The sequence below is a fragment of the Paraburkholderia sp. RL17-383-BIF-A genome, assembly GCF_046028015.1.
Lineage (GTDB): Bacteria > Pseudomonadota > Gammaproteobacteria > Burkholderiales > Burkholderiaceae > Paraburkholderia.
This window is the reverse complement of the sequence record NZ_JARESR010000005.1, coordinates 1-227,712: the sequence shown is the minus strand read 5'-3', so window position 1 is coordinate 227,712 and position 227,712 is coordinate 1. Positions and strand designations below refer to the sequence as shown.

At 62.6% G+C, this 227,712-nt stretch carries 215 protein-coding genes, 3 tRNA genes, 1 other RNA gene, 2 pseudogenes and 1 other annotated feature (1 of these 222 only partly in view); of the genes and pseudogenes, 114 read left to right on the top strand and 107 right to left on the bottom strand.

What is annotated here, in order from left to right:
• Positions 1-265: the final stretch of an MBL fold metallo-hydrolase gene (locus P0D71_RS08455; protein WP_408263436.1), read on the top strand. 644 nt of this gene lie to the left of the window's left edge; only the last 265 of its 909 coding nucleotides appear in the window; its start codon lies off the left edge, out of view; it ends in the stop codon at positions 263-265.
• A 440-nt stretch (positions 266-705) separates the two neighbouring features.
• Entirely contained in the window at positions 706-1,593 is an 888-nt protein-coding gene (locus P0D71_RS08450; RefSeq protein WP_408263435.1) for an HTH-type transcriptional regulator ArgP, read from the top strand.
• 22 nt (positions 1,594-1,615) lie between these two features.
• On the opposite strand, the gene P0D71_RS08445 is transcribed toward P0D71_RS08450, so the two are convergent.
• Together P0D71_RS08445 and P0D71_RS08440 are read right to left on the bottom strand one after the other, a co-directional pair.
• Complete coding sequence (locus P0D71_RS08445; protein WP_408479703.1) at positions 1,616-2,872, bottom strand: SLC5/6 family protein; 1,257 nt, start codon at positions 2,870-2,872, stop codon at positions 1,616-1,618.
• Positions 2,873-3,829, bottom strand: coding sequence for a fatty acid desaturase family protein (locus tag P0D71_RS08440; protein WP_408479702.1), 957 nt, complete (start codon positions 3,827-3,829; stop codon positions 2,873-2,875).
• 212 nt (positions 3,830-4,041) lie between these two features.
• Between P0D71_RS08440 and P0D71_RS08435 the strand changes: the two genes are divergently transcribed.
• Positions 4,042-4,488 carry an ACT domain-containing protein gene (locus P0D71_RS08435; protein WP_408263432.1) on the top strand — a complete coding sequence of 149 codons (447 nt, stop codon included), beginning with the start codon at positions 4,042-4,044 and terminating at the stop codon, positions 4,486-4,488.
• A 360-nt stretch (positions 4,489-4,848) separates the two neighbouring features.
• Here the strand turns inward: P0D71_RS08435 and P0D71_RS08430 are convergent, their stop codons facing one another.
• Positions 4,849-5,301: a helix-turn-helix domain-containing protein gene (locus tag P0D71_RS08430; protein ID WP_408263431.1), complete on the bottom strand. Its 453-nt coding sequence runs from the start codon at positions 5,299-5,301 to the stop codon at positions 4,849-4,851.
• Positions 5,302-5,431: 130 nt separating this feature from the next.
• Here P0D71_RS08430 and P0D71_RS08425 point away from each other — a divergent pair, with 130 nt between their 5' ends.
• From P0D71_RS08425 to P0D71_RS08380, 10 genes are all read left to right on the top strand, one after another.
• Positions 5,432-5,656 carry a helix-turn-helix transcriptional regulator gene (locus P0D71_RS08425; protein WP_408263430.1) on the top strand — a complete coding sequence of 75 codons (225 nt, stop codon included), beginning with the start codon at positions 5,432-5,434 and terminating at the stop codon, positions 5,654-5,656.
• Between the two features lie 34 nt (positions 5,657-5,690).
• Positions 5,691-6,566 carry a ParA family protein gene (locus P0D71_RS08420; protein ID WP_408479701.1) on the top strand — a complete coding sequence of 292 codons (876 nt, stop codon included), beginning with the start codon at positions 5,691-5,693 and terminating at the stop codon, positions 6,564-6,566.
• A complete protein-coding gene (locus P0D71_RS08415; RefSeq protein WP_408479700.1) occupies positions 6,563-8,329 on the top strand; it encodes a chromosome partitioning protein ParB in 1,767 nt (588 codons plus the stop codon). Before P0D71_RS08420 ends, P0D71_RS08415 begins: the two co-directional genes overlap by 4 nt.
• A complete protein-coding gene (locus P0D71_RS08410) occupies positions 8,326-8,991 on the top strand; it encodes a hypothetical protein (RefSeq protein ID WP_408479699.1) in 666 nt (221 codons plus the stop codon). Before P0D71_RS08415 ends, P0D71_RS08410 begins: the two co-directional genes overlap by 4 nt.
• Complete coding sequence (locus P0D71_RS08405) at positions 8,984-9,478, top strand: hypothetical protein (RefSeq protein WP_408479698.1); 495 nt, start codon at positions 8,984-8,986, stop codon at positions 9,476-9,478. The genes P0D71_RS08410 and P0D71_RS08405 overlap by 8 nt, the downstream gene beginning before the upstream one ends.
• A complete protein-coding gene (locus tag P0D71_RS08400) occupies positions 9,475-11,001 on the top strand; it encodes a hypothetical protein (RefSeq protein ID WP_408479697.1) in 1,527 nt (508 codons plus the stop codon). Before P0D71_RS08405 ends, P0D71_RS08400 begins: the two co-directional genes overlap by 4 nt.
• Positions 11,002-11,469: 468 nt before the next feature.
• A complete protein-coding gene (locus P0D71_RS08395; RefSeq protein ID WP_408479696.1) occupies positions 11,470-12,531 on the top strand; it encodes a PFL_4669 family integrating conjugative element protein in 1,062 nt (353 codons plus the stop codon).
• A 94-nt stretch (positions 12,532-12,625) separates the two neighbouring features.
• A complete protein-coding gene (locus P0D71_RS08390; RefSeq protein WP_408479695.1) occupies positions 12,626-13,033 on the top strand; it encodes a hypothetical protein in 408 nt (135 codons plus the stop codon).
• A 126-nt stretch (positions 13,034-13,159) separates the two neighbouring features.
• Entirely contained in the window at positions 13,160-13,729 is a 570-nt protein-coding gene (locus P0D71_RS08385) for a single-stranded DNA-binding protein (protein WP_408479694.1), read from the top strand.
• 330 nt (positions 13,730-14,059) lie between these two features.
• Positions 14,060-14,542 carry a hypothetical protein gene (locus tag P0D71_RS08380; RefSeq protein WP_408479693.1) on the top strand — a complete coding sequence of 161 codons (483 nt, stop codon included), beginning with the start codon at positions 14,060-14,062 and terminating at the stop codon, positions 14,540-14,542.
• Here the strand turns inward: P0D71_RS08380 and P0D71_RS08375 are convergent.
• Positions 14,455-15,033, bottom strand: coding sequence for a hypothetical protein (locus P0D71_RS08375; RefSeq protein ID WP_408479692.1), 579 nt, complete (start codon positions 15,031-15,033; stop codon positions 14,455-14,457). The genes P0D71_RS08380 and P0D71_RS08375 overlap by 88 nt on opposite strands.
• 254 nt (positions 15,034-15,287) lie before the next feature.
• Here P0D71_RS08375 and P0D71_RS08370 point away from each other — a divergent pair, with 254 nt between their 5' ends.
• The gene (locus P0D71_RS08370) at positions 15,288-15,572 is read left to right on the top strand and encodes an HU family DNA-binding protein (RefSeq protein ID WP_408479691.1); all 285 of its coding nucleotides are present in this window, start codon (positions 15,288-15,290) and stop codon (positions 15,570-15,572) included.
• A gap of 8 nt (positions 15,573-15,580) precedes the next feature.
• On the opposite strand, the gene P0D71_RS08365 is transcribed toward P0D71_RS08370, so the two are convergent.
• From P0D71_RS08365 to P0D71_RS08305, 13 genes are all read right to left on the bottom strand, one after another.
• A complete protein-coding gene (locus tag P0D71_RS08365) occupies positions 15,581-16,834 on the bottom strand; it encodes a carbon-nitrogen hydrolase family protein (RefSeq protein ID WP_408479690.1) in 1,254 nt (417 codons plus the stop codon).
• Positions 16,835-17,111: 277 nt separating this feature from the next.
• Entirely contained in the window at positions 17,112-17,465 is a 354-nt protein-coding gene (locus tag P0D71_RS08360) for a DUF3085 domain-containing protein (RefSeq protein ID WP_408479689.1), read from the bottom strand.
• A gap of 134 nt (positions 17,466-17,599) precedes the next feature.
• Positions 17,600-19,885 carry an SNF2-related protein gene (locus P0D71_RS08355; RefSeq protein ID WP_408479688.1) on the bottom strand — a complete coding sequence of 762 codons (2,286 nt, stop codon included), beginning with the start codon at positions 19,883-19,885 and terminating at the stop codon, positions 17,600-17,602.
• Between the two features lie 125 nt (positions 19,886-20,010).
• Positions 20,011-20,622 carry a hypothetical protein gene (locus tag P0D71_RS08350; RefSeq protein ID WP_408479687.1) on the bottom strand — a complete coding sequence of 204 codons (612 nt, stop codon included), beginning with the start codon at positions 20,620-20,622 and terminating at the stop codon, positions 20,011-20,013.
• Positions 20,623-20,895: 273 nt separating this feature from the next.
• A complete protein-coding gene (locus tag P0D71_RS08345) occupies positions 20,896-21,351 on the bottom strand; it encodes a hypothetical protein (protein WP_408479686.1) in 456 nt (151 codons plus the stop codon).
• Positions 21,352-21,425: 74 nt separating this feature from the next.
• Positions 21,426-22,544 carry a DUF6094 domain-containing protein gene (locus tag P0D71_RS08340; RefSeq protein ID WP_408479755.1) on the bottom strand — a complete coding sequence of 373 codons (1,119 nt, stop codon included), beginning with the start codon at positions 22,542-22,544 and terminating at the stop codon, positions 21,426-21,428.
• 52 nt (positions 22,545-22,596) lie between these two features.
• Positions 22,597-23,157 carry a DUF3275 family protein gene (locus tag P0D71_RS08335; RefSeq protein ID WP_408479685.1) on the bottom strand — a complete coding sequence of 187 codons (561 nt, stop codon included), beginning with the start codon at positions 23,155-23,157 and terminating at the stop codon, positions 22,597-22,599.
• A 265-nt stretch (positions 23,158-23,422) separates the two neighbouring features.
• Complete coding sequence (locus P0D71_RS08330; protein ID WP_408479684.1) at positions 23,423-23,959, bottom strand: hypothetical protein; 537 nt, start codon at positions 23,957-23,959, stop codon at positions 23,423-23,425.
• A 126-nt stretch (positions 23,960-24,085) separates the two neighbouring features.
• Positions 24,086-24,658, bottom strand: coding sequence for a hypothetical protein (locus P0D71_RS08325; protein WP_408479683.1), 573 nt, complete (start codon positions 24,656-24,658; stop codon positions 24,086-24,088).
• A 75-nt stretch (positions 24,659-24,733) separates the two neighbouring features.
• Entirely contained in the window at positions 24,734-25,153 is a 420-nt protein-coding gene (locus P0D71_RS08320; RefSeq protein ID WP_408479682.1) for an antirestriction protein, read from the bottom strand.
• Between the two features lie 151 nt (positions 25,154-25,304).
• On the bottom strand, positions 25,305-25,538 hold the full coding sequence (locus P0D71_RS08315) for a hypothetical protein (protein WP_408479681.1): 234 nt from the start codon (positions 25,536-25,538) through the stop codon (positions 25,305-25,307).
• Between the two features lie 695 nt (positions 25,539-26,233).
• Positions 26,234-26,974 carry a DUF3577 domain-containing protein gene (locus P0D71_RS08310; RefSeq protein ID WP_408479680.1) on the bottom strand — a complete coding sequence of 247 codons (741 nt, stop codon included), beginning with the start codon at positions 26,972-26,974 and terminating at the stop codon, positions 26,234-26,236.
• 396 nt (positions 26,975-27,370) lie between these two features.
• Positions 27,371-27,763, bottom strand: a complete 393-nt coding sequence (locus tag P0D71_RS08305) for a helix-turn-helix domain-containing protein (RefSeq protein WP_408479679.1) — start codon at positions 27,761-27,763, stop codon at positions 27,371-27,373.
• Between the two features lie 352 nt (positions 27,764-28,115).
• Here P0D71_RS08305 and P0D71_RS08300 point away from each other — a divergent pair, with 352 nt between their 5' ends.
• Positions 28,116-28,535 (top strand): ACT domain-containing protein, encoded by a 420-nt coding sequence (locus tag P0D71_RS08300; protein WP_408479678.1) that lies wholly within the window; start codon positions 28,116-28,118, stop codon positions 28,533-28,535.
• Positions 28,536-28,568: 33 nt separating this feature from the next.
• Here the strand turns inward: P0D71_RS08300 and P0D71_RS08295 are convergent, their stop codons facing one another.
• Both P0D71_RS08295 and P0D71_RS08290 read right to left on the bottom strand, forming a co-directional pair.
• A complete protein-coding gene (locus P0D71_RS08295) occupies positions 28,569-29,405 on the bottom strand; it encodes a nucleotidyl transferase AbiEii/AbiGii toxin family protein (protein WP_408479677.1) in 837 nt (278 codons plus the stop codon).
• 31 nt (positions 29,406-29,436) lie between these two features.
• Complete coding sequence (locus tag P0D71_RS08290; RefSeq protein WP_408479754.1) at positions 29,437-30,459, bottom strand: type IV toxin-antitoxin system AbiEi family antitoxin; 1,023 nt, start codon at positions 30,457-30,459, stop codon at positions 29,437-29,439.
• A 454-nt stretch (positions 30,460-30,913) separates the two neighbouring features.
• On the opposite strand from P0D71_RS08290, the gene P0D71_RS08285 reads away from it, so the two are divergent.
• Both P0D71_RS08285 and ltrA read left to right on the top strand, forming a co-directional pair.
• Complete coding sequence (locus tag P0D71_RS08285) at positions 30,914-31,624, top strand: hypothetical protein (protein ID WP_408479676.1); 711 nt, start codon at positions 30,914-30,916, stop codon at positions 31,622-31,624.
• A gap of 277 nt (positions 31,625-31,901) precedes the next feature.
• On the top strand, positions 31,902-33,284 hold the full coding sequence (ltrA, locus tag P0D71_RS08280; RefSeq protein ID WP_408479675.1) for a group II intron reverse transcriptase/maturase: 1,383 nt from the start codon (positions 31,902-31,904) through the stop codon (positions 33,282-33,284).
• Here ltrA and P0D71_RS08275 read toward each other — a convergent pair.
• Positions 33,269-33,769 (bottom strand): GFA family protein, encoded by a 501-nt coding sequence (locus P0D71_RS08275; protein ID WP_408479674.1) that lies wholly within the window; start codon positions 33,767-33,769, stop codon positions 33,269-33,271. The two genes, ltrA and P0D71_RS08275, sit on opposite strands and share 16 nt — an antisense overlap.
• Positions 33,770-34,385: 616 nt before the next feature.
• Here P0D71_RS08275 and P0D71_RS08270 point away from each other — a divergent pair.
• The 8 genes from P0D71_RS08270 to P0D71_RS08235 all read left to right on the top strand — a co-directional run bounded on the left by P0D71_RS08270 (position 34,386) and on the right by P0D71_RS08235 (position 43,365).
• Positions 34,386-35,378: a helix-turn-helix transcriptional regulator gene (locus tag P0D71_RS08270; RefSeq protein WP_408479673.1), complete on the top strand. Its 993-nt coding sequence runs from the start codon at positions 34,386-34,388 to the stop codon at positions 35,376-35,378.
• A gap of 577 nt (positions 35,379-35,955) precedes the next feature.
• The gene (locus P0D71_RS08265) at positions 35,956-37,596 is read left to right on the top strand and encodes an ATP-binding domain-containing protein (protein WP_408479672.1); all 1,641 of its coding nucleotides are present in this window, start codon (positions 35,956-35,958) and stop codon (positions 37,594-37,596) included.
• Between the two features lie 23 nt (positions 37,597-37,619).
• A complete protein-coding gene (locus P0D71_RS08260; protein ID WP_408479671.1) occupies positions 37,620-38,060 on the top strand; it encodes a hypothetical protein in 441 nt (146 codons plus the stop codon).
• Complete coding sequence (locus tag P0D71_RS08255; protein ID WP_408479670.1) at positions 38,030-38,938, top strand: GTPase; 909 nt, start codon at positions 38,030-38,032, stop codon at positions 38,936-38,938. The genes P0D71_RS08260 and P0D71_RS08255 overlap by 31 nt, the downstream gene beginning before the upstream one ends.
• A gap of 2 nt (positions 38,939-38,940) precedes the next feature.
• Positions 38,941-39,441: a hypothetical protein gene (locus P0D71_RS08250; RefSeq protein ID WP_408479669.1), complete on the top strand. Its 501-nt coding sequence runs from the start codon at positions 38,941-38,943 to the stop codon at positions 39,439-39,441.
• Positions 39,442-39,478: 37 nt separating this feature from the next.
• Positions 39,479-41,251 (top strand): GTPase, encoded by a 1,773-nt coding sequence (locus tag P0D71_RS08245; protein WP_408479668.1) that lies wholly within the window; start codon positions 39,479-39,481, stop codon positions 41,249-41,251.
• The gene (locus tag P0D71_RS08240; protein WP_408479667.1) at positions 41,248-42,789 is read left to right on the top strand and encodes a GTPase; all 1,542 of its coding nucleotides are present in this window, start codon (positions 41,248-41,250) and stop codon (positions 42,787-42,789) included. The genes P0D71_RS08245 and P0D71_RS08240 overlap by 4 nt, the downstream gene beginning before the upstream one ends.
• A 141-nt stretch (positions 42,790-42,930) precedes the next feature.
• The gene (locus P0D71_RS08235) at positions 42,931-43,365 is read left to right on the top strand and encodes a hypothetical protein (RefSeq protein ID WP_408479666.1); all 435 of its coding nucleotides are present in this window, start codon (positions 42,931-42,933) and stop codon (positions 43,363-43,365) included.
• A gap of 2 nt (positions 43,366-43,367) precedes the next feature.
• Here P0D71_RS08235 and P0D71_RS08230 read toward each other — a convergent pair whose 3' ends face one another.
• Together P0D71_RS08230 and P0D71_RS08225 are read right to left on the bottom strand one after the other, a co-directional pair.
• A complete protein-coding gene (locus P0D71_RS08230) occupies positions 43,368-44,354 on the bottom strand; it encodes a diguanylate cyclase domain-containing protein (protein WP_408479753.1) in 987 nt (328 codons plus the stop codon).
• A 503-nt stretch (positions 44,355-44,857) separates the two neighbouring features.
• Positions 44,858-45,238, bottom strand: coding sequence for a response regulator (locus P0D71_RS08225; protein WP_408479665.1), 381 nt, complete (start codon positions 45,236-45,238; stop codon positions 44,858-44,860).
• 125 nt (positions 45,239-45,363) lie between these two features.
• On the opposite strand from P0D71_RS08225, the gene P0D71_RS08220 reads away from it, so the two are divergent.
• On the top strand, positions 45,364-46,485 hold the full coding sequence (locus tag P0D71_RS08220) for an ATP-binding protein (RefSeq protein WP_408479664.1): 1,122 nt from the start codon (positions 45,364-45,366) through the stop codon (positions 46,483-46,485).
• 252 nt (positions 46,486-46,737) lie between these two features.
• Here P0D71_RS08220 and P0D71_RS08215 read toward each other — a convergent pair whose 3' ends face one another.
• From P0D71_RS08215 to P0D71_RS08200, 4 genes are read right to left on the bottom strand one after another with little or no spacing between them, the layout of a single operon-like run.
• Complete coding sequence (locus P0D71_RS08215; RefSeq protein WP_408479663.1) at positions 46,738-47,211, bottom strand: TrbG/VirB9 family P-type conjugative transfer protein; 474 nt, start codon at positions 47,209-47,211, stop codon at positions 46,738-46,740.
• On the bottom strand, positions 47,208-48,542 hold the full coding sequence (locus tag P0D71_RS08210) for a TraB/TrbI/VirB10 family type IV secretion system protein (RefSeq protein WP_408479662.1): 1,335 nt from the start codon (positions 48,540-48,542) through the stop codon (positions 47,208-47,210). Before P0D71_RS08210 ends, P0D71_RS08215 begins: the two co-directional genes overlap by 4 nt.
• Positions 48,543-48,544: 2 nt before the next feature.
• Entirely contained in the window at positions 48,545-49,576 is a 1,032-nt protein-coding gene (locus P0D71_RS08205) for a TrbG/VirB9 family P-type conjugative transfer protein (RefSeq protein ID WP_408479661.1), read from the bottom strand.
• Positions 49,573-50,319: a VirB8/TrbF family protein gene (locus tag P0D71_RS08200; protein WP_408479660.1), complete on the bottom strand. Its 747-nt coding sequence runs from the start codon at positions 50,317-50,319 to the stop codon at positions 49,573-49,575. Before P0D71_RS08200 ends, P0D71_RS08205 begins: the two co-directional genes overlap by 4 nt.
• Positions 50,320-50,393: 74 nt before the next feature.
• Here P0D71_RS08200 and P0D71_RS08195 point away from each other — a divergent pair, with 74 nt between their 5' ends.
• Positions 50,394-50,663, top strand: a complete 270-nt coding sequence (locus tag P0D71_RS08195; RefSeq protein ID WP_408479659.1) for a hypothetical protein — start codon at positions 50,394-50,396, stop codon at positions 50,661-50,663.
• A gap of 2 nt (positions 50,664-50,665) precedes the next feature.
• Here P0D71_RS08195 and P0D71_RS08190 read toward each other — a convergent pair whose 3' ends face one another.
• Genes P0D71_RS08190 through P0D71_RS08155 form a run of 8 tightly spaced genes read right to left on the bottom strand, consistent with a single transcriptional unit; the run spans position 50,666 to position 58,278 of the window.
• Positions 50,666-51,694, bottom strand: coding sequence for a type IV secretion system protein (locus P0D71_RS08190; protein ID WP_408479658.1), 1,029 nt, complete (start codon positions 51,692-51,694; stop codon positions 50,666-50,668).
• Between the two features lie 58 nt (positions 51,695-51,752).
• Positions 51,753-52,037, bottom strand: coding sequence for a hypothetical protein (locus P0D71_RS08185; RefSeq protein ID WP_408479657.1), 285 nt, complete (start codon positions 52,035-52,037; stop codon positions 51,753-51,755).
• 11 nt (positions 52,038-52,048) lie between these two features.
• On the bottom strand, positions 52,049-52,852 hold the full coding sequence (locus P0D71_RS08180) for a conjugal transfer protein TrbJ (protein ID WP_408479656.1): 804 nt from the start codon (positions 52,850-52,852) through the stop codon (positions 52,049-52,051).
• Entirely contained in the window at positions 52,845-55,556 is a 2,712-nt protein-coding gene (locus P0D71_RS08175) for a VirB4 family type IV secretion system protein (RefSeq protein WP_408479655.1), read from the bottom strand. The genes P0D71_RS08180 and P0D71_RS08175 overlap by 8 nt, the downstream gene beginning before the upstream one ends.
• Entirely contained in the window at positions 55,550-55,933 is a 384-nt protein-coding gene (locus P0D71_RS08170; protein ID WP_408479654.1) for a VirB3 family type IV secretion system protein, read from the bottom strand. The genes P0D71_RS08175 and P0D71_RS08170 overlap by 7 nt, the downstream gene beginning before the upstream one ends.
• 11 nt (positions 55,934-55,944) lie before the next feature.
• A complete protein-coding gene (locus P0D71_RS08165) occupies positions 55,945-56,367 on the bottom strand; it encodes a hypothetical protein (RefSeq protein ID WP_408479653.1) in 423 nt (140 codons plus the stop codon).
• Positions 56,360-57,409 carry a TadA family conjugal transfer-associated ATPase gene (locus P0D71_RS08160; protein WP_408479652.1) on the bottom strand — a complete coding sequence of 350 codons (1,050 nt, stop codon included), beginning with the start codon at positions 57,407-57,409 and terminating at the stop codon, positions 56,360-56,362. The genes P0D71_RS08165 and P0D71_RS08160 overlap by 8 nt, the downstream gene beginning before the upstream one ends.
• Positions 57,406-58,278 (bottom strand): lytic transglycosylase domain-containing protein, encoded by an 873-nt coding sequence (locus P0D71_RS08155; RefSeq protein ID WP_408479651.1) that lies wholly within the window; start codon positions 58,276-58,278, stop codon positions 57,406-57,408. Before P0D71_RS08155 ends, P0D71_RS08160 begins: the two co-directional genes overlap by 4 nt.
• Positions 58,279-58,581: 303 nt before the next feature.
• Here P0D71_RS08155 and mobH point away from each other — a divergent pair, with 303 nt between their 5' ends.
• The 6 genes from mobH to P0D71_RS08125 all read left to right on the top strand — a co-directional run bounded on the left by mobH (position 58,582) and on the right by P0D71_RS08125 (position 67,068).
• A complete protein-coding gene (gene mobH / locus P0D71_RS08150) occupies positions 58,582-60,708 on the top strand; it encodes a MobH family relaxase (RefSeq protein WP_408479650.1) in 2,127 nt (708 codons plus the stop codon).
• Between the two features lie 24 nt (positions 60,709-60,732).
• Positions 60,733-62,874 carry a type IV conjugative transfer system coupling protein TraD gene (gene traD / locus P0D71_RS08145; protein ID WP_408479649.1) on the top strand — a complete coding sequence of 714 codons (2,142 nt, stop codon included), beginning with the start codon at positions 60,733-60,735 and terminating at the stop codon, positions 62,872-62,874.
• 15 nt (positions 62,875-62,889) lie between these two features.
• A complete protein-coding gene (locus P0D71_RS08140) occupies positions 62,890-63,588 on the top strand; it encodes an IncC plasmid conjugative DNA transfer DtrJ family protein (protein WP_408479648.1) in 699 nt (232 codons plus the stop codon).
• 235 nt (positions 63,589-63,823) lie between these two features.
• Positions 63,824-65,041 (top strand): zinc metallochaperone GTPase ZigA, encoded by a 1,218-nt coding sequence (gene zigA, locus P0D71_RS08135; RefSeq protein WP_408479647.1) that lies wholly within the window; start codon positions 63,824-63,826, stop codon positions 65,039-65,041.
• 137 nt (positions 65,042-65,178) lie between these two features.
• Positions 65,179-66,354 (top strand): CobW family GTP-binding protein, encoded by a 1,176-nt coding sequence (locus P0D71_RS08130; RefSeq protein WP_408479646.1) that lies wholly within the window; start codon positions 65,179-65,181, stop codon positions 66,352-66,354.
• A gap of 270 nt (positions 66,355-66,624) precedes the next feature.
• Complete coding sequence (locus tag P0D71_RS08125) at positions 66,625-67,068, top strand: SET domain-containing protein (protein WP_408479645.1); 444 nt, start codon at positions 66,625-66,627, stop codon at positions 67,066-67,068.
• A 17-nt stretch (positions 67,069-67,085) separates the two neighbouring features.
• On the opposite strand, the gene P0D71_RS08120 is transcribed toward P0D71_RS08125, so the two are convergent.
• From P0D71_RS08120 to P0D71_RS08090, 7 genes are all read right to left on the bottom strand, one after another.
• Positions 67,086-67,367 carry a helix-turn-helix transcriptional regulator gene (locus P0D71_RS08120; RefSeq protein WP_408479644.1) on the bottom strand — a complete coding sequence of 94 codons (282 nt, stop codon included), beginning with the start codon at positions 67,365-67,367 and terminating at the stop codon, positions 67,086-67,088.
• A gap of 78 nt (positions 67,368-67,445) precedes the next feature.
• Entirely contained in the window at positions 67,446-68,648 is a 1,203-nt protein-coding gene (gene dinB, locus P0D71_RS08115; protein WP_408479643.1) for a DNA polymerase IV, read from the bottom strand.
• Between the two features lie 53 nt (positions 68,649-68,701).
• Complete coding sequence (locus P0D71_RS08110; RefSeq protein WP_408479642.1) at positions 68,702-69,181, bottom strand: hypothetical protein; 480 nt, start codon at positions 69,179-69,181, stop codon at positions 68,702-68,704.
• A 152-nt stretch (positions 69,182-69,333) separates the two neighbouring features.
• A protein-coding gene (locus tag P0D71_RS08105; RefSeq protein WP_408479641.1) for an IS3 family transposase occupies positions 69,334-70,568 on the bottom strand; the annotation gives its coding sequence in 2 pieces (ribosomal slippage) (positions 69,334-70,277 and positions 70,277-70,568; 1,236 coding nt in all).
• Positions 70,171-70,287: a sequence feature (AL1L pseudoknot), on the bottom strand. Its footprint overlaps the gene before it by 117 nt.
• A 47-nt stretch (positions 70,569-70,615) precedes the next feature.
• Positions 70,616-71,413 (bottom strand): hypothetical protein, encoded by a 798-nt coding sequence (locus P0D71_RS08100; protein WP_408479640.1) that lies wholly within the window; start codon positions 71,411-71,413, stop codon positions 70,616-70,618.
• A gap of 73 nt (positions 71,414-71,486) precedes the next feature.
• Complete coding sequence (locus tag P0D71_RS08095) at positions 71,487-72,401, bottom strand: DUF72 domain-containing protein (RefSeq protein ID WP_408479639.1); 915 nt, start codon at positions 72,399-72,401, stop codon at positions 71,487-71,489.
• A 383-nt stretch (positions 72,402-72,784) separates the two neighbouring features.
• On the bottom strand, positions 72,785-73,036 hold the full coding sequence (locus P0D71_RS08090) for a hypothetical protein (RefSeq protein WP_408479638.1): 252 nt from the start codon (positions 73,034-73,036) through the stop codon (positions 72,785-72,787).
• A gap of 122 nt (positions 73,037-73,158) precedes the next feature.
• Here P0D71_RS08090 and imuA point away from each other — a divergent pair, with 122 nt between their 5' ends.
• The 9 genes from imuA (at position 73,159) to P0D71_RS08045 (ending at position 86,384) form a co-directional block, all read left to right on the top strand.
• Positions 73,159-73,866 (top strand): translesion DNA synthesis-associated protein ImuA, encoded by a 708-nt coding sequence (imuA, locus tag P0D71_RS08085; RefSeq protein ID WP_034194664.1) that lies wholly within the window; start codon positions 73,159-73,161, stop codon positions 73,864-73,866.
• On the top strand, positions 73,796-75,262 hold the full coding sequence (locus tag P0D71_RS08080) for a Y-family DNA polymerase (protein ID WP_408479637.1): 1,467 nt from the start codon (positions 73,796-73,798) through the stop codon (positions 75,260-75,262). The genes imuA and P0D71_RS08080 overlap by 71 nt, the downstream gene beginning before the upstream one ends.
• A 6-nt stretch (positions 75,263-75,268) precedes the next feature.
• Positions 75,269-78,418 (top strand): error-prone DNA polymerase, encoded by a 3,150-nt coding sequence (locus P0D71_RS08075; protein WP_408479636.1) that lies wholly within the window; start codon positions 75,269-75,271, stop codon positions 78,416-78,418.
• Positions 78,419-78,662: 244 nt separating this feature from the next.
• On the top strand, positions 78,663-79,163 hold the full coding sequence (locus tag P0D71_RS08070) for a DUF4365 domain-containing protein (protein ID WP_408479635.1): 501 nt from the start codon (positions 78,663-78,665) through the stop codon (positions 79,161-79,163).
• Positions 79,160-80,284, top strand: coding sequence for a hypothetical protein (locus P0D71_RS08065; RefSeq protein ID WP_408479634.1), 1,125 nt, complete (start codon positions 79,160-79,162; stop codon positions 80,282-80,284). The genes P0D71_RS08070 and P0D71_RS08065 overlap by 4 nt, the downstream gene beginning before the upstream one ends.
• Positions 80,285-80,473: 189 nt before the next feature.
• Positions 80,474-80,839, top strand: coding sequence for a hypothetical protein (locus tag P0D71_RS08060; RefSeq protein ID WP_408479633.1), 366 nt, complete (start codon positions 80,474-80,476; stop codon positions 80,837-80,839).
• On the top strand, positions 80,829-82,904 hold the full coding sequence (locus P0D71_RS08055) for an ATP-dependent nuclease (protein ID WP_408479632.1): 2,076 nt from the start codon (positions 80,829-80,831) through the stop codon (positions 82,902-82,904). Before P0D71_RS08060 ends, P0D71_RS08055 begins: the two co-directional genes overlap by 11 nt.
• On the top strand, positions 82,897-84,663 hold the full coding sequence (locus tag P0D71_RS08050) for a UvrD-helicase domain-containing protein (RefSeq protein WP_408479631.1): 1,767 nt from the start codon (positions 82,897-82,899) through the stop codon (positions 84,661-84,663). The genes P0D71_RS08055 and P0D71_RS08050 overlap by 8 nt, the downstream gene beginning before the upstream one ends.
• 299 nt (positions 84,664-84,962) lie before the next feature.
• On the top strand, positions 84,963-86,384 hold the full coding sequence (locus P0D71_RS08045; protein ID WP_408479630.1) for a hypothetical protein: 1,422 nt from the start codon (positions 84,963-84,965) through the stop codon (positions 86,382-86,384).
• Between the two features lie 195 nt (positions 86,385-86,579).
• Here P0D71_RS08045 and P0D71_RS08040 read toward each other — a convergent pair whose 3' ends face one another.
• From P0D71_RS08040 to P0D71_RS08030, 3 genes are all read right to left on the bottom strand, one after another.
• Entirely contained in the window at positions 86,580-87,710 is a 1,131-nt protein-coding gene (locus P0D71_RS08040) for a DUF3800 domain-containing protein (protein WP_408479629.1), read from the bottom strand.
• A gap of 258 nt (positions 87,711-87,968) precedes the next feature.
• On the bottom strand, positions 87,969-89,258 hold the full coding sequence (locus P0D71_RS08035) for a tyrosine-type recombinase/integrase (RefSeq protein ID WP_408479628.1): 1,290 nt from the start codon (positions 89,256-89,258) through the stop codon (positions 87,969-87,971).
• A 164-nt stretch (positions 89,259-89,422) separates the two neighbouring features.
• Positions 89,423-89,509 (bottom strand) — tRNA-Leu (locus P0D71_RS08030).
• A 338-nt stretch (positions 89,510-89,847) separates the two neighbouring features.
• Here P0D71_RS08030 and rnr point away from each other — a divergent pair.
• The 3 genes from rnr to rpiA all read left to right on the top strand — a co-directional run bounded on the left by rnr (position 89,848) and on the right by rpiA (position 94,668).
• The gene (gene rnr, locus P0D71_RS08025; RefSeq protein WP_091794760.1) at positions 89,848-92,349 is read left to right on the top strand and encodes a ribonuclease R; all 2,502 of its coding nucleotides are present in this window, start codon (positions 89,848-89,850) and stop codon (positions 92,347-92,349) included.
• Between the two features lie 210 nt (positions 92,350-92,559).
• Positions 92,560-93,303 (top strand): 23S rRNA (guanosine(2251)-2'-O)-methyltransferase RlmB, encoded by a 744-nt coding sequence (gene rlmB / locus P0D71_RS08020; protein WP_011488090.1) that lies wholly within the window; start codon positions 92,560-92,562, stop codon positions 93,301-93,303.
• 669 nt (positions 93,304-93,972) lie between these two features.
• A complete protein-coding gene (rpiA, locus tag P0D71_RS08015) occupies positions 93,973-94,668 on the top strand; it encodes a ribose-5-phosphate isomerase RpiA (protein ID WP_408479627.1) in 696 nt (231 codons plus the stop codon).
• Between the two features lie 93 nt (positions 94,669-94,761).
• Here rpiA and P0D71_RS08010 read toward each other — a convergent pair whose 3' ends face one another.
• Positions 94,762-96,090, bottom strand: a complete 1,329-nt coding sequence (locus P0D71_RS08010; protein WP_091794748.1) for a glycosyltransferase family 4 protein — start codon at positions 96,088-96,090, stop codon at positions 94,762-94,764.
• A 168-nt stretch (positions 96,091-96,258) separates the two neighbouring features.
• Here P0D71_RS08010 and P0D71_RS08005 point away from each other — a divergent pair, with 168 nt between their 5' ends.
• The 3 genes from P0D71_RS08005 (at position 96,259) to P0D71_RS07995 (ending at position 98,451) form a co-directional block, all read left to right on the top strand.
• A complete protein-coding gene (locus P0D71_RS08005) occupies positions 96,259-97,476 on the top strand; it encodes a glycosyltransferase family 4 protein (protein WP_091794745.1) in 1,218 nt (405 codons plus the stop codon).
• 256 nt (positions 97,477-97,732) lie between these two features.
• Positions 97,733-98,032, top strand: coding sequence for a type II toxin-antitoxin system HigB family toxin (locus tag P0D71_RS08000; protein ID WP_408293505.1), 300 nt, complete (start codon positions 97,733-97,735; stop codon positions 98,030-98,032).
• The gene (locus P0D71_RS07995) at positions 98,029-98,451 is read left to right on the top strand and encodes a helix-turn-helix domain-containing protein (RefSeq protein ID WP_408182975.1); all 423 of its coding nucleotides are present in this window, start codon (positions 98,029-98,031) and stop codon (positions 98,449-98,451) included. The genes P0D71_RS08000 and P0D71_RS07995 overlap by 4 nt, the downstream gene beginning before the upstream one ends.
• 352 nt (positions 98,452-98,803) lie before the next feature.
• On the opposite strand, the gene P0D71_RS07990 is transcribed toward P0D71_RS07995, so the two are convergent.
• The 9 genes from P0D71_RS07990 to P0D71_RS07950 form a co-directional block, all read right to left on the bottom strand.
• Positions 98,804-101,212, bottom strand: a complete 2,409-nt coding sequence (locus P0D71_RS07990; protein WP_408479626.1) for a polysaccharide biosynthesis tyrosine autokinase — start codon at positions 101,210-101,212, stop codon at positions 98,804-98,806.
• Between the two features lie 159 nt (positions 101,213-101,371).
• The gene (locus P0D71_RS07985) at positions 101,372-102,325 is read right to left on the bottom strand and encodes a glycosyltransferase family 2 protein (RefSeq protein WP_408182980.1); all 954 of its coding nucleotides are present in this window, start codon (positions 102,323-102,325) and stop codon (positions 101,372-101,374) included.
• A 2-nt stretch (positions 102,326-102,327) separates the two neighbouring features.
• Entirely contained in the window at positions 102,328-103,713 is a 1,386-nt protein-coding gene (locus P0D71_RS07980; protein WP_408479625.1) for an undecaprenyl-phosphate glucose phosphotransferase, read from the bottom strand.
• A gap of 35 nt (positions 103,714-103,748) precedes the next feature.
• Positions 103,749-104,483, bottom strand: coding sequence for a Crp/Fnr family transcriptional regulator (locus tag P0D71_RS07975; protein WP_006048767.1), 735 nt, complete (start codon positions 104,481-104,483; stop codon positions 103,749-103,751).
• 631 nt (positions 104,484-105,114) lie between these two features.
• Positions 105,115-107,751, bottom strand: a complete 2,637-nt coding sequence (locus P0D71_RS07970) for a glycosyl hydrolase 2 galactose-binding domain-containing protein (RefSeq protein ID WP_408479624.1) — start codon at positions 107,749-107,751, stop codon at positions 105,115-105,117.
• Between the two features lie 40 nt (positions 107,752-107,791).
• Positions 107,792-108,868, bottom strand: coding sequence for a DUF1839 family protein (locus P0D71_RS07965; RefSeq protein WP_408479623.1), 1,077 nt, complete (start codon positions 108,866-108,868; stop codon positions 107,792-107,794).
• Positions 108,865-109,929 (bottom strand): amino acid--[acyl-carrier-protein] ligase, encoded by a 1,065-nt coding sequence (locus tag P0D71_RS07960; protein ID WP_408182989.1) that lies wholly within the window; start codon positions 109,927-109,929, stop codon positions 108,865-108,867. Before P0D71_RS07960 ends, P0D71_RS07965 begins: the two co-directional genes overlap by 4 nt.
• Before the next feature lies 1 nt (position 109,930).
• Positions 109,931-111,214, bottom strand: coding sequence for an acyl-CoA dehydrogenase family protein (locus P0D71_RS07955; RefSeq protein ID WP_408479622.1), 1,284 nt, complete (start codon positions 111,212-111,214; stop codon positions 109,931-109,933).
• Positions 111,211-111,462, bottom strand: coding sequence for an acyl carrier protein (locus tag P0D71_RS07950; RefSeq protein ID WP_408182993.1), 252 nt, complete (start codon positions 111,460-111,462; stop codon positions 111,211-111,213). The genes P0D71_RS07955 and P0D71_RS07950 overlap by 4 nt, the downstream gene beginning before the upstream one ends.
• Before the next feature lie 349 nt (positions 111,463-111,811).
• On the opposite strand from P0D71_RS07950, the gene P0D71_RS07945 reads away from it, so the two are divergent.
• The 6 genes from P0D71_RS07945 to P0D71_RS07920 are packed head-to-tail and all read left to right on the top strand — an operon-like array spanning position 111,812 to position 119,818.
• A complete protein-coding gene (locus P0D71_RS07945; protein ID WP_408479621.1) occupies positions 111,812-112,345 on the top strand; it encodes a GNAT family N-acetyltransferase in 534 nt (177 codons plus the stop codon).
• On the top strand, positions 112,345-113,895 hold the full coding sequence (locus P0D71_RS07940; protein ID WP_408479620.1) for an O-antigen ligase family protein: 1,551 nt from the start codon (positions 112,345-112,347) through the stop codon (positions 113,893-113,895). The genes P0D71_RS07945 and P0D71_RS07940 overlap by 1 nt, the downstream gene beginning before the upstream one ends.
• Before the next feature lie 11 nt (positions 113,896-113,906).
• Entirely contained in the window at positions 113,907-115,085 is a 1,179-nt protein-coding gene (locus P0D71_RS07935; protein WP_408479752.1) for a glycosyltransferase family 4 protein, read from the top strand.
• The gene (locus P0D71_RS07930; RefSeq protein ID WP_408479619.1) at positions 115,082-116,239 is read left to right on the top strand and encodes a glycosyltransferase family 4 protein; all 1,158 of its coding nucleotides are present in this window, start codon (positions 115,082-115,084) and stop codon (positions 116,237-116,239) included. The genes P0D71_RS07935 and P0D71_RS07930 overlap by 4 nt, the downstream gene beginning before the upstream one ends.
• A gap of 13 nt (positions 116,240-116,252) precedes the next feature.
• Positions 116,253-118,667 carry an NHL repeat-containing protein gene (locus P0D71_RS07925; protein WP_408479618.1) on the top strand — a complete coding sequence of 805 codons (2,415 nt, stop codon included), beginning with the start codon at positions 116,253-116,255 and terminating at the stop codon, positions 118,665-118,667.
• Positions 118,664-119,818: a glycosyltransferase family 4 protein gene (locus P0D71_RS07920; RefSeq protein WP_408479617.1), complete on the top strand. Its 1,155-nt coding sequence runs from the start codon at positions 118,664-118,666 to the stop codon at positions 119,816-119,818. The genes P0D71_RS07925 and P0D71_RS07920 overlap by 4 nt, the downstream gene beginning before the upstream one ends.
• A 44-nt stretch (positions 119,819-119,862) precedes the next feature.
• Here the strand turns inward: P0D71_RS07920 and P0D71_RS07915 are convergent, their stop codons facing one another.
• Positions 119,863-121,323 carry an oligosaccharide flippase family protein gene (locus tag P0D71_RS07915; protein WP_091794695.1) on the bottom strand — a complete coding sequence of 487 codons (1,461 nt, stop codon included), beginning with the start codon at positions 121,321-121,323 and terminating at the stop codon, positions 119,863-119,865.
• A gap of 336 nt (positions 121,324-121,659) precedes the next feature.
• Here P0D71_RS07915 and P0D71_RS07910 point away from each other — a divergent pair, with 336 nt between their 5' ends.
• From P0D71_RS07910 to P0D71_RS07885, 6 genes and pseudogenes are all read left to right on the top strand, one after another.
• On the top strand, positions 121,660-122,652 hold the full coding sequence (locus P0D71_RS07910; protein WP_408479616.1) for a glycosyltransferase family 2 protein: 993 nt from the start codon (positions 121,660-121,662) through the stop codon (positions 122,650-122,652).
• A 160-nt stretch (positions 122,653-122,812) separates the two neighbouring features.
• On the top strand, positions 122,813-124,717 hold the full coding sequence (locus P0D71_RS07905) for an alpha/beta fold hydrolase (protein WP_408479615.1): 1,905 nt from the start codon (positions 122,813-122,815) through the stop codon (positions 124,715-124,717).
• 36 nt (positions 124,718-124,753) lie between these two features.
• Positions 124,754-124,912, top strand: a pseudogene (locus P0D71_RS07900) (hypothetical protein); the annotation flags it as partial.
• Positions 124,887-125,453, top strand: coding sequence for a flavin reductase family protein (locus tag P0D71_RS07895; protein ID WP_408479614.1), 567 nt, complete (start codon positions 124,887-124,889; stop codon positions 125,451-125,453). The pseudogene P0D71_RS07900 and the gene P0D71_RS07895, both read left to right, overlap by 26 nt.
• 334 nt (positions 125,454-125,787) lie before the next feature.
• Positions 125,788-126,507 (top strand): FadR/GntR family transcriptional regulator, encoded by a 720-nt coding sequence (locus P0D71_RS07890; RefSeq protein ID WP_408479613.1) that lies wholly within the window; start codon positions 125,788-125,790, stop codon positions 126,505-126,507.
• 146 nt (positions 126,508-126,653) lie between these two features.
• Positions 126,654-127,652: a Gfo/Idh/MocA family protein gene (locus P0D71_RS07885; RefSeq protein WP_408479612.1), complete on the top strand. Its 999-nt coding sequence runs from the start codon at positions 126,654-126,656 to the stop codon at positions 127,650-127,652.
• A 100-nt stretch (positions 127,653-127,752) separates the two neighbouring features.
• Here the strand turns inward: P0D71_RS07885 and P0D71_RS07880 are convergent, their stop codons facing one another.
• The 7 genes from P0D71_RS07880 to P0D71_RS07850 all read right to left on the bottom strand — a co-directional run bounded on the left by P0D71_RS07880 (position 127,753) and on the right by P0D71_RS07850 (position 133,300).
• On the bottom strand, positions 127,753-128,412 hold the full coding sequence (locus P0D71_RS07880; protein WP_091794684.1) for an amino acid ABC transporter permease: 660 nt from the start codon (positions 128,410-128,412) through the stop codon (positions 127,753-127,755).
• A 107-nt stretch (positions 128,413-128,519) separates the two neighbouring features.
• Complete coding sequence (locus P0D71_RS07875; RefSeq protein WP_408479611.1) at positions 128,520-129,314, bottom strand: cystine ABC transporter substrate-binding protein; 795 nt, start codon at positions 129,312-129,314, stop codon at positions 128,520-128,522.
• 127 nt (positions 129,315-129,441) lie between these two features.
• Entirely contained in the window at positions 129,442-130,503 is a 1,062-nt protein-coding gene (locus P0D71_RS07870) for a quinone-dependent dihydroorotate dehydrogenase (RefSeq protein ID WP_408479610.1), read from the bottom strand.
• A 79-nt stretch (positions 130,504-130,582) separates the two neighbouring features.
• Complete coding sequence (locus P0D71_RS07865) at positions 130,583-131,404, bottom strand: arginyltransferase (protein ID WP_091794680.1); 822 nt, start codon at positions 131,402-131,404, stop codon at positions 130,583-130,585.
• A gap of 114 nt (positions 131,405-131,518) precedes the next feature.
• Positions 131,519-132,256: a leucyl/phenylalanyl-tRNA--protein transferase gene (gene aat, locus P0D71_RS07860; protein WP_408183019.1), complete on the bottom strand. Its 738-nt coding sequence runs from the start codon at positions 132,254-132,256 to the stop codon at positions 131,519-131,521.
• 9 nt (positions 132,257-132,265) lie between these two features.
• Complete coding sequence (locus P0D71_RS07855) at positions 132,266-132,811, bottom strand: NUDIX hydrolase (RefSeq protein ID WP_408479609.1); 546 nt, start codon at positions 132,809-132,811, stop codon at positions 132,266-132,268.
• A gap of 412 nt (positions 132,812-133,223) precedes the next feature.
• Positions 133,224-133,300: transfer RNA gene (locus tag P0D71_RS07850), tRNA-Met, on the bottom strand.
• 238 nt (positions 133,301-133,538) lie between these two features.
• Here P0D71_RS07850 and P0D71_RS07845 point away from each other — a divergent pair.
• Both P0D71_RS07845 and P0D71_RS07840 read left to right on the top strand, forming a co-directional pair.
• Positions 133,539-134,036: a heme-degrading domain-containing protein gene (locus P0D71_RS07845; protein ID WP_408479608.1), complete on the top strand. Its 498-nt coding sequence runs from the start codon at positions 133,539-133,541 to the stop codon at positions 134,034-134,036.
• A gap of 10 nt (positions 134,037-134,046) precedes the next feature.
• Entirely contained in the window at positions 134,047-134,379 is a 333-nt protein-coding gene (locus tag P0D71_RS07840) for a DMT family transporter (RefSeq protein ID WP_408479751.1), read from the top strand.
• Between the two features lie 43 nt (positions 134,380-134,422).
• On the opposite strand, the gene P0D71_RS07835 is transcribed toward P0D71_RS07840, so the two are convergent.
• Complete coding sequence (locus tag P0D71_RS07835; RefSeq protein ID WP_408183024.1) at positions 134,423-134,812, bottom strand: hypothetical protein; 390 nt, start codon at positions 134,810-134,812, stop codon at positions 134,423-134,425.
• Between the two features lie 72 nt (positions 134,813-134,884).
• On the bottom strand, positions 134,885-135,076 hold the full coding sequence (locus P0D71_RS07830; protein WP_091794665.1) for a hypothetical protein: 192 nt from the start codon (positions 135,074-135,076) through the stop codon (positions 134,885-134,887).
• Between the two features lie 299 nt (positions 135,077-135,375).
• Here P0D71_RS07830 and P0D71_RS07825 point away from each other — a divergent pair, with 299 nt between their 5' ends.
• Together P0D71_RS07825 and P0D71_RS07820 are read left to right on the top strand one after the other, a co-directional pair.
• Positions 135,376-135,654, top strand: coding sequence for a hypothetical protein (locus P0D71_RS07825; protein ID WP_091794662.1), 279 nt, complete (start codon positions 135,376-135,378; stop codon positions 135,652-135,654).
• A gap of 176 nt (positions 135,655-135,830) precedes the next feature.
• Entirely contained in the window at positions 135,831-136,124 is a 294-nt protein-coding gene (locus tag P0D71_RS07820) for a DUF1488 family protein (RefSeq protein ID WP_408479607.1), read from the top strand.
• A gap of 207 nt (positions 136,125-136,331) precedes the next feature.
• On the opposite strand, the gene P0D71_RS07815 is transcribed toward P0D71_RS07820, so the two are convergent.
• Entirely contained in the window at positions 136,332-137,330 is a 999-nt protein-coding gene (locus P0D71_RS07815; protein ID WP_408479606.1) for an NAD-dependent epimerase/dehydratase family protein, read from the bottom strand.
• Positions 137,331-137,463: 133 nt separating this feature from the next.
• Between P0D71_RS07815 and P0D71_RS07810 the strand changes: the two genes are divergently transcribed.
• Both P0D71_RS07810 and P0D71_RS07805 read left to right on the top strand, forming a co-directional pair.
• On the top strand, positions 137,464-138,357 hold the full coding sequence (locus P0D71_RS07810; RefSeq protein ID WP_408479605.1) for a TetR/AcrR family transcriptional regulator: 894 nt from the start codon (positions 137,464-137,466) through the stop codon (positions 138,355-138,357).
• A gap of 46 nt (positions 138,358-138,403) precedes the next feature.
• Positions 138,404-139,537 carry an enoyl-CoA hydratase/isomerase family protein gene (locus P0D71_RS07805; RefSeq protein WP_408479604.1) on the top strand — a complete coding sequence of 378 codons (1,134 nt, stop codon included), beginning with the start codon at positions 138,404-138,406 and terminating at the stop codon, positions 139,535-139,537.
• A 130-nt stretch (positions 139,538-139,667) separates the two neighbouring features.
• On the opposite strand, the gene P0D71_RS07800 is transcribed toward P0D71_RS07805, so the two are convergent.
• Positions 139,668-140,093 carry a hypothetical protein gene (locus P0D71_RS07800; RefSeq protein WP_408479603.1) on the bottom strand — a complete coding sequence of 142 codons (426 nt, stop codon included), beginning with the start codon at positions 140,091-140,093 and terminating at the stop codon, positions 139,668-139,670.
• A gap of 624 nt (positions 140,094-140,717) precedes the next feature.
• Here P0D71_RS07800 and ssuD point away from each other — a divergent pair.
• Genes ssuD through P0D71_RS07780 form a run of 4 tightly spaced genes read left to right on the top strand, consistent with a single transcriptional unit; the run spans position 140,718 to position 144,038 of the window.
• Positions 140,718-141,878, top strand: coding sequence for an FMNH2-dependent alkanesulfonate monooxygenase (gene ssuD / locus P0D71_RS07795; RefSeq protein ID WP_408479602.1), 1,161 nt, complete (start codon positions 140,718-140,720; stop codon positions 141,876-141,878).
• Positions 141,879-141,934: 56 nt separating this feature from the next.
• On the top strand, positions 141,935-142,777 hold the full coding sequence (ssuC, locus tag P0D71_RS07790) for an aliphatic sulfonate ABC transporter permease SsuC (protein ID WP_091794653.1): 843 nt from the start codon (positions 141,935-141,937) through the stop codon (positions 142,775-142,777).
• The gene (locus P0D71_RS07785; protein ID WP_408479601.1) at positions 142,774-143,775 is read left to right on the top strand and encodes an ATP-binding cassette domain-containing protein; all 1,002 of its coding nucleotides are present in this window, start codon (positions 142,774-142,776) and stop codon (positions 143,773-143,775) included. The genes ssuC and P0D71_RS07785 overlap by 4 nt, the downstream gene beginning before the upstream one ends.
• 47 nt (positions 143,776-143,822) lie before the next feature.
• Complete coding sequence (locus P0D71_RS07780; RefSeq protein WP_011488137.1) at positions 143,823-144,038, top strand: TOBE domain-containing protein; 216 nt, start codon at positions 143,823-143,825, stop codon at positions 144,036-144,038.
• A gap of 8 nt (positions 144,039-144,046) precedes the next feature.
• Here the strand turns inward: P0D71_RS07780 and P0D71_RS07775 are convergent, their stop codons facing one another.
• Positions 144,047-144,373: a hypothetical protein gene (locus P0D71_RS07775; RefSeq protein ID WP_408479600.1), complete on the bottom strand. Its 327-nt coding sequence runs from the start codon at positions 144,371-144,373 to the stop codon at positions 144,047-144,049.
• Positions 144,374-144,545: 172 nt separating this feature from the next.
• Here P0D71_RS07775 and P0D71_RS07770 point away from each other — a divergent pair, with 172 nt between their 5' ends.
• Entirely contained in the window at positions 144,546-144,743 is a 198-nt protein-coding gene (locus P0D71_RS07770; RefSeq protein ID WP_091794647.1) for a hypothetical protein, read from the top strand.
• Between the two features lie 111 nt (positions 144,744-144,854).
• Complete coding sequence (locus tag P0D71_RS07765; RefSeq protein ID WP_408293421.1) at positions 144,855-145,097, top strand: DUF6566 family protein; 243 nt, start codon at positions 144,855-144,857, stop codon at positions 145,095-145,097.
• Between the two features lie 215 nt (positions 145,098-145,312).
• Here P0D71_RS07765 and P0D71_RS07760 read toward each other — a convergent pair whose 3' ends face one another.
• Positions 145,313-145,579: a hypothetical protein gene (locus P0D71_RS07760; protein ID WP_091794641.1), complete on the bottom strand. Its 267-nt coding sequence runs from the start codon at positions 145,577-145,579 to the stop codon at positions 145,313-145,315.
• Positions 145,580-145,890: 311 nt separating this feature from the next.
• On the opposite strand from P0D71_RS07760, the gene P0D71_RS07755 reads away from it, so the two are divergent.
• Entirely contained in the window at positions 145,891-146,115 is a 225-nt protein-coding gene (locus P0D71_RS07755; protein ID WP_408479599.1) for a hypothetical protein, read from the top strand.
• A 158-nt stretch (positions 146,116-146,273) separates the two neighbouring features.
• Positions 146,274-146,519 carry a hypothetical protein gene (locus P0D71_RS07750; RefSeq protein WP_408343327.1) on the top strand — a complete coding sequence of 82 codons (246 nt, stop codon included), beginning with the start codon at positions 146,274-146,276 and terminating at the stop codon, positions 146,517-146,519.
• Positions 146,520-146,620: 101 nt separating this feature from the next.
• On the opposite strand, the gene P0D71_RS07745 is transcribed toward P0D71_RS07750, so the two are convergent.
• From P0D71_RS07745 to P0D71_RS07735, 3 genes are all read right to left on the bottom strand, one after another.
• A tRNA-His gene (locus P0D71_RS07745) sits at positions 146,621-146,696 on the bottom strand.
• Positions 146,697-146,784: 88 nt separating this feature from the next.
• Positions 146,785-147,786: a tRNA dihydrouridine(20/20a) synthase DusA gene (dusA, locus tag P0D71_RS07740; protein ID WP_408479598.1), complete on the bottom strand. Its 1,002-nt coding sequence runs from the start codon at positions 147,784-147,786 to the stop codon at positions 146,785-146,787.
• 136 nt (positions 147,787-147,922) lie between these two features.
• The gene (locus tag P0D71_RS07735; RefSeq protein ID WP_408468286.1) at positions 147,923-148,288 is read right to left on the bottom strand and encodes a hypothetical protein; all 366 of its coding nucleotides are present in this window, start codon (positions 148,286-148,288) and stop codon (positions 147,923-147,925) included.
• 346 nt (positions 148,289-148,634) lie between these two features.
• Between P0D71_RS07735 and P0D71_RS07730 the strand changes: the two genes are divergently transcribed.
• Together P0D71_RS07730 and cysC are read left to right on the top strand one after the other, a co-directional pair.
• On the top strand, positions 148,635-150,227 hold the full coding sequence (locus tag P0D71_RS07730; protein ID WP_408479597.1) for a tetratricopeptide repeat-containing sulfotransferase family protein: 1,593 nt from the start codon (positions 148,635-148,637) through the stop codon (positions 150,225-150,227).
• On the top strand, positions 150,224-150,763 hold the full coding sequence (cysC, locus tag P0D71_RS07725; RefSeq protein ID WP_408479596.1) for an adenylyl-sulfate kinase: 540 nt from the start codon (positions 150,224-150,226) through the stop codon (positions 150,761-150,763). The genes P0D71_RS07730 and cysC overlap by 4 nt, the downstream gene beginning before the upstream one ends.
• Positions 150,764-150,790: 27 nt before the next feature.
• On the opposite strand, the gene P0D71_RS07720 is transcribed toward cysC, so the two are convergent.
• Both P0D71_RS07720 and P0D71_RS07715 read right to left on the bottom strand, forming a co-directional pair.
• Complete coding sequence (locus P0D71_RS07720) at positions 150,791-151,036, bottom strand: hypothetical protein (protein WP_408479595.1); 246 nt, start codon at positions 151,034-151,036, stop codon at positions 150,791-150,793.
• 243 nt (positions 151,037-151,279) lie between these two features.
• Positions 151,280-151,492, bottom strand: a complete 213-nt coding sequence (locus P0D71_RS07715; protein ID WP_408479594.1) for a DUF3820 family protein — start codon at positions 151,490-151,492, stop codon at positions 151,280-151,282.
• 147 nt (positions 151,493-151,639) lie between these two features.
• Here P0D71_RS07715 and P0D71_RS07710 point away from each other — a divergent pair, with 147 nt between their 5' ends.
• Positions 151,640-152,692, top strand: coding sequence for an NADP(H)-dependent aldo-keto reductase (locus tag P0D71_RS07710; protein WP_408293401.1), 1,053 nt, complete (start codon positions 151,640-151,642; stop codon positions 152,690-152,692).
• 149 nt (positions 152,693-152,841) lie between these two features.
• Here the strand turns inward: P0D71_RS07710 and P0D71_RS07705 are convergent, their stop codons facing one another.
• Positions 152,842-154,125, bottom strand: coding sequence for an MFS transporter (locus P0D71_RS07705; RefSeq protein ID WP_408293398.1), 1,284 nt, complete (start codon positions 154,123-154,125; stop codon positions 152,842-152,844).
• A 104-nt stretch (positions 154,126-154,229) separates the two neighbouring features.
• Entirely contained in the window at positions 154,230-155,633 is a 1,404-nt protein-coding gene (locus P0D71_RS07700) for a M20 family metallopeptidase (RefSeq protein ID WP_408479593.1), read from the bottom strand.
• Positions 155,634-155,893: 260 nt separating this feature from the next.
• On the opposite strand from P0D71_RS07700, the gene P0D71_RS07695 reads away from it, so the two are divergent.
• Together P0D71_RS07695 and P0D71_RS07690 are read left to right on the top strand one after the other, a co-directional pair.
• Positions 155,894-156,856, top strand: a complete 963-nt coding sequence (locus P0D71_RS07695; RefSeq protein ID WP_408479592.1) for a LysR family transcriptional regulator — start codon at positions 155,894-155,896, stop codon at positions 156,854-156,856.
• Positions 156,857-157,174: 318 nt separating this feature from the next.
• The gene (locus tag P0D71_RS07690) at positions 157,175-157,597 is read left to right on the top strand and encodes a hypothetical protein (protein ID WP_091794614.1); all 423 of its coding nucleotides are present in this window, start codon (positions 157,175-157,177) and stop codon (positions 157,595-157,597) included.
• A gap of 88 nt (positions 157,598-157,685) precedes the next feature.
• Here the strand turns inward: P0D71_RS07690 and P0D71_RS07685 are convergent, their stop codons facing one another.
• A complete protein-coding gene (locus P0D71_RS07685) occupies positions 157,686-158,513 on the bottom strand; it encodes an ABC transporter permease (protein ID WP_408479591.1) in 828 nt (275 codons plus the stop codon).
• A 99-nt stretch (positions 158,514-158,612) separates the two neighbouring features.
• Positions 158,613-159,527, bottom strand: a complete 915-nt coding sequence (gene nodI, locus P0D71_RS07680) for a nodulation factor ABC transporter ATP-binding protein NodI (protein ID WP_408479590.1) — start codon at positions 159,525-159,527, stop codon at positions 158,613-158,615.
• Positions 159,528-159,811: 284 nt separating this feature from the next.
• Here nodI and P0D71_RS07675 point away from each other — a divergent pair, with 284 nt between their 5' ends.
• Complete coding sequence (locus P0D71_RS07675; RefSeq protein WP_091794608.1) at positions 159,812-160,276, top strand: universal stress protein; 465 nt, start codon at positions 159,812-159,814, stop codon at positions 160,274-160,276.
• A gap of 97 nt (positions 160,277-160,373) precedes the next feature.
• Here the strand turns inward: P0D71_RS07675 and P0D71_RS07670 are convergent, their stop codons facing one another.
• The 3 genes from P0D71_RS07670 to lexA all read right to left on the bottom strand — a co-directional run bounded on the left by P0D71_RS07670 (position 160,374) and on the right by lexA (position 162,246).
• The gene (locus P0D71_RS07670) at positions 160,374-161,024 is read right to left on the bottom strand and encodes a DUF2939 domain-containing protein (protein ID WP_408479589.1); all 651 of its coding nucleotides are present in this window, start codon (positions 161,022-161,024) and stop codon (positions 160,374-160,376) included.
• Positions 161,025-161,120: 96 nt separating this feature from the next.
• Positions 161,121-161,465: a hypothetical protein gene (locus P0D71_RS07665; protein ID WP_408183119.1), complete on the bottom strand. Its 345-nt coding sequence runs from the start codon at positions 161,463-161,465 to the stop codon at positions 161,121-161,123.
• Between the two features lie 130 nt (positions 161,466-161,595).
• On the bottom strand, positions 161,596-162,246 hold the full coding sequence (gene lexA / locus P0D71_RS07660) for a transcriptional repressor LexA (protein WP_091794602.1): 651 nt from the start codon (positions 162,244-162,246) through the stop codon (positions 161,596-161,598).
• Between the two features lie 311 nt (positions 162,247-162,557).
• Here lexA and P0D71_RS07655 point away from each other — a divergent pair, with 311 nt between their 5' ends.
• From P0D71_RS07655 to P0D71_RS07630, 6 genes are all read left to right on the top strand, one after another.
• The gene (locus P0D71_RS07655; RefSeq protein WP_091794600.1) at positions 162,558-163,598 is read left to right on the top strand and encodes a sulfate ABC transporter substrate-binding protein; all 1,041 of its coding nucleotides are present in this window, start codon (positions 162,558-162,560) and stop codon (positions 163,596-163,598) included.
• A 144-nt stretch (positions 163,599-163,742) separates the two neighbouring features.
• Positions 163,743-164,645 (top strand): sulfate ABC transporter permease subunit CysT, encoded by a 903-nt coding sequence (gene cysT, locus P0D71_RS07650; RefSeq protein ID WP_091794598.1) that lies wholly within the window; start codon positions 163,743-163,745, stop codon positions 164,643-164,645.
• Positions 164,642-165,679 carry a sulfate ABC transporter permease subunit CysW gene (gene cysW, locus P0D71_RS07645; RefSeq protein ID WP_091794596.1) on the top strand — a complete coding sequence of 346 codons (1,038 nt, stop codon included), beginning with the start codon at positions 164,642-164,644 and terminating at the stop codon, positions 165,677-165,679. The genes cysT and cysW overlap by 4 nt, the downstream gene beginning before the upstream one ends.
• Complete coding sequence (locus P0D71_RS07640) at positions 165,679-166,737, top strand: sulfate/molybdate ABC transporter ATP-binding protein (RefSeq protein WP_091794594.1); 1,059 nt, start codon at positions 165,679-165,681, stop codon at positions 166,735-166,737. The genes cysW and P0D71_RS07640 overlap by 1 nt, the downstream gene beginning before the upstream one ends.
• 97 nt (positions 166,738-166,834) lie before the next feature.
• On the top strand, positions 166,835-167,761 hold the full coding sequence (locus P0D71_RS07635; protein WP_408183132.1) for a CysB family HTH-type transcriptional regulator: 927 nt from the start codon (positions 166,835-166,837) through the stop codon (positions 167,759-167,761).
• A 78-nt stretch (positions 167,762-167,839) separates the two neighbouring features.
• Complete coding sequence (locus tag P0D71_RS07630) at positions 167,840-168,883, top strand: asparaginase (protein WP_091800560.1); 1,044 nt, start codon at positions 167,840-167,842, stop codon at positions 168,881-168,883.
• A 158-nt stretch (positions 168,884-169,041) separates the two neighbouring features.
• On the opposite strand, the gene P0D71_RS07625 is transcribed toward P0D71_RS07630, so the two are convergent.
• The 4 genes from P0D71_RS07625 to gcl form a co-directional block, all read right to left on the bottom strand.
• Positions 169,042-169,443 carry a DUF3597 domain-containing protein gene (locus P0D71_RS07625; RefSeq protein WP_091794589.1) on the bottom strand — a complete coding sequence of 134 codons (402 nt, stop codon included), beginning with the start codon at positions 169,441-169,443 and terminating at the stop codon, positions 169,042-169,044.
• 565 nt (positions 169,444-170,008) lie between these two features.
• Positions 170,009-170,917, bottom strand: coding sequence for a 2-hydroxy-3-oxopropionate reductase (locus P0D71_RS07620; protein WP_408479588.1), 909 nt, complete (start codon positions 170,915-170,917; stop codon positions 170,009-170,011).
• Positions 170,918-171,024: 107 nt separating this feature from the next.
• Positions 171,025-171,834 (bottom strand): hydroxypyruvate isomerase, encoded by an 810-nt coding sequence (gene hyi / locus P0D71_RS07615; protein ID WP_091794583.1) that lies wholly within the window; start codon positions 171,832-171,834, stop codon positions 171,025-171,027.
• 114 nt (positions 171,835-171,948) lie between these two features.
• Entirely contained in the window at positions 171,949-173,724 is a 1,776-nt protein-coding gene (gcl, locus tag P0D71_RS07610; RefSeq protein WP_091794581.1) for a glyoxylate carboligase, read from the bottom strand.
• Positions 173,725-173,976: 252 nt separating this feature from the next.
• On the opposite strand from gcl, the gene P0D71_RS07605 reads away from it, so the two are divergent.
• The 10 genes from P0D71_RS07605 to P0D71_RS07560 all read left to right on the top strand — a co-directional run bounded on the left by P0D71_RS07605 (position 173,977) and on the right by P0D71_RS07560 (position 181,953).
• On the top strand, positions 173,977-174,891 hold the full coding sequence (locus tag P0D71_RS07605) for a LysR family transcriptional regulator (RefSeq protein ID WP_091794579.1): 915 nt from the start codon (positions 173,977-173,979) through the stop codon (positions 174,889-174,891).
• A gap of 287 nt (positions 174,892-175,178) precedes the next feature.
• Positions 175,179-175,919 carry an RNA polymerase sigma factor gene (locus P0D71_RS07600; RefSeq protein ID WP_408479587.1) on the top strand — a complete coding sequence of 247 codons (741 nt, stop codon included), beginning with the start codon at positions 175,179-175,181 and terminating at the stop codon, positions 175,917-175,919.
• A complete protein-coding gene (locus tag P0D71_RS07595) occupies positions 175,909-176,871 on the top strand; it encodes a zf-HC2 domain-containing protein (RefSeq protein ID WP_408479586.1) in 963 nt (320 codons plus the stop codon). Before P0D71_RS07600 ends, P0D71_RS07595 begins: the two co-directional genes overlap by 11 nt.
• A 305-nt stretch (positions 176,872-177,176) precedes the next feature.
• On the top strand, positions 177,177-177,551 hold the full coding sequence (gene rpsF / locus P0D71_RS07590) for a 30S ribosomal protein S6 (RefSeq protein WP_006048823.1): 375 nt from the start codon (positions 177,177-177,179) through the stop codon (positions 177,549-177,551).
• Between the two features lie 50 nt (positions 177,552-177,601).
• A complete protein-coding gene (priB, locus tag P0D71_RS07585; protein ID WP_007182110.1) occupies positions 177,602-177,901 on the top strand; it encodes a primosomal replication protein N in 300 nt (99 codons plus the stop codon).
• A gap of 2 nt (positions 177,902-177,903) precedes the next feature.
• Positions 177,904-178,179: a 30S ribosomal protein S18 gene (gene rpsR / locus P0D71_RS07580; protein ID WP_007182109.1), complete on the top strand. Its 276-nt coding sequence runs from the start codon at positions 177,904-177,906 to the stop codon at positions 178,177-178,179.
• Between the two features lie 27 nt (positions 178,180-178,206).
• Positions 178,207-178,659, top strand: a complete 453-nt coding sequence (rplI, locus tag P0D71_RS07575) for a 50S ribosomal protein L9 (RefSeq protein WP_091794572.1) — start codon at positions 178,207-178,209, stop codon at positions 178,657-178,659.
• Positions 178,660-178,803: 144 nt separating this feature from the next.
• Positions 178,804-180,189 (top strand): replicative DNA helicase, encoded by a 1,386-nt coding sequence (locus P0D71_RS07570; RefSeq protein WP_012432804.1) that lies wholly within the window; start codon positions 178,804-178,806, stop codon positions 180,187-180,189.
• Between the two features lie 127 nt (positions 180,190-180,316).
• Complete coding sequence (locus P0D71_RS07565; RefSeq protein WP_091794570.1) at positions 180,317-180,943, top strand: DUF47 domain-containing protein; 627 nt, start codon at positions 180,317-180,319, stop codon at positions 180,941-180,943.
• A complete protein-coding gene (locus P0D71_RS07560) occupies positions 180,943-181,953 on the top strand; it encodes an inorganic phosphate transporter (protein ID WP_091794568.1) in 1,011 nt (336 codons plus the stop codon). Before P0D71_RS07565 ends, P0D71_RS07560 begins: the two co-directional genes overlap by 1 nt.
• A gap of 71 nt (positions 181,954-182,024) precedes the next feature.
• Here P0D71_RS07560 and P0D71_RS07555 read toward each other — a convergent pair whose 3' ends face one another.
• From P0D71_RS07555 to P0D71_RS07500, 12 genes are all read right to left on the bottom strand, one after another.
• Positions 182,025-182,831 (bottom strand): SDR family NAD(P)-dependent oxidoreductase, encoded by an 807-nt coding sequence (locus P0D71_RS07555; protein ID WP_091800557.1) that lies wholly within the window; start codon positions 182,829-182,831, stop codon positions 182,025-182,027.
• Positions 182,832-183,066: 235 nt separating this feature from the next.
• On the bottom strand, positions 183,067-184,302 hold the full coding sequence (locus tag P0D71_RS07550; protein WP_408479585.1) for an NlpC/P60 family protein: 1,236 nt from the start codon (positions 184,300-184,302) through the stop codon (positions 183,067-183,069).
• A gap of 205 nt (positions 184,303-184,507) precedes the next feature.
• Positions 184,508-186,364, bottom strand: a complete 1,857-nt coding sequence (locus tag P0D71_RS07545; protein WP_408479584.1) for a PhoH family protein — start codon at positions 186,362-186,364, stop codon at positions 184,508-184,510.
• 356 nt (positions 186,365-186,720) lie between these two features.
• Positions 186,721-187,182 (bottom strand): peroxiredoxin, encoded by a 462-nt coding sequence (locus P0D71_RS07540; RefSeq protein WP_073426815.1) that lies wholly within the window; start codon positions 187,180-187,182, stop codon positions 186,721-186,723.
• Positions 187,183-187,322: 140 nt separating this feature from the next.
• Entirely contained in the window at positions 187,323-188,216 is an 894-nt protein-coding gene (locus tag P0D71_RS07535; protein ID WP_408479583.1) for a polysaccharide deacetylase family protein, read from the bottom strand.
• A 10-nt stretch (positions 188,217-188,226) separates the two neighbouring features.
• The gene (locus P0D71_RS07530) at positions 188,227-189,273 is read right to left on the bottom strand and encodes a bifunctional UDP-4-keto-pentose/UDP-xylose synthase (protein ID WP_408183176.1); all 1,047 of its coding nucleotides are present in this window, start codon (positions 189,271-189,273) and stop codon (positions 188,227-188,229) included.
• Positions 189,270-190,205: a formyltransferase gene (locus P0D71_RS07525; RefSeq protein ID WP_408183178.1), complete on the bottom strand. Its 936-nt coding sequence runs from the start codon at positions 190,203-190,205 to the stop codon at positions 189,270-189,272. Before P0D71_RS07525 ends, P0D71_RS07530 begins: the two co-directional genes overlap by 4 nt.
• On the bottom strand, positions 190,202-191,245 hold the full coding sequence (locus P0D71_RS07520; protein WP_408479582.1) for a glycosyltransferase: 1,044 nt from the start codon (positions 191,243-191,245) through the stop codon (positions 190,202-190,204). Before P0D71_RS07520 ends, P0D71_RS07525 begins: the two co-directional genes overlap by 4 nt.
• A gap of 6 nt (positions 191,246-191,251) precedes the next feature.
• A complete protein-coding gene (locus P0D71_RS07515) occupies positions 191,252-192,403 on the bottom strand; it encodes a DegT/DnrJ/EryC1/StrS family aminotransferase (protein ID WP_408479581.1) in 1,152 nt (383 codons plus the stop codon).
• A 245-nt stretch (positions 192,404-192,648) separates the two neighbouring features.
• Complete coding sequence (locus P0D71_RS07510) at positions 192,649-193,020, bottom strand: SMR family transporter (RefSeq protein WP_091794552.1); 372 nt, start codon at positions 193,018-193,020, stop codon at positions 192,649-192,651.
• A gap of 25 nt (positions 193,021-193,045) precedes the next feature.
• Positions 193,046-194,785, bottom strand: a complete 1,740-nt coding sequence (locus P0D71_RS07505) for a glycosyltransferase family 39 protein (RefSeq protein WP_408479580.1) — start codon at positions 194,783-194,785, stop codon at positions 193,046-193,048.
• 397 nt (positions 194,786-195,182) lie between these two features.
• A complete protein-coding gene (locus P0D71_RS07500) occupies positions 195,183-195,557 on the bottom strand; it encodes an Mth938-like domain-containing protein (RefSeq protein ID WP_091794548.1) in 375 nt (124 codons plus the stop codon).
• A 559-nt stretch (positions 195,558-196,116) separates the two neighbouring features.
• Here P0D71_RS07500 and P0D71_RS07495 point away from each other — a divergent pair.
• The 6 genes from P0D71_RS07495 (at position 196,117) to P0D71_RS07470 (ending at position 202,590) form a co-directional block, all read left to right on the top strand.
• A complete protein-coding gene (locus P0D71_RS07495; RefSeq protein WP_091794547.1) occupies positions 196,117-197,367 on the top strand; it encodes a pyridoxal phosphate-dependent aminotransferase in 1,251 nt (416 codons plus the stop codon).
• Positions 197,368-197,489: 122 nt separating this feature from the next.
• Positions 197,490-198,821 carry a homoserine dehydrogenase gene (locus P0D71_RS07490; protein WP_408479579.1) on the top strand — a complete coding sequence of 444 codons (1,332 nt, stop codon included), beginning with the start codon at positions 197,490-197,492 and terminating at the stop codon, positions 198,819-198,821.
• Positions 198,822-198,829: 8 nt separating this feature from the next.
• Positions 198,830-200,281 (top strand): threonine synthase, encoded by a 1,452-nt coding sequence (thrC, locus tag P0D71_RS07485; RefSeq protein ID WP_408479578.1) that lies wholly within the window; start codon positions 198,830-198,832, stop codon positions 200,279-200,281.
• A 270-nt stretch (positions 200,282-200,551) separates the two neighbouring features.
• A complete protein-coding gene (locus P0D71_RS07480; RefSeq protein ID WP_408479750.1) occupies positions 200,552-201,793 on the top strand; it encodes a molybdopterin molybdotransferase MoeA in 1,242 nt (413 codons plus the stop codon).
• A gap of 26 nt (positions 201,794-201,819) precedes the next feature.
• Complete coding sequence (moaD, locus tag P0D71_RS07475; protein WP_091794541.1) at positions 201,820-202,077, top strand: molybdopterin converting factor subunit 1; 258 nt, start codon at positions 201,820-201,822, stop codon at positions 202,075-202,077.
• Between the two features lie 36 nt (positions 202,078-202,113).
• Positions 202,114-202,590: a molybdenum cofactor biosynthesis protein MoaE gene (locus tag P0D71_RS07470; RefSeq protein WP_408343381.1), complete on the top strand. Its 477-nt coding sequence runs from the start codon at positions 202,114-202,116 to the stop codon at positions 202,588-202,590.
• Positions 202,591-202,760: 170 nt separating this feature from the next.
• Here P0D71_RS07470 and P0D71_RS07465 read toward each other — a convergent pair whose 3' ends face one another.
• Positions 202,761-203,306: a group III truncated hemoglobin gene (locus tag P0D71_RS07465; protein ID WP_408479577.1), complete on the bottom strand. Its 546-nt coding sequence runs from the start codon at positions 203,304-203,306 to the stop codon at positions 202,761-202,763.
• Positions 203,307-203,609: 303 nt separating this feature from the next.
• Here P0D71_RS07465 and P0D71_RS07460 point away from each other — a divergent pair, with 303 nt between their 5' ends.
• Together P0D71_RS07460 and clpB are read left to right on the top strand one after the other, a co-directional pair.
• Positions 203,610-204,110: an Rrf2 family transcriptional regulator gene (locus P0D71_RS07460; RefSeq protein ID WP_091794535.1), complete on the top strand. Its 501-nt coding sequence runs from the start codon at positions 203,610-203,612 to the stop codon at positions 204,108-204,110.
• A 120-nt stretch (positions 204,111-204,230) separates the two neighbouring features.
• Positions 204,231-206,828 (top strand): ATP-dependent chaperone ClpB, encoded by a 2,598-nt coding sequence (clpB, locus tag P0D71_RS07455; RefSeq protein WP_408343386.1) that lies wholly within the window; start codon positions 204,231-204,233, stop codon positions 206,826-206,828.
• 180 nt (positions 206,829-207,008) lie between these two features.
• Here clpB and P0D71_RS07450 read toward each other — a convergent pair.
• Positions 207,009-207,461: pseudogene (locus tag P0D71_RS07450) on the bottom strand (YidB family protein); the annotation flags it as partial.
• A gap of 194 nt (positions 207,462-207,655) precedes the next feature.
• Positions 207,656-208,231 carry a ComEA family DNA-binding protein gene (locus tag P0D71_RS07445; RefSeq protein ID WP_408479576.1) on the bottom strand — a complete coding sequence of 192 codons (576 nt, stop codon included), beginning with the start codon at positions 208,229-208,231 and terminating at the stop codon, positions 207,656-207,658.
• 331 nt (positions 208,232-208,562) lie between these two features.
• On the opposite strand from P0D71_RS07445, the gene P0D71_RS07440 reads away from it, so the two are divergent.
• Together P0D71_RS07440 and P0D71_RS07435 are read left to right on the top strand one after the other, a co-directional pair.
• The gene (locus P0D71_RS07440; RefSeq protein WP_408479575.1) at positions 208,563-209,057 is read left to right on the top strand and encodes a MerR family transcriptional regulator; all 495 of its coding nucleotides are present in this window, start codon (positions 208,563-208,565) and stop codon (positions 209,055-209,057) included.
• Complete coding sequence (locus P0D71_RS07435; protein ID WP_408479574.1) at positions 209,009-209,458, top strand: carboxymuconolactone decarboxylase family protein; 450 nt, start codon at positions 209,009-209,011, stop codon at positions 209,456-209,458. Before P0D71_RS07440 ends, P0D71_RS07435 begins: the two co-directional genes overlap by 49 nt.
• 189 nt (positions 209,459-209,647) lie before the next feature.
• Here the strand turns inward: P0D71_RS07435 and P0D71_RS07430 are convergent, their stop codons facing one another.
• The 8 genes from P0D71_RS07430 to trxA form a co-directional block, all read right to left on the bottom strand.
• Positions 209,648-211,027 (bottom strand): MATE family efflux transporter, encoded by a 1,380-nt coding sequence (locus tag P0D71_RS07430; RefSeq protein WP_091794523.1) that lies wholly within the window; start codon positions 211,025-211,027, stop codon positions 209,648-209,650.
• A gap of 2 nt (positions 211,028-211,029) precedes the next feature.
• Entirely contained in the window at positions 211,030-212,787 is a 1,758-nt protein-coding gene (locus P0D71_RS07425) for an ArnT family glycosyltransferase (RefSeq protein ID WP_091794520.1), read from the bottom strand.
• A 310-nt stretch (positions 212,788-213,097) separates the two neighbouring features.
• Positions 213,098-213,364 (bottom strand): type B 50S ribosomal protein L31, encoded by a 267-nt coding sequence (locus P0D71_RS07420; protein ID WP_007182076.1) that lies wholly within the window; start codon positions 213,362-213,364, stop codon positions 213,098-213,100.
• Between the two features lie 238 nt (positions 213,365-213,602).
• The gene (locus P0D71_RS07415; RefSeq protein ID WP_408479573.1) at positions 213,603-214,436 is read right to left on the bottom strand and encodes a M90 family metallopeptidase; all 834 of its coding nucleotides are present in this window, start codon (positions 214,434-214,436) and stop codon (positions 213,603-213,605) included.
• A 15-nt stretch (positions 214,437-214,451) separates the two neighbouring features.
• Complete coding sequence (locus P0D71_RS07410; RefSeq protein WP_408479572.1) at positions 214,452-216,008, bottom strand: MFS transporter; 1,557 nt, start codon at positions 216,006-216,008, stop codon at positions 214,452-214,454.
• Positions 216,005-216,586: a MerR family transcriptional regulator gene (locus tag P0D71_RS07405; RefSeq protein ID WP_408479571.1), complete on the bottom strand. Its 582-nt coding sequence runs from the start codon at positions 216,584-216,586 to the stop codon at positions 216,005-216,007. Before P0D71_RS07405 ends, P0D71_RS07410 begins: the two co-directional genes overlap by 4 nt.
• Positions 216,587-216,806: 220 nt before the next feature.
• A complete protein-coding gene (gene rho, locus P0D71_RS07400; RefSeq protein WP_006048863.1) occupies positions 216,807-218,075 on the bottom strand; it encodes a transcription termination factor Rho in 1,269 nt (422 codons plus the stop codon).
• Between the two features lie 237 nt (positions 218,076-218,312).
• Positions 218,313-218,639, bottom strand: a complete 327-nt coding sequence (trxA, locus tag P0D71_RS07395; protein WP_006048864.1) for a thioredoxin TrxA — start codon at positions 218,637-218,639, stop codon at positions 218,313-218,315.
• Between the two features lie 464 nt (positions 218,640-219,103).
• Between trxA and ffs the strand changes: the two genes are divergently transcribed.
• The 8 genes from ffs to P0D71_RS07355 all read left to right on the top strand — a co-directional run bounded on the left by ffs (position 219,104) and on the right by P0D71_RS07355 (position 227,708).
• Positions 219,104-219,202, top strand: an RNA gene (gene ffs / locus P0D71_RS07390) — signal recognition particle sRNA small type.
• 242 nt (positions 219,203-219,444) lie between these two features.
• Positions 219,445-222,195: a DNA polymerase III subunit gamma/tau gene (locus tag P0D71_RS07385; RefSeq protein WP_408479570.1), complete on the top strand. Its 2,751-nt coding sequence runs from the start codon at positions 219,445-219,447 to the stop codon at positions 222,193-222,195.
• A gap of 67 nt (positions 222,196-222,262) precedes the next feature.
• Entirely contained in the window at positions 222,263-222,589 is a 327-nt protein-coding gene (locus P0D71_RS07380) for a YbaB/EbfC family nucleoid-associated protein (protein WP_007182071.1), read from the top strand.
• Between the two features lie 275 nt (positions 222,590-222,864).
• Positions 222,865-223,461, top strand: coding sequence for a recombination mediator RecR (recR, locus tag P0D71_RS07375; RefSeq protein ID WP_408343407.1), 597 nt, complete (start codon positions 222,865-222,867; stop codon positions 223,459-223,461).
• Positions 223,462-223,520: 59 nt separating this feature from the next.
• Positions 223,521-224,762, top strand: coding sequence for a CaiB/BaiF CoA transferase family protein (locus P0D71_RS07370; RefSeq protein WP_091794505.1), 1,242 nt, complete (start codon positions 223,521-223,523; stop codon positions 224,760-224,762).
• Positions 224,763-224,828: 66 nt separating this feature from the next.
• A complete protein-coding gene (locus P0D71_RS07365) occupies positions 224,829-225,866 on the top strand; it encodes an ABC transporter substrate-binding protein (protein ID WP_091794503.1) in 1,038 nt (345 codons plus the stop codon).
• A gap of 118 nt (positions 225,867-225,984) precedes the next feature.
• Positions 225,985-226,797 (top strand): ABC transporter ATP-binding protein, encoded by an 813-nt coding sequence (locus tag P0D71_RS07360; protein ID WP_091794501.1) that lies wholly within the window; start codon positions 225,985-225,987, stop codon positions 226,795-226,797.
• An 86-nt stretch (positions 226,798-226,883) separates the two neighbouring features.
• Positions 226,884-227,708, top strand: coding sequence for an ABC transporter permease (locus P0D71_RS07355; protein ID WP_007182066.1), 825 nt, complete (start codon positions 226,884-226,886; stop codon positions 227,706-227,708).
• Positions 227,709-227,712: the final 4 nt, after the last annotated feature.

Sequence of the window (227,712 nt, the reverse complement as noted above, 5' to 3'; positions counted from 1 at the left end):
CTCCGGTGATGTGTTTCACCATCCTCTTGAGCTGGTCCGTCCTGAAACGCGATTCTTTGGTGACCACGATTCCCCATTGGCGGGCCGTACGCGAAGTGAACTCTTCGAGAAATACGCTGATAGTTCCACGGTCTTTTTTCCTGCTCATTTTTCTGGCGTTTCGGGCGGCCGGGTCTGTCGGCATAAGGGGGCGTATAGGTACGAATACCTGGATGTCCCACGGCCGTCGTGGCAGTCCACTGCAGTGGCGGCGCACCGCCGATGAGGACGCGCCTTCAACGACTCTTTCTAAACGAAACGCGTTGAATCCAGCCAAGTTTGCATAGGGCCAAATTCGAGTGTTGTTCGGCGGCTGCTCGAACTGGTGTCGCCAGCTCAGTTTCAAGCGGTAGTGTCGACCGGCCGAACGGTACGTGATTCGCCGGGCGCGTTTCGATAGCCACAGTGCGCCTTGCGCGGCGGCTCTTGGTTGCCGTGACTGCGACACGCAACGAGCCATTTAGGCTGGGCAGCTATTCCGTCATGCACGCGACTTGCGGCCTACAGTCGAGAAGCGCATTCGCGCCACGGAGGGTGATTGCTAGCGGATGCAGGTACGTGTCGGGGACATCGAAGGGACGTGCGGGACATGTGATCGTTTGATGGCCACCAGTTTCCCTACAGAACGCATGGTGCTTTTCATACGATATGCCCGGGAGACATGTTGTGGATCGTCAACAACTGGAAACGCTGGCTGCAGTTATCGAGCACGGGAGCTTCCGAGGAGCGGCATCCGTCCTGAACATTACCCCGGGCGCGGTTTCGCAGCGGATTAAGGCTCTTGAGGAGCACGTCGGATGCATGTTGCTGATGCGGGAAGGGGCAGTCACACCGACGCGTGCTGGTGAAGCGATGTTGCGACACATCGTGGCGCTGAGGTTACTTGAGGAAGATACCCTTCAGTCGATCCGACCGGATCAGTTTCCTCCCGTCTCGTTTCCGCTGGCGGTCAACGCAGACTCGCTTGCGACTTGGTTCGAGCCGGTCGCCTGGGAGCTCGCGAGGCATCATATCGCGCTAGAACTTATGGTGGACGATCAGGACCATACGCTGGGCGCGTTAGCCCGGGGCGATGTTATGGGCGCCATCGCAACTCAATCGGATCCTCTGGTCGGCTTTATTGCCAAGCCTGTCGGCTGCATGCGCTACCAGTGTGTCGCGACGCCGACCTTCAAGCACCGGTACTTTATGGACGGGTTCACGGTTCCGGCGGTGTTGAAGTCTACCGCCATCCTTTTCAACCGGAAGGATGCCTTGCACGACACGTTTCTGAACTCGTTCTTTGGCCTTCGGGTCGGCCGATATGTGAAACACTACTTCCCTTCACCTGTGGCGTTGCTTGGCGCGATCGTGGGGGGAATTGGTTATGGACTTGTGCCGTCACTTCAGGCTGCACCACTTATCGGGAACGGTGTGCTGGTGGACCTCACACCATCGCAGGCGCTGGACGTGGAGTTGTACTGGCATCACTGGAAGTCAGAGCTACAGCCGATGGCTGGGATCAGCGAAATCGTGATGAATGCGGCGCGCGCCGCACTCATACAAGCGACGTAGGATGATCGGCACTGCGGGCGCCTCATTTTAGCTGGATGGGGCGAAGGCGAATCAGCTCGCTGATCACACCAGTGACCACAGATGCTGACAGGCCTGCAACGAGCGGAGTGACCGATGGTAGCGTGACCAAGTCGAACCACCGGACCATCTGGAGTCCCATCGAGGTCGATAGTCCGGCGATGCCCATTGACCACGCGCTGCGAGGCGATATGGGAGCCTCCACCTCGTGCAGGATAAATAAAGCACCGACCGACGCGACGTACGCGATGTTCATCGACACAATTGTTTCAACCATTGGATGGTTAGCTGCGGCTACTGTTCCGCCTGTGCCAAGAATGACGATAGAACCGATGGGCCGACGCAGCAACGACGGGGACCCAGCAACTGCCGAGAGGGCGTCGACCATGGCGCGCGTGACCGCCGCGGCCGAGCCTAGCGCGGCAGCAAGGAGAATTGCCAGCATCGCGAACTCTGCGTTGTGCCCGCCCGGAGCGGCGGATTGCGACAACAAAAATGGAATGACCTGCGCGGTATCCGTGGTTCCAGCTCCGCGCAGGCTGGCCTGATTCGCGAGCACGGCGCTAGCCGGAAGAAATCCCGTCGCAAAGAGGATGACTGCTGCCAGGATTGTGCCGAGGTACGCGTCCCTGGGGCGACGCGCGGCGATGATGAACTGCTGATAGTCGGCGCCTGTGACAACGAGAAATGTCACCGCGACGACCGTCGTTACGACGTCGAACGGTTGCAGTTTTCGGGTATCTTGTGCGAGTTTGGGGATGGCGTTGGTGTAGATGCCAAGTCCGTTCGAGTGAATGACGACGTATAGCAGGACCAGGTTACTGGCGAGCAGGCAACCTGCAAAGATTGTTGCGGCAACGCCGAGCCTGAGCGATGTGGCCGTTAGCACAAGCGCGAGGATTACCGCCAATGCGACGCCGTGCGGCAAGCCACACAACGTCGCAATCGCGACGCCCCCTTTGATCTGTGCCGCCAGTACACCCGTCATCCAGATCAGAGAGAGCACGGCGATGCCGTTTCCGACCTTTGCGCCGTAGGCACGTCCGAAAGTGCCCCAGATTGGTTGCCCCCGGAGCCACAGCGGGCGCGCCAGGAACGCGAGCACCACCATGCCGCCCGCGGTGGCCAACGGGTAGAGGCTGCCAGCCATTCCTTCACGCAAGGCCATCTCGCCCGAGCCGAAGAGAAATCCGATGCCGCAGCTGGCCGATACCAGAAGCGTCGCGACCCCTAGCGGGCCAAGCTCTTGTTGGACGATCATTCAGGCCTCGTCGGTAGTGGTCCAGGCTCGCACGACCGCGCCATCTCCGCGAAAGTACGCGTCGGAAATTGAGGCGAGGCCTGCAAAGCCGGGAAGCGTCCGGAAAATCCCGTGTGCCGTCGCAAGTCGATGATAGGGGATAGACGGTATCAGATGGTGTGTCAGGTGATATCCATTACTGCGGGGGTGGATGACCAGGGACCATAGATCTGAGGCCGAGACATCACGAGTGAAGCTGAATATGCCACCAGGCTGAAGGCCGAAATGATCGGACATCTCCCGGAAGGTCGTGACGAGATGGAACGACGTTGCTCGGGCGATGATCCAGATCGCGATCAACGTGATCGCGCACCCGGGGGCGGCGGCGAGCGCGATCGTTGTCAGCAAGGCTGTCCACCAGAGCAGGATAGCAGCGCGCTGCAGACGCGTAGCAGCGGACGCGTAAAGATGTCCCAACAGCGAACCCAGCCATGCTTTCCTGGAGCATAGGACGCGAAGGTAGTGCTTCCACCATGGCCGGCTTTCGCCCTCGTGCTCAGTCGCAATGTAGTCTGGATCCCGTCTGGAGTCGCCAAGCCACGCATGGTGGCGAGCATGCAACTCTCGATAGACAGCAAGGCTGTTGCAGAGCGCCGGTGCCAGAAAGATACGCGCAATCAGATCGTTGACCCGGGACGAAAGCGCAAGGTTTCGATGGCCTGCATCGTGTAGCAGGTTTCCGAGTGCGCGTTGTCTGTTCCCAACCCACATGACCGCAATCGGACCCAGCCACCACCCTGTCCGGTGAACGGCGAACACCATGAAGACAATACTGGCCCAGTCGAAGCCTATATCGGCAAACACGCGTCCGACGTTTGGACGCTGGAGCGCACGCAAATCCAGGCCGGCCGCCCACAGCATATCGCGCAGCGCATTCTGGTCCGCAATCACGGAGGAATTTAGATTCGGCTTGTCCATGGGCTGACCTCACCGTGCATGGTCATGGCAGGCTTCCGCGTAACCACGTGACATTCCGACCGTTCGCGAGAGCAAGAATGTCACGGAGATCATCATAGGAAAGGACAGTACGCGGAGAAGTGAAAATAGGAAATTTAGACGGCGCTTAGTTTTGTTGAACGGTTGCTATCTTCGGGCCTGTTCGACGTAGGCTATGCGAAAGGGGGAGTCCCATGCGCGGAGAATGTGACGTCGCGACGCTTTGTGCGAGCCTGCAACCAAGGCGCGCTAGTTCGACGTGCGTCTACTGTTGTCTACCGGATTTTGTCGTTCCCGACGGAATCGGCAACCAGGAGGCGCTTCTTGTGTTCCGCGAACGGGAAGGTCTGACGTTAGTCATCGAAAAATCCGCGGCAAAGCGCCTGGAACTGGCATATGAATTCGAGGCAACCCTGATCACGCTGGATATCCATTCGAGCCTGGATGCGGTCGGATTCATCGCGACCATTGCTGCGGAGCTTGCACATGCTTGTATTCCGTGTAACGCCGTTGCTGCCTATTATCACGATCACCTTCTTGTTCCGGAGCAACGCGCATGCGAAGCAATGCGGGTGCTAACCCGTCTGCGCAGCAGGGCACGCCGCGAACTTCAGGCGGACAACAACAAAGCCGCGGGCTAATTGTTGTCTGGTCGGCTTCCCTGGCAGACGGTTACTTCGACGCGCCACGGTCCCAGCGCGGTATCGGGAGGGAATATCTGAACGCTGACGTGGCCCTGGGGAGGTGGTGAGGCGGTAATCCGCGGGCTTCCTCGCGTGGTCTCAATGTCCGACACGATTTCCCTTTCAAGCTGCTCAAGTTCGGCACGTACATCTTCGAGTCGGCCCATGGGTTCCTCTCCCCCCAGTGGTTATCAGAAAATAGATGGCAACATGATGAACGCCATGTCTGAAGATTAACGATGTGCGGCATTTTATAACCAGCGTTTAATTCTTCTTCTGCCCGATTAGCGAAATGTGCGGATGATGGCGGTGTCGGTTCTAGCGGCGCGGTCGCGACCGTAGCATCGTGGTGAGTAACGCATCGTCCAATGAAGCTTCGGCTACCTGAGCGAGTAGCTGGGACTGCTCATAAAGGAGTCCGATAAGTCGTGACTTTCGGTTTGCGTCGAGGGATTTTCCCAGTCTGTTCTCGATGCGATCGACTGCGGCGACGACGCGGTCGAGTACGCGCTGTTGAAGGCGGTAGCGTACGTCAGGATCAAGGATCATTGGTCCATTGCCGGTAAGTAACCACACGGGATCGACCGAGAACTGTTCATACAGCGCGCGCACCAGTTCGATGGGAATCGAGCGCTCGCCGCGCTCGTAGTTGGCGTACGCGCGAAGCGACGCGCCGAGACGCTCAGCCATTTTCTCCTGCGATAGTGCGAAGTACTCGCGCACCTGCGCGATACGTTCATGATAGTCGCCACGATCACTGATGCTTGACATGTTTGCCCCATATTCCTAGAGTGATTTTGTGCCTTGATTATAGGCACCATTGAGTATTGGACAAAGCTGGACGTACCTGGACGGAGGAAGATAACGCTGGACAGGTTGCGTATCGCGGAGGCTCTGGCAGATGCGGTTCTACACACTGGAGGAAATTGCGCGCGAGTTGCATATCGCACCTGCCACCGCGCGTAACCGGTTGACGCTCGGGCAGCCCATGCCCCCGTCGATCCGCATCGGCCGCCGACGCCTTTTCCCTGCGGACGAGTACGAGAAGTGGATCGCATCGCAGCTCGCGCGTTCCGATGATTTCGATGAGACGAGCCACCATCCAGCTCAGACAACCAGATCCTGACTTCACAGCATGACGTTGCAACGGAACATTCACCGTGCCGGTCGTTATCTCTTTTGTCTCCACCAAGGGCGGCGTCGGTAAGACGACCGTTGCCGCTAATCTGGGCGGCCTGCTCGCAGCCTTCGGCTTGAAGGTCCTCGCGATCGATGCAGACGTCCAGCCGAGTCTAAGCCGGTATTTTCCCGTCCATTACCGTTCACCGCGTGGTCTGACTGCCGTGGTGACCTCCGGCGGCAATCCGTCCGCGGACTGCATCAGCCGCACGATCTTCTCGAAACTGGACCTCATCTACTCGGACACTGCAGACGCGGGACTGCAGTCGTGGTTGAACCGCCGTGAGGACCGCCTGATGATCATGCGCAGGGCGATGCGCAGTCCAGTGCTTGAGTCGTACGATGTCGTGCTGATCGATACACAGGGTGCAGTGGGGGAATTGCAGAAATCCGCTGCGATGGCAGCAGACTACATGGTGTCCCCCGTCAAGCCCGACGCGCTGAGTGCGGGTGAGTTTGCGTCCGGCACGCTATCTATGCTCGATGAACTGAACCGTCTCGCGGATTTTGGCACGTCGTTCCGGTCCGGCGACCTTCACGTGCTGATCAACGCGCATGAACGGACCGTCAACGCGCGGGTGCTGACGCAGGCGGTGCGCGAGCGCTTTACCGGATATCCACGGGTCCGCGTACTCGACACTGTGATTCCGTCGGCCGCCGCTTATGCGGGGGCAGCGATGTCACGCGTGCCGGTGCACGAATATGACCGGCGCCGGGTGTTTTCACGCTCCGCATGGAACATCATGCATCAGCTCGCCTGGGAGCTCTTTCCGTCGCGCCATGGCCAGTACATCGATGGCAGCACCACAGGCCGTCCTGCAACGAGGGATGACGTGTCGCTGGAGCGCGTGGCATGAACGGGCTGTCACAGGTCGATATCCGGCGCACCGGGCAGGACGGTGACGTTGCTGAAGGCGCGGTTGCACTTGCCGTAGACCGGATTGGTGTCGAAGCGCCAGGGCCGCGTACCGGCGAAGCCGCGCTGGTATCGACCATCCGGCTGAAGGTGACAGAGGTCGCGACTTACGAGCAAAATCCCCGGCGGGCTTCGCCGGACCGTATCGTTGAACTGAGGGAGTCGATCCGCGTCAACGGCATCGAGCAGATCGTGACGGTCACGCGGCGACCGTCGGACGCGCATTACGTGGTCGCCAAAGGCGGTAACTCGCGGCTGACGGCGGCCCAGGCGCTCTACGCGGAGACGCAGGCTCCCGAGTTTCTGTATCGCGACTTCCTGTACATTCCCTATCCTGGCGAAGCAAAGCTGCTGGCGGCGCATCTACGCGAAAACGAGCAGCGGGCAGACCTGTGTTTCTGGGACAAGGCTGCCGGATATCTCGCGCTGAAGGCCGATCTTGAGCAGGAGAGGGGCGGCGCGCTGTCGTTGCGCGAATTCGCCCGCCTGCTCGCAGAAGACGGTGCGCCGGTCAGCCACGTGCTGCTGTCGCTGTTCCAGTTCGCAACGCAGCGTCTGGCCATGCTCGGTCCTGCAACGGTGCTGCTCAGCCGCCGCAACGTGGTCGACGTGATCCAGCCTGCGATGGGTGCAATGACCCGACTTGTCCGGCGCTTCGGACACGACGACGACTGGCTGCAGCATGAGGTGGTCAACGTTGGATTGGAACAGTTCAGTCTCGGGCTGAAGGCAGAACCTGCATGGGGTTCTGCCCAGGAACGTCCATTGGACGCTGAAGCGCTCGTGATGAGCCTGCAGCGACGTTGCGCAGAAGCACTGGGCGCGCCGGCGGCGGCCGTGAAACCGATGCTCGCGCTGCTGGCGCGTGAGCCTGAAATTTCACCGGACCGACTGCGCGAACTGGCAGGTCGGCCGGTGGGCGACGCCGGTGCGTTGCTGACGACGGCACGCGCGCTCGCCGCCAGTGCAATATCAGGTCAGGTCGATAACTCGCAGCAGGGACGGGATGGTGCGGGTGGTGATGAACCGCAGGCGGTACCCCGGTCGACTTTTTCCACTCGCGCAGACGCGCAAACTCCAACTGCCGTTGCCGGGGATGATTGCGCTGGTGCACGCAATGGGGAGATCGACGATGCCGATGTCCGGGTACCCGGCGTGGTCGTATCCTCCGTCGAGATTCATGCCGGGGACGATCTTGTTACCCTGCATCGGGACATCAAATCTTTCGCGGCCCTGTGCGGTCTCGAGAGCACGTTGCACGATGCACCGGAATTGCCGTACGGGTTTATGGTCGATCTGCCAGACCCGACGCAGACGGACCCGCCCCTTGACACGCAGGCCAGACAGCATGAGGAGGGGTTCCGGCGCTACGTGGGCTGGTGGTGGCTCGTCAACCTGTCGCGGCAGAACACGCCGTGTGGCCTCGCGCATCTTCCGGCCGGCACGCGGTTCGGCGAGATCACGGGCAGCGAGGAGCCCTGGTCGCATGCGTGTGATACCCACATCGGTGAGCCGCTGCTTGCCGACCGGTTTGACCTTTTCTTTGACACGGCCCTGAACCCGGCCAGCGAGATCGGCGGCCGCTATCTGGAGCTGGTCGGGATCGCCCGCAGGTTCCGCGCGCGCCATCCTGAGCGTTTCCAGCCGCCGCGATGGACCGAACTGGATGCCGACGAACTGTTGCGCAGGGGAGAGCGTCGATGAATGAGCATCTTCTGCCACTGCCATATTCCCCGCTGCAACACATGACGTTGTTGCTTCTCGTCGCAAGTGTCACCCGCAGTGAAACGCATTGGACTGTCCTGAACGATAAGGATAACAAAGTTTCATGTGAAACATTGAGGGGCGGAGATCGCGGGTCCTCACCCGCTGTTCCACCTGTTGTCGCCCGGGTACTGGGCGATCCACGTGTGACGCAACAGATCGATGACCTGATTGCCTCGGGCGCAATACGGCTTTTACTGGACGGGGATCTTCTGGTTCGTCGGTGCGAACTGATCGAGCGCCAGTGGCGTGACGAGTCGCTGCTCACTGGTTTTGTACGGGCGCGGGCAAGCCTGCCGATGATCCGCCGGTTTTTCCGCACCGCGACGCGCGCGAAGGTGACGCAGTTGCGGCAGCAACTTGTCGTTGCGGCACCCGTCAAGCCACGAGTACTGGTGGGCACGGACCTCGATGCGTTGATGGATGCGTGGCGGAGCCGCTCGAAGATACAGGACGTCCGCGAGCGTTATCTCACCATTCACGATTACTACGATGGCCGGTACACACTGGCCACGATTTTCTCCGCGCTCGACGCCGGGCCGGAGCAGCGCGCTTCTGACTGTCTGTCTTCAACGACGAGCAAGGAGCCGTGCGATGTTTGACATGCGTGTTGACCCCGAAGGAAATCTGCTACCTGGCAAGACGTGGGACGATTCACCGGGCCTGCCTCCCGCACAGACCCATATGCTGCTGTCGATGCTCGACGCGCCGATCACCATCGACCGGTGTTTCGTTGAGGCGTGCGAGGATTTCGTGGCCGGTGCATTGCTGACCGAACTCTCGGCGATCGAAAGCGAGACGACGGTCCCTGGTGCCTGGATCACCGTCTCACCGGAAGACATCGAGCGACGTATTTCACTTCCGGCCGCTCAGCAGGTTACAGCGCTTCGTCTGCTGCTCGATCAGCGACTCATCGAGCATTGCCCGCGCGACACGCAGGCGGATGGGTTCCGAATCTGCTGGCAGGAATTGCTCGCGCTGATCAAGCGCCGCGCGCAGGAACGTACCGCCGGCATTCCGTGGCCACCAAAGCGGCCTGATGAGCCGTCGGCGACCGAACCCGCCGTGGTACCGGGAGACCGGTCATGAGCGCAGCCGACTACCTGAACCACTTCGAGGACCTGTGGCTGCGCCTGAAGCCTTTTCGCCCGATTGCGTTCGGCACGCGTCTCGCACGCATCACCGGTCATCCCAAGGACGCCATGCTGCTCTCGCAGATGGTGTACTGGACGCGACGTGGACGGGACGTCGGCGACAACGGTGGCTGGATCCACAAGACGCGCGAGCACTGGCGTATCGAGACGGGCCTTTCGCGCGATGAGCAGGAGGGCGCCCGCGCGCGTCTGCGCAACCTGAACCTGGTGTCGGAGTGGCGAGGCGGGCGACCCGCCTGCCTGCATTACAGGATCAACGTCCCGCTTATGTCCGAACTGATCGATGGCTGCTGTACGTTCGTCCGCCGTCTGCCGATGAGCATCGAGGCGATGCGCGAGGACGAATCGGCAGCAAGGGAACTGCTCGGGCCAGTGGTGCCGTTCAGGCGCGCGCTGGTTGACCTCACCGGCAGCTTCGCTGCGGGCCTCGTGCTCTCGCGCATGATCCAGGTGCAGCGGCAAACGGCCGACCGCCAGGGCATCTGGTTTTCGCTGACGGCGTGGGAGTGGAACCGCACGACCGGCATCAACCGGCGTCAACTCGACAATGCGAAGCGGCGGCTTCGGCAGATGGGCGTGCTGCGCGAGGTGAGATACGCGGGACGGGGGACGCGCCTGTGGAGCCAGATCGATCCCGTGCGGTTGCACGCGCTGCTGGACGAACATGCCACGCGCACTGCGCGCCTCTCGCCAGCCCGTAAGCTCGCGCGCGCCGACGAAGCTCCCGCCGATGGCTTGCCGCGCCTGTTGGACATCGAGTCTCCTGTTACTCGGGGTAACGCGGCGGTGCGCGTTGCTTCTTCGCCCGTTGAAAGCGTGATACGCGGTCCTGCCGCCATCGGAATTTCGCCAACCAGAATTCGCCAACCGGGGGCCGCACGGTGTGCGCTGTTACCGTCGGCGGGTTTGATCCGTTACCGTTGGCGGCAAACGTACGATCCCAACGCGCGCGCGTATACGAGGATTACATATTCGACTACAACCACCACCGGTGCGATCACGTCAGGATGGCTGCGCATGCTCGGAGACGGCCGGCCGGATGTGGGGGTGGGTTTCCCGGATGGTGGCGATGAAGACGGGGCGCAGCCCGGCGCTGGTGTGCTGGTGTGGCCCCCGGTGGTCAGTCCAGCCGAGCGCGGACCGGTCAGCCAGTACCTGGCCAGGATTCCGGCGCATGACCGGCAACTGTTGCTCGACGAGATGGCTGCGGGCCATCGGCGTCAGACAGTCCGCTTTCCCGTCGCCTACATCGGCGAGCTCGTGCGCCGGTATCTGGCCGGTGAGTTTGTGCCCGCGCGGGGGCACCGTGTAGCCGAGGCTCGCCGGCGATCAGGACGCCACCGTCGCGATACGTGCCCAGGCGACGCGCGCGTCACGCCTCCCGAGATTGCCCGCGCCCATCTTGCCAGCCTGCGTGCACAGCTCGGCTGCGGTAGCACCGGAGTCTGCCATGCGTGATCCGACCGTTTCCGCACCCGCCCCATGGCGTGTTACTCCGGGTAACACGCCGGCTTCGGTAGCTCGACCGCCTGTTACCCTGGGTAACAGCATCGCCGGTGGGCCAGTCCGGCACTGTCCACGACTGCGCGTGGCCGTGTTACCCGGGGTAACACCGCAGGTTCAGCGATTGAGGCACGCGGCGTCAACCCGACGTGTTACCCCGGGTAGCGGTGGGACAACCGCGAGGCACTGCGTTGTCGGGCAGCGGGTAGCCTGGCCATACACCGTGTTACCCCGGGTAACACGGCGATTTCGTGGTGGGCATCGTCCGCGATCGCGGCACCGTGTTACCCGGGGTAACACGCCACAGGGCGTCGTGCGCGTACCGGCTATCCATCAGGCGCGGCTGTTACCCGGGGTAACACGTCGGGAAGCCAGCCGGACCGCTGTGCCAGACCGCTTGATTCCGGTGAGGAGGAACCTCCCATGAGCAACGAGACAACCCCGGCCGACGTGTCCCTTGACGCCTTTGCGCGCTCGACGACGTCCCCGTTTCCCGACGGCTACGACATCGAGGCGGAGCGCCGCATGCTGGCGCAGCTTGTCGAGGCCGATGACCCGGACCCGGCCGATCCGCTGTTCGGGCGCTACCAGCTTTTCCTCGAGCGCGAGGAAGCGCTGCGTGGTGCGCAGGCGCGAGACGCATTGCGACAGTCTGCCGACCCGCTCGTGTCGACCGCGCAGGCGCTGGAGATCACGCGCATCGGGCAGCTCACGAGCGAGGGCGGTGACCGCATGCACCTGCATACGCGCGATGCCATGCGGCTGTTTCTCGGGCGCACCGTGACGCCCGGTGAAACAGGGCACCCGATGGCAGGCGGCCGGCGCGTCGCCGCTGCGCTTCGTGCGCTGTGGTCCGTGTCCGGCAACGACAATCCGTACGCGGACTGGAAGCTTGTCGAGATCGCGGAGCGCATCGCCGGCATCCGGCGCGCGGGAGAACTCGAACTGCAACACGCGAACGGTTTGCTCGATGCGGCACGGCAGAAGGGCCTCGACTACACGATCCTGCAGTCGCGCGAACCGGCGAGCGTGTCGCTGGGTTTCACGTCGCCGTATGGCTACATGGTCGTCATGCTGCTCGTCGAACTCGATTACCTGGTGCGGGTGATTCGCTCGGCCATGCTGCGCGATCTGCTTGCATCAGGAGACGGACAGCGGCGGATCGGTTCCGCGCGCCATCGTTGCCTGTCGGTGTTTCATTTCGCGGTGAACTGCCAGCGCGTGCTCACCCGGCCCGAGCTGCTGCCGCTTGCGCGCCACGACTTCCTGCCGGGGGCGGACACTGCCGCAACGCGTCGTGTCGAGGCGGCGAGGGCGTTGCTTGGTGTGATCCCGCGCGACATCTTCACCGGCGAACGGCAGCCGCGGCACAGCCGGCGGCGCGTGAGCCGCCTGTCGGATGCGGAACTGCGCCTGCTCGACAGTGTGCCGTTGTCCGGCGACGACGCCGTGCCGGAAGCTGCGGCAGCGGCGCTGGTCCAGTGACATTGACTTCGACATGAGGACTGCGGCAATGACGAACCGGTTTCCGCCTCTGGATCGACGTTCAAAGGCCTTTAAGGGTAAGGGGGATAGCACCGTGTCGCTGCCCGTCGCCCAGGTGGCCGGACGCAGCGCCTTTCGCGTGCTGCTGCGTTCGTACGAGAGCTGGCTCGACGACACCGTCGCGCAGATGCAGGCGCTGGCGCACGAGAGCAGCGAAGCGGGCCTTGATGCGTCGCTGAGATGCGCGCGCATTGCGTTGGCAAGCGGCGCAACGCGACACCGGCTTGACTGGTTCCTGCGCGGGGAGCCGCATGCGGTGCCGTATGCACGGGTGCAGTCCGGTTTCGGCCGCATGCCGGCGCCGCTGCGCGCATACCTGCAGCAATGCGACGCGCGATCGCGTGATCTCAACGCCCTCGAATCGGTCTTCCGCTATGCGGCGAGCCAGATCGCCATGTACCTTGACCACGGCACCGTGAAGATCCGGCATCGCGAGGACTGATCGCCGCAACTGCTGATGACGTATCAGGCAACACCAGGCTGCCGCAGAGCGGCCATATACAGCAGCATGGAATGGACAGCGCGTTCGTAGTACAGGGGTTTTCCTTGTCCATGAACGGAGTCCGCAATGGGTATCTATGCAGAACTGGTCGGCAACGTGCTGGCGTCGCCGACGATGAAACAGGTCAACACGGCCGGTGGCACGCGGCGCATCGTCGAGTTACGAGTGATGTCCGCGAGCTACCGGCGCCTCGACGACGGGACGCTGGAGCAGCGTGACGGGCGCACGTTCCCCGTCGACGTGACGATCTGGAACGAGCGTCTCACTGAACGCGTCCTCCAGCACATCCGCACGGGCGCAAGCGTCGTCGTGCGGGGCGACTTCCATGTCAGCCCCTGGATCAACCGCGACAACGAGGCGGACGCCGGCGCGCATATCGACGCGGAATCCATTTCGCTGAATCTCGTGCGTATCGATCAGGTGGTCTATCGCCCGCGCCAGCCACGCGAAGGCGCCGATCCGGCATCGGAGGGAGCAGCGGACGATCCAGCGGCCGGTGTCGATGCTGGATCACGGGAGTCCACCGCACAGGCTGGAGACGAACCGCCCCAGGGCGGCGGGGGCGACGGTACCGGCGCACAGGGACAGGCTGCCGGCCGGCGTTCGCGCCGTGGCACCGGTACCGCCGCACGATAGTCCACGTTTTCATTCCACGCGCACGGTGGGTCGATATGTACTGTGCGCGGCTATCCTGGCGGAGGAAGACGTGGAACTCACGTACGTGGTGTGTCCGGCATGGCCGGACGCGGCGGAACTCAGGATGTTGCGGGCCCTGGTGGCCGAGGGCGCGACCGCGTCCCGGAGGCGCGCGTATTCCGCACGGTTTCACGGTTGGCATATCCACGTCTGGCGCGCTGGCGGCCCGCTGGGACGTCTGCTGCAGATCGAGATCCGGTGTCCTGACGGAGCGTTGTGCGCGCGGACCTGGCGGTGGGTGGCATGCGGCCTCACTGGCGAGGTGTTCCCATGACCGCGAAACGCTGGATCGACGCCTGCCACTTTGGGGACTGCCGGTTGCTGATGGCACGCATGGCAGCCGACGGGGTGCAGGCACACACCGTGGTGACCAGCCCGCCTTACTACGGGCTGCGCTCGTATCTGCCGGAGGACGCTCCCAACAGGCAGCACGAACTCGGGCTTGAGCGGACACCGCGTGAATACGTGGACCGGATGGTCGACGTGTTCCGGCATGTCTGCAATCTGCTGGTCGAGGACAGTACGGTCTGGTTACGGCAACTGGTGGTGCGCATCAAGGCGCAATGCGGCAAGAATGGCGGAGGGCAAGCGGTATCGATGACAGTAGCGGCCGTCACGTGTCCGGCGTGTGGCGCTCCGATGCGACGGATCAAGGGTTCGCGCGGTTATTTCTGGGGATGCTCGGCGTTTCGCGACGGGTGCCGCGCCACGTTACGGGACGTTGATGGAGTCGCGGTGCAGGCACATGGGTAGTGACCATACGGGGTCCGCGTCGCTCCACCGGCCTGGGCCGATGTTAGCGGCGGCAATGGTGACGGTGCAGTGCCGTTGATGAAGTCGCGCAAATCGCCTTCCGCTTGAACGATGGCGTAAGCCGGCGCCGTATCGAGCTGGCGATCATGGAGTTGCAGGATGTGTTCGAAGAACGGGTATCCGTCTTCATCCAGGCACCAGAGATTTTCCAATGCACCTCGTCTGTTGGCGATTTCCATATACTGTTCGGCAGCGTGAAATTCTTCGAGCGGAAGGTCTCCGTATCCGGCGCGTTGCAGAAACCAGGAGACGTACATGACGCTTGCCAGTTCGACCAGATGTTCGGTCGAGCCAAATCCCTTGCGGACGGTGGTCAGATAGGCGTGAAACTTGAGCGAGCGCGCACGGGTCGCCGCGAGAGGAAGGGGCAGAAGCAGCTCGCGCGAATAGCGGGGGCTGCGACGCTTGCGGCTGTGGGCAGATTGGGACATACGGTCGTGCGGTCGGCGAGCAGGGGCGGGTGAACGCCGCGATTTTACGACAGCTTTTAGCGATGTCGGGAAGATCACGATACCCATTCCCCGCGAGACCGGTGTGCTGGGCGGCCAGCTGTGGTCGGCAGGTCTTGTGCGGTGAACCGCGTATGCGGTACGGTACGCGGGTTGCCCTGCGGCCGCTGCCGCTCGGGTAGCCACATATTGGGAATGTAGCAGTCAATCTTATTTATCGACAGAGGATGCATTTCATGAACAAGCAGGAACTGATTGACGCCGTCGCATCTGCAACGGGTGCGAGCAAGGCGATTAGTGGAGAGGCTATCGACGCCGTGATTGGTGCCATCACCAAGGCTGTTGCCAAGGGCGATACGGTACAGCTGATCGGTTTTGGCTCGTTTAGCCAAGGCAAGCGGGCAGCCCGTACGGGCCGCAATCCGTCAACCGGCGAAGAGATCAGGATTGCTGCTGCGAATACGGTGAAGTTCACGGCTGGCAAGGCATTCAAGGATGCGGTGAACGGCACCGGGAAATAACGAGCCGGTTACCTGTTTGTGGCGCGCAGCAGCGGTGCACCCGCCAGGCGCGCCACGGCTTCGATGCTCTGCCGCTGGATGTTAGCGAGTGCGAGATCGGAATCGAACCATCCGTTCGACTGGCTGACGATCACGTCTGGTTTGTCCAGCAGCGTGCGCCAGTGCGGCCACCAGAGCAGGTCCTCAAAGCATAGTGACATCGCGGCGCGGTGGCCGGCGATCATCACATACGGCTGGTTGATATCTCCCCTGATGGCACTGATCCGTCCTCCGGGTCGCCACAGGGCGACCGGGACCGGCTGCCGGCTGTCGAGCCGGCCGCGTTCGGCGCCAGTGATCACCGTACTGTCGGTGTACCGGAGGGGGCTGGCTTTCACCGTCAGGTCCATCCCGAGCACGAGTGTCTGTCCGGCGGCACGCATGCGGTCAATGTCGGCGTGCCACCACAATTTCATCGCGGGACGCCACAGACCGGCGATCTCTTCCGGCAAGATGACCACGCTTGCTCCGTCTGCGAACGAGCGCCGGACGATCGATTGAAGCTGCAGGGTCTGCGCATAGATTGACTGGTAGCTGGATTGGTCGAAGCGTCCAAGCGTGGTATCAACGGAGAACCATCTGGTTGGAGGCGACCGATGGGGTTCCTGCCAGTGCGCGTAGAGGGAAAGTCCGGCGAGGACGGTGGCACATGTGACCCAGGTTGCGGACTCGCGAGACCGTACGGAAGCGGTACACAGTGCTGCGAGTCCAAGACTCATGCCAGTGATTCGCCAGCCAGGATACAGGGTGCCTGCCACGTGAATCGGCGACAGCCATCCAATGATGCCGAGCGGCGGAGCCGTCACGATCAGTGTAGCCAGCGACGCCCGACATGCGTAGCTGAAGCCGGATGCTGTACGTTCTGGTTTGAGTATCGTCCAGGGAAGCGCGAGGACCGCGGCCTGCAGTAACCAGAAAGCGGTGCCCTGAGTGACGGCCATGCCAGCGCTGAGTTCCTGATGGCCGACGAAGAACCGCTCACAGACCACTGGTATGTCGCGGGCTCCTACAAGATAGTAGGTTGTCCAGAGCGTGAATGCGGCGACCCTGTTCGGCAGCCTGGACCATAGGGCGGGAAGGGCGAGAAGAGTGATGGGGTAGCTTCCAGGGTACCAGGCCAGGAGCGCGATGATGATGCCCGCACCGAACGCCAGCAGGCGGTGTGAGCCGTTGTGAATCGCTCCAACGGTCCCGAGCAACAGTCGGGATTGAGATTTATGCATGATGGTCAGCAACGCAATAGTGGGCGGGTGTCGGTTACATGACGGACACCCCTGTAGGTGACGCGCGCTGCTGATTGCCCGATGGGACTTGATATGGGACTTGATCAAGTTGAGACAGGGTCTGAAGTGCGTTCACCTGCCTGTTGATATGTTAGTCGTTCCCGGTCGGCGGTAAGACATGCCTGATGCCCGATCTGCAAATGAAAAGCCCCTGCGCTTGCGAGACAGGGGCTGTGCGGATGGTGGATGATGCAACGGCTCGGGTGGCCGGATTACGTTACGCGTCGGGCTTGACTGCATCCACGTACAGATGACTGGCGTCTGCCGTGATTTCCAGATTGCAGCCGTCGGCTACGACGCGATCGAATATGGCGTCGTCGTGCCCGAAATACTCGGCAAAGTCGTCGCCGCCGAATTCGTCGCGTGCTCGGTCCCACCATTCGTCGAAAGGTGTCGTCTCGGGATTGCATCCGACGGCGTACGCGATGGTTCGCGGGCTGCCGCTTCCCGGGGCGTCGCTTTTCTCCGACATCATGTAGACACCCTGGTCCTTGACGAGAACGATGCGGCAGCCGTGCGCGCGGGCTTCGACAATGACCGGATGTAAATCCGAGGCGAGAAACTGAATCATGATTGATACCTCCAGGTAGTTTACGGAATGTGCGAAGCCGCGGTCCCGACACTGGAACAGGGCGTCAGCTTCGCGGTCAATGGCGTTGATTGCTGTGAGGATCAGCGGTGACCGGCGATGCGAGTCAGGCCGGGCTACTCCTGATTCACCAGTTGTCGCGCAAGCGCGACTTCGATGCTCTCTCCACCCTGGTTCAGGATGTCGAGACCGGATTCCGGCATGTCGCCGGAGGTAGATTGCGAAACGGCGATCTTCCGGGCCATGAGCTTCAGGCATCGCATCTGCGCTGTGCCTTCATACCCGAGGAACCGCACCGTGACGTCGAGGGTCTGGCCAATGCGCCAGCTTCGTCGTGCTGCCTGTTGAAGCGTGTATACGTTGTAGCCGGACTGAAGGAAGGCGATGGTCGGGAATTCGAGCAGGTCGAGTCCCGTCTTGACCAGTTCGGGATTGGTGATGATGACCTCGGCACCGCGCTCGAGCTGATCGGCGACCCAGTCCTCACGTTTCTCGGCGGCGACGCTTGCGCGAAGAACCGATGCCTTTACGCCGACTGCATCGAAGAGATTTTTAAGCCGGATCGACGTGTCGCGCGTGCCGGTATAGGTCGTGTAAACCAGCGTGCGCCGGCGGTTCAGCAGTTCACCGCGGACGAGACCCAGTAGTTCAGCTTCCTTGGGACCAGGCTGGTCGTCGCGCAGCAGGGCGGGCACGCTGGCGAGAATCCGCTTCGTACGAGGATGACGCACGATTTCCGGCCGGAAGCAGCATTCCGGCCATGCGAGCAGCGCGTTGAGCACTACACCGAGCAGGCTCTTGTCGCCACAACGCAGTGCGGCGCGTAACTCTGAGGTCAGCGTCGATTCGAGTGTCCGGTATGCCGCCGCCATGTCCTCGGTCAGCGCGACCGGCAGCAGGGATTCGTCGTAGGGAGGCAAAACGTTCTGGCCGATCTGCGAGAGCTTCAGGAACGCCGTATACGGCACGACGTAACGCATGATGCCCTTGGGGCCGAAGCCTGGGCCTTTCACCGTCGAGACGCTTTTCCGGTCGCCCTTTGCAGTGCGGTGAGAACCTTCATCGACCTGCTTGTGAATGTCGATGAGCACGCCATGCTCGCGCATGAATGCCATCGTGGCCGCAGCCATCGAACCGTTACTGTTGTAATTGAACCCGTCTTCGATCAGCATGTTCGGGTTCAGGCGGTAGAGCAGGTGATACAGGTCGTCCGCGTAGCCGCCCATGAGTGTGCCGGTGAGCAGCAGTGTTCTCGATGCCTTTCGGGCCAGGACGCCCATGGCCTGTCCCTGGGCTGAGTTTTCATTCTTGTATTCGTGACCTTCGTCCGCGATAAGCAGACCGAAGTAGCCCTGGGGGAGATAGCGTTTGATGAACTCGGATGCCTGATAGCCGCCCTGTCCGAAAGAGATCTCCGTATGCGCCAGCGCACGTTCCATGCGGCGCGCCTGCCGGTCGGAGAAGATCAGCTCACCCTGGTCGTCCATCAGGTTGATGAACTCGTAGAGGTTGTCCTGAAGCATGTCGGCGAGCATGGATTCGCCGAAGCGGGAAAGCAGCCGCTCCGCTGTCTTGTCGCCCACGGTCGGCATCTGAAGCAGCGCAGCCTTCACGAGTTCGCGCATCGACCGCGTGCCTTGTCCTTTCGGAGCCAGGGTCCACAGCCGCTCACCGCAACTGCATGCGCGGCGCTTTTCGTTGAGTGCAGATCGGGCGAGCATAGGTGTCAGCGGATTGCCATCCTCGTCGACAACGAATTCGCCACAGGACGGGCAGCAGGCAAAGACACGGGTGATCGCATCGGTCTCCATGTCGAGTGTGGCGATGCGGCGTGCGAAGGCAGGTTTCCAGTCGAACCCCATGCGCATGCGCACGCGGCCGAGAATGAAAAACTCCGGTACTTCCGGCCTCATCCGCATGACGCGGAGCTGGAGCAACTTGCGCAACGTGTCCGGGCCATTGAGGATCCAGACCCGAGCGCCGGGGACCGTTGCCTTGATTTCCCGACGCCACTTGTAGACCAGATGCGGTGGTGCAATGACCAGTGTGCGCGGATAGCCACAGTGATGAAGCAGGACGGCCACACCGATACCCATCAGTGTCTTGCCCGTACCCATTTCGCCGTTGATGACGCCGCCAGGCGCGTGCTGGGTGAGCAGCGTCGTGATGGCATGAATGACCTCGCGCTGGGCGGGAAACGGCTGTCGCGAGAGCTCATCGAGCAGCGCGTCCCAGCGCGCGTCACACCGTCCGTTGTAGATGGAGGGGTTTTGCTGACGTACGGCATCGAGCAGGCCTTTGCCGAAATTCGAGATGAATTCCGGCAGGGCGATCACGTCGCCACCGGATGGATCGTCCGGTATCGCGTCCTGATCGACAGGTGGGGGTTGCAGATTTTCCATGATGCGTCTCCAGGAGAGGCGGCGCACCTGTCCCCGTCGGGATCGGTGCCCCGCGGGTTGATGAAGTGATGAAGCGACACCGGCCGTCGCGTAAGCGACGATCGGCGTTCATGCAGCGAGCGGATTCAGTCCAGGCTGAGCGAGCCGCAACCGACGAAACGGGAGATGGCCTCACTGAACGAATCAGGCAGCGTGATCCGGGACGCGTGGATGCGTCCGATGCAGGCATGCGGAGTCTGGTCGAGATGGCTCACGAGCTGGTCACCGAGCATGCCGAGCACGAGCGAACGCCAGTGCGGCAACAGTGGGATAGGGCTGAGCTGTTCGATCAATGACCAGGACCGCTCCTCCAGCGATGCTTCGTCGTGGGCCTGGGTGTCCCGGTCAACCAGCATCCATGCCGAACCTGTCGCCTTCGACGGGGTGAGAAGTGCTTCGTCATAGATCCACGTGTGGACCAGGTTGCCGAACAGGTTTTCCTTCGGCAGACGACCGCTGTATTTATCCAGCCGTCTCGGATCGCCAATGGGAACAGCGGCAATCACCTGGCTGGTGTCGGGGTTGATGAGCGTGATCTGACGGATGCCGCCTTCCTGGATGCCTAGGTGCAGCGAGGCATACAGTTGCTGAACGGCGCCGTCGCGGCCGAAGACGGAAACGAAGGCGAGCTCGCCGTCGGGAGCACGTACGCAGGCATCGACGAAGATGTCCTGCAGTTCCTTGATGGGATACAGCATGTGGGGCTCCTGAATGAACACCCGCTGCACCCACCGGGCGCAGACCCGGGCGGGTTGAAGGAAATTCCGGGCTTTCTGGGGAAAGCCGCAGCCGCGCAGACGAAGGCGCCGGAAGGAGGCTGCTGGTTGACCGCTAAAGGTGCCGCGTGACGGACGGCGACGGGTCTGCTGCCGGCAGACCAGCGGGAAACGCTTTCCTGGCGCGTCCACTCGAACGTTCCGGGAAAGCGTCCCATGGAAGGGACGCGTAATGGGAAGCAACCGGCTACCGAATCAGCAACGGGCCAACTTCGTCAGCAAGGCGCGAAGCTCGCGTACCTGTCCGGCGGTGAGCGTTGTGGACACCAGCGCTTCGGCGTGCCACGCCTCGATCGGTGATGCAGCAGGCAGACGGTTGTCGACCAGCCGGGCAAATGCCAGCAGGCGGTCGGCCGCCGCATGCACCTGGGCCATGCGTGCCGACGCGTGTGCGACTGGCCACGCGACGACGGCCGTGGCATCGAAACGAAGCGTCTGTCCATCGAGTTCTTCGTAATCGTCGTAGAGCAGCGGCATGTCGGGCGTGTCATCCCACAATGTGCCGATATCGAACGCTGCGTGTGCGTGGCGGCAGGCCTCGTCGGCGCTGGCTGCCCGGACCCCCACCACGACGCGGTGCGAATAATCGAGGGTGTATCCAATCATATACAGGCCCGGGGCTGTTTCAGTATCGTCAGACAGGGGCATCATGCTGTTCTCCTGTTGAAGACGGGCCCCCGCTCCTGCGGGGCGGGGCCCCGCAAGGTTGAAGGTGAAAATCCGTGCTATCGGATCGTGACAATCCGGCCGAGATTGGGGCCGGGCGTGAAGTCGATGCCCGCAATGGTCGGAACGAACCGGTCACGCATGACGATCGTGGTCCGGATGTCGCCCTTGTCGGTTTCCTCGATCTGAACTTCCTGCTCTTTCTGCTTGATCGTGTCACCGCGGATCAGCAGACGTGTGCCGTCCAGCCCGGTCACCACGCCAGTGATCTGGCCGGCCGCGAGCGCGAGGGCAAGATGCCAGTCGGACAGATCACGCAGTGGGCGCCGGGGTGTGACCGCCTTTGCGGCAAACATCGTGGCGAACTGCGGCCAGAGCGTCGCGTCCTGCAGACGCTGCAGTTCGTGTTCGAGTTGCGGTGCATCGATCCGGGTGGACACGAAGGCGTGCTCACCTGACACCGAAGGAATGCGATACGGTTGTGCTGGCCAGTTTTCAGGCAGTTCCGGCGGCAGCTCGCCCCCGCTGATGCGGGCTAGCCGCGCAGCCAGTGAACTATCAACACCATCAGCCCGGCGCTTGACGCCGAACAGCACGAACTGTTTGAACGCCTGATCGGGCGCAAGATAAGCCTCGACGTGTGCAAAGTTGCGGGCGATCATGGTCGCGAATTCCCGATCCATCACGTAGTACGGCACGATCAGAACGAGCACGCCACCGAACGCGAGCCATGGAACCGTCTTCAGGTAGAAAACCTTCTCCAGACGGTTCGGCTGGCGTTCCCCGGTCTGTGCCTTGTCCGATACAACATCACCGTATGGTGGGTTCAGGAACAGCAGGCCCATGCTGCGGGCGGTGATGAACATGTCGTGGACGTCGGCGTGCGCCACGGTGTTGAGGACGCCCTTGGCATGCCACGCACGTTCGCGATCGTATTCGACGCCCCATGCGCGGACGGCGTCGGGTGATGTGGAAAGACTGGCCAGCGTTTCCTTCACGTCATGCAGCGCAGCGCCCTCGCCGCAGCACGGATCGAGCAGCCGCACCGGTCGATCGGGTTCGGCCAGTGCGAGAGCGGGGACGATACGTTCAAGCGTGACGGCATCGGTTGGGAAGTACCCGTTTTTTACAAAATTTCGGGCGAGGCGGGGAAAGATCAGGGCCATAGCAACCTCCAGGGGAAGGGGGCGTGCCTGGCCAGGTGGCCAGCCACGCCAGAGACGGAAGAAATCAGCTCTTCAGCCAGGTCTGGCTGGACGCCTGGAAGGCGTAGCCGAATGCGCGAAGCTGGTCGCGCTGTTGTCGGAATACGCCACGGTCGACTGTGGGATCGAGCTTGACTGGCGCACCGGCGACGATGGCGTCTGCCAGTTCGATTCCGAAGAGATCGGGGAGAGACAGCTCGTCTGAATCAGCACCCACCTGTGTGGGAGGCGCTGCTTCTCCGGCAAGGGCCGGTGGTGCATTGTCGGGTGAGCGTTCTTCATCGGCCGGATCCGGCTCGCTCGAAGACGGTGCCTGTCCGGTTTCGCTGAACGGCTCGTCGTTGTCGAGCTGCACATCGGCGAGCCTGGCGCGGATCTCGACCGTGACCTTGCCGAACCACACGTAGCTGTGCGGATAGATCTTGTCGATGAGAAACGTGCCGGTGTAGGCTCCGGGCTCGAACTGCTCGAGCACCTTGTCCTTGACCTTGAATTCGCCGACGGACGTCGTGAGTTCGCCGACCTGGAAGGGGCCGTTGCTGCCTTTGATGGTCCGCACATCGAGCGTGCCTGAAAGGGAAATCATGATGCCTCCACGAAGTGAGGCGGGGCCAACCCTTGCGGGTATGGCGGCCCGCTGGTTGGGGAAGATGGATTCCGTCTACCCGTGAGGGCAGGCAGCTGCGCAGACGGGGCGCCGGAAGAACGCTGCGGGTGTCGCATGACGTAGCGACGTACGGACCTGCATCTGGCAGATCACAGGAATGGGTCATTCCGGGAGAGCCGCGAAGACGGTCCTTCGGGAATGACGCCTGACGGGTTGGCAGGCGTAACGGGGCACTTCTGGCGGATCAACTGGCGGGTTGCGTAAGGACTTCATCCGCATGGCGTTGGTCAACGATGTGACGGTAGAGCCGTGGTGGAAACCTGAACAACCGGCCGCTGCTCTCCACGATCCACGTTCGATGAATCCGTCTGACGACCACGGCTTCGGTGATTGAGAGCCCGCTGAGCGACAGGATGTCGCCTGCTGCCAGCGTGCGAGAGCGCGCGGCATGCCAGGCGGGGACCAGTTCGCGCCATGCGGGCGCCGCCGGCGGAACCATGTCGAGGTAAGCGAGAGGGCAGGAGTAGAAGAGGGGGTGCATTTCCTCGCACAGATCCTTGTAGCCCCAGCCAGAGCAACCTTTGTCCCAGGCGAGCAGATCGCAGCCGATATAACGGAAGGGGGCAGTGCCTTCTCGCCCGATCTCCCAGACGGTCCAGAGTACGTTGCCACTGAGGCAGTGGCGCAGGCAGCGACGCGTGGAGCTTTCGTGTTCTTCATCGCGCGTGAGACGCGCGATCAGTTGTGCACGCGTCTGTCCATGACCAAATAACCATCCCATGATGCACCTCGCAGAATAGGGCGAGGCACCTTCCCCTTTTGCGGGCAAGGTGCCCCGCGGGGGAACGCACCGTCGTCACGGTGCGTATGAAAAGGAAATGTGAATGGGGAACGATCCTGGTCGCGATTACACGCGACGCTGTGAGCGAAGGTCGCGGCCAATGACCGTCCGTACCGAGCTGATGATGAAGACCGTCCAGTCCGCGAAGTACCGGCCATCGAAGACGATCGCGCCAGAAATGAGCCCGAGCTGGATCGGGAGCGCGAACCTGCCTGTGGGGACATGACCATCGCGTCCAGCGACGATTTCCATATCGGGGAAGAACCAGCGGCCTTCGAACGGATCGAGGAATTCGAGTCTGACTTCGCGAGCCTCGACGGTGTGGCAGTAACGCAGTCGTCCGATCAGCGGGCCGTCGAAGCGTGCGTCGATTGCAGACGTGAACGGATTGTCCCGACCGTTGAAGAGTCCGAGATACAGGCCATCGGGGAGATCGACACTGTGGACCGTGTAGCGCGGAAGCGACCGCCCGTCGCGGCACAGAAAATCCTGTTTCGACGGCATGCCATCGTCGTCGGGGAGAGGCGCGGCGTGTCCCAGTGACTCCGGCTTGCTCGGGTATTCCGTGCTTGCCGGCGGCCGGTAGTGCATGCCCGTATCAGCGGGCGGTTGGGGAAAGAGCGAAATGCAGGCCGACATGATTGTCTCCGGAAAGATCGCAGAGACGCACCCCAGCGGGATGCGTTCCGCGGGGGATGAAGGAAGGGAGATGTGTCAGTCGATTGCGGCGAAAATCTTGCTGGCCTCGGAGTGAGACGAGACGAAGGCGAGCAGCCTGTCATAGAGCCTGGTAAATTTCTCGTCTTCGGTTGCCCACGCCATCGCGTTCAGCGCAAAGAGCGTCGCGACGATGCCGGCCGCATCGCAGCTCATCTCGCCGTCGTACCCGTTTCCGTCGCAGGCGATGGGGAGCGGACCATCCAGGCGGGGCACCATGTAGAACGCCCCGTTGGACAATTCGACATAGTCCCAGAAGCCACCGGCGTAGGTCGTGCACAGTGACGTCATGGCGTTGTAGACAGCGATTTCTCCGCGAATCATGTGTTTGCCGAAATAGCGTGGCAAAATTTCCATGCGACGTTCCTCGGGCACGATGGTCGCGACGATGGAACGTGTTTCAGTAGCCTGGTTCATGACATCCTCCAGAAAAATGCGGAGGACGACTTTCCCGGCGGGGAAGTACATTCCCCGCGTGGGTTGAATAACAAGGGTGCCGACGATGCGGAGCTCAGCCCGCAGTCGTGAGGCATCAGAGATAGCAGTGACAGTTGCGCGCGGCTGGAGATCAGGGGTTTTCCAGATCGTCAGTCAGTTGAGACCATTCCTCAGCCAGTTTTGCGATGGATTCGGGCACGTCATCGACGGCTTCTTCCGTATCGAGACTGACCAGACAATGCCCCTCGCCAGGGATGGCGCCGGCGTCGTACTCCATGCGGTAACCCTGTGTGGCAAGTTGTTGCTGGATTTCATCGCGACGATCTTTGGGCAGATCGTCAGGCCCTACCTGACCATGTTCCATGGTTTGCTCCAATTGAGAATTGAGAGAGGTCGATGCGTGGTTGGTTGGTGCATCGGATCCTTCGAAGATGGCTAACGCAAGGGGCGTCGCGTCAGCGGACTAGCGTCATGCATCGCACCGGCAACCGGTTTCGCGCAGGTATCCATGGTCATGCTCCTGCGGAGAAGCAGAGGGCAACGAGGAATATCCGTGCCGGATGTGGAATTACAGGTTGCAGGATGGACATCGGATGCTCCTTGAAGAAAAAAGGGGCATCCGGGCCCGTCGGGCGCGCGAACGCCCCTACAGGAAAGAAAGTGATTCCGGACCGGGTGTTTTGATGGCACCAGGACAGCCGTGCAGACGAAGGCACCGGAAGTAGCTGTGCGCTATCGCCGTGACGTGGCGATGGTCGAGCCTGCAACTGGCAGGCTGGCAGTGAAAGCGTCATGCGTCATTGGCCATCAGGCGAATCACGCATAACGCCTGGCAGTCGGTGAACTGCCAGGCTCCTGTTTGCGCTCAGGACAATCGGCCCGTCGCAAACGGCACGGCGCAGCAGGGTCGCCGTGGACCCGTGAGACTACGGGAGGAATCGGCACCGGCTTTCCGCAGCGATCGGGTTATCGCTGTGGATAGCCGGCGCGATGGCCGGGTGTGGGAATGCAGTCCCCGCGCGAAGCGGGGAATAGAGTCGATGAGGAGGCGATGGCCGCTTACCGGTCGCTGGCTGCGGGCCGGCGGCTGTTTCCATCGCCATTACGGCGTAGCAGCGGATAGCGGTTCGTGCGTGGTGCGACATGCCCGGTTTCCGAAACGTCTTCACTGGACTGGACGGTCTCACGACGGTTGTCCAGCGCTTCGGTCCCGGATACGCCGTGCTCGTCGGGTTGTTCCGATGTTGGCGGTGCGCGGTTGACGGTTTCACGTGAGGCATCGGCGTCGGCTTCGGTGTCTTCGCCTTCGTCGCGATATACCTCCTCGCCATTGAGCTTGATCCAGAAGAGCTTGAGCAGACGTCCCTTGAGCACGGCGCCCGTTTCACCGGCGCGGTTGCCGGTGCGTTCGAACGTGCGGATATAGTGATCGCCGGACCGGAAGGCCACGAGCACCTTCACGTCCGGATCGTTGGCGTCGTCCATGACGGAGCGGACTGCCTCCTTTGCCTTTTCGCCGGGGACGATCAGGTCCAGGGGCAGGTAGACAATGCCATTTTCGATGTTCGGATCGCCATGAAACGCCGAGATCGAGCATGCGAGAAAAGGCTTGGCCTTGCTGCGGCCATTGCCACGCGTAGTGACATCGCGCACGCGGGACAGATATCCGAGGCCGCGCAGATGAAGATCGAAATACTTGCGGGATTCAGCAGGGTGGTTCATGACGATTCTCCAGAACGAAAAAAGGGGAATCGCCAGTACCCGCGTCGGGGAGTGACAATTCCCCAGACGGGTCAACAAGGAAGCTTCTGGTCGGAAGACCTGCGGTGGTCCAGACAGCGGGACGAAGCAAGACCGCAAAAGGGGTCGCACGGGCGACGATACTGCAAAGGATGCTGGACGAACTCCAGCGGGCAACTTCAGTTGTGAATCGTAGCCAGCAACACCAAAAAGTCAAGGCAACTTTGTTAAATATTATTCGCAGTACAAATTAATATATCGAAGTTTAATTCAACCTCACGATATACCACATTGCCTCATCGTCGGACCCATACCGGGGTTGCTCGCGGGACATCGATCCAGGAGGAGGTCCCGCTGAAGACTGGCACGCGGCCGGCGCAGGTCCTGGCCCATGCCCGGATCGCTCGGCGTAGCGACCGCATGCGTAGAGGGAGGCCCGCTGGGCGGTCGGTGCAGTTACAGGTTCTGTTTGCGCGTGCGACGTTTGCCAGCGGCCCGGACATTCGTGGTCAGGGCGATGGCCTCATCCATGAGATGCTCCAGTGCATCCTGCTGGAGTGGGCTGAGCGCCGAAAGCTTCTGATGGATGCGCATTGCCCGGTCGGCCGGACCGGTGGCAGTTTCCCCAAGGAAGTCCGACAGCCGGCATTCAAGGATGTCAGCGAGCTGAGCCAGGCGCTCAAGGCTGGGGGACGTCACGCCGCGTTCGATGTGAGAGAGCGATGCCTGAGCGAGGCCGGCAGCTTCGGACAGCTGTTCCTGGGTCAGGCCGAGCGCCTTGCGTCGGGCGGAAATCGCCTTGCCGATTGCCTTGACCAGTTGTTCATGCTCGCCTTGCTGCCTCGTCACTGCCGCTCCCACGCTGAAATGCGCCAAGTGTGCGTGGACAGACGAAAGCAAAGAAGGACTTGAAAACTTATATTATGTGTAATACGTTATAAATCGAGGCCCCGCCAGACCGATGTGTGGCCTGGCAAGTTTCCGGAATGAGTCAGAGGCCTGCTCGCGTTGATTCTTTTGGCTTGTACCCGCGCAGTGGTGGATGCTTTAGCGGGAAGCCGCGGGGTAATGTCACGCGAGCTCACTAGAATGCCGGGTATCTTTCTGATTCGTTCACAATATCGTGTTAATGAGTGTTGGATACCGACCGTGACAGCCGGTATTCCAGTCCGACGAAACCTCTTGCCCGACGGGGAGCGCGGTGAGCCAACCGGTTACGAATCTTGAGCAGCTGCTGGCGTCGATGCAGCCGGAGCTGAACGAAGGTGCCTACGTCTTTTCTTCGGTTCCGCCGGACAGGGACGTGTCGCGACTGGCACCGCTGGCAACGTTTCGCGAGCGCGAAGGGCTGACCATCATCGTCGACGAGCCGACTGCATTGCGTGAAGGCTTGCCGGTGCTTTTCCGCGCAGCCTGGATCACGCTGACGGTCCACTCCGACCTGCAGGCCGTTGGGCTGACCGCGGCGGTCGCTGAATCACTGACCCGGGCCAGCATCAGCTGCAACGTCGTGGCCGCCGCGTTTCACGATCATATTTTCGTGCCCATCGAGCGCGCGGCGGATGCGCTTGCCCAACTGACCGGACTCCAGGCAAGGGCTGGGCAGGCTGCGGCGGGATGAGCGCCGCAGATTGACGACGTGCGCGCTTTACCCTTAATGGTGGACCGCAGCGAGGAATTCCTGGCGGAGCGCGTCGAAGAGCTGGCCCATACGGTCGGTCGAGTCGCCACCTGAAACCCATGTGCGGCTCGCCATCATGTGTGTGAGTATCAGCGGTGAGGGATCGTCCGGTGCGAGCACCGCAAGTATCTGGTCGCGGACTTCCGGCGTCACGATCGCGGCCATGTCCCGGCCCAGGAGCGCGGCACCGGCCACGTCGGGGTCGTGATCGTGCCGTTCGATCAGGTCGAAACCCTCGTCGGCATACAGCCTCTCAAGGTTTCCTGCCTCGCCATACCACGCCAGCAGAAAAAGTAGATCAGTGGCGTCTTTACGATCGATCGCGTGGCGGTCCTGCCAGGCAATGATCTTGAGCATCGCCTGAGACGGAAGGGAGGCGACAGGCACGACGAGGTCCACGTCCATGCGCACTGGCACCGCCGCACGCAACGCTTCTTCAAAGCCGGCAACGTTCATGCGGATCACCTGATCGGGCGGCCACGCGATCTCGCCACGGTCATCTGCGATACCCCCGAATGGCACGACGTCGAGCCATGTCCTCGCACCGGTTGCCGGTACCCGGTAATCCAGGCGGTGGGTCACGTTGCCTCGCTGCTCGAAGTGACCGGACGCAAGCAGTTCCGCTCTGAGCGCTTCATGGCCATCCCAGCTTTCGATGGAAATACCGATGTCGACGTCTGCCGTGGCCCGTGTCGGCTCAATGTCGTGAATGTGCGTGAGCAGAATGTCGCGCGCACTTGCTCCGCCGACAAACCAGGGAATGCCCCTTGCAGCGGCCGCCGTTGCGACCTCGCGCAGCAGGGCAACCATCTCTGGTGTAAACGGGCGATGAGGACGAGGATCAAGTGGGGAGATAGCGTTCACGGAGTAACCGGGCCGTTTCGAGATTGCGTGAGTCGCCGCTTGCAACGAGATCCGCATAGACAAGCAGGGGCGGAACTACAGTTTGCGGGTAGTCGGCCGCGGCCGCGAACCGGATCGGGGACTTCAGGAATTCGACGTTACCATCGCGATCACGACGTAGGCGAGCCTTGGCGACCCACTCCTTCGGCACCTCATCCGTGCAGTATATGGTGAAGGCGGCCGGTTTCAGGTAGTCGGTGAGGATGGCAGCTGCGGGCTCGCCGCCGAACCGGCACCGGTCGGGCAGTTCGGGAACGCTTCGCCACCAGTCGGGGACGTCTGTGCGGTAGTGGCCTAGCGTCAGTGATCCACGCAGGAGCGCAGGGTACAACATCGCCCACTCGTCAATCAGCCTGCCGGCATCGGCGAACTGCATACCATGTCCATCGGGCCGCTCCATGAGATCCCGGCGATCCAGCATGCTGTGAATTGCGTTCTGGACAGTACCGTGGCTGACACCTGCTGCCTGTGCGATATCCCGATAGGGCTTTCGCAGCAGCGAAGGGTCTGTGAGCAGGGCGAGCGCCACGCGTAGCGTGGAGCGCGTCCAGGTTGACCGGCTCGACTGCGCGTTGTCGGGGCGAGGCCGGCCGGACACGAGAACGACGCTGTCGCCTAGCAGAAGACTGGCATTGCCTGCGAGATCCAGCGCGTCGACCTGCAACTCACGACAGGCGTTGATCATATTGGGGGACAAATACGACGTCACAAGCAGCAGCCTTTCGTCATGGCGTGGCGTGGCGTGCGCGTTCAGCGCAGCCAAGGTGCCGTAGCGATCGATGGTCTGCCTGACGAGAGCCGGGCGCTTGAGGCGGCGCGCACCAACATGAAATTCCAGTTCGGTGTCCGCCGGCGACCCGCGCGGCGCCTTGCGCGGATGGACAGGAATGCCGGTCGCATCACGAAATGCGACTGCGGCGGCTTCCACCAGGGTGGACAGATCTTGGTCGGCAGGGCGCATGGCAGATACGACGTTGTCCAATTTATTTCATTGTACACGTTACGTGGATAGATCGAAAAAATGAATTGTGCGCCGTCCACGGCTTTCGCGCGTTCACGTTCCGTGTACGGATGATTTTATTGGACAGAAAGGCCGGTCCATCTGTCGAACGTCATGGAAAGTGAGAAATTCCGGTGAGTGTCGCGCACGGCATGAACACCCAATCGGAGCATCGATTTTCCGTTGCGCTAAGGCCAGCCGGCGTCCAAATGCGGCCATGAAGCGACATTCGTGCATGTGGGTAAAATCGTCAACAATCGGCCCAAGCCCTTAGGGCCATTTTCGGTTTGCGAGACGACGTGATGCAGATAACGATTACGTACATCGAAGGTCCGGACATCAATAACTGACTACCACAAGGCAAGCAGGCTGGCTGGCAAGTCTGAGGTTTAAGGATAAGAACAAGGACGAAGGAATGGCGACGGTCATTGAACACGCATGGGAAAGCTTGTCGAATACCTTACGGCTGTTTGTCGAGGCTCATATGGACTTTGCTGCGCTCTACAACGTTGACCGCCCAGACGCAGTCACGAGACAAGATCGCACTATCGAGGGAAAGCTTGAGAAGTTTCATACGCTGTACGACGTCACTAAAGACCTGCAAGGCTTTGACTACTTCAAGCACGCGGACACGGCTCTGCTCATCTTGCTGCGTAACGCCATCCATCATCGTGACCACGACCTTTTCGTGAGCTGGGATGCGTTCGTTCTGGCGCACGAGGAGACCCAAAAGCTGCCATCAAGCAAGTATTTGTTCGCTAGCCTGACGCCTGAGACAGAGCGTTTCGTGCCGCGCTATTACCTGCCACTCGATGACTTCCGGAAGCGCTTGCCCGATGCAAAATTGAAGGCCGCAGACAGGGTCACCATCGGCGCGCTGTGGGAGCGAGACCTGCGCTTCGCCGACATAACGACCGTGGCAAAAAGGGAAGGCTTCGATGTCGCGAGTGTGTATGTCGATCTGATGCCGGTCTTCATCTCAGCGATGCACCGGGTGCGAGGATGGCTAGCCACAACGAGCTTTGTCCCGAGTGGCAGCGATGGCCGCATCTACTACCACTCGTTCGGAGCTGAGCCGCCGGCTCAACAACTAAGCTTCAGGGCACTGGCGGCACCGAACAACTAAAAGGAAAAGACGTGCGAGGCGTCAGCAGGAAAACCAGCACATTTGCGTGAGCAGAACGACAGTTTGGCACGACGGCAGCTTCGGAGAACTACTACCACAGTACCCGTGACAGTTGGCTTGGGGTTCGGCAAGGGAACTTCGCGTCGAGGCAAACGGCGGCGGCATCCTCCCGACGAACTCCCCGGGCCGGCCACGAGCGGCCCTTCGACTCCACCGCGCGAATCTTCGACAATGCCCGTGTCGAAACAAGCCGGGTCACGCGGACGGAGAGCAAAAGATGGACGAGGCACTCCAGCCAATATTTATCGATGTTGCATGGACACACGACTTCGAGGCGGAGCCAATTCGATTTGTCTCGCAGCTTGACATCCAGCATTACGAGGTTCGCAAACGGGAGTTTTTCCGCGACGGTCGCGTTGGATACGCTGATGGTCACAAGTTGGCAATGGGAACCCAGCTCGGAAAGCTATCTGTCCCGCTGTTGGCCGAAATAAATTCCGATGACCAGGTCAATGCTCGCCTGATTGAGTCAGCGCTGATCGATCGCCTGTGGTTTCAGCACTCACTCAGCACCGGCGGATGCCACGCGCAGCCAGTCCGTCGGCATTTCATTGCAAAGGCGGACGGCGGGCTTCGTGGGCTCGGCATTCCCTCCTTCGAAGACAAGGTGGCACAACGCGCCATCGTCATGCTTCTGGAGCCGATCTACGAACAGGACTTTCAAGACTGTTCGTTCGGTTTCCGACCTGGTCGTAGTGCTCACGAGGCATTGCGGGCAGTGTGGAGGGGGATTATGTACCGAGGTGGGCAGTGGGTGCTGGACGTTGATGTTCGGAAATACTTCGACAGCATCGACCAGGCCAAACTCAGAGCGCTTCTAGCCAGACGAGTCACCGATGGTGTAGTTAGAAGGTTGATCGACAAGTGGCTGAAAGCGGGCGTACTGGAGGATGGTCAGCTGTTTTATCCTGACTCCGGGACTCCCCAGGGCGGGGTGATTTCACCCTGCCTTGCCAACGTGTTTCTGCATTATGTTCTGGATGAATGGTTTGCTGCTGAGGTGCAACCGCGCCTTCGTGGTCCGAGCACTCTGGTTCGTTTCGCGGATGACTTTGTCGTGATATTCGCGCACAAAGACGATGCGGAGCGTGTCTGGCGGGTGCTGGAAAAGCGACTGGGCAAGTACAGCCTGGAATTGCATCCGGACAAAACCCGGATGATTGATTTCCGCTTCCAACCTCAATCCGGTCACGATGATTCGCCGAAGCCGTTGGCCACGACCTTCAACTTCCTCGGCTTCACCCACGTGTGGGTGACTTCGGAGAAGGGCCGGGCAATGGTGCGGCAATTGACCGCCAAAGATCGCGTCGCGCGTACGCTCAAAGCAATCAGCCAGGTTTGCCGTAGCATGCGGACCCGGCCGCTTCGCGATCAGCACCAGCGCTTGAGTCGGATGCTTAAGGGGCACCATGCCTATTTTGGCATCAGCGGGAACTACGAGCGTCTGGCGACCCTGCCTTATCAGGTCGCACGCATCTGGCGAAAATGGTTGTCGCGAAGGTCGAACGAGCGCTCCATGCCATGGGTTGCCTTCACGCGAATACTCCAGTTATTCCTGTTACCGCAGCCTCGAATTGTCCATCGTTACGCCAAACCGTGAGCGAGTCTGCATGATGAAGAACCGGATGCCTTAATTGGGCTCGTCCGGGTCTGTGAGGGGTGAGGGGGGGGACCTCCTCGCCTACTCGGAGAACGGCGAGGAATTGCCTGACTAAGGCAAACCCATGGTTGTGCACTAGATGTCCAGATATCCAGCATCGGCTGAAACTCAGACGGATTGTCCAGCGTAGGGAAACGGATGGACATAACTTCTGGAGCAGTCTCGCCACGCGTGAACAGAGGAGAGCCGCAATCGGAACAAAAGCTGCGAGTCGCAAGCCTGCCCCTGCCAGCACGAACCGAGTACGTCTTCGGCGTGCCGGTGATGGTTATGTCCGACACTCGCACGATGAAGCCGGAAGCAAAAGGAGCACCACTTGAGCGCTGGCAGTCTATGCAGTGGCAGTTTAACGTCGCAACTGGCGCGCGCGAGCATACATAGCGGATCGATCCGCATGCACACCCGCCGAAAAATGGAGCAGTCATGTCGCTGTTTCCTCCTGCCGCCTAACTCGTTTCACGGGCATCTGACAGATGCCCCCCTGGAAGCTTGCGACTTGGCACTCCCTCATCGCGCGCAGTGTAGCGTCGCGGACATCACAAGGCAAATGGCCCGTTTCACACTCGCGAACGTCCGGTTAAGGTAATCTTGACTGCCCGCTACGGGTAGTACCCACTGTCGGCTGGCTGCTCCCGGGGAGCGAAATTCCACTGGCTGCTTTCCGGCGATGAACTTGTGGAAACGGGATGACGCTACCCGACCGAGGCTGTGTGAAAACGCAAATCTAGCTGGTTTTTACCCTTCCCGAGTCGCCACCAAGCCAATACAGCGCGATCTGAAGGGTCGAGTTTTTCGACTGGCGCGATCGACGTGAGTTTTCACACAGCCTCGACCCGGAGTAGACGGCCGGCGCGGCTCCTTAATAGGGACGGTTTTTAAGCAGCTAGTAATCCAAGACGGCCTTCGAGCGTGAGGCCGTGCACAGCGTCACAAATTTGGTATAAGCGCTTAAGAAATCAAGAGGGCAGCCGTTAATTAAAGATATTCCATCTGAACGGCTTTCCTGATCCTAATTTCGAGATGCTGGACCGAGAAATAATATTGGTTCTGCCCGATGCGGGCAGAGATGAGCTACCGCTCTCGACTCGAGAAGTACATCGCAAGCTCAGTGTCAATGTGCTCGACCCACGGTCCTTGCGGACGGTGCATCGCGAACTGGACGAAATGCTCAAACGCGGACTGGTCGAAGTGGAATGGCGCGGGCGTTGCAAGTATTGGCGCAAGGTGGCGGGCGCGAGTGGTCTTGCCGCGAAGGCGGCCGGCATGATGACGCACGATGAGGCGCTGGCCCTGCAGACCCTGCGGCGCTTTTCGACGTGGCGGATTCCGACGCTGGTTGCAGAAACGCTCGCGCCGTTGTTCGATGCGGCGGGCAAGCGGTTGGCGGCGGCCAACAGCGAGCATGAGCGGCGTTATCGCAAGTGGATCGACAAGATTGAGGTCGAAACCGGCGCCTTCTCATTGCAACACCCCGAGGTCAACCTTGAGATATTCACTGCGGTTTCGCAGGCGCTCTTTAATGAGCAGCAACTCGAAATCGTCTATCAACCTCGTACGAAGACTGACAATGCCGATGCGAAGATCGTCCACCCGCTTGGGTTGGTAGAGGTGGGTGGGTTGGTGTATCTCGTGGCGGCGATGTCACGCCATCCAAAACCCGCGATGTACCGGTTAGATCGTCTTGCTCGCGCAAACATGTTGCCTGAGCCGTTTGCCTATCCGCGTGGGTTCCGGCTTACGGCATACGTGCGTGAGCAGCGCCAATTCGACTTCATGGTAGAGGGCGAAATCGACCTGAGACTACGTTTCAGGAGTGGGGCGGGGAACCATCTGCTCGAAGCGCCGATGTCTGTCGATCAGCAAACTGTCCAGAATGGCAACACGCTCGATGTTCGTGGCACGGTGCTGTCAACGCAGCGGCTGCGGTGGTGGCTGCGCGCATTCGGGCCGAACGTCGAGGTGTTGCACCCGCTAAGCCTGCGGGCGGAATTGGCGGCGGAGGCCAGGGCATTGACCGCACTCTACGAGGTATAGCGTAGCGCGCGATCATCTGTGTCGGTTGAGGTTTCGGACACGATTTGTCTTATGCGGTGGCTATCTTTATAGGGCAGCACGTCGATGCTGTTCTATTGAACCCCTAGCTAGGAGCGAACATGCTTACGAATTGCAATTCTTCCCCTCTGCAACATTTAGCGGCATTTGCGATTGTTTTTGTGGCTGCGGTGCTGGGTACTGCGGCAGTTGGCGCTTACGTCGATTCGGTGAAGGCCGATGCGCAGCGGGGATAAATCGATCTGCGGGAACGGTTGGCGGGTTCGACGTGACCCACCAGATATCACAAGGCGTCTGCCAGATACCCTATGCCAATACGTCCAACACCTTTTACGTTGAAATGCAGTCAATGCGGATGGAAGCACACGTTTGCTCCGCAAAGCGATGTTCTGCTGCCGGAAATAGATATTCGTTCGCATTGTCCGCGATGTGGCGCCGTTGCATTGGCACGGTCACGGGCGAATTTGATCGAGCAGGTGTCGAACCAGTTGAGACGAGTTTGGCGGCGCATATGACTGCACCGAGAATTGCTTTGAACTGTCTCCAGAATGGGTGATTGATGGCGCGTATTCTTCCTGACGGCTGGAAGGCACTGCGTGCGACCGGAGGGGCTGCGCGCGAGATCGAAACGCTGGAGCAGCTCGAAACCGGCTTGCCCAATGGCTACACCGTCTATCACTCCGTACACTGGACGCGGCTCGCGAAGGGTTTCTCGGTGTTCGGGGAATTGGACTTCGTGGCCGTCAGCCCATCCGGTCGGGTCATGGCGATCGAGCAAAAGGCGGGAAGCCTAGAGGAAACCGCCGACGGTCTCGTGAAAACCTATTCCGGCAAACCGAAGAGCGTGGCGCAACAGATATCCCGCTCGGTGTCGGCATTGCGCGGCCGTCTGTCCGACGCATTTGGACCGCGCAACTACGGTGTAGAGGAGCTGCTATATTGCCCGGACTACACGGTCATCAATCGTGACATCGCGGGTGTGCATCCTGCCCGTATCGTGGATGCGACTCGCAGCAAATGGCTGGCAGACATTGTCCAGCAGATATTGCCGGCAGACGAGCTGCCGCTTCCCTGCCGTGACGGGATTCATCCGTTTCTGGCGGGTGAGTTGTCATTGATGCCCGATGCAGGCGCGATGATCGGTACGGCATCGAGGCTCGTGACTCAGGTGTCGAGCGGATTGGCCACGTGGGCGCGCAACATCCACTTCGAACCATTCCGGCTGCGGGTGAACGGCACGGCCGGCTCGGGTAAGACGCAACTCGCAATCGGTGTGTTGCATGACGCGGCGACAGCGGGCAAGCGTTCGCTGTACGTGTGCTTCAACCGGCCATTGGCCGATTACGTCGGGTCTATCGCGCTGGATGCCGCGACGGTTACGTCGTTCCACAAGCTCTGCCGTGGACTTGCAGACGAGGTCGGCGTGACTGGTGAACTCGATCTGGACGACCAATGGGTTTGCTCGGCCTTGAGACAAAGGCTACTGGAGCAGGTCCAGCAGTCGCTCGCGCGCTACGACGTGATCGTGATCGACGAAGGGCAGGACTTCCTGCAGTTCTGGGTCGATCTGATGGAGGTATTGCTTGCGCCCGGTGGGAGTTGGTGGTGGCTCGAAGACCCGATGCAGAACCTGTATCAGCGGCCGGCGCCCATATTGCCGGGCAGTTGGGTCGAGGTGCGGGCGAAATCCAATTACCGGAGTCCACGCGATATCGTGCGATTCATCGCGCAATTGCAGGGACTGCCGCATGACGTCGAGGCGGAAAGCCCGATTGACGGGTGGGGCGTGGAAATCGAGGCTTACCCGGACGGCGCGGTCGTCGAGTATACGCGTCGTCAGTTGGATGGCGCGATAGCGCTCGGCTATCGCCCATCCGATATCGCAGTTCTTTCGTTCCAAGGGATAAAGAAGTCTCTATTGGCTGGCATGGACCGCTTGGGCGACTGGAGTCTGCGTCATCCGACCGGTGGGTACGACATGGCAGGCAATCAGCTGTATCGCGATGGGGACGTGCTGTCCGATTCGGTATTTCGCTTCAAGGGGCAAAGCGCGCCATGCGTGATTCTGACCGAGGTGGATTTTTCGCAGTTCGATGAGTTCGCGCAGCGCTTGCTTTTCGTTGGCGCGACTCGGGCGACCATGAAACTGATCGTGGTGATGTCGGAGCGTGCGGCAGGCGTATTGCTGCGTCGAGTTTGATTGTGCATTAAGCAACGTGGAGCATGAAAAACATGACTGTGCGAAAAAAGAACGAGTCCACAGGGAACGCCCCGGCTGTTTCCGTCAAGTCGCGTTTGCAGGAAGTGCAACGGGTGCTCGACCTGGTGCGGTCGCAGATCCGGAAATTTGACTTCACGCCGGAGCAGGTGTTCGGCTATCAGGCGAAGGCCGACGCTGCGAATCTCAAGGATGAGGTGTTGGGCCAGGCGCCAGTGCTTCCTGCTGCGAAGAAGACTGCGGCAAGGAAGACCGCTGCTGTGAAGCGCACGGCGTCTGGGGGCGCCACCGCCCGCAAGACGGGCGAGCGCGGTTCCACGGCGAGGCGCGTTGCAGGGGTGGCCAGCGTTGCAGAAGACACGCCGCCGGCAACACCGGCGACGGTGGTCAAGACGTCGCTCAATCCTGCGGCCGCATGGCCGTTTCCGACCGGCAGTCGCCCGTGATTTGCGTTCAACCCGGGCGGGGCGATGCGGCCCGCTCGCCTTTCGTCATTCATTGTGCTGAATCCATGGACTTGACAGTGATTTCAGAGCTGATTCCGGAACATGCGGCCGACGCCGCTCGCTTCAAACAGCTCGTAGATGCCGGGAAGTTGCCGGTCGTGACGGTTTTAGGGAAGTTCAACCACGGCAAGAGCACGCTGCTGAACGAGTTGATTGGCCAGAGAGTGTTCGCGGTGTCCGACGCGCGTCAGACCACGAACCTGGATGCTTGCGACGAGGACGGCGTGCGCTGGCTCGACGCACCGGGACTCGACGCCGACGTCGAGTCCGAGGACGACCGCCACGCGTTGCGCGGGAGTTGGGAGGAGGCGGACATCCGGCTCTTCGTCCACTCGGCGCGCGAAGGTGAACTCGATGGCAGCGAAAAGGCACTGCTCGCCGAGCTTGCCGCCGATGCCGGGCATTCCCGGCGCGCGGCGCTGGTGGTCGTTACCCAGATCGAAGAAGTGGGTGAAGAAACGCTTGCGGGCATCCTCCGCATCATCAAGGAACAGGCTGGTTCACTGGAGGTCATTCCCGTTTCGGCGATCCGCTACCGGCGTGGACGCGAAGGCGGCAAGCAATTGCTGATCGAGAAGAGCGGCATGTTGGTGCTGCGAGAGCGTATAGCCCATGCAGTCCGCCAGGTGTTCGCTGCGCGAGCCGAAGAGCGGCGGATGATGGGCATTGTTTTGCGCGCGCGACTGGCCTCTGCGAGCGCTGATCGTTATGGGCGTCTGAAGACGCTCACTGCCAGGCGTAACGGGCTGATGGCGCACTTCAAGCAAGAGTTTGAGAAGCTTCAAGCAGACATCCACGACAAAATCGGGGCGACCTAACCATGGGATTCTTCTCCAGTCTGGGCAGCATGTTGGAGTCGGTCGCCGAAACGGCACTCGAGTCCATTGCCGACGGAATTCAGAAAGTGGCGGATGCGATTCCTTCGACGACGTCGTCGTCCAGTAGCACCGCGTCGTCCGCCTACGCGCAGGATCTCGCGAAAAGGGCAGGACTGCGCCGCATTGCGGAGAGCGAATCGGCGGTCATGTTGAAAAGCTTCTTTCAGAAGCACCACCTCCCAGTCACGGATGCGGAAATCAGCGAGCTTGTCAAAGCGTGCTTATCCACGTCGACGCCCGCTGTATCGGTGAAGTTCGAGCGGCGGTATCGGGAAACGACTGAGATGCAGGCGTCTACAGCCGAGATGGACGTTCTGAAGGGCGAGCTCGAACGTCTTGAGCAGGCAGCGCAAGCAATTCGTTTGATGATGGCACAACAGGATGCAACCCCGAACGTAGGTGAAGAAACAGTAGTGACGCAGCCGCGAGCAACGACCGTATGACCGAAACACCTAATCGAATAATCCACGGGGCCAGGAATTGAACGGGACGACAAAAGCGCAGACATCAGAGGCTCGATTCATTGAGAAGTTGAAGCAGTTCGAGTTCGTTACACAGGACATGCAGACCCGAGTCGATGAACTGAATAGCTGGAAGGACAAACTGGAGGCGAAACTCGTTCTTGAGCCCAATGACGTCAAGGGGATCAAGGCAGACAGCGCACTCGCTCGCCAGATCCACGAGCTCCGGCGTCAGATCGGCGAATGCGTCGCCGGATGGGCGCGCGGGCTGGACAGCAGCGGGCCCATGCGACAACTTAGCGAACAGTTCGGAGACAAGGGTATCTTGCTTGTCTTCGGCAAGGTGAATGCTGGCAAGAGTTCCTTCTGTAATTTCCTTGCGGAGCGATTCAAACGACACGGCGAGCCAGTTCAGTATTTTTATTTCGAAAGCGGCAAATGCATTGAAACCCTGGAGCCGTTCGTCGAAGCGGCAACGGAGGCCACCGCGCGCATTCAAGGAATAAGGCTTGGCAACAAGCTCATTTTGCTTGACACCCCGGGCCTGCACTCGGTCACAGAAGAAAACGGCACGCTGACGAAGAGCTTCACCGACAGCGCTGACGGTGTTCTGTGGCTCACGAGCTCGACGTCGCCGGGCCAAGTGCAGGAACTCGACGAGTTGCGTGAGGAGCTCAAACGTGACAAGCCGCTGCTTCCCGTTATCACGAAGAGCGACTTGTCCGAGGAGGACGAGCTCGACGGTGCCATCGTCACGATTCTGAAGAACAAGACGGCGGCAAACCGCAAACTGCAGCAAGACGATGTACTCAAGCGAGCGCAAGCCAAGCTGCGCCAGGCTGAGATGGACGATGGCCTGGTGCGTCCCCCAGTGTCTGTTTCGGCGCTGGTGGTTCGCAAAAGTCTGGAGCCCGATGATGCTCTGGAGGAGGCGGGGTTTCAGCGCCTGTTCGTGGGGCTCAGCGAGATTGCCGAGGCGGCGACGGAAATCAAGAAGCGCAAGCCGGCCGTACTCATGCTCAATCACCTTCAAGAGGATGTGATAAAGCCACTGAACGAGACGATACGCCCGCAGCTCGGTGTCATGCGCGAGAACGCAGCGGGCGCGGCGAAATCGCTTGATGCAGCAGCGCCAAGAATCTCCAGCAGCGTACTGGACGAGGTGCTCGGCGACCTGGCCGAACTGCTCGAACGCCACAAAGCGACGCGTGACATGGCCGCAGTGCATCGCGAATTGAACGTGGTGGTTCACAGGATCGTGCAAGAGCACATCGCACGCGAGCTCGCAGAATACGCCCATGAGATGGACGCTGCATTGGTCGCGATGAACAACGACCGGTATGGCGGTTTCGATGATGTCGCCGAGGAGTGCGAAGTCGAGCGGGGCCGCTGGAAGAAGAGCGCGGTCGCCGGAACGGCGGGGGTAGCCGGTGCGATCCTCGGCGGACTCCTCGGCTCCCTTGTTCCCGGAGCGGGGACGATCGCGGGCGTGGGCGTGGGTGAGGCCGTCGGCGCTGTCTTGGGCGGCGCCTTAAGCTCGTGGCTGGGCGAAAAGGGCGGCGGCTCTCTCGTCGAGACAAAGCGTTTGCGCATTCCCGTGGGCGTGAGCTACACGCGCCTTTATGAGGCAATATCCCAAGGGTTGCGGGAGCGCCTTCCGGGTGCGGTCGCCAAGGTGGTCGAGCGGTGTCGCGACAGCGTCGAGCAGGTGATGGCAGAGGTCGAGCGGATCGAGTGCGTCCTCGACGAAAGCGGAAAGGATCTGGATAGATTGAAGGAGGAGTGCAGGTGAACCCGTTTGAACAATACCAGTCGTTGCTCGTACAGGCCGAGCCTTTGGCAGTGCGATACTATCCCGAGGCCGAGGGGATCATCGCCGAATGGAGGAGGCGCATCGAGGAACAGAAGATTCACGTCATGTTGTTCGGCGCTTACAACGCCGGCAAGAGCACACTAATTAACGCTCTTGTTGGGCGTGAAGTGGCGAAAGCCGGTGATGTGCCTACGACGGACGCAGTGGACTTCCACGAGTGGGATGGCCACATGTTGCTCGATACACCAGGGGTCAACGCACCGATCGAGCACGAAAAAATCAGCCACGAGCAGTTGCAGCGCGCCGATCTGATCGTGTTCGTTCTGCGCCAGGAAGACCAGGATGCGAGCGATATCATGAATCGCATCTTTGACCTTCTGGAACAGAAGCGGCCTCTCTTCATTGTCCTGAACTACGAAGATGGCGATCCGGCGCGTATCGAAGCGATTCAGGCACGCTTCACCCATACGCTTCTGACATACGCCGAGCGACGTGGATTCGACAAGGCGAGTCTCGCCACGGTGCCCACGATTCTCATGAACATCAAGTCCGCTTGTCGCGCACGACTCGAGAACAAGCCCGCGCTGCTCGAGCATTCCCGCTTCGATGTCTTCATACTTCGATTCCGCGAATGGCTTGTGCAATACAACAGTGAGAAGCAGCTTCTGCAGCAGATCTACACGGGTGTCGAACGCTCACTGCTAGAGCCGGTGACCGCTTCGATCGATCGGGAGGCCCAATCGCGCGGCGAAATGCAGGAGGTCGACGCGCAGATCGATCACATCACGCGCGAGTACCGGCTGCTCACGAACGCCGCGTCCAGCAAGATTCGCACGGAGCTGATGCAGCGGCGCCCGAACATTGGCGATGCCATTGCACAAGGCGGTTCGAGCGACATGGTGCTTGCCGAATTGACGAAGGTTGGTGAGGCGGTAAGCGAGAGTCTACGGATTTGGCTGGAGGCGGAACTCAAACAGAACGTCAAGGGGCGCATCGGTGCGGCACTCGCCGCCGAGGGGCTCGGCCTTCCCCCGGGCAGCGACGCGGGCGGCAGCGAGTTCGGCAACAAGATGCTCGACGCCGCGCTTGATGGGATGAAAGGCGTCAACAAGGAGCACGTGAAAACGCTGTTGGAGTACGGTCGCAAGCTGAAGATTCCAGGCCTTAAGGGCCGCTGGACAAAGACGCTTGGCAGTTGGGCCGAAAAGGCCGCCCCCGTCATCCAGGTGGCTGCGGTGCTGGCAGAAGTTGCGTTCGACTATTACGGCGAGGAGCGTGACGTGAAGGTGACCCGGGACCGTACGTTGCAGCGCGGCCAGTGGATCGAAGAGGCGTGCTCGCAGCTTTACTCGGGTCTGATGCAGAGCGTGACCGACTTGATTGAGCATGTTCAGTCGGAGCATCTACGGCCTGTGGAAGCGCGTCGCAGTGAATTGCGCGCGCAGTCAGGTGCGAGCGACGTGGACCGGAGCGACTGGGCGGCGCTGATGACAGCGTTTCAAAGCGTCGCATTTTAGGAAATAGGGATGGGTTCGTTTCTTGATCGCCAGTAGATCTATCGCTTCGAGGAAAGGCGAGTTCTTTCCATGAGGCGCGATCTGCCGTCGTAGGATCGGTACGATATCCCCAGGTAAATTGTGAACAAGACGAGGTCGAGTATGGCTACATGGGACAAAGCAAAGTCCGCCCTGAAATACGCCAATCCAACTGCCTGGCTTGTTGTAGAAGGCGTTGAGCTGGCAGCCAATGCCGTTGCCAAAGCCTCGGCGCAAGGCGTCGATGAGCTGCGCGCCGAAGTGGCGAAGCAGGATTTACAGATGAAATTCGCGCAGCACCAGGCACGCGTTGCGCAGGAACTGGCAATCGCAAGACGAATCGACAACGCAGACGAAGTCGAAATCGAAGAGTTCTACAATGCTTCGGGAAAGGGCAATATGGGGCTCTCAGTGGACGCTAACGAAGCAACCGGATCGTTGGGATTGAGTGGGGAAGGCAGTAAAGTGACAAAGCGTATTTACCGCTTCAAGGGACTCAACAAAGAGGCACAACAAACAGTCGCGCAGCATACCTGCGACGACACCTCCAATCCTTGACGTTAGTGGAACTCCGGCTGTTGGGCCATGGTATCAACGGTCCCCGCTGCCGGCATTTTCGCGGTTCGATACGCACCCTTACCTGCTTTTTTTGCCGTATATAGCGCGCGATCTGCCTGATCCAGAAGACATTCTGCACTGATCCGTTCGCGTGGCAAAAGGGCGATGCCGACGCTAGCACCGATTTGAATGACGTTGCCGTCGCCAAGCTCGAATGGCGTCCGGAGCTGCTCGATGATCTGTTCAGCGAAAACGGACGCGTCGTGTTCATTCGCGATCCGTTCCAGAACAATAACGAACTCGTCTCCACCGAGACGCGCCAACATATCGGAATGCCTGATTCGGGTGTTGATTCTCGTTACGACTGCTTGCAGCAGATTGTCGCCGGCGCGATGGCCCAGCGTATCGTTGACCTGCTTGAATCCATCGAGATCGACATACAACACGGCGCTTGGGGTGTCAATCGGAGGCCGGTCAAGCATGCGATCGAGACGCGACATCAGCGATCGCCGATTCGGCAAGCCTGTAAGCGGATCCTGATGAGCAAGGCGAATCAGCTCGCGCTGTTGCTCGGACAAAGGCGTTTCGTCGGTCAGCGTCCAGATCAGGGCGACGGTCTTCCGAAGCTCGTCCTGAATGGTATTGATGCGCAGTGAATGACGGCGCATGCAATCGGGCATGAACGGCGCGGGTACTTCGCCCTGCCAGTAGCCTGTAGAAGTGACGGACGTGCGAATTGCCCGGTAGAGCGTTCGGCCCTGATTCGCAATCCACGGGCAGAACAGACTTTTATTGAGGAGTTCATCGGGGCGATACCCGGCGATACGCGTGAACGCTGCGTTGGATTCAAGAACGAATCCTTTCGCATCGGTGATCGCGATCCCGTCCTGACAATGCTCGAACAGCATTGAGCGCAGACTGAGACGCTGTAAGGCAGTGATTGGCGAAAGAAGTCTCTTCCGTGTCAAGTGGCCTCCCGTTTCATCCATTCGTTCCACAGCTTGCAGGTTAGCTGGGGCGTGAGACAAAACATGTCTTATGAGATCACCGGGGGAGCGGTGATCTGTGCATGACGGGGTGATGGAGTGGGCCAACGCGCGCCACGACGGGAACTGCAGCGCGCATACCTCATAGTGGCGCTCGTCGCTGCCGAGCAATCAGGCATCCACCATATTGCAGGCGCTGCACCAACCCACCCGAATGTCGGCGGGCGTATGTCACACGGCCCAGCGCCCTTGCGGCATTGGAGATAGTTTTCTTCGGCATTCCCAGCCCCGTCGTCCGACCTCAACAAATTACTTTCACCGGTATAAGGTATCGTCGGTGGTCCAAATTTTTTGCACGGTTGCACGAAAGAACATTCTCACCTGCAGCCACCAGCACCCGGACCGACTATGTCGCTTGCGAACTGCTTGCGCCGGCCATGCGGTCAGTCAGACGTCCCACAGCAGCCGCCCAACGCCACTTTCGATTTCCCGTAAAACGTCCGGTCTCAAATGGTTGGGCGCGACGCTATTGCAGCAAGAATGGCCGGCAGTTGGGCCGGTTTTACAAAATGATGATCGAAACCGGCCTTGAACGATGCGACCCTTTCGGAGGATGCACGCAGTCCGGTTACCGCTAGCAGCAACGGGCGCGGAAGGATGCCCATGCGCCAATTTTCTTTCGCCACCGCCCGACCGTCCAAACGGGGCATCTGGATATCGAGCATCACCACGTCAGGGTGCCAGGCGTAGTACGCGGCGAGCGCGCTTGCACCGTCCATAGCCGTTTGGATGATGTAACCGTAAGCCTCGAAGAACAGCACGTAGGCATCGACCAAATCCGGGTCGTCGTCCGCGATGAGTAAGCGCTCCGCTTTCGCAGTGAACATTGGGTTCCTGTAGGTTGCCCCTGCCACGCAATTTAGGGACCCGATAGAATCAAAGTAGCTACTTGTGCGTAAAATAAGTTCAGCGGATGCCCCATACTGACTTTTCCGCTTCCTGGAGGGCAAACATGCGATTGGCTGACTTCATCCTGCGCGACATGGAAACGATTCTGGTGCAATGGGAGACGTTCGCCGCTACTCTGTTGCCGGCAGCCGTGAACATGAAATCGCTCGCTCTGCGAGACCATGCGCAACAGATTCTGCAAGCCGTGGCGAAGGACCTGTCCACGGCCCAGACCAGGGAAGCACAAGCCGAAAAGTCAATGGGACTAGCCCCCATACTGATCGGAGCGCCAGAGACAGCTGCGCAGACGCACGCTCTTCTGCGGGCGCGAGGCGGGTTCGACATTAACCAGTTGGCTGCTGAGTACCGCGCCCTGCGCGCCAGTATTCTGCGTCTGTGGATCGACGAATGTCAGCCCGAAGCTCCACATCCAGATGATGTCATCCGGTTCAACGAGGCCATCGACCAGGCACTTGCCGAATCGATCGGGTATTTCAGCGTGCAAGTCGATCAGGCTCGCAATCTTTTGCTTGGCATGCTCGGGCACGATATGCGCAGCCCGCTTCAGACCATCCTGATGACGGCCCAATATCTGACGGCACTAAACGCTGGGGAGCAGGTATCCGTAGCCGCATCCCGCTTGATCCGAAGCGGCGCCCGCATGCAGGCCCTTCTGAACGATATGCTTGATTTCAATCGAACGAGACTCGGTTTGGGGATCAATATCGCGCCGACTGAAATCGACCTGGAGAAACTGTTTGCTGACGAACTGGACCAGGTGCGGGCAGCGCACCCAGGCTGTCGCGTCGATCTGGAAGTCGAAGGGGACTGCCGGGGAGTCTGGGACGGCCGCCGTCTGCAGCAATTGCTCGGCAATCTGGTGTTGAATGCGATCAAATACGGGGCGCCGGACGCGTCCGTGCGAGTGGTCATGACCGGCGAAGAGCGGAGCGTTCGTTTCGAGGTCAGGAATCAGGGACCCGCCATCGATCAGTTGACTCTCTATCGGATCTTCGACCCGCTCCAGCGCGGCCTGGATCATAAAGACTCGCATAACGCAGACGGCAATCTGGGGCTCGGATTATATATCGCGCGCGAAATTGCCAAGGCCCATGGAGGCGAGATCGAGGCACAGTCAGATGAGACCGAAACCGTGTTTGCTGTGCGCCTGCCACGTCGCCAATAGCGTTCGTGATGTCCTTGAACATATGGTCATCCGAATGCCTCACTCGCGCGCTTAAGCAGCCGTTCGACTGACATTGAGTGAATGTCCCAAGCGGGTCGCACTGAGTCAGTCGCCCGCAACCGCTCACGGACCGGTCCATGAAAATCGCATGGGTCAGTAGCGTCAACCGTTGAATCCGAATACCCGTTTAATCCCGGCATAGATGCAGCTTCCTGTGAGCGTAGCCTGGCTGGCCGAGGCGTCTTGCCCACGTTATCTCTCGTCAGGCGGCGGATTGACGCTATGTGTCGGTGCACCGCTGACTTGCTGGGGTGCGGTGACCGGGGCTTCCCTTGATGGCCGGACTGCCCCGAATTGCGCCACCCGGGGTGGCCCGCCGGGCGCCGTCCGTACAGCACGGGCTTCCCGGCCTGCCGAGCGGAAGACCAGTGCAGGGTCCATCCGGTCGACGACAATATAAGGCGGATCGGGGCGCCAGCGCAGAAGCACGAGGCCGCCCGGTGTGTCGGCGAAGATGGCGGGCACGCGCTTTGGATCGTCAAACTGCAGAAAAACTCTCTGGCCATCGTCGAACACCTGGTAGGGTCGCACTTCGGCCGCACCGCCCAGACGCCAGTCGAAGTCGTAGACCGGCCCACCCACAGTTGGTGGTTCGGCACAGGCGGACTGAAGCAGGCAGCCAGCGACCAGGATGTTTGCAAAGAGCAGGGTGGTGGCGTGTTTCATCGATTGCAGCTCCCGTCAGTAACGTTGGGCGGCAGCATCATGTCCCGCTGCGTGATGAACGTGATGCGCTGCCCCGGTTCCAGCCGCAGCGTCGGCTGGATGTTCATGTTGCGTTGGAGAATCGTCTGCGTGGTCTGGGACAGCGATTGCGCTGCAGCTTCCGAAAGATCAGTGGAGACGCCGCCGTTGACATTGATCGTTGTGCCGTTCGACTGGCTCTGGTTGTGGCCGATCCAGGCCGCCACGCCGGCGATCAGGAACGTCGATCCGAAGATTTTGAAGAAGTGGTTGTTGACGTCGGCAGTCACGCCGGCTTCGCCGTTGGGATCGTTGCCGGTCAGCCCGTCGAGCCGCATCGTGGCGTGGCGAAAGATCATCCGGGTGGCAGCCATCAGCATCAGGTCCTGACCGATTGCCACATCGTTATTCGTGCGGCCCAGAATCCGGGTGCCTTTCGGGATCAGCCTGCAGCTTCCGTCGATGCTGTCGTAGATGTCGCGATCGACCATCGCCCGGAAGGTGCCCGGCATGTCGCTCTTCGCGCCCTGCAGGATCACGGTGGGAACCGGCGTGCCGCCCATCACCATGTAGGGTGAAGTGATCGGAAGCGGGACCAGCGGTGCGTCGTCGTTGTTCGCTCCCCCCTGCTGTCTGATCCAGTCGGCGTTGCGATGGTCAGTTGCACTCGATACGCTCAGGGAGGACGGCCCTGACAGGGCGGTTCTTGGGGCACTGCCTGCCGATGAATTTCCCGGCGCAGTCTGCCGCGTTGACAGTTGCGAAAGGCCATCGGCGATGCGGTCGAGCGGCAGATCCTTCGCGGCGGAAGCGCTGGCGGAGCCGCCGCCGGTATCTTCGTAAGCGACGAGTGACTGGCTCTGCATGGCCTCGATCTGCCGCTGCAGTGCCAGGCGATCGGCGTCGCCGGTCCCGGATGAATGGTCGGCACCCCGATAGTTTCGCGGGAGGGGACCGCTGTCGTCCCTAGGTACACCTTGGGGAATGCCGTCGAGCGGCGTGCCGCCCAGCGGGGCGCTGGCACCGGACGCCGCCTCACCCGCACGAGCCAGGGCCAGGTTGTGCTGGTCCGCGAGGCGCTTGCGGATCGCATCGGCAGACGCTTTCGGCTGCCGGGCATCCGCCTCGATCTGCTCGCGCTCGCGCCGTTCGGCCGCGGTCTCGTGCGGATGGGACAGCGCATGGACGAGGACGATCGCGAGCAGCGCCGAGCACAAGGCAACGAGCAGCGTCCTGGCGAGGTTGCGGCGGATGCGCGTGAGCTTCGCGGGTTCCTGTGTGAGCGGGGCGCCGCCGTTTTCTGGAGCGGCCATGGTCACGACTTCCCGTAGATGTTCTTCATGCGGGCCGAATCACAGCCGAACAGGCCGCATCCATGACCGCGGCCATTGAAGACCCGGACTTCCTCCTTGCCGCGCCTGAGCAGCAGGCCATATGTCGTGATCTGCTGCACCTCGAAGAAGTCGTTGCCCAGCGGAATGAAGCTCGCGATCTCAGCCTGTCCTTTTTCGTCCATCAGGAGGATGGCCGGCAGCTCGGTTTGATGGGGAAACTGCAGATAGGTAAAGCGTCCGTCATCGAATACGGTCACGGGCGCGAATGGCGTGCTGCCCTCGACCCGATAGTCGAAGTTCACGTGATCGAGCGTAATGCGGGGGCCAGCCGCGCGCACGTCGCCTGATGTGGACGATGCCGGCTGTCCGTCGACGTCTGATTGCGCGCTTGAAGTCGCGCCGGGAACGTTGCCCGGATACTCGATGCCGAAGGGCGAGACCTGTCCCGCTGCTATCTGCGCGTCGGTATCCAGGTAATGCCAGGAGACGCGTTGATAGGCAGCGTCACTATCCGATGAGCGGAGGTCCAGCTCGTAGCGCCGGCGCGTGGTGATAACCGTGGCCGCATTGTCGAGTGCAGGCAGGCGTGCCTCGATGAACACGTCGCGCTTCGTGAGCGCAGTATGTTCGAGCCAGCGCTTGCCGGTGTCCGACAGATAGACGCCGACCACCTCTTCGTCGGAACCGAAGACCAGGTGGGTTTCCTCATTCGTGCGCACGGGTACCGGATACCGGTAGTCGGGATCATAGTCATAGACGACGAGCGATGAATCGTCGGGTGCGGGGTAGGGACCATTCACGTGGGCGCGGGGTGTCGACGCACGGGTGGCGCGTGGACGCGCCGCCGGGGCGTGGTGTGTATCCGCTGTCGGCTGCGGCGCAATGGCTGTCAACGCGCTCGCGGGCAGCGGTGCAGCAGACGCGGCTTCCGACGCCGTGACCTGTGCCCAGGCTGTGCTCAGGCATACGGTGAACAGTGCCGCGCCGCACGCGGCAAAGACGACGAGCTTCATTGCGTTGCTCCCGGATTGACGCCCGCGTAGGGCGTGAGGCTGAAGTGGGTGACGCGCAGCCCGATCGGGTTGTCCTTCTCTTCGTCGGGTCTCAGCGTTTCCGGCGCGAGCAGGAAGCTGACGGTGAGCAGCATCTGTTTCGGTCGGGACGGCTTGCCGTTCACGCTCTCGATTAGCGTGAAGATCAGGTAGGCAACCTGACCGTCGGGCGAAAACGACGTTGAGTTTTCAACGAATTCGCGGGTGAGCCCGGGCGTCTGCACGACGCGCTGCGCGACCGGGTCGGTCGCGGTGATGTACGTTTCGAGTTCCTGCGTCGCGGCGCCGGACGTCCAGCCGAATGCTGCCGGTATCTGGCGCGTGAGCGTGTCCTGGCTGTCGGCCTCGATCGTGAACACACGCGAGGCCCACTTCACGAGGAAATAACGTTTGTTCGCTGCGGTGACCGAGTAGGTCTCTGCGTAGCGGTCGGAAACCCACACCGCTCCACTTTTCTCGTCATGCTCGACGAAATAGGGACGGGGACCGCTGTGCGCAGCCTGCACGATCAGCGCGGCGCATTCCCCTGCTGCGAGCAGCGCGAAGGCGGCGGCAACCTTGATCGCGAGGCGCTTTTCCCAGATGGGACGCTGGAACGCCGCAAACCACGCTGAGACCGCCTCTCCGGTATTCGGCGGAGGCGCGAGACCGGCACCCGATATTTCGGTACCGGAAGCGGCGGGCGGGAACAGGCGTTTGCGCATCGCTACTCTGACCGGCAGGCGCACGCCCGCAGTGCTACACTGGGATCCAGTTCACCTGCTGTGAGGGTGCAGCCATGGCAAAACTCAAGATCATCCTGCTGTATTTCGTGCTGCCGATTCTGCTGTTTTCGGTGTTCGTCCTGTACCAGGTCGGCGCACAGCATTTCGGCGTCGCGATGATGCTTGCGGGCGCAATCGCGTTCATTGCCTGGTCGTGGATCAGGACCACGCCGAAGGAAAGAGAAGAGTCTTTGCGTGCTGACATGGATCGGCAACGGCGCCTGGACGATGAGCGGACTACCTTCTACGTCATTCAAGAGAGTTCGAAGCATCAGCATCATTGAATTCACCTCAATGACTTGGGCGTGACGTTTCGGCCAATTAACCCTTTACCGAATCCAGCCGATCCGCCGCCCCCGCTGCCGGACACAAGAGCTCGTGCGATATCCGGTACCTGCCACATCATGAAAGCCCCAACACCGCAGACCAGCGCGAGCGCGAGCATCGCGAGGTAATTCGTCGCGTAATAGGCGTCGCTGTTCGTGCCGTTCTGCGCGGCGGCCTGCTGCACGAGGCTCTGGATGCCAGGCAGCACACCACCGTTGACGATGGCCATCATCAACCAGGCGACCACCTTGAATAGCCCTGCCGAAATCGTGAATCGCAGCCATCCGTTGAACAGGAATTCTCCGGCTGGCAGTACGTACCAAGGGATCAGCACCGGCCCAAGGCAGAACGCGATGTCGAGCAAGAACGAACCGAACTGCACGACCACTACGAAGATCATCGTCATCAGGGCGATCGCGATCACCGCAAGCGCCTTCGCGAGGAACGCGAGCAGGATGAGGGGCAGGTTCTTGACGAGCGTCCAGATCGAGTCCAGTCCTACGGAATTCGCGCCGGCGTCGCTTGTGGTGCCGCACACCTGATGGTTAGTGTTCGGGATCACTACGCCATCGGGCGTGATGTCCGGCACCTGTTCGCACACCTGGGCGGCTTCCGTGCGCACGCCCTGCATGATGGTCGACGCGGCATTGACGAGTGCACGCAGCAGATCGCCGGGATTCCCCTCACCACCGGACACGCGCGAGGCCATCGTCTGCATGTTGTCGACGAAGTAGGCGTGCACGGTGCCGGACCAGGCGGTGAGCATCACGAGAATCACGGCACAGCGGATCAGATGCCGGAACATGTTCGCGAAGAAGCCAGGGAAATCGCCTTCGAGCAACCACAGGAACGCGTGCCAGGTCGCCATGATCAGGCCAAGCGCGGCTAGCAGATCCAGGCCGTCGGACACGAAGAGCGTCTGCAGGCTCGTGCCCTTCGCCTGCATCGCAGTGAAGAGCGCGTTGAGCACGGAAATGACGTCGTTCATGGTGCTGCCCTGATCGTTTCCTGGTGGTGTTCTGGACGTGGAGTGGTTGAGCGGCCCGCTACCCCAGGGCGCCGCCGAGCCTTAGCAACGCGAGCAGCAAGGCGAGCGGCAGTGCGATCCAGGCCGCCGCAAAGACCTGCGGACTCTCGACATGCACAACCAGCAGTCCGACAAGCAGTGAAAGCCGCACGCTGCGGGTGATCCGCCGGTCGAACGTCCAGTGGGCGTCGCGTTCTTCGGGCAGCAGCCGGCTGCGCAGCCGGTATTGCTGCACGGCGTACAGCACCACGCGCAACTCGCCGGGCGTCGTGCAGAGGCGGCAGATCAGCCAGCGCAGCAGCATCGGTCGTTCTCCTACTGGTCCTGCAACAGATCGAAGTCGGGCGCGCCCTGCGTCGTCTGTTGTTCCTGCTGGTTGGCCTGACCGAGCGCTGCGGCGCGCGCGGCAGCAAGTTGTGCCGCGTTGCCCTGGGCCTGTGACTGCGCGATGCGATCCTGCATCTGCTGCGCGACCTGGCGCTGCATCAGTGCATGCAGGTCCACCATCTCGCCGGCCAGCACGTTTGACTGCTGGTTCAGCATCTGCAGCCCCTGTACGTTGCCGGTAACACCGGGAATCTGCGACTGGATCTGCTGCAGGTTCTGCGCGCGCTGCGCCAGCGTGTCCAGGTTCTGCATGTCCTGGGTGAGCTGCTGCTGGTAAAGACCGCCACGCGTCGAGGCGAGCGAGGTGTAGGCGGACAGCCACTGTCCGGGCGACATGCCCGTCGTGTTCATTTCCGAGAGGCTGCGACCAAAGAGCCCGTTCGTCGCACTGGCCGCCTGCTGCAATCGCGTGATGGCGGTCGACAGCGACTGGACGTTCGTGATCTGCGTGCGGTAGGGGGCGATGGTCTGGTCGATCAGCGAGGTGGGAACCTGTTTCAGGTTCTGGACCATCGTGACGTACTGCTGCAGGCGGGTGATCTGCGCCTGGACGTTCTGCTCGACCATCTGCGCCTGCTGGGCCACCGACGAAGCCAGCTCGGCATGGTTCAGCAACTGCGTGATTTCGGTGGCGCCACCGTCGAGGCCGCCGCCGGCGCGAGCCGCGCCAGCGTGCAGGACCAGGGGGAGGACAGCGACAAGCGCGGCGCCGCGAATCGTGGACCTATGCATGGTGGACCTCCTGCTCCAATGCTGCAGTCGCATCCGCACTCGAACGGGCCACCGCTTCCTCGATGTAGCGCTCTTTCCAGTCGGGCCGACCGGAGTGCAGATACCGGTCGAACATGAGCTGGGCGCTCATTTCGGATCGCAGGATGGCGATCGATACGGGGTCGAGCGGCACCGAGATACGACGCGAGGCGCCACCCTGTTCCGTGATGAAGTAGTCGCGTTTGGCGATGAGCTGCTGGATCGTGCGGATCTGTCCGTCAGACAGGCCGAAATCGCGCTGGTAAGCAGCTTTCGCGGACGGCGTGAAGTTCTCGACGGGCACGAATACCCGCACGAGCACGTTGTCGCGGATCTGTGGCCAGATTTTTGAGGTTGACACCTGCTCGGGCGACTGTGCATCCATCCATACGCAGCCGAGCTTCTTGCGCATCGTGACGATCCAGTTGCCGATCTGGGTCGAGAACGCGTCGTCGTCCAGCAGGTTCCAGATTTCCGGCAGCATCACGAGCGTAGGGCCGATGACGCCGGAGGCGCGGCGCAGATCGAGTGAGTCCTGGATGCGGTACGTCACGTACGACAGGAACGGTCGGGCGATGGCCGGGCTTGCGAGAATCCGGTCCGTTGCCATCGAGACCCACTGGCCGGCGTTCGAGCCATGCTCGAAACTGTCGCTCACGTTGTCGAAATAGTGGGCGTGGACGGCGGAGCCGACCCACAGAGCCAGTTCGTCGGCCAGCGGACCGGCGGGTAGGGACGCGTGGACCGTGCGCAGCCGCCACAGGCGCCGGTCGGTGCGGCTGCGCGTGGCGGCAAGCGCGGTTTCCAGCTCACGACGGTCTTCCGCGGCGACGCGGTAGGTGCCGCGCTGCTGTGCGAGCATCACGATCCATTCGACGAGGAACTCCCGGTGCCGGAGGTCCGCGAGCAGCACGAGCGGATTCATCTGCGCATGCTCGTCGGCGGAAGTCCCGGCCGCGCCATGATCGAACTGCAGATAGCGTCCACCCTGCAGGATCGTCGGGATGCGCATCGAGAGGTCCTTGTCGAACCCGTACAGCCACGCATCGGGATACTTGCGGAACAGCGTCGCGCACAGCAGCATGAAGATCGTCTTGCCAAAACCGGTGCGCCCGCAGACCAGCATGTGCCCGACGTCGGCGAGGAACGCGGTGAACCAGTAGGGCGTGCCGAATTCGGTCGGGAATGCGGCGAGCGCCGGACAGAGCGTGCCCGTTTCCTTCGTGAGGTGGGCGTTGATCCGGTGCCCGTCCGACACGCCGCGCAACGGTAGCAGCCGGGCCAGTGCAGCCGTGTCGATGAACGACCACCGCGCGCATTCGCGCCACATGCCGGGGATGCTGGTCGCGAAGGCCGAGAACGCGTGCAGGGTTTCGCGTACCGGCGTGAAATGTGCCGCGCGCAGTGCTTCCTCAACGGCCCGGTGTGTGGTGACCGTCTGCGTCCACGCCGTTTCGACCGTGGTGTCATCATTGAATGGCGTCGTCTTGAAAACCGGCGAGAAGGAAAGCACCGACAGGTTGTAGTACCCGTACATTTCTTCGGCCATCTCGACCTTGCCAATGCGCCGGTTCGCGTCGTCGGCGGCAGTGGAGCGGGACTGGTTCTGGCGCGCACCGGACGTGTCGCCGCCGCGCAGCGTGGCGGCCAGCAGCGAGCGTGCGTCGAGCCGCCGTCCTTCGTGATAGCGGCGTACGCTGTCGATGAAGCGCATCGCGGCGGTCGGGGTCGTGAGCCGGAAGCAGTGGCTGACCGTGAGCTCGCCCGGCACTTTCAGCAGCCCGTCGAGACTCGTGGGCAGCACGCTGTCCGGCCAGAAGTCGCGGCGGGCCGGAATACCGGCCGCGATCGCGAAACGCTGGCGGCCGTGAGAGTAGAAGTGCAGGTAGTCATGGCCGGGACGGACTTCGGTGTCGCACATGGCGAGGTCCAGGGCGGGAATGTCCGGAATCGGGACAGCGGCCAGATGATCGCTGGGCGGGGAACAGCAGGCGTGCATGAACGCGCCGAGCGCGTTCCCCCGAAGCCGGCGGCAGGCCAGACGCGGGTTGCCTGCGACGAAGCCGAACAGGAGGGTCTCAAAAATCTCCACGACAGCGGCCAGCTCCGAAGCCGTGTACGCAAACAGGTACTGGTCGGAGAAGGTGCCGCGCACGGCCTGGGCCAAGGCTTGGACGATCGACAGGCGATCGTGCGTCATTCCGTGCGTGACCTTGCCCGCGAAGCGGTCGATGCCGACGTCGGGCGCCAGTGCGAACGTGACGAAATGACGGTTCGTGTAGTTCGCGCCCCGCTCGAAGGTGTCGCGCCGGGCGTCATCGACGCGTTGCGAAATCGGGTCCGGCATCGGCACGCTCAGGTACTGCGCGCTACGGCGGCGGTGCACCGTCCACCACATCATGACAGGCCGGCGCGCGATGTCACGGAGCGACGTGATGAGGTTGCCCATCAGTTCGAGGACGTGGCCAGTCGAGAGCGCATCGGCATCCGGTCCCGAGAACTCATACGTCGCCATGACCGACGAGTCCTTGTTGACGATCAGCGAGTCGCTGAAGCGGAACAGCCACGGCACCATCTCGGCGGTAGAGCGACGATCGCCGTCGGTGCGCAGTGCGACACGCGCGAGCGGTTCGGCGTCGAACGGGGAGAGGGTCGATGGCGGGCGCGCGACAGATGGCTTCAGCATGGCATGCCTCGGGCGAAGCCTTTTGGACGGGCATTGATTTTCTGACGCGGCAACGCCCGGGGCTCGTAGTAGTCGCCCTGCCGGCTGTACTTCGTGTAGCAGCGGATCTGGTCCGGATCGCGCCGCACCGCGAGCCAGAGCACGGGATGCGTCACCAGTACCGCGAGCAGTACCCAGCCGTTGCGCAGGCCTGCAGCGAACGTAATGACGATGGCGAACTGGGCGATGCACCATTTGCGGTCGATGCCGAGCAGCAGGAACGGTTCGAGCATCGTCTTGCGGATGCGTGCCGGAAGTGGATTCAGCGGGTCCGACGGATCCTGCGGATTGAGCGGTACGCCGGAGCCGTCGCGGGTAGCAGAACGAAGTGTTTCCATGCCGGCCTCGGTCAGATGCTGCCCGTGCACGCGGCGCCGTGATTGAACACCTGTGCCCAGAGTAGCGGCATGTTCAGGATCGCCAGCGTCCCGAGCACGCCGCGCAGTACGTGCGTCTTGATGTTGCTGCGCCCGTCATCGAGCAGCCACAGTACGATCGAGCCAACGAGGGCAGAGAGCGATACGACTTCCAGCAGTTCGTTATCGAGCACGTCCTGATACACGGTACACAGTCCGCCGTTCCAGATGCCGGCGTGCGCGATGGCGGGAATCGTGCCGAACCAGATGGCTGCCAGGAGCAGACGGAGAGCGCGGTGATGGCGAATAACGATGATTCGCCATGCGTTGCGCAGATCGGTATGGTGATCACGGAATGCGGTGATGGCGCGACTGATCGCGCGTGGCAGTCGACCGCGTTGAAGTGGCTCATGCATGGACCAGCTCCTCGTGGGAGGCGAAGCGGGAGAAGAGGCACCGGGTCTGGTAGCGGCCACCTTCGGCGCCGAGCACTTCGCGGATTTCGACCGGGCCACGCACCGAACCCTGACGCTCGGCGTGCACGAAAAACCGGAATGTCGAAGCGATCTTCTGACGCAGGTCGTCGATCGACAGGAGCCGGCCTTCGTCGCTCATTCGGATGAGCGACTCCAGCCGGGCCGGAGCGGTGTCGGAGGAGTCGGCGTGGAATGAGACGATGGAGCCAGGATGTCCGGTGTTCAGCGCCTCCATCAGGTCGAAGGCTTCGGCGCCACGCACTTCGCCGACGATGATCCGGTCCGGGCGCACGCGCAGCGAGAAGCGCACCAGGTCCCGGACCGTGATGCCGAGATTGGTCTCGAACGCGACGTGATTGGGTGTGCGCACCTGCAGTTCAGCCGTGTCCTCGATCGTGACAACGCGATCTTCCTGCGGCACGGCGTCGATCATCGCGTTGAGCAGCGTGGTTTTGCCTGATGAAGTCCCGCCGGAGAACGCAAGGTTGATGCGCTCACGCATGACCCATTCGAAGAATTCGCGTAGCGCAGCGCCGCCCGAAGCCAGACGCTCCAGCAGCGCGGCATTGCGGCGGCGCGCGGTAAGCGATGACACACCCCGCAGTACATCGAACGCGCCGCTGCGCTCATAGTCGGCAAGTCCAATGCGGCGGCGCGAGTGTTTGCGGATCGACATCATGTCGCCATGGACGGCAACGGGATGCCGCGCGGCGGCGATGCGCAGGCCGGGCAGGCGGGCGTCGAGCAGCGGCGTCTGTTCCTTTGCGTTGACGTTGGCGAGGATCGTGATGGCCCGGTCGAGTGCATCCGGGTCAAGGTCGCAGCCGGCAACGTACGCCATGCGACCGTTGCGCTCGACAAAAATCGCGTCGGCGCGGTTGACCATGATTTCCTGCACGTCGGGATCCGCGAGCATCGGTTGCAGCGGACCGAGATAGTCGTTCAGTACTTCGATCGCGTATTCGTAGGTGAGGCGGCTCATCGGTCACCTCCGCGTGCGGTATTCCACGTGAATGGCTGGAACAGCTCCGCGAGCAGCCCGGGGGCCTTCACAGGCGGACCAGATGGACTGTTTGGTACGGGCAGCGGGAGCGAGGCCGTCGTATTGAGCGCGCGGTAGACGCGGCGCGCGTACGCGATGCGCTTCTGGTCTGTTCGGGCGTTGTAGGCGCCCACGGCATCCCAGCTCAGGCCCAGGCGCCGCAGATTCTGCGACAGGATCCACGCGCCGACGTAGGCGTTGGTGCAACGGTCCTGGAGTGCCGCGCGCGAGACGCCAAAACGCGAAAGCGTCGTGAGCCAGCGGCTGTTGATCTGCATCAGCCCGATATCGGTGCTGCCGTCGGCATTCAGATGGACGACGTTCGCATGCTGTCCCGATTCGACGGTGGCAATCGCGCGGACGAGCCTCACGTTCACGTGATGAAAGCGTGCGGCGTCATCCACGCAGTCGGCCCGGCAACTGGCAGCCGGCACGCCCGTCACAGCGACTGCCAGAACGATCCACACATGTTTCACCTTGGCCTCATCGGTTGGTTGGCATCCCCCGCGCCGCGCCGGTGATCTGAGAAATCCAGAAAAAGAGCCTGCCGGAGGCGGGGTGCGCACCGGCAGGCAAACAGCGCGCGTCAGTCCAGGGGAGAGGACCGACGTATCCACTGTAGGCAGCGACAGCGTGCGGGTGGGCCAGATACCTGCGCGCGCACGTGATTTTTGAAGCAGGTTTTTCGTGGGCAGCACGTCAGTTGCCCCGGCGCATGGCTGACCGTCCGGCGCGATACAAAGGCGGTTAAAAAAGGCGAAGAAGGCAAGGGGAGCAAAGGGCGATTCAAAGGGAAGGGCCTTATCCAAAGGCCGCGGGTGAAGCTCGGGATGAGACGCTTCACCCGCTCAAAGGCGCAAAGGATGAAGGGCAAAAAAGGGCATTGCCGCAAGGGCGAAAAACGCTGCGGCTCACGCCGCGCAAGGCTGACGAAGGATCGCCGGACTGACCGGCAGCGTCGGTGTCGTGCCAGGGGAGTTGCCTGCATGCGGTAGTTAGCATCCGTGCAGTCATTCAGGATTGGTCCACTGCATGGCTGCGTACTGTGGAGCATGGAAGTTACATAGCAGTCCTCCTGACATGAAATTTCACGGTATCTGCGGCAAACCCAGATGGCATTCAGTACTGCCCTGACCTGGCTGGGGCTATCTCACCGCGCTTCATCGAGACCATCTCAGGCGACTCCAGCTGAGCCGGTCGCGCTGCGGCGCGCGCCTTCTGCACAGCATCTGCCGGTGCTCGGATATCTGGATCTGCTGGACCGAACGGGCATGCAGGGCACAGCCCGCCGCATCGGCAGCAGCGTGGGTCTGTCAACGGAGAACGAGCAGCGTGACATCGAGCCGTTGATCCGACGGCTCACCGAGTTTGTCCAGCTTCTGCCCGCGTCGGAGTCACACCATCACGCACAGCCGGGTGGACTGCTGGTTCATCTGTTCGAGGTGGCACGGTATGCGCTGCATTTTCGCGAAGGGTACCGTCTGCCGCTCGGCGCGAGTCCCGAAGACCAGATGCGACACGGTGCACGTTGCAGCTACGCGGTGCTGGTCGGCGCATTACTGCACGACATCGGCAAGCCGCTGGCCGATTTGAAAGTGGAACTCGTCAGCGGTGCCGACGTGCGCCGGTGGGTCCCGCTGGCAGGCAGCATGAATGAACAGGATGGCCAGTGGTATCGGGTGGATTTCCCTGAACCCGCACAACGGGATTACGGTATGCACGCGCGCCTGGCGATCGTCTTGCTCCAGCGCCTGGTTCCTTCTGCGTCACTAGGCTGGCTTGCACAGTATCCGCCCGTACTCGACGAACTGGCCGCGTATCTGTCGGATGACGCCACGGCAAAGGTCGGGGCACTTGCGAAGATCGTCGGTGAGGCGGACCAGCGCTCGGTCGCACAAAATCTGCTCACGGGACCGCGCACGCGGTTCGTGACCGCCCGCAGCGTCCCGCTGATCGAGCGGCTGATGGAAGGGCTGCGCCGGCTGCTGGCGGAAGGTGAAATGCCGCTCAACCGTGCGGGCGCCACCGGCTACTGCGACGGCGAATCGCTGTGGTGCGTGGCGAAGACGCTTGCCGAAACGTTGCGGGCGTATCTCGGTAGTCACGAGCAGCAACAACCAGGCGCGGGCGGTATCCCGTCCGATAACAACCGGCTCTTCGACACCTGGCAGGAGTACGGCGCGCTCATGCCGACGCCGGAAGGCGGCGCGATCTGGACCATCGAGGTCGCCGTCGGTACGTGGAAGCAGACGTTCACGGTCCTGCGTTTTCCGCTCGACCGGTTGTACGCGGACCCGGGGCGGTATCCCCGTGCACTGCCGCCCGGCGCGGTCCGCGTGGTCGAGGGCACCAAGGTGGAGGAACCGGAATCGAAAGAGGGGGATTCGTCGGGTCCGGCTGGTACCGCGGACGTCCAGGCCGGTGCGCAGGACGAGGACGATCCGGAGCATCTCCGTGCAGTACACGTCCCGTCGTCATCGGAAGATGCACGAACGGTAGAACCCGTTGCTGGCGCACCGATACTGCTGATGATGCCCGATCTCGCTGGTGCGGCGGTCGACGGACCCGTGCCGATTCCGGTGGCGGATGTGCGCGCGCCAACCTCACGCGAGGATCCTGCAGATTTCCTGCCTGACGCAGAGAGCGCATCCGCATTGCAGGCCGAAGCATCTCATGAACGCGAGGTGCCGAAAGCAGACGGGCCGGTTCCGGACGAGGTCACGTCGCCCGTGCGCCCGAAACAGAAAGCGAAGGTGCCCGCGAAGTCGGTTGTTTCGCGTGAAGGCGGCCGGCAGCCTCGCCCGAACGCGGAGCGATTCCTGGCTTGGGTGCAGGAAGGCATTGCCACTGGCGCGCTGCCCTACAACGAATCGATGGCGCGCGTGCACTTCGTGCCCGAGGGCATGCTGCTCGTCACGCCCGCCGTCTTTCGGGATTTCGCGCAGGCACATCCCGAAGCGATCGAGCAGACACCCACGGATGACGGGAGAACGCCGGAAGCGTGGAAGCAGGTCCAGCGCGATTTCCAGAAGTCCGGCTACCCGGTGGCGGCCGATTCGGGCGGAGCCGGCCGGTCATATCTTATCCACTACAACATCAAGGGAGCGGGCGGCCGGCAACTGTCGGTGATGCTCGTGCCGGAGCCAGAGCGATTCTTCAATCCCGTCCCGCCGCCGAACGCGATGATCCAGTCGAAGCAGAAGCCGGCTCAGGATCGGGACGGCCCGGCGCAGTCATAAGCGTCGACCGGGAGCGAAATGGAGATGGCCTATCCCGTCGACAACCGCTTTCGCAGACCGGTCGAACTGCTGTCGTCCGTTGCCGCGCTCGCGGCGACGGGCGTGCTCTGGTCTGATCCCGCGCTATTCCTCGTCACGCCGGCAACAGGCGGGGTAACGACGCTTGCGCTGCTCGCAGTCGCCTTCGTGCGAGGGCGGCAGGCATGGCAACTGATCCGTTTCCAGCGCAACCTGCGGCGCCTGCCCCAGTACGTGATTCCGGCTGCGGCGATTCCCTGCTCGGACAGGGAGGTGTTTCTCGGCCGGGGTTTCCGGTGGAGCGGCATTCACACGCAGCGCCTGTATCAGGCCCGGCTCCCTGAAAGCCGGCGGTTGCTTGCCCGCAACGATCTGTATGACCACGCGCGGGACTACGAACGGTTACGTCCCGACGCGCGCCTTGCGCGCATCACGCGCCGGCCGGCATGGTGGAACCCGGTCGCGCCGCTGTCGCCCGTCGGCGGCGATCCCGCACTGCACGGTGTCGAGCCCGAGGAGCGCGACATCTGGTTCGACCTGGGTGAGCGGGTCGGACATATGGCCGTGCTCGGGACGACGCGCGTCGGCAAGACCCGGCTATGTGAGGTACTGGTTGCGCAGGATATTCGCCGCGATGACATCGTCATCGTGTTCGACCCGAAGGGCGACGTTGACCTGCTGCTGCGCATGTATGCGGAGGCGAAGCGTTGCGGCCGGGAGAGCGAGTTCACGTTCTTCCATCTCGGCTATCCCGATAAGTCCGCGCGCTACAGCCCGATCGGCACGTACTCGAGGATCACGGAGGTGGCGACGCGCATCGCCGGCAACCTGCCAAAGGAAGGGCAGTCGGCTGCATTCCGCGATTTCGTGTGGCGCTTCGTGAACGTGATGGCGCGGGCGATGAGCGCGCTCGGTATCCGTCCGACCTACGAGATGATTTACCAGAACGCCGTGAACATCGACGGACTGGCGTTGCAGTATTTCCGGTTCTGGCTCGATCGCGATCATCCAGGCTGGGAGGACGGGCTGGAGCCGCTGGAGAAGGAGGAAGCCAGACAGGCGATGCGGCTACAGCGCAACCAGGAGGTGCTGCAGGTTGCGAACCTGATCCGTCAGCAGGGGTGGACTGATCCGATCGCGAACGGGCTACTGTCGGTGATCAGCAATGAGCGCTCGTACTTCGACAAGCTGATCTCTTCGCTGTACCCGCTCCTGGAAAAGCTCACCACAGGGCGCACGTCGGAGTTGCTGTCTCCCGATTACGGCGATCCGGACGACCCGCGCCCGGTGTTTGACTGGAACCGCGTGATGGACCGGGGTGGGATCGTGTACGTCGGGCTCGATGCACTGTCTGACTTCGAAGTCGCGGGCGTGGTCGGCAACGCGATGTTTGCGGACCTGACCTCGACCGCGGGCCGCATTTACAAATACGGCCATGGCTACGGGCAGAGCACAGGTAGCGGCAGACGCCGCGTGTCGATCCATGCGGACGAATTCAACGAACTGGTCGGCGACGAGTTTGTGCCGATGGTGAACAAGGCGGGTGGGGCCGGCTACCAGGTGACGGCCTATACGCAAACGAGCGCCGATGTGGAGGCGAAGATCGGTTCGCGGGCGAAGGCCGAACAGATTTTCGGCAACTTCAACACACTCGTGATGCTGCGCGTGAAGTACGTGACAACGGCGAAGATCCTGACCGACCAGCTCCCGATGGTCGACGTGAAGACGCTGACGCTTGCGTCGTCGGCAACAGACGCCGTGCGCCGCGGCGAGGGGGTGCATTTCACCGCGCAGACTCACGATCAGATCTCTGTGCGGCCGGTTCCGATGCTACAGCCGTCGGACCTGACGCAGCTACCCAAGGGCCAGGCGTTTGCGCTGATTGAAGGAGGCCAGCTTGTGAAAGTGCGGTTACCGCTGCTGGACGCACACGATCCGGTCATGCTACCGGGGCTTGATGATGTGGCGGCGGACATGCGCTTGCGCTATGCGTCGTACGTCCAGGCCGTATCGGCTTTTGACGACGCGGGCGGCGTGGCGCCGGACGCCATCGGTGGAGCGGTCGGCAGCTTTATGCCGCTCGGTGCGAGTGGTCCGGCATCAACCGCAGGTCCGTGGGCCGTTGAAGGCAGGGGCGCGGGATTCTGACCTCGAAGGTGAGCAATGGTGGCGAAAGCGCGCGATAACAATGCTGATGGCGTGAAATCTTTCTTCTGGATCGTTGATCTCGCGATCCACGTCGCCCTCTGGCTGCTGCTGGCCAGCCTGCTTTCGGTGCTCGCAGATCTGGCCGCCGCGCATTTTCTGTGGCGTGACGATCCGGCAGGCGGGATCCGGTCGCTGGTGCGCTATTACATGGAGCAGACCAGCGATCCTGAACTGGCCGCGCGGGCAGCGGACTTCGCCTACTGGAGCTGGTTCGGCTGGACGGGCGTCGATGCGTCGGCACGCGCATGGGAGGCGGGGATCCTGCCGCATCAGGGGGTGGGTTCGCTTCTGCGCCCTGCCTTTACCGGCACGACCCGGGAGGCGCTGGTGGTGGCGATGGTCGGCATCAAGCTTTTCGGAATCCGTGCCGCGATGCTCGCGATGACGATTCCCCAGTTCGTGCTGGCGGTCGCCATGGCGCTCGTTGATGGACTCGTATCGCGGCATGTGAGGCGCGAGGAGGGCGGCCACGAATCGGCTACCCGCTATCACCACGCGAAGCACCTGTTGATGTTCGGCGTCATTCCGCTCACTGCGATGATCTGGCTGGTGGCGCCGCTGCCGCTGCCTGTGTATCTGCTTTTCTGGCCTGTGTCGTTGATGATCATGATCGCGATCTGGAACATGGCGAAGTACTTCAAGAAATATACATAGAACGCGTGCAGGGAATACCTCAAGGCGGCTATCGACGCGCTCCCCTGTGCGACGGAGTCTTGGGGGGCCATGCTGACGGTTCTTGTTCCAGGAGATTGCGCACCATACATGCAATGTTATAACATTGCATGTATGGTTGAACGACCCTCCCATGTGACGGCCTGCAACCCAGTCGTCCCGCAGGTATCGCGCACAGCGCCGCGATCGATGTCCCCTGATACGCAAGGAGCTTTCCATGGATTCACGGCTACCGGTGACTGTCCTTTCCGGCTTTCTTGGCGCAGGCAAGACCACGCTGCTGAACCATATCCTCAATAACAGGGAAGGTCGGCGTGTGGCGGTCATTGTCAACGACATGAGCGAGGTGAATATCGACGCCGCGCTCGTGCGCGATGGGGGTGCTCAGCTATCCCGGACTGACGAGAAGCTGGTCGAGATGAGCAACGGCTGCATCTGTTGCACGCTGCGCGAGGACTTGCTGGTGGAAGTCAACCGTCTTGCCAGAGACGGGTGGTTTGACCAACTGGTGATCGAATCGACAGGCATTTCGGAGCCACTACCGGTCGCCGAGACCTTTACCTTTGCCGACGACAGTGGCCGGAGCCTTTCGGATGTGGCGCGCCTCGATACGATGGTGACGGTGGTCGACGCGTTCAACTTCCTCAGGGACTACAGCTCGCAGGACAGCCTGCAGACGCGCGGCGAATCGCTGGGCGAAGAGGACAACCGTACGGTCGTCGATCTGCTCGTCGAACAGATCGAGTTCTGCGATGTCATCGTGCTCAACAAGCTGGATCTGGTTAACGACGCTGACCGCGAACGGCTGGTGGCGATCCTGCATGGCCTGAATCCGCGCGCGAGGATTGAGTTCGGGGAGTTCGGCAAGGTGCCGCTCGAAAGGGTGCTGGGTACGAAGCTCTTCGATTTCGAAGAGGCGTCAAAGGCGCCTGGGTGGCTCAGGGAGTTGCGCGGCGAGCATGTACCGGAAACCGAGGAGTACGGCATCCGCAGCTTTGTCTGGCGTGCACGGCGACCGATGCATCCGCAACGTTTCTGGGATCTCATCAACAGCGAATGGCCAGGCGTGGTGCGCTCGAAAGGGTTCTTCTGGCTCGCGAGCCGGCCGACCCATGCCGGCTCGTGGTCGCAGGCCGGCGCAGTGTGCCGGCACGGCGCGGCGGGCTTGTGGTGGGCGGCCGTGCCGAAGGCGTACTGGCCGAAGGATCCCGAGTCGCTGCATTTCATCGACCGGAGCTGGGATCCAGCTGTCGGTGATGCGCGCCAGGAACTTGTGCTGATCGGCATCGACATGCACGAGGACGCATTGCGCAGTCGGCTTGATGCCTGTCTGCTGACCGACGCGGAAATGGCGAGTCCGCAAGCGTGGCGTGACTATGCGGATCCTTTCCCGGTCTGGGGCGGCGAGGTGCCCGAATCGCAAGAGGCTACGTGAACGAAGCGTCTGCTGCTGCATCCGGGCGGCCCCGGCCGCGCGGACGTGACCGTCCGCATGGTGCGCGCGCGTCTCATGCAGCGCGAGCAGGCGTGCCGAAACCTGAAGAAGCGATTGCATGTGACAGGGAGTCTGCGATGGAGCTCATTCCGGTAACGTTGCTGACGGGGTTCCTCGGCAGCGGCAAGACGACTGTGCTGAACCGGCTTGTGCAGCAACTAGAGATGGCGGACGCGCTGGTGCTGATCAACGAATTCGGCGAGGTGGGCCTCGATCATCTGCTTGTCGCGCACAGCCGCGAGGATGTCGTGGTCGAGATGAGCAACGGTTGCCTGTGCTGCACGATACGGAAAGACCTTGCCCGCACGCTGAAGGACGTTCACCGACGTTTTGCCCGGGGAGGCCGGCGGCGCTTCAACCGAGTGGTCATCGAAACGACGGGGTTAGCCGATCCCGCACCGATCGTCCATACGCTTGCGACGCATCGCGATCTGCGCGACCGTTACCGGCTCGACGGCATGGTGACGACGATCGACGCACGAAACGGCGAAGCTACGCTCGACGCCCATGTGGAAGCGGTCAAGCAGGCCGCCATGGCGGACCGGCTGCTGATCACAAAAACCGACCTCGTAGAGTCGGATGCACTGGGGCGGCTCACCGGCCGGCTTCAGACGATCAATCCGGGCGCGGGGAGAATCCTGGTCAGCCACGGCGATGTATCGGCGAGCCGCATCCTTGATCTTGGGCTCTTTACGACGGACGGGAAGATCGGTGACGTGCGGCGGTGGCTTAACGAAGAGCGGTACCGCGACGATGATCACAGCCACCCTCACGCTCATCATGCGCACCAGCACGAAGAGGCGCACGATCACGAGGCAGGACATTCACACGGCGATGACCATGAGCATGAGACTCATGCGAATGAGCGGGCCGCGCATGAAGATGAGGACCATCACGAGCACGACGTGAATCTCCACGACGACGAAATCCGTGCCTTCTGCTTTACCATCGAAGATCCGGTACCCGACCGCGTGCTCACTGAATGGCTGGACATGCTGTTGTCGTTGATGGGACCGTCGATGCTGCGCATCAAGGGAATTCTGAACGTGAAGGGCGTCGACAGGCCAGTTGTGATCCACGGTGTGCAGCACGTGTTCCATCCGCCGGTCGAGCTCAATGCCTGGCCCGATGAGGACCGGCGTTCGAGGATCGTATTCATCACCCGCGCAGTGGGGCGGGAAACGATCGAGGCGACGTTCAGACTATTCAGCGAAGTCGCGGCGATCCGGGCGGAGAAGCTGGGCTCATCGTGACTGTACCCTCCGTCATGTTCGATAACAGCATCTAAGTGGACGCATGACGCTGAGACGCTCATGCTTATGGGCATGTCGGACTACGCATCTCCATTTGCGTGCGCGTCGTCGGTGTTTTGGCGACACCACCGCGCGTGCCTGTGTATCTCCTGTGTGATGGCGCTGCTCGCGGTGCGGAGCATGGCGAAGCAATCGGAGGAAATGCGCCGGGTCTTCAATCGACCGCCCTATACTTCGGTTCGGTGATGAAAGGAAGAGGGAAGGCAGGTCATGCAGCGACGTGTGGTGGTCCGGCGCTCGCCCGTGCACGGGCGAGGCGTATTCGCGCTTCAGGCGCTCGAACCCGGCGAACGGCTATTGGAGTACAAGGGTGAGGTCATTGCCTGGAGGGTCGCCATCAGGCAACACCGGAAGAGCGGCGCCTCCGGTCACACCTATTTCTTCGGTCTGTCGGACGGACGCGTCATCGATGGGGGCCGGCGGGGAAACAGCGCACGCTGGCTCAATCATTCATGCATTGCCAACTGCGAAGCAGTCGAGACCGGGGATCGGGTTTTCATTCACGCGTCGGTCGCGATCGCGCCGGGCGAGGAACTGTTTCTCGATTACCAGTTGACCGTCGAGGATCTCGCAGACGAAGAAGCACGCCTGAGCTATGTCTGCCGATGCGGTGCGCGGGGATGCCGCGGCACGATGCTGGCCGTCGAATCGTGAGATTGCTGGTGATCCAATCAGTGAGCGGAGGGCAATCTCGGCGCCGATTGTTCCCTGGCCGCTGAGCGATTCGCCAGCCAGGCCTCAAGCTCTGATTCACGCCAGCCAGTCGCACGTTCACCGATGCGGATGGGGCGCGGAAATTCCCCTCGTTTGATCATGGCGTAGACGGTCGCACGGCACAAACCAATCTTCTTCACCACGTCCTTCATGCGCATTACCTGATCCATTTTGTTCGACTCCGGGGTGCCCTGGTCATGTTTGATTATCCATGGAGCCTGCCTTGCTGCAATGGACATCCGCAATCGACATCGTGATGGAACAGGTGGAACAATGAGCTTGCTGATCGTATGGATCATGCCGTGTGACAGTTGGATTTACACTTTGTTACCCCTTTGTTGAGCACGGTACGCCACCGCGGCTATGGGCAAAGGTGTCTCGAACAGATCTGGTTGCCAGGGCTGAACGATACGAGGACCTGCGGAACCCTTCAGCGCACTGACGCGCACGCCGAGTAGCCGCAGCGGGCGCTTCAGAGCGATGCGTTTCAGACATTCAGTCGCTGCACGGCGGATGGTAGTTGCGTCGGCCGTTGCTACCGGGATACTCAGATCGCGGGTGACGGTTTCGAACGTGTCGAAGCGCAACTTGATCCCGACGGTACGTCCGGTATATCCCTTGCGCTGCAAGTCGTCGGCCACCCGGACGCAAAGCCGCGTGAACGTCTCCGAAAGCAATGGTCGGTCGCGGCGTGGGTGCAGGTCACGCTCGAACGTGGTCTCACGGCTCATCGACTTCGGTTCCGACGACACGACGACCGGCCGTTCGTCGATACCCTGTGCAACTTCTGTCAGCCACATGGCGTAGCGCAGCCCGAAGTGCGCTTGTAGAAATTCCGGCACCGCATCTGCGAGGTCACCGACGGTGTGGATGCCGAGCGACGCGAGCTTCTCGCTGGCCTTTGGTCCGATGCCATTCACCTTGCGCGCGGGCAGCGGCCAGATGCGTAGCGAAACGTCGGCTGGCGTCAGGATCGTCAGTCCGTCAGGTTTGTCGAGCTCCAAGCCGATCTTCGCGAGCAGCTTGTTTGGGGCGATACAGATCGAGCAGGTAAGCCCGGTCGCATCGCGCACCGCCTGTTTGATCGCCGCACAGACCGCCTGAGATTCGCCGGGCACGTCAGTGAGGTCGATGTAAATCTCGTCGATCCCGCAGTCTTGGATCTGCGTCGTGAACGTCGCGACCGCTGCCTTGAAGAGTCGCGAGTAGTGGCGATATGAGTCAAAGTCGGTTGGCAACAGGATTGCGTCGGGTGCCAGATGTGCCGCCTTCATCATCCCCATTGCGGAGAATACGCCGAGTGCGCGCGCCTCGTAAGTGGACGTAGTTACGACACCACGGCCCGCGTATTCGCGAAGCCGTCTGAAGCGTCGGGTACCGTCGGGCAGCATTTCGGGCGTCGCGTTGCGGCCGCCGCCGATTACGACTGGCTGGCCACGCAGTTCCGGGTAACGCAGCAGCTCGACGGATGCGTAGAACGCATCCATGTCGAGATGGGCAATACGACGTGATTCGATCATTGCGATTCGGGATAGTGAGGCAAGACTTGCGTTCTCATAGCTCTTCAGCCTGACTACTCGACTTTCGTTGCTTGTGGTGTGCCCAGCGGAAACTGCTTGTCGGGGTACTGCTCTTCGGCCCAGTCAGTGAATGGGCCGTTGTAACCGATCAGATGGTATGTGACTTGACATAGCAGCACCTGAACACTGTGAATTCGATCAAGCTGCGTTTGGTAACTAGAGGCATCAGGCTTCTGCAAGTCGGTAAGCTTTGGGTGGACGTGAGCGTTGCGGAGATCATTCCACCGTTGAATATATTTTTTCTCCGCCTTTCCCTCAGCCGCCAACCATTTGAGCTTGTCACGTGGACCGGGAGGCAGTTCGAGCATACCTAGTAGACCGTTCAGTCTATCCTTTATCTCTTTAAGTGAATTTTCGCTGGCGACGTATTGCTTCAGAAAATTGACTGCCTGTTCCGTCTTTGCCTTCTTCGCAGGGTCTTCGGGTAATACGATAAGACTTGATACGGCTTCCAGCGCGACCGAAACTCCCATTGCCCAAGAATCGATGGAATTGGCGCTTGCTTCACGTGCGTTATACAAGTGATAGGCGAGCGGATTCCATAGCGTTGTGGGACTAGTTGCGACTACGTACGCCAAATAAGCGCCGAACTGAACCGCCCCGGGAATCGTGGAGGCTGGTTGGTTTAAGTTAATGCGGGTTCAACGGCAGCTGTTTTAAGTTGCCGATAGTAGTTTGCCTCAGCTTCGGCGGGCGGGATATAGCCGATGGGTTCCATCAATCGATGATGATTGAACCAGGCCACCCACTCCAGCGTTGCCAGTTCAACGGATTCCCGCGTTTTCCAGGTGCGGCGATGAATCAGTTCGGCCTTGTACAAGCCGTTGATCGTCTCAGCCAAGGCGTTGTCGTAGCTGTCGCCCCGGCTGCCGACCGATGGTTCGATTCCCGCTTCGGCCAGCCGTTCGCTGTAGCGAATGCTGACGTATTGGGCCCCTCTGTCCGAATGGTGTACCAGGGTTCCGTCGTCGCCCGGGCGTCGCGCATAAAGCGCCTGTTCAAGTGCGTCCAGAACGAAGTCCGTGGTCATCGAGGTGCTGACGCGCCAGCCGACAATACGGCGAGCGAACACGTCGATCACGAAAGCCACATACAGCCAGCCCTGCCACGTCGAAACGTAGGTGAAATCCGAAACCCAGAGCTGGTTCGGCCGTTCCGCCTTGAACTGCCGATTGACCCGATCCAGCGGGCGCGGGGCTATGGCATCAGGAACAGTCGTGCGAACACGCTTGCCTCGCATTACGCCGCGCAAACCCAGTTGCTTCATCAACCGTTCAACCGTGCAGCGCGCCACCGCAATACGCTCCCGGTTCATCTGCCTCCAGACTTTATCCGCGCCGTAGACCTGCATGTTGGCCCGCCACACACGCTCGATCTCCGGCCGCAGACGTTCATCGCGGATGGCGCGAACAGAGCGCCGCGACGGATCACGAAGCTGCGCGGCGTGGCGTCGGTAACCCGACGGGGCAATCCGCAAGACCTTGCAGATCGGCTCGACCCCGAAGGTGTCGCGATGCTGATCGATGAAGGCCCTCAGGACTTGAAACGGCGGTCGAGCTCCGCCTGGGCGAAAAACGCGCTCGCGACCTTGAGAATCTCGTTGGCACGACGCAACTCCTTGACTTCGCGCTCCAGGGCCTTGAGGCGCTCGCGCTCGTCTGTGGTCACGCCATCGCGCTCACCGTGGTCGACCTGGTCGCGCTTGACCCACTCATGCAGTGTCTGCGGTGTGCAGCCGATCATCGGCGCTATCGATTCGACCGCCGCCCACATCGATGGATGTTCGCTACGCTGCTCGCGCACCAGACGCACTGCGCGCTCCCGGACTTCCGGAGAAAACTTGGTTACCTTCTTGTTCATGGCTCCATTCTCTCAAGAGTTGGAGCCTCCACAAAATCCGGGGCGGTTCAGAACAGTTCCCACCCATGGGTTCTGTACTCGATCGAGACATGTTTGAGCGGAGGGCAGAAGTGTGGTCGCAGGGATGCCTTCGTCGGCGAGATGAGTTCAAGCTTTTGACTCCCAGGTTCACACGTCACCAGCGCACGGTGGTTCGCGGTTCTACCTGTTATGAACTGAAGTGCCTCCTGAATCCTCCAGTGGAAGTTCAGAGGGAACGGTTGTTCCGAACTAGCCTCTACAACGCTTTGCCCGGAGCCGTCTCGAACGTTGACCATAAAGTGGGAGTCACAGGCGTCAAACTCCGCAGTATCCACGACGTGATGCTTGCCACCGATGCCTTCGACCGTACTCCACTTATTCAACGGCACCTCATACTTTTCAAAAAAGTGCAATTCGAGCACGTAATTCTTCTGCGGGAAGTCACGTCGGGCCGTGAGTGCTTGCAACTGGCCACGAACAAATTCCGGTTCGCCGCTATGCATGTCCCACGAGACAGCAGGAAAAAATCGGGATGCTCGCAGCGTCGTGCCATCCTTGGCTTCTGCTTCGAGGCTAAAGAATGTCTCGTCAGGGTGAATTTTCCCAAGGTGACTAAAGTAGTTGCTCAGCTGACTATGGGGTGTCGTGTTTTCGTGTTTGGTGACGTAAACGTTGTAGATGAGAACGCCGTCGGTATCCTGCTTGATATAGCCCTTTCCCTCGTATCGCTCCCCTGTTTCCTTATTCTGAGTAAGGACGATGCGCTTGCAGTCCAGCTCGAACTTGCCGAGACGAAAATTCTCGATCATTTCGTCAATTTTCATACGTCTCTCTTGTGTAGTTACGCGAAACTTTGTTTGTACAAGTAGCTCGGCAGTCAAGGGAGATGATTTTGCGCTAGGCGAACGGAGGGAGCGCGTCGGTGCCCAGAATATCCATCAAGGTCCGTGCGTTGCGCTGTCCCTGATCCTCGAAGCAATTGTTGAAAATCAAGTGCGTTCTGGCGACACGCGATGCGATGTTGCGGATAGGGCCGGCGAGTTCGGTGAGCTCGTCGTTGCCGTAGTCGTAGTCGAAGCGAACTGACGCCGATACCGCGCCTGTGGCGCTCCATGTCGTCGCGTTTCTGCCATGAAGTCGCACCAGCGCGAGAGCCGGATTCGTGACTTCCCAAACTGTCTGGGCGCGATTCTTCACGCCCGATGGCGCATCCATGATGACGTGGATCAGGTCGTGCGTCTTCAACATGTCGAACGTTGACGCACGGTGCCGCTCGTCCAGCCATGCGCTGTTGCGAAATTCAACTGCCATCAAATAGCCCGTCATGCGACTGGCGCACTCCTCGACATGGGCGAAGCCTTCCTGCGCACTCGTCAGCCAGGGTGCGAACTGGAACAGCACGACGCCCAACCGTCCGGTCTTTCGAAGCGGGTCAAGCGCATCACGATATCGCTTCCAGAGTTCATCGAGTACGTCTGCGGGCACGTCGCGGTAGTACAGATTTTTCTTGCCGCGATCAGGAATCGCCGCAGCGATATCGGTTGACAGCGCCTCGCGCGGTGTCTGATGCCCGGTCAACAACCTGAATGCCTTGAAATTGAACGTGAAGCCGTCGGGCGTGCGCTCGGACCATAGTTGCGAATTCGAGGCCGACGGCATCCCGTAGAAGCTTGAGTCGACCTCAACGAGCGGAAACTGCGACGCGTAGTAACGCAGCCGGGCTTCGGCGGTATTGCATCCACGCGGGTAGAAACGCTTGCAGGCGATGAGGGACTTGTCTGTCCAGCCCGCCGTCCCACACAGGATGTCCATTTTCACCTCCTCCGTATGTCGACCGGCTGCGTACCTACACGGTGAACGGCTGGCCGCCCGGACCGATCATCGGCGGAATGCGTGGCGCACGATCCGCTGGCTCCCGACCGGTAGCGGTTGCACTGGCCCCGGACGGCACGGACGCGGCCCTCGCCAGCCTCGGTCGCATGCCGGGCGCGTGTCGGGCTGTCCGCGCCCTAGGAGCCTGTTGTGCCACGCTGCCCACATGAACCGCCGCGTACCGAGCCTCCGGCGGATTCCAGCTCTCGACGTAGCGGCTCGAATCGGATTCAACCGTTTTGGCGAGAGCTGGAACAGCGACCAGCAGCAGGGCAGGCAAGGCAAGCCGGTACACGAAAACCTCCGTTCGGACGTCGAGCAGTTTACCGCGTGGGGCAACGCTGTCCGGTGCCGACGCATGAACCGTCGCATCCAGGACAGAAGTGGCGATCAAAGATCGTCTCGTCGACACACCAGGCATTCGAGGCGGGCGGCGCCGGTGTCCCCACGACGCGGCCGTTTTCGCGGGCAGAGAAGGTCGGTTCTCCGGCCTTGCCCTGCCGGATCGCGTCGTCGATCGCCTCATCCCCGAACGCCTCGCGCAGGTTCGCAATCCACGCGGCGACTTCAGGCATCGGACGCGTCCTGCGCACGGGCATGTCCACGGCGTGCTCCCGAAGAAATAAAAGGTGCCAGCTTGCACCGGCGAATGGCCATGTAAGATACTGTACATTCATACAGTGTTCTGCGCAAACCGATGTCTGCTGCCGCCATCCGTCCCGAAACCATCCATCCGTCGCTTTGGCGTGCTTCCCAGCTCGCGCATGCGCGGGGGCGGACGGTAGACACGGGCTATGCGGCGCTGTCGGCTGAACTGCCGGGCGACGGGTGGCCGCTCGGGGCATTGACCGATCTGCTCGTCCAGCAGGCCGGCATCGGCGAACTGCGGTTGCTCGCGCCGGCGCTCGCCGCGCCCGGCAGGCGCCCGGTTGTTCTGCTCGAGCCGCCGCTCACGCCGAACGCGTTCGGCCTCGTCCATATCGGGTTGCCGCCTGACCGGCTGATGCTGCTTCGGGCGCCGCGCACGGCCGATGCCCTGTGGTCGGCCGAGCAGATCCTGCGCGCCGGTACCTGCAGCGCGCTGGTGCTCTGGCAACAGCACGTGAAGGCGTCGTCGCTGCGACGTCTGCACCTGGCGGCGCAGAGCGCCGAGACGCTCTTTTTTGTAGTCCAGCCGATGACCGTTGCGCAGAACGCGTCGCCGGCAGTTTTGCGACTCGCCCTCAGGCCATCGTCCGATGGCGCTGAGGTGGAGATCATCAAACGACGAGGGCCCTTACGCGCTGAGCCCCTCTCCGTTGCACTTCACCCCACACCGATCCTGACCAGTTCCCATGCGCGTCTTTCTCGCCGTCCATCTGCCCCGGCTCCAGCTCGAAGCATTCCGACCGAGGTGGCTGCCTGAGCCGGCGCATAGCTGTGTCGTGCTGGAGCGGGACCGCGTGGTCCTCGCCGGCCGGGGTGCGCAGGCAGCCGGCGTGCGTCCGGGAATGCGGCGCGGTGGGGTGCTGACAATGTCGCCGGATATCGAGGTACACGAGCGGGACGTGGCACGCGAGGACGATATCCTCCGGGCAGTCGCGGTTGCGCTCATGCGTTTCTCGCCGGACGTCGTCGTGTGTGATGAAGGGACCGTGCTCGTGGACGTCACCGCGAGCCTGCGTCTGTTTGGCGGTGTGACGAAACTGTGCCACGAGCTCGTGCCGGTCATCGACGCGATCGGTGTGACGGCGCGGATCAGCGCCGCCCCGACCGGGCAGGGCGCATGGCTGCTGGCGCACTACCGCAGCCGGCGGTTCGTCAAGCTACTGTCGCTCGAACGTGCGCTGTCTTCGCTTCCGCTGACCGCCGTTTCGGAGCTACGTCCCTTCTCTGACTGGTTCACCGGCCTCGGCTGCTCGACCATTGCCGATGTGCGCCGGCTGCCCCGCGCCGGACTGCAACGCCGGTGCGGGCAGGACGTCCTCGATTCGCTGGACCGCGCATTCGGACTCGCACCGGAACTCTATGAGTGGATGGTATTGCCGGAGACATTCGCCGCGCGGGTCGAACTGCCCGACCGGATTGAGCACGCCGAAGCGGTGCTTTTCGCTGCGCGCCGCCTGGTGGCGCAGCTATGCGGCTGGCTGGCTGCCCGGCAACTGGCGGTGAGCGGGCTCACGCTGCAACTTGAGCATGAGCGCGGCCCGCAGTCGATCGCGCCGACGGAGATTCCGATTGCAGTGGCCGAACCCGTGTGGCACGACGAGTATCTGGTGCGGCTCATGAAGGAGCGGCTCGCGAGAACGGAGCTCGCGGCCCCCGTCATTGCGGTCGGGATCGAAACGACGAAGGTGTCGGACGTCGCACCGATGTCGGACACGCTCTTTCCCGAGCCGGGCGGATCGCCCGGCGATCACGCGCGGCTCATCGGATTGCTCACGGCGCGCCTGGGCGAAGCGAATGTACTGCGGCCGGCGCCGACGGCGGATCACCGTCCAGAGATTGCGAACCGCTGGGTGCCGCTTGGCGATGCGTGGAAGTCCGGTTCGCTACCAGTGAATCTTCCGCGGCCCACATGGCTGCTCGACGCGCCGGTGCAACTGGTCATGCGCAGGCACCGTCCGGTGTACGGTACCCCGTTGTACATGGTGTCACCCGGCGAACGGATCGAGGCGGGCTGGTATGACGGGCGCCTGGTCACGCGCGACTATTTCGTTGCGCGCGCAGAGGACCACGCGTGCTATTGGGTATACCGCGAGCGGGTTGGCAGCCGCGAGGGCGACGAGCCACGCTGGTATCTGCATGGCCTGTTCGGATGATGCGCCATGGACGGTCCCTCGCTCATGCTGCCGGCGTACGCCGAGTTGTTCTGCTTTTCCAACTTCACGTTCCTCACCGGCGCGTCGCACGCCGAGGAACTGGCGACGCGCGCCGCACAACTCGGCTACGCAGGACTCGCCATCACCGACGAATGCTCGCTTGCTGGTGTGGTGCGCGCCCACGTTGCCGCGAAGGAGGCCGGCCTGCCGCTGGTGATCGGTTCGTACTTCCGGCTCTCGAATGCAGATGGCTCGCTGGCGTTCGGGGTCGTCCTGCTCGCGCAGAATAGGGAAGGCTACGGGAATCTTTCGGAGCTGATCACACTGGCGCGCACGCGTGCACCGAAAGGCAGTTATCGTCTCACCCCAAAGGATCTGTCCCGTCCCGAACCTGACGTCGCGCATCTTCGCAGCGTGCCCGACTGCGTGGCGATCCTCGTGCCGGACTATCCGGCCGACGAGGCGAAGCTCGATGCGCAGCTTGAATGGCTTGACGCCACGTTTCCCGGAAGAGGCTGGGTGTCGCTGACGCTTCACCAGCGTGCGATGGACGATATCCACTGCGGTGTCATCGAGCACGTTGCGGACCGGCACGGCATACCCGTCGTCGCAACCGGGCAGGTCGCGATGCATGTGCGATCGCGCAAGCCCTTGCAGGACGTACTGACGGCGATCCGCGTCGGCAGGCCGGTCCATGAATGCGGGTGGGAGCTCGCGCCCAACGCGGAGCAGCATCTGCGGACGAGACTCCGGCTCGCCAATCTCTATCCATCGCACGCGCTCGCCGAAACGCTCACGATCCTCTCGCGCTGTGACTTCTCGCTCGATGAGCTGAAGTACGAATATCCGGATGAGATCGTGCCGTTGGGTTTGACGGCGAGCATGTATCTGCAGCAGGAAACGTGGATCGGTGCGCAGCGGCGGTTTCCCAACGGCGTGCCATTCGAGGTGCAGCATCAGATCGAACACGAGCTGAACCTGATTGCCGAGCTGAACTACGAGCCATACTTTTTGACGGTGTACGACATCGTCCGCTTTGCACGCAGTCAGCACATCCTGTGTCAGGGACGGGGCTCGGCCGCGAACTCGGCGGTCTGCTACTGCCTTGGCATCACAGAAGTCGATCCCGCACGCGGGAACATGCTGTTCGAGCGTTTCATCTCGAAAGAGCGCGGCGAGCCACCGGACATCGACGTGGACTTCGAGCACCAGCGGCGCGAGGAGGTCGTGCAGTACATCTATGAGAAGTACGGGCGGGACCGCGCAGCGATCGCGGCGGCGGTATCGACGTATCGGCCGCGCGGTGCGCTGCGCGAAACCGGGAAGGCGCTCGGCGTCGATCCGCAGATCGTCGATCGTGTCGCCAAGACCCATCACTGGTTCGACAGCAGCGCGGAACTGCTGGCGCGTTTTGCCGAGGCGGGGCTGGACCCGGACACGCCGCTGATTCAGGCTTGGGCGTCGCTGACGCTCCAGTTGCTCGGCTTTCCGCGGCATCTCTCGCAGCACTCGGGTGGGTTCGTTATCAGCCGCGGCAAGCTCACGCGGCTTGTTCCAGTGGAGAACGCGGCGATGGCCGGGCGTAGCGTGATCGAATGGGACAAGGACGATCTGGAGTCGCTGGGGCTGCTGAAGGTCGATGTGCTCGCACTCGGCATGCTGTCGGCGATCCGCCGTACTCTTGATCTCGTATCGGAGCGTCGTGGCGAGCGGTTTGAGATGCAGGACATTCCGCCGGAAGACGCCGAGACTTACGACATGATCTCGCGTGCGGACACGATGGGTGTTTTCCAGATCGAGTCTCGGGCGCAAATGTCGATGCTTCCGCGTCTGAAGCCGCGCGAATTCTATGACCTCGTGATCGAGGTGGCGATTGTGCGGCCGGGGCCGATTCAGGGCGGCGCGGTGCACCCCTACCTGAAACGGCGGCAGGGCTTCGAACCCGTGAGCTATCCGAGCAGGGATCTGGAGCGAGCGCTGTCGCGCACGCTGGGCATCCCGATCTTCCAGGAGCAGGTGATGCAGGTTGCGATGCTCGCGGCCGGCTTCTCGGCTGGCGAGGCAGACCAGCTTCGCCGCGCGATGGCATCGTGGAAGCGCAAGGGTGGCCTGCAGCACTATTACGACCGCATCGTCAACGGGATGACGGCGCGCGGGTACGACAAGGAGTTCGCCGAGGGCATCTTCGAACAGATCAAGGGCTTCGGAGAGTATGGTTTTCCGGAAAGCCATGCGGCGAGTTTCGCACTGCTGGTCTACGCGAGCAGCTGGCTGAAGTGTCATGAGCCGGAAGCGTTTCTGGCCGCGTTGCTCAACAGCCAGCCGATGGGATTCTATTCGCCGTCGCAGCTCGTGCAGGATGCGCGGCGAAACGGTGTGACGGTGCTGCCGGTCGACGTGACGATCAGCGAATGGGATTCGTCGCTTGAGCCGACCGATGCATCGCCACGAGCTGCAGTGCGACTCGGCCTGTCGTTGCTGAAGGGAATGCGCGACGGCGCGGCGCAGCGTATTGAGTTCGCACGTGCCGTGCGTGCGTTCAGCTCCATTCAGGATCTTGCGCGACGCACCGAACTGGATCGGCATGACCTCAGGGTACTGGCGGATGCCAACGCGCTGTCGTCGCTGGCGGGAAACCGGCGCGAGGCACTGTGGCAGGCGGTGGTGGCGGTGCCCGACCGGGACATGCTGGCGACCGCTGAAATCCACGAAGCCACGCCTGCGCTGGGTACGCCGTCTGAGGCGGAGCGAGTCGTGGCAGACTACCGCTCAGCCGGCCTGACGCTCGGTCGCCATCCGTTGGAGCTGCTTCGCCCGCGGCTGACGAAACTGAGGTTGATGTCTGCCCGAGTACTTCATACCTGCCGCAACGGCCGGCTGGCTCGGGGATGCGGGATCGTGACGGTACGCCAGCAGCCAGCGACGGCGAAGGGCGTGATCTTCATCACGATGGAGGACGAAACCGGCAACGTGAACGTGATCATCCGGCCGGAGGTGCTCAGGGCGCAGAGGCGGGAGGTGCTCGGTGCATCGCTGCTCGGTGTATATGGGGTCTGGCAGCGTGAAGGCGAGGTTAGGCATTTGGTGGCGCAGCGTCTCGTTGATCTCTCCTCTCTGCTGGGAGGTCTGTCGACGGGCAGTCGCAATTTCTGCTGACCGGCGTCGTTCGAGGGCAAAACTTTGATTGGACTGATTCTCCGGCCTTTGCCTCGCCACATGGCAATCGCGGGGCACTGACTTGTCATCGGCTGACCTCCACGTTTCGCAGTCGTTTCAGATGTGAGTTTGAGTCTGTCTGCTCGTCCTCCAAGGAGAAAGCTGGACGCGAATGTGACAGCTTTCGGCAGCAGCCGAAATCATGCTAGTGTACGACTATATAGAAAAATGAATACACGCGAGCATGGACCCGCAGAAGCAGAAAGAGGAGTTCAACTACGCCTACATATGCGCCCTCGGCGCGCATGCGGGATTGAACCGTACCTCGTCATCCGTTGATGACGACAGCATTGATGTTGCTTTCAAGAGTAAGGGCTACCACGGACACCTCGTCCGCAGCCCTCAAATCGAATTTCAGCTCAAGTGCACCTCGCAAGACCTTGTAGATGGTGAAGTGATCAAGTTCCCACTTCCCCGCAAGAACTACGATGACCTTCGGGGCTCTGATTTCGCATCCCCGCGCTATCTGGCGGTGCTACTTGTACCTGAGGATGTTGAGCACTGGATCGGACACGGCGACGAGCATATCGAGCTTCACAAAAACTGCTATTGGCTTTCGCTACGTGATTGTGAGCCGACCGACAACGTGAACACGGTTACGGTCTCGATTCCGTTGAATCAGCGGCTAACTACCGAGACGCTAAAGGCAATGATGGATCGCGCTAGCGAGGGGGAGTGGCTATGACTAGCTCCAACCGTCGCCTCGGTCATGAGGTGTCCTCCGACCAGCTAAGGGCATACCTGGAACATAAGCAATGGTTCGAAGACGGGAAGATTCGTAACGTCGCAACGATCTGGCACCGGCAGGACAACGAAGACGCGGAAGTGGTTCTGCCGCTCTCGTACGTCAAGGACTACTGGCAGCGGATTCGCGACGCTCTGGCTTCGATTGCGTCGTTTGAAGAACGCGCAGTCCCTGAAGTCCTGAACGAAGTCAAGCGGCTGTTCGCAAATGTCATCACTATTCGTGTGGTGCATGATGACACGAAGGACGGAACGATCCCGATCAATGACGGTGTCTTGCTGATCGCGAAGGCCAAAGATCTTTTGTCTGCGGCAGCACGGTCTCTCTACGCGAAGCGGAAGCAATTTACCCGAGGTGCTCCAAAGGAAGCGAAGGAATACCTTGAGACGCTATTGCTTGGGCAGACCGAGATCGGGAGCTACGTTGTCAATGTTATCGCTCCAGCCCAGACGGTTGCTGATGGCCACAATGTAGTGAACACGATCCCACTCGCGCAAGCAATCACGTCGAACCTTGTCGCGGGACTGAGCGCTCTAGAGAAGGCGACTGTGACCTACGAAGAGAAGGGCGAACTCGGCGCGTTTGACGAGGCTGTTCTAGCTGGTGCAAGTTCTAACATGTGCGATGCATTGCTAGGCTTTAGTGGTGAAAAGCGCAACCGGACTTTCGAGATCACTGTGACAGCAGCGCCAAGTCCACTCTTCGAGAGCACACCAGCGAAATTTGTGTTTGATGGCAAGTACGTTGAGACGCTCGAAAAGGCGACGGGCTACTACAAGGGGGATTATATTCTTCCCGGGCGCAGGCTGACCGGCTACATCACGAAGCTGAGCCGGCCGAAGGACGAAACGTCAGGTACGATCACCATCGACTCAACGGTTGGTGACGTCGACCGTAAGGTGCAAGTCGAACTGACAGGCGATGACTATCATCAGGCTGTCGTGGCGCACGACAAATCGAAATTCGTGCGGGTTGAAGGTGATGTGCACATCAAGAGTAAGTCTGCCCAGCTGTTGAACCCGAAGAATTTCGGCGTTATCGAGATCGAGGACCTCCTCTAGGCGAGCGCTCGGCTGGCACAATTCTGTGCGCCTCAGTCTCCGCCCGTTTACCTCAAGCCGCCAGACGACTGCCAAGCTCAACTACGTGGATTCTGTCGCCGGGTTGCAGCGGGCGTACGCGTCCAGTGCCTGCCAGTGCTCCGCTGGTGAACAAGTGTGCTACGAACTGAGCGGAGCCTCGAGGGGAGCGTGAAAATCATCGGTTTGCTGGCTGTTCCTATCGCTCTACCCGGTTGCACAATGGCGAGCGACGAGATGGATATCAGAGCGCGCTTGATCTTAAGTGCTGAATTCACTGTTGGGGCAGTTCGGTGCGCGGAAACTGCGTCCAGCGAAACCGTCGGAATCGTTTATCGTTACCTGCGCTCTGGTCAAGAGCGCCGCACGACCAAACCTTCACTGTCTCTCCGCATGGTTCGAAGGGCGGAGCGATTGGCACCGACGATTTTTCTCCACTATGCTGCTGCATTGGCTTCCTTTACGGCCGCATGTCGCGAAATTGCCGCACGACAACGCAGACGCATAAAGACGATCGAGGGGCAAAATGCTGATTAAACATGTCGAGATCGAAAACTTCCGACTCTTGCGGAACGTCGCGCTTGGCCTAGAGGAACGCACTACTCTGATCGTTGGACGCAACAATAGCGGCAAAACCTCGATCGCCGAACTGTTCCGCAGATTGCTGTCGGACAGAAACCCCAGCTTTCAGCTCGAGGACTTCTCACTTGGGTCCCATGAAAGCTTCTGGGAGGCGTTCGGGGCGCTTCGGGCAGGCGCTCCTGTGGCGGATGTCTACGCCAGTCTGCCGTCGATCCGCTTTACAGTCGACATTGCTTACGATCTCGATGCTGTTGATCTCGGGCCTCTGAGCGATTGCATTATCGATCTCAATCCAGAGTGTTCCTACGCGCGCCTGGTGCTCTCATATGGCCCACGCCCGACCGCTGTCGAGACGCTATTCGCCGACATCGAGGCTCCTGGCCAGGAGCCGGCTGCTGATCGTGCGTCGTTGTTCCGCGTGCTGGGTGCTCGCTTGCCCACCGCGTATGCGCCCTCACTGGAGGCGGTCGATCCTAACGATCCGGCCAATCGCAAAGCGCTCGAATCGAGAACGCTCACCTCGTTGATACGTGGCGGCTTCATCAATGCGCAGCGGGGGCTCGACGACGACACCCATCGCGAACGCGATGTTCTCGGGAAGGTTGTCGAAGTTCTTTTTCAATCGGCACTAACCGATCCACTCGACGCTGAAAAGCGCACGACGGCCGAGCAACTGAAGGAGGCGGTGGAACAAATCCAGAATGACCTTCATGCCGGTTTTAACGCGAGGCTCACGTCCTTGCTGCCGACTTTTGATCTCTTCGGATATCCAGGTCTCGCCGATCCTGGGCTCGTTACCGAAACCAACTTCGATGTCGACAAGCTTCTGAATGACCACACCAAGGTCCGCTATGTCGGGGCGAATGGCGTCACTCTGCCCGAGACCTACAATGGACTGGGCGTGCGCAACCTCGTATACATTCTCCTGCAGTTGCTGCGCTTTTTCCGTGAATATCAGGCGACGCCAGCTGCCGCAGGCGTACATCTCATCTTTATTGAGGAACCGGAGGCGCATCTGCATCCCCAGATGCAGGAAGTCTTCATCCGCCAGCTCGACCAGATTACGTCTGCCTTTGTCGCGCAACTGAATGAGAACCGGCCATGGCCGGTGCAGTTCGTCGTAACCACCCATTCGCCTCACATGGCGAACGAGGCACGATTCGAATCCATGCGGTACTTCCTGTCCGTGGCGGACGGTGGCGGTCTGCGTAGCTCGGTAGTCAAGGACTTGCGCCAAGGCATGGGTAACACGCCCGCGCCCGATCGCGAATTTATGCATCAGTATTTGACGCTGACGCGATGCGATCTCTTCTTCGCGGACAAAGCGGTGTTGATCGAAGGGACGTCAGAGCGACTGCTGCTTCCTGCAATGATTCGCAAGACCGACGCCGCTGCTGCCGGACAGCCCAAGCTTGCAAGCCAGTATCTGACTGTGATGGAAGTTGGCGGAGCCTACGCCCATCGTTTTTTCGAGCTCCTGGCCTTCCTTGAATTGCGAACGTTGATAATTACCGATATCGATGCGGTGGCGCCCAACGCAAACGGAAAGCGTGAAGCTGTGCCTGTCGCTGAAGGGGAGTTCACCAGTAACGGCTGCATCAAGGCCTGGTTCGGCGATGACGTGTCGCCAACAGAATTATTGACCAGGAGCACCGAGGACAAGACGATCGACAGTTGGCGTCTCGCCTACCAGATCCCGGAGGTTGACGGTGGACCGTGCGCACGGAGCTTCGAAGACGCGTTCATCCTGGCCAACCCGGATCATTTTGCACTCGGCCCGGGTGACAGTGCACAACTGGCCTATGAGCACGCCGCCGCTCAGAAGAAGTCCAAGTTTGCTCTTGCTTACGCGATCGAGCATACCGAATGGAATGTCCCCCGATACATTGCCGAGGGCCTAAGGTGGTTGGCGCAAGGCAGTGGTGCACCCGTTGTGGCACCCCACGCTGTGGCTGTTGGAATCGTAGCAAATACGGCTGGCGTCGAAATAGATGTTGAGGGGACAGGCGAACATGGCTGATCTGCACGAGAGCCCTGCTGACGTTGCGGGCCGGATAGCGTTGGAGCGCATGTACGCGTGCCTGGATGATAGCCGCAGCTTTCGCCTGGAGGCAGGAGCTGGCGCGGGAAAGACCTATTCGCTCGAGAAGGCGCTACGCCGTCTGATAGACCGTCGCGGAACCGAATTTCTGCGCCAGCGGCAGCAGGTGGGTTGCATCACGTATACGAACGTTGCGAGAGACGAGATTATCTCGCGCATCCAGGCGCACCCCGCGGTGCGACCTGAGACGGTGCACGGCTTCTGCTGGTCCATTTTGCAGGACTTCCAGACGACATTGCGGGAACTCGTACCACAGCTTCCGGACTGGGCCGAGCGTCTTGAATCCTTCGGTGGCATTGGAGCGCGGCGCGTTCACTATGAACTGGGCTATCCGGGCGTTAGTGAAAGCGAGGTCACGATCAGACACGACGACGTTTTGTCACTGATGACCCGGGCCCTGGAGTTTCCGAAGTTTCGGCGGGTGTTGACCGCTCGCTATCCAATCCTCCTGATCGACGAGTATCAGGACACCAACGATGCATTGATTAACGCTCTCAAAACCTGGTTCCTGGACCGAGATGAAGGGCCCATGATCGGGCTATTCGGCGATCACTGGCAGAAAATCTATGGCGACGGTTGCGGGCTGGTCGAGCATGATGCACTGGAAGTCATCGACAAGAACGCAAATTTTCGGTCAGTCAATGCGATAGTCGAAGTACTGAACCGCATGCGGCCAGCTTTGCCGCAGATGGTCAGTGATCCCGATGCCCCGGGCGAGGCGCGCGTATTTCACACCAACGAGTGGACGGGTGTCAGACGGACGGGGAGGGGAGGCGGACACTGGACGGGCGACACTACGCCCGAAGCGGCGCGTGCCTATTTTAATCATATTCGCACTCGCCTCACAGATGAGGGCTGGGATTTTTCGACTATGCGAACCAAGATTCTCATGCTTAGTCACAGCGTCCTGGCCCGCGAGCAAGGTTATGCCAGTATTCCTCCCATCTACGGACGCAACACCGACCGCTGGCTCAAGAAGGAAGATCCTCATGTCAAATTTCTGACCGATCAGCTTGAACCGGCCTGCGCGGCTTTTGCCGCCCAGCGTTACGGCGAAATGTTCGAGTGCTTCGGGACTGGCATGCCACGGATCCGCCGACATCAGGACAAAGTGGCTTGGGCAGAGTCCATGCGAACCCTGAACGAATTGCGACTGTCGGGTTCAATCGGCGATGTCATAGATTTTATTGCGGCGCAGCCCCATATGCGGCTGCCTGAACCAGTCGAGGCTCGTGAGCGCAGGCTCGCGGAAGCTGGTCCTGAGCCGATGGAGGACGAATCAAGCCGGGTGACGCAGTTGCGAGCGCTACGGGGCGTTGCTTATACACAAATCATTGCACTCGACCGCTTCATCGATGGCCATACGCCGTTTTCGACCAAACATGGTGTGAAGGGAGCGGAGTTCGAAAATGTGCTGGTGGTCGTCGGGCGCGGCTGGAACGCGTATAACTTCGCGCAGATGCTTGAGTGGATCGAACCGGGGCCGCCGGCTGACAAAGTGGAGTTTTTTGAAAGTAACCGTAACCTGTTTTATGTTGCTTGCTCGCGTCCCAAAGTCCGCCTTGCTTTGCTTTTCACCCAGGTTTTGAATGCAGAGGCCATGGCCAGATTGACGCAGTGGTTTGGCGAAGCAAACATCATTTCGCTCCCAGCGGCTCCCGAACTGCCGCAGGTTTGATTTGTGTGAGAGCCGATGTCAAACAGCGGGACTGTAGACCATGGCATTAACGTTGAGATGGATTAGGAGACCATCGTTGGATCAGGCATGGGGTATCGTCCAAGACGGCGGATGGGGATACTGGGTTTTGGATTTCGCTCTGGCGTCAGGACGACGCTCTTGCCATTATGTTCCCGCGTTATCGCCAGGTCGCGCGAACTTGCTGAAAAAGTATTGGACAATGCTTGCGGGCCGTCCCTGCCGGCTTCTGCGCAATACCACGATCAATTCATTTTCATGGAAATCTCGAGGAAACCTTCATGCCTCAATTTGAAAACCAATATCCGCAGGCGGGGGCGTTTTGGATACCAGAGATAGGCTTCCTTCTTCAAGTCAAAGCGAATCGTCTAAAGGAGCTTGAAGACGCGCTTCATTTTCGTGAGATATGCAGCCAAGGTATCCGGGAAATCCCGGTAGCGCTTCGTCGGAAATGGATGCTCTGTTTTGTCAGTACGGATGGGCGCTTTCTGACGCATGTGGCTAGAAGTGTTGTCTACTACGCAGCCGAATCAGGTCGCGACAAATTGGATATTTGGAATCTCACTCCTCTTGAGGCTCCCGTTCGCATTTCTGCGATCAAAAAGAAGTTAGAAGGCGCGCAGACATGGCGTGCGCGCAAAGCGCTTGATGCCGGAGGAACTCTTTCAGCCAAAGCATTCGAGCAGATAATGGATGCGCTGAAACGCGTCGATCCATTAGCGCACAGAATCGCAACTGGGCTTGTTGACCGAAAACGTCCGCCCCCAGAGCTCGGACCCACCACAGCGCGGATGAACTGGGCCTACCAACGTGACGCCGCCGTAACCGCTTTGGAGATCGCCGGAATTCCCAAGGAGCGGTTAAAGGCTGCCGCTCAGCTCAATGGAGAGAATTTGACCGACACCACGTCGATCTTTGACGATGAGCAGAGCATGCGCGCGATGGAGGACGTGCTCATTCTCCGCGATCTGGAAACCGGCGATCGAGACTGGAACTATGTCAAGTCCCAACAATACCCCGCTCGTACATTCGAGAACGGCGAGACCAAGCTGACGATTGTTCTAGCCAACAAGATGGAGCTAGAAAAGCAGCTTGGTGTCGATCTTATCTATGTCAACGAAACCCTCGGGGCCGTCGTCTTTGTCCAATATAAAATGTTTGAAGGAGACGACGGCGAGGCGGGCTATCGCCCCGACGCACAACTGGACAAGGAGATTGCCCGAATGGACGCTGCGGCGACTGAGCTGGCGAAGGTCGCCCCTGATGTGACCTGCGATGGGTATCGGTTTTGCTCGGATCCTTTTTTCCTAAAATTCTGTACCCGGCTTTTAACATACGAAGAGAAAAGCCATGTGCCCGGCTTTTACGTAACTCGAGAGTACTGGAAACGGTTGGTACTGGACCGACGCATGGAGGGGAAGAAGGGCGGCAAAATACTGTATCCAGAGACACTAGGCCGCCGCTACTTTACGCCAAGTGCCTTCACCGGTCTTGTGTCCCGGGGGTGGGTGGGCACATCGGCGCTACAAGCGAAAGTCCTGGTTCCATTCATCGCGGCTGCAATGAAAGGCAAAAAGGGCATTGTATTGGCGGTGCAGTCAAAGACACCCGCTGATCCCGATGACGCCGAACGGCGGCGTCGGACCCGCATGCCGCCGAAACCACGCTACCCCGGCAAGCGAGGCAAAGTCATTCAGATCTGACGTGGTGACCGGGTTCAACGTGCCCGTTAGATCGCGGTTCCCTTCTTGCTGCGTACACAGAACTACGGAGTTAGTTACGGACCGCTTGTGCAGTGGCGGATCGCCAAACCACAGCGGAGGGGTCGCGCCGGTCGATTGGGTTGAGCGTCCCACTGCTCATCATTCAGGATATCCGCACGGCAAGCCGATTGGCTGTTAAAGCAAATGGCGCATGGGAGGTCGGCCGTGCATGAAGGAGTCATTCTTCCATTCGCTGTCCATTGCGGTCGAGCGATAAATGAATGCGTTGCTCGCGTCGTCTGAAAGATCGATCAACTGACGCAGCAGGCCGAAGTTTTCGGCCTGCATCTCACTCCATGCGCTTTTCCGTCTCATGAGTTCCGGCAAGGAGTGATCCTCTACGAAGCTCTGATATTTTCCCAAAAATCCGGTGATCACGTCTGCGATTTGAATGCCGGGCTCGCTTTTGGAGTCGGCGAACCGGAAGCTCACATCTCTATCGCCGTCTTTGAAAGTCGTGTCGCTCAGACTTTTTTCGATCTGGATTTCACGATCGAAAATGTGAACGGCGTTTTTGAAGAGCATGATAGGACGTGTGTAGAAGGTGTGAAATCCATCGATCAGTACGTTCTCTTCGTTGTCGACCAGAGATGTTATCTCTGGAAGTGTCGCTGATTTTTCAATCAAACCTTTGAGCATGAGTGCCGGAAGATTGTCGTCTTCAGGGCTGAGCGCATGGAGAAATGCGTTAACGTCAGCGATGAAGTCCGCTGTCCTGCCTGGCTGAATGTGTGGATAGCGATGCCGCCTCAGCAACGCCAGGAATTCTGGCTTGCCAAGATTGGTAAGTCGATATAGTTCATTCTTTAAGGGCTGCTGGTGCGGATGGTAGCTTCTAAAGCCGTCCTCGGCCAAGATGGCGTCGACGATGTCGACGATGGCCCAATAGATGATGTTGACGCTTGAATAGTGGATCAGGATGCCGTGCTCAACTATCCATGAAAGGACGGTCCGCAACTTTTTTGAAGCCAGAACCTGCTCGAAATCCCCCTTTGCGACGTGGGCGAACTTGATCTCAGGCGCGCTGTCTTGCATGCGCAGCTCGGCTCGCAAGGGGGCGATGTCGGGAAGAGGGCACCCTTCTTTGACTACGATACCACCGAGGACGAAGTTCCTGTGTTCCGCAACGTTCGTTCCGTCATCCGTCAAATAAAACTTCCGAATGTTATTGGTTTCGTCGTAGTAGAACGTGAACCTCTCGTCAGCGCGCCGAAGCTGAAACGCTCCGATCATGATGTCACGCATGGCGTTCACATCAAAATCCATGTTGCGTGTCTCCTGTTTCCCGGTGGCACGGCAGCCGCACCAAAATCGTATGCAATACACGGTCCGTAAGCCGGACGTCGAGGCTGCGGGTAAGCAGCGCGATCGTGAGCGCTCTGGTGCAATGTCGCCGCTAGCGATGGACCGCAAGACCCGCCAGCAATGATTCTTTCCTGCGACGACCCCCATTGTCGCCGACGATGGAGTTGGACGCATCCTGATTAAGCGACCCCAATCGGATGCTGTGCCGGGACAGATGCTTCAGGCCGCTCTTTCCTTAGCTTCGTTGCGTTGCGGCTGGGCCGATATCAACGGGGGATGCGCCGCAGCATTGACCCGGCGGGCGAAGCTTGCCTGCTGGGCAGGAGACATCCCGGTTCCCAGCGCGTCGAGATAATCGGCATACCACTGCATCATCGAGCGACGTTGTCGAAGGTATTTCGCGTGGTTGTAGTCGCCGGCTATGCCCCCCTCAAGATGCGATAGCTGCGTCTCGACATGGTCTTTTTCCCAGCCGTGATCGCGAAGGAGGGTACTCGCAGTATGGCGGGTGCCGTGGCCAACCATACGGCCCTTGTACCCGATCTTCGAGAACACGAGATTGATCGTGTTTTCGCTGATGACCTCGTGCCTTGTTCCGATGCCGGGAAAAAGATAGCGGTGGCGCCCGGTCAGCTTCCTGAGTTCGCGCAGTGTGCTGACGAGTTGTGATGGCAGCGGCGCGACATACAGACGCCGCATCTTCATCTTTTCCGCCGATATCGTCCAGAGCGCGCCGTCCAGGTCTACCTCGGTCCATTCAGCGTAGCGCACCATGCCGGGCCGGCTGGCCGTCCAGATCGTCATCCACGCAGCGGTGTAGGCGGTGAGGCGACTCGTTGATTTCCCGAGCGCGCGAAGGAAATCGGGTAGTTCGGGTTCGAGAAGGTGGGGGTACGGCTTTGACTTGGGGGCCGCCCTAGCAATGGTCTTGAGTTCGGATGCGGGATTGAATTCACAGCGCCCCTCTGCGATTGCCTGGCTGAAGATCTCACGCAGCCAGCCCCTGGCTTTCTTCGACACATTCAGGGCATCCCGTTTCTCGAAGCGCTCCTGGACGCGCGCGCAGTCTGCGCGGGTGATGTCCTGCAGCATCATCGAACCGATCTCAGGCAGGATGTCCTTGTCGAGGTAGGTGCGCATCTTGCCAAGCGTTGAGCTGGCACGACCGGCGACTTCCTTCCGTTTGTACCAACGCTCGGCCGCCGAACGAAAGAGTTTCTCTTCGGTTTCCTTCGAGAGCTTTCTGGCGGTGCGCCGGTGATGACCGGGATCCGTGCCGTGTGCCAACTGGGTCCGGGCCGTAGACGTGAGTTCACGGGCGTCCTGAAGGGACAGCGCGGGGTAGGTGCCGAACGAGATGCGCCGCTGCTTCCCGGCGAAGCTGTACCGGAAATGCCAGCATTTGGGGCCGTCGGTGGGCACGAAAAGGAACAGGCCGCGGCCGTCCTTCATGGTGTAGTCGCGGCTGGCTGGTTTGGCCAGCTGGACCTGTCGGGCAGTCAGAAGCATGGTAGTACATCCAGTCAGCTCGAACTTTCGATGTACTGTCCAGTGTACTACTTTGACACACGCTTCAGCTGAACAAAGATGGACCCTAAAAAACACAAAACCCCGCTGCGACAAGGCTTGGCGGGGTCTTGCTGGACTGCTTTGTACTACTCTAAACAGCTTTATGGTGCCCAGGAGAGGACTCGAACCTCCACAGTGTTGCCACCGCTAGGACCTGAACCTAGTGCGTCTACCAATTTCGCCACCTGGGCAGGTGATGAACAGCAAAGAACGCCATTATAGCGACAGATTAGGGCCTGTCAAGCGTTTCTCAAAACTTGCTTAAACATGGCGACGACGTGCCTGCAAGCGCTTCACAGCAACTGCTCAACGACTATTGTTGGGGCCGCTTGGCGCGCAATACGGGTGTTAGAATGCCTCGCAGTAGTTCGTTGGCACGGTGCACACGCCCGTCGGACTCAGCCTTGAACGAGCCGGACCCGAGCAGTCTTTTCTGTGCATTTGCAGGTGCAATTCAAGCGCGGTTCAAGCGCAACCGAAGCTCACCGTCATCGCTTCCTAGACCGAGCCACATCGCCGACCGACGTCCATGCAACGAGAAAAAATCATCGATAAGCCCTTGAGCAAATTTCCGTATCCGATTCCAAGCCGCGAAGAAATTCTGGGCGTCCTGCGCACGAGTGAAGCGCCGCTTGCCGCGAACGACATCGCCGAAGCGCTGTCGATCAAGCGCCAGGAGCGCGAAGGATTTTTCAAGCGCTTAGGCGCGATGGAGCGCGACGGCCAGATCCGGCTCGATCAGCGCAATCTCTATCAACTGACTCATCCGTCGAACTTCGTTGCGGGCCGCGTGCAAGGCCATCGCGACGGCTACGGTTTTCTGATTCGCGACGACGGTCAGGACGATCTGTTCCTGCCCACCGGCGAAATGCAGAAGGTCATGCACAACGACCGCGTGCTCGCGCGCATCGTCGGCTATGACCGGCGCGGCCGTCCCGAAGGGCATATCGTCGAGGTCACGGACCGCGCCAACAAGCGCGTGATCGGCCGCCTGCTCAACGAGAACGGCGCGCTGATCGTCGCGCCTGAAGACAAGCGCATCGGCCACGACATTCTGATCACGCAGAACACCAAGAAGGCCAAGGTCGGCCAGGTGGTGGTGGTCGAGCTGACCGATTTTCCGAGCCGTCATTCGCAGCCGCTCGGCCGCGTGGTGGAAGTGCTCGGCGATATCGACGACCCCGGCATGGAAATCGAAATCGCGGTGCGCAAGTACGGCGTGCCGCACGAATTCAGCCAGGCCGCGCTCGACGAAGCCTCGCGGCTGCCCGACGAAGTGCGCCCGGTCGACGCGCGTCATCGCATCGACCTGCGCGACGTGCCGCTCGTCACGATCGACGGCGAAGACGCCCGCGACTTCGACGACGCCGTGTACTGCGAGCCGGTTCAGGTGGGCCGTGGCGAGGGCTTCCGTCTGATCGTTGCAATCGCGGACGTCTCGCACTACGTGCACCCGAAGAGCGGGCTCGACGCCGACGCGATCGAGCGCAGCACCTCGGTGTATTTCCCGCGCCGCGTGATCCCCATGCTGCCGGAGAAACTGTCGAACGGCTTGTGCTCGCTGAACCCGAACGTCGACCGTTGTGTGCTGGTGTGCGACATGATCGTCACCGCGCGCGGCGAAGTGAAGGCGTATCAGTTCTATCCCGGCGTGATGCACTCCGCCGCGCGGCTCACCTATACGGAGGTCGCCGCGGTCCTGAAGAACACCAAGGGTCCGGAGGCCGCGCGCCGCGCCGCGCTGCTGCCGCAACTGCAGAATCTGTACGGCGTGTACAAGTCGCTGTTCGCCGCGCGTCAGAAACGCGGCGCGATCGACTTCGATACGACCGAGACGTACATCGTCTGCAATGCGCAGGGCAAGATCGAACAGATCATTCCGCGCACCCGCAACGACGCGCACAAGCTGATCGAGGAGTGCATGCTGGCCGCGAACGTCTGCGCGGCCGACTTCCTCAAGCGCAACAAACATCCGGGGCTGTTCCGCGTACACGCCGGACCGACCGCGGAAAAGCTCGAGAATCTGCGCACCTTCCTGCGCGGCATGGGCCTCACGCTCAACGGTGGCGAGACGCCGCACGCAAGCGATTACGCCGCGCTGATGGCGCAGATCCGCGAGCGGCCCGACGCGCAGATGCTGCAAACCATGCTGCTGCGCTCCATGCAGCAGGCCGTCTACAGCCCGGACAACATCGGCCACTTCGGTCTCGCGTACGAGGCGTATGCGCACTTCACGAGCCCGATTCGCCGTTATCCCGATCTGCTCACGCACCGCGCGATCTACGCGATCCTGCAGGGCCGCAAGTATCAGCCGGAGCCGCCGCAAGGCGTCGAGCTGAATACGGCGCTCTCGCCGCGCGCTCGCGCCATGCAGCAGGCCGACGACGAAAAACGCGGCCGCGTGCGCGGCAACAACGTGGCGATCTGGGAAGAACTCGGTCTGCATTGCTCGGCCAACGAGCGCCGCGCCGACGAAGCCTCGCGCGACGTCGAAGCGTGGCTGAAGTGCTACTTCATGCGCGACAAACTCGGCGAAGAGTATGGCGGCATGGTGAATGGCGTCACGTCGTTCGGCATTTTCGTGCAACTCGACTCGCTGTTTATTGAAGGCCTCGTGCACGTCACGGAACTCGGCTCGGACTACTTCCAGTACGACGAGATCAAGAACGAGTTGCGCGGCGAGCGCACCGGCATTCGTTATCGTCTGTCGGATCGTGTCCGGGTGCAGGTGAGCCGCGTGGATCTCGACGCACGCAAGATCGACTTCCGGCTCGTGCGCGACACGCCGATCAAGCCGCCTTTGGTGCGCGGGCCGGCGGCCGACAAGTCATCCGGTGAAAACGGCGGTGCACGCGTGCGTGCGTTGCCGCCGGCGGAAGGTGGCACGGCCGCGCCGGGCGCGCGCCGCAAGAAGCCTGCGCCCGCGCAAACCGCAGCGGTGAAGGAAGCACGCGCGGCGCGCGGCGCGGCGAAGAAGCATGGCGCCGCGACCAAATCGGCGTCGAAACCGCAGGCACGCAAGAAGCGCTGAAGTCGCCTGACTGCTTGAACCGCGCGCATCGGGCACGTAGCAACGTGCCGGTTGCGCGCGGTCTGCATTTCATCGCAGCCTGCCGTCCGAACGCGGCTTACGACTGCGGCTTACGACTGCGGCAAGCAGGCGCGGTAAACAGATTCGCACAGGTTCATATTCATCACAGCAGCGCACGTAGCGCGCGCTCAATCAAAGGTTGTATCAGTTATGGCACGTCTCAAGGTTCTATACGGTTTCCACGCAGTGACGGCGCGTATCCGGCACGATGCGTCGACGGTCGAAGATGTCTATTACGACGCGACGCGCAAAGACCGTCGCATGACCGAATTCCTGCACGCGGCGAAAGAAGCCGGCGTGCGCCTGATCGCCGCCGACGAAACGCGTCTGTGGGGCCTCGCGCACACGGAGCGTCACCAGGGCGTGGTCGCGCGCGCGGGCGACATGCCGCTCGCGCAGAATCTGGCTGAGTTGCTCGACGGCATCAACGGTTCGCCGCTGATTCTCGTGCTCGACGGCGTGACCGATCCGCACAACCTCGGCGCGTGTCTGCGTGTTGCCGACGCTGCCGGCGCGCACGCGGTGATCGCACCGCGCGATCGCGCGGTCGGTTTGAACGCGACGGCCGCGAAGGTGGCGAGCGGCGCGGCCGACACCGTGCCGTACATCACGGTGACGAATCTGGCGCGCGCGCTGCGTGAGTTGAAGGACGCGGGGGTGTGGGTCGTCGGCACGGCCGGCGAGGCCACCAAGAGCCTCTACGACACGGAACTGGACGGTCCGGTGGCACTGGTGATGGGCGCCGAAGGCGAGGGCATGCGCCGCCTCACGCGCGACACCTGCGACGTGGTCATGCAGATCCCGATGGCGGGCACGGTCGAAAGCCTGAATGTGTCGGTGGCAAGCGGGGTGTGTCTGTTCGAAGCGGTGCGTCAGCGGTCGGTGAAGAAGTAACGCCGATAAAGCAAGAGCTTGCGCAAGTTCAAGCAGCCGCTTTCCGGACAGTAGCGATTGAAGTGGTCTGCGACTGTCCGGCGAGTGAGTGGCAAATGCAAGCCGGGTTACGACGCGCGTGTGCTGGCTCGAGTGCCGCAAACACGCGCGGTTTCGTCAGTGCTTCGTTTTCCCGGCCGCCCTGTCCCGTTCGATTACGACGCAACTTTTTCAACGGCCTTTACCAGCGTGAATCCGGCCCTGTCCAGGCGGTAATAGTACACACCGGCGCCTGCCTCATTCGGGCTTCCGCGGACGATGATCAGGCTGCTGTCGCGTTTGAATTGAATCAGTATTGCGTGCATTGACAACGCCGTCCGACTCCTGCGCCATGATCCAAAGGAGATCGTTAAAATCCGTCAGTGGCACCCCCTCTAGCGACATAGCCGACCGTAGGGCATTTTGCGACGAAACTGGCAAAGTTGTCGGGTCTTTCGCTACCCAACCTTTTTTCTTGTGTTTTGTCTCGCGATGATTGTGTGCATGCTGCTCATGCGGTCAACTTGCCCTATCCACTCGGTTCCACCGGCTGGACGCAGTGCGGCAGCCCCCGCCGAAGAAGTATTCCCGACGGGCGCTCGCGCGCCACTCCGGTAAACTAGCGGTTTTTACTGCTCGCCTGCCTCTCCCATGACTCAAGACGAACTCAAGCAACTGGTCGGCCAGGCCGCCGCCGACTACGTGAACGCCAACGTGCCCGAAGGCTCGGTGATCGGCGTCGGCACCGGCTCGACCGCGAACTGTTTCATCGACGCGCTGGCCGCCGACAAGACGCGCTATCGCGGCGCGGTGTCGAGTTCGCTCGCCACCACCGCGCGGCTGCAATCGCACGGCTTCAAGGTGCTCGACCTCAACGAAATCGATTCGCTGCCGGTGTATGTGGACGGCGCCGACGAGATCGACCACAGCGGCGCGATGATCAAGGGCGGCGGCGGCGCGCTGACGCGCGAGAAGATCGTCGCGTCGGTGTCGGACGTGTTCGTGTGCATCGCGGACGCCAGCAAACTGGTCGAGACGCTCGGCAATTTCCCGCTGCCGATCGAAGTGGTGCCGATGGCGCGTACCGCGATCGGCCGCCGCGTCACGGCGCTCGGCGGCGTGCCGGTGGTGCGCGTCACGAAAGAAGGCGTGCCGTTCATTACCGACAACGGCAATGAAATCATCGACGTCAAGGGTTTGCGCATCAGCGACCCGCGCACGCTGGAAACCCATATCAACGCGTGGCCGGGCGTGGTGACGGTGGGCCTGTTCGCCACCCGCGGCGCGGATTTGTGCATGCTCGGCACGGATACCGGCGTCGAGACTATTCAGTACAGCAAGGCTTGAGCAACGCTGTCTGAGCGCCGCGTGAGCGCCGCGCGCGAGCCTGGGTCAACCGGCTCGCGTCGGCGTCGGGCATGGAGTTCGCAACCACAAGCGTTAGCGTGCGGCTTGCCTGATTTCTTGCGTCATCCGCTGCAAATACTGCTCCACTGAAAATTCCGTTTGTGCGTCGGTCAGCGCCTGTTGTGCAAGGCGCTGCGCCAAGGCCGGATCGGCGCGCAACGCGCCGATCGCGTCAGCCAACGCGGTGGCGTCGCCCGGTTTCACCAGCCAGCCATTGCGCCCGTGCCGCACGATCTCGGTCACGCCCCCGGCCGCCGAGGCGATCACCGGGCGTCCCGCCGCCATCCCTTCGACGACCACCCGCCCGAACGGCTCGGGTTCGGTGGATGTGTGCAGGATCACGTCCATCGCTTTCATCCACGCGGGCACGTCGTCCTGAAAGCCCGCAAAATGCACGCGATCCGTCACGCCGAGCGCCGCGGCCTGCTCGCGCAGGCGCTGCGCGTAGGCTTCCTCGCCGAACAGCGGCGCGCCCACCAGCACGAGATGCGCGTCCGGCAGGCGCGCGAGCGCGTCGAGCGCGATATGCTGGCCTTTCCACGGTGCGAGGCGGCCGAACAGGCCCGCTATCCATGCCTCTTCCGGCAGGCCGAGACGCCGCCGCAACGCGGCCATGTCGCTGCCGTTCACCCGGCTGAACGCGGCGGCGTCGATGCCGTTGTAGACGACCGGCGCCGAGCCGGCCGCGATACCAGTCAACGCCGCGAGCGAGCGCGCCGACGCCTGCGAATTCACCACCACGTGATCGACCGCGATCCGCACGAGCCATTTGACGACACTCAACTGTACGCGCCCGAAATGCTCGCGCGTGAGAATGTCGTGCTGATACCAGATCACCGGTTTGCGATGCAGCGGTTTGCCGAGCGCGCCGAGCACCAGCGCTTTTTGCGTGTTGAGAAACAGCACGTCGAACTGTCGTGCGCGCGTTGCGATCGCACGCACCTGACGCAGGATGCCGGGCACGACGCGCAGACAGCTCAACACGGACGCTTGCCGCTCGACGTTCGACACCCGCGCGTCGTTGATCACCTGGACGCGCACGCCGAGTGTTTCGAGGCGCGCGCGGAACGGACCATCGGAAAGCAGCACGACTTCGCTGCGCGCAGCGCAATGGTGCGCCAGTTGCAGCAGCGCGAATTCAGCGCCGCCGAGCTGGCCGCTCTGATCGACGAACAGCACGCGCGGTATCGCGGGCGTTGCGCCAATTGCCGTCGGCGAGGCAGGTGCAGATGCAGATGCGGACGCAGGTGCGGACGCGCCAGCAGGATCGATCAGCGCGGGCTGAACCCGCGGCAAGGAATGCGCAAGCGGGGAGCGTGGAGCAAGAGGGGCGAGAGGCGTGGCGTCGATGGTCGGGCGCATAGGAAGGCGAAGTAATGGAACGCGCAGGTTCGCAATAGGCGAATGGCGATGCTTGATTATTCGTCTACAGTCGCGCGCCGAATGTGGGCACGCGCACGCACAGCTAACGATGCGCCACATACACTCGTTACCAGGCCCAAGAGGCATTAATTAAAAAACGGGGTGATCATGAAAGTGGCGATCGTGCACGACTGGCTGGTCGCGCCGGGCGGGGCGGAGAAGGTGCTTGAGCAGATCATCGAGTGCTTTCCCGACGCGGATCTTTTCAGTCTTGTCGATTTCCTTAAAGACCGTAGACCTTTGGGCGGCAAGCCCGTGACGACTTCATTCATTCAGCATTTGCCGTTCGCACGACGCCACTATCGCACCTATTTGCCGCTGATGCCGCTTGCCGTCGAACAATTCGATCTGTCCGGCTACGATCTGATCATTACGAGTTCCTATGCGGTCGCCAAGGGCGTGCTGGTCGGCCCGGATCAGACGCATGTGAGCTACGTGCATTCACCGATGCGCTACGCATGGGATCTGCAGCATCAGTACCTACGCGAAGCGAATCTGACGCATGGACTGAAGTCGTGGGCCGCGCGCGCGCTGCTCCATTACCTGCGCGGCTGGGATTCGCACTCAGCCAACGGCGTGGACCGTTTGATCGCGAACTCGCAGTTCGTGGCGCGCCGCATGATGAAGACTTATCGGCGCGATGCGGCCGTGATTCCACCGCCCGTCGACGTACACGAATTCGAGCTGTGCACGCGCAAGGAAGACTTTTATCTGACCGCTTCACGGATGGTGCCTTACAAGCGCATCGATCTGATTGTCGAGACGTTCAACGCCACGCCGCATCGCAAGCTGATCGTGATCGGCGACGGGCCGGAGATGGCGGCGATTCGCGCCAAGGCGCGTTCGAATGTGACGATCCTCGGCTATCAGCCGTTCGAGGTCCTGAAGGATCATCTGCAACGCGCGCGAGCCTTTGTATTCGCCGCGGAAGAGGATTTCGGCATCGTCGCGCTCGAAGCGCAGGCCTGCGGCACGCCGGTCATTGCATTCGGCAAAGGCGGCGCGCTCGAAACCGTGGTGCCGATCGGCGAGGCGCATCCCACCGGCGTGTATTTCGCGCGCCAGACCGTGGTGTCGATGCTCGACGCGATCGCCCGCTTCGAGCGTCAGTGCGAGCAGATCACGCCGGCGGCGTGCCGCGCGAACGCGGAGCGTTTTTCGGCGGCGGTTTTCCGGCGCGCGTTCATGGCGGAAGTGACGCGCACGATCGCGGCGGCGGGGCTGCGCCATCGCGTCGGGATGGTCGAGCGGGCCGAACCCGATCTGGCCACCCAGGAGATCCGGTGGCCCGCCGAACCGGCGCCGAAAAGCAGTTGGGGCCGCTGACGGGCTCGAACGTGAGCTTGTCAGCTGGGGCCGGTATGGGTTGGGGGAACGGCCCGGAGAAGCGCCGGGCTGTCTCTTTATTCGCATATTGCGAACTTCGCGGTATGCGAATAAAATGCTGTTCGTGGTACCGCAGTGAGCTGTAAATAGCCGTTCGGACTATGCCGTCCGGCCGGCTATCGGTGTCGATTCGCTCCGTTTAGCCTTGCAGGTGAAGCGCGCATGTTCAGCGCGCGAAAACGTGCGAGGAAATCCGATGCGGGTCATTTCAAAGAAAGCGTTGCTGGACTTCATAAAGAGACATCCGGGCGCGCGCAGTGCGCTATTGACGTGGTATTCACTGGCGCAGGCATGCCTCGCGTATGGCTATAACGACCTGAAGCAGACGTTCGCCGGCGTGGACTACGTGCCGCCTCAATACACCGTTTTCGATGTAGGCGGCAACCGGTTCCGGATCGTTGCGGCGATTCACTACAACAGGCAGTCGTTATTCGTTCGTCATGTCATGACGCATGCGGAGTACGACCATTGGACGAGGAAGAATCTAAACTCATGAATGCCGATCGCCTTCCGGGAGCCTTTCCCGACATCGCTCAAACCTGGGCGGCACTGCGAACCCAGTTGCCGATCACACCCATTCGTAACGAGCAGGACTACCAGACCATGGTGCGGCTCGCCAACTCGCTTGCCGATCATCTGAATGGCAACGAGGAAGATCCGCTGTCCGATCTGTTCGCGATCGTGACCGATCTGATCGAAAACTGGGAAGCGCACAACGTGACAATTCCCAAAGCGGAGCCGCGCGAGGTGTTGCGTCATTTGCTGGAAACGCATGGCTTGAGGCAGAAGGACCTGATAGGTATCGCGTCGCCTACCGTGGTGAGCGATATCCTCGCGGGCCGCCGCGCCATCAGCAAGAAGGTGGCCAAGGCGCTGGCCGTGCGTTTTCATACCGACGTCAGCGCGTTCCTGTAAACGCCGCGCAGCGTCGGCCTCGTGCTGTGCGCTGTGCCGGCCGGCAAGCCTTTTCTCGTCCATTCACCTCAGCCTGTCCACGCCGCACCGGCGGCATTGTTAACCGCCGGTGTCGGTGCTCGGCGCATTGGCGCTGTTCCTGTTTTGATCACGCGAAGCATGCGAAGCACCTTCGCGTAAGAAGCGCGTGCGCGCCCGCATCCTCGATCCACACGCAAGGATAGGCACACGCGAGCAGCGCGTTCTGAGCTCGCGCGTCGTCTTGGTCTGAATACCCCGCGCAAATACAAAAGGGCTGCGCCTTCATGCGGCGCAGCCCTTTCTTTTTCCAACGCCCAACCCTCAACGCGCTTCAGCTCGGCGCATGAATGTCAGGCGGGTCACCGGCAGAGTAGGTGTACGCATAGGCATAGTCGTACGTGCCGTTGCGATTGTGACTCTTGAGCGGCACGGCATTCATCACGCCGCCCACCACCCGCGCACGCGCGCGCCGCAGTTTCTTCAGCGCGTCGGCCACGTGGCCCTCGGTGTGCGCGCCGGAGCGCATCACCAGCACCGTGGACCCGGCGATGTGGGCGACCACAGCGGCGTCGGCCACCGCCAACAGCGGCGGCGTATCCACGATGACCAGATCGAACTCCTGCTCGAAGCGCGCGAGAATTTCGCTGAAACGCGGCGAGGTCAGAATCTCCGACGGATTCGGCGGATAAGCGCCCGACCCGATGAAGTGCAGGCCATCCACGCCGGTCGCGCGCGCCACGGCTTCCAGATCCGCCTGGCCGGTCAGCAGTTCGGTCAGGCCGCCGTTAGGCGAGCGGCCAAGATAGTGGGCGAGCCGGCCGCGTCGCAGATCGGCGTCGATCAGCAACACGCGCTTGCCCGATTCCGCCATCAGCGCGGCGAGGTTCGCGCACAGGAAGCTCTTGCCGTCCGAGGGCGCCGGGCTCGTGATCGCGACGATCCGGTTGGGCGCATCGAGCAGGCCGAATTGCAGCGTGGCGCGCAGCCCGCGCAAGCCTTCCACTGTAGTGTCGTACGGATGCGTCTTGACCAGCAGCGGCCGTATCGGCGTCTTGCCCGAACCCATGACGGTCTGCGTGCCCACCGCCACCTGGGCTTGACTGTCGGCCGCCGAACGCGAGCGCAGCAGGCGCATGACCCCGGACGGCTCGTGCGCGACCGCGCGTACTTCGGTCGGCGTGGAGCGCGGTCCGGGCAGGGCGGCGCGGCGCATCGCGCTCAATTGCCGGTCGCTGCGCGCCTGTTCCGGACTGAAGGCGATCGAGCCGAAAATCGGCAGATGAAAGCGCCGTTCGACGAACTCGGGGTCGGACACGCCGGTAAAGAACGTACGGCGGCAGAACGCGAACAGAATCCCGCCGATCACGCCGAGCACCGTGCCGGCCGAAATGATCAGCGCCGACTTCGGCCGTACCGGCTGGGACGGCAGCAAGGCTTCGTCGATGATATGCACGTTGCCGATCGTGCCGGCGCGCGAAATCGAAAGCTCCTGCGTTTTGTTCAGCAGCGTCACATAGATTTCTCCGGCCACTTTCGCGTCGCGCTGCAAGGCGATGGCGTTGCGCTCGGAACTCGGCAAGGAGGCGAAGTGATCCTCGAAGTTTTTCTTCTCGCGCGTCATCGCGGCGATTTGCGCGTCGACCTGCTGCACCTCCTGGGACGCTTCGGTGAAACGCTGCAACAGTTGCGCGCGCTGAATGCGCAACGTGCCGAGCTGCTTGTCGTAGTCGAGGCCACCGGCGAGGTACACACCGGCTTCCTGAGTGGGCTGGAACGAAAACGAGCCGACTTTCGACTGATACTCCGACAACGCGGTTTCCGTCCGCTTCACTTCTTCGCGCAGACGCGGCAATTCGCCGTTCAGGAAGGTCAGCATGCGGCTCGCTTCTTCCTGCGCGCGTTCGGTGCGTTGCTTCAGATACGAGTGGGCCACCGCATTGGCGATGTCGGTGATCGCGTGCGGGTCGGTGCCCGTGTACGACAGTTGCACGACGCCGGTGTCGCGGCCTTTCTCCGTGACCTGCAAACCGGCGGCCAAGCCGGTGACCGCGTCGAGCTGGTTGTAGCGCGTCACGTAGAACTCGGTGCCCGGACGCGCCACCAGCGTCTTCACGAACAGCGTGACGCCGCCGCCTTCGGCTTCCTGGCCGGCGACGCCGGTGAGGATCTGTTGGCCGAACGCATCGGTCAGTTCATAGCGGCCGTATTCGAGCACGCGCAGCGTGAGGCGCGCGCCTTCGAGCGACTTCGGCACGCCGATCGACTGGACCTCGAATTGCTCGCCGCCCCACGCATACGAATCCAGGCCGAACGCCGCACCGAGCGGATGGCCCGGCCGCGCGAACAGCGCCGAGATCTTGCCGAGCACCGGCATGGTCTTTTCTGACGTGGTGAAGTTCAGCTTGAACTGTTCGACCACCGGCTCGACCACCGCGCGACTCTTGATGATTTCGATTTCCGCGTCGGTGCGCATCGGTCCGACCGACGGCGTGAGCGTCGGCGAATTCTGTGACTGCGTGCTGCCGTTGTTGTTGCTTTGCGCGTCGACCTGGAGCAGCGCGTCGGCGGAATAGATCGGTGTGGCGACCTTCGTGTAGAGCACGGCGGCGAGAATCACGCTCGCGGCAATGCCGATCACCCACCAGATCTGATCCATGACCATGCGCAAAAGGTCGCGCATCACGGCGTCTTCGTCGCTGCTGGACGCCGGTCCCGGTTCCAGCATGTCGTATGTACTCATAGTGATACCCCGTTGCGAGCGATTGTTCTGAACAACTGTGGTGTGTGGAAAAGCGATGCTGCCGAGAGCCCGACGGCCATCGTTCTGATAGTCATGTTGTGGTCCCCCCCGCGAGAAACCGGTGCGTCGATCAGTTGTGTCGATCAGTTGCGTTGAGCGTCAGCGCATCGCTTCCTGCCATGCCCCGCGCATTGCGCGTAGGCCGACTCGCCATTTGCGCAGCGCAAGCGCTACGCCTCCGCGCTCGAATGCCAGTGACAATGCGCGCAGAAACCCCGGGTCCGCGCGATCGCCGATCAGCGTCGAGTAAGCGACGAACGCCCATCGGCCAGGCGGCGTCAGGTATTCGCACATGATGAGTCGGAGATTGAACGACGCGTTATAGAACGCCGCGTCGTTGAAGGTGAAACGCTGGTCTTCGTCGCTGCGCTGCGCCGGGAAGTGCTCCACCAGGAGCGCCGGGTCGTAGATCAGTTTCCAGCCGCGCCGCTCTATGTCGAGACTGAAGGCCATCTCGCAGTGAACCTGTGCGCCGGTGCCGCGCAAGCGGCCGTCGAAGCGCAACGCGCCGATCGCCTCGCGGCGAAACGACATGTTCACGCCTTTGAGCACCTGCACTTCGCGTGCCTTGCCGTGGCCGATATGGTGATTGCCGATAGTCCGCCCATACCAGCGCACGAGGCCCACGCGCGGCTTCTGCCCCTGCAGGATGCCGTGGCGTTCATGCACGATGTCGCGCCCGCCCAGGCCGCCGAGCGTCGCATCGCGTTCGAAGGCGCGCGCGATCCGCGCGACCCAGTCGGAATGCGGCGCGGCGTCGTCGTCGGTGAAGCAGAGCACGTTGCCGCTCGCGCTCTCGATGCCGAGGTTGTATGCGGCGACCACGCCGGGCTTGCGCACCAGTACGACCGAGCGGCGCGGATCGGGCCGGTTGGCCTCGCGGGTGCGTAGCCAGTCGAGCGTGGCGTAATCGTCGTGACGGGCGATCACGATCACCTCGTCGGCGCGGCGCTCCTGCGCGTCGAGTGCCGCGAGGCAGCGCGCCAGATCGGCGGTGCGCCGGTAGGTCGGCACGATCACGGAGACTTTCACGAACGGTTCCCGTATTGGCATGATCAGTATGCGTTGCGGCCGACAAAGCCCTTGAAGATCGTAATGAACACGATCTTCATGTCGAACCAGAACGACCAGTTATAGATGTAGAAGAGATCGAACTTGACGCGCGCTTCCATTTTTTCCACCTTGCTGGTGGCGCCGCGATAGCCGTTGACCTGCGCCCAGCCGGTAATGCCGGGCTTGATCCGGTAGCGGTACATGTAGCCGTACACCTGATCCTTGTAGAGATCGTCGTGTTCGACCGCATGCGGACGCGGGCCGACCACCGACATCTGGCCGAGCAGCACGTTGAGAAACTGCGGCAGTTCGTCGAGGCTCGTGCGGCGCATGAAGCCGCCGAGCTTCGTGATGCGCGCGTCGTTGCGCGAGGCCTGGGTGAGCTGGCCCTGCGCTTCGTGATGCACGGTCATCGAACGGAACTTGTAGATCGCGAACGGCTGACCGTCCACGCCTTTGCGAATCTGGCGAAAGAACACCGGCCCAGGCGAGCCGAGCTTGATGCCGATCGCGAGCACCACGAACACCGGCGCGAGCGCGAACAGCGCGGCTGCCGCGAACAGGCGGTCGAAGATCAGCTTGGGCCACATCTGCGGCGGCGAGAAGGGCGTCGCGCTCAGGTTGAGCGTCGGTAAACCGACGACGTCGACCAGCGCGTGATTGAAAAGCGAGAGGCTGCGCACATCGGGAATGAAGCGCAGATTCACGAAGTCATGCCGGAACATGCGCGTGAACCGGTAAATCGTGTGTTCTTCGGAAAGCGGCAACGCGAGCCACACTTCGTTGACGTGTTCTTCGCGCACCTTGGCGGCGAACGCGTTCAGATCGGTCATTACCGGCAGACGGTGCGGACGCGCACCGTAGTTCCCGGCCGCTTCAAGGCTGGTGTCGAACAGGCAGACCGGTTTGAAGCCGGCTTGCGGCGCATGTTCGAGATGGGCGAGCAGCGTGCGTGCGAAGCCGGGTGCGCCGACTATCGCGACGGTGCGGTAATTCATCCCGCGGCTGCGCACGAAGCGTAATGCCACATGCACGAGGCACTTGGCCACGATGATCAGCGCGCCGGAAATCAGCGTGGAGTAGCCGAACCACAAACGCGACACGGCATCCATACGATGCAGCGTGAACGCGAGGATCAGCGCGGTGGCGACCACCACCATCCATGCGGCGGCAACTCTTGCCAGCATGGAGGACAAAGGTTTGCCGCGCCAGGTTTCATAAACCCCGAAGCCGGGAAACAGCAGCAGAACCAGCACGCAGTTGAAGGCGATCAGAAGACGCTCGGTGTCCGACACCGCACTCGGCGTCGAGAACCGCATCCAGTGAGCGAGCAGGCCTCCCGCAATCACGAAGAGTGCGTCGAGGAATCGCGCAGTATTCCTGAACATGTTTGACTCTACCCATTAGTCGGACGAACCAGCGCTTACTCGACAGTTTCAGCCTGGCGCAGACGGGGTAGAAGGCGGTCGAATTCGCGCTTGACGAGGCCATAGCATTCGCAGGCGCGTGCTTCGAGTCCTTTACGGTCGAGCACCTTGATGTGGCCGCGGCTATGGTGAATCAGGCCTTCGTCGTGCAACTTGCCGGCCGCTTCGGTAATGCCTTCGCGGCGCACGCCGAGCATGTCGGCGATCAGTTGCTGGGTCACGGTCAGATCATTCGACGCGACACGGTCCACCTCGATCAGCAACCAGCGGCACAGTTGCTTGTTCAGCGCGTGGTGGCGGTTGCAGGCGGCCGTTTGCGCGACTTGCGTGAGCAGCGCGTGCATATACAGCAGCATCAGGCGGCGCAGAAAGTCGGAGCGGGCGAATTGTTGCTTGAGCGCCTGTGCGCTCATCCGGTACGCGAAGCCGGCGCATTGAACCTGTACGCGATTCGGCATGGTCTCGCCACCCGTGAGCACCGGCACGCCCGTCATGCCTTCGCGGCCCACCGCGGCGATTTCGACCGAACTGCCGTCTTCCATCGTCGAGAGCATCGAGATGATCGCAGTGGTCGGGAAGTAGACGTGATGAATGCGTTGACCGGAGTCACACAGCAATTGCTCGGTGCGCAGGTGAACCAGTTCGAGATGAGGAGCCAGGGCCTGCCATTCGTGGGACGGCAATGCGCCGAGCAAATGGTTACCGTGCAAATCGGATTGAAGTGTCAACATGATCGGTCCTCGCGTGAAAGTCGCGCTCTGCGTGACTTTCTGTTTTTGATCCGATGCCTGCATCCCTTGTTAGACGACTTGCTGCCTGGCGAGCAGCGAAGGATGAACAGGACCGGCCCCGTATTGGCCTGATGCGCCGCCGCCGTTGTTGTCGATCTCATCTGCGGTGACGCTGTGTTGCGCTCTTCTATTAGCGAGGAGCGTGCCAGCGATAGAGGAAACGAGGACTGGTGCGGGGTAACGTACCAAGTCTTAGCGGCGCGCGAAGCCAAACGCGCCTTTTTGTTTCAAATCTGTACAACGGCCTCGCGCTCCGAGGCCGCTTCGCGGGGTCTGTCGATTCGGATCAACGCCTTGCTGGGATTGGCCTGGCGGGTGCTGGGAGGGGCCTGGTGCCTGGTGTCTCAGGGTTGAATCAGCCCATCAGGATGCGTTTTGATGCGGCGTCCGGGATGTGCCGGATTTGATTCAGATGTGTTCGACACGCTGCGTGCGGTGGCGTACCGATGAGGTTTTTGGCGACGCAAAAGTCTGAGAAAAACCAACAGTGATTCTGCAGACCAGACAGATGGATCCGCGCAGCGCGAGGTTTTACGCGCTTCGCGAAGGGGTGGCTAGATCAGGGAGACGTTCAGCCGTAGAACGTGGCGGATATCGCATTGACCGCGCGAACTTCGCCGGCGGCCGCCGCATATGTTGCATCAGCTTTAAACACGGCATTCGATGCGTGTGCAACCAAACCGTCCGGCGGTGTGAGCGGGATGAGCGGCACGACGCAACGGCGGTTCGGTGGCAGATGGAACCAGTCGTGCGCGGCACGGTAGTGTGTGTCAACGATATGAAGGAAGCGCGCAAAACGCTTTGTTTCGATCACGAGCTGCCAGCCGTCGCCGTCACGCTCCGCGGCGACCGTCAAGCCCAGGTCGTGCCGTTCGCCAATGCGACGCTCCGGCAGATGAAACGCTTCCGAAACGATCCGGCCGCTTGCCTTGTCGCGCAGCGTGGCGATCGTCACGTCGTGCGCGCGCGGGCCGAAGCGGTACGCGTGCGTGAAATCGAAGAACTGGCCAAGGCACGCGGCTGCGCTCAGACGCTGTGCGCTATGCGGCGCCAGTTCGATAGCGCAGCTTGCGGAGGCCACCTTGACGCTGCCGTCGCGCAGACACAGCAGATCGAGTTGCGCGTGCAGTGGCTGTGCGCGCTCATTGAGCAGATGAATGTCGAGCCCGTTGAGGCCCTCGTCGGTGATGACCACCTGAATGGGTTGCAGCGCTCCGGCAAGGCCGTGCAGGGCGCTTTTAGGCCGTCCTGTGGCATCGATCAAGCCCCAGCCTGCGCCGGGTCGCAAATCCTGAAGCTGCCAGACGAGCGCGCCGCCGCATGACGAGCCGGCGCGTCGCCACTCGGCGAACACGTCTGCCATCAATTCGGCGACCACCGCGCGCGACAGGTCCAGATAACGCTCGGGGTCTTCGTAACGTAGGCGGGCGGGCTCGACGCCATACAACGTTTGCAGATAGTGGTCGCGCACGTCGTCGAAATCCCAGCCTGCGCCGGGATCGCGCGGCACGGCGGCCTTCCAGCGCGGATCGTGCAGATGGGTCGTGCCCAGTGCGTCGCGCAAGGTGGCGTCGTCGGGTACGTTGGCGAAAGCGAGGCATTCGGCGGCAAAGCGCACTTGCGAGCGGCGCACGTCGTCGAGCGAACGCTGATAGGCGCCCACGCCATAGTAGTGAGTGACACCCTCGTTAGTCGAAAACGGCCACACGCCTCCCGATGGCGAGTTGCTCACATACGGCACGTCGGAGCGCTCACGCGCGACGATGGCGGGCAACTGTTCGGTAAAGAGTGGTTGCGCGCGCATTGAAGGCGGCAGGCCGAACATGGCCGCCTGCTGGTCGACCTCGCTGCCGCCGCACAGTACCGCGAGCGAAGCGAAGCGTCGTGTGCGCGTGAGAAACTGGGTGGCCTCGCGCTCGATCGACGCGCTGAATGCGGCGTCGTTCGGGTAGTCGAAATTCGCCAACGTGAAGTCTTGCCAGACGAGCATGCCGTATTCGTCGGCAAGCGCGTAAAACGCGTCGGACTCGTACACCATCGTGCCGCCCACGCGCAACATGTTCATGCCCGCATCGCGTGCGAGCGTAAAAGCGCGGCGCAATTGCGCCTCGCTACCGCTCAGGGTGACGAGGTCCGCGCTGGTCCAGCATGCGCCACGGCAGAACACGGGCAGGTCATTTACGCGCAATGCGAAGCCCATGCCGTCCGCGCCATGCTCCACTTCAATGCTGCGAAAGCCGACCAGACCCAACGCGTGAGATATCGCGCGCCCGTCATCAAGCTGCAACGACAATGCATATAAAGTGGGTTCGCCGTGCGTGTGCGGCCACCAGCGCTGCACGTGCGGCACGCGCACGCTGCCGGTCAGTGTATATGCATCGCGCCATTGCAAAGACGAAACAGCATCCCCGCATTTAAGTGAAGCGCGGCAGTTCGCATCATGATGCGGATGCAGGAAACGTAGCGTCAACGAAACAAGGCCGTCGTCGCCGTCGAGCCGGCTTGCTATGTCCACGGTGTCGAATGCGTGGGGCGCGTCGCTCAGCAGTTCGACGGGACGCCATGGGCCGACCGCCTGCACCGAAGGACACCAGCCAGGCATATGGCCAAGCAGGGTGGTGCGCACGTTGCGCAAGGTGGGCGGCGATACGAGCCGGGGCCGCCAGCGCGCGCGCGAACGTTTTGCCGCCAATGCCGGCGCGAGAGAGCGGAAGCACAGCGCGAGCGTCGCGCTGCCGTTCAGTTCGATGTCGAGATCGTGCGCGACGAACATCGAATCGGAGTCGAGAAGCCTGATGCCGCCGAGCCAGACTTCGGCGAGCGTGGCGAGCCCGTGCAGGCGCAAGCGGCGTTGGCCGGTGCCTTCGAGTGTGAGCCGATACCAGTGATCGTCGAAGGCGAGCGGCGGCGGATTGGCGAGGTCGAGAAGACCTGCGGCACGCCGCGCGCTCGCCACGGTGCCCGGCACTTGCGCGGCGAGCCAGCCGTGCGCGGGCAAATCGGCGGGCGACGCGCATGCGCCCGCCGCCGTGCTCAAACATTCCCAGCCGATCTCGAGGCGCTGCGGCCAGAGTGTTTGCGATGCCCGCGCCAATGCGGCATTGGTTTGAACGGCATCGCCAGAATCGCCGGCTTCGTGATGAACGTTCGCGAGTACGCCGCTCGCATCGCCATTGTCAGGCACCAGGTCAATCGTCAATGCGTCCACGGCGAGTTCCCGAGAAGTCCGCGAAGCCGTGCGCGGTGCGTCACAGCACCAGCGCGGCGAGCGGCGGCAGCGTCTTTTCGTAAGCGCTTTCGAGCACGTCGAAGCAGTCTTCGCACAGATCGCGGCGTCCGCGCGCAATGGCCCGCACGAGCCGGAACTGCATGATCATCGACTCCGAGGCGATGCTCTGCGCCGCGGCCGCAATCGATGCCGGAATCTCGAAGCCTTGTGCGGAAAGCCACAGCAGATACTTCGAGAGGAACTCGAAGTTCGCGCCGAGCTGCCGCATCAGGTTGAACGAGTACGGGTGGAAGAATTTTTCGCCGCGTTCGAGCAGCGTATCGAGATGCGCGGGAAATGCGGCACGCCATGACGAAATCGGATTGGTCAGCGGCCGGCGCCCCAGGTGCGCACACAGTAATTCCGCCGACGCTTCCGCCAATGCGGTGCCTTCGAGCGCGGGCCGCGCCTGCTTGGCGAACTCCACGTAAGGAAACAGCAGGTCGGGCTGCTGCGCGAATTGCGGCAGCTTGCGAAACACGCCGTCGTAGTCCTCGCCGTCGAGCAGGTGATAGCCGGTGTTGTGGAAATAGCCGAGACGGCGCGCGTCGGGATCGATGAAGTCGATGCCCACCGTGGTTTTCGGATGCTCGCGCCGGTACGACGTGGCGCGCGTGTTCGGCAGGTAATAGCCGTCTACTTCCACCAGCACCGTATGGCCGCGTGAAGTCTGCGCGAGCACGCGCGCTTCGAGCGAATCGTAGATGGCCAGTTCCTGCACCTGGGTGCCGTAGAGCCGTTCGAGGTCTTCGAGCGGAAACTTGAAGAACGTGAACTGATCGCCTTCGAAATCCTGCGTGACGGTAAAGCCGAACGCCGCGCGCGGATCGAGCCCGAAGCCGTGCAGCAGTTCGATCCACAGGTCCACGTAGCAATTCGTTTCTTGCCACACGCGCTCGCCTTGATGCAACGCGTGTGGCGCATGCTCGCGCAAACGCGTCGCGGGCGCGGCCGGCGTGGCCGCGGCAACGCCGCCCGCGGCGGGCAGATCGACGCGCCGGGTCAGCGGGAAGGCGGTGTGCGCGCCGTTCGGCACGGGTGTCAGCGACGGATTCATACGCGCTCTCCGGCGTCTTGCGCCGCCACGCCTGTTTCTGTCTGCATGGACGCGATGCCGTGCGCCACGCGTGCTTCGGTATCGCCCCACAGCAGCGCGCGCACGTCGTCCGGCCAGGCGTTCACATCGAGCCCGTGATGACGGAACAGCGCGAGCGTGATGCGTTCCATGCCGAAGCCGACGCAGCCCGTATGCGCAACCGTACCGTCGTCGCACTCGATCTTCCAGATCGCGCCGAAGTGTTCCATGTGATAGTTGAACGACAGGCAAGCGGTCTTGCCGCGCGGATCGGCCACCGGAATCAGCAGTTCGAACTTGAGTGCCTGGGCGCGCTGGCTGTCGGCGACGATCTTGCCGCCGCGGCCGAAGAACGGGTCGTTGGCGAGATCCACTTCGACCGGCAGTTGCAGCAGTTTCACGAGCAGCGAGCCGCGCTCGATCCACATCTGGCGGAATGCCATCACCTGTTCGCCGCTGCCGAGGCGCACGTATTCGCGCTGACGGAACATCTGCATGCGGCCGGGATCGAGCGACGGCTCGTGACGGAAGCAATACGACAGCACGTCGATGGTGCGGCCGCCGGCGGGCAGCGGACCGCGTCGCGCCATCACCGGGTAGATCGGATAGCAGGCGGCCGGCGTGAGCACCACGCGGGTCGGTTTCTGTTGCGCCATCCACGAGTCGCTGCGGTCGTCGTCGCTTTCGGTCATGGCGTCGTCGAGCGCACGCAGCAAGCGCCGGTGGCCCATGTCGTCGCCGCAGAACGAGTGGATCGTGCCGGCCAGATTCGGGAAGCTCTTCAGATACTCGCTGTCTTCGAAGTCGGTGCGGCGCATGGCGGGCGGAAAGCGCAGCACTTCGGGCTGCTGGTCCGCGCCCAGATGCGTGATCGCCACGTTCAGACGGTCCACCACGTCCTCGAAAATCTGACTACGGCCGTACAGGCCGTTTTCGCCGGTATCGATCAACAGGCCCGCGGCCAGCAGTTCGTCGCGAAAGCCCGGCGCTTCTGCTGCCTGAGCGGCAGCGGCGAGGGCGGCGGTATCGGTCATCGTGTTCATGTCAGGCTCTCCCCGGGGCGGCAGGACGTTGCGCGAGCAACAGGCTCGCGGTGTTCTGCGCAATGCGGTCGTTGTTGATCATTAGCGGCGCGGAGTACAGGTCGCGTAAATGGCGTCCCACGCTGTACGGTGTGCCGTTCTTGTAGCCCGCCATGCCGCAGATCATCAGCACTTCCTGCACGACCTGCAGCGCGGTGGTGGAGATGCTCGTCTTCAGCGTGTTCATGTCGGAGGCGAAGCCGAGCATGGCCGCGAGCGGCGCATCGGCTTGCGAGCCGCCATGGCGTGCCTGGTGGGCGGCGCGCGCCGCCTCCAGCGCGACCGCGAGGCGCGCCTGCATCATCTGCAGCAGACCGACCGCTTCGGCGAGGCGCAGGCCGGCCGGCGGAATCTCACCGGGTTTCGAGCGCGCCTGCGCGCGAAAGAACACTTTCGCGCGATTCACCGCGTCGCTGGCCACACCGGTCCAGACCGAGGCCCACAGCGTGTGCGAGACCGGCAGCATGGTCTGATCGGCGATCTCGGCAAAGGGCGTCGGCAGGATCTGTTCGGCCAGACCCGTGGCGACGAGCCGGAAGCCCTCGCTGCAGGTGCCGCGCATGCCCATCGAATCCCAGCCGCCGCGCTTTTCCAATTGCGTGTCGGCGCGCAACGCGACGATCAGCACCTGATCCGCCGCAGCCGACTCGGCGGTGCGGCGGGCCGTGACCAGAATGCCGTCGGCGTGCGCGCCGTAAGAGATCGTCGGTGCGAGCTTTTCGATGCGAAAGCGCGCAGCGTCGAGCTCGACTGCGCATGCACTGGTGCGCATATTGCCGCCGATGGTTTCTTCGGAGGTGGCCGAAGCCAGCAGCCATTGGTTCTCGACCAGTTGCGCGAGCAACTGCCGGTGCCACGCCGAGTCGCTGCCATGCGCCTCGATACAGGCCACCTGGATCTGGTGCATCGCGTACACCATCGCGGTGGACGCACAGCCTTGCGCAAGCGTTTCGCAGATCGCGCCGACGTCCGCGAGCGACAGCCCCGCGCCGCCGAATGCGGCCGGCACCATGGCCGAAAGCAGGCGCTCGCGTTTGAGCGCGTCGAACGCTTCGCGCGGAAAGCGTGCCTCACGATCCACCGAATCCGCGAACTGCGCGGCCACTGCGGCGCAGCGTTGCGCCGCCGCGCGCCAGCCGGGTTCGGCTTCGACCGCGCTCAGCACGGCAGGCGGGCCGCCTTCGTCGAGGGCCGGCACCTGGGTAGGGGCGAGCGAAGCCGCCGCATCCAGCAGCGGGGCGTTCATGCTGCCGCCTTCGCCTGTTGCAGCTCGGTTACCGCGGCGGCCATCGAATCGATGCTCGAGAAAAGCCGCCGCGTCAACAAACGGTCTGGAATTTCAATGCCGAATTCGTCTTCGATGGCCAGCATCAGATGCACGGTCGCGAGTGAGGACAAGCCCGCGGCGTACAGGTCGGCGTCGTCGGCGAGGCTCTCCGGCGCGACGTCGAGGCGCGCCGATTCGGAAAGGATGCGTCGCAATGCGGTTTTCATGGTGTGGTCCCCCAGTTGTTCAACGGTCTCGAATGTCGCGGACATCGATCGAATGCACGTGATCGTTTCTTGTGTCGATTGCGCGCGGCGCTTGCGGGCGTGGTCGATTTGCCAGTGGCGGCGCGGTCACAGTGATTGCGTGCGGTTTCAGGCGGCGCTTTGCCACGCCGTGCCCGATGTCCCGTATTTAAGAATTGTCAAAGCCCAGCGTCAGTGCGATGGCGCACGGAAACACGCGGTTTGCGGACGTACCGTGTAGCCATCAGAACGGACCGGCGCAGGCAGCCAGGCCGTCGAAGCCGGCGCGTAAAGCCGGTCTCGTTGAACTTATTGACCGCTGGGGAACGTGATGAACTGGAAAACGCTGGAATTCGATCAGCTTTCGGCACGCGAGTTGTATCTGATCCTGCGGGCGCGCAGCGCTGTGTTCGTAGTCGAACAGTCGCATGTCTGTCTGGACGCCGACGGCCGCGACGAAAATGCGTTGCACGTGTTCGCGGTTGAGGACATGGCGCGCTCCATGCCGATTCTCGCTTACGCACGTGTGCAACCCGGCGACGCGGAAGACCCGGAGATCACCATCGACAAGGTGCTGACGAGTCCGCTGCGACGCGGCGACGGCACCGCCGAACTGCTGCTCGAACGCGTGCTGCAGGCAATCGCCGAACGTTGGCCGGGACATGCCACGCGTGTCAGCGCGCCGCTCGGTCTGCGCGGCTTCTACGAGCAATTCGGCTTTCGCAAGACGGAAGGACCTTATCTCGAACATGGCGTGCCATTCATCGGCCTCACACGTCAGGCGCGCGTCAGTCAGCCGCTTTTCGGTGCGCGTCGCCGCGAGCGCGGCGCCGCCGTGCTCGTGAATACGTTCGAGTTGCTGTGATGGGGCGAATGCTCGTCACGCCTTCCAGCGCACAGCTTGCACTCGCAAGACCGACGCCGGACATACCACGCACTTCGCCGGGCGCGCCACCCGCATCCGCCGCGCCGGCCGTCGGTGCGCGGGCGAGGGGCCTGCGCCATCCACTGCGCCTGCCGCTGCTGCTATTTGCGGTGACGTTGGGCCTGGTCGCGCTGCATCAGGGCAGGGTGGTCGAATACTTCTTTCCGCTCGGCGCATTCGGCATTGCATTGTTGTTCTACTGGCGCTCGCCCGCGCATTACCTCGGCTTCGTCTGCTGGCTGTTTTTCCTGACGCCGGAAGTGCGCCGTCTCGCCGACTTCGTCAACGGCTCGTTCAACGATCAAAGCCCGATCATGATCGCGCCTCTGCTCGCGGTCGCGCTCACCGGCCTCACCTTGCTCAAGCACGTCTCGCTGCTGGGGCAGCGCCGCGCGGCGCCGCTCGTGCTGATCGTGATCGCGCTGCTGTACGCGTATGTGGTCGGCATGGCGCAGGTCGGTCCCGCCGCCGCGACTTACACGCTCATCAACTGGCTGTATCCCGTGATGGTGGCGTTTTATCTCACCGTCACATGGCGCCACTATCCCGACTATCACCGCGTGTTGCTGAAAACATTCGTTTATGGCGGACTCCTGATGAGCGTGTACGGCCTGGTCGAATTCGTTTCGCCGATGCCGTGGGACGCGTTCTGGCTGATCGCTTCGAAAATGCAATCCGAAGGGCAACCGGTGCCGTTCGGCATGCGTGTGAGCAGCACGATGAATTCGTGCGGCCCGTTCGCGGTCACGCTCATGACGATTCTGCTGATGTCGCTCGCGGCGCGCGGCAAGGCGCGCATCGTGCTGGGCTGCGTGGGCATTCCCGTGCTGCTGCTCACGAGCGCGCGCAGCACGTGGGGCGGTTTTGCGATCGCGATCGTGTATTCGTTCCTCATGCTCGACGGCAGGAGCCGCATGCGGTTGATGGCCGGCGTGCTTGGGCTCGCCGTGATGGCCGCGCCGCTGATGATGATCGATCAGGTTGCCGAACCGGTGATCCAGCGCTTCAGCACGATGCAGAATCTCGGCGAGGACAACAGCTATCAGGCGCGCGCCGAGTTCTACAAGAGCTTTTTCTCCTCGGCGTTTACCGATATCGCGGGACAGGGGCTCGGCACGATCGGCCTTGGCACCAAGCTCTCCGACGACAAATCATCCGCGGCGAGGGTCGATTTCGACAGCGGCCTGATGGAAGTCCCGTTCGTGATGGGGTGGCCGGGCACGCTGCTCTATGCCACCGGCGTATTCGTGTTGCTCTGGCGCGCGTACCGGGCGAGCCGGCTGCATCCGACCGACCTGCTGGCGATTTCCGGTGTGGGCGTGGCGGTGGCGATTTTCTCGATGATGATTTTCATCAATACGCTGACCTCCGTGTCGGGAATGTTTTTCTTTCTCGGTGTGACGCTGCCCGTGATTTCGCTGCGTTATGCGCGTGAACGGCAGGGCGCGGCCGCCGTTGCTTCACTACGGCACAACAAGATATCCAGATGAAGGACACAAGGATGCGGATTCTGATCGTCACCCACGTCGTGCGAAAAAACGACGGGCAGGGGCGGGTCAACTATGAGATCGTGCTGGCGGCGCTCGCCGCCGGTCATGCGGTGACGCTGCTCGCCGCCGAGGCCGCGCCTGAACTGGTGCAGCACCCTCACGTGCATTTCGTGCAGGTTCCCACCAGCGGTTTGCCGACCAAGCTGCTTCAGTACCAGATGTTCGCGTGGCGTTGCGGCGCATGGATTCGCGCGCATCGCGACGAATTCGACGTGGTGCATGTGAACGGCTTCATTGCGTGGGCGCGTGCCGATGTCAACGCCGCGCACTTCGTCCACGACGGCTGGTATCGCTGCGGCTTCTATCCGTTCAGGCTGCTGCACAACCTGTATCACGCGTACCAGGTCGTCTACACGTTGCTGAATATCCTGTGCGAAAAGTGGGCGTTCCGGCATGCCGAGGTGATCGTGCCGGTCTCGCAGAAGGTGGCCGGCGAAGTTCGCGCGCTGGGCATCGGCTCGGCACGGGTACAGGTGATACACAACGGTGTCGATGTCGGCGAGTTCACGCCCGGTACACCGGAGCGGGCCCGTTTCAATCTGCCGCAAGCGCCGTTCATGCTGCTGTTCGCCGGCGACCTGCGTATGTCGCGCAAGAATCTCGACACCGTCCTGCATGCGCTCGTACGCACGTCCCCCGAAGTGCATCTCGCGGTCGCCGGAATTCTGCACAACAGTCCTTACCCCGCGCTGGTGGAATCGCTCGGACTGACGCAGCGGGTTCACTTCACGGACATGGTAATGGACATGCCCGCGCTGATGCGCTCGGTCGATGCGTTCGTGTTTCCCTCGCGCTACGAGCCGATGGGGCTCGTGCTGCTGGAGGCGTTGTCCGCCGGATTGCCGGTCATCACCGTGCGCACCGCGGGCGGCGCGGAAGTGATCGCGTGCGGCAGCGGTATCGTGCTCGACGATCCCAACGACGCCGCCGCGCTTGCCGTGGCGATCGAACATCTCGCCAGAGAGCCGGATTACGCGCGACGCCTTGGGCTCGCCGCGCGCGCGGTGGCCGGCACGTTGAGCTGGCAGGCGATGGCTGAGCGCTATCTGTCCGTCTACGAACAGGTGCATGCACGGCGCGCGGCGCGCGAGCTGCCGGCGGCGTGTGCGACCGCATCGGCGGAACTATGAGCGATACGTCGATCGAATCACTGCAAATCGGAATGCACTGGTTCAACGAGCGGCCGGGCGGGCTCGACCGCATGTTCAAGGCATTGATCGATACGCTGCCCGAGCAGGGCGTCAATGTGCGCGGCATGGTGGCGGGCACACCGGGCGTGTTCGATGCGTCGGGCGGCCGCGTGCTGGCTTTTGCCGGCGCGCAGTCGCAACTCGGCACGCGGCTGTGGGGTTCGCGCGTGCAGTCGCGCGCGCTGCGCGCCGCGAAGATGCCCGATGTGGTCGCCTCGCATTTCGCGCTCTACGCGGCGCCGACTGTCGGCGTGTTCCGGCGCGTGCCGAAGGTCGTGCATTTTCACGGACCGTGGGCGGCCGAATCGTTTCCGGGCGGTGGTGGCGGCTGGTCGCGCGCCATGCGCGTCGCGCTGGAGCGCTTCGTCTATCGCAGCGGGACGCGGCATATCGTGCTTTCGCAGGCATTTGGCCGGCTGCTTCACGAGAACTACGGCGTGCGTGAGGACAGCATTCGTATCGTGCCGGGCTGTGTCGACGTGGCGCACTTCAATACGCGGGCGACCAGGCGCGAGGCGCGCGGGCGTTTGCGTTTGCCGCAGGACAGGCCGCTGCTCTTTTGCATGCGGCGTCTCGTGTCGCGAATGGGCCTCGAAGACCTGATCGACGCCATGGCGCTCGTCAAGCCGATGATCCCGGACGTACTTCTCATCATCGCCGGCAAGGGGCCGCTGGAAGCTCAGTTGCAGGCGCGCATTGTTTCGCGCGGGCTGGAACGCAATGTACGGCTGGCGGGTTTCGTGGCCGACGAGAAAGTGCCGCTGTGGTATCGGGCCGCCGATCTTTCGGTGGTGCCGACGGTGTCGCTCGAAGGCTTCGGGCTCACCACGATCGAATCGCTCGCCGCGGGCACGCCGGTGCTGGTGACGCCGGTGGGCGGACTGCCGGAAGCGGTGGCGCCGCTGTCGTCCGAACTGGTACTGCCGTCGAGCGGTTTCCGCTCGCTCGGAGAAGGGATTGCCGACGTCCTGCTCGGGCGCCGCGTGGTACCGGATGCCGAGAAGTGCCGTGCGTATGCGAGCGCGCATTTCGACCGGCCGGTGGTTGCCGCGCAGGTTGCGCGCGTCTATCGCGAAGCGATCAGCGCATTCTGATACGCCCGTGATCATGCGAAGCACCGCACGCAAAACCTTCGAGCGCCTGGTGTGCGTAATCGCCGTGGCCTTGCCTGTGCTGGTGGTGATCGGCGCGGCTGGTTCGGGGTGGACGATTCACGGGCCGGCGCTGACCACTGAGGCGGCGGCAGCCATTACCACTCCCAACGCAACCGCAACCGCAACGACCGTCGCCGCAGCCGCGGCCAGCCGGCCCGCCGCCGAAGTGCAGGCGGCGTCCGCCCATCCTTCGCTTTCCTACCGAACCTCGTGGATCGGCAATACGTGGGGTTATGCCGATCATCGCTGGATGCAGATCGACGTGCAGGCGCTCGCCGTCACGCCGGATGGCGACGTATTCACGAACGCGCCCTGGGACGAAGGCGGCGGCGAACTCGGCCAGTACCGCAACGGCGAGCTGGTGCGGCACGGCGGCGAGTCGCATGGCTGGGGCATGATGGGCGGCGACGCGATCGCCGTGAACAGCGAGTACGTGTACGTCGCGCAAACCATGGTGAGCCTCGGCAACGAAGAGGCGAAGCACCGCGCGACCCCGCGCGAGGGCGAAGTGTGGACGGGCGTGGCGCGCCGCAGCCGGGCCGACCTACGCGACGGCGTGCCGTTCGCCGGCCAGGTGAAGTTTCCCGCCGGCAGCCGGCTCGCGTATCTGTTGATCTCCACCTATTCCGACAAGACCGACTACGCGGTCCGCGGCCTCGCCGCGGACGACACGCGGCTATTCGTTTCGAATCTGCTCGATAACCGCGTGCAGGTGTACGACGCGCAAACCATGCAAGCGGTCGGTGCGTTCCCGGTGCCCGAGCCTGGCCGGCTTGCGCTCGCTTCCGACGGCTCGTTGTGGGCCATTGAGAACAGCCGCACGGACAGCGCGCGGCGCGTCATTCACCATGCACGCGATGGCGCCCGTCTGGGCGAACTCGCATTGCCCGACGGCGTGGTGCCCGTAGACCTGACGGTCGACGCGCGCGGGCGCCTGTTGATCGCCGACAACGGCGTGCGCCAGCAGATCCTGATCTTCACTGCGGTCCCCGGCGCGACGACTCCGCAGGGAGCGGGCATGCAATTGTCGGCGAGCTTCGGACAGGAGGGCGGCATCTACGCGGGCCGGGCCGGCGCGCCGGGGCCACGGCGCTTCAACGGGCTGACGGGAGTGGGCGTGGACCGCGGCGGCAACGTCTATGTGTCGATGAACGGCGCGGGTCCGCGCCCGTTCGGCACGGGTCCGAGCACCTACGACGGCGCGCTGCTCGAAAGCTATACGCCCGATGGCAAACAGCGCTTCAGTCTGCAGGGACTGTTATTCGTCGACGGCGCGCAGTTCGTGGATGGCGAGCCGCCTTCGGTGTACAGCGGCAGCAAGCGCTTCACGCTCGATCTTTCGCGGCCACTCGGGCAGGAGTGGGCGTATGCCGGTTACACCGCGGACCGTTTCCGCTATCCGTACGATCCATATTTTCATCTCTATCTCGGCGGTCAGCGCGGTATGCCGATGGTGCGCGACGTGCGCGGTCACCGTCTGCTCTATACGACCGACATGTACTCCTCGTATCTGAGGATCTACCGTTTCGCCGACGACCGCGAGACCGCGATTCCCGCAGGGCTCTTCTCGCAGTCGCATATCGACGGCGCGTGGCCGCCCAATCAGCCGCGCCAGGGCGAATGGATCTGGCGCGATACGACGGGCAAGGGCGACTTCTCTCCACAGGCATTCGACCAGAACATTCGCAACGCCGACGCGCCGCCAATGCGCGGCTGGTGGGTGGATAGCCGCGGCGATATCTGGCAGGGCACCGAATCGCAGGGCATACGCTGCTTTGCGCTGCAGGGCTTCGACCGCGTCGGCAACCCGATCTACCGCTACTCGGCGATGCGGCAATATGCGCCGCCCGCGCCGTTCTACCGGATCGCGCGCCTGAATTATTTCCCCGACGAAGACAGCATGTTCGTCTCCGGCTCGACACCCGCGCATCCATTCGTTCAGGAGAACTGGAATGGCGCGGGTTCGCAGTTGGCCCGCTACGACCACTGGAAAAGCGGCAAGCCGGTGCTGCGCTATGTAATCGGCTTGCCCGACCGCGGCGCGCCGGACTGGTCGTCGATCAGCGGCTTTGCCGTGGCGGGCGACTACGTGTTCGCCGTCGAAACGCGCGGCGCCGTGGTGCGTGTGTACGACCGCGCGAGCGGACGCGACGTCGGCCGCCTCTCGCCGGGCAAGGAAGTCGGCTCGACGAGCGGCTGGGTCGACGTGCCCATGCCGATGACCGCGCATCGCCTCGCCTCGGGCGAATACCTCGTGCTGGTGGAAGAAGACGCCTACGGCAAGGCGCTGATGTACCGCTTCACGCCGCCCTCGGCGCCGCTTGCCGCGGCTGCCCCTCATTCAACGACTGTCGCGCAGACTCCATGAAAATCATTCACCTCGCCAATCACGCGCAATGCGTCGGCAATGGCATCGTCAACGTGATGGTCGACCTTGCCTGCCTGCAGGCGCGCGCCGGCCACGACGTGACGGTGGCCTCGGCGGGCGGCGGCTTTGAAGCTCTGCTGGCGCGGCACGGCGTGCGTCACGTGCTGTTGCCGCAATCGCCCAGACCGTCGCGTGTCGCTAGCATGGTGGCGGGCTTCAGACGGCTGGTCGCGCAGGTCGACCCCGACGTCGTGCACGCGCACATGATGACCGGCGCGCTGATCGCTCGCGTGAGCGCGCTGCGGCGGCGCTACGTGCTGATCACCACGGTGCACAACGAGTTTCAGCGCAGCGCCACGCTGATGGGCGTCGGCGATCACGTGGTGGCGGTCAGCGATGCGGTGGCCGCGGCGATGGCGCGGCGCGGCATTGCGCCGGCGCGCCTGAGTGTCGTGCGTAATGGCACGATCGGCACGCCGCGCCTCGCCGACACGCCGGTGCCCGCGCAACCGCAACTGGCGCATCCGTGCGTCGTCACGGTGTCGGGCATGTATGAGCGCAAGGGGATCGGCGATCTGCTGCATGCCTTCGCGCTGCTACGCGAGCGCGTGCCGCACGCGGTCCTGTATCTCGTCGGCGACGGTCCGGATCGCGGTGCCATGGAAGCGCTGGCTCGGCAACTGGGTGTCGCCGCGCAGGTGCGTTTCGAAGGTTTTGTCGCCGACCCGCGTGCGTATCTCGCGCAGGCCGACGTGTTCGTGCTCGCCTCGCACTACGAGGCGGCCGGCCTCGTGCTGTGTGAAGCGCGTGAATTAGGTAGGGCGATCGTGGCGACGCGCGTGGGCGGCATTCCCGAGATGCTCGACGGCGGCGAAGCCGGCGTGCTCGTGCCGGTGCAGGACCCGGCTGCGTTGGCGCAGGCGCTCGGGCATCTGCTGAGCGCGCACGATGCGCATGCGGCGCTGTCCGCACGCGCGCTCTGCAAGCTCGACAAATTCAGCGTGCAGCAGGTGAGCGACGGCTATCTGTCGATCTACGAACGCACTTTGGCGAGCTGCCAGCCGCGCCGCTTTGCGAGCATCGCCACACGCGGTATGACGGCGGTTGCACGAGTAGTGCCGGACACTGTCACGCATTCGAACTCGATCTGAAAGAGCGGGCCGCGCTCAGCAGCGGCCCGCTTCAATCCTATGGACTAGCTGGTGGTGGACGGCGTAAAGCGCGCCCAGAGCTTGCCGACCAAGCCGCGAAGTTCACTCGACCCGTGCAACGATAGCCCCAGGTTCGCGAGGGCCAGCACGAGCGCCGCGACGATGAGCGTCGGCACCGCGCTGATCGAATCGGCGAGCGCGACTGCTACTAGCAGGAACGCGAGGTGGGCCAGCATATTGCGCACGATGGACCACACGTGCAGCCGCGCGAACACCAGCAGCACCGCGTAGTCGAATAGCGCTTTGAGCGTGACGACGACACCCGCGCCCATGATCCCGAACCAGTGAATCCCGCACCACAGCGCGCCGGCGAATACCGGCAATTCGAGCCAGCTCACCGTGGCGACGGCGGCCGGGCTGGTCTGCGCCTGGATCAGGATCCCCAGAATGCCGCACTGGCCGCTCAGCCACACGCCGAGCACGAGCACGCTGGCAACCGGCGCGGCGGCCGCGACCGTCGGCCCCAGCCAGAGCAGGAGGAAAGGCTTGAGTGCGAATAGCGCGACGATCACGCACGGCGTGAACGCGCCGTTGAGAAACGCGAGGGCGCTATGCGCCAATGCGTCCGCATCCGCGCGGGACACGGCCGACAGGCGTGGGAACAGTGTGCGCACCATCGCGATGGGCAGCAGATTCAGGCGCGTAATCAGATTCTGCGGCGTTGCGTAATACGTCACGTAGCGCGCGCCGAGCAGCGCGCCCACCAGCACCCGGTCGAGTGTCGACGCAATCATGTTGGCGCCGGAAAACATCAGCATCCAGCGGCCATAGCGGAAGAGTTCGGTCATCACATGCCATTGCGGCATCCGCACGCGGCGAATCCCGAGCGCGCGAAATGCGGCCGCGCCGAGCATCAGGCCGGCCACGAGGCGCGCCACCACCGCCGCCGGAATCACCACCGCGAGCGAGGGCGAAAAGCAGAAGATCGCCGCTAGCGGCAGTAACTGGAACAGCGCCGTGCCCAGTGTCTGGTTGATGTTGAAGCTGGTGAAGCGCTCCACGCCGTTGATGGCGCCGGCAAACACCCATGAGACGTTGGCGATCGGCACGGCCACGGCGATCCACGGCAGGCTCGCCATCACTTCGCGCTGGAAGGCGGGTTCGATCTTCACGCCGTGCGTGATATAGACAACCGTGCCCACGTAAATGAGAAGGCCGCCCACAATGCCGGTGCCCAGATTCATGAACCACGCGCTCCAGAAGATGCGCTCGATCGAATCGTCCGTGGCGGCGCGCGCTTTGGATATCTGATTTTCGGTTGCGAGACTCGTGCCGAGATCCAGCACGCTGAAGTAGCCGATCAGGGTCCACACCAGATTGATCACGCCGTATCGTTCGACGCCCATCAGGTGAATATAGGCGGGCACGGTGACGAGGGAGATAAACGTTGGAGCGATCGCCCCGGCGAAATTGATGACGATGTTCCTGACGATACTTCTTTCCATGGTGCGCTTTTCCGGCGTCTGAATTCCTGCAATGGTGTGGTCCGTTCTGGCCGCTGTCGGTGCGCAGTCGCACTCTGCAGCGCGCTTGACACGACGGTGTCGGCCCGTCGCAGGTTTCGATGTTGCCCTGGCCCCTGGCGCGTCTATGTGTGTGCCCGTACAGATACTTGCCATCCGGCGGGGTTAAATGCAAATCATCAGAAGGTAATGCCGCGCGGCTGTGTTGTTGCCGCGTAATCATCGAACGGGGTTTGACAATGAAACGTGCCGGATTCGAGCGCCGCTCGTCGGCCAGAATGCAACGGGACCTGGGCGCGAGCGGTTTGCGAGGCATCCATGGCTGAGCGCATCGACGAACAGGGCGGGAGCGGCGCGCGTGAACTGGATGCGCGGCTCATCTCCATCTGCATTCCCACCTGCAACCGGCCTGCGTTGCTCGAGCAGGCCATCGACAGTTGCCATGCGCAGACTTATGGCGAGTTCGAAATCGTGATCGGCGACGACTCGACCGACGACAGCGCGCGGCATGTCGTGGAACGCTGCCGCTTGCGCAGCGACCGGCCCATTCGTTACGAACGCAACGTGCCCCGGCTCGGTCAGGCGTCCAATGTGAATCGCCTGTTCGCGCGTGCTCGCGGCGCCCGGCTCGTGCTCCTGCACGACGACGATCTGCTGGAACCGCATGCGTTGAATCGTCTCGATGCATGCTGGCGAACCTACCCCGATCTGACAGCGGCGTTCGGCAAGCAGCGCGTGATCGCCGACGACGGCACGCCGCGCCCCGAAGCCAGCGAACGCCTGAATCGCGATTACCGGCGCGTGCCCGAGCGTGCCGGCCGTTTGCCCATACCGGCGCTAGCCGGCATCGACCAGATGTTCCCGAACAACGGCTTTCTGGTCGATACGTTGGCGGCACGCCGCATTGGATATCGCCCGGCCGCCGAAGTCGGCGAAGCGTGCGACTTCGATTTCGGCTTGCGGCTCAGCGTCGACGCAACGGCGATCTGCTTCGTGAACGAGTGCGTCTCGGTATCGCGCGAAACGGCGCTGTCGATTTCAACGCATGCGTTGCCCGCGATGCACGCGTTTGCGCAACTGCGCGAGAGCCATGTGCCGGCAGCGGCACAGGCCGCGCGTGATGATGCATTGCGCCGCGTGGCGCCGCGCGCGGCCTCCGCCTATGCGCGAGCCGGCGAGCCCGCTGCCGCGTGGCGTGTGCTGCTGTCGAAGCATTACCCGATGCGCGACAGACTGCGCGCGCGGTTCTTCTATCACTTGCTGCTCGCCGCGCGCTCGACGTTCGCGTTGCGTGCGCCGCACGGCAACTGACTACGCTGGCCGTTTCCGATCACCCGCATCGAGCGGATCGAGCGGATCGAGCGCATTCGCCGATGAATCGGACTCCGAGACAATGTGGCAGGACGTACATATGAGTCATGTGACGTTTGTTGTAATGCGTTGAAAGGGAGGACCCCGTGAGGAGCATAGCGTGAGGCCAGTAGTCTTCGATGGCCAGTTCGGCTGGTTGCATCCGGCGAGTGGGCCGGACGGGGTGGTGTTGTGCTATCCGTTCGGCTACGACGCACTGTGCACGTATCGCGGCATGCGCAGGCTGGCCGAGCGGCTCGCCGCGCGCGGCGTGCCGGTGCTGCGTTTCGATTACCCGGGCACGGGCGATTCAGCAGGCGAGGCGAGCGAACCCGGCCGCTGGCGCGCGTGGATCGACAGCATCAAGCAAGCCGTGGCATTGCTGCGCGAATCGTTCGGTGTCGAACGCGTGACGTTGTGCGGATTGCGGCTCGGCGGCACGCTCGCGGCGCTCGCCGCTCAGGAACTCGGCGGGGTGGACGGCCTTGTGCTGCTCGCGCCGGTCCTGTCGGGCAAGAACTATCAGCGCGAGCTGCGCGCGCATTATCGTCAATGGCTGTCGATTCCGGCTGCGATGGACTGCGTGCCCGAGCCGGATACCGACGCTTTCGTCGAGGCGTACGGCTTTCGCCTCTATCAGGATACGTTGGAGAGTCTGCGTGCTGTCGATCTGAACCGCGACGCACCGCGGCCGGCCGGTCGCGTGCTCATGCTCGATTCGCTGGACCCCGCGCGAGTCGACGCGCTGGCTGCGCACTATCGCGAGCAAGGCGTCGACGTTGAACGGCAGCCTTTCGATGAGTACAGCAGGTTCATGATGGAATCGCTCGATAGTGAGATTCCGCAGTCCGCGTTTCAGTCGATAGAGAACTGGTTGGCGGATGGCGCGGCTCATGCGATCGCATGCGGGCGTGCGGGCACGATCAGCGATACCAATGGACACGCGCCACATACTTCTGATCGCGAGACGACCCACGTGGTCGAGTCCGGCGTGGTTGAAACGCCGGTATGGCTCGACGGCGGCAGGCTGTTCGGCATCTATTGCCGGCCTGAAGCTCACGGCGCCGTTTCTGCGCCAGCGGCGCTGCTGCTGAATACAGGCGCGGTCTCGCGAATCGGCAATGCGCGGCTTGGCGTGCGCTTTGCCAGGCGTCTCGCGCGACAAGGCATTGCTTCGCTACGAGTCGATCTCGGTGGTCTGGGCGACAGCATGCCATCGTTGGATGCGTTGAGCCTCGACGCGCTGTACGCGCAGTCGGGCGTCGACGACGCCGCCTGTGCGGCGCGCTGGCTGACAGCGCAGGGCCATCGCGGCGCGGTGCTGCTCGGCATCTGCGCAGGCGCATACGTCGGCCTGCATGCGGCGGCACGCGAACCGGCGGCGCTCGGCGCGGTGCTGGTGAATTTGCAGAAGTTCACGTGGCAGAACATCTGCGACGCGCATGGCAAGCCGACCGTCGCGGTCGCGGCTTTTGGTTCGACACGCAGCTATCTGCGCTCGATGTGCGAGCCGCGCAAATGGCTGCGCGTGCTGAAGGGACAGACGGGCGGATGGCCGGTCGCGCGCGAACTCGCGGGACGCTTCGCTGCGCGGTTCGGCGCGACGCTTGCCGATCGGATCGAACGTATTTGCGGCATTGAACTCGGTGCACAGGAAGAACGGCGCCTCCTCGCCGCAGTGGACGCGCACGGTGTCGAGACACGGCTCCTCTTCGGAGTGCTCGACGAAGGCGTCGAAGAACTCGAGCGCCATTTCGGCGTGCGTGGCGCGCGGCTGCAGCGCTTCAGGCATATTCGCGCGGCGTTTTGCGAGCACACCGATCACGCGATCCTGTCGGCCAGCGCGCAGGAAAACGTGATGTCGTATTTCGAAACGTTCTATCGCGACACTTTCAATGAGCGGCGCGTGCCCGACGCCGTCACCGCCCGCGAGCCGCTCGCGAGGCGCGCCGGTGGGCGACGCGCGCGGGCCGCGCAATGGCTTGTCAAGCGTGCGCGAGCGTTTCGTTTATTCGGGCAAGCGTGATGCCTGCGCCTGAATTGTCGGCTGACGTGTAGACACGGCGTCACGCACCGGCTCGACAACCCGGGCAAGATTCCGCTGGAAATAATCGAGGTGCAATCGGGCGGGTATCTCGGTGAAGACGACATCGTCCGTTTCGACGACCAGTACGGTCGCGATCAGGAGAACGGCCATGCAGGCAAGGGTACGTCACGCTGAAACGCCGCAGCCCGCGCAGGCCGCTTTCGACGAGCAGCGCTTTCGCCGTGCATTGGGGCGCTTCGCGACCGGGGTCGTGGTGATCTCGACCGGCAGCGGCGACAGTCTGCACGCGATGACCGCCAATGCCTTCATGTCGGGTTCGCTCAAGCCGCCGCTCGTCGTCGTCTCGGTCGGACACCGGGCGCGTATGCACGAGCGTCTGATGGACAGCGCGTTGTTCGGCGTGAGCGTGTTGTCCGAGGCGCAGGAGCCGCATAGCCGCCACTTCGCCGGTGAGCCGCAAAGCTGGCTCGCGCCGCGCTTTGCGGCGGTCGAGGGGTTGCCGGATGTCGTGCTACTTGAACACGCGGCGGCGCGTTTCGCGGCGCGCGTGGTGGACCGGCATCCGTGCGGCGACCATACGTTGTTCGTCGGCGAGGTGCTGGTGTTCTCGCTGGATGAGCACGCGCCCCTGATTTTTTTCGGCGGACGCTACGGATCCGTGTCGGCTCAGGATGGCGCACTGAACTCGCCGCCGCGCGCGGCGACTACGCGTTGATGCGAATGCCAACCGTCGCTTTCCGCCAGTCCATATCCGCCTCGGTCGTTGCAGATCAGACAATTCGTCTCGCAACGTGCGTCTTCGCACTATGCAAATTTCACGACGCAGGCACGCTTGAAACGCAAGCTTATGGCCCGTCAAGATATGCGGCGTTTCACGGAAGAAACAATTCTTCAGAGGGATAACCCTCTCAGGAAGTGTCCCAACTGGCGCAAGCGTTTTGAAGCTAGCAACGTATCGTAGAACAACATTGTCACACCAATAAAACGACACACAGGGCCGCTCGATCAACAGGCTACGCGGGGGCAAACACCGCTTCGGGGAGAGTGTGATGGAACACGCAAACAAAGATCGATCGCTCGTGAGCAAGGTCATGGATGGACTGGTCACGGGCATCGTCGAAGAGAAGTACGGCGCCATACTGCCGCCGCAGGATGTGCTGTCGAAGGAGTTCGACGTCAGCCGCACCGTCATGCGCGAGGCGCTGTCGATGCTGCTCGCGCGCGACATGCTGGACGTGCGGCCAAAAATCGGCACGCGCATCCGGCCGATGAGCGATTGGCGCATGATCGACGAGGACGTCGTGCAATGGCGTTTTCGCGCGAAACCCGATCCGCTGTTTCTGCGCGACGTGATCGAGTTTCGCATCCTGATCGAACCGCGCGCGTCGGCGCAGGCGGCCGCACGCGGCAGCGCGGCGGATATCGCCGCGATTCGCGAGGCGTTCGAGGGGTTCCGCAGTATTCGGCCAGGCGAGCCGGGCTATCAGGAAGCCGACGAACTGTTCCACACCCGTATCGTGGTGGCGAGCGGGAACCAGTTCTTCAAGCAGATGGCGGCGATCATTCGCGGCGCGCTATCGACCGTGAACCCCATCGTCACCGACCGGGACGGGCTGTGGGAAACGGCGGTGAGTTCGCATCAGCGCGTGGTCGAAGCGATTGAACGGCGCGATCCGAAGGAAGCGGAAATTGCCTCGCTCGCCATGATCGATTACACCGCGGAAGAAGTCGGCAGCCAGTTTTCTGCGGACCCGCCGGCGCACGGCTGAGCGTGACCGCCGCGGTGGCACGCCGGATTCTGGTTTTTTCCTTGTGAGACTGCGCAGCACGAAAGGCGCGAGTTCAGCCCTACGCGAGAGCGTGTGGCATGCGCGACAATAGCGCCTGTTCTGAACTGCATGGACTCGAAGGAACGATGACAATCGCAACGCAGGAAGCCTCGCCGGACGGCATGGTCCGCTGGGGAATCGTCGGGACGGGCCGCATTGCCCGTCGCTTCGCTCAAGGTCTCGCTCATGTGCCACAGGCGCAACTGACCGCGCTGTGGTCACGCCGCGCGGAACCGGCCGCAGCTTTCGCCGCGGAGTTCGGCGGCGAGGTTTGCGCGAGTTTCGAGGCGCTGCTCGCAAGCGGTATCGACGCGCTCTATATCGCCACTGTCCAGGACAGTCACGCCGGCTACGCGATCGACGCGCTGCAAGCCGGTCTGCACGTACTGTGCGAAAAACCCGCCACCATCAATCAGCCGCAACTCGAGCGCGTGCTCGACGCCGCGCGCGCCGCGCAACGGCTCTTCATGGAAGCCATGAAGCCGCCGTTCTATCCGCTGTACAGAAAGTTGCGCGCGCATCTAAGCGCTGACCCGATCGGCACGGTGGGGCTGGTGCGGGCCGGTTGCTCAGTGCCGGGCGTGCCGGACGATCACCCGTCGCTGTCGTTCGAACATGCGGGTGGCGCGCTGCTCGATATCGGGATCTACGAGATGTTTCTCGCCGTCGACTGGTTGGGCGCGCCGCATGAGCTGCAGACGCTCGGGCGGCTCGGCAAGACCGGCGTCGATACCTTTGCGAGCCTGAACAGCCGGCACGAGGGCGGCATCGCCCAGCTGTTCTGCGGGCTCGATCTGCACGGCAAAGGCGATGCGTTGTTGATGGCGAGTCATGGCCACGTCACGATTCATGAGCCGTGGTGGAACCCGTCGCGCGCGACGGTCCGCTATGCCGATGGACGCGTGGTCGAACTCGACGAGCCGTTCGAAGGCGGTGGCCTGAACTACGAGACGGCGCACTTCTGCGAACTGATCCGGGCGGGGCAGGTGGAAAGCCCGGTGATGCCGCATGCCAAGTCGTTGCAGATGATCGCGATGGCCGACGCGGCGCGCGCGGCGCTCGGGCTGAAGTTCGCCGGGGAGTGAGCGCGGGCTGGGCACGCAGCGACCGGGCGGCGCCGCGTTATCCGGCGCTTATCCGGGCGGATGCTTTCCTGGTGCGCCGCCGTGGTGGCGCGCCGGTTCTTCAGTGGCGCGACGGCAGCGCGAGGCGACGCTCGTACCAGCGCTGCACGCTTTCGAGCACCTGGCACAGCACCCAGTAAACCGCAGCCGCCGCGAGATACAGCGGCAGCGGCTGATACGTCGAGGCGATGATCTCCTGCGCGCTGCGCAGCAGTTCGGTCACGGTAATCACCGACACCAGCGAGGTGTCCTTGATGAGGCTGATCAGACTGTTCGACAGACTCGGCACGGCAATGCGCAAGGCCTGCGGTGCGATCACATAACGCAGCGTCTGGCGGCGCGAAAGACCGAGACTATAGGCGGCGAGCCACTGACCCTTGTGAATCCCGAGAATCGCGCCGCGCATGCTCTCTGACAGGTACGCCGCGACATTCGCCGACAGGGCGATCACACCGGCGGGCGTGGGGTCGAGTGAAATGCCGAAACTCGGTAAGCCGTAGTAGATCACGAAGATCTGCACCAGCAGCGGCGTGCCGCGCATCACGCTCACGTAAATGCGCGCGATCCAGTTCAGCACGCGGCTGTGGCTCACGCCCATCAAGGCGAGCACGGCGCCGGCAAGCAGGCCGAAGAACATCGACAGAACCGCGAACTTGATCGTCAGGACGGCGCCTTGCGCGAGCACGGGCAGCGATTCAACGAGCAGGGAAGTGGTGGACATGAGCGGTGGTCGGGTTGGCGCGCAAAAGCGCACATCATAAACGTTGCCGTCAAAGCGCGAAGGGCGGCATCGCCGACGATGCCGCCCTTCGTTTCAGTCAGCGCGTGTTACTTGACCGGCTTCGTGACGTCGATACCGAACCACTTGTCCGAGATCTTCGAGAACGTGCCGTCGGCTTCGAGTTGGGTCATCGCGTCGTCGATCGCCTTGGCGAATTTCGGGTTGCCCTTCCTGAACGGGATGCCGGACGGGTTGCCTGCGCCGACGTTCGCGCCGGTGCGCAGCGGCAACTGCGAGTTCTTCATCAGGTACGCGAGCATCAGGCGGTCGTTGAGCGCTGCGTCGAGACGCCCGGCGGCCAGATCGCGCAGGTACTCGGGCGCGCCCGGATACGTCTTCACGTCGATGCCCGGCACCGACTTCGCCATGTCCATGTAGTTCGTGCCCAGACCGACGCCGAGCTTCTTGCCCTTCAGATCGTCGAGCGACTTGAACTGGCGCGTGTCGTCCTTACGCTGGATCAGTTGCGCGGCCGAGTACGTGTAGGCCGGCGAGAAGTCGAGCGCCTGCTTGCGCGCGTCGGTGATGCCCACCTGGTTGACGATCACGTCGAACTTGCCCGCCTGCAGACCGGCGATGATGCCGCTCCATTCGGTCGTGACGAATTCCGGCTTCACGCCGAGCTTCGCGGCCACGGCCCTGGCGATGTCGACGTCGTAGCCGACCAGTTCGCCCGACGGCGCTTTCGAATTGAACGGCGGGAAGGTGCCCTCCAGGCCGATACGCAGCGTGCCGCGCTGCTTGACCTGATCGAGCAGGTCGTCGGCGTGGGCGGTCACGGCGGTGAACGACGCGCCGATCAGACCGGCGACCAGAATCTTTTTTAACAAGCCAAATTTCATCGAGTTCCTTTTTTTACGTCTGGCGTTTTAGCAGACGAAAGCATAACAAGGCAGACTATCGAAACCAAAATATCGTTTGTTTATGTCTATATTACTGGCGCGGTTGCCGCGCTGCGCACGCGTGCGCTCAGCGCAGTGCTTGCACGCATTCGCGCACCAGTGCTGGTCCGCGGTAGATGAAGCCGGTATAGAGCTGCACCAGCGACGCGCCGGCCGCGATCTTGGCGCGCGCATCGTCGCCGGAGAAAATCCCGCCCACGCCGATGATCGGCACCGTCTCGCCGACTTCCGCGCGCAACTTGCGGATCACTTCGTTCGACGCATCGAACACCGGCTTGCCCGACAGGCCGCCGGCTTCGTCGCCGTATTGCATGCCGGTCACAGCGGTGCGCGACAGCGTGGTGTTGGTGGCGATCACGCCCTCGAAGCGGTGGCGCAGCAGCGTGTCGGCGATCGATTTGATCTGTTCGTCGTCGAGGTCCGGCGCGATTTTCAGCGCGAGCGGCACCAGCTTGCCGTGCATGTCGGCCAGACGCTGCTGCTTGTCCTTGAGCGCGGCGAGCAGCGCGTCGAGTTCGCCCGCGCCTTGCAACTGGCGCAGATTCTTCGTGTTCGGCGACGAGATATTGACCGTCACGTAGCTGGCGAACGGATACACGCGTTCGAGGCAGTACAGGTAGTCTTCGGCGGCGCGTTCGATCGGCGTGTCGGCGTTCTTGCCGATGTTCAGGCCGAGAATGCCGCGGTAGCGCGCGGCCTGCACGTTCTTCACGAACTGGTCGACGCCGGCGTTGTTAAAGCCCATCCGGTTGATCACGGCATTCGCCTGCGGCAGACGGAACATGCGCGGGCGCGGATTGCCCGGCTGCGCGCGCGGCGTCACCGTGCCGACTTCGATAAAGCCGAAGCCGAGCGCGGCGAGACCGTCGATGCAGGCGCCGTCCTTGTCGAGGCCCGCGGCGAGCCCGACCGGATTGCGGAACGTCAGCCCCATCACGGTGCGCGGCGCATCCGGCACATGCGGCGCGAGCGCGCCGGCGAGGCCGGTGCGGCCGGCGGCGCCGAGTATGCGCAGGGTCAGGTGGTGAGCATCTTCCGCGTCCATGCGAAAGAGTTGGGCGCGTACGAGCGGGTAGAGGGAACTGAACACGGGACGAAGCCGGGCGGCCGAAAAATGGGAACCCGCCATTTTACCGGCTTTGAGGCGTTACCTTGACGCATTAATGAGGCCGGCTTGCGCGAGTGCGCCGCGATCGGCCAAAGCGGGCTTACGGCTTGAACGGCGGGCGCCTGCCGTGAATCGCCAGATCGACCGGCGGCAGGTCGATGCCCGTGGGATCGAGCACCCGCCAGGCGCCGTCGATCAAACCTTCGAGCGGGCGGAAATTCGCCTTGTACGCCATCTTCGGACTTTCGCGGATCCAGTAGCCGAGGTACACGTAAGGCAGCTTCAGGCTGCGCGCCTGCTCGATCTGCCAATAGATGTTATAGGTGCCGAAGCTCGTGTTGGGCAGACCCGGCTCGAAAAACGTGTACACCGACGAGAGCCCGTCGCCGAGAATGTCGATCATGCTGATCATGCGCAGAATGCCCGGCGCATCCGGCCGGTCCGGCAGCGGCTCGCGGAATTCGACCAGCCGCGAGTTGATCCGGCTCTGCAGCAGGAACTGTTCGTACTGGTCGCGGCTGTCGCGATCCATGCCGCCGCCCGCGTGCCGCGCCGACTGATAGCGCATGTAGAGCGCGTAGTGTTCCTCGTCGTAATGGAGCGGTGCGACGGTGGCGATCAGCTCGCCATGTTTCTTCCAGACGCGGCGCTGCGTGCGGTTCGGCTCGAACTGGTCGACCGGCACGCGCACTGGCACGCAGGCGCGGCAACCGTCGCAATACGGCCGGTAGGTGAACACGCCCGAGCGCCGGAAGCCGGCCTTGACGAGGTCGGTGTAGACGTCGGAGTTGATCAGGTGACTGGGGGTGGCGACCTGCGAGCGCGCGATGCGCCCATCCAGGTAACTGCAGGGGTAGGGCGCCGTTGCATAAAATTGCAGCGCCGAAAGCGGGGAAAGAGGCAGCTCGTTGGGATGAGTCACGTTGGCAGCTCTCGAAGCGTCTCTGGTAATGCAAACCCGGCGCCTTGCGGTTGACCACCCGCGGCGTGACCCGCGGCTCGGTGGGCGGCGGATCCGGATTCGGCCTGATTCTTCCTACGCCGCTGGCGCGACGATCTCGAGCAACACGGTCTTGTCGAAGCGCCAGGGAATCGGCGGTGCCTCGACCGACGCGCGAACATGCGCGATGAACGCCTTGCGCGCTATCTCGCGGCCGCCCAGCGACGCCAGATGCGACGTGTTCTGCTGGCAGTCTATCATTTCTATTTCGTGACGGCGCAAGTGTCCGACAAGCGCGGCCAGCGCCATTTTCGACGCGTCGGTGACGTCCGCGAACATGGATTCGCCGAAGAACATCTTGCCGAACGACACGCCGTACAAACCGCCCACGCGCTTGCCTTCGAACCAGGTTTCGATGCTGTGCGCGTCGCCTGCCCGATGCAGCGACGAATACGCTTCGACGACGTCCGCGGTGATCCAGGTGCCGCGCTGTCCGCGTCGCGGCGCCTGAGCGCAGGCGCGCATCACGGCGGCGAAATCATGGTCGACGCGGATTTCCCACGCGTCCTCGCGCAGCACGCGCCTGAGCGTCTTGCGCAGCGACGGCGACACTTTGAATTCGGCCGGGCGCAGGATCATGCGCGGGTCGGGACTCCACCACAACACCGGCTGGCCGTCCGAATACCATGGGAAGATGCCGCGCCGATAGGCGTCGATCAGTCGCGACGGCAGCAGATCGCCGCTGGCGGCGAGCAGGCCGGGCGCGCCACTGGTCGCGCCGAGCGCACGCTCGACGGGCGGAAACGGATCGTCGGGGCCGAGCCAGGGAACCATGCGCGCCGCTCAACCTTCGCGCAGTGAGCGGAAGATGTCGCCCGTGTGCAGGCCGAAGCTGCCGGCGGCACGGTCGGCGAAAAAGAAACGCAAAGTCTGGCCAACCGTGGGAAAGGCAATCTCGTCCCAAGGGATTTCGTGCTCCTCGAAGAGCTTCACTTCGAGACTTTCCTCGCCGCCGGCAATGTCCAGATCGAGCAGGCGCGCCATATAGAACAGATGCACCTGATGCACGTGCGGCACGTTCAGCAGCGAAAAAAGGCTCTGCACCTCGACGCGCGCGCCGGCTTCTTCCAGCGTTTCGCGCGATGCCGCCTCGGCGGTCGTCTCACCCATTTCCATGAAGCCCGCGGGCAGCGTCCAGTAGCCGTAGCGCGGTTCGATCGCGCGACGGCACAGCAGCACCTTGTCGTCCCAGACCGGGACGGTGCCGACCACGTTGCGTGGATTCTGATAATGCACCGTGCCGCAACTGACGCAGACGAAGCGCTCGCGGTTGTCGCCCGGCGGAATGCTCAGACTGACGCCGTGGCCGCAGACAGAACAGAATTTCATAGGAAGGGGGCAGGAAAGGGTGATAGGAGTTTATCACTGGGGCGCGATTTTACTCACGTCGGAAAATAGCGATGCGCGGTATTCGGCGACGATTGGGTTAGCTGGCAAGGGGCATGCCGAAGACTGCGGCACAGGAGGCGGTATATTTAATTTGGGGTGCAGAATATCTTGAGCCCGAGACTTGAACTGTGAGGGCGAAACGTGGTGCGGGCAGTGCAAGTGGTGATCGCGAACCGCTGATGAAATGCGAGTGCGGACGCGGGAAAGACGTGTGCGCCGCGCGGAGCGCGCAACACTTCATGAAAGATTTGGAAAGAAAACAAAAAAGGCCTGCCGGTTGGGCAAGCCTTCAATGTTTTGTTTCGACGTCTCGAACCTTTTTGCGCACCACGTTGAACACGCTGAATGCACTTGGTTGCGGGGGTAGGATTTGAACCTACGACCTTCGGGTTATGAGCCCGACGAGCTGCCAGACTGCTCCACCCCGCGTCCGTCGAAGAAAAAATTATAGAAGAAGTTGGACGCGGATGCAATAGCTATTTAAGAACCGGCTTCAATCCAATGCATCATGCGGCTGGCGTGAGCTTGCCAAGGTCGCGGCACGCACTGCGCGCGTCGCATGCCGGAAGGCCGGCGTAAGGCGCTGCGCTAGAATTCAGATTCTTCTCGCGACGCCGGCCTGCATGCACGCGGCGCACGCTTCATCTCTACCTTTGATCCGAACCCCATGGATATCGCTCACGATCTGCAGGTGATTGCCGCTCAGGAACACGCTCTGGTGTTTCCCCACTTCGATGCCGACCGCGCCTGGCAAGTCGGCGCCTACCTGCACGAGGTCGCCAAGGCGCGTGGCATCCCCGCCGCGATCGACGTGCGCACGTTCGGTCAGCCGCTCTTCTTCAGTCTGCTCGGCGGCGCGACGCCGGACAACGTCGACTGGGCGCGCCGCAAGGGCAACACGGTCGCGCATTTCCGCCGCAGTTCGTACTCGATCGGTCTGAAGATGCAGCAGGCCGGCAGCACGCTCGCCGACAAGCACGGCTTGCCCGCCACGGAATATGCGTCGCACGGCGGCGCGTTTCCGCTGACGGTGGCGGGCGCGGGCGTGATCGGTTCGATCACGGTGTCCGGCTTGCCGCAGCGCGCCGATCACGAACTGGTCGTGGAAGCGCTGTGCGCGCACCTCGGTCACGACTACAGCAAGCTCGCGCTTGCAAAGGCCTGAGGCGATGCGGCTGCCTGCTTATGCATTGCTGGGCATCGCGATCGTGGCCGAGGTGATCGCGACCTCCGCGATGCGTGCGTCGGAGGGCTTCTCGCGGCTGGTGCCTTCGGTGGTGGTCGTGCTTGGCTATGGCGTGGCGTTTTATTGCCTGTCGCTAACGCTCAAGACCGTTCCGGTCGGCATCGTCTATGCGGTGTGGTCCGGCGCCGGCATCGTGCTGATCACGCTGGTCGCGGTGGTGTTGTACCGGCAGGTGCCCGACGTGCCCGCGATTATCGGGCTCGGTCTGATCATTGCCGGCGTCGCCGTGCTGAACATGTTTTCGAAGATGCAGGCGCACTGAGGCATCGCGCACCGAATCGCGCACCCACAGGCGCCACGGGCGCTCACTTGCAGCGCACGATCATCGAACGGTTTTTTACGTTGGCCGAGACGACGTTGGTGACACTGCCGCCCGCGGCGCCGCCTTCGTCATTGTCTTTCGACACGATGTCGTAGCCCGTCGCGCCACATGCCTTGCCGGCCTGCACGTAGCACGAGGCCCAACTGGAAGCGGCGTCGGCGCCGCTGCAATTCACGGCGAAGCCGGTCTGGCCGTTCGGCAGATTGATCAGCGATGTGGTGTTCGACGATGCGCAGCCGGCCAGCCCCGCGCCCAACAGCACGGCTGCGGGCAAAGCCGCCGCGAGCGACGTCCGGCGAACCAGGGTAAGCGCTGCGCTGGTTCGAAGGCGGTTGAGGCGGCCGGCGCGGCGCAGTTGCGTCATGAAATGCATCGTGATGTTTCCTTTCAGAGTGATAGTGGGCTTGCCACGCAGACGAGAAGCGTCTGTTCGTTGGGGGCAAGCTCAGGGCGTTTCGATCGTAATGCCCGCTGCGCTGACCAGCCGGCGGCTTTCAGCGCCTGTTTCCGTGGCCGCGTCTTCCCAGATGCTGATGGCTTTCGGAATGTCGATGCCGTGGCTTTCGGCGTAGGCAAACCATGTGTTTGCCGCATCCGGCTCGGGCAGTTCGTGGTTCTGCAGAAAATATTTTCCCATATTGCGCTCGCTGACTTGAAAAGGGCGTCGTCGCGGCAGCACGGATCGTGCCGACTATGTGGTTCGACCGGCGTGGGCCGCACAAGTGCGATTGGGCGCCTCGCTGGCTGGCTGTACAGAACTAATTGGCTCGCGAGGCGCCTTACATAGTGGTTGGCCGCGGCGCGCCGACGCCTGTTCCGTATGGACGAGGCGCGCAAGGGTCGACGCGGCGCTCAGACACGGGGTCAACGTGAGCAGGCGTCCCGGACACACGCCCACGCGGCATCCGCTCATGAATTGCAACGAGGAGAACGAATATGGCTGAACGGGTCAGCGGCCCCTATCGTGGTTACTACATCAGCGCCACCGCGCGTCTCGTGCACGCGGCCGATACGCCGGCCACGCCTGCGGGCGGTGCGAGCGGGACTTACGTCGGCTCGGTGAGTCTCACCGAACACGGTCCGGACGATCCTCACCGCATGGAAACCTTGCTGGATCTCGGCGACGGCCAGCGCTTCGGCAGCGAAGAGGAGGCGCTCGTCTTTGTCGAGCAGGCCGCGCGGGATTACGTCGACCGCCTGCTGGGAGGCGCTTGATGGCGGTGTTTCCAAGGGAGCAAGGCATCGCCGGGAGCAACGTCGAAACTGCTGAAGAAAGCGCCGCCGCAGGCTGGACCGCGGTCCGGCCGCGCGAGTACCATATCGACGTTGTCCGGGGCCGGCCCTCTCTCGCCGGCGCTGGTTTCCTGCCGGACCTTTCTGATGAGGCGACCATGGAAATTCGGTTTCCCGCGGACGCGCCTGCCTACCGCGACTCCAATCTGACCGTTGTGTTTCCCGCGCTGGTGGACGGCGAACCGGTGCCGTGCGCGATTTCGGTCGAAGCGCTCGAAGATCATTTCGGCGCCTACTCCGAAGACCTGGAAGGGTGGATGCGCGCGTTCGACGCCGGCCGTCCGCGCATCGAAGCGGTGGCGCGCGAGCACTTGCAGATCAGTAACGGCACGCCCGTGCTGCTGAAAAGCGGCCATTTCCCGCCGGGCAACGTGAGCGGTGTGGACGGTTGATGCCGCGTGAGTGCGACTCATTGGAATAGAGTGCTGCCGAATGCTCCGCATTGCTGCCGAGCGCTCCGGATTGCTGCAGCGTGCGGCCGATCGGTGGCGCGGGCCGAGGCGATCCGTCATGCATTGGCATAAACGGCTGCTAGCCGGCTGGCAACTGGCCACGCGAACACCGCTCACGGTTTCCTCCACAGCTATCATCGCCCTCGTTCAAACCGCGTTCGCCGCGCTTCTGTTTGCCCCGGCGCTAGAGGCTGCCGCCTCGCGTGCCGTATCGAACGCATGGCGGATACCTTCCTCGTAAGACGTTTTGGCGATCGGGCCGATCAGTTCCGTCAACGCCGAATCGTCGAGCACGACCGGTTCGGTCATCAGGTAGTTCATCTCCACCAGTTCCCGCATCAATGGATTGAACAGGCCGAGCAGGCGCAGCAGCGTTTTGCCGGCGACTAGCAGTTTCGGCTCGCGGCCCGCCAGCGCGTAGGCCTGCCGCGCCACGTCGCGCTGCGTGATGGTGCCCGCGCCGGCAAGGTGCCACCAGCGGCCATACGCTTGCGGCGTGCGCGTGAGCTTTTCGACCACCGGCCCGATATCCGGCAGATAGATGAATTCATGCGGCACATCCACTGGGCCGATCACCTGGGCGCGCTTGCCGTTCGCCGCGCCCTCGAAAACGCCGTTCAGCAGACTGCGCTCGATACCCGGGCCGTAGAAGTCGGGCAGGCGCAGCACGAGGGTCGAGAGGCCGTTCTGTCCATGCGCCGCCAGCACCAGATTTTCCTGCGCGAGGCGCATCCGTCCTTTGAACGTGTGCGGCTCACGCGGATGATTTTCGCTGATCGGATTGCCGCGCGCGCGGCCGTACGGGTACACGGTGCCGATCAGAATGAAGCGCTCGACACCTTCCGCCGTCACGCCGGCAAGAGTCCGCTCCATGAGCGGCGGATGAGCGGCGAACTGGTCGTAGGGCACGCCCACAAGATAGATCACTGTCTGCAGACCTTGCGCGGCCGCGCGAATCGAAGCGGGGTCGTCCGGATTCCACGTGACCATCTCCGCATGCGGATCGTTTCCGAACGCGGCCTGGAGCGCCTCGCGGGAGCGGCCGACCACGCGGTAGTCGCGGCCCGCCGCACTGAGCGCCGCTGCGATGATCTGACCGGCCGCGCCCGCGGCTCCGAATAAACCGACCTTGCCTATGGCTTGCATGACGACTCCTCGAAACGGCGCCGCATCGCGCCTGCATGAATGGATTGACGAATGAAAATTTAATGAACACCGTTTAGTGAACAGTGTTCAGTTTAATTTGACTTTTCAGTTTGTCAACCGGAGAATGTTTGCCATGGGAATCGCTGAACGAAAGAACCGCCAGAAGCAGGCATTGCGCGAACGCATCCTCGATGCCGCCCGCCGCATCGTGATGCGCGAGGGCTTCGCCGCGCTGTCCATGCGCAAGATCGCCGACGCCATCGAATATTCACCGGCCACGCTCTACCTGCACTTTGCGAGCCGCGACGAGATCGCGCAGTCATTGTGCGCGGAAGGCTACGCGCAATTGCTGGAGACGTTCGTGCCGCTCGCGGGCATCGCCGATCCGGCTGAGCGGCTCAAGGCGCTCGGGCGGGCTTATGTGGCGTTCGGGGTCGCGCATCCGGAAACCTACCGGCTGATCTTCATGGAAGATCCGAGCTACACCGGCGCGGCTTTGGGCGGCGCGCTCAAGGGAAGGGCGGCGGCGGGCGAAGACATGGCAGTCACGCCAGCGGACGCGGCGGGTGGTGATTCGGCCGAACCCGAGGACGACCCCGGCGAGGCCGCGTTGCACATCATGATCTCCGCTTTGGAGGAACTCAAAGCGGCGGGCGGGCTGCCGGCATCGACGGATGTGGCGGTATGGGCCGAGGCCTTCTGGGCGACCTTGCACGGTATCGTTGCACTGAACCTCACCTGTCCCGTGTTTCCGACCGCACCGCTCGACACGGTCGTGGGCGTCGCGCTGGATACGTGGCTGGGCGCGTCGCGTGCGAGGTCGAACAACGCGCCGTCGCAGCGCATCGCGACTACTGCGGGCACACGCAAGAAAAAGCCCTCTGGCGCGAGCACGGAGTTGCCGGCGGAGCAAGACAACGAACCTGCCACCCGGACGCCGGGCAGGAAGCCGGCGCAAGCGGCGACGGCCAAGGTTCCCACGCCCGAACCCGCGCACGCTTCAAGGCGCAAACCCACGCGTGCGTGATACCGTTCAATTCCACCTCATACCGCGCCGCTGCGCCTAGCACTCCATGTCCATTCCCGCCTCGCCCGCCATCAGCGACGAAATCGCGACCTACGTAGCCAACCGCATCGGCTTCATCGAACTGGAAAGGCCGAAGGCGCTCAACGCGCTGTCGACCGGGATGATTCGCGCAATGCACGCGGCGCTCGACCAGTGGCGCGAAAATCCCGATGTGCTCGCCGTCGTGGTGCGCAGCCAGCACCCGCGCGCGTTCTGCGCGGGCGGCGATATCCGCTTTCTGTATGAGACGGCGCAGCGCGGCGAGCAGGACGCGCGCGACACGTTTTTCAGCGAGGAATACCGGCTCAATCACGCCATCTTCACTTATCCCAAGCCGTATATCGCGTTGATGAACGGCGTCGTGATGGGCGGCGGCATGGGTATTTCACAGGGCGCGCATCGTACCGGCGGCCTGCGCGTCGTCACCAACTCGACCAGATTGGCGATGCCCGAGACCCGCATCGGGCTATTTCCCGATGTCGGCGCGAGCTGGTTTCTGGCCCGCACACCTGGCGCGATCGGGCGTTATCTTGCTGTGACAGGCGAAACGATCGACGCGGCCGATGCGCTCTACGCCGGTCTGGCCGACGCCTACATCGAGGACGCGGCATTGCCCGCGCTGATCGATACCTTGCGCAGCGAACTGTTCGAGCGAGGCGTGGACGTAGTGGCGTGCATCGAGCGTGAGGCGCTTGCGTACCAGGTCGTGCCGCAGCCGGAGGCCTCGTCGCTCGCACAGGCGCGTGCGTTGATCGACCGTCACTTCGCGTTGCCGGATGTCGCGCGCATTCTCGCCTCGCTCGAAAGCGAGCGCGACAGCGGCGAGGCCGCCGATTGGGCCGAACAGACGATCGCGATATTGCGCGAACGTTCGCCGTTGTCGATGGCGGTGTCGCTGGAAGTGGTGACGCGCGCCGAGGGTTCGATGGCGGACGTGCTGCGCGGCGATCTCGATCTGACGCGCTCGAGCTTTCTGCACGGCGACACGATCGAAGGCATTCGCGCGCGCATCATCGACAAGGACAACGCGCCGCGCTGGCGCTTTGCGCGCATTGAAGACGTGAGCGCCGCCGAGGTCGAGAAGATGTTCGAGAGCCCGTGGCCGGCCAGCGAACACCCGTTGCGGGATTTGCGCGGTTAGGCCCTAAGCCTGAAACGCCGGAAAGTCATGCCGTCGTTGCGAGCGGCATGTCAGCGTGGTGTGTGACGTGCGGCGAGCTTGCAGGGGCCGTTCATTGCCCACGCGCATTGGCTACGCGCATTGTCCACACTCACTCCTCATCTTCGCTTGCCATGAACGCGCGCATGAACACCAGCGCGCCCCAGCCCCACATGGCATTCGCCGCGAAACCGACCGCGAGGCGCGGCAGCATATTGCCGCTCGGCCAGATGCCGCGCAGCGGATCGACTACAAATACGCTCGCCGCCGTCAATGCGATGCCGCCGAACACGAAGGCCGGCACCCAGGGCGCGCGACGATGCGGCGCGACGCGCAGGAGCCAAGCCATCAGCACGGCCCAGAACGCGCTCCAGATCGCGTTGGCGATGAACTCAGGCAGCCCGAGCGGTAGAAAAGGCGTGGTCGAAAAACCGGTCGGGTCGATCATCCCGGCTACGTGCAGCAGCGCCAGTGTCGATTCGTGGAAGAACAGGGAAGCCAGAAAACCGGCGACGAACGGCAGGATGAGTTTTTGCATGCATTGCACCGCCAGGGTACAGGCGGCGTGGTGTCGCGTGGCCTGCACCGGATTATTGGAAACGTGCGCCATTATATAGAGCGGCCCCAGACCTGTCGCTTCGCGCCGGGGCTGGCGGGAGGGCGGTACACGTCGCGCGGCCCGGCGCGTTCGCGAGCGTGACACGCGCTTGCTCGCCGCAACTCGGTTCCAAAAAGGCGTCCACCACGCGTCCACCAGGCATTTACAAAGCGCGCCATCCGTATGCTTTAGCGTCGGGCTAATCACGAAAGTGGAAAACCTAAGCTAAAAAAAATCGTTCAAAAGCCGCGGCCCGATCCATAGACTCTTTCACCATACAGACGGCGTTTGCCGCCGTCGCCGTTTAATCGACGCGCGCATGACGCGCACGTTTGGTCGAGGGAAGCCGTCGCGATGTCCTGCCTGATGCCGATCTTCACTTGCCACATGGCGCACGCGCGCCGGCGGGTCCGCTGCCGCCGCTAGCCGGCGCCGATACCGCGTTTTCCGTCTTCTTGCGCTGCACCGTCCGGCTGTGTGCCGGATGGATGCGCGCGGCCGCGCGCGCCGGCACTCGACGCACCGTTTCCATTCAATCCAGTTTCGATCATGCAGGAGCAGCAAATGAATGTGTTCTGGTTCATTCCGACTCACGGCGACAGCCGCTATCTCGGTACGTCCCAAGGCGCACGCGCAGCCGATTACGACTACTTCCAGCAGATCGCCGTCGCCGCCGATACGCTCGGCTACGAGGGCGTGCTGTTGCCGACGGGCCGCTCATGCGAGGACGCGTGGGTCGTCGCGTCGAGCCTGATCGCCGCGACCAAACGGCTGAAGTTTCTGGTGGCGATCCGCCCGGGCATCTCGTCGCCGGGTCTGGCCGCGCGTATGGCAGCGACGTTCGACCGTCTGTCGAACGGGCGTCTGCTGATCAATGTCGTGACCGGTGGCGATGCGGCGGAACTGGAAGGCGACGGCGTGTTCGTCGACCACGACACGCGCTATGAAATCACCGACGAATTCCTGCACATCTGGCGCAAGCTGCTGAGCGCCGCGCATACCAACGACGCGATCGACTTCGAGGGCAAGCATCTCAGTTCGAAGGGCGGCAAGGCGTTGTATCCGCCGGTGCAGCATCCGCATCCGCCGCTGTGGTTCGGCGGTTCGTCGCCGGCCGCGCACGACATGGCGGGCGAGCATATCGATACCTATCTGACGTGGGGCGAGCCGCCCGCCGCGGTGGCGAAGAAGATCGCCGACATTCGCGCGCGCGCCGCGGCGCACGGCCGTCAGATCAAGTTCGGGATTCGTCTGCACGTGATCGTGCGGGAGACCGAAGAAGAAGCGTGGGTCGCCGCCGACAAGCTGATCAGCAAGCTCGACGACGACACCGTCGCGCGTGCCCAGGCTTCGTTTTCGAAGATGGATTCCGAAGGGCAGCGCCGCATGGCCGCGCTGCACGGCGGCAAGCGCGGCGGCCGCGCGGAGCTCGAGGTCTATCCGCACCTGTGGGCGGGCGTGGGCCTCGTGCGCGGCGGCGCGGGCACGGCGCTGGTCGGCAACCCGGAGCAGGTGGCGGCGCTCATGAAGGAATACGCGGACCTCGGCATCGACACCTTCATTCTGTCGGGCTATCCGCATCTCGAAGAGTCGTATCGCTTCGCCGAACTCGTGTTTCCGCTGCTGCCGAACCGGCTGAACAAAGTCTCGAACGGGCCGCTGTCGGGTCCGTTCGGCGAGATCGTCGGCAACAACTATCTGCCGAAGGCGGCGAGTTCGAGCTGAGTGCAGGTGCTGCAAACGGCACGCGCGATCATCGATAAGCAATGAGGAAGGCAAGCATGGCTCAATCCACTGTAAGTACGGATCGGGACGAAGGCGCAACTGGCGGTGCGGGTTTCAATACGTTGCGCCGGATCGGCGCGCATCTCGCGCCGTGGCTCGCGCCGCTCGCGATTCTGCTGGCGTGGGAGTTCGCCGCGCGCAGCGGCGTGCTGTCCACGCGCGTGCTACCCGAACCCCTCGCGGTCGTGAAGGCCGCGTGGTCGCTGATCCAGTCCGGTGAAATGTGGGCGGACGTGAAGGTCAGCACGTGGCGCGCGGTGTCGGGTTTCGCGATCGGCGGCGGCATCGGACTCGTGCTCGGACTCGCCACGGGTCTGTTCAAGCCCGCCGAGGTCGCGCTCGATTCGACCGTGCAGATGATCCGCAACATCCCGGCACTGGCGATGATTCCGCTCGTGATTCTGTGGTTCGGCATCGAAGAGGAAGCGAAGGTGTTTCTCGTTGCGTTGGGCGTATTTTTCCCGATCTATGTGAACACTTTCCACGGCATCCGTTCGGTCGACGCCAATCTGATCGAAATGGCGCGCAGTTATGGCGTGAAGGGTTTCGCGCTGTACCGGCATGTGATTTTGCCGGGCGCGTTGCCGTCGATTCTGGTCGGCGTGCGCTTCGCGTTCGGGCTCATGTGGGTCACGCTGATCGTAGCCGAGACCATTTCCGCGCAATCCGGCATCGGCTATATGACGATGAATGCGCGCGAATTCCTGCAAACCGATGTGGTGGTGGTCGGCATTCTGCTCTACGCCGCGCTCGGCAAACTCGCCGATGTGCTGGCCAAGAGCCTCGAGCGCGTCTCGCTGCGCTGGCACCCGGCCTACCAACGAGGAGCGAAGCCATGAACGCAACGACCTTGTCGGCGTCGTTCGGCGGGATCGCCGGCAGCGACCTCGAAGCCGAACTGGTGCAAGCCCGCACCGTCGAACATGACGCGAACGAAGCCGCGGACTTCGAGCATGCCGATGCGGCGCATCATCGACAGGCGCGCGCCGATTCGCGGCTGCATGGTGGCGCGCTCGCGCGCGACGACGTGCGCCGCGCGGCGGACTATTCGGTGGAGTTGCGCGGCGTCGGCAAGCGCTATGGCGAGCGCGAGGTGCTGGCCGATTTCAATCTGTCGATCGAGCGCGGCAGTTTCGTGGCGATCGTCGGCCGCAGCGGCTGCGGCAAATCCACCTTGCTGCGGCTCGTCGCCGGTCTGGAAAAGACTACTTCGGGCGTGCTCGAAAAGCGCACCGAAGACGGCGGCCCGCTCGACACCCGCATCATGTTTCAGGACGCGCGTCTGTTGCCCTGGAAGAGCGTGCTGCAAAACGTGATGCTCGGCTTGGGCCGCAGCGCGCGTGAGGACGCCCGCGCCGTGCTCGCCGAAGTCGGCTTGCTGGAGCGCGCCAACGATTGGCCCGCGCAGCTTTCCGGCGGCCAGCGTCAGCGCGTGGCGCTGGCGCGGGCACTCGTGCATCGGCCGCAACTGCTGTTGCTCGATGAACCGCTCGGCGCGCTCGATGCATTGACGCGCATCGAAATGCACGCGTTGATCGAGCGCTTGTGGCGCGAACATCGATTTACCGCGCTGCTGGTGACGCACGACGTACATGAAGCCGTGGCGCTCGGCGACCGGATTCTGCTGATCGAAGAAGGGCGCATTGCGCTCGATCAGCCGGTGCCGCTGGCGCGTCCGCGGGCGCGCGCGTCGGCCGGTTTCGCCGCGCTCGAAGAGCATGTGTTGCAACGCGTACTGAAGACGGCGCCGAACGACGACGCGCTGTCCGTCCGTGCGTACGACACACGTGACGAAGGCCGCGCGAGGCGGCCGACAGACGTCCGCTGGGCCGTCTGATATTCCTGGACTGACTGTTCTCAATCGCTTCTCTGGAGCCACTCGAAATGAGCATTTCCGCAATCAACGTACGCAATCAGTTCAAAGGCAAGGTCAAGGAAATCATCCGCGGACCTGTGGTGTCCGAAGTCGATGTCGATACGCCGTTCGGTATCGTCACCTCGGTGATCACCACGCGCTCCGTCGACGAACTCGATCTGAAGGTCGGCTCGGAAGTGGTCGCGCTGGTGAAGTCGACGGAGGTCTCGATCGCGCGCCTGTGAGGCTTGCGCTATTTCGCGTTCGCGCCGCTCGCGGGCGGCTCGTGCATCATCTTGTCGTTGGTCGGCTTCTCGGGGCGCTTGATCGGCATGTTGTCAGGATTGATCGAGCCGCTTGGGCCGCTTGGGCCGTTCAAGCCCGAGGCGGACTGAGGCGGCCTGACCATCGACGAATTGGCGTCCGGCGCCGCTGCCTGCGCGGGTTTTTGTGCGGGTTGTTGTCCTGATTGTTGCCCTTGTCCCGGCTTCGCCGTCTGCGCGAATGTCACCGTTCCGCGCGCGTCGGCTAGTGCCAGCGCGATGCCCGCTATCAGCGCGGCCCATCTGTTTCGCTCCATGATCGTCCTCCTTGGCGGTGCCGCCTGCCGGGTTCCGGTTGCCGGTTGCCGGTGTCGACGCCGTCGTGCTTGCGGAATCATTTGCGCGACGCAACCCGCGTGCCTCGACGCGGCACCTGCATACGTCCCCGAAACTTGCTAGGATGAATTGAGCATGTAGACGGAGGCAGCCATGTCTAAGTCATTGAGTCCCGAATCGGTCGAGGCCTTGCGGCGTCTGAACGACGTCGGTGTCGGACAGCCGGCGCCGAAACTCGAGCAGTCCGTGACCGCCGAATTGCTGGCGGGCGGCCTGGTTGCCGAAGCGAGCGGCGGCGAAGTCGAGATCACCTGCAACGGCCGGCAATACCTTTCGGGCGATTGCGATTGATCGTCGAGGCGGCATCGGCCTGACGCTCGGGCCGAATCGTTCCGCGAGCCGCTGGCGTGCTCGCCGGATGAGTCTGGCCGTCAGATTCGCGCGGGTATCACGGAGGAGACCATGGAGCCGAAGGGCCTCGATATGGGGGACTACCAGGAGCGCTATCAGGACTACGACATCGAGGTCGCCGTCGAGCAGGTGCTGACGGGCGTCAAAGCGCATTTTCGGGTGTTGCGCAACGGCGCGGTGGTGGTCGACTGGCGGCTCGTGCATATCGACAGCCTATGGTCCACCGAGCATGCCGCGGCCGAGGCGGCCTTGCGGGCGGCGCGCGAAGTGATCGACGCGGGGTTTGCCATTTAGGGGCCAAGCGGTTTGGTGGCAGACCGTCGCGCCGAGGCGCGCTGGCGTGATATCGGCGGCGCTGTTCTAAAGGTAGTTTGCAGCGGCTTGTGGAGCTGCTTGCGGGGCCTTGTGTGACGCCAGGTAAACGCAACTGGGCGCCGGCATCGATACTGCATGCGCGGCGCCCAGTTTACCGGCCGCCCTCGTGAGGCAGCCGGCTCAACGGCAACTGCTTAGTGGCCGAAGAAAACCGATTGCGGCCCAGAAACCGGCTCTTTGGCGCCCGATTGCGACGACACGTTGTTCACGCCGCCGTAGGCATTCGATTCAGCGTTAGCGCGTTCAGCCGCGACGGTTTGTGCGTTCTGGCCTTGTTGCGAAGCCGGTGCGCCGACCGACGGACGATAGAACGGTGCCGGGCCGTAGCCGCTAGCAAAAGCGGGAGCGGCGATCGAGGCAGAAACAGCAACCAGCAGGGCGGCGATGAGCTTGGTCTTCATGGTGTGACTCCGATAACGTTACGACTTCATTTCAGGAAGGCGTCGCAGGGGCCGGTGAGGTGTGTCTGCAACGTCGATGGAATGCAGTGTATACCCCTACTATCGAGAATTTGTATCGATAACTTGAAATTACTGTTCTCTATTCTGGAATAATCGGCGCAAGGCAGGCGGGATAAGCGTGAGCGATGGTCCGACCCCGTGCGGCAAGGGTTTTGAGGAATAAAGACCCGCGGCGCAACGAGGTTAAATGCATTGAATGAAGCGCGGCTCGATCGAATTCGATCGGATCCGTTGCTTGGGGGAGCACTCTGATGGACCTATGGATTCAACCATGCGCTGCCTGCGCCGACTTGTATGGCCAACCGGCCGCCAGTAGCCCGCACGACAAGCTGGCGCTAAATAATCGTGGGGCGGTGAAAGACGTGCGAGTGGAGGAGCACTACACCTGCGTGCGATGCAACGCGGTGTTCGCTCGCATTCTGACCGGCGAGCCGCACAAGCAGATCTGGATGTTGCTGAACGCGAGTCAGCACTGACGGCTGACGGTTCGGCGATTTTTGCGGACGCACCGCCTCCCGCGACAGCAGGGCGATGCCGACAAGCGTATAGAGGATGACGCCTGGCAGCGGGCGGCTCGCTGAAACGTTGGCGGCGTTCCTGTAAAGTTTTCGGTGCGGCTGCCGAAAACGAAAGCATGAAATACTTCTTTGACTACAAACTCGCCGAGCGATACGGCTACGGGATCGCGGTGTATATCGCCGCCGAAACTTCCGATTTGCAACGTGCCATTGATTTGACAAACGCTCGACGCCTGCGCGCCGGTCGGCGCCCGCTCGAGGACGCGAAGATCGAGGACGTGCTATCGGCCATGCGCAACACGGGGCGGCTTTCGACCGAAACGGATGAGGGCGGAGCCAACGTGTCGGACGCAACGCGCTGAAGCGGGATTCAAACCGCGAAGGAAAGCCGCGAAGGCCAAAACAAAAACGGCGTAGTGATTTCTCACTACGCCGTTCGTAAAACTTGACTACTTGAATTCTTTGGGGTGGCTGATGGGGCTCGAACCCACGACAACAGGAATCACAATCCTGGACTCTACCAACTGAGCTACAGCCACCACTGACATCTGCTTGACTTGCCGTAAAACTTGGCTCGTCGATGAAGAAACGAGATTATACGAACAAGAATCTCGTTTGCCTAGTCCTTTATTCAAAAATTTCGGCAGGCTCGCGCAGATGCTGCCTTGCCTCATCGAAGATGCTCAGATCACGCGCGGCGAGACGTTTGCTATCGGACAGCACACGGCGCCACCCACGCGCGCCCGCTTCACCGCGATAGAGGCCGAGCGCATGGCGCGTAATCGCGCCGAGATACGTGCCGCGCGCCATTTCGGCCGCGCAATATTCGATCAGTTTCGCTTCGACCTGCTCGCGAGTGAGCGGCGTTTCTGTCGAACCATAGAAGCGTGCATCGACATCGGCCAGCACATACGGGTTGTGATACGCCTCGCGCCCGAGCATGACACCGTCGACGTGTTGAAGATGCGTCTCCACTTCATCAAGCGTCTTGATGCCGCCGTTGATGATGATCTCCAACTGCGGAAAGTCGCGCTTCAACTGATACGCGTATTCGTATTTCAGCGGCGGAATCTCGCGATTTTCCTTTGGGCTCAAACCCTTCAGAATCGCGTTGCGCGCGTGCACGATGAACACATTGCAGCCGGCGTTCGCAATCGTGCCGACAAAGTCGCGCACGAAACCGTACTCCTCGACTGCATCCACGCCGATGCGGTGCTTGACCGTCACCGGCACGGACACCACATCGCGCATGGCCTTGACGCAGTCAGCGACGAGTTGCGGCTCGTTCATCAGGCACGCGCCGAATGCGCCACGTTGCACGCGCTCGGATGGGCAGCCGCAGTTCAGGTTGATTTCGTCATAGCCCCATTGTTCGCCGAGTTTCGCCGCGCGCGCGAGATCGTCGGGTTCGCTGCCGCCGAGTTGCAGAGCGACCGGCGCTTCTGCCGGCGTGAACGCGAGATGGCGCGGCACGTCGCCATGCAGCAGCGCGCCGGTCGTCACCATTTCCGTGTAAAGCCAGGTATGGCGAGAGATCACGCGATGCAGGGAGCGACAGTGACGATCAGTCCAGTCCATCATGGGAGCAACCGAGACGCGGCGCGGACTGGGAGTTCGAGGTGAAGACATGGGGCGGCCAGACGGCTTGATTCAAAACACCGATTTTACCGCAACGCGTGAAATCGCCGTCCGGGCGAGACACTCGCGACCCGTGCTGTCCAGAAACCATGCCATTGACTGGCCCGCGAGTCAGGTGCGGGCCAGGTCAATGCCCGTGTCCTCCTCCGTGACCGCCGCTGCTGCCCCAAGAGCTTCCGCCGCCGCTGCCGCTACCTGCGCCGTGGTAGCCGCCGTAACCTCCGCCATGCCAGCCGCCGCCGTGGCCTCCGTCCCCGCCGTGCCACCCATGGCCGCCATGCCATCCGCCGCCATGGTAGTAACAGCAGGACCCACCCCAGCCGCCGTAGATGCCGACGCTGCCGTAAACCGGCGCATACGGTGGTCCATATGCGTAGCCGTAGCCGGGGTAATAAGGTTGCGCGTAGCCGTAGTCGTATGCCGGTGCGACGACGCATCCGGTCAGGCTGGCCATCACCGCCAACAGTGCCATTGATGCAATGAGCCTGCTCACGATTTTCTCCTTCGGGTAAGAGTGAGAAACCGCGCACGCTCAGGAGTTCAGCAGCATTTGTGTCCGCACATTACGGTTTGCGCGCGACATGGCGCGTCCAATGATCACGCGTTGTAATTGGAGACCACTGCTGAAGGCGCAGCGACACGTTTCGAAAACTTACCCATTCACCTCGTTGTAACAGTTAGTTAAATTTTCGCAACGCAACTGTAGGGCGCGCCTGTTAAGTTCCCTTCAGACAATTAACTCGAATCCAGCCGATGCCAATTTGCCGGCCGGATGAAAAGACCGCACCCGCTTACCGTCAGGATCGCTTGAAGCGAAGCCTGCGAAGATCCACCCTTTAATGACGCACGATCCCCAGCCGGCCACTGCATCAGAATGGCGCGCCGCAGGCGACGCCTTTGCTGCGCGCGGCGAACTCGACGCCGCGCTGCAACGTTTCGAAAACGCGCGCGCGCTCGCGCCTCGCGACGTGCTCGCGCACCAGCGCATCGCGGCGACGCTCGCCGCCCTGAGCCGCTTTCCCGAAGCCGTGCTCGCCTATCGAGCGGCAATTGCGCTCGATCCGCGCGACACGGATTCGCATCACGGCCTCGGCTGGACGCTCGAGCAGATGCATCGGCTCGAGCAGGCGGTGGATGCTTACCGCGAGGCGGCCCGCCTGAATCCGCTAGCCGACGGTTCGCACAACAACATGGGCAATTGCCTGCAGGCGCTCGGCCGCTTCGACGAAGCTCACGCCGCCTATCGCCGGGCGATCGAGGCCGCGCCGCGGGTGCCGCTCTATTACCGCAATTTCGTGCAGACCAAGCGCCTCACCAGCGAAGATCCGGTATTCATCGCGATGGAGCGCCTCGCCGGTAACGCCGCTTCGTTGACGCCGGCCGATCAGGCGGAGATTCACTTTGCGTACGGCCAGGCGCTCTCCGATTTGGGCCGCAACGACGCGTCGTTCGATCATTTCCTGAAGGGCAACGCATTGCATCGCGCGGGCGTGCGCTACAACGAGGCGGAGACGCTCGGCCTGTTCGCGCATCTGCCTGAGCTGGCGACTTCGGCGGTGCTGGACGCGAAGCGCGGTCTGGGTGATCCTTCAGAAGCGCCGATCTTTATCGTCGGCATGCCGCGCTCGGGTTCGACCTTGATCGAACAGATTCTCGCGAGCCATCCTCAGGTATTGGGCGCGGGTGAGCGCACGGAATTCGGCGAAGCACTGGTGAACTGCATTCGCCGCGATCCTCACGATCCTTTACGGATCGATATCGAGGCACTAGGGGAGGTCGGCGCCGCGCCGTTGCGCGCGCTCGGCGCGGACTATCTGCGTCGCATGCGCGGCGCGTTGCCGGACATCCACGACCTTGCTCAGAGCGAAGACGCCGCGCCGACCTCGCGCTACACGCACTTCACCGACAAATATCCGTTCAACTTCATCAACCTCGGCCTGATTCATCTGGCGCTGCCGAACGCCCGCTTCGTTCATAGCAGCCGCGCGCCTGTGCCAACGTGCCTGTCGATCTTCTCGCGGATTTTTCACGACGTGCCATTCAGCTATGATCTCGGCGAACTGGGGCGCTACTACCGCGCCTATGACGCCCTGATGGCCCACTGGCAACGCGTGCTTCCGGAAGGGGTGATGATCGAGGTCAAATATGAAGAACTGGTCGACGATTTCGAAGGCAATGTGCGCCGCTTGCTCGCGCATTGCGGGCTCGACTGGGACGAGCGCTGCCTGTCGTTTCATCAGAACAGGCGCCAGGTGAACACGGCCAGTTCCGCGCAGGTGCGTCGTCCGCTTTACAGGACGTCGTTGCAACGGTGGCAGCCGCAGCAGGCCTTGCTTCAACCGCTGTTCGACGGTCTCGGCCCGAAGCTGGCTCCGGCGCACGGACATGAGGCTGACGAGGTTGCGGCACCCGGCTCGGAGCGTCGCGCATGAGCACATCCCGTGGCGCCGTGATCTGGATGACGGGACTTTCCGGCGCCGGCAAGTCGACGTTGGCCAACGGCTTGCTTGAGCGGCTGAAGCAGGCAGGGCATGCCGCGATCGTGCTCGACGGCGACGTGCTGCGGCGTGGACTGAACGCCGACCTCGGCTTCACGCCCGAGGACCGCACCGAAAACCTCCGGCGGGTCGCGCACGTCGCGGCGCTCTTCATGCAGCAGGGCTTTGTCGTGATTGCCGCCGTGATCTCGCCGGAGCATCGGCATCGGCGCTCGGCGCGCGAAATTGTCGGCGAAGGGTTTGTCGAGGTCTTCGTGAAGGCCCCGCTGAAGGTCTGCGAAGCGCGCGATGCCAAGGGGCTTTATGCACGCGCGCGACGCGGCGAAATTGCGCATTTCACCGGTATTTCCGATCCGTTCGAAGCGCCGCTTTCGTCCGACGTGGTGATCGAAACCGACCGGATGCCGGTCGACGAATGCGTAGACCACGTGTTCGCGTATCTGGCCGCGACGGGGCGTCTGGGCGGCTAGCGCATTTTGTGCTAACGCACCAGCGTATTACCGCAACAAACCACCCGAATGATGCAGGGCCGGGTACACGCCGATGATGAACGCCGCGTAGATCGCGGCCATCGTCACGCCGGCCGCGGTGCCCCAGATGTCGCGCGATGCGGCGCCTTGGCGGAAATGAACGGGTAGTCCGACGATGAGGTAGCCGATCAGAAAGAATGCGATGACGGCACGCACGGGCGAAAGGTCGTGGCCGATAAATTCAAGCAGCGCGGACAAGCTGAAATCAGACATGGACGGGCAGGCAGGATGAGATGCGAATGATGGGGCGAACCACGGCGCGAACCACGGCGCGAACCACGGCGCGAACCACGGCGAAAGGCGCGAAGACCTACGTGGATTAAAGTCCATCCAGTGCGCAAGGTACAAGCAAAACTCTGTATAAATTTGTACAGGCTTGCATTACTTGCACGATGCCTGCGCGGCAACTTTCAACCGCGCTTCACGACACTTCACGCGGCTTTCACCGCGAAGCGATCAGCGTTTGCGCAGAGGATCGAGCAGCGACTTCAGGCCGTTGTGATCGATCTCCTGCATCAAGGCCAGCAGCCGGCCGATTTCTCCCGCCGGAAAGCCCTGACTGGCAAACCAGTTTAGATAATGACCGGGCAAGTCCGCAATCAGGCGGCCCTTATATTTTCCGTAAGGCATGACACGCGTGACCAGCAGTTCGAGGTGTTCGGGATTCATTGCACAAGGTCGGGGCGCGGAGAAACGTTGCGTGTGGAGAAAGCGGGCAGCGCCCGTTGGAGCATGCATTTTAGCGTGCCCTGCAGGTATCGCGCCGGCGTGGTAACGTCAGCACTTTTCGTTCAACCAAATAACAGGACAAGTTCAATGGAATACCGCAGACTCGGCGACTCCGATGTGCAGGTCAGCCTGATCGGTCTCGGCACCATGACATGGGGCGAGCAGAACACGGAGCAGGAAGCGCATACGCAGATCGATTACGCACTCGATCACGGCGTCAACCTGATCGACACCGCTGAAATGTACCCGGTGCCGCCGCGTGCCGAGACGCAAGGTTCGACCGAGCGCTTCATTGGCACATGGCTCGCGCAGCATCGCGGCGCACGCGAGAAAATCGTGCTCGCCACCAAGATCGCGGGCCCCGCGCGTCAACCGCATAACCCGCGCCATATTCGTGGCGAAGGCAACCAGTTCGACCGCAAGAATCTGACCGAAGCGCTTAACGATAGCCTGAAGCGCCTTCAAACGGAGTACGTCGATCTGTATCAGTTGCACTGGCCGGATCGCAGCACGATGACGTTTGGCCGCCCCGCGTATCCGTGGGTCGACGACGCTTATACGGTCCCGATCGAAGAAACCCTGTCCGTGCTCGCCGAATTCGTCAAGGCGGGCAAGGTGCGCCACATCGGCGTGTCGAACGAAACGCCGTGGGGTGTCGCGCAGTTTCTGCGCGCGGCCGAAAAGCTCGGCTTGCCGCGCATCGTCAGCATTCAGAATCCGTATAGCCTGCTCAATCGCACGTACGAAGCCGGTTTGTCGGAATACGCGCATCGCGACAACATCGGCTTGCTGGCTTATTCGCCGCTGGCCTTCGGCTGGCTGTCGGGCAAGTACGAAGGCGGCGCGCGTCCGGCCGGCGCCCGCATCTCGCTGTTCGAGCGCTTCCAGCGCTACAGCAAGCCGCAAGCGGTGCAGGCCACCACGCGTTACGTGGAACTCGCGAAGCGTCACGGGTTGTCGCCCGCGCAACTCGCGCTCGCGTTCGTCAACAGCCGGCCGTTCGTGACCAGCAATCTGATTGGCGCGACCTCGCTCGATCAGTTGAAGGAAAACATCGCCAGCGTCGACGTGAAACTCTCGCCGGAAGTGCTCGCGGAAATCGATGCGCTGCATGAGTTGCAGCCGAATCCCGCGCCTTGATGTGCGATTACCGGCGCTGCGATTCGAGTCGGGTTTGATGGAACATGCAGTTCCGCCCGAATCGCTGCGTTATCTGGCTGCCCCGGCTAGTTGGCCGGGAGCTTGCCAATTGATCCGCTTCTGCAATTGCGTCACATCTCGACGCACGCTCAGCGAATCTTCAACTTTGCGCGCACGGCATAAAGCGCGAGCAAACTCGCTACTGCACAGAACATCAGATAGAAGCCGGGCGCCAGTTTGTTGCCGCTAGCATCGATCAGCCAGGTAATCACGAACGGCGCGAAGCCGCCGAACACTGTCACGCCGATGTTGTAGCTCACCGCCAGGCCAGTCGCGCGCGTCTGCGTCGGGAAGATCTCCGACATCAACGCGGGCAGCGCGCCGAAATACGTCGCCTTCAATACGCCGATCCAGATCAGCGCGAGCAGCATCGTCACGAATGACGGATGCGCGTTCATATAGACGAAGGCCGGATAAACCGTCATCAGCATCAGCACGGCGGCCGCCGCCATGATGCGGATGCGCCCGAGGCTGTCGGACAGGTGACCCGCGAAAGGCGTCAGCACGGTGAGCACGACGCCGGTGGCAAGCGTCGCCGCGAAGCCGGTCGAGGCGGGCAGGTGCAATTGCTTGATCGCGTAGGTCGGCATGTAGAGGATCATGTAATTGGCCGCCGTCGAAATGACCAGCGAGCCGACCGCGAGCAGCATGCGGACCTTCTGCGTGCCGAACAGGTCGCGCAGAGGCGTGCGGGCTTTCGGCTCGGCATTGAACTCGGCGCCTTCGTCCACGTAACGGCGAATATAGAAACCGACCGGACCAATCGCGAGGCCGAACAGGAACGGCACGCGCCATCCCCAAGATTCGAGTTGTGCTGCGGTGAGCTGGCTCGTCAGCAGCGCGCCGAAGCCGGAGGCGAGCAGCGTCGCCATGCCCTGGCTCGCGAACTGCCAGCTGCCCATGAAGCCGCGTCGCTCGGGAGCATGTTCGACCAGGAATGCCGTGGATGCGCCAAACTCTCCGCCTGCCGAAAAACCTTGAACGAGGCGCGAGAGCATGATGCCGGCAGGCGCCCATAGCCCGATCGCAGCGTACGGCGGCATCACGGCGATCGTCAGGGTGCCGATCATCATCAGCGCGATAGAGAGCAGCAGCGACGCCTTGCGTCCGGCGCGGTCGGCGAGCGAGCCGAGCACGAGTCCGCCGAGCGGCCGGATCAGGTACGAGATGCCGAAGGTGCCGAGCGTGAGCATCAGCGAGATCGCTTCGGTGCGTGCCGGGAAGAACAGCTTCGCGATGGTCACCGCGAAGAAACCGTAGACGACGAGGTCGAACCATTCGAGCGCGTTGCCGATCGACGCCGCGAGAATGATGCGATGGACCTTCGCGGCGGAAGGCCGCGCGGCGCTGGCTTGCAAAGTGGACGTGCTCATCGTGGACGTGCCTCGTGAGATAAACGGATAACGGCGTGCCGGGCCCGAGCGCGTGGATGTCGCTCGGGCTTTGCTCAGGTGCTGCTCGGGTGCTCAGGCGTCGCTCAGATCGCGCCGCGGGTTGTCGCGCGCGGGGAGTTCTCGCCGAGATCCCAGAAGAGGCCCGCCATGATCTGCAGACCTTCGCGCACGACTGGTCCGAGCAGGTGCTCATTCGGCGCGTGCTGCGAACAGGCCGGGTACGAGTGGGGCACCCACAAGGTCGGCAGGCCGAGCGTGTCGGCGAAGACTTCGTTGGGCAGCGTGCCGCCCAGATTCGGCAGCACGGCGGTTTTTTTGCCGGTAGTCTGTTCGAGCGACGCAATCGCCCACGTGACCCATGGATCGTCCGGGTTCAGACGGGTGGCCGGCGCGCCGCGCTCGACTTCGATCTCCACTTCGGAAAAACCGTGCGCATCCAGATGCGTGCGCAGATACCGTTCGAGATTGTCCCAATCCGTGCCGACCACGAAGCGCAGCTGGCAATGCGCGAACGCCGCCGAAGGAATCGCATTGACCGGGTTCTCCGGGTTGCCGGCCTTGAACGCAAGTATTTCGAAGCTGTTCCAGCCGAACACGCGCTCAGGCGCACTCAGGCCGGGCTCGCCCCAGTTGTCGTCGACCGCCGGATCGCCCGGGCCGCCGCCCACCGTGATATCGGCGAGCGCACGGCGCACCGCCTCGGGAATCGGCGGCGGACGCAAACCCTCGACGGCGATCACGCCGCGCGCATCGACGAGGCTCGACAACGCATTCGCCAGCACGGTGGCCGGATTGCGCAGCAGACCGCCCCAATTGCCGGAATGATGCGCACCGTCGCGCAGATTCAACGAAAGCTTGAAATTCACCGAGCCGCGCGAGCCGAGGAACACAGTAGGGCGGCGCGCGGCGAGACGCGGGCCGTCGGAGGCGATCAGCACGTCGGCGGCGAGTTCTTCACGGTGCGCGCGGCAGATTTCGTCGAGTCCGGGCGAGCCGGTTTCCTCGCCCATCTCGATCAGCAGCTTCGCGTTGAAGCCGAGCTTGCCGCCGCGCGCGGCCAGCACGCTCGACAGCGCGGCGAGGTTGATGGTGTGCTGACCTTTGTTGTCGGCGGTGCCGCGGCCGAACCAGCGCTCGCCCTCGACGGTCACGGCCCACGGTGTCAGCGGCGCGCGCCACTGGCTGTCGTAGCCGCGCACCACGTCGCCATGTCCATAGATCAGCACGGTCGGCAGGTCGTCGGCCTCGTGGCGGCTCGCGATCAGGAACGGCCCGAAGCCGTCCACCGGGTTCGCGACGATGCGTGTGCTGAAACCGAGGGCCGCCGCTTCGGGCGTAATCTCGTCGGTCAGATACGACAGCAGCGTGGCGGCGCGATCACTCTCCTGGCTTTCCGTGCGAAAACCAACGCGGCGGTTCAGCGTTTCGAGAAAGGCGCCGGATTCGAAATGGTGTGTGGCGTGCTCGATGGCCTCGGTGCGGCTCATAGGTGTCTCCAATGCGGGCGAATGTGGGGCGGGCGGCGCGTGGTCCCGGGTTCGATCGCGGGGCGATTGCGGGGAGATTGCGGGTCGATTGAGACAGGCCACGGTCTGCAGCGTCGAATCGATTCTAGGAGGCCGTTTTTTTTGTCACAATGATCGTCTTTCGAAGCTTGCGTTGCCGAAAAGGCAAAGCTCAGCGCAAGCAGTAAAACTGCCGGCGGCCATCGGCCTGGCAGCGCCTACCGTTGAATGAGGCATCACTCATGGCACTTTCGCTGCATGGCATCGCGCTGCGCTATTTCGTCGAAGTCGCGCGCACCGGCTCGATCAGCGACGCGTCCGCACGTCTGCATGTCGCCGTGTCGGCAATCAGCCGCCAGGTGGCGCGGCTCGAAGGCGACCTCGGCGTCGCGCTATTCGAGCGGCGGCCGCGCGGCATGGCGCTTTCCGAAGCCGGCGAGCGCCTGCTTGCGTACGCGCAGCGCAGTCTGCTCGAGGCGGAGCATGTGATGAAGGAGATCGGCGGGCTCGAAACCTTGCACGGCAGCATGATCAAGCTGGCCAGTTCGGAGGGATTCGCCGCCGATTTCCTGCCTACCGCGATGGCGGGCTTTCGCGTTCAGTATCCGGGCATCGACTTCACGCTGTCGGTCATGTCACCGGACGAGGCGACCCGCCGGGTGCGCGACGGCGACGCCGATCTTGCGTTGACCTTCAGCCTCGCGCCGGAAAAAGGCGTCAAGGTCGAGCACACGGAGCGCGCGCCGGTGCTGGCGCTGCTGCGCGCCGATCATCCGTTGGCCGCGCGCGCGAAAGTGTCGCTCGCCGACTTGCAGCGCTATCCGCTGGTGCTGCCCGAGCCCGGCACGACGATTCGTCAATTGATCGACATTACCTGTGCGCTCGAAGGCATCCTGCTCGAGCCCGATCTCACCTGCAACAATAGCGGCGCCATGTACCGTTACGCGCAGAAGTCCGGCGCGATCATGTTCACGGGTCTGCTGTCCGTGCGCGACCGTTACGCGAATGACGGCTTCGTCGTGATGCCGCTCACGCATCCGCAAATGCGCCAGCGCAGCATTCAGGTTCAGACCATGGCGGGGCGTGAGTTACCGCCGTCGGTGCGAGCCTTCAGGGACTATCTGATCACGGAAATCGCGGGTGCGAAGCCGGCGCAGGGGACTGCCATGAAGGCCGTTCGAAAGCGAACCACGCCCCCGCGCTGAACGCACAAAGGCCCGGATAGCCCGCCCGGCTTCCAGGCGGCAAGGCTACGTTTGCGGCCGGCCGCGAACGTTAGGGCGAACGTATGGCGTGCGTGCGATAGCGATCCATTCAGCGCCGATTGAAAGGCAAATGTCCCTGCCGGATCACGAATCACGACCTAAACTGTGGTGGACGGGGCCGGCTGAAAGCGCCGGACTGCGCGGCAGGGATTGCTGCAGCGCACACCAGTGGTAGGATTCAGCCCGAAAAATGGAGAGCGGCGCGCGCTCGATGCAGCGCGCCGTCCACAACAGAGCGATAGGAACTCAGGACATCGAATGGCGCAACAAAAAACAAACCCAAAACTTGAGCAGGCGCTGACGCGCGGGGATCTTGCAATCCGTCAGGCGAATTCGGCGCGAGCGACGGCATTGCTGCGCGCGTTGGGCAAGATGATCGTGGAGGCCTCGGCGACGATCGGTGTGGAAGCCTTTACGCTGATTCCCGACGGCGACAAGATCTATGATCCGGCCGACGGGCTGTGGCCGCAGGAATTGCAGATCTCGCTCGACGGTCCGGTGGAAGAAGCCGATCCGGACGAGGTTCGCACGGTTCGACTGATCGCCGATGAGCCGGGCACGATGTTCCGCGTCGAATGGCAGCGTGCCGACGGCAAGATCGGCCGTCAGGACGGCGGGCCGTTCGCCACGGTGGCGTTCATTTCCGACGTGGACATTCCATGGACCGACGACGAGGACTGAGCCGGTCCGGGTCGCGGCAGGCGCTGATACGTTGGGATCGACACTGAGCGACCCGGCCTCAGCGCCTATGGTTATCGAAAGCTGAAGCCTACTTCATCATCCTGCGGCGAAACAGAATCGCCGCCACGACAAACCCGCCTACCGCATACGCCGCCAGCACGGCCACATGCAACAGCGCATGTTCGATTGGACGTCCCAGCATGGCCGGCCGCATCAGGTCGACGGCATGCGCCAGCGGCAACACTTCGGTGACGCCGCGCGCAACGGCGGGCAATTGCGATGCCGGAAAGAACACGCCGGACAGCAACAGCATCGGCGTCAACACCAGCGTCTGGTAAAACATGAAGAAGTCGTACGAAGGCGCGAGCGCCGTGACGACCATGGCGATGCTCGCGAATGCGAGGCCGGTCAGCACGACGACCGGCAACGCCAGCAGCATCGACGGAAAATTTGCGTAGCCCAACGCGCCGGCCACCAGCATGATCGCCGCGCCGGACAGCATCGACTTGCTGCCGGCCCAGATCACTTCACCGAGCACGATGTCGCCGAGCGTTAGAGGCGTGTGCATGATCGCCTCCCAGGTGCGCTGCACATGCATGCGCGAGAAGCCCGAATACATCGACTCGAAACTCGCCGACATCATCACGCTCGACGCCACCGTGCCCGCCGCGAGAAAGGCGATATACGACACGCCGTCGACATGGCCGACCATCAGCCCCAGACCGAAGCCGAGGCCGAACAGGTAGATCATCGGATCGGCAAGATTGCCGAACATCGAGGCGAGCGCGAGCTTTCTCCACACCAGATAATTGCGGCGCCACACGGCAATCCAGTTGGTTGCGTTCGCGGGAAAAGCGGCGAAAGTTTCCTGTTTCGACGGGGTCTCGCCCGGGGAGTCGTAGGTGCGTGCGTCCATTGCGTGTCTCGTGCGGTGTCCCCGAGGGGACTTGCTTCGTCGTTATGGCTGTAGCGCGTTGCGTGCGATGCCGCTATTCACGCTTCTTCACATGCTTCTTCAGTCCTGCATCTCGCGGCCGGTGAGCCGCAGGAACACGTCTTCCAGATTCGCCGGCCGGTGCAGATAGCGCAGATCCGCGCGCTGCTTGAGCCGCGCATGCACCGGTTGCGCGTCGTTGACGTAGCAGAACAGCGTTTCGCCGCTGATCTCGGTGCGCTCGACGAGCGGCGCCAGTTCATCGCGCAACGCGACCGGATCCGGTCCGAAGATCTCGATCACATCGCAACCGATCTCGGAGGCGATCAATTCGCTCGGCGCGCCTTCGGCGATCTTGCGTCCTTCCTCGATCACGCACAGCCGGTGGCAGAGCCGTTCGGCTTCTTCCATGAAGTGCGTGGTCAGCAAAATGGTCTTGCCGCGCGCGAGCAACGAGCGCAGCCGCTCCCAGATCAGATGCCGCGCCTGAGGATCGAGGCCGGTGGTCGGTTCGTCCATGATAAGCACGTCGGGATCGTTGACGAGCGCGCGCGCCAGCGTGAGGCGCCGCTTCATGCCGCCGGACAGTTCGCTCACGCGCGCATCCGCCTTGCTCTCCAGGCGCGCGAATTCGAGCAGCGAGGGCACCATCGCACGGCATTGCGCGGCGCTCAAACCGAAGTAGCGGCCGAACACCAGCAGGTTCTCGCGCACCGTGAAGTCAGGATCGAGATTGTCGAACTGCGGCACCACGCCGACACGCGCCCGCGCCACGCGCGCGCGGCTGGGGATCGGCTCGCCGCACAGGCGGATCGTGCCCGCATCCGGCGAGGCGATGCCAAGCAGCATGCGCAACGTGGTGGTTTTGCCCGCGCCGTTCGGGCCGAGCAGGCCGAAGCATTCCCCGGCGTTGACATGGAACGACAGTCCGTCGACGACCGTCTTTTCGCCGTAGCTTTTTTTGACCTCGTGAAATTCGATGGCGGCTTCAGGCATGGATCGAACGAGTCTCCGGAACAGACATGGATGATTTTAATGGCCGGGAAGGCCGCCTATTCTAGGGCATCGGCGGCTCGGCGTTGGTGCGCGTCCGACGCTCCCGCATGGGTTTCTCGCACTGCGGCAACGAGCCGCGAGCAACCCTGTTGGCGCGCGCACCTCTTTAGAGCGTGGCTTGTGTGCCGTTACCGCACAGTTAGCGTTTTCCATCCCTTGCAACCTGAATTGCGGCGCACCATGATTCATTCAGATCGCGCGTCCCGCGCGAAGGGAGAAAAATCATGGCGAGCTACCAGAAAATCCTGCTGTGCTACGACGGCTCGCGCGAAGGCCGCAAAGCATTGCGTTGCGGTGCCGATCTGGCGTTGGATCTGAAAGCGGAAACGCACTTGTTGTCGGTCGTCGATATGCGTTCGAGCATTGCGCAAAGCGCGGGCCTGCTGACCGACGTGGCTTGCGGCAGCTTCGAAAAGACCGCCCGCGACATCCTTCAGGAAGGCGTGGACTGGCTCACCGAGCGAGGCGTGAGCGCACAAGGGCATTTCGCGTTCGGCCATCCGATCGACGAGATCGCCAACCTTGCCAATGAATTGCACGTCGACCTGGTTGTGGTCGGCCACCGCTGCCGCACCGGTTTGTCACGTTGGTGGATGGGCGCGGGCAATACGCCGCTGCTCGACCGCGTCTCGTGCAGCATTCTGGTGGCGTGTTCTTCGGCCCAGGAGCAGCAGCAGGCGGCGGCCTGATAGCGACTGCGTATCGCGCCTGGGTCTAGCGTCTGGATGCCGGCTACCGCGAGCGTGCTCAACGGGCCGGTCGCCTCGGCCCGACGACCCCAGGCGATCACTCGTTCAGGTTGACCGCGGCCAGCTTCCATGTGAAGACACCCTCGCGCTGGAAGATCGCCGAGTAACGCGCGTCGCCGGCGCCGTGCTGGTAGGTGACGACGAACTCGTTGAGGCCGCGATAGCCCGCGGTGGTTTGCGGCGGCTGCGCAGGCGCGGCGTTGGTGTTGCCGTTGCCCGCAGTTCCAACGGCAGGCGCCGCCGGTGCGGGTGAGGCCGCGGCGCCATCCGCCGGCGTGTTCGCGGCAGGCGGTGCGGGCGGCCGTTCGCCCGGATCGCCGCGCGGCGGCATGCCGTTCAGCAATGCCGCCACGCCGTCTGGTGTGGCATAGGCATCTACGAGCGGGCCAATCAGCGCGACGCCTATCATCGCGCCAATGGCGGCCAGCGGATTGCCGTTGCTGTGCGCGTCGAGCCGCCGCGTGAGCAGCGCGGCGACCTGCTGCTTCAGGCTCTCGCGCAACGCGGGAAAGTCGACGTATTGATTGACCGTTTGCGTGTCGCGCGCATCGGCGGCGCGTTTGAGATTGTTCAGCGCGAGATACGGTGATGCGTACGTAAACCCAAGCGCTGCGATCACCACAATCACGATCAGCGTGACGATCAGCGGCCGGGTGGCGCCGCCTTTAATGCGTTTCGGAACTGCCATCGAATGGGACTCTCCATCAGGTGTGATCTAACTTGGACCGCGGCCACACGAAAACGATCCCATGCGATGCGATATCGCCGCCCGCCATACCTTCCATCAAGACTCGAATACCGCCCCGTGGACGTTTGCCTCGTCGGCAATGCAGCGGTCGATCATGCGGCACACAGCGTCCACCGTGCCGACCATGATGAGGCGCGACGGGCCGTGATAGACCCGCACTGGTGCGCGACGGGCCGGTTCGGCCGTATTCAGACCCGAGTTCAGAGACACGCGGGCAAACGCCGGCAACGACGATGGCAGGCTCGACACGCTGTCTGGCGCATCGAACAGCGACGGCGTGCTGGCCGTGGACGCCTCGATCAATGAGCAGGGCACCAGCTTGCGAAGATGGCGCAGACGACCGAACTGGCGAAAAGGCAGCAGGCGGGCAAGACGTTCCATGAGACTCTCCAGACGATGCAGCGTTAATGCAGCGTTAATGCGGCGTTGGCGCGGCTTTCTACTCTGTCGAACGGGCAAGAAGGGGCTTGGATCGAAGTGCTGGGAAACAAGCCGCCTGGAACCTGACCGTTCAGAACTCGCCGGGGCGAATCAGCCCCACGGCGATACCTTCCAGCGCGAATTCCGCACTGCCGGTTTCAACGAAGATGTTTTCGTAATCGGGGTTCTCGGCGATCAACTCGAGCCCGTTCGGCCGGCGCTTCAGGCGCTTGACCGTGACGTCGTCGCCAAGCCGGGCAATGATGATCTGGCCGTCTTTGGCTTCCGTTCTCTTTTGCACCGCGAGCAGGTCGCCGTCGAAAATGCCCGCGTCGCGCATGGACAACCCGCGTACCTTCAGCAGGTAATCGGGCTTGCTCGAAAACAGCGCCGGGTCGCAAGCGTAGTGCTGCGAGATATGTTCCTGCGCGAGGATCGGGCTACCCGCGGCCACCCGCCCGATCAGCGGTAGCGACAGTTGCATGATGCTGGCGTGCGGCAACGTGAACTGGTGCGGCGAATCTTCCGGGCCGGCCAGCAGGCGGATGCCGCGCGACGCGCCGGCCGCGAGTTCGATCACGCCCTTGCGGGCGAGCGCCCGCAGATGTTCTTCTGCCGAGTTGGCCGAGCTGAAGCCCAGTTCGGCGGCGATCTCCGCGCGGGTGGGCGGAAAGCCGGTGCGTTCGATAGCCCTGCGGATCAGATCGAAAACCTGCTGCTGTCGTGCGGTGAGTTTGGTCATGGCGCCACTGTATGTATGAACAGGTGACTGTATTTTTATACAGTATTCCGCGCAATTCAAGCTTTACTTTAAGTTCGTGCCGAGGGGTGGCGTTGCAGCGTCGTCAAACGACGCTCCAACACCCGTTTTCGTGCCGCAACGCCTTATCCAGCTGTCATTACCACTTTTGCGTATTAAAGAATGAAGAAACATTATTTTTAATGATGAAAGCCCTTCGATAGACTGGCCTCCAGTTGGCGTTCATGTGCACGTGACCGCGACGCAAAAAGACACCACACGCTGTTTCAGCGCACAACGCGGAGAAAGTTGACATGAATCACCAAGGTACGGGGCTGGCAGGCAAAACGAAGAAACTCATCGCGGCGCTCGCATTGGGCGCGGCGAGCGCGCTCGGCGTGATGGCGCAGGCGCACGCTGCCGACACGACACTGCTGAACGTGTCCTACGACCCGACGCGCGAGCTGTATCAGGACGTCAACCAGGCGTTCGGCAAGGAATGGAAGGCGAAGACCGGCGAGACGATCACCTTCAAGCAGTCGCACGGCGGCTCCGGCGCGCAGGCGCGTTCGGTGCTCGACGGTCTGCAGGCCGACGTCGTGACGCTCGCGCTCGCTTACGACATCGACGCGCTGGCCAACAAGGGCTTGCTGGACAAGGGCTGGCAGAAGCGCTTGCCGGACAACGCGTCGCCGTACACGTCGACGATCGTGTTTCTGGTGCGCAAGGGCAACCCGAAGCACATCAAGGATTGGGACGACCTGATCAAGCCGGGTGTTTCGATCGTCACGCCGAATCCGAAGACCTCGGGCGGGGCGCGCTGGAACTACCTCGCGGCATGGGCATACGCCGAGCATCAGCCGGGCGGCAACGATCAGAAGGCCAGGGAATTCGTCGGCAAGCTCTACAAGAACGCCGGCGTGCTCGATTCGGGCGCGCGCGGCGCGACCACCAGCTTCGTGCAACGCGGTATCGGCGACGTGCTGATCGCATGGGAAAACGAAGCCTTCCTGTCGTTGAAGGAGTTCGGACCGGAGAAGTTCGAGATCGTGGTGCCGTCGGTCAGCATTCTGGCCGAGCCGCCGGTTGCGGTGGTGGACAAGGTGGTGGACAAGCACGGCACGCGCAAGCTCGCCGAAGCGTATCTGAACTTCCTGTATAGCGAGCAAGGCCAGGAAATCGCAGCGAAGAACTTCTACCGTCCGCGATCGAACAAAGTGCCGGCCGAGCTGACCGCCAAGTTTCCGAAGCTGAAGCTGTACACGGTCGACGATTCGTTCGGCGGCTGGACCAACGCGCAGAAGACGCACTTTGCCGACGGCGGTGTATTCGATTCGATCTATCAACCGCAGTAACGATCGAGCCGTTGCCTTCACCGGCATAGGCAGCAAAGCGATGCGGCAACGCGTCACTCCGGAGCGCGCCCCAAGGGGCGCGCTTTTGGCCAGCCAGGGCCCGGCGGCCGGAAACACGAGCATCAACCTGAACGAGTAACGAGCATGACGACGTTGACCTTCCGAAAACCGAGCGCCTTGCCCGGTTTTGGCCTGACACTCGGCATCACGGTGGCTTATCTGAGCCTCGTGGTGCTGATTCCGCTTGCGGCGACCTTTTTGAAGACCGCGACGCTCGACTGGAGCCAGTTCGTGCGCGCGGTGAGTTCGCCGCGCGTGCTCGCGTCGTATCGCCTGACGTTCTTCTCCGCGCTCGGCGGCGCGCTGATCAACGCGGTGTTCGGCTTTCTGGTGGCGTGGGTGCTGGTGCGCTACACGTTTCCGTTCAAGCGCATCGTCGACGCCGTGGTCGATCTGCCGTTCGCGCTGCCCACTTCGGTGGCCGGCATTTCGCTTGCGGCCGTGTATGCGGGCAACGGCTGGATCGGACAGTTCCTCGAACCGCTCGGCCTGAAAATCGCGTTCACGCCGGCCGGCGTGCTGGTCGCGCTGACGTTCATCGGTTTGCCGTTCGTCGTGCGCACGGTGCAGCCGGTGCTCGAAGAATTCGAACGCGAACAGGAAGAAGCGGCCGCGTGCCTCGGCGCTTCGCGCTGGCTGACGTTTCGCCGCGTGGTGCTGCCGGCCGTGTTTCCGGCTCTGTTGACGGGCTTCGCGCTGGCTTTCGCGCGCGCGCTCGGCGAGTATGGCTCGGTGATTTTCATTGCCGGCAATGTACCGATGAAGTCGGAAATCACGTCGCTTCTCATCATCACGAAGCTCGAGCAATACGACTACGCGGGGGCCACGGCTATCGCGGTGGTGATGCTGGTCGTGTCGTTCCTGATGCTGCTGCTGATCAATACCCTGCAGTGGTATTTGCAGCGCCGCACGGGCCGCGGCGGCGCGGGCCCGGTGCCGGCCGCCAGTGTGGCGAGCGTTGCGGCAATCGGCGGAGGTGTGCAATGAGCCGCCGAACCGTAAATGACGTCTCCGCCGCGAGCGGTGCGAACAACGCCGCTGCGGTTGCCGTGGCGCCGCGCGCGCCGCTCAATGTAGCGCGCCGTCCCGATCCCGTCACCGAACCGCCGCTCGTGCGCTGGATTCTGACCGGCATCGCGCTGCTGTTTCTCGCGCTGTTTCTGGTGGTGCCGCTCGTCGCCGTCTTTTATCAGGCGCTCGCCAAAGGTCTTGGTTTCTATCTGGAATCGCTCGCCGACCCGGACGCGCTGTCGGCAATCAAGCTGACCGTGATCACCGCCGCCATCGCCGTGCCGTTGAACCTCGTGTTCGGTCTCGCGGCTTCATGGTGTATCGCCAAGTTCGAATTCCGCGGCAAGGCGCTCCTGACCACGCTGATCGATCTGCCGTTCTCGGTTTCACCGGTGATCTCGGGCTTGATCTACGTGCTGATGTTCGGCGCGCAGGGCTGGTTCGGCCCGTGGCTGCAGGACCACAACATCCAGATCATTTTCGCGGTGCCGGGCATCGTGATGGCGACGATCTTCGTGACGTTCCCGTTCGTCGCGCGTGAGCTGATTCCGTTGATGCAGGCACAAGGTAACGATGAAGAAGAAGCCGCGCACGTGCTCGGCGCGTCGGGCTGGCAGACTTTCCGCCGCGTCACGCTGCCGAACGTCAAATGGGGCCTGCTGTATGGCGTGATTCTGTGTAACGCGCGGGCAATGGGCGAGTTCGGCGCCGTGTCGGTGGTGTCGGGCCATATTCGCGGTCAGACCGACACGATGCCGCTGCACGTCGAAATTCTCTACAACGAATACAACTTCTCGGCGGCGTTCGCCGTGGCGTCGGTGCTGGCGCTGCTCGCGCTCGTGACGCTCGGCCTGAAGCTGCTCGCGGAACGCCATATGTCGGCCGAGCTGTCGGCCGCGCGAGATGTGCCCGCGTACGCCGGTCCGGTTACCACGCCGGTGGGCGCAACACCCGCAACCCACACAACGCATGCATCGCAGCAACACCCGCTCAAGCAAGGAGAGCTGTAATGGGTATCACCGTTCGTAACCTGCAGAAGCGCTTCGGCGATTTCGTCGCGCTCGATAACGTCACACTCGACTTTCCGCCGGGTGAGCTGGTCGCGCTGCTCGGGCCGTCGGGTTGTGGCAAGACCACCTTGCTGCGCGTGATTGCCGGGCTCGAATACGCGGACGGCGGCCAGGTCGTGCTGCAAGGCCAGGACGTGGCGACGGTCGGCGCGCGCGAGCGGGAAGTGGGCTTCGTGTTCCAGCATTACGCGCTGTTCCGTCATATGACGGTGTTCGAGAACGTGGCGTTCGGCTTGCGCGTGAAGCCGCGCAAGGAACGTCCCTCGGAAGCGGTGATCCGCGAGAAGGTGCATGAACTGCTGAAGCTCGTGCAACTCGACTGGCTCGCGCAACGCTATCCGTCGGAATTGTCGGGCGGCCAGCGGCAGCGTATCGCGCTCGCGCGCGCGTTGGCGGTCGAACCGAAAGTGCTGCTGCTCGACGAACCGTTCGGCGCGCTGGATGCGAAGGTGCGCAAGGAGCTGCGTAGCTGGCTGCGGCGCCTGCACGACGATCTGCATATCTCGACGATTTTCGTCACGCACGATCAGGAAGAAGCGCTCGAAGTGGCCGACCGTATCGTCGTGCTCAATCGCGGGCACGTGGAGCAGGTGGGCAGTCCGCAGGACGTGTATGACCATCCGCAGACCTCGTTCGTCTACGAGTTTCTCGGCGCCGCGAACCGTCTGCACGGCAAGGTCGACGCCAGCGGTTTCGTGGTCGACGGCGCGGCGCTGCCGGTGTCGATCAAGGCCGATTTCAGCGGCCCGGCCTTCGCTTATGTGCGTCCGCACGATCTGCAGTTGTATCCGCAGGCATCGGGCCACCGCGAAGGCATCGTGGTCGACGTGCGGCGCGTGGTGACCTTGGGCGGCTCGGTGCGCGTGGAACTCGCGGGCCGCGAGGGCAACCTGCTCGAAGCCGAGCTCGATCGGGAAGCGTGGCGCGATCTGCAACTCTCTATCGGCGATGGCGTGACCGCGGTGCCGCGTGCCTTGCGCGTATTCCCGGCGCAATGAGGGCAGTCAGCGCGTTACGGTCAGCCGCGCGGCAACACGACTCGGTGTTTCAATCAAACTCAAATAACTCAACTCTGGACGAACCGGAGACATACAGATGAATTTCCAGCAATTGCGCTTCGTGCGCGAAGCCGTGCGTCAGAACATGAACCTGACCGAGGTGGCGAACGTGCTGTACACCTCGCAGTCAGGCGTGTCGAAACAGATCAAGGATCTCGAAGACGAACTCGGCGTCGACATTTTCATTCGACGCGGCAAGCGTCTGACGGGCCTGACCGAGCCGGGCAAGGCGGTGCATCAGCTGATCGAGCGGATGCTGCTCGACGCCGAGAATCTGCGCCGCGTCGCGCGCCAGTATGCCGATCAGGATAGCGGCCACCTGGTCGTGGCGACCACCCACACGCAGGCGCGTTATGCGTTGCCGAAGGTGATCCGTCAATTCACCGAGGTGTTCCCGAAGGTGCATCTGGCGTTGCGCCAGGGCAGCCCGCAACAGATCGCGCAGATGATCATCAACGGTGAAGCGGACATCGGCATCTCCACCGAAGCGCTCGACCGCTTCCCGGATATCGTCACGTTCCCGTGCTATTCGTGGCATCACGTCGTGGTCGTGCCGAAGGACCATCCGCTGGTGGGCCGGCAGAATCTGACGCTCGACGAGATCGCCGAATTTCCGATCGTCACGTACGACCAGGACTTCACGGGCCGCTCGCATATCGACCAGGCATTCGCGAAAGCGGGGGCGCTGCCCGACGTCGTGCTGACCGCAATCGATGCCGACGTGATCAAGACCTATGTCGAACTCGGCATGGGTATCGGCGTGGTCGCGGCAATGGCCTACGATCCGAAGCGCGACACGGAACTGGTCGCGCTCGACACGCAACATCTGTTCGAAGCGAGCACGACGCGGGTCGGTTTGCGCAAGGGCGCGTTCCTGCGCGCGTATGCCTACCGGTTGATCGAGATGTTCGCGCCGCAGTTGAACGAAGCGGAGATCGCCGCGCAGTTGCGAGAAGCGGTTTGATGGATGCGCCGGGTCGGTGAAGGGCCATTTGTTTATCCATGCATGGCGGCGCGCGGCGCATCGCTTACAATCGCCGCCATGAACACTTCGACTTCTTCCTCCGCTACGCCTTCAGACGAAGGCGCCACGCCGCCGTTGCCGCGTATCGCCGTGCTCGCGACCGGCGGCACGATCGCCGGCGCGGCTGCGGACGCCACCAATACGTCCGGCTATCAGGCCGGTGTGGTCGGCGTCGAGCAATTGCTGGCCGTGGTGCCGGCCTTGTCCACAGTGGCGCGCATCGCGCCCGAGCAGATTGCCAGCGTCGACAGCAAGGACATGGCGATGCCGCTGTGGACCACGCTCGCGCAGCGCATCAACACGCTGCTCGCCGACAGCGACATTGACGGTGTGGTGATCACGCACGGCACCGACACGCTCGAAGAAACCGCTTATCTGCTGCATCTGACCGTCAAGTCGGACAAGCCAGTCGTGCTGACGGCGGCCATGCGCCCGGCTTCGGCGCTGTCCGCCGACGGCCCGCTGAATCTGCTGAACGCCGTGACGGTCGCGGCGCACGCGGCGTCGCGCGGGCAGGGCGTGCTGGTGGCCTTCAACAACAAGATCCACAGCGCGCGCGACGTGGTGAAGACGAGCACCTACGCGGTCGATGCATTCCATTCGCCTGAAATCGGCGCACTGGGCTGGGTGCAGGACGGCCGCGTCGAATTCCAGCGCGGCGTGGTGCGTCCGCATACGCTCGCGACCGAATTCGTGATCGGCTCGAAGTGGCCGCATGTGGAGATCGTGGTGAGTTATGCGGGCGTGACGCGGATTGCCGTGGATGCGCTGGTTGCCGCCGGCGTGCGCGGTATCGTCGTGGCGGGCACCGGCAACGGCTCGATTCATACCACGGTGCAACAGGCGCTGGCCGATGCCGCTTCGCAAGGCGTGGCGGTGGTGCGTGCCTCGCGTGTCGGCTCGGGGCATGTGATGCGCAACGGCGCGGCCGCCGACGACGCGCTCGGTTTCGTCAGCGCGGGCTCGCTAAATCCGTACAAGGCGCGCGTGCTGCTGATGCTGGCGCTGGCCGCGGGCGGCACGGGACCCGTGGCGCTGCAGAAAACGTTCGATAAGTATTGATTGATTGTGCGCGGGCGGTCGGGTTCAAAGACAGAACCGTGTCCCGCATATGACGCTTGAATGACGACGCGGCGCCCAGGTCATCGACCCGAGCGCCGCGTTGTCGTTTCATTTCAAGTTTTTTGCTTTAGCCGACCATAGGCGACGCCGCCAGACCGTCAGTCCGCCAGGTCCGGAGGCAACTTCCCGCCGTTCGCCGCCAGCGCCAGCATGACCTGTTTATGCAGCCAGATGTTCATGCTTGCGGAATCGTTCGTGTCGCCGGTGAACTTCAGCTCTTTTGCGAGCTCCTTGCGATGTTCGAGGCTGCTGTCCACGCCGAGCGCTTTCAGCGTGTCGACGATCGATGTGCGCCAGTTCAACGTTTGACCGCTCTCACTCACGAACTGGTCCATCACGACAGCAACGTCGACGTCGGCGAGCGGCGCGGGCGCCGGTGCAGCCGCCGGTGCGGCAGCTTGCGCCGCTGCCGGATCCGGTGTCGGCTCAACCGCGGGCGCAGGCTGGTCCGGTTTCGCTTTGCCGAAGAGCTTATGTACGATGTCACCGAAGATGCTCATTCTGAATCCTTTGCAGATAGGTTACTGGCGCAAGCACATTCCGCTCACGGGTTGAAAACTGGTTGGGAATCGGGCGAATGAAGCAGAGGACACGCGTTGCCATGATCGACAAGCCGCACTTGAACGCTGAACCGCCCGCAACCAGACTTAACGAGTGTAGGAGAAAAGCGCGGAGCGATGTGTCAAAAAAGGTCGAGCCGGAAGGACGGAGTTGCAAGCAAATGCAAGCGGACTTGCGGGCCGGCGCGCGTGGCCCGGCAAAGAGAGGTGCTGGCAGGCGGCGCGCATGATGCACCCGCTGCGAGAGTTTGGCCGAAAAAGCATAAGCATCGGTAAAGCATGAAATCCGACAGCCGGACACCCGACGACGACGTCTGACCGACCAAGGCTTCCCCGGCGCCGCCGGGTGCCGCTGCGGACCCCACTTGCCGCTCTCAGCCCAGAGCGGCACGATTTGCCCGTTCCGCCGTGCCTATCGCACGACGAACCGGGCGCCCCACCTGCGACCGCCATGACGTTGACAATGCAACCATCACGGCGGTCCGTGTTACTGCATGATGCGCAATCAAGCTGCCTTGGCTTCGCTGGCCGGCGCTTGCGCGACTTCGAAGTTCGCCATGATTTCGAGGGCACGCACCATCGCCGAGTGATCCCAGGCCTTGCCGCCATTCGCCGCGCACACGCTGAACAGTTGCTGCGCGCTCGCCGTATGCGGCAGAGCGATGCCGAGCTTGCGTGCGCCGTCGAGCGCGAGGTTCAGATCCTTCTGGTGCAGTTCGATGCGAAAGCCCGGGTTGAACGTGCGCTTGGTCATGCGCTCGCCGTGCACTTCGAGAATCCGCGACGAGGCGAAGCCGCCCATCAAAGCCTTGCGCACACGTTCCGGATCGGCGCCCGAGCGCGACGCGAACAGCAGCGCTTCGGCCACGGCTTCGATGTTCAGCGCGACGATGATCTGGTTGGCGACCTTGCAGGTTTGACCCGCGCCGTTGTCGCCGATCAGCGAGATGTTCTTGCCCATCAGTTCGAACAGCGGCTTGGCCGTGGCGAAGGCTTTTTCCGGACCGCCCACCATGATCGTCAGCGTCGCTTCGCGCGCCCCGACTTCGCCGCCGGAGACCGGCGCATCCAGGTAATCGACGCCCAGCGCGTTGATCTTCTTCGCGAACGCTTGCGTGTCGAGCGGCGAGATCGAGCTCATGTCGATCACGAGCTTGCCTTGCGAAAGGCCGGCGGCGACGCCGTCGTCGGCGAACAGCACGTTGGCGACGTCAGGCGTGTCCGGCACCATGATGATGACGATGTCGGCGGCCTGCGCGACAGCGGTCGAATTCCCGACGACGCTCGTCGTCTTGCTCAGATCTTCCGGCACCGGGTACGCGCCATTCACGAACAGCGAGTGGCCGCCCTTGATGAGGTTGCGCGCCATGTGCGCGCCCATGATGCCGAGGCCGATAAAACCGATCTTTGCCATGTGTCTAAATCTCCAGTGTTGTTGGGTGTCCCGCAAGAGGACGTCCTTCGGGGCGTCTTTCGGGGCTTAAAGCGCCTGATCCGGCGATCAATGCAGCGATGCGGCGCTCAGGCGGCGGCGTGGGCTGCGCCGCGGGTTTGCCCGGCCACGCTTTGAATCCAGCCGAGGCCGGCGGTCGTGGTCGTGCGCGGCTTATATTCACAGCCGACGTAGCCGTCGTAGCCGAGCGAGTCGAGCAGATCGAACAGGAACGGGTAGTTGATTTCGCCGGTGCCCGGTTCGTTGCGGCCCGGATTGTCGGCGAGCTGGATGTGCGCGATCTGCGGCAGATTCTTCCTGATGGTCGCCGCGAGTTCGCCTTCCATCCGTTGCATGTGATAGATGTCGTATTGCAGGAACAGATTGTCCGAACCGACTGCGCGGATCACATCCAGGCCTTCAGCAGAACGATTCAGTGCGAAGCCCGGAATGTCGTAGGAATTGCACGGTTCGACCAGCAGCTTGATGCCGGCCTTCTTCAATTCGCCCGCGGCGAAGCGCAGGTTCTCGACAATGGTCGAGCGCGCCTTGTCCGCATCGACGCCGGCCGTCGGAATGCCGACGAGGCAGTTCAGTTGCGGCACCTTCAGCGCTTTCGCGTATTCGATCGCGCGGCCCACGCCTTCCTGGAATTCGCTCACGCGATCCGGCAGGCACGCAATGCCGCGTTCGCCGGCTTCCCAGTTGCCCGCGGGCAGGTTGTGCAGCACCAGCTTCAGGCGATTCTGCTGCAAGCGCTCGCTCAATTCGGCGATCTGATACGGATACGGAAACAGAAATTCGACGGCGTGAAAGCCCGCGTCCGCCGCGGCCGCAAAGCGGTCGAGGAAGGGGACTTCGTTGAACAGCATGGTGAGATTCGCTGCAAATTTCGGCATGGTGCGTCTGTCTCTCTGGTCGGTCAGTGGAATAGCTTTCGTGAGGCGGTTCGGTGTGGCCGAACCGCGCTCATGTGATGCTCATCGTTGCGATATGCGATGCAGTACGGCAGTTCAGTCGAGCATGCTGATCGCGGTCGGTGCGTCTTCGCGCGTGGCAGCCAGTTCTTCAAACTCGTTGATCGCGTCGATTTCGGTGCCCATCGAGATGTTGGTCACGCGCTCGAGAATCACTTCGACGATCACCGGCACGTTGAACTCGGAGAGCATCGCCTGCGCTTTCTGCAGCGCGGGCTTCAGTTCTTCCGGCTTGAACACGCGGATCGCCTTGCAACCCAGACCTTCCGCGACCGCGACGTGGTCCACGCCGTAGCCGTTCATTTCCGGCGCGTTGATGTTCTCGAAGCCGAGCTGCACGCAGAAGTCCATGTCGAACGCGCGCTGTGCCTGACGGATCAGGCCGAGGTACGAGTTGTTCACCACCACATGCACGTACGGCAGCTTGAACTGCGCGCCGGCTGCCAGCTCTTCGATCATGAACTGGAAGTCGTAGTCGCCCGAGAGCGCCACGATCGGGCGTTGCGGGTCAGCCGCACGCACGCCGAGCGCCGCCGGAATCGTCCAGCCGAGCGGGCCGGCCTGGCCGCAGTTGATCCAGTTGCGCGCCTTGTAGACGTGCAGGAACTGCGCGCCGGCGATCTGCGAGAGACCGATCGTGCTCACGTAGCACGTATCGCGGCCGAACACCTGGTTCATTTCTTCATAGACGCGCTGCGGCTTCATCGGCACGTTGTCGAAGTGCGTCTTGCGGTGCATCGTCCGCTTGCGTTCCTGGCAGTCGGCGACCCATGCGCCGCGGTCCTTCAGCTTGCCCGCGGCCTTCCATTCCTTCGCCACTTCCACGAACAGTTCGAGCGCGGCCTTCGCGTCCGACACGATGCCCAGATCCGGGCCGAACACGCGGCCGATCTGCGTCGGTTCGATGTCGACGTGCACGAACTTGCGGCCCTTCGTATACACCTCGACGCTGCCCGTGTGACGGTTCGCCCAGCGGTTGCCGATGCCGAGCACGAAGTCGGAGGCGAGCATCGTCGCGTTGCCGTAGCGGTGCGAGGTTTGCAGACCGACCATGCCGGCCATCAGCGGATGGTCGTCGGGAATCGCGCCCCACGACATCAGCGTCGGGATCACCGGCACGCCGACGGTTTCAGCGAACGTGACGAGCAGGTCTTCAGCGGCTGCGTTCAACACGCCGCCACCCGAGACGATCAGCGGTTTGTCCGAATTGTTGAGCAGCGTGAGCGCGGCTTCGATCTGCTTGCGTGTAGCTTTGGGCTTGTAGACCGGCAGCGGTTCGTACGTGTCGATGTCGAATTCGATTTCGGCGAGCTGCACGTCGATCGGCAGGTCGACCAGCACCGGACCCGGACGGCCCGAGCGCATCAGGTGGAAAGCCTGCTGGAACACGCGCGGCACCAGCGCCGGCTCACGCACGGTGACGGCCCACTTGGTCACCGGCTTGGCGATCGATTCGATATCGACGGCCTGGAAGTCTTCCTTGTACAAACGCGCGCGCGGCGCCTGGCCCGTGATAGCGAGAATAGGAATGGAGTCGGCCTGAGCGGAGTACAAACCGGTGATCATGTCGGTGCCGGCGGGGCCCGACGTGCCGATACACACGCCGATGTTGCCCGGTTGAGCGCGCGTATAGCCTTCGGCCATATGCGACGCGCCTTCGACGTGGCGGGCCAGTACGTGGCTGATGTTGCCTGCCTTGCGCATGGCCGAGTAGAACGGGTTGATCGCTGCGCCCGGAACGCCGAATGCGGTGTCGATGCCTTCTTTTTCGAGCACCAGCACGGCTGCGTCGACGGCTCTCATCTTGGCCATGAATGTCTCCTGAATGTCTGGGAATGGGCGAAATAAACGGGTTGATTGCACTTTAGGCCTGACCTAAAGGTTTGATAAGATCAGTCCGGGTCGCTTATTTCGAAACAAAAAGTATGGAATGGCTGGTGGGCCGGCGCCCGGTGTGGTGCGTGGGATCGGAGTAAGCGCTAAAGCGCCAACTCGGATCGACCGCCGTGCATGGGATCGGAGTAAGCGCTGAAGCGCTAACTCCGATCGACAGAGGAGACAGATATGGACCGGTTCAAACAGATCGAAACCTTCGTGCGCGTCGCGGATGCCGGCAGCCTTGCGGCGGCGGCGCTGGAGGAGGGCGTGTCGCCGGTGATTCTCGGCCGCCGTATCGACGCGCTGGAAAAGCGCCTCGGCGTGAAGCTGATGTACCGCTCGACGCGCCGGCTGGTGGTGAGCGAAGACGGCGCCGCGTTCCTGGAGCGCTGCCGCGGGCTTCTCACCGAGTGGGATCAGGCGGAAAACGAACTGAGCGCCGGGCGGCGCGCGATCAACGGCCATCTGATCGTGTCGGCGCCGGCTGCGTTCGGACGCAAGCACGTCGCGCCGCTCGCCCCGGCGTTTCTCGCCGACAAGCCGGAATTGCAGGTGTCGTTCAATCTGACCGACCGGGTGGTGGATCTGGTGCGCGAGGGCTATGACCTGTCGATCCGCATCGGCGGCGCGGTCGATCCGAATTTCGTCGCGGTCAAGCTGGCGTCGAACCGGCGCGTGGTGTGCGGCACGCCGGACTATTTCCGCCGGCACGGCCGGCCGAAAACGCTCGAAGACCTGCCGCAGCACAACTGTCTCGCGTTCAATCTGCAAGGCGGACAGAACCGCGGCTGGTATTTCCGCCGTAACGGCAAGCTGGCGACGGTGCGCGTGGGCGGCACGCTCGACTGCAACGACGGGGAGTTGCTGCACCGCTGGGTGTCGGAAGGGCTTGGGCTCGGCTGGCGCTCCACGTGGGAAATCCAGCAACAACTGGCGCGTGGCGAACTGGAAACCGTGCTCGACGAATTCGCGCTGCCCGACTACGACATTCTCGCGGTCTATCCGCAACAGCGGTATGTGCCGGCCAAGGTGCGGTACTTCATCGATTATCTGAAAGACGTGTACGCCAGCGCGGATTACTGGAACCGGCCGGCTTATTAGAAGCGGCAGACTCAGCAGACTCACCAGAGCCAGCAGAGCCAGCAGAGCCAGCAGAGCCAGCAGAGCCAGCAGAGCCAGCAGAGCCAGCAGAGCCAGCAGAGCCAGCAGAGCCAGCCGGCGGCCCGGCACGGCGGCGGTCCTGTGGTCCGATACCCGGGCAGAACGGCCGGATTTTTTGCGAATTGCACGCGGCGTGGGGAATAAACTCGGGAGATGCCCGGTTATGTGCTGTACAGAGTGTCACGACGAGCAACATCGCACAGCCCGCAATGCCCTGGAGGGCCGAGGTGGTCCAGACCGATTCAGATCCTGCCCGCGCGCACGGCGAGACCGACGCAGCGAGGAGCCGGCGCTTTCAGCAGATGGCGCTGCCGCACCTCGACGCCGCGTACAACCTTGCGCGCTGGTTGTGCGGCAACGCCAACGATGCCGACGATGTCGTGCAGGAAGCCTTCATGCGCGCGTTCCGCTTTTTCGACACCTTTCGCGGCGACTCGGCGCGGCCGTGGCTGCTGGCGATCGTGCGCCGAACCTGGTACACGGAATGGCGGCGGCGGGCGTCGTCGCACGAAACGGTGGAGTTCGACGACACGATGGACGACGCGACCTTCGACGGCTGGACGGTGGGCGGCACCGACCCTCAGGCGCTGTTGATCCGCGACGAGGATTCGAAACTCGTGCACGAGGCGCTCGCGCAGTTGCCGGTCGAATATCGGGAAGTGCTGATGCTGCGGGAGTTGGAGGAGATGGGCTATCGGGAGATCGCGCTGGTGGCGGACGTGCCGATCGGCACGGTGATGTCCCGGCTCGCGCGGGGGCGCCGCAAGCTCGCCGCGCTGCTGACGGAGAAACAAGGGGGCGCCGCGGCCTCGCACCGGCCGTCGATGTGCGCGGCGGCGCCCGGCGCAAGCAAAGCGGCCACGGCGAGCGTGACCCCGTTGCGGGCCTCCGCCAATGGCCGGCCACTCAACACGCCGGGCGGCACCGCCGCCGGCAACAACGCTCAGGAGACGCCAGATGGACTGTAACGAAGCGCGGCCGCTCCTCGACGCGAACGCCGATCACGAATTGCCCGCGCCGGATGCCCGGCGCATTCAGCAGCATATCGAGAGCTGCGCAGCTTGCCGGCGCGAAAGCGAAAACCTGCGGGCCTTGAGCGGCGCGCTGCGGGCGGCGCCTTACCATCGTGCGCCGCAGTCGCTGCGCGAGCGGATCGTGGCGGGGTTGCCGAGCGTCGACGAGCCGGCTGGGGCCACCGAGCCGCCCGCTGTAAGTGTGCCGAGCGCCACGACGCCGCCGCGCGAACCTGCGCGGCGCGGCTGGCTTGAACGTTGGCTGGACGGCTGGCGCGCCCCGCAAGGCGGGTTCGGCTGGCCGTCGCGGGCGGGTGGCGCAGGCGGTCCGGTTGGCTCAGTCGGTTCAGGCGGCGTCTTTGCGCGCGGCTGGCTGGTGGCGCTGGTCCTCGCGTTGTGCGCGGTGGCCGCGGGCGTGGCGTTGAACCTGCGCCGGCCGGCGGACTTCGGGCCGTTTGCCAACGAACTGGTGGAAAGCCACGTGCGGGCGCAGGTGTCCGGTCGCGACATCGACGTGATTTCGACGGATCGCCATACGGTCAAGCCGTGGTTCAACGGTCGGCTCGATTATTCGCCGCCGGTCGAGGACCTGGCGGCAAGCGGCTTCGCGCTGGAAGGCGGGCGTCTGGACTACCTCGCGCATCAGCGGGTGGCTGTGCTGGTGTACCGTTACCAGAAGCATGTGATCGACGTCTATGTCTTTCCGCAGGCCGGCGCGGGCCGGGACGCGGATGGCGCGGCACCGGCCACGCTCGGTCGCGAAGGCTACTCGATCGCGCACTGGGATGCGGAAGGCATGACCTGGTGGGCGATCTCCGACGCGGCGCCCGACGCGCTGAAGGGACTGGAAGTAGCGCTGAAGGCGCGGCTGCAAAGCGGCAGCGAGCGTACGGAAACCGGCCCGTAGAAGGCGGACGGCGGCTTTGGCCGCCTGTTTTGGCCCCGACGCGCGATCGGGGACCGCCGGGCGGCGCGCGCTGGCGGGCCATCGAGTCACGTGCAAGGGCTGGCCACCGGTTTCAGGCTTCCCGGCACGAAATGTCGGGTCCGGCTTTGTGGTGTCACAGCCTAAACCCTTGAAAACACTCCCGATTCACGCGCCGCAACAACGGGATATCTTGCAACCCGGCCCTAATCGGGTTACACTCTTTGGCTTCTCACTTGCCACACCGGTTCCGACGCCCGGGTGGCTTTAATCCACAAGGAGTGTGTATGCGTCATTATGAAATCGTCTTTATCGTGCATCCCGATCAGAGCGAGCAAGTGCCCGCCATGATCGAGCGTTACAAGAGCACGATCACCTCGCACGGTGGCCAGATCCACCGTATCGAAGACTGGGGCCGTCGCCAACTGGCCTACATGATCGAGAAACTCGCGAAGGCTCACTACGTCTGCATGAACATCGAATGCGACCAGACCACGCTCGACGAGCTGGAACACGCATTCAAGTTCAACGACGCTGTTCTGCGTCACCTGATCGTCAAGATGAAGAAGGCCGAAACCGGCCCGTCGCCGATGATGAAGGAAGTGCAGCGCGAAGAAGCCAAGAAGTCGGCTGCTACGCAACCGTCCGAAGCGCAGGCTTAAGACACACTATTTAAGCTATCAGATCAAGCGTCGCTCTCGACCAAGGTTACATGAATCGGCTGCAACTCACGGCCAGCGTCGTCGAACGCGAACCGGTGCGGTACACCCCCGCCGGCGTTCCGATTGCAGGCTGCACGTTGCACCACCGCACGGAAGTCGTCGAAGCCGGCATTGCCCGGCAAGTCGAACTGACCATGCAGGCGGTAGCCGCAGGCGAGGCGAGCGGTAAGCTCGAAAGCTGTCAGATGGGCGTGGAAACGCTCTTCACAGGCTTTCTGGCAAAAAAGCACCGCAACGCAAGAACTCTGGTATTTCACATCACAGCATTGCAGGACATTGGAAAGGACTGAACATGCCCCGCCCGACTGGTAAGAAATTCGACAAGCGTCGTCAGCAACAAAATCCGCTCTTCAAGCGCAAGAAGTTCTGCCGTTTCACGGCCGCTGGCGTCGATCACATCGACTACAAAGACCTCGAAACGCTGAAGGACTTCATCGGCGAAAACGGCAAGATCACGCCGGCGCGTCTCACGGGTACGAAGTCGCACTATCAACGCCAGCTGGACACGGCAATCAAGCGCGCACGTTTCCTCGCGCTGGTGCCGTACACCGACCAGCACAAGGCCTAACCCGACGACGCGATAAGGAGTCTCCGAATGCAAATTATTCTTCTGGAAAAAGTCGTCAATCTGGGCAACCTGGGCGATATCGTGAAGGTCAAGGACGGTTACGCACGTAACTTCCTGATCCCGAACAAGCAAGCTCGCCGTGCAACGAAGGAAGCCCTGGCTGAATTCGAAGTGCGCCGCGCAGAACTCGAAAAGATCGCCGCTGAAAAGCTGGCTGCTGCTACCGCCCAAGGCGAAAAGCTGGGTGGCTCGACGGTGCAGATCAACCAAAAGGCTGGCGTCGACGGCCGTCTGTTCGGTTCGGTGACGAACGCGGACATCGCTGAAGCCCTGGTCAAGCAAGGTTTCGCAGTGGAAAAGGCGCAAGTGCGTCTGCCGGAAGGCCCGCTGAAGCTGGTTGGCGAGCACCCGGTTCAGATCTCGCTGCACACCGACGTTCTCGTCGATGTGACGGTGGCTGTGATCGGCGAACACGTCTAAGTATCAGCTAGTATTTGCCAGGATGTCGCTGGCGAAAGGCAGGGGCCGGGTAACCGGCCCCTGTTTTTTTTGTGCCCGTTTTTTTGTTTTTCCTGCTCCCCGCAGCCGCCCGCGCGCCCTCGATTTGCCCGATAATTCCTCTCCATGAACGCACCGTCCAAAGATCCCCAACTCGAGTCGCTAAAAGTCCCGCCGCATTCGATCGAGGCCGAGCAATCGGTGCTGGGCGGCCTGCTGCTCGATAACGCCGCGTGGGACCGTATCGCGGATTTTCTGTCGCAGAGCGATTTTTACCGCTACGACCACCGCATCATCTTCGAGCACATCGGCAAGCTGATCGCGGCCACGCGTCCGGCCGACGTGATCACCGTGTACGAGGCGCTCGGCACTTCGGGCAAGGCGGAAGAGGTCGGCGGTCTGGCGTATCTGAACGCGCTCGCGCAGAACACGCCGAGCGCGGCCAATATCCGGCGCTACGCGGAAATCGTGCGCGATCGCGCGGTGTTGCGCAGGCTGGTGTCCGTCGCCGACGAAATTTCGGCCGACGCCTTCAACCCGCAGGGCAAGGAAGTCCGGCAGTTGCTGGACGAAGCCGAGTCGAAAGTGTTTTCGATCGCCGAAGACGGCGCGCGCGGTACGCAGGGTTTCCTCGAAATCGGGCCGCTGCTGACCGAAGTCGTCGAGCGCATCGACACGCTGTACCACACCGCGAATCCGAGCGACGTGACCGGCACGCCGACCGGCTTTGTCGATCTGGACCGCATGACTTCCGGTATGCACGGCGGCGAGCTGATCATCGTCGCCGGCCGTCCGTCGATGGGTAAGACGGCGTTTTCCATGAACATCGGCGAATACGTGGCGGTAGAGTACGGCTTGCCGGTCGCGGTGTTCTCGATGGAAATGCCGGGTTCGCAACTCACCATGCGTATGCTCGGCTCGGTCGGGCGGCTGGATCAACACCGCATGCGGACCGGGCGCCTGACCGACGAGGATTGGCCGAAGCTCACGCATGCCGTGCAGAAAATGAGTGAAGCGCAGATTTTCATCGACGAAACCGGCGGCCTGAACCCGATGGAACTGCGCTCGCGAGCGCGGCGGCTGTCGCGCCAGTGCGGCAAGCTCGGGCTGATCATCATCGATTACCTGCAGCTGATGAGCGGGTCGTCGTCGGGCGAAAACCGCGCGACCGAAATCTCGGAAATCTCGCGTTCGCTGAAAAGTCTCGCCAAAGAACTCGACGTGCCGGTGATCGCGTTGTCGCAGCTCAACCGCGGTCTCGAGCAGCGTCCGAACAAACGGCCGATCATGTCTGACTTGCGGGAATCAGGCGCTATCGAGCAGGATGCCGACGTGATCCTGTTCATTTACCGCGACGAAGTCTACAACCCGGACAGTCCGGACAAAGGCACGGCCGAGATCATCATCGGCAAGCAGCGTAACGGTCCGATCGGTCCTGTTCGGCTCACGTTCCACGGTCAATTCACGAAGTTCGACAACTTTGCCGGCGCGCAGAATTTCTACAGCGATTGAGCGGAGAAGGGAAGCGATAACTGAGACGCCGTTGTAACGGCGCTTCCGGAAGTGCGGCGCGGGTCCCACAACGGTACAATGTGGCGGTTTTATGTCAGCCATTATGTGACCAATTTTCGGGATCCCAATGTTCGGTCGATTCATGCCCACCGAGGGCAAGTTCTTTGAAATTTTCAATGCGCACGCAACGTGCATCGTCTCGGCAAGCCGTGAACTCGAGCTGCTGATCGACAACCTGCAGGACGCCGAAACCCACAAGCAAAACGTGCAGAAAGCCGAGAAGGCCGCTGACAAGCTCACGCACGAAACCATCGACCTGCTGCACAAGACGTTCATCACGCCGCTCGACCGTGACGAGATCCACAAGCTGATCACCACGATGGACGACATCCTCGACCTGATGGAGGACGTCGCCACCGCTATCTCGCTGTACGACGTACAGGCCGTGACTTCCGAGGCGAGCCAGCTTGCGCATATCTGCACGGCAACCTCCGAGCGCGTGCAATTCGCCGTCAGCCTGCTGTCCGACATGAAGCAGGCAAGCCAGATTCTGAAGGCCTGCGAGGAAATCGACCGTCTGGAATCGGAAGCCGACCGCGTGCTGCGCGCAGCCATGTCGAAACTGTTCCGCGAAGAAGACAACGTCAAGACCCTGATCAAGCTGAAAGCAATCTATGAATTGCTCGAAACGATCACGGACAAGTGTGAAGATGTAGCGAACATCATCGAAGGCATCGTGCTGGAAAACGCATAATGCAATCGATACAACTCGCAATCTGGGTCGTCACCGGCCTGGTCGCCGTCGCGCTGATTTTCGACTTCATGAACGGCTTTCACGACGCGGCGAATTCGATCGCCACGGTAGTCTCGACAGGCGTGCTGAAGCCGCAACAGGCTGTCGCCTTCGCGGCGGCGTTCAATGTCATCGCGTATTTCGTGTTCCATCTGAAAGTTGCCGCGACTGTCGGCAAGGGCACGATCGATCCGAACATCGTCGACCATTACGTGATTTTCGGTGCGCTGGTCGGCGCGATCGGCTGGAACATCATTACCTGGCACTACGGCATTCCATCGAGCTCGTCGCATGCATTGATCGGCGGCCTCGTGGGCGCGGCGCTCGCCAAGTCGGGGTGGGGTTCGCTCAATTTCGACGGCCTGATGAAGACGGTGGCGTTCATCTTCATTTCGCCGCTGCTTGGCTTCGTGCTCGGCTCGTTCTTCATGCTGGCGGTGTCGTGGATTTACTTCCGCACGCCGCCGAGCAAGGTCGACCGGCGTTTCCGGCGTCTGCAACTGGTGTCCGCAGGTTTGTATAGCCTCGGCCACGGCGGTAATGACGCGCAGAAAACCATCGGCATCATCTGGATGCTGCTGATCGCGACGGGCTATGCGTCGTCAATGGCGGATGCGCCGCCGTTGTGGGTGATCGGCGGATGTTATCTCTCCATGGGCGTCGGCACACTGTTCGGCGGCTGGCGGATCGTCCGCACGATGGGCCAGAAGATCACCAAGCTCAAGCCGGTCGGCGGTTTTTGCGCGGAGTCGGGCGGGGCGATCACGCTGTTTACCGCCTCGTGGCTCGGCATTCCCGTGTCCACCACGCATACCATTACTGGCGCGATCGTCGGTGTCGGCGCAACCCAAAAGCTCAGCGCGGTGCGGTGGGGCGTGGCCGGCAACATCGTCTGGGCGTGGATTCTGACGATTCCGGCCTCCGCGGCGCTCGCCGCGGCTGCCTGGTGGCTCGGCCACCGTTTCCTGTAAAGGCGCAAAGCGGGCGGCGACGCCGCCTGCCGCGCGTTCGCGTTGTCAGGGTTCGAAAAGAAGCGTGCCGCCTAGATGAGCGGCGCGCTGCCTCCATCCATCGGGACGATTGCGCCCGTCACATAGCTTGCACGGCGGCTCGCCAGAAAGAGCGCAACGTCGGCGATTTCCTCCGGTTTGGCAAAGCGTCCGAGCGGCACTTTGGCCTGGCCGCGCGCGAGCGCTTCCGCGTTGCCGATGCCTTGCTGCGTGGCTTCCAGTTTGACCGCTTCCTCGACACGTTCGGTCAGCGTCGCTCCCGGATTGATCGCGTTGATGCGGATGCCGTAGCGCGCGTAATAGTGGGCGAGGCCGACGGTGGCAAGCATCAGCGCGGCATTTGCGGCTCCGCCGGCAATATGGATATCGCTCGCGACCTTGCCGCCCATGCCGATGATATTGACGATCGTGCCGGGCTCGCCGCCCGTGCCGGCTTTTACCCGTTCGGCCATGCGGCGCAGCACTTCCTGCTGGGGATAGATGTAGGGGAAGTATTTCGCTTCCATGGTGGCGCGGAACGCGTCGGCATCGAGCGTCTCCGGGTCGTAGCGGCGTGCGGCGCCGGCACTGTTGATCAGCACGTCGATCGGGCCGACGGCGGTGCTCACTTCCTCGACGATATCGGCGGCGCTGTGCGGTTCGTGCAGATCGGCGCGAGTCCGGTGTACGTGCAGGCCTTCCTGTTTCAACTGTTCGTAAGCGCGCGCGAGGTTGGCGGGGTCGCGCGAGACGATCGCGACTTTCGCGCCCTCGATCGCAAACGCACGGGCGCAGGCAAGGCCGATTCCCTTGCTGCCGCCTGTAATCAACACCACCTTGTCTTTGAGTCCGAGATCCATCGTCATCACCCGCTGTCGAAAGAATACCGACGACGATAGCAGATTGGCGGGATGGTTGTGATGCGCAGGTCGGTGGCGCTGCGTGTGGTGGCGAGTCGCTGCGCGGCGGCCGTTCAACGCGTGCGTCGATGGCCACGCTATACGACGAGGTGTGCACGCTAAGGCGGCTACGATATCCGAATTCGTTCGCATGCTGAGCGCGAAGCTCGCTCACGGCACGGTCCGCGCCGTGGCGTCAGAAGTTGCCGTTGGCGAAGCGGGCGATCGGGTCGTCGTTGGTTTGCGTCGGAGCGGGCATGCCGCGCGAGGCCGTCGAAGCCCGCATGATCTGCACGCTGCCGTTCTCATCGGCTTGCTGCGCCTGCCGGGCCTGCCGCGCGGCGACGGAAGCGGGCGGCGGCGGCTCGAACGCGTCGGCGGCGGCGTCGATAGGATCGGGCGCGCGGGCGGTTGCCGTTTGCGGAGCCGTCCGCGAAGCGGTCGGCTGTTGTTGGGCCGGTGCGGCGCCGCTGGCGTTATATGCATTGGCTTGTTGAGCGGCCGGAATCGGCGTCGGGGACACGGCGCCCGCCGCGCGAGCCTGCATCTGAGCCGCGCTCATGCCAGGTGGTGGCGGCTCGAACGGATCGGCTTGTGCCGTGGTGCTGACCGGTTGAGCCTCCACGCTCAACGGCGCGCGAGGCACCGCCGTAACGCGGACGATCTGCTGCGACTGCGACTGCGACTGCGACTGCGACTGAGATTGGGGTTGCAGTGCGCCCGCAGCATAGACCGGCGACTGCGCCGCTGCCTTCGCCGGCGCCGGTGCAACGGTCGCGGTCGCACCCGCGCCCGCATAGGCCGGCGCTGACTGCGCCACCGGCGCGACGCGCTCAGACTGTGGCGCGGCAGCTTGATAGCTCGGCGTATCGAACGGTGCGGGTGTCGCAGCCGGCGAGGCCACGCGGCGAATGCCGTCGAAGCGCTTGGCCCAGTATGGATTGGTCAAATAGTCGAGCCGCACCGTACCACCGGTAGACGGCGCGTTGACGAAGCGCAGCTTGCCGACATAAATGCCAACGTGCGAATGCGCGCGTCCTGTCGTGTTGAAGAAAATCAGATCGCCGGGCGCGATCTCGTCCGGTTCTATCGATTCGCCGCGCCCGCTCATATCCGCCGTCGTGCGCGGCAGATTCACGGAAGCCGCACGCGAGACCACATAGCGAACCAGACCGCTGCAATCGAAGCCGCTATCCGGCGTATTGCCGCCCCACCGGTACGGAATGCCGACGAGGCTCATCGCCTGAATCGAGATTTCTTCACGGCCGATGCTGTGATCGACGAAGTTCGGAAAGCCGGGCGGCGGAGCATGATACGCGCCGTTCGCCACCACGACCTGCCCGCCCGACCCACGCGACGACGTTTTCTGCGGTGCGCCGGCGCAGGCGGCGAGCAGCAGAACGGTCAGCAGCGATAGGGCGAGTCGGCGCATGAAGACGAGGAGAGCGGTAAACGCTCGTTTAATGGCGGACGATGTCGGGATGGTAGCCCTTGGAACCTCGCTCCGGCAAGAATTCTTCATAAATTACATGAAGTTCGTGCGCTAAGTGTTGCCCTTCAGGAACGCATGGCAAAGAAAAAAGCCGCTTCCGGAGTGTTCCGGAAGCGGCTTCGGTTTGAAGCTAACTAATTGAAACTTAGAGAATTTCCGACGCGTAGTCGGCAAGGCGCGAACGCTCGCCGCGCGCCAGCGTCACATGCCCGCTGTGCGCCCAGCCCTTGAAGCGATCGACCACGTACGTGAGCCCCGAACTGCCTTCCGTGAGGTAAGGCGTATCGATCTGCGCGATGTTGCCGAGACAGATGATCTTCGTGCCCGGACCCGCGCGCGTGACCAGCGTTTTCATCTGTTTCGGCGTCAGGTTTTGCGCCTCGTCGATGATCAGATACTTGTCCACGAACGTGCGGCCACGCATGAAGTTCATGCTCTTGACCTTCAGGCGCGAGCGGATCAGTTCCTGAGTCGCGGCGCGGCCCCATTCGCCGGCGGCGTCGTCGGTTTTCTGCAGGACTTCGAGGTTGTCGTCGAATGCACCCATCCACGGCTGCATTTTTTCCTCTTCCGTACCCGGCAGGAAGCCAATGTCTTCGCCGACCGGCACCGTTGCGCGCGTCACGATGATCTCGTTATAGCGCTTGTCGTCCAGCACTTGCGCGAGACCGGCGGCGAGTGCGACCAGCGTCTTGCCGGTACCGGCCTGACCCAGCAGCGTGACAAAGTCGATTTCCGGATTCATCAGCAGGTTCAGCGCGAAGTTCTGCTCGCGATTGCGCGCCGTGATGCCCCACACGTTGTTTTTGTGGTGGCCGTAGTCGCGCAAGGTTTGCAGCAGCGCCGTCTTGCCGTTCAGCTCGCGCACCAGCGCGTGAAACGCCGGCTCGCCGTTTTGCGGTTCCAGATAGACGAACTCGTTGACCAGCATCGAGGCGCACAGGGGACCGGTCACGCGGTAGTAAGTGGTGCCGGTCTTGGTGTCCTGCCAGCTTTCCATGCCCTTCGCGTGCTTGGTCCAGAAATCCTGCGGCAGCGCGCGGATGCCGGAATACAGCAGATCGCTGTCTTCGAGCACCTGGTCGTTGAAGTAGTCTTCGGCGGGCAGGCCGAGCGCATGCGCCTTGATGCGCATGTTGATGTCTTTCGACACCAGCACGACCTGGCGATCCATCCGGTCGCGCTGCAACGCGCGCACCACGCCGAGAATCTGGTTATCGGCCTTGCCTTCCGGCAGACCTTCCACCGGTTCGATGGCGGCGAGCTTGGTCTGGAAGTACAGACGCCCGGACGCCTCGCGGCTGCCCAGACGCGCCAGCGAGATGCCGTCGGACATGTTGCCGGCGTTCGCCACCAGTGCGTCGAGCGTGCGGCTCACCTGGCGGGCGTTGCGCGCGACTTCCGACATGCCCTTCTTGTGGTTGTCGAGTTCTTCCAACGTCATCATTGGCAGATAGACGTCGTGTTCCTCGAAACGGAACAGGCAGCTCGGATCGTGCATCAGCACATTCGTATCGAGCACGAAGAGCTTCTGGACTTCAACCGGCTCGGCAGCCGTGCCGCGTTTGCGGCCGGTGCCGCGTGTGCTCGGCGCAGCGGCTGCGGGTGTGCTCGCCTCAGCCTGCTTCGCGCTCGGCACGCGTGCGACGACCGGCTGCGCGGGCGCAGCAGGTTCGGCTTGCGGCCGGGCGGCGGGAACCGGTTGCAACAGGGCGGCCGTTTGCTTCGATTTGCGGCCGCGAGTGGGCGCGGCCTGTTCCGCGGAGGCGGACGCAGCCGGGGCCGCCGACGATGTCGGCACAGGCCGCAAAGTGGTCGCGGCGTTGGCGGCGTGCGCCATTGGCGTGGCGACGTTCGCGCGGCCGTAGTCGGCCGACTCTGCGGATTCCCCAACGGCCGTCTGTTTCTTCGCGGCGGAGCGCGCCGGGCTGGCGGCTTTGGCCTTGTATTCGTCAGGCGGCAGGAGATTGCCGAGCTTGCTGGGGGGGGTAGGCAAAGGCATGGTTTCCCTCGAATTATTCGGGTCACATATCGTGCGCCGCCTGTCGCATTCTGCCGGTGCCAGTGGATGCGCACGCAGTTTGCGCCCGGAGGCGCGCATTCGGTCTAGAGATGCCGGTTCGCCTGGTCTTCGATCGGCTCCTTAACGGAAGCGCGTGGCCGAGTGAACGACGGCTCTCGCGCAATTAAAAAAGCCGCCGCCCCGGCGTACGGGGCAAGCGGCTCGCCTACAGTGCTCGCGTTGCACCTCGCGACTCCGACGGGACCCGGAAAAAACGGGAAACAGCCGTCAAGTCTGGCGCAGCGGCGAAAAAGTTGGGGTGTACAGGCACTCATTGCAACCCAATATAACGCGCCTCAAAGCGCTTGTACAGCCTCCAGAATATCGTCGACATGCCCGGGCACTTTCACGCCGCGCCACTCCTGGCGCAGCACGCCTTCAGCGTCGATGAGGAACGTGGAGCGTTCGATTCCCCGTACTTCTTTGCCATACATTTTCTTCATTTTGATGACATTGAAGAGCGCGCACAGCGTTTCCTCGGGATCCGAGATCAACGGGAAGGGCAGTTCCAGCTTTGCCTTGAAGTTGTCATGCGAACGCAGGCTGTCGCGCGACACGCCGAGGATTTCCGCGCCGGCCTTCTTGAACTTCGGATAGAGATCGCGGAACTGCAGACCTTCGGTCGTGCAGCCCGGCGTGTTGTCCTTCGGGTAAAAATACAGCACCACCTTCTTGCCCCGCAGCTTGGACAGCGTGATCTCGCCACCGGTAGCGGGGGCGGTGAAGTCGGGGATGGGTTGGTCGACTGCGATGGGCACGTGCTTCTCCGGTTGTTATGGCCGGCGCCGGATGATTGCGGCGGCGGCCTGGCATCGAGACTTTTGGGGGAGGGGCGGCCGGCGCGCGGCATGTTCTCGCGCGGCGGTCGGGTCGTCAGGGCCGGCTGCCGGTTGACCAGTCAGGGCTGGACAATCAGTTCGCCGGAGCGCCCTGGAATTTCGCCCCACGTAACAGGGTACGATGGCAGCGTGCTGCGGTCTAGCGTGGCGTAATAATCGCCCATCGTCGCGAAGGTGTGGCCCTGCGCGCGCCAGCCTTCCAGAAGCTGTTCGAAAATCGGCGCGAGTTTCTGTCCTTCGAGTTCTGCGTGCAGCGTGTACACCTGATCGTGCGGATTGTTTTCCGTGTGCTTCAACATCCATGCGGCGACGTTGTGCGACTCGACACCGTCCACGCCGAGCACTTCGTCAAGCGTGGGCAGCGTGGTCGGCATTTGCACATGCTTGAGCGTGCGGCCGTCGACCACCGGCAGATACGGCGAGTGGCCGCGTCCGTCGGACGCGTAGTGCATGCCCCACGCGTCGATCTGCTCGAACGCGTGGCCGTTCATCTGCCAGCCCGCCGCGCCGTGCGTGACCGGCGGCGCGCCGAACACCTCGACGAAACGGTCGTGGCTTTGCTGCATCTGCGCCATGGTCCATGCGCGGTCTTTCGAGCGCACGTTGTCCTGCCAGTAGACGTGATCCCACGTATGAATGCCGCATTCGAAGCCGGCTTCGTGAATCGCGCGCATTTCCGCCGAGGCCTTGGCGCCGATGTCCGGACCGGGCAGCAGCACGCCGTACATCAACTGCTTGATGCCGTAGTGTTCGACCACCGAGGTGCGCGACACTTTCTGCAGAAAGCCCGGTCGCAACACGCGGCGCATCGCCCAACCGGTGTGGTCGGGCCCGAGGCTGAAGAGGAAGGTGGCGCGCGCCTTGAAGCGGTCGAAGATACGTGCGAGATTCGGCACGCCTTCGCGGGTGCCGCGCAGCGTGTCGACGTCGATCTTCAGGACGATACGAGCCAAGGATCAGCCCTTATTGCTGTTCGACGAGCGCGCGCGCTTCGCCGACGTGGCCGCGATACGCTTCGAAAATCTTGCGCAGCGCTTCGTCGAAGGTCGACTTCGGAGCCCAGCCGAGTTCCTGCATGGTGTTGTCGATCTTCGGCACGCGGTTCTGCACGTCCTGGTAGCCGGCGCCGTAGTAAGCGCCCGACGACGTTTCGACCAGCTGCACCTGCTTGGCCGTTTCCGCGTATTCCGGGAATTCGGCGGCGAGCGTCAGCATCTTGTGCGCGAGTTCACGCACCGAGAAATTGTTGGTCGGGTTGCCGATGTTGTAGATCTTGCCCGTCGCCACGCCGTCCTTGTTCTCGATGATCTTCATCAGCGCGCCGATGCCGTCGTCGATATCCGTGAACGCACGCTTTTGCGCGCCGCCATCGACGAGACTGATGTTCTCGCCGCGCACGATATGGCCGAGGAACTGCGTGACCACGCGCGAGCTGCCTTCCTTCGGCGTGTAGATCGAATCGAGGCCCGGGCCGATCCAGTTGAACGGACGGAACAGCGTGAAGTTCAGGCCTTCCATGCCGTAACCCCAGATCACGCGGTCCATCAACTGCTTGGAACACGCGTAGATCCAGCGCGGCTTGTTGATCGGGCCGTACGACAGTTGCGATTCTTCCGGATCGAACTGCTCGTCCGTGCACATGCCGTAGACCTCGGAGGTCGACGGAAACACGAGGTGCTTGCCGTACTTGACCGCCGAACGCACGATCGGCAGGTTCGCTTCGAAGTCGAGTTCGAACACGCGCAGCGGCTGCTTGACGTACGTGGCGGGCGTGGCGATCGCAACCAGCGGGAGGATCACATCGCACTTCTTGACGTGATATTCGACCCACTCCTTGTTGATCGTGATGTCGCCTTCGAAGAAGTGCATCCGTTCATGATTGACCAGGTCGCCCAGACGCTCGGTCTGCATGTCCATGCCGAAGACTTCCCAATCGGTCGTTTCGAGAATGCGTTTGGACAGGTGATGGCCGATGAAGCCATTCACACCCAGAATCAGGACTTTTTTCATGAGTAACGGGGAGTTTGGATGAGCTGGGCAAATTCGGCCGGAGTGACGACAGTCTCGCTGCCGTCGTGCTGGCGCCGCAATTCGTGGATGGCGATCGCGCGGCCGTCGCCGCATATCGCGAAAATGCCATTATCGCTTACGTGCAGGCCCGGCGGCAAATCCGAGCGAAGCGCGCCGGGCGCGGCGAGGCGCGCGCGCGTCACGACGAAACGCTGCTCGCCGACGTCCGTGAAGGCGCCGGGATAGGGTGGCGCGACCGCGCGAATCAGGTTGTAGACCTGCTGCGCCGATTGCGTCCAGTCGATGCGGCCGTCTTCCGGCTTGCGCCCGCCATAGTAGCTGCCGTGCGCGAGATCGTTCGGCAGATGCGGCGCTTCGCCCGCCAGCAGGGACGGCAGCACGCGCCACAGCGTTTGCTCGGCGGCCACCGTGACCTTGTCGAACACCTGGCTCGCGGTGTCGTCGGGCAGGATCGGCACCGGCGTTTGGGCGATGATCGCGCCCGCGTCCGGCTTGGCGGCCATTTCGTGCAGCGTCGCGCCGGTTTCGGTTTCGCCGTGAATCACCGCCCAGTTGGTCGGCACGCGGCCGCGGTACTTGGGCAGCAGCGAGCCGTGCATGTTGTAAGCGCCCCGTGCGGCGAGCGCCAACACGTCGACCGGCAACATGTGGCGGTAGTAGAACGAGAAGATGAAGTCCGGGCGCGCGGCGCTCACCGCGGCGCGCAGCTCGGGACTCTTCGGATCGTGCGGCGTGATCACCGGAATGCCGTGCTCGGCCGCGACCGAGGCGACGCTGCCGAACCAGATGTTTTCGGTCGGGCTGTCTTCGTGCGTGACGACGAGCGCCACCTCCACGCCGCGCGCGAGCAGCACCTGCAGGCAGCGCACGCCGACGTTGTGATACGCGAATACGACGGCGCGTGGCTTCATGGGTTGGGGCCCTGATCGAGGAGCGGCGCGGCCTGCACGGCCTGCACGACCGCCTGGCGCGGCGCTTCGGCCACGGTCGTGCCGTCGCGCTGTTCGAGAATGGTCTGCACGAGATAGCGTGGGCGTGCGCGCACCTGCTGGTAGATCCGGCCGATATATTCGCCGAGCAGGCCGAGCGCGAAGATGATCACGCCGAGCAGGAAGAAGATCACGGCGAACAGCGTGAACACACCTTGCACTTCCGCACCGATGATGAAGCGGCGAATCAGCAGCAGCACGAACAGCGCCGCGGACCCGAGCGACAGGATCACGCCGATGAACGACAGCCACTGCAGCGGTACGACCGAGAAGCCGGTCACGAGGTCGAAGTTCAGGCGGATCAGCGAGTACAGCGAGTACTTCGATTCGCCGGCGAAACGCTCTTCGTGCGCGACCTCAATTTCAACCGGATTCTGCGCGAAGGTGTACGCAAGCGCCGGAATGAAGGTGTTGATTTCGCCGCAGCGATTGATCGTGTCGATGATGTGCCGGCTGTACGCCCGCAGCATGCAGCCCTGGTCGGTCATCTTGATGCGGGTGATGCGCTCGCGCAGCCGGTTCATCGCGCGCGAAGCCTTGCGGCGCCACAGGCTGTCCTGGCGTTGCAGGCGAATCGTGCCGACGTAGTCGTAGCCTTCGCGCATCTTGTTGACCAGCTTGGCGATCTCTTCCGGCGGATTCTGCAGGTCGGCGTCGAGCGTGATGACGATCTCGCCGCGCGATTGCTCGAAGCCGGCCAGAATCGCCATGTGCTGACCGTAGTTGCCGTTCAGCAGGATCACGCGGGTCGTGTCGGGACGCGCGCGAAACTGCTCGGCGAGCAGGGCGGCGGATTTGTCGCGGCTGCCGTCGTTGATGAAGATCACTTCATAACCGGTGCCGAGCGCGTCGAGCGCAGGATAGAGGCGCGCGAACAGCGCAGCCAGGCCGGCTTCCTCGTTGTACACCGGGATGATGATCGACACTTCCGGTGCGACGGCGCGATGTTCCGAATAAATCATTTCCGCTTATTTTCCGTATTGTTCGCAAATTTCATTGACCGCGCGGCACACGCGCTCCACGTCGCCTTCGTTCATCAGCGTGAACAGCGGCAGCGTGACGTTGGTCGCGCCGAAGCGCTCCGCATGCGGGAACATGCCTTCCTTGAAGCCATGCGCGCGGTACAGCGAGAACAGGTGGATGGCCGGGTAGTGCACCCCCGAACCGATGCCACGCTCTTTCAGTTGCCCCATGAAACCGGCACGGTCGATCGAGAGCTTCTCAAGCGGCAGCGTGACCTGGAACATGTGCCAGTTGCTGTTTTCAAAGTCAGCAAATGGCAGGCCGAGCCCGAGTTTCTTCGCCGCGCCGCCCTCCAGACCCGCGAAATACGCGCGCACGAGCTTCTTGCGCTGCGCAAGGAAACGCTCCAGATGCGGCAACTGGCCGAGGCCGACGCGCGCGGCGACGTCCGTCAGGTTGTACTTGCCGCCGAGCACATCGCAGTCCATGCCGTCGAAGCCGCTGCGCGTGATGCCTTGCAAGCGGTATTTCTGCGCAAGGATGGCTTCTTCCTCGTTGTTCAGCACGAGCGCGCCGCCTTCGATCGAGGTCAGGTTCTTGTTCGCATGGAAGCTGAACGAGACCATGTCGCCCAGCTTGCCGATGCGCTCACCGTTCCAGGTCGAGCCGAACGCCTGCGCGGCGTCTTCGATCACGCGCAGCTTGTGGGCGCGGGCGATTGCGTAGAGACGGTCCATGTCGACCGGCAGGCCCGACAGATACACCGGAATCAGCGCCTTGGTGCGCGGCGTGATGGCTTTTTCGAGCAGATCGAGGTCGATGTTGCGGGTGACCGGGTCGATGTCGGCAAACACCGGCGTCGCGCCGACTTCATAGATCACGTTGCTGGTGGAGACCCACGAGGCCGGCGTCGTGATGACCTCGTCGCCTTCGCCCACGCCGGCGATGCGCAGGCCGATTTCCAGCGTCGCCGTGCCGGAATTGAACGTGCGCACCGGCCGGCCGCCGCAGAATTCGGAGAGCGCCGCTTCGAATTTCTGGTTTTGCGGGCCGGTGGTGATCCAGCCGGAGCGCAGCACCTCGGCGACGCCCTGAATCGTTTCCTCATCGATCTCGGGTTTGACAAAGGGCAGAAACGGGAGTGTTGACTGGCTCATGAATGCTTCGCTCGATTGAAAGGGGGCGCAACCCCGAAGGGCGCGAACTAAACCACATAGTGTGCGCAACCGGGGCCGCGGCTAAAAAGGGCGCAACCGGGCAGCATACCAGGATCAACCTTACATATTGCTTAGCCGGACGGAACGACCGCTTACGATATCTTTTGCCGCCTTCATACGCTCAGGCGGCCCGGCAATTAAACAGCAATAGACTGTGACCGGCACGCCGCGGCGGGCCGTGGTGACTAGCTGCGAGCCAACACCAGCACGCCGATCAGGATGATGCCGATGCCAATCAGCTTCTGTACCGACAGCACTTCGCCGAACAGATACCACGCCGCGAACGCATTGACGACGTAGCCGAGCGAGAGCATCGGATAGGCGATCGATACGTCCACCCGCGACAGCCCGACGATCCACACGGCCACGCTGATCACATAACAGGCCAGCCCGCCGATGATCGGCGGCTGGGTTGCGATGCGAAAGGCAATGGGCAGGATGTTCGCACGGGTGAATTCGAAGTGTCCAACGGCATTCGTACCGGCTTTGAGCAGCAACTGCGCACCAGCGTTCAACGTGACGCCGGCAAGAATGCAAAAGAGGGAAATCGGGTTCATCGAACGGGCAGATCCTGATATGGGGTCATTGTTGTGCTTTTTCCACTGGCACGGATGCGGGTGCGTCAGCTGCCGGCGCGTCGGGCGCGAGCGGCTTTTCCACCACCACGCGGCGCGAGTCGCGGGCGATCACCCGCATCGGCAGGCCTTCCTTGAGAAGCCGGTCGTAGGTCGGCGGCGGAATCAGCGCGAGCGCGTAGCGGTCGGCCTTCCAGCGTTCGACCCAGGCGTCGACCGACGGAATCCATTTCTGCGGTTCGACGGACACGCCGAACGCCAGTTCGTCCGCATGCTCGACCATGATCATCGTGTGGTCGACGTAGAACGGCAGCGTGTGGTCGAGTACGCCCACCGAGTAGAACGGCGTGTCGGCCGGCAGCTTCGCGATCTCCGCCTTGATGGCCGGCGCGAGCGGCGCGCCGGAGCTCAGGCGGCCGAACACGTCGTGACCCGTGCCGGCAATGGTGCCGAGCAGCAGCCACGCCGCGCCGAAGGTGGCGATCGCGCCGAGGCTGCCGGCCCGGCTGCGGCGGTTCAACCACAGCGCAGCGAGTGTCAGCACAAAGGCGACGCCGAGCGCCGCCAGCACCCACGTGCGGTACTCGGCATACAGTTCGGCCGGATTGCGAGCGCTGCCAAAGCGCGGCAGGAACAACGCGGCAAACGCTGCCACGACGAGAAAGAGCGCATAGCCGGCCAGATGACGGCGCAACTGGTCGCGCGTGACGAGCGGCAGATACATGCCGATCAGAAGCGCGATCGGCGGCGCGATGGGCAGCGTGTAGGAGAGCAGCTTCGAATGCGACGCGCTGAAGAACAGGAAGATGAAGACGGTCCACGTCAGCATCAGCGTGACCGGCGCGAAGCCGTTCGGCTGGCGCGGCAGGCGCCATGCGTGGCGCACGCTTTGCAGCGTCACCGAAAGCCACGGCAGGAAACCCACCAGCAGCACCGGCACGAAGTAGTAGAACGGTCCCGGACGGTTCTGCTCAGGCGTCAGATAGCGCTTGAACTGCTGAACGATGAAGAAGAAATTCAGGAATTCCGGGTTGCGCTGCTGCACCAGCACGAACCACGGCGTGACGATCGCGAAAAAGACGATCAGCCCGCCGATCAGATGCAGACGCTTCCACACCGCCCAGTCGCGCGCGATCAGCGTATAGAGCACCAGCACGGCGCCCGGCAGGATCACGCCGACGAGTCCTTTGGAAAGCACCGCCAGCGCCATCGAGCCCCAGCACACCCACATCCAGCCGCGCACGCAGCCGCTCGGGAGGTTGGGGCGCTGCGCGAGCAGCAGCGCGCACAGCGTCAATTCCATCCAGAACGACAGGCCCATGTCGAGCGTGTTGAAGTGGCCCATCAGGTTCCAGTACGGCGAGGTCGCCAGCACGATCGCGGCGAACACGCCGGTTGCCGTGTTGAACACGCGCTGGCCGGTGAAGCCCACCAGCAGCACGCCGGCAAAGCCCGTCAGTGCGGTATAGAGCCGCGCCTGCCATTCGCCGATGCCGAACCACGCGAACGTGAGCGCGTTCGCCCAGGTCTGCAGCGGTGGCTTTTCGAAATACTTGTAGCCGTTGTAGCGCGGCGTGATCCAGTCGCCGGTGACGAACATCTCGCGCGCCATCTCGGCGTAGCGGCCTTCGTCGCTCGGCAGCAGGTGGCGCCAGCCGAGCGGCACGAACCAGATCACGGCGAGGGCCAGCACCAGCAGCAGAACCGTGGTGCGGTTGAGCGGTAGCCTCGTCGGCGTATCGTTCATGGATTTCAACCTTTATGGCGACGCCGCACAGGCGGCGAAGCGATGTTGTTCGGAAATGGCGACCGGCCATGCGGCGCGGCCATCAGCGAAGCGACCCGCGCTCTGCGGGCGCCCGTCTTCCGGGCGCGTGCATCAGACTCCCGACGCGGCGTTCGAGTTGCGTCCAACCGCAGCCCGATTCGACAGCGGTGGCTTCTTCACCTTCCGTCGACGGGGCGCTGACGCGACGCGCGGTCGCGCTCAGGCTGCCGGTGCTGCCTTCGTTCGATGGCGCGCAGTGTACGTTATCGCCCCTGACGCGGCCAGGGCGTGCAGTCAGCGCCGAGGCCGCAAGGCCTCGAACAAGGTCCGCAGCAGGCTGCGGCGAATTGCTCCCGGGCGGCCTCGCGGCACGGTTTCAGGCTTCGATCAGCAACGCGGCCGCGACCTTGCGGCCCTCGGCCATCAGAATGTTGTAGGTGCGGCAGGCGGCCTTGAAGTCCATCGTTTCGACGCCGATGCGCCTCGCCGTCAGCGCGGCTGTCAGGCGCGGATGCGGAAAGCGCAGCCGCTCGCCGCTGCCGAACACGACCACTTCCGGCGCGGAGTCCACCAGCATGGCGAAGTGCTCGGCGCTCAACTGCTCGAAAGAGGAAACGGGCCAAGGGATGACCGGTGCGTCCGGCAGCACGAGAAGGCTGCCCGAATGGCGCACCAGATTGATTTCGACATAGTCGGCGCCGTAGCCGGTGACGGTGTTGAGGGCGCCGCTCGAATCCTGATGTAATTTCAAATTGGTTTTCCGAAGTCGTCGTGAGACATCATGCGTGTTGACGGCCTGACCGGGCGGGGCCCAGGCGGGGCGATTCGACGCGAATGGGGCACGCGAATGGGACAGAAGCGGCCGAAAAGGCTTGCCGATGCGGTTGGTGCATTGCGGAAGTCGGCCAAAATCCGCTAAATTATAACTTTTTAGCCGCCTTGCGGCGCCCCTCGCTCATATGCCGCCACAAGCCGCGCTGAGTCGGCGGGTGCGGCCCACCGGCTACCCGCCTTGGTTTTACCCGCTTTCGGCCGCTGTTCGTCGGTTCTGTCTGCGTGCGTCAACGCGAGAAGAGCTCGCGAAGCAGCCTGCGCAGGGGCTCGACGATAGCTCGACGCGACGACGGCTCGACAACGGCTCGACGAACGGGCGCTGAGATTCGGCCTGAGATTCGGCCCGATTCGCGTGGCGCCGGTCGCCGCTTGCCGTCGCCGGTCGTGCCGCGCCCGAATTCCCCTATCGGCGAACCCGCCCGGCCCATTTTGCTGTTTGCGCGCGCCGGTTTGCCCAAGCCATCAACCAGGATGAAGTGCCCGCCGTGAAACCGATACTCAAATCCAACAAGTTGTTGAATGTCTGCTATGACATTCGCGGGCCCGTCCTCGAACATGCGAAGCGGCTCGAAGAAGAGGGCCACCGCATCATCAAGCTGAACATCGGCAATCTCGCGCCGTTCGGTTTCGACGCGCCGGACGAAATCATTCAGGACATGATCCTGAACCTGCCGGGTTCGTCGGGTTATTCCGATTCCAAGGGCGTGTTCGCCGCGCGCAAGGCGATCATGCATTACACGCAGCAAAAGGGCGTGCACGGGGTCGAGCTGGACGACATCTATATCGGCAACGGCGCGTCCGAGCTGATCGTGATGGCGCTTCAGGGCCTCCTGAACGATGGCGACGAGGTGCTGCTGCCCGCGCCGGACTATCCGCTGTGGACCGCCGGCGTGAGCCTGTCGGGCGGCACGCCGGTGCACTACATCTGCGACGAATCGAATAGCTGGATGCCCGACCTCGACGACATTCGCGCGAAAATCACGCCGAATACGCGCGCGCTCGTGGTCATCAACCCGAACAACCCGACCGGCGCGCTGTATTCGGACGAACTGCTGCTCGGCCTGATCGAGATCGCCCGCCAGCACGGCCTCGTGATCTTCGCCGACGAGGTCTACGACAAGATCGTCTACGACGGCAAGAAGCACACGTCGATGGCGGCGCTCTCCGAAGACGTGCTCACGGTCACGTTCAACAGCCTGTCGAAGAGCTACCGGTCGTGCGGTTATCGCGCCGGCTGGATGTTCATTTCAGGCCTGACCGCCGGCGAGAACCGCCGCCACGCGAAAGACTACTTCGAAGGGCTCGGCATTCTGGCTTCCATGCGCCTGTGCCCGAACGTGCCGGGCCAATACGCGATCCAGACCGCGCTCGGCGGCTACCAGAGCATCAACGACCTGATCGTGCCGACCGGGCGCCTGTACAAACAGCGCGAACTCGCGTATGACATGTTGACGGCGATCCCCGGCGTGAGTTGCGTGAAGCCCGAAGCGGCGCTGTACATGTTCCCGCGGCTGGACCCGAAGATCTATCCGATCCAGGACGACCAGCAGTTCATCCTCGACCTTTTGCTGGAAGAGCGCGTGCTACTCGTGCAGGGCACCGGCTTCAACTGGAAAACGCCGGATCACTTCCGCGTCGTGTTCCTGCCGAACGTGGACGACCTCGCGGATTCGATCAACCGGATCGCGCGTTTCCTCGACGGTTACCGCAAACGTCACACGGCCTAGCGCACAATAGTGCGCAACGCGCGGCGCGCTCACAGGCAATGCGGGCTGACGCCGCGCCGTGCGGAACGCGCCAGACCCGCGCCCCGTTTATTTTTAATCACCTACTCGAAAACACACGCTGCATGGAACCGATCAAAGTTGGACTGCTGGGCTTCGGCACGGTAGGCAGCGGCACCTTCACGGTACTGCGTCGCAATCAGGAAGAAATCAAACGCCGCGCGGGCCGCGGCATCGAGATCGCGCGCATTGCCGTGCGCAATCCCGCCAAGGCGACAGCCGCGCTCGGCACTGAGGCCGGCACGGTGGCGCTGACCGATGACTTCAACGCGGTGGTCGACGACCCCTCGATCGATATCGTGGCCGAGATGATCGGCGGCACGGGCGTGGCGCGCGACCTCGTTCTGCGCGCAATCAAGAACCGCAAGCACGTGGTAACCGCCAACAAGGCGCTGCTCGCCGTGCACGGCACGGAGATTTTCGAGGCGGCGCGCGCCAACGGCGTGATGGTGTCGTTCGAGGCGGCGGTGGCGGGCGGCATTCCGATCATCAAGGCGCTGCGCGAAGGTCTGACGGCCAACCGAATCCAGTACATCGCGGGCATCATCAACGGCACCACGAATTACATTCTTTCGGAAATGCGCGACCGCGGGCTCGACTTCGCAACCGCGCTGAAAGCCGCGCAGGAACTCGGCTACGCCGAAGCCGACCCGACCTTCGACATCGAAGGGGTGGACGCCGCGCACAAGGCGACCATCATGAGCGCGATCGCGTTCGGCGTGCCGGTGCAGTTCGACAAGGCTTACGTCGAAGGCATCAGCAAGCTCGCGGCGATCGACATCAAATATGCCGAGGAACTCGGCTACCGCATCAAGCTGCTCGGTATCACGCGCCGCACCGACAAGGGCATCGAATTGCGCGTGCATCCCACGCTGATTCCGGAAAAGCGCCTGCTGGCGAACGTGGAAGGCGCGATGAACGCGGTCGTCGTGCATGGCGACGCGGTCGGCACCACGCTTTACTACGGCAAGGGCGCGGGCGCCGAGCCGACGGCTTCCGCGGTGGTGGCCGATCTGGTCGACGTGACGCGTCTGCACACGGCCGACCCGGAGCATCGCGTGCCGCATCTGGCGTTCCAGCCGGACAGCCTGTCGAGCACCCCAATCCTGCCGATCGACGAAGTCACGAGCGGCTACTACCTGCGTCTGCGGGTGGCGGACGTGACCGGCGTGCTGGCCGACATCACGCGCATTCTGGCCGACACCGGCATTTCGATCGACGCGCTGCTGCAGAAGGAGTCGGAGCACGTCGACGCGAACGGCAAGGGCGAAACCGACATCATCCTGATCACGCACGAAACGGTCGAAAAGCACGTCAACGCCGCGATCAAAACGATCGAAGCGCTGAAGACCGTTGTCTCGCAAGTCACGAAGCTGCGCATGGAAGCGCTGAACTAGGCCGAACTATGAACTACCTGTCCACCCGCGGCGCCGGCGCCGGCGAGCACCACTCCTTTGCTGACATCCTGCTGGGCGGTCTCGCCAAAGACGGAGGCCTGTATCTGCCCGCCGAATATCCGCGCGTCACCACTGACGAACTGACGCGCTGGCGCACGCTGCCGTACGCGGACCTCGCCTTCGAGATCCTGTCCAAATTCATCGACGACATTCCCGCCGAAGACCTGCGCGCGCTCACGCGCAAGACCTACACGGCGGCAACGTACTGCAACGTGCGCGACGACGAAAGCGCCGCGCAGATCACGCCGTTGAAGGTGCTGGGCGTTGAAGAGGGCGCGCCGCTGTCATTGCTGGAACTGTCGAACGGGCCGACGCTCGCGTTCAAGGACATGGCCATGCAGTTGATCGGCAACCTGTTCGAATACGCGCTCGCCAAGCACGGCCAGACGCTGAACATTCTCGGCGCGACGTCGGGCGACACCGGCAGCGCCGCGGAATACGCGATGCGCGGCAAGAAGGGCATCAGCGTGTTCATGCTGTCGCCGCACAAGAAAATGAGCGCGTTCCAGACCGCGCAGATGTACAGCCTGCAGGACCCGAACATCTTCAACATCGCGGTGGAAGGCGTGTTCGACGACGCTCAGGACATCGTCAAGGCCGTCTCGAACGATCACGCGTTCAAGGCGAAGTACAAGATCGGCACGGTCAACTCGATCAACTGGGCGCGCGTGGTTGCGCAGGTCGTGTACTACTTCAAGGGCTACTTCGCGGCCACGAAGTCGAACGACGAGCGGGTGTCGTTCACAGTGCCGTCGGGCAACTTCGGCAATGTGTGCGCGGGTCACATCGCGCGCATGATGGGTTTGCCGATCGAGAAGCTGGTCGTGGCGACGAACGAAAACGACGTGCTCGACGAGTTCTTCCGCACCGGTATTTATCGCGTGCGCAAGGCGGCCGAGACGTATCACACCAGCAGCCCGAGCATGGACATTTCGAAGGCCTCGAACTTCGAGCGTTTCGTGTTCGATCTGCTCGGCCGCGATCCGGCGCGCGTGCTGCAACTATTCCGTGACGTCGAAGAGAAGGGCGGCTTCGATCTCGCCGCGAGCGGCGACTTTGCGCGCGTGCGGGAGTTCGGTTTCGTGTCGGGCCGCAGCAGCCACGAATCGCGCGTGGAGACGATCCGCGACGTGTTCGAGCGTTACGACACGATGATCGACACGCACACCGCCGACGGCCTGAAGGTCGCGCGCGAACATTTGCAGCCGGGCATTCCGATGATCGTGCTGGAGACGGCGCAACCGATCAAGTTCGGCGAGACGATTCGCGAAGCGCTGTTGCGCGAACCGGAACGGCCCGCGGCGTTCTCGGGCCTCGAATCGCTGCCGCAGCGTTTCGAAGTGCTGCCGGCGGATGCGCAGCGCGTGAAGGACTTTATCGTCGCGAAGGTAGGCGTGTAAGTTGGCACATCAGGCGGCGCATGATTCAGCGCATAAGTCAGCCGCCGTCGCCTTGACGCGTCATACCGCCTGGGGCACGCCCAGTCTGTCGGCGCGCTTCATGCGCCGCATGTCAAAGGCGCTTGCCGCGAAACCCCGCGGCAAGCGCTCAAACACCAGAAATCCGCTCATAACGCCCCTTAGCCCAGACTTCCTGCTTCGACCGCTACAATATTCTTTTAACCTGCGGCTTCGAGACCAGAGATGTCCACACCCACGCCCCGCGCGCCGATGCTTGCCACCGCCGAAGCCTTGGCGACCCTGCTCAGCGCAGCGAGCCCGATTGCCGGCACAGAGTCGATCCCCACGCTGGATGCGCTGAACCGTGTTCTCGCGGCCGACGTCACCTCGCCGCTCGACGTCCCGCCGATGAACACCAGTTCAATGGACGGCTACGCGATCCGCAGCGCGGACCTGGCCGCTCAAGCCACCGGCCGCTTGCCGGTCTCACAACGCATTCCGGCCGGCCACGCGCCAGAGCCCCTGACACCCGGCACGGCCGCGCGTATCTTTACCGGCGCCACCGTGCCGCCCGGTGCCGATGCGATCGTGATGCAGGAGCAAACCGAAGCCAGCGGCGCGGAAGTCACGATCCTGCACAGCCCGCAGCCCGGTGAATGGATCACGGCGCAGGGCGCGGATATCCGCAGTGGCTCGGTCATCCTTCCGGCGGGCACGCGGCTCACGCCTCAGGCGTTGGGGCTTGCGGCCTCGGTCGGGTGCGCCGAACTCGTCGTGCGGCGGCGCGTCAAGGTAGCCGTCTTCTTCACCGGCGACGAACTGACCATGCCGGGCGAACCGCTGAAGCCCGGCGCGATCTACAACTCGAACCGGTTCACGCTGCGCGGGCTGCTGGAAAAACTCGGCTGCGAAGTCACCGACTACGGCATAGTCGCCGATAAGCTCGACGCGACCCGCGCGACCTTGCGTGAAGCCGCCGAAGCACACGACCTGATCCTCACCTGCGGCGGCGTGTCGGTGGGCGAAGAGGATCATGTGAAGCCGGCTGTGGAAGCAGAAGGGCGTCTTGCGATGTGGCAAATCGCCATGAAGCCGGGCAAGCCGCTCGCCTTCGGCGCGGTGCGCCGTGTCGCGCGGCGTGGCGAGACCGCGGCGGCGCCGGATTCGGCTGAAACCTTTTTCATCGGCCTGCCGGGCAACCCGGTGTCCAGTTTCGCGACCTTCCTGCTGTTCGTGCGCCCGTTCATCCTGAGTCTGGCCGGCGTGCTGGCGGTTGCGCCGCGCGCACTGTCGCTGCGCGCGGATTTCACGCAGAGCAAGGCCGACCGCCGCAACGAATTCCTGCGCGCGCGTATCAACTCGGCGGGCGGGCTCGATCTGTTCCCGAATCAGAGTTCAGCCGTGCTGACCTCGACCGTTTGGGGCGATGGCCTGATCGACAATCCGCCGAACCACGCGATCAGCGCCGGCGAGACGGTGCGCTTCCTTCCTTTTTCCGAACTGCTGAACTGAGGCCGGCGGTCGCCGGTGGCATCCCGATGAAGATTCAACTTCGATATTTTGCGAGCGTGCGTGAAGCGCTCGATCTGGCCGACGAAACCGTCGATCTGCCCGACGGCATTGCAACCGTGGGCGACGTGCGCGCCTGGCTGCGCGCGCGCGGCGGCATCTGGTCCGACACCCTGGCCGAGGGCCGCGCGCTGCGTATGGCTTGCAACCATGTCATGACCGGCGCCGGCACTCGCGTCACCGAGGGCTGCGAAGTCGCGTTTTTTCCGCCCGTTACCGGCGGCTGATCCGCCGCGCCGCTCCCAACTGCATAGGAGGCCCAGATGCCCGTTCGCGTCCAGACGGAAGACTTCGACCTCACCGCCGAGGTCGCCGGATTACGCGCGCGCAATCCGAAAATCGGCGCGGTCGCCTGCTTCGTCGGCACCGTGCGCGATCTGAACGACGGCAGCGCGATCGAGACGATGGAGCTCGAACACTATCCCGGCATGACGGAAAAATCGCTGGAGGCGATCATCGTCAGCGCGCGTGAGCGCTGGCCGGGCATCGAGGTGTTGGTCGTGCATCGGGTCGGCAAGCTGTATCCGCTCGACCAGATCGTGCTGGTGGCGACGACGGCCGCGCATCGCGGCGATGCCTTCGCATCCTGCGAATTCGTGATGGATTATCTGAAGACCCAGGCGCCGTTCTGGAAGAAAGAAAAGACCGAGGCTGGCGAGCGCTGGGTCGACGCCCGTGTCACCGACGACGCGGCGCTCGCCCGCTGGGGTATCGAATCGGGTAATCGTGCCGAGGACTAGGCGCGGGTGCGCGCCGGTGGAATCCGGGTGTCAGCGGGTCCGCGAGTCTGGGAACAGCAAGCGTTTTGACGCCGCTTACGCCGTTCGCAGGCGCTCCTGACGGTTCGGGCTTGGCCGATGCCTGCCGGCCCGCTGCACGGGTTTAAACGGCAGCCTCGCGCGCGTCTGCGTCATTCGTCCCGCGACCGGCCGACAATGCGCGTCGGAAACGGCTCGCCTGGCGGGCGCGCCGCGTGCGCTGCCTCGTCAACATCGTGGGGACGACGTTTGGGCGCAACGCGTTCCAGCAGCGCCTGTTGTTCCTCCGGGATCTTGTAATCCCAGCCGAAACGGCTCAACTGCAGACTCTGCGCGATGCGCAGCGCCGGCTCCATGAAGCGGACCGCGGCGGCGGGCTGATAACGCGACTGCGCCGTGTCCAGAAACAGATACAGCCAGCGGCTGAAGTGCTGCGGCTCGATGCCCTCGAGCGGCTGATGCGCCTGCTGCACGTTGCCGCGATATTGCTTCGCGCCCAGCACGAGGCTGCCCCAGAAGGTGCACATCTTGGGCAGGTGATCGTCCCAGCGGCCCGCGAGCGTCGCGTCGAAGACCGGACCCAGCAGCGCATCGGCGCGCACGCGATCGTAAAAGGCGTAGACCAGTTCGCGGATATTCGCCTCGGTGGGCTCGACAGCGCGTTCGACGACTGGCGCGGCGGGAAAAGACGGGTTCATGCAAAGTCCAAAAGGTGCGGTTCTCGATTGTGCGTCGCCACACGGCGCCGCACTGCGTCAGGAATGGCCTCAAACGGAGTCCAAACGAAAGGAAGTAGGCTGCGAATACCCCGCTTTTCGTAAGAATGCCCCACGCAGGAAACGTTACCATTACTGCCGAAACATACGCACCGCCTATCTGCGCAGAACAAGAAAATATGCGTAGCGCCTGCATCTTAGGGCGAAGCGACGGCCCACGGCAACCCTTGCATCGACGCGGTTATCCCCGGATCGCGGCTTGCGCTCATCGTGATACCTGCACCTATGAGACTGACCGACTATACGGATTACTCACTACGCGTTTTGCTATACCTCGCGGTTCGCGGCGAAGGGCTATCGACGATCCAGGATATTTCGGACGCGTACGGCATTTCCAAGAACCACTTGATGAAGGTCGTGCAGCAGCTGGGCGAACTCGGCTGGATCGAAACGGTGCGCGGGCGCAACGGCGGATTGCGGCTGACCGAGCAAACCAGCGCGCTGACGGTCGGCGAAATCGTGCGCGCGACCGAAAGCGACTTTGCGCTCGTCGGTTGTTTTCCAGACCAGCAAGGTGAGCGCCGCAGTTGCGTCATTTCACCGCAGTGCCGGTTGCGTGGCGCGCTCGAAGCGGCGCGTAATGCCTTTCTCTCCGAGCTGGACCGACATACCATTGGTGAGGTGGCGCAGCCGCATGGCCCGCTGTCCGCGCTGCTCGGCTTGAGCAGCGTGATTCCGGTCGTGCCGGTCGCGCCGGCCGGTGGTAATCCCGCGCCGATCGCCTGAAAACGGTGAGGCAGTTCTTTTGCGTCCAAACGTTAAATATTCGCTGTCTGATGCAAAAAAGCGCTTGAAACCTGGATAAAACGCCTCATTTTGGTGGTAATCGAAATTGGAGGTCTCTTGATGAGAATCGACAAACTTACCACTAAATTCCAGGAAGCCCTGGCGGATGCGCAGAGTCTGGCCGTCGGCCACGACAATCAATACATCGAACCGGTTCACGTCCTGTCGGCGCTCGTCGCGCAGCAGGATGGTTCGGCACGCTCGCTGCTCTCGCGTGCCGGCGTGCATGTGCAGGCGCTGCAAACGGCGCTCGCCGACGCGATCACGCGTCTGCCGCAAGTGCAGGGCACCGACGGCAACGTGCAGATCGGCCGCGAGCTGACCGGCTTGCTGAACCAGGCCGATAAGGAAGCGCAAAAACTCAACGACACGTTCATCGCGAGCGAGATGTTCCTGCTCGCCGTCGCGGACGACAAAGGCGAGGCCGGCCGTCTCGCGCGTCAGCACGGCTTGTCGCGCAAGTCGCTGGAAAGCGCGATTGCCGCCGTGCGCGGCGGCTCGCAGGTGCATAGCCAGGACGCCGAAAGCCAGCGTGAAGCGCTGAAGAAATACACCGTGGACCTGACCGAGCGCGCGCGGGCCGGCAAGCTCGACCCGGTGATCGGCCGTGACGACGAAATTCGTCGTTCGATCCAGATCCTGCAGCGTCGTACCAAGAACAACCCCGTGCTGATCGGCGAACCGGGCGTGGGTAAGACCGCGATCGTCGAAGGTCTGGCGCAGCGCATCGTCAACGGCGAAGTGCCGGAAACGCTCAAGGGCAAGCGCGTGCTGTCACTCGATATGGCGGCGTTGCTGGCCGGCGCCAAGTATCGCGGTGAGTTTGAAGAGCGTTTGAAGGCCGTGCTGAACGACATCGCGAAAGACGAAGGCCAGACCATTGTCTTCATCGACGAAATCCACACCATGGTCGGCGCGGGCAAGGCCGAAGGCGCGATGGACGCGGGCAACATGCTGAAGCCGGCGCTCTCGCGCGGCGAACTGCATTGCGTCGGCGCGACCACGCTCGACGAATACCGCAAGTACATCGAAAAGGATGCCGCGCTCGAACGCCGCTTCCAGAAGGTGCTGGTCGACGAGCCGACGGTGGAAGCCACCATCGCAATCCTGCGCGGTCTGCAGGAAAAGTACGAACTGCACCACGGCGTGGATATCACCGACCCGGCGATCGTCGCGGCGGCTGAACTGTCGCATCGTTACATCACGGATCGGTTCCTGCCGGACAAGGCCATCGACCTGATCGACGAAGCCGCTTCGAAGATCAAGATGGAAATCGACTCGAAGCCGGAAGAGATGGACCGGCTCGACCGTCGTTTGATCCAGTTGAAGATCGAGCGCGAAGCCGTCAAGAAGGAAAAAGACGAAGCGTCGCAAAAGCGCCTGCAACTGATCGAAGAGGAAATCGAGCGGCTGGATCGCGAATATTCGGACCTCGAAGAAATCTGGACGGCGGAAAAAGCCGCGGTGCAGGGCAGCGCTCAATTGAAGGAAGAGATCGAAAAAACCCGCGCGGAAATCACGCGCCTGCAACGCGAAGGCAAGCTGGAGAAGGTCGCCGAGTTGCAGTACGGCAAGCTGCCGGGTCTCGAAGCGCAGTTGAAGGAAGTGACGCAGGCCGAGGCGAAAGAGCAGAACAATCCGACGCGTCCGCGTTTGCTGCGCACGCAGGTCGGTGCGGAAGAAATCGCTGAAGTCGTGTCGCGTTCCACTGGCATTCCCGTGTCGCGCATGATGCAGGGCGAGCGTGAAAAGCTGCTGCAGATCGAAGAGAAACTGCACGCGCGCGTGGTCGGCCAGGACGAGGCGATCAGCGCGGTGGCCGACGCGATCCGCCGCTCGCGCGCGGGTCTGTCGGATCCGAACCGGCCGTATGGTTCGTTCCTGTTCCTCGGCCCGACCGGTGTGGGCAAGACCGAACTGTGCAAGGCGCTTGCGTCGTTCCTGTTCGATTCGGAAGATCATCTGATCCGTATCGATATGAGCGAATTCATGGAGAAGCACAGCGTCGCACGTTTGATCGGTGCGCCGCCGGGATACGTCGGCTACGAAGAGGGCGGCTATCTGACCGAAGCCGTGCGTCGCAAGCCGTATAGCGTGATCCTGCTCGACGAAATCGAGAAGGCGCATCCGGACGTGTTCAACGTGCTGCTGCAAGTGCTCGACGACGGCCGTATGACTGATGGACAGGGCCGTACCGTGGACTTCAAGAACACGGTGATCGTGATGACGTCGAACCTCGGTTCGCAGGTGATCCAGTCGATGGTCGGCGAGCCGCAGGAAGCGGTGAAGGACGCGGTCTGGGAAGAAGTGAAACTGCACTTCCGCCCCGAGTTCCTGAACCGGATCGACGACGTCGTGGTGTTCCATGCGCTCGACCGTTCGAACATCCAGTCGATCGCGCGGATCCAGTTGCAGCGTCTGCACGAGCGGCTTGCCAAGCTCGACATGCAACTGGTGGTGTCGGACGCGGCGCTCGAGCACGTGGGCAAGGTCGGCTACGATCCGCTGTTCGGTGCACGGCCGCTGAAGCGTGCCATCCAGCAGGAGATCGAAAACCCGGTCGCCAAGCTGATTCTGGCTGGCAAGTTCGGTCCGAAAGATGTGATTCCGGTCGAACTGGAAGACGGCAAATTGGTGTTCGAACGGGTCGTGCACTAAACGAGACGCGCTCTGTGAACGGCGGAGCGGCAGCGGTAGAGCTGCTCCCGTCGAAGTAAAAAACGGCAACGAAGTTACCTTCGTTGCCGTTTTTTTTGCCCGCTGCCGCACTTCGCTGGCGGCCTTGCTTGGCGTGGCGTGGCGCGGCCGCGCGCTTACGCCTGTGTGTTTAAGCAGCGGTTAAGCGTTGCCCTTGCCGAACAGCGCCGACAGGCCGCCGAGCGCGCCGAGCACAGTGGTGGCGTTCAGTTTGCCCTCGGCCGGCACTTCGCCTTCCGGCGTGGCCGCGTTGACGACGTGCGGCAGAATCTGCGACAGCAGGCCGGTGACCTGATCCGGCTGCACGCCGGCTTTTGCCGCGAGGTTGGTGACGGTCTCGGAGCCGAGCACGCTGTGCAGCGCATCGGCCGCGATCGGCTGGTTCTCGCCGTTGCTGACCCAGGAGGCAACCACGTCGCCGAGGCCTTTTTCCTTGAAACGGTCGATCAGGCCGTTCAGGCCGCCCGGCTGGTTATTCACGAATTCGAGTGCGGCAGCAACCAGCGCTTGCTGGCCACCGCCTTCGGGGGATTTGCCAACCAGGGAACCGAGTGTGTCGAGTAGGCTCATGACGGTCTCTCTTGAATGCCGACACGCGCTTGACGGGTCGGCGGGTGAAAACGCCGCGCGTTTGCGCGGCGCCGTGGAAGGAAGGCGGGAGGCGGCGGGACGGGCCGGTGGGTTCGTCGCACGAGATCACGCGCGAAGCACTCAGCCTGTTACGCCGCCGACGCTCAATCCTGTTTCGTACTCCGTCTCATGCGCGTCCGGTCCGCGAACTGTTCTGTTCAGGCACCACCCGAGGCCGCCGCAGCCGATGCGGCCTTGCTCTTCTTCGCTTTCTTCTTCGAGGCCTTGGCGTCGGAAGCGTCAGCCGGCGCCGCCGCGCTCGCGGTGGCCGGCGCGGAAGCCGCTGCCGCCTCGGCCTTGCTCTTCTTCTTCGACTTGGACGCCTTCGCACCCGAAGCGTCCGCTGGTGCGGCGGGCGTCGTGGTCGCGGCCGTGGCTGGCGCCGCGGTAGTGGCGGCCGGCGCTGCCTTGCTTGTGGCGGTGCTGCCCGCCTTGCTGGCGGGTTTGGCGCCGCTCGGCGGGGTGGACGAGCCGTTGATCGTCAGGCCGGCCGCTTCGAGGTTGGTCACCGATTTGGTGCCGATGCCTTTGACGCGCGTGGCGAGATCATCGGCGTCCTTGAACGGGCCGTTCTTGGTGCGTTCGTCGATGATCGCTTTCGCATGCACCGGGCCGATACCCTTGACCGATTCGAGCGCCGCCTGATCGGCGGAGTTCACTTCGACGGCCGCCGCAAAACCGGCCGACAGCGACAAAGCCAAAGCAAGGCAAAGCATTAAAAGCTTCTTCAGCATGGCAAGCACTCCATTGAGGGCAAAAAAGTTAGCCACTAAGGGACAACTCGAGACAACTCGTAACGACTGGGGACGACGCGTTGTGTAGCACGCGCTGCGCTTAAGCATAGAACAAATTGCGCGCCCTTATTTGCGAACGCGGACGATTTATACCGATCGATTGATGACAAGGAAATCAATGTGAACGAGATTTAAACCTTTTGCCTAGTGATTAGGCTCTGGTGAGTTTATCGATCAAATCCACACGCCATAAAAAAATGACAGCGCAGACAAATGACAGCATGCCGCGCTTGACTTAGAGTGCACTCGAAGTCCTAACCTGAGTTCCGTCATGTCGAATATCTCGAAAGCACTCACCATCGGGCAGGTCGCTGAAACGATCGGCGTCTCGACGCATACGCTGCGCTACTACGAACAGGCGGGCCTGATTCGCGCTGTCGGGCGCACGCAGGCGGGGCATCGCCTGTATTCGCCAGCCGATCTCGACTGGCTGCTGTTTGTGATGCGGCTCAAGGCGACCGGCATGCCGATAGCCGGCATGCAGGCGTTCGCGGCGCTGCGCGCGCAAGGTCAGCCGACGGTGGACGCGCGCCGTGACATGCTGGTGGCGCATCGGGATGCGGTTTTGGCGCGGATCGCCGAGTTGCAGGTCAATCTCGGCGCGATCGTCGACAAGATTGCGTACTACGAGGCGGCGGGGCGCGCATGCGCCGTGGATCGCTCGACACGACAGACCGGCGAAACCCACTCGCATTCACATTCGGAAGAGGACTCACCATGGACCACGCACACAACGACCGCTACACCCGAGGCTGGGACAAACTGAAGGAAATCGACGGCTCGGCCGGCGAGCAGGTGATCGCCGCGCTCGCGCCGATCGCGCCGGATTTCGGGCGTCTGCTGATCGAATTCGGCTTCGGCGATATTTACAGCCGCCCGCAACTCGATCTGCGCGCGCGAGAGATCGCGACGATTGCGTCGCTCGCCACGCTAGGCTGCGCGCAGCCGCAGTTGAAGGTGCATATCGAGGCGGCGTTGAACGTCGGCTGCACGCGCGAGGAGATAGTCGAGGTGTTCATGCAGATGGCGCTTTATGCGGGCTTTCCGGCGGCGCTGAATGCGCTGTTCGCCGCGCATGAGATTTTCGAGCGGCATGATCAGGCGGTGAATAACGCGCAATCTGTGAGGGCGGGGCAGGCGATGGAGGCAGACGCGCTCGCTGGTTGAAGTCGCGCCTGCGGGCGGCGATGCCAAGGGTAGGGCAGGCGGCTGCTTTGCGCAGCCGTTTTCTTGTGCTGACAACGCAACTAACAGTCAATTATTGATAACCCGCCCAACAGCGCGTTTGCGGTCGACCAGTGCGCTGCAGGTTCAGCAGCGAGAAGCCTCGCGATCTTACGGCCTGCGAGCGCCCTGTCATGCGGCCGAATCGACCCGAAGCGCCGCATCGGCATGCAAATGCCGTTTGCTCACGACCCGCCAGTAAATCAGCAAGCCAATGCCGGCAATCGCCAGGCTCAGCGTATTCGCCACCCAGAAGCCGCGCGCGCCAGTCAGCCATTCCGGCATTGTGCCGGTCACGTTGAAGCCGAGCGCATAGCCGCCACCGAGCCCGACGCCCCACAGCGCTACCGCGTAGATCACGGTCGGCACGACCGCCACTTTGTAGGCGCGCAGCACGAACGCGGTGGTGATCTGCAAAGCATCGAACACGTGATAGCACGCGACGATCAACACCAGCGGCAACGCCGCGGCCACGACCTGCGCATTCGGCGTATAGCCTTCGATGATATAAGGCCGCAGCGCCAGTACGATCGCGCCGTAACAGCAGGCGATCGCCACGGCCATCATGATGCCGTGACGCGACAGCGTGCGCGCCGCTTCCGGGCGATGAGCGCCGAGAGCCTGCGCGACCAGCGTCGACGAAGCAATGCCGATCGACAGTGGCGTCATGTACAGCACCGCGCCGATATTGCCGGCGATCTGGTGGCCGGCGAGCGTCGTCGTGCCGAAGCGCGCGATGAAGAGCGCCATGAACGTGTAAGAGGTGACTTCGATCAGGTACGACAGGCCCATCGGAATGCCTAGCCGCAGTTGCGCCGCCTGGCGCCGCCAGACCGGCCAGCAGAAGCGCGAGAAGATGGCGAACGGCGTGAATACATCGACGCGCGTCAGCAGGATCATTCCGAGCACGGCAAGCGCCCAGTTGATCAAGGTGCTGGCGAGCGCGCATCCGGGGCCGCCCAGCGCCGGGACGCCCAACCCGCCGAAGATGAACCACGTATTGAGCGGCACCTTGAGCAACAGCGCGCCGATTTGCAGGATCATCACGAGCCGCGGCTTGCCGACCGCATTGGTGACCGAACTGTAGACACGAAAAGCGAGACCGGCCGGCAAGCCGAAGGCCAGAATCCGCAGATAGGCGACCGTGCGGTCGTGCAACGCGTCGGGCACGCGCGCCAGTTGCAGCACCGGGCCGGGAAAAAACAGAATCAGGAAACCGATCACGGTCAGCGCCAGCGCGAGCCACAGAGCCTGGCGAACTTCCTCGCCGATTTCGCTGTAGCGGCGCGCGCCGTAGAGTTGCGCGGTAATCGGCTGCAGTGCGGTGAGAATACCCGTCAGGCCGATGTAGACGGAAATATAGATCGATGAACCGAGGCCGAGCGCGGCCAGATCGACTGCCGAGAAACGGCCGACCATCGCCGTGTCGATCACACCGAACGCGATAATCGCGAGTTGGCCGATCAGGACCGGCCATGCTAATGCGGCGATTTTCCGTACATCGGCGAGCATGCTCAGTTGGACTTCTTGTGCCAGTTACGGCGTTTGACGACTGGCGGCTTCGGACGGTCGATGCGCACGTACAGGCGGAAGCGCTCGTCGCGGTCGGCCACGCGGCGGCCTTCCCACACCAGCTTCCAGACGAAGTCGGACATCGCGCTCGGTTCGCCGTAGTCCTGCGTATCCTGGCGCAGGATCACGTCGCAGTCCTGGTCGAAGGAAAAATGCATATCGCCGAAGTAGGCAAAGGTCGCGATCTGCGCATTGCCGAGGCGCACCGGCGAAATGCAGGTGTAGTCGTCCGGCAGATGGGCGGAGATCTGTTCGGCAACGTCTTTATAGGTCCGGCTGTAGTTGACGACCGGCAGCCACAGCGTCATGAGCAGCACCCACATCAAGGTGGTGCCGGCGCTCGAGAGCACCACGCTGCGCCACAACACTTTCGGGTGACGGGCAAGACGCCATTGCACCAGCACGAACCAGCAGACTGTCACGGCGACCGCGCACACAAACGACAGAATCTTGAACTGCGGCGCGAAGCCCGGCGCGAGACGCGCGAGGTTGCGCGCGAGCGGATGCGGAAAACCGGTCAGTCCCGCGATATAAACCAGCCACACGAAGCTGCCGAGAATCGTGAAGCTCAGGAGGGCGAACCAGTCGATCGCGTTGATCGCACCGCGCTTGAGTGTGGGCAGCGCGAACGCGGCCAGCACGGCGAGCGGCGGCAGCAGCAGCATGTAAAGCCGGTTCGACTGGTGGCTTTGCAGAACGACCAGCACGAACAGCGGCCCGATCACCGAAAGCGGAATCGCCACATGCGGCGCGCGGCGCAGTCCGGACCAGCTGAACCACGCCCAGAGTGCCAGCGGCCACGCCGGCCACGTGAAGAGCGGCAGGTTTTTCAGCGCGTAGCCGGCGACCGAGCCCGGCGGCCCGGCGAACGAACTCAGGCTGACGTGCACCCACTGATTGAGATACCAGACGGCGTCGTCGGGGAAGGTGGCGAGCGCGGCGACCGGCCATGCCGCCGACAGCACGAGCGCCACCGGCAGGCCCGCCAGCAGCAGCCAGCGCGAGCGCGTTTCGCGCACGATCAGGGTCATCGCCAGCGTGCCGAGCAGCAGCGCGCCGACCAGCACCGGGCTGCTGGCCAGGGTGACGAACGCGATGGCGAGACCCCAGATCAGCGCGCCTTGAATCGGCTTGTCGATCATGCGCACGAGCCCGTACACGAGCATCGCGATGCCGCAGAACTGCGCGAGCTGCGGCGTGGTTTCATGGCCGCGCTCGGCGAGACCGAAGCAGGCGAGCAGAATCAGCAGTGCGCCGTCGGCGAGGGTGCGGCCGTAGTCGCGCGGTTCTGGCTCGCCGCCGAATGCGTATTTGAATGGCTGAACTTCGGCGCGCCGGCCGAGCAGGTAAGCCGCATACCAGACAAACGCGCAGCCCGCGCAAAACAGCAGGCCGGTAAAGACGCGCGAGGCGTTGCTCGCATCGACCCACGGCGCAAGCACGCGGATCGCACTGGCGCCGAACCAGTAGCCGAGCGGGCCGTCTTCAGTGAGATATTTGCCGACCAGATTCGGCAGAAGCCAGTCGTGCGCGCTGCCGTTCGCCATGGTCCACATGACGCCGAAGCCGGCTGCATCCTCGTTCTTCCACGGATCGCGGCCGAACAGTCCGAACGATGCGTAGACGATACAGATGGTCAGCAGCAGCCAGCGCGGCAACGCACTGGTCGCTGAGGCAGTGAGGCGAACGGCAGGTCTCATGCGGTGTGTGGATATCGGATAAGCGGTGCAGCCGGGACCGGACGGCATGTCCGGCTGGAATGGCCAATTTGGAGCATCCGGCATTGTAGTCGTGCCGTGCGATGCGCGTCACGGCCGGTAACGGCTCGCAACGTGATTCGACGAGCGGTAACACGGGTTCGGCAGTGCGCCGCGCTCGCTTCCTGCCATTGACGATAGATCGGCAAGGCGACAAAAAAGGGCAGCTCGCGCTGCCCTTTTTGCTCCTGCTTCGCTGCTCGCCCGACCGGCTGAATTGGCCGAGCCGGCTGAACTGGCGAGGAGGCGGGTATTACTTCGCTGCGACCTTGCCGGTAGCGCGCGAGCCAAACTTGTTGCGGAACTTCTCGACGCGGCCTGCCGTGTCCATGATCTTTTGCTGACCGGTGTAGAACGGATGCGATTCCGACGACACTTCGATCTTGGCGAGCGGGTAGGTCTTGCCTTCGAATTCGGCGGTTTCACGCGTCTGGATGGTCGAGCGCGTCACAAACTTGAAGTCGTTCGACACGTCGATGAACAGAACTTCGCGGTAATCCGGGTGAATGCCTTCTTTCATGGTCTTTCCTTTAATCTGGCGGTAGCCAACCCGCGTGCGACCGTCTTTGAACGGACCGCATCTAGGCGCGAGCCACTTGCCTATGGTCGAAAAACGGCGATTATGCCAGAAAATCAGTCGCTTGACGACTTTTGTGCCAGCCTTTTGCGAGCCGTGTGCGCTGATTTCGCGGCGTTCCTGCCGGATCGCGGCCGTGGAGCGCTACGGCGGCCGGGCCTTGTCTGGCGGGCGTTGCGGGTCAGCCGGTAGGGAACGTCACGCCGACTCGCGCGGGATCTTGCCGGTAGTAGCGCGCCAGCAGCCGGTAAAGCTCCGGATATTCGGCTTCGAACGCTTGCGGTTTGACAAACAGCGCCTCGCTGCAAACGGCAAAAAATTCCGATGGATGGTCCGCCGCATACGGATCGATCAGCGAATCGCGCTCGAATCTCGCCCAGCGACGCTCCGGCACCGCGTCGACTTTTGCGCAGAAGTGGTCGTACGCATGGTCGAATACGTCGGCCCACGCCTGCGCATCGAGCGGCGCGTGCCAGCGGCGCATCAGCGGCGGGTGGCCGTCCGCCTCGCCGTTCAGCATGTCGATCTTGTGCGCGAATTCGTGGATCACGACGTTGTAGGCGTCCGTGCCGTCCGTCATCTGCGCGTCTTCCCATGACAACACCACGGGGCCGCCTTCCCACGCTTCGCCGCTCGCGTCCTGCTCGACCTCGTGCACTACGCCATCTTCGTCCTCGACGGTCTTGCGGATCACGAATTCGCCCGGATAGACGATCACACCGACCCAGCCGCGATACAGATCGAGGCTCAGATTCAGTACCGGCAGGCACGCCTGGGCGGCGATCGCCACGGTCATTGCGTCGGTGAGCTCAAGTTCGTGCGCGGTCGAAAATTCCTTTTGCGCAAGGAACAGGCTCGTCAGCTCACGCAAACGCACGAGGTCTGGCGCATCGAGATGCGCGAGAAACGGCAGGCCGTCGAGCGTGGCTTGCCAGAGCGAGTCGTCGATCGCGTAGTCGCGCAACGCGCGCTCGCGCCGGCGTGTGCCGAGCCAGTGAGTGAGTTTCGAGAGCATGGCCTGATGCAACCTTTAGTCGATCTGTTTTTGCCACGCGGCGAAAATGCCGCCGCATATCGCCACGCCGGCGAGGAAATAGAAGCCGTCCAGCGAGGCGAGAAAGCTGGCCTGTTGCGCGACCGTACGGCTGATTTCCACGATGGCCAGCGAGTGCGCTTCGGACGGCGAGCGGCCGGCGGCGGCCAGGCCTCTCGTGAGCGCGGCTAGCGAGTTCTGGAATAGCGGATTGTACGGATTCACGAACTCCGCGAGGCGGGTTTCATGCAGCGCCTGCCGATGCTGCTCGACGATGATCATGGAAGCGGTCGCGAACGAGATCGTCACCTGCCGCACGATGTTTTTCAACCGGTAGCCGTGCGTGAATTCTTCAATGGCGAAAATTCGGAAAGTCAGATTAGCCACCGGCAGCACGATGAACAACAGCAGCAGGCCGCGCAACAACAGCGGGACGATCAACGCCGCTTCGCCGACGCCGGGCGACATGCGCGTCATCCACGCCGCGGCGAACGCGGCCACCGCGAAACCCGGCACGATGATCCACTTCTTGCGCGGCAGCAGTTTCGCATAGCGCAGATAGACGAACAGGGCGCTCGCCGAAATCAGCGATGTCACGCCGACCAGTTGCCCGGTGTTTTCGACTGGATAGCCAAGACCGCCTTCGAGAAAGCGCGAGATCAGAAAGCCGAACACGGTCGAGATGTAGTAGTAGAACATGTAGAGCACGAGCCCGGCCTGGAACACCTTCTCGCGCAGTGCATGGAGGCGCACGAGCGGCGCCGGATGGTGCCACTGATGATAGGCGAACCAGCCCAACGCGACGATCCCGGCGACGGTCAGCAGGATCAGCCCGGGTGAGGCGCTGAACAACTGGAAGCGCACCTGCTGCATCACGATCTGCAGGGCGCCTTGTGCGAACGCGAAGATGAGGTACGGCCAGAAATGCGCGGCGCCGCGTTCTTCGGGCAGGCGGTTGCCGGAGTCGGGCAGCGCGAGCAAGGCCAGAACGGCGAACAGCAAGCCCACGGGCGCCGTGCACGCGAACAGCGCGCGCCAGCCGAAATGCGCGATCAACTGGCCGCCGATCAGCGGCGCGAGCGCACTGCTCAGGACGATCAGCACGAGGAACGCGCGGGTGGCTGCGGGCCGCTGCTGCGGCTTGAAACTCATCTGGATCAGGATGCGGCAGGTGCCCATCATCGGGCCGATGAAATAGCCCTGCATGCCGCGCGCGAACGCCAGTTCGATCGACGATTCGCACAGCGCCGCTGCCACCGCGCCGGCGCAATAGAACAGCATGCAGCCGGTCACGTAGCGCCGGTAGCCGAAACGCTCAACCCACCATTGCTGCTGCAAAATGCCCAGCACCGCCGCGACCGCATAGGCGCTCGACGCCCAGACGAGTTCGTCGGGCGATGCATTGACGCCGCCGGCGATATAGCTGGTGAAGAACGAGAAGATCGAGTTGTCGAAATAGTCGAGGCCGGTGACGACGGCCAGCACCCAGGGGAAGAAATCGCCGCGCAGTTTCTCGACACTGAACAGCGGTGTCCGGCACGACGTCGTACTCATGAGGATTTGCCCGGCGAGGAGTCGCCCGGCGTGGAGTCGTCTGGCGAGGATTCGCCCGCCGTGGATTGGCCCGGGGTCTTGCCGCGCTTTGCGTGCGACGTGCCGCTTGCCTTGGCGCGTGCGTTGCGGCGCTGCTCGAGCAATGCGTCGGCATTCTCGCCGGCGAGGCGCCGCCGGAGATAGTCGAGGTCGGGGCTCAGTTCGGCGCGCAGCTTCTGCGCTTCCTTCAGTTCGCGCCGCATGCTTTCGATGCGCGCGTCGAGCGCTTTAACCTGTTGGGCGATGGCGTCGTGAATCTGCTGCAGCGATTCGGTCGAGTAGCGGTGGCGACCGTCGACGGGTTCGAGCGGTTGCTTGAGCATCTCGGTAATGCCGTGCAGCGAGAAACCGAGCGAGCGCAAACGCAGAATGCGGCCGAAGCGCTTAAGGTCTTCCTCGTCGTAGAGCCGGTAGCGGCCCTCGCTGCGCGTGGGCGAGACGAGGCCGCGTTCCTCGTAGTATTTCAGCGTACGCGGTGTGACGCCGAGGCGTTCGGCGGCGTCTCGCACGGTCAGCAGAGTGGGTGAGTCCTTCGACATGGCTTGCGGTGAATAAGATGGACTGCCGGCATTGTACTTCAACGTGTACGTTCACGTACATGTTGGCCGGCTCGGCGGGGTTGATGGCCGAGAGCCGGTTGGGTGAGTGTGCCGCGCCGGACCGGCGAAAGGCGGACGAAAAAAAACCGCTCGTTTGCGGCGAGCGGCTTTTGATGCGATGCAGATGATGCGGCTAGTGCGGCTAAATCACCCCAAGGCTTTAGCTGCCACCACCACGGCGCATCATGTCGAAGAACTCGGAGTTGCTCTTCGTCTGACGGATTTTGTCGAGCAGGAATTCCATCGACTCGACTTCGTCCATGTCGTGAATGAACTTGCGCAGCACCCAGATCTTTTGCAGCACTTCCGGCTTGATCAGCAGTTCTTCGCGGCGCGTGCCGGACTTGTTCAGGTTGATCGACGGATAAACGCGCTTTTCAGCAAGGCGACGTTCCAGGTGCACTTCCATGTTGCCGGTGCCCTTGAATTCTTCGTAAATCACGTCGTCCATGCGGCTGCCGGTTTCGATCAGCGCCGTGCCGATGATGGTCAGCGAGCCGCCTTCTTCGATATTGCGCGCGGCGCCGAAGAAGCGCTTCGGACGTTGCAGCGCGTTGGCGTCGACACCGCCCGTCAGCACCTTGCCCGAGGCCGGCACGACGGTGTTGTAAGCGCGCGCGAGACGCGTGATCGAGTCCAGCAGAATCACCACGTCGTTCTTCATTTCGACGAGGCGCTTGGCTTTTTCGATCACCATTTCGGCGACTTGAACGTGACGGGCAGCCGGTTCGTCGAACGTGGAGGCGATCACTTCGCCCGCCACCGAACGCTGCATTTCGGTCACTTCTTCCGGGCGTTCGTCGATCAGCAGCACGAACAGCACGACATCCGGATGGTTCTGCTTGATCGCGTGAGCGATGTGCTGAAGCATCACGGTCTTACCCGACTTCGGCGATGCGACCAGCAGGCCGCGCTGGCCTTTACCGATCGGCGCGATCATATCGATGATGCGGCCCGTGACGTTTTCCTCGCCACGCATTTCACGTTCGAGCAGCAGCACCTTGTTCGGGTGCAGCGGCGTCAGGTTTTCGAACATGATCTTGTGCTTCGAGGCTTCCGGCGGCTGGCCGTTGACCTTGTCCACCTTCACCAGCGCGAAATAGCGTTCGCCGTCTTTCGGCGTGCGTACTTCGCCTTCGATCGTGTCACCCGTATGCAGGTTGAAGCGGCGGATTTGCGACGGGCTGATGTAAATATCATCCGTGCTGGCGAGGTACGAGGTTTCCGGCGAACGCAGGAAGCCGAAGCCGTCCGGCAGCACTTCGAGCGTGCCGTCGCCGAAGATCGTGTCGCCCGTTTTGGCTCGTTTTTTTAGAATTGCGAACATCAATTCCTGCTTGCGCAGGCGGTTCGCACTTTCGATCTCGAGGCCATTGGCCATCTCGATCAATTCGGACACGTGCAGAGTCTTAAGCTCGGATAAATGCATACGGAGAACCCGCAGGAGAAGGTGCGACGAAATGAAATCTGGGAGGAGAGTGAGCGGAACCGCTCAAGGACTTACACGTCTTTTCGACGTTTTGCGGATTCTAGCATAGCACACGCCAATTTCCGTCAGTGCGACGGCATGGCATCTTTCTTGTTGAGCGTGTTGCCGGCTGACAACACGCTCAACGCGACTCGCCCGCGGGCCTCAGAGGCCCCCGAGCGTGCCGATGCGCCGCATTTACAGGTTGCCGTCGAGGAACGCGGTGAGTTGCGATTTCGACAATGCGCCGACTTTCTGTGCGGCAACAGCGCCGTTCTTGAAGAGGATCAGCGTAGGAATGCCGCGCACGCCGAACTTGACCGGCGTCGATTGGTGCTCGTCGACGTTGATCTTGGCGATTTGCAGGCGATCGGCGTAATCCTTCGCGACTTCGTCGAGGATCGGCGCGATCATCTTGCACGGGCCGCACCATTCAGCCCAGAAATCGAGCAGCACGGGTTTATCGGATTTCACGACGTCCTGTTCGAACGATGCGTCGCTAATATGCTTGATTTGTTCGCTCATTGTATGAATACCTCTATCGGTTCGAGGCCCGCCTGAATTGCTCGCCACGATACGTCTAAACCTAAGGAAACTTCCGTTCGCTTTGCCGCAATCGAAGCCTTGCCGACACACGCCGGAAAAGGTGAGCACGGTGAACACCTGTTACGGAATATGCAGAAGGCTCGCTCTCGCGGGTCATCCGTATGGCAGTTTAGCTTAATTCGCTATGCGTTGCCGGGGGCGATAGTACTCATCAGGGGCAGCGGGGCCAACGGCTGCCGATGAAGTGCCACCGTGTTTCATCAACCATGACGCCACCTATGTGGTGGCCCGGCCGCCAAACTCAAGTGGCATTGTCGGCGCCGGCCTCGACCTGCGCCCGCCGTTGTCTATATATGGTGCGAAGGTTGCGATTCAGCGCGCCATTCGCACTTTGGTCGTATTAACAGTCGCGCGACGGGCCAAGCGGTGATAGAATGTTTCGTGACGGGCCTCCTCGCATGGAGGTGCGGTCAACCTGGTCAGGTCGGGAACGAAGCAGCCACAGCCGTTTTCCACCAGTGCCGAGGGTCAGGCTCGTCACCCTTCCTTTTTGTTTTTCGTTGTTCTCTAGTTGTTCGTTCTGCGCGGGTTCTGCCGCAAAACTTTCCATCTCCTGTTTTACCCTGAGTGCCGACGCATGCCGCCATGCTGAGTGGTGATTCTTCGCGCACCTCGTCTATTTTTTTCTATCGGTTCATTAGGCAGTTTCAATCAAGTGGCAGCATGCGTTCGTGCGCTGTCGCGAATCGGTTTTGGGCGGCATTGTTACTGATACAATTTCCGGATGACCTATCAAGTTCTCGCACGCAAATGGCGGCCGAAGGATTTCGCTTCGCTCGTCGGACAGGAGCACGTGGTGCGCGCGCTCACGCACGCGCTCGACGGCGGCCGTCTGCACCATGCCTATCTGTTTACCGGCACGCGCGGCGTCGGCAAAACCACGCTGTCGCGCATCTTCGCCAAGGCGCTGAATTGCGAAACCGGCGTGACCTCCACGCCGTGCGGCGTGTGCCGTGCGTGCCGTGAGATCGACGAGGGCCGCTTTGTCGATTATGTGGAGATGGACGCGGCGAGTAATCGCGGCGTCGACGAAATGGCGGCGCTGCTGGAGCGCGCCGTGTATGCGCCGGTGGATGCGCGCTTCAAGGTCTACATGATCGACGAAGTGCACATGCTCACCAATCACGCCTTCAACGCGATGCTGAAGACGCTGGAAGAGCCGCCCGCGCACGTCAAGTTCATTCTCGCCACCACGGACCCGCAAAAGATTCCGGTCACGGTGCTGTCGCGCTGTCTGCAATTCAATCTGAAGCAGATGCCCGCCGGCCATATCGTCTCGCATCTCGAGCACATTCTCGGCGAAGAGAAGGTGCCGTACGACGCCCAGGCGCTGCGCCTGCTCGCGCGCGCGGCCGACGGCTCGATGCGCGACGCGCTCTCGCTGACCGATCAGGCGATTGCCTATTCGGCCAATCAGGTGAATGAAGAAGCGGTGCGCGGCATGCTCGGCGCGCTCGATCAGAGTTACCTGATTCGTCTGCTCGACGCGCTTGCCGATGGCGATGGCGCCGCGGTCCTCGCGGTGGCCGACGAGATGGCGTTGCGCAGCCTGTCGTTTTCGACGGCGTTGCAGGATCTGGCGAGTCTGCTGCATCGGGTCGCGTGGGCGCAGTTCGCTCCGTCGTCGGTGCTGGACGAGTGGCCCGAGGCGAGCGATTTGCGCCGCTTCGCTGAAGCGCTCAGCGCCGAACAGGTGCAGTTGTTCTATCAGATCGCGACGATCGGCAGGAGCGAACTGGGTCTCGCTCCCGACGAATACGCCGGCTTCACCATGACGCTGTTGCGCATGCTGGCGTTCGAACCGGCGCCTACGGGCGGCGGCGGTGGGGCGGTGGGTGGCTCGCGCGCGGCTGGCCAGGCAGGGTCGGGTGGGGCGAGGCGCACCGGTGCGCCGGCAGTGGCCGCTGAACGCGGCGCGTCGGGTTCGCCGGCGGTCACGGCTTCGAGCGCCGTACCGGGAGCTTCGCGGGAGGCGCAATTGAACGTTGCCGCGCCCGTTCGTGAAACACAGTTTCGCGACGCTGCGCTGGCTGACAAGGGCGCTGAGGTTCACGCATCGGTCGAATCCGCAACGCGTGCTGCGGAGCACGCCAATAATCCAGTTGAAGCGCGGGCGGCAGTTGGTGGGATTCAAGCGGCGCCAGCCAATTCCGTTCAGGGCACGTCAGCAGTGCAATCGCCTGCCGCGGAACCGGCAGTCATTGCCGAGTCGGCGGCGGGTGTTGACGAATCGAATTCGGCGCCGACGTCAGTGACTGCCCGAGCACCCGCGTTGGCGCCGTGGGACGACGCGCCCGCCAATCCGGTAGCGAATGGCGTTTCCGCGGGCACTGATCTCAGCGATCCGGCTTCGAATGAAGTCTCCGCAAGCGCGGGATTCAACGGTGCGGCTTCGAACGATTTTTCCGCAGATGCGGGCCTTAACGAACCAGCTTCGAATGAAGTCTCCGCGACCGCAGCGCTCGATGACGCAGCACCCGCGTCTTCACTAAGCGCACCGGCAGCCGCCGCGCTTGCGCGCAGTGAGCAAGCTGCCGCAGCGGCGCCGTCGCAAGAGCCGCCGCCCGCAGCCGACTCCGCGCCACGTCGCGCAGGTGGCGCGAGCGCCGCTCTCGACGTCTTGCGCAGCGCCGGTTTGAAGGTGTCCTCGGATCGTGGCCGAGCCTCTGCCGCCTCTGCCGCGAAGCCCGCCGCGCCGGCCACGCCGAAACCGGCCGCACCGCGCGTGGTCGTTCCCGTGCCGACGCCGGGCACGCCGCGCCGTGCGCCGCAGCAGGACGCCGCGCCTGCAGCGCCTGCGGCTCGGCCGTCAGCGTCCGCGTCACCGGCCCAGCGTAGTGGCGCCGAGCAGAACGGCTCGTCGGTGCCGCCGTGGGACGATATGCCGCCTGACGAATACATGCCGCTCACGGCTGCGGACGAAGGCTATTACGGCCTGCCGGACGACGGTTACATGCCGGTGTTCGACAGCGGCCCGGACGACGTCCGCGTGAGTGCCGCGCCCACGCCGGCGCCGGTTGTCGATCAACGTCCGCTGCCGCCCGCCGTGCCGCTCGATGCGCTGGGCTTCAAGGGTGACTGGCCGGCGCTCGCCGTCGACCTGCCGCTCAAGGGCATTTCGTATCAGCTTGCGTTCAACAGCGAACTGATGGCGCTCGAAGGCAACACGCTCAAACTGAACGTGCCTGTGCCGCAGTATGCCGAAGCCTCGCAGGTCGCCAAACTGAAAACCGCGCTCGCCGACAGGCTCGGCCAGACTGTCGACGTGCTGGTCGAAGTCGGTCCGGCGCGCCGCACGGCCGCCGCGCATGACGCCGCCCAGCGCGCGCAGCGTCAGCAGGAAGCGGAGCGCGAGATCAGTGCCGATCCGTTCGTGCAGTCGCTGATCCGCGAGTTCGGCGCGAGCATCGTGCCCGGCTCGATCCGCCCGATTACTCCGGACGCCGGCTCGAACGGCGCGCCGTCGGTCCACTGATTCGCCGCGCGATACGTCATTACGCGCCCGATTTCCGAATTTCACGCTATCAAGAAGGAGCATGTCCATGATGAAAGGCCAACTCGCCGGGCTGATGAAGCAAGCCCAGCAGATGCAGGAAAACATGAAGAAGATGCAGGAGCAACTCGCGCTGATCGAAGTCGAGGGGCAGTCGGGCGCCGGTCTCGTGAAGGTGACGATGACCTGCAAGAACGACGTGCGCCGCGTGTCGATCGACCCGAGCCTGCTCGCCGACGACAAGGACATGCTGGAAGACCTCGTCGCCGCTGCATTCAACGACGCCGTGCGCAAGGCCGAAGCCACCGCCCAGGAAAAGATGGGCGGCATGACCTCGGGCCTGCCGCTGCCGCCGGGCTTCAAGCTGCCGTTCTGACCGACGCCGCCGCAAGGCGGTGTCCGCGCTGCGGCTGCTATTGCCGCGGCGTGAACCGCGCCACAAAGCGCGAGCGGTGCGTGCTGTCGGTGCTGTAGCGGCTGCCAGCGCCGCTCGCACTGCGCGCGTGCCGGTTTGATCCAACTGGCCGTGGCCTGGCCGAGATGCACCTCGCGCGCACCGGTTCGGGCCGTCGTCGGAATGATTGAAGCCGATCGAATTACCTGTATCGCCACCCGTATAGCCGGGCACTACTCACTTCGACGCCGATCCGCATGAAACAACCCTCCGCCTTGTCGGCGCTCGTCGAAGCGCTGCGCGCGCTGCCCGGTGTCGGGCCGAAGTCCGCGCAACGCATGGCGTACCATCTGATGCAGCACGACCGCGACGGCGCCGAAAAACTCGGCCGCTCGCTGCTGTTCGCCACCGAGCATCTGCAGCACTGCGAGAAGTGCAACACCTTCACCGAAGCGCAGATCTGCGAGGTCTGTCTCGACGAGGAGCGCGATCCCACGTTGTTGTGCGTCGTCGAGACACCCGCCGATCAGATCATGCTCGAGCAGACCATGACTTATCGCGGGCTCTATTTCGTGCTGATGGGACGCCTGAGTCCGCTCGACGGCATCGGTCCGAAGGAGATTCATTTCGACCGGCTCGTCAAACGCGCTTCCGATGGCGTCGTCAAGGAAGTCGTGCTCGCAACCAATTTCACTAACGAAGGCGAGGCGACCGCGCATTACCTCGGGCAGACGCTCAAGGCGCGCGGACTCGCCGTCACGCGTCTCGCACGCGGCGTGCCGGTGGGCGGCGAACTCGAGTATGTCGACGCCGGCACGATTGCCCGCGCAATGCTCGACCGCCGCTCGATGTAGCCCGAGGCATCGGCGGGAACGCAACGCGGCGCGCGCCAGGACCAGAACCAAGGAGACACATGAGCGTCACCCCTGAATCAAACGCGAGCGCCGCGCCTCAGAACAAAACCGGCCCGCTCGCCGGCGTCAAGGTGCTGGAACTGGGCACGCTGATCGCCGGTCCGTTCGCCGCGCGCTTTCTCGGCGAATTCGGCGCCGACGTCATCAAGATCGAAGATCCCAAGGGCGGCGACCCGCTGCGCAAATGGCGCAAACTCTATCCGGAAGTTGGCGGCACGTCGCTCTGGTGGGCCGTGCAGGCGCGCAACAAGAAATCCGTCACGATCAATCTGAAGGCCGAAGAGGGCAAGGAGATCGTGCGGCGCCTCGCGAAGGAAGCGGATATCGTCGTCGAAAATTTCCGGCCGGGCTTGCTGGAGAAACTCGGTCTCGGCTACGACGTGCTGTCCGCGGAAAACCCCGGACTCGTCATGGTGCGCCTGTCCGGATACGGCCAGACCGGTCCGTATCGCGACCGGCCTGGCTTCGGCGCAATCGCCGAATCGATGGGCGGCTTGCGTCATATCACCGGCTATCCGGATTTGCCGCCGCCGCGTATCGGCATTTCGATCGGCGATTCGATTGCCGCGCTGCACGGCGTGATCGGTGCGCTGATGGCGCTGCATCACAAGCAGGTGAACGGCGGCAAGGGGCAGGTGGTCGATGTCGCGCTCTACGAGGCCGTCTTCAACATGATGGAGAGCGTGGTGCCCGAATACGGCGTGTACGGCATGGTGCGCGAGCGCACCGGCGCGTCGCTGCCGGGTATCGTGCCGTCCAATACGTATCCGTGCCGCGACGGCAGCATCGTGATCGGCGGCAATAGCGATCCGATCTTCAAGCGCCTGATGATCGCAATCGACCGCGAGGATCTCGCCAACGACCCGGCGCTCGCGCACAACGACGGCCGCGTGCCGCGCACCCAGGAAATCGACGGTGCGATCGCCGCGTGGCTTGCCACGCGCACCATCGACGAAGCCCTCGCCGTGCTGAATGCGGCCGACGTACCGGTGGGCCGCATCTACAGCGTGGCGGACATGTTCACCGATCCGCAGTTCATGGCGCGCCAGATGATCCAGCGCTTCAAGTGGCAGGACGGCCAGGAAATCACGCTGCCGTCGGTCACGCCCAAGCTCTCGGCAACGCCCGGCGAGACGCGCTGGCTGGGCCCGGAACTGGGTGAACATACCGATGAAGTCCTGCAGTCGCTAGGTTATGATTCTGACCACATTGCAAGGTTGCACGCGCAACAAATAGTTTGAGTGTGCACGCCGCGGCAAACAATAAAGCCGAAACAACGGACAACAAAAGTTTGGAGACTCGAGACCATGCAACGGAGAAGCTTTCTCGCCGGTACGGCCGCGCTCGCGGGCGCCTCGCTCGCCGCCACACCGCTCGCTTTCGCGCAGGGCAAACCTGAAACCACCAAGGTGGCGATCGCGGTCGGCGGCAAGAACCTGTTTTACTACTTGCCGCTCACCATCGCCGAGCGTCGCAACTACTTCAAGGACGAAGGGCTCGAGGTCGAGATTTCCGACTTCGCCGGCGGCTCGCAGGCGTTGAAGGCGGCGGTTGGCGGCAGCGCGGACGTGGTGTCCGGCGCGTTCGAGCACACCTTGCTGCTGCAGGCGCAAAAACAGATGTTCCGCGAATTCGTCCTGCAGGGACGCGCGCCGCAGATCGTGCTGGCGGTCTCGAAGAAGACCATGCCGAACTACAAATCGATTGCCGATCTGAAGGGCAAGAAAATCGGCGTGACCGCGCCGGGTTCGTCGACCTCGATCATGGCGAGCTTTGTGTTGGCGAAAGCCGGGCTGACCGCGAAAGACGTCGCCTTCATCGGCGTGGGCGCGGGCGCCGGCGCGATCGCCGCGTTGCAGTCGGGGCAGATCGACGCTCTCGCCAATCTCGACCCGGTGATGACCAAGCTCGAACGCACCGGCGAGATTCGCGTCGTGTCGGATACGCGTACGCTCGCCGATACGCGCAGCGTGTTCGGCGGCGACATGCCGGCGGGTTGCCTGTATGCGTCGCAAAGCTTCATCACGAAGAATCCCAATACCACGCAGGCGCTGACCAACGCGATGGTGCGCGCGCTCAAGTGGCTGCAAACGGCGACCGGCAGCGAATTGATCAACACGGTGCCGGAAGGCTATCTGCTCGGCGACCGCGCGGTGTATCTGGACGCGTGGCAGCACGTGAAGGAAGCCATGTCGCCCGACGGCCTGATGCCGGCGGACGGCCCCGCGACCTCGCTGAAGACATTGCAGGCGTTCGACCCGAACGTCCAGGGCAAGCCGATCGATCTGTCGAAGACGTGGACCAACGACTTCGTCAAGAAAGCGCTGAGCACCGTCAAGGCGTGAGCCGGGTGAGGGCGAGCGGGCCGCGAGGCGGCGGCCACCACCTTCGCCGCGCTCGCCGCGGGCCCGTTTGCCATGACGCGATCACACACCGAATCCGATCTTCGAAGCGAGCTGAACGATGACAGTTGCCGCACTGGCGCTCGACAACATCACCTGCACGTTCGCTGCGCGCGACAATCGCGCGCAGCGCTACACCGCGGTGAAGGACACTACCTTGCGCATCGCGCCGGGCGAATTCGTCTCGGTGGTCGGCCCGACCGGCTGCGGTAAATCCACGCTGCTCAATGTCGGGGCGGGTCTGCTGGGGCCGTCGTCGGGCACGGTCAGCGTGTTCGGCGAGCCGCTTCAGGGCATCAACCGGCGCGCTGGTTATATGTTCCAGGCCGACGCGCTGATGCCGTGGCGCTCGGCCATCGACAACGTCATGGCCGGCCTCGCTTTTCATGGCGTGCCGCCCGCTGAAGCACGCGTGAAAGCCGACGAGTGGTTAAAACGCGTCGGCCTCGGCGGTTTCGGCGATCGTTATCCGCATCAACTATCGGGCGGCATGCGCAAGCGCGTCGCGATGGCGCAGACGCTGATTCTCGATCCCGACATCATCCTGATGGACGAGCCGTTTTCCGCGCTCGATATCCAGACGCGTCAGTTGATGGAAAACGAGTTGCTCGACCTGTGGGCGGCCAAACGCAAAGCGGTGTTGTTCATCACGCACGATCTCGACGAAGCGATCTCCATGTCCGACCGCGTGGTGGTGCTGTCCGCGGGGCCGGGCACGCATCCGATCGGCGAATTCACGATCGATCTGCCGCGTCCGCGTGATGTGGCGGAAATCCGCGCGCATCCGCGCTTCGTCGAATTGCATGCGCAGATCTGGAGCGTGCTGCGCGATGAGGTGCTCAAGGGCTATCAACAGCAACTCACGGCTGTTTAGGCGCGTCACGTCATTGCGTCACGTATTGGCGTCATGGGTTGGCGTCCCTGGTTAGTGTCCATTAATCGTCGAAGGCAAACCGAGTCATGTGGAAGACGTTGCGCCCGAACCGGGCGAATCTGGTGATCTGGCAATGGCTGCTGCTCGTGCTGTGCTTCGTGCTCTGGTACGTGCTGACCAGTCCCACGCTGTTGCCGGCGTTCTATTTCGACGACCCGAACAAAGCGGCGTTCTTCTTCGGCGAGCCGCAGAAGGTGTTGCAGCGGATCTGGGAATGGTTCACGGGCGGCGAGATCTATCTGCACCTGTGGATCACGCTGGTCGAAACCGTGCTCGCGTTTACGCTCGGCACCGCGCTCGGACTCGGCGTAGGCCTGTGGCTCGCGTTGTCGCCGCTCGCGAGCGCGCTATTCGATCCGTATATCAAAGCCGCCAACTCGATGCCGCGCGTGATTCTTGCGCCGATCTTCGGTGTGTGGTTTGGCCTCGGTATCTGGTCCAAGGTGGCGCTCGGCGTCACGCTGGTGTTTTTTATCGTGTTCTTCAACGTCTATCAGGGCGTGAAGGAAGTCAGTCCGGTCGTGCTCGCCAACGCGCGCATGCTCGGCGCGAACCGCAAGCAGTTGCTGCGCTTCGTCTACTTGCCGAGTGCGATGAGCTGGGTGTTTTCCAGCTTGCATACTTCAGTGGGGCTGGCGTTCGTCGGCTCGGTGGTGGGGGAGTATCTCGGCTCGGCGCGCGGCGTCGGTTATCTGATTTTGCAGGCGGAAGGCACGTTCGATATCAATACCGTGTTTGCCGGGATCCTCGTGCTGACCGCGTTCGCGCTGATTCTGGATGCCATCGTCGGTATGGGCGAGCGTCGCTTGATGAAGTGGCAGCCCAAGACGGGCGATACGGAAAAGCTGTAGCTCC

Coding starts and splice junctions, on each gene's coding strand:
- P0D71_RS08445 (WP_408479703.1), bottom strand. CDS start 2,872: ATGATCGTCCAACAAGAGCTTGGCCCGCTAGGGGTCGCGACGCTTCTG.
- P0D71_RS08440 (WP_408479702.1), bottom strand. CDS start 3,829: ATGGACAAGCCGAATCTAAATTCCTCCGTGATTGCGGACCAGAATGCG.
- P0D71_RS08435 (WP_408263432.1), top strand. CDS start 4,042: ATGCGCGGAGAATGTGACGTCGCGACGCTTTGTGCGAGCCTGCAACCA.
- P0D71_RS08430 (WP_408263431.1), bottom strand. CDS start 5,301: ATGTCAAGCATCAGTGATCGTGGCGACTATCATGAACGTATCGCGCAG.
- P0D71_RS08425 (WP_408263430.1), top strand. CDS start 5,432: ATGCGGTTCTACACACTGGAGGAAATTGCGCGCGAGTTGCATATCGCA.
- P0D71_RS08415 (WP_408479700.1), top strand. CDS start 6,563: ATGAACGGGCTGTCACAGGTCGATATCCGGCGCACCGGGCAGGACGGT.
- P0D71_RS08410 (WP_408479699.1), top strand. CDS start 8,326: ATGAATGAGCATCTTCTGCCACTGCCATATTCCCCGCTGCAACACATG.
- P0D71_RS08405 (WP_408479698.1), top strand. CDS start 8,984: ATGTTTGACATGCGTGTTGACCCCGAAGGAAATCTGCTACCTGGCAAG.
- P0D71_RS08400 (WP_408479697.1), top strand. CDS start 9,475: ATGAGCGCAGCCGACTACCTGAACCACTTCGAGGACCTGTGGCTGCGC.
- P0D71_RS08395 (WP_408479696.1), top strand. CDS start 11,470: ATGAGCAACGAGACAACCCCGGCCGACGTGTCCCTTGACGCCTTTGCG.
- P0D71_RS08385 (WP_408479694.1), top strand. CDS start 13,160: ATGGGTATCTATGCAGAACTGGTCGGCAACGTGCTGGCGTCGCCGACG.
- P0D71_RS08380 (WP_408479693.1), top strand. CDS start 14,060: ATGACCGCGAAACGCTGGATCGACGCCTGCCACTTTGGGGACTGCCGG.
- P0D71_RS08375 (WP_408479692.1), bottom strand. CDS start 15,033: ATGTCCCAATCTGCCCACAGCCGCAAGCGTCGCAGCCCCCGCTATTCG.
- P0D71_RS08370 (WP_408479691.1), top strand. CDS start 15,288: ATGAACAAGCAGGAACTGATTGACGCCGTCGCATCTGCAACGGGTGCG.
- P0D71_RS08365 (WP_408479690.1), bottom strand. CDS start 16,834: ATGCATAAATCTCAATCCCGACTGTTGCTCGGGACCGTTGGAGCGATT.
- P0D71_RS08360 (WP_408479689.1), bottom strand. CDS start 17,465: ATGATTCAGTTTCTCGCCTCGGATTTACATCCGGTCATTGTCGAAGCC.
- P0D71_RS08355 (WP_408479688.1), bottom strand. CDS start 19,885: ATGGAAAATCTGCAACCCCCACCTGTCGATCAGGACGCGATACCGGAC.
- P0D71_RS08350 (WP_408479687.1), bottom strand. CDS start 20,622: ATGCTGTATCCCATCAAGGAACTGCAGGACATCTTCGTCGATGCCTGC.
- P0D71_RS08345 (WP_408479686.1), bottom strand. CDS start 21,351: ATGATGCCCCTGTCTGACGATACTGAAACAGCCCCGGGCCTGTATATG.
- P0D71_RS08335 (WP_408479685.1), bottom strand. CDS start 23,157: ATGATTTCCCTTTCAGGCACGCTCGATGTGCGGACCATCAAAGGCAGC.
- P0D71_RS08330 (WP_408479684.1), bottom strand. CDS start 23,959: ATGGGATGGTTATTTGGTCATGGACAGACGCGTGCACAACTGATCGCG.
- P0D71_RS08325 (WP_408479683.1), bottom strand. CDS start 24,658: ATGTCGGCCTGCATTTCGCTCTTTCCCCAACCGCCCGCTGATACGGGC.
- P0D71_RS08320 (WP_408479682.1), bottom strand. CDS start 25,153: ATGAACCAGGCTACTGAAACACGTTCCATCGTCGCGACCATCGTGCCC.
- P0D71_RS08315 (WP_408479681.1), bottom strand. CDS start 25,538: ATGGAACATGGTCAGGTAGGGCCTGACGATCTGCCCAAAGATCGTCGC.
- P0D71_RS08295 (WP_408479677.1), bottom strand. CDS start 29,405: ATGGTTGCCCTGCTGCGCGAGGTCGCAACGGCGGCCGCTGCAAGGGGC.
- P0D71_RS08290 (WP_408479754.1), bottom strand. CDS start 30,459: ATGCGCCCTGCCGACCAAGATCTGTCCACCCTGGTGGAAGCCGCCGCA.
- P0D71_RS08285 (WP_408479676.1), top strand. CDS start 30,914: ATGGCGACGGTCATTGAACACGCATGGGAAAGCTTGTCGAATACCTTA.
- ltrA (WP_408479675.1), top strand. CDS start 31,902: ATGGACGAGGCACTCCAGCCAATATTTATCGATGTTGCATGGACACAC.
- P0D71_RS08275 (WP_408479674.1), bottom strand. CDS start 33,769: ATGACTGCTCCATTTTTCGGCGGGTGTGCATGCGGATCGATCCGCTAT.
- P0D71_RS08265 (WP_408479672.1), top strand. CDS start 35,956: ATGGCGCGTATTCTTCCTGACGGCTGGAAGGCACTGCGTGCGACCGGA.
- P0D71_RS08260 (WP_408479671.1), top strand. CDS start 37,620: ATGAAAAACATGACTGTGCGAAAAAAGAACGAGTCCACAGGGAACGCC.
- P0D71_RS08255 (WP_408479670.1), top strand. CDS start 38,030: ATGGCCGTTTCCGACCGGCAGTCGCCCGTGATTTGCGTTCAACCCGGG.
- P0D71_RS08250 (WP_408479669.1), top strand. CDS start 38,941: ATGGGATTCTTCTCCAGTCTGGGCAGCATGTTGGAGTCGGTCGCCGAA.
- P0D71_RS08235 (WP_408479666.1), top strand. CDS start 42,931: ATGGCTACATGGGACAAAGCAAAGTCCGCCCTGAAATACGCCAATCCA.
- P0D71_RS08230 (WP_408479753.1), bottom strand. CDS start 44,354: ATGGATGAAACGGGAGGCCACTTGACACGGAAGAGACTTCTTTCGCCA.
- P0D71_RS08225 (WP_408479665.1), bottom strand. CDS start 45,238: ATGTTCACTGCGAAAGCGGAGCGCTTACTCATCGCGGACGACGACCCG.
- P0D71_RS08220 (WP_408479664.1), top strand. CDS start 45,364: ATGCGATTGGCTGACTTCATCCTGCGCGACATGGAAACGATTCTGGTG.
- P0D71_RS08215 (WP_408479663.1), bottom strand. CDS start 47,211: ATGAAACACGCCACCACCCTGCTCTTTGCAAACATCCTGGTCGCTGGC.
- P0D71_RS08210 (WP_408479662.1), bottom strand. CDS start 48,542: ATGGCCGCTCCAGAAAACGGCGGCGCCCCGCTCACACAGGAACCCGCG.
- P0D71_RS08205 (WP_408479661.1), bottom strand. CDS start 49,576: ATGAAGCTCGTCGTCTTTGCCGCGTGCGGCGCGGCACTGTTCACCGTA.
- P0D71_RS08200 (WP_408479660.1), bottom strand. CDS start 50,319: ATGCGCAAACGCCTGTTCCCGCCCGCCGCTTCCGGTACCGAAATATCG.
- P0D71_RS08195 (WP_408479659.1), top strand. CDS start 50,394: ATGGCAAAACTCAAGATCATCCTGCTGTATTTCGTGCTGCCGATTCTG.
- P0D71_RS08190 (WP_408479658.1), bottom strand. CDS start 51,694: ATGAACGACGTCATTTCCGTGCTCAACGCGCTCTTCACTGCGATGCAG.
- P0D71_RS08185 (WP_408479657.1), bottom strand. CDS start 52,037: ATGCTGCTGCGCTGGCTGATCTGCCGCCTCTGCACGACGCCCGGCGAG.
- P0D71_RS08180 (WP_408479656.1), bottom strand. CDS start 52,852: ATGCATAGGTCCACGATTCGCGGCGCCGCGCTTGTCGCTGTCCTCCCC.
- P0D71_RS08175 (WP_408479655.1), bottom strand. CDS start 55,556: ATGCTGAAGCCATCTGTCGCGCGCCCGCCATCGACCCTCTCCCCGTTC.
- P0D71_RS08170 (WP_408479654.1), bottom strand. CDS start 55,933: ATGGAAACACTTCGTTCTGCTACCCGCGACGGCTCCGGCGTACCGCTC.
- P0D71_RS08165 (WP_408479653.1), bottom strand. CDS start 56,367: ATGCATGAGCCACTTCAACGCGGTCGACTGCCACGCGCGATCAGTCGC.
- P0D71_RS08160 (WP_408479652.1), bottom strand. CDS start 57,409: ATGAGCCGCCTCACCTACGAATACGCGATCGAAGTACTGAACGACTAT.
- mobH (WP_408479650.1), top strand. CDS start 58,582: ATGGCATTCAGTACTGCCCTGACCTGGCTGGGGCTATCTCACCGCGCT.
- traD (WP_408479649.1), top strand. CDS start 60,733: ATGGCCTATCCCGTCGACAACCGCTTTCGCAGACCGGTCGAACTGCTG.
- P0D71_RS08140 (WP_408479648.1), top strand. CDS start 62,890: ATGGTGGCGAAAGCGCGCGATAACAATGCTGATGGCGTGAAATCTTTC.
- zigA (WP_408479647.1), top strand. CDS start 63,824: ATGGATTCACGGCTACCGGTGACTGTCCTTTCCGGCTTTCTTGGCGCA.
- P0D71_RS08130 (WP_408479646.1), top strand. CDS start 65,179: ATGGAGCTCATTCCGGTAACGTTGCTGACGGGGTTCCTCGGCAGCGGC.
- P0D71_RS08125 (WP_408479645.1), top strand. CDS start 66,625: ATGCAGCGACGTGTGGTGGTCCGGCGCTCGCCCGTGCACGGGCGAGGC.
- P0D71_RS08120 (WP_408479644.1), bottom strand. CDS start 67,367: ATGTCCATTGCAGCAAGGCAGGCTCCATGGATAATCAAACATGACCAG.
- dinB (WP_408479643.1), bottom strand. CDS start 68,648: ATGATCGAATCACGTCGTATTGCCCATCTCGACATGGATGCGTTCTAC.
- P0D71_RS08110 (WP_408479642.1), bottom strand. CDS start 69,181: ATGGGAGTTTCGGTCGCGCTGGAAGCCGTATCAAGTCTTATCGTATTA.
- P0D71_RS08100 (WP_408479640.1), bottom strand. CDS start 71,413: ATGAAAATTGACGAAATGATCGAGAATTTTCGTCTCGGCAAGTTCGAG.
- P0D71_RS08095 (WP_408479639.1), bottom strand. CDS start 72,401: ATGGACATCCTGTGTGGGACGGCGGGCTGGACAGACAAGTCCCTCATC.
- P0D71_RS08090 (WP_408479638.1), bottom strand. CDS start 73,036: ATGCCTGAAGTCGCCGCGTGGATTGCGAACCTGCGCGAGGCGTTCGGG.
- imuA (WP_034194664.1), top strand. CDS start 73,159: ATGTCTGCTGCCGCCATCCGTCCCGAAACCATCCATCCGTCGCTTTGG.
- P0D71_RS08080 (WP_408479637.1), top strand. CDS start 73,796: ATGCGCGTCTTTCTCGCCGTCCATCTGCCCCGGCTCCAGCTCGAAGCA.
- P0D71_RS08075 (WP_408479636.1), top strand. CDS start 75,269: ATGGACGGTCCCTCGCTCATGCTGCCGGCGTACGCCGAGTTGTTCTGC.
- P0D71_RS08070 (WP_408479635.1), top strand. CDS start 78,663: ATGGACCCGCAGAAGCAGAAAGAGGAGTTCAACTACGCCTACATATGC.
- P0D71_RS08065 (WP_408479634.1), top strand. CDS start 79,160: ATGACTAGCTCCAACCGTCGCCTCGGTCATGAGGTGTCCTCCGACCAG.
- P0D71_RS08055 (WP_408479632.1), top strand. CDS start 80,829: ATGCTGATTAAACATGTCGAGATCGAAAACTTCCGACTCTTGCGGAAC.
- P0D71_RS08050 (WP_408479631.1), top strand. CDS start 82,897: ATGGCTGATCTGCACGAGAGCCCTGCTGACGTTGCGGGCCGGATAGCG.
- P0D71_RS08045 (WP_408479630.1), top strand. CDS start 84,963: ATGCCTCAATTTGAAAACCAATATCCGCAGGCGGGGGCGTTTTGGATA.
- P0D71_RS08040 (WP_408479629.1), bottom strand. CDS start 87,710: ATGGATTTTGATGTGAACGCCATGCGTGACATCATGATCGGAGCGTTT.
- P0D71_RS08035 (WP_408479628.1), bottom strand. CDS start 89,258: ATGCTTCTGACTGCCCGACAGGTCCAGCTGGCCAAACCAGCCAGCCGC.
- rnr (WP_091794760.1), top strand. CDS start 89,848: ATGCAACGAGAAAAAATCATCGATAAGCCCTTGAGCAAATTTCCGTAT.
- rlmB (WP_011488090.1), top strand. CDS start 92,560: ATGGCACGTCTCAAGGTTCTATACGGTTTCCACGCAGTGACGGCGCGT.
- rpiA (WP_408479627.1), top strand. CDS start 93,973: ATGACTCAAGACGAACTCAAGCAACTGGTCGGCCAGGCCGCCGCCGAC.
- P0D71_RS08010 (WP_091794748.1), bottom strand. CDS start 96,090: ATGCGCCCGACCATCGACGCCACGCCTCTCGCCCCTCTTGCTCCACGC.
- P0D71_RS08005 (WP_091794745.1), top strand. CDS start 96,259: ATGAAAGTGGCGATCGTGCACGACTGGCTGGTCGCGCCGGGCGGGGCG.
- P0D71_RS08000 (WP_408293505.1), top strand. CDS start 97,733: ATGCGGGTCATTTCAAAGAAAGCGTTGCTGGACTTCATAAAGAGACAT.
- P0D71_RS07995 (WP_408182975.1), top strand. CDS start 98,029: ATGAATGCCGATCGCCTTCCGGGAGCCTTTCCCGACATCGCTCAAACC.
- P0D71_RS07990 (WP_408479626.1), bottom strand. CDS start 101,212: ATGAGTACATACGACATGCTGGAACCGGGACCGGCGTCCAGCAGCGAC.
- P0D71_RS07985 (WP_408182980.1), bottom strand. CDS start 102,325: ATGCCAATACGGGAACCGTTCGTGAAAGTCTCCGTGATCGTGCCGACC.
- P0D71_RS07980 (WP_408479625.1), bottom strand. CDS start 103,713: ATGTTCAGGAATACTGCGCGATTCCTCGACGCACTCTTCGTGATTGCG.
- P0D71_RS07975 (WP_006048767.1), bottom strand. CDS start 104,483: ATGTTGACACTTCAATCCGATTTGCACGGTAACCATTTGCTCGGCGCA.
- P0D71_RS07965 (WP_408479623.1), bottom strand. CDS start 108,868: ATGAATCCGTCGCTGACACCCGTGCCGAACGGCGCGCACACCGCCTTC.
- P0D71_RS07960 (WP_408182989.1), bottom strand. CDS start 109,929: ATGAACACGATGACCGATACCGCCGCCCTCGCCGCTGCCGCTCAGGCA.
- P0D71_RS07955 (WP_408479622.1), bottom strand. CDS start 111,214: ATGAACGCCCCGCTGCTGGATGCGGCGGCTTCGCTCGCCCCTACCCAG.
- P0D71_RS07950 (WP_408182993.1), bottom strand. CDS start 111,462: ATGAAAACCGCATTGCGACGCATCCTTTCCGAATCGGCGCGCCTCGAC.
- P0D71_RS07945 (WP_408479621.1), top strand. CDS start 111,812: ATGAACTGGAAAACGCTGGAATTCGATCAGCTTTCGGCACGCGAGTTG.
- P0D71_RS07940 (WP_408479620.1), top strand. CDS start 112,345: ATGGGGCGAATGCTCGTCACGCCTTCCAGCGCACAGCTTGCACTCGCA.
- P0D71_RS07935 (WP_408479752.1), top strand. CDS start 113,907: ATGCGGATTCTGATCGTCACCCACGTCGTGCGAAAAAACGACGGGCAG.
- P0D71_RS07930 (WP_408479619.1), top strand. CDS start 115,082: ATGAGCGATACGTCGATCGAATCACTGCAAATCGGAATGCACTGGTTC.
- P0D71_RS07925 (WP_408479618.1), top strand. CDS start 116,253: ATGCGAAGCACCGCACGCAAAACCTTCGAGCGCCTGGTGTGCGTAATC.
- P0D71_RS07920 (WP_408479617.1), top strand. CDS start 118,664: ATGAAAATCATTCACCTCGCCAATCACGCGCAATGCGTCGGCAATGGC.
- P0D71_RS07915 (WP_091794695.1), bottom strand. CDS start 121,323: ATGGAAAGAAGTATCGTCAGGAACATCGTCATCAATTTCGCCGGGGCG.
- P0D71_RS07910 (WP_408479616.1), top strand. CDS start 121,660: ATGGCTGAGCGCATCGACGAACAGGGCGGGAGCGGCGCGCGTGAACTG.
- P0D71_RS07895 (WP_408479614.1), top strand. CDS start 124,887: ATGCAGGCAAGGGTACGTCACGCTGAAACGCCGCAGCCCGCGCAGGCC.
- P0D71_RS07890 (WP_408479613.1), top strand. CDS start 125,788: ATGGAACACGCAAACAAAGATCGATCGCTCGTGAGCAAGGTCATGGAT.
- P0D71_RS07885 (WP_408479612.1), top strand. CDS start 126,654: ATGACAATCGCAACGCAGGAAGCCTCGCCGGACGGCATGGTCCGCTGG.
- P0D71_RS07880 (WP_091794684.1), bottom strand. CDS start 128,412: ATGTCCACCACTTCCCTGCTCGTTGAATCGCTGCCCGTGCTCGCGCAA.
- P0D71_RS07875 (WP_408479611.1), bottom strand. CDS start 129,314: ATGAAATTTGGCTTGTTAAAAAAGATTCTGGTCGCCGGTCTGATCGGC.
- P0D71_RS07870 (WP_408479610.1), bottom strand. CDS start 130,503: ATGGCGGGTTCCCATTTTTCGGCCGCCCGGCTTCGTCCCGTGTTCAGT.
- aat (WP_408183019.1), bottom strand. CDS start 132,256: ATGGTTCCCTGGCTCGGCCCCGACGATCCGTTTCCGCCCGTCGAGCGT.
- P0D71_RS07855 (WP_408479609.1), bottom strand. CDS start 132,811: ATGAAATTCTGTTCTGTCTGCGGCCACGGCGTCAGTCTGAGCATTCCG.
- P0D71_RS07845 (WP_408479608.1), top strand. CDS start 133,539: ATGGATATCGCTCACGATCTGCAGGTGATTGCCGCTCAGGAACACGCT.
- P0D71_RS07835 (WP_408183024.1), bottom strand. CDS start 134,812: ATGCATTTCATGACGCAACTGCGCCGCGCCGGCCGCCTCAACCGCCTT.
- P0D71_RS07830 (WP_091794665.1), bottom strand. CDS start 135,076: ATGGGAAAATATTTTCTGCAGAACCACGAACTGCCCGAGCCGGATGCG.
- P0D71_RS07825 (WP_091794662.1), top strand. CDS start 135,376: ATGGCTGAACGGGTCAGCGGCCCCTATCGTGGTTACTACATCAGCGCC.
- P0D71_RS07820 (WP_408479607.1), top strand. CDS start 135,831: ATGGAAATTCGGTTTCCCGCGGACGCGCCTGCCTACCGCGACTCCAAT.
- P0D71_RS07815 (WP_408479606.1), bottom strand. CDS start 137,330: ATGCAAGCCATAGGCAAGGTCGGTTTATTCGGAGCCGCGGGCGCGGCC.
- P0D71_RS07810 (WP_408479605.1), top strand. CDS start 137,464: ATGGGAATCGCTGAACGAAAGAACCGCCAGAAGCAGGCATTGCGCGAA.
- P0D71_RS07805 (WP_408479604.1), top strand. CDS start 138,404: ATGTCCATTCCCGCCTCGCCCGCCATCAGCGACGAAATCGCGACCTAC.
- P0D71_RS07800 (WP_408479603.1), bottom strand. CDS start 140,093: ATGCAAAAACTCATCCTGCCGTTCGTCGCCGGTTTTCTGGCTTCCCTG.
- ssuD (WP_408479602.1), top strand. CDS start 140,718: ATGAATGTGTTCTGGTTCATTCCGACTCACGGCGACAGCCGCTATCTC.
- ssuC (WP_091794653.1), top strand. CDS start 141,935: ATGGCTCAATCCACTGTAAGTACGGATCGGGACGAAGGCGCAACTGGC.
- P0D71_RS07785 (WP_408479601.1), top strand. CDS start 142,774: ATGAACGCAACGACCTTGTCGGCGTCGTTCGGCGGGATCGCCGGCAGC.
- P0D71_RS07780 (WP_011488137.1), top strand. CDS start 143,823: ATGAGCATTTCCGCAATCAACGTACGCAATCAGTTCAAAGGCAAGGTC.
- P0D71_RS07775 (WP_408479600.1), bottom strand. CDS start 144,373: ATGGAGCGAAACAGATGGGCCGCGCTGATAGCGGGCATCGCGCTGGCA.
- P0D71_RS07770 (WP_091794647.1), top strand. CDS start 144,546: ATGTCTAAGTCATTGAGTCCCGAATCGGTCGAGGCCTTGCGGCGTCTG.
- P0D71_RS07765 (WP_408293421.1), top strand. CDS start 144,855: ATGGAGCCGAAGGGCCTCGATATGGGGGACTACCAGGAGCGCTATCAG.
- P0D71_RS07760 (WP_091794641.1), bottom strand. CDS start 145,579: ATGAAGACCAAGCTCATCGCCGCCCTGCTGGTTGCTGTTTCTGCCTCG.
- P0D71_RS07755 (WP_408479599.1), top strand. CDS start 145,891: ATGGACCTATGGATTCAACCATGCGCTGCCTGCGCCGACTTGTATGGC.
- P0D71_RS07750 (WP_408343327.1), top strand. CDS start 146,274: ATGAAATACTTCTTTGACTACAAACTCGCCGAGCGATACGGCTACGGG.
- dusA (WP_408479598.1), bottom strand. CDS start 147,786: ATGTCTTCACCTCGAACTCCCAGTCCGCGCCGCGTCTCGGTTGCTCCC.
- P0D71_RS07730 (WP_408479597.1), top strand. CDS start 148,635: ATGACGCACGATCCCCAGCCGGCCACTGCATCAGAATGGCGCGCCGCA.
- cysC (WP_408479596.1), top strand. CDS start 150,224: ATGAGCACATCCCGTGGCGCCGTGATCTGGATGACGGGACTTTCCGGC.
- P0D71_RS07720 (WP_408479595.1), bottom strand. CDS start 151,036: ATGTCTGATTTCAGCTTGTCCGCGCTGCTTGAATTTATCGGCCACGAC.
- P0D71_RS07715 (WP_408479594.1), bottom strand. CDS start 151,492: ATGAATCCCGAACACCTCGAACTGCTGGTCACGCGTGTCATGCCTTAC.
- P0D71_RS07710 (WP_408293401.1), top strand. CDS start 151,640: ATGGAATACCGCAGACTCGGCGACTCCGATGTGCAGGTCAGCCTGATC.
- P0D71_RS07705 (WP_408293398.1), bottom strand. CDS start 154,125: ATGAGCACGTCCACTTTGCAAGCCAGCGCCGCGCGGCCTTCCGCCGCG.
- P0D71_RS07700 (WP_408479593.1), bottom strand. CDS start 155,633: ATGAGCCGCACCGAGGCCATCGAGCACGCCACACACCATTTCGAATCC.
- P0D71_RS07695 (WP_408479592.1), top strand. CDS start 155,894: ATGGCACTTTCGCTGCATGGCATCGCGCTGCGCTATTTCGTCGAAGTC.
- P0D71_RS07690 (WP_091794614.1), top strand. CDS start 157,175: ATGGCGCAACAAAAAACAAACCCAAAACTTGAGCAGGCGCTGACGCGC.
- P0D71_RS07685 (WP_408479591.1), bottom strand. CDS start 158,513: ATGGACGCACGCACCTACGACTCCCCGGGCGAGACCCCGTCGAAACAG.
- nodI (WP_408479590.1), bottom strand. CDS start 159,527: ATGCCTGAAGCCGCCATCGAATTTCACGAGGTCAAAAAAAGCTACGGC.
- P0D71_RS07675 (WP_091794608.1), top strand. CDS start 159,812: ATGGCGAGCTACCAGAAAATCCTGCTGTGCTACGACGGCTCGCGCGAA.
- P0D71_RS07670 (WP_408479589.1), bottom strand. CDS start 161,024: ATGGCAGTTCCGAAACGCATTAAAGGCGGCGCCACCCGGCCGCTGATC.
- P0D71_RS07665 (WP_408183119.1), bottom strand. CDS start 161,465: ATGGAACGTCTTGCCCGCCTGCTGCCTTTTCGCCAGTTCGGTCGTCTG.
- lexA (WP_091794602.1), bottom strand. CDS start 162,246: ATGACCAAACTCACCGCACGACAGCAGCAGGTTTTCGATCTGATCCGC.
- P0D71_RS07655 (WP_091794600.1), top strand. CDS start 162,558: ATGAATCACCAAGGTACGGGGCTGGCAGGCAAAACGAAGAAACTCATC.
- cysT (WP_091794598.1), top strand. CDS start 163,743: ATGACGACGTTGACCTTCCGAAAACCGAGCGCCTTGCCCGGTTTTGGC.
- cysW (WP_091794596.1), top strand. CDS start 164,642: ATGAGCCGCCGAACCGTAAATGACGTCTCCGCCGCGAGCGGTGCGAAC.
- P0D71_RS07640 (WP_091794594.1), top strand. CDS start 165,679: ATGGGTATCACCGTTCGTAACCTGCAGAAGCGCTTCGGCGATTTCGTC.
- P0D71_RS07635 (WP_408183132.1), top strand. CDS start 166,835: ATGAATTTCCAGCAATTGCGCTTCGTGCGCGAAGCCGTGCGTCAGAAC.
- P0D71_RS07630 (WP_091800560.1), top strand. CDS start 167,840: ATGAACACTTCGACTTCTTCCTCCGCTACGCCTTCAGACGAAGGCGCC.
- P0D71_RS07625 (WP_091794589.1), bottom strand. CDS start 169,443: ATGAGCATCTTCGGTGACATCGTACATAAGCTCTTCGGCAAAGCGAAA.
- P0D71_RS07620 (WP_408479588.1), bottom strand. CDS start 170,917: ATGGCAAAGATCGGTTTTATCGGCCTCGGCATCATGGGCGCGCACATG.
- hyi (WP_091794583.1), bottom strand. CDS start 171,834: ATGCCGAAATTTGCAGCGAATCTCACCATGCTGTTCAACGAAGTCCCC.
- gcl (WP_091794581.1), bottom strand. CDS start 173,724: ATGGCCAAGATGAGAGCCGTCGACGCAGCCGTGCTGGTGCTCGAAAAA.
- P0D71_RS07605 (WP_091794579.1), top strand. CDS start 173,977: ATGGACCGGTTCAAACAGATCGAAACCTTCGTGCGCGTCGCGGATGCC.
- P0D71_RS07595 (WP_408479586.1), top strand. CDS start 175,909: ATGGACTGTAACGAAGCGCGGCCGCTCCTCGACGCGAACGCCGATCAC.
- rpsF (WP_006048823.1), top strand. CDS start 177,177: ATGCGTCATTATGAAATCGTCTTTATCGTGCATCCCGATCAGAGCGAG.
- priB (WP_007182110.1), top strand. CDS start 177,602: ATGAATCGGCTGCAACTCACGGCCAGCGTCGTCGAACGCGAACCGGTG.
- rpsR (WP_007182109.1), top strand. CDS start 177,904: ATGCCCCGCCCGACTGGTAAGAAATTCGACAAGCGTCGTCAGCAACAA.
- rplI (WP_091794572.1), top strand. CDS start 178,207: ATGCAAATTATTCTTCTGGAAAAAGTCGTCAATCTGGGCAACCTGGGC.
- P0D71_RS07570 (WP_012432804.1), top strand. CDS start 178,804: ATGAACGCACCGTCCAAAGATCCCCAACTCGAGTCGCTAAAAGTCCCG.
- P0D71_RS07565 (WP_091794570.1), top strand. CDS start 180,317: ATGTTCGGTCGATTCATGCCCACCGAGGGCAAGTTCTTTGAAATTTTC.
- P0D71_RS07560 (WP_091794568.1), top strand. CDS start 180,943: ATGCAATCGATACAACTCGCAATCTGGGTCGTCACCGGCCTGGTCGCC.
- P0D71_RS07555 (WP_091800557.1), bottom strand. CDS start 182,831: ATGGATCTCGGACTCAAAGACAAGGTGGTGTTGATTACAGGCGGCAGC.
- P0D71_RS07550 (WP_408479585.1), bottom strand. CDS start 184,302: ATGCGCCGACTCGCCCTATCGCTGCTGACCGTTCTGCTGCTCGCCGCC.
- P0D71_RS07545 (WP_408479584.1), bottom strand. CDS start 186,364: ATGCCTTTGCCTACCCCCCCCAGCAAGCTCGGCAATCTCCTGCCGCCT.
- P0D71_RS07530 (WP_408183176.1), bottom strand. CDS start 189,273: ATGAAAAAAGTCCTGATTCTGGGTGTGAATGGCTTCATCGGCCATCAC.
- P0D71_RS07525 (WP_408183178.1), bottom strand. CDS start 190,205: ATGAAGCCACGCGCCGTCGTATTCGCGTATCACAACGTCGGCGTGCGC.
- P0D71_RS07520 (WP_408479582.1), bottom strand. CDS start 191,245: ATGATTTATTCGGAACATCGCGCCGTCGCACCGGAAGTGTCGATCATC.
- P0D71_RS07515 (WP_408479581.1), bottom strand. CDS start 192,403: ATGAGCCAGTCAACACTCCCGTTTCTGCCCTTTGTCAAACCCGAGATC.
- P0D71_RS07510 (WP_091794552.1), bottom strand. CDS start 193,020: ATGAACCCGATTTCCCTCTTTTGCATTCTTGCCGGCGTCACGTTGAAC.
- P0D71_RS07505 (WP_408479580.1), bottom strand. CDS start 194,785: ATGAACGATACGCCGACGAGGCTACCGCTCAACCGCACCACGGTTCTG.
- P0D71_RS07490 (WP_408479579.1), top strand. CDS start 197,490: ATGGAACCGATCAAAGTTGGACTGCTGGGCTTCGGCACGGTAGGCAGC.
- thrC (WP_408479578.1), top strand. CDS start 198,830: ATGAACTACCTGTCCACCCGCGGCGCCGGCGCCGGCGAGCACCACTCC.
- P0D71_RS07480 (WP_408479750.1), top strand. CDS start 200,552: ATGCTTGCCACCGCCGAAGCCTTGGCGACCCTGCTCAGCGCAGCGAGC.
- moaD (WP_091794541.1), top strand. CDS start 201,820: ATGAAGATTCAACTTCGATATTTTGCGAGCGTGCGTGAAGCGCTCGAT.
- P0D71_RS07470 (WP_408343381.1), top strand. CDS start 202,114: ATGCCCGTTCGCGTCCAGACGGAAGACTTCGACCTCACCGCCGAGGTC.
- P0D71_RS07465 (WP_408479577.1), bottom strand. CDS start 203,306: ATGAACCCGTCTTTTCCCGCCGCGCCAGTCGTCGAACGCGCTGTCGAG.
- P0D71_RS07460 (WP_091794535.1), top strand. CDS start 203,610: ATGAGACTGACCGACTATACGGATTACTCACTACGCGTTTTGCTATAC.
- clpB (WP_408343386.1), top strand. CDS start 204,231: ATGAGAATCGACAAACTTACCACTAAATTCCAGGAAGCCCTGGCGGAT.
- P0D71_RS07445 (WP_408479576.1), bottom strand. CDS start 208,231: ATGCTGAAGAAGCTTTTAATGCTTTGCCTTGCTTTGGCTTTGTCGCTG.
- P0D71_RS07440 (WP_408479575.1), top strand. CDS start 208,563: ATGTCGAATATCTCGAAAGCACTCACCATCGGGCAGGTCGCTGAAACG.
- P0D71_RS07435 (WP_408479574.1), top strand. CDS start 209,009: ATGGACCACGCACACAACGACCGCTACACCCGAGGCTGGGACAAACTG.
- P0D71_RS07430 (WP_091794523.1), bottom strand. CDS start 211,027: ATGCTCGCCGATGTACGGAAAATCGCCGCATTAGCATGGCCGGTCCTG.
- P0D71_RS07425 (WP_091794520.1), bottom strand. CDS start 212,787: ATGAGACCTGCCGTTCGCCTCACTGCCTCAGCGACCAGTGCGTTGCCG.
- P0D71_RS07420 (WP_007182076.1), bottom strand. CDS start 213,364: ATGAAAGAAGGCATTCACCCGGATTACCGCGAAGTTCTGTTCATCGAC.
- P0D71_RS07415 (WP_408479573.1), bottom strand. CDS start 214,436: ATGCTCTCGAAACTCACTCACTGGCTCGGCACACGCCGGCGCGAGCGC.
- P0D71_RS07410 (WP_408479572.1), bottom strand. CDS start 216,008: ATGAGTACGACGTCGTGCCGGACACCGCTGTTCAGTGTCGAGAAACTG.
- P0D71_RS07405 (WP_408479571.1), bottom strand. CDS start 216,586: ATGTCGAAGGACTCACCCACTCTGCTGACCGTGCGAGACGCCGCCGAA.
- rho (WP_006048863.1), bottom strand. CDS start 218,075: ATGCATTTATCCGAGCTTAAGACTCTGCACGTGTCCGAATTGATCGAG.
- trxA (WP_006048864.1), bottom strand. CDS start 218,639: ATGAGCGAACAAATCAAGCATATTAGCGACGCATCGTTCGAACAGGAC.
- P0D71_RS07385 (WP_408479570.1), top strand. CDS start 219,445: ATGACCTATCAAGTTCTCGCACGCAAATGGCGGCCGAAGGATTTCGCT.
- P0D71_RS07380 (WP_007182071.1), top strand. CDS start 222,263: ATGATGAAAGGCCAACTCGCCGGGCTGATGAAGCAAGCCCAGCAGATG.
- recR (WP_408343407.1), top strand. CDS start 222,865: ATGAAACAACCCTCCGCCTTGTCGGCGCTCGTCGAAGCGCTGCGCGCG.
- P0D71_RS07370 (WP_091794505.1), top strand. CDS start 223,521: ATGAGCGTCACCCCTGAATCAAACGCGAGCGCCGCGCCTCAGAACAAA.
- P0D71_RS07365 (WP_091794503.1), top strand. CDS start 224,829: ATGCAACGGAGAAGCTTTCTCGCCGGTACGGCCGCGCTCGCGGGCGCC.
- P0D71_RS07360 (WP_091794501.1), top strand. CDS start 225,985: ATGACAGTTGCCGCACTGGCGCTCGACAACATCACCTGCACGTTCGCT.
- P0D71_RS07355 (WP_007182066.1), top strand. CDS start 226,884: ATGTGGAAGACGTTGCGCCCGAACCGGGCGAATCTGGTGATCTGGCAA.